Origin of the sequence: Pontiella agarivorans (assembly GCF_034531395.1) — a bacterium.
Lineage (GTDB): Bacteria > Verrucomicrobiota > Kiritimatiellia > Kiritimatiellales > Pontiellaceae > Pontiella > Pontiella agarivorans.
Map to the genome: position 1 here is coordinate 748,168 of NZ_JARVCO010000002.1, position 175,444 is coordinate 923,611.

131 protein-coding genes, 1 tRNA gene and 1 riboswitch (1 of these 133 cut by a window edge) are annotated in these 175,444 nt (G+C 51.5%); of the genes, 66 read left to right on the plus strand and 66 right to left on the minus strand.

The genetic code is table 11. From position 1 onward, the window contains the following. The 6 genes from P9H32_RS02985 to recD2 all read left to right on the plus strand — a co-directional run. Positions 1-1,272: the 3' portion of a hypothetical protein gene (locus P9H32_RS02985; protein WP_322607380.1), read on the plus strand. It extends 639 nt beyond the left edge of the window; 1,272 of the gene's 1,911 nt are visible here — the last part of the coding sequence; its start codon lies beyond the left edge, outside the window; its stop codon occupies positions 1,270-1,272. A gap of 341 nt (positions 1,273-1,613) precedes the next feature. Beyond that, a complete protein-coding gene (locus P9H32_RS02990) occupies positions 1,614-2,456 on the plus strand; it encodes an AraC family transcriptional regulator (RefSeq protein ID WP_322607381.1) in 843 nt (280 codons plus the stop codon). 121 nt (positions 2,457-2,577) lie between these two features. Further along, entirely contained in the window at positions 2,578-3,528 is a 951-nt protein-coding gene (locus tag P9H32_RS02995; protein WP_322607382.1) for a YbgA family protein, read from the plus strand. 32 nt (positions 3,529-3,560) lie between these two features. After that, positions 3,561-4,640, plus strand: a complete 1,080-nt coding sequence (locus P9H32_RS03000) for a transglutaminase domain-containing protein (RefSeq protein WP_322607383.1) — start codon at positions 3,561-3,563, stop codon at positions 4,638-4,640. A 77-nt stretch (positions 4,641-4,717) separates the two neighbouring features. Then, positions 4,718-4,969, plus strand: a complete 252-nt coding sequence (locus P9H32_RS03005; RefSeq protein ID WP_322607384.1) for an FmdB family zinc ribbon protein — start codon at positions 4,718-4,720, stop codon at positions 4,967-4,969. A 23-nt stretch (positions 4,970-4,992) separates the two neighbouring features. After that, complete coding sequence (gene recD2, locus P9H32_RS03010) at positions 4,993-7,149, plus strand: SF1B family DNA helicase RecD2 (protein ID WP_322607385.1); 2,157 nt, start codon at positions 4,993-4,995, stop codon at positions 7,147-7,149. A 51-nt stretch (positions 7,150-7,200) separates the two neighbouring features. Here recD2 and P9H32_RS03015 read toward each other — a convergent pair whose 3' ends face one another. The 18 genes from P9H32_RS03015 to P9H32_RS03100 form a co-directional block, all read right to left on the minus strand. After that, positions 7,201-9,672, minus strand: coding sequence for a glycogen/starch/alpha-glucan phosphorylase (locus tag P9H32_RS03015; RefSeq protein WP_322607386.1), 2,472 nt, complete (start codon positions 9,670-9,672; stop codon positions 7,201-7,203). Between the two features lie 206 nt (positions 9,673-9,878). After that, the gene (locus P9H32_RS03020; RefSeq protein ID WP_322607387.1) at positions 9,879-10,661 is read right to left on the minus strand and encodes a LysM peptidoglycan-binding domain-containing protein; all 783 of its coding nucleotides are present in this window, start codon (positions 10,659-10,661) and stop codon (positions 9,879-9,881) included. Between the two features lie 21 nt (positions 10,662-10,682). After that, complete coding sequence (locus P9H32_RS03025; protein WP_322607388.1) at positions 10,683-11,741, minus strand: FAD:protein FMN transferase; 1,059 nt, start codon at positions 11,739-11,741, stop codon at positions 10,683-10,685. Further along, entirely contained in the window at positions 11,738-12,121 is a 384-nt protein-coding gene (locus tag P9H32_RS03030) for a RidA family protein (RefSeq protein WP_322607389.1), read from the minus strand. Before P9H32_RS03030 ends, P9H32_RS03025 begins: the two co-directional genes overlap by 4 nt. Beyond that, complete coding sequence (locus P9H32_RS03035) at positions 12,096-13,310, minus strand: hypothetical protein (RefSeq protein WP_322607390.1); 1,215 nt, start codon at positions 13,308-13,310, stop codon at positions 12,096-12,098. Before P9H32_RS03035 ends, P9H32_RS03030 begins: the two co-directional genes overlap by 26 nt. Further along, a complete protein-coding gene (gene mutY, locus P9H32_RS03040; RefSeq protein ID WP_322607391.1) occupies positions 13,307-14,389 on the minus strand; it encodes an A/G-specific adenine glycosylase in 1,083 nt (360 codons plus the stop codon). The genes P9H32_RS03035 and mutY overlap by 4 nt, the downstream gene beginning before the upstream one ends. A 74-nt stretch (positions 14,390-14,463) precedes the next feature. After that, a complete protein-coding gene (locus P9H32_RS03045; RefSeq protein WP_322607392.1) occupies positions 14,464-15,384 on the minus strand; it encodes a hypothetical protein in 921 nt (306 codons plus the stop codon). A 33-nt stretch (positions 15,385-15,417) separates the two neighbouring features. After that, entirely contained in the window at positions 15,418-16,680 is a 1,263-nt protein-coding gene (locus P9H32_RS03050) for a hemolysin family protein (protein WP_322607393.1), read from the minus strand. Positions 16,681-17,183: 503 nt separating this feature from the next. Continuing rightward, on the minus strand, positions 17,184-18,911 hold the full coding sequence (gene argS, locus P9H32_RS03055) for an arginine--tRNA ligase (RefSeq protein WP_322607394.1): 1,728 nt from the start codon (positions 18,909-18,911) through the stop codon (positions 17,184-17,186). Between the two features lie 116 nt (positions 18,912-19,027). Further along, a complete protein-coding gene (locus P9H32_RS03060; RefSeq protein ID WP_322607395.1) occupies positions 19,028-21,535 on the minus strand; it encodes an ATP-dependent Clp protease ATP-binding subunit in 2,508 nt (835 codons plus the stop codon). 11 nt (positions 21,536-21,546) lie between these two features. Continuing rightward, a complete protein-coding gene (locus tag P9H32_RS03065; RefSeq protein ID WP_322607396.1) occupies positions 21,547-22,611 on the minus strand; it encodes a protein arginine kinase in 1,065 nt (354 codons plus the stop codon). Further along, positions 22,608-23,135 (minus strand): UvrB/UvrC motif-containing protein, encoded by a 528-nt coding sequence (locus P9H32_RS03070; RefSeq protein ID WP_322607397.1) that lies wholly within the window; start codon positions 23,133-23,135, stop codon positions 22,608-22,610. Before P9H32_RS03070 ends, P9H32_RS03065 begins: the two co-directional genes overlap by 4 nt. Before the next feature lie 147 nt (positions 23,136-23,282). Then, entirely contained in the window at positions 23,283-24,152 is an 870-nt protein-coding gene (gene ilvE / locus P9H32_RS03075; RefSeq protein ID WP_322607398.1) for a branched-chain-amino-acid transaminase, read from the minus strand. A 15-nt stretch (positions 24,153-24,167) separates the two neighbouring features. Then, positions 24,168-24,839, minus strand: a complete 672-nt coding sequence (locus P9H32_RS03080; protein WP_322607399.1) for an ABC transporter ATP-binding protein — start codon at positions 24,837-24,839, stop codon at positions 24,168-24,170. Further along, positions 24,839-26,191 (minus strand): phosphoglucosamine mutase, encoded by a 1,353-nt coding sequence (gene glmM / locus P9H32_RS03085; RefSeq protein WP_322607400.1) that lies wholly within the window; start codon positions 26,189-26,191, stop codon positions 24,839-24,841. Before glmM ends, P9H32_RS03080 begins: the two co-directional genes overlap by 1 nt. A gap of 2 nt (positions 26,192-26,193) precedes the next feature. Next, entirely contained in the window at positions 26,194-27,342 is a 1,149-nt protein-coding gene (locus P9H32_RS03090; protein WP_322607401.1) for a hypothetical protein, read from the minus strand. Positions 27,343-27,482: 140 nt separating this feature from the next. Continuing rightward, positions 27,483-27,875, minus strand: coding sequence for a TPR end-of-group domain-containing protein (locus tag P9H32_RS03095; protein ID WP_322607402.1), 393 nt, complete (start codon positions 27,873-27,875; stop codon positions 27,483-27,485). A gap of 11 nt (positions 27,876-27,886) precedes the next feature. Beyond that, positions 27,887-29,176, minus strand: a complete 1,290-nt coding sequence (locus P9H32_RS03100; RefSeq protein ID WP_322607403.1) for a citrate synthase — start codon at positions 29,174-29,176, stop codon at positions 27,887-27,889. A 225-nt stretch (positions 29,177-29,401) separates the two neighbouring features. Between P9H32_RS03100 and rpsN the strand changes: the two genes are divergently transcribed. Then, complete coding sequence (gene rpsN, locus P9H32_RS03105; protein WP_322607404.1) at positions 29,402-29,707, plus strand: 30S ribosomal protein S14; 306 nt, start codon at positions 29,402-29,404, stop codon at positions 29,705-29,707. Positions 29,708-29,961: 254 nt separating this feature from the next. Here the strand turns inward: rpsN and rpmB are convergent, their stop codons facing one another. Both rpmB and hemW read right to left on the minus strand, forming a co-directional pair. After that, positions 29,962-30,192, minus strand: coding sequence for a 50S ribosomal protein L28 (gene rpmB / locus P9H32_RS03110; RefSeq protein WP_130594722.1), 231 nt, complete (start codon positions 30,190-30,192; stop codon positions 29,962-29,964). 131 nt (positions 30,193-30,323) lie between these two features. Further along, positions 30,324-31,445: a radical SAM family heme chaperone HemW gene (gene hemW / locus P9H32_RS03115; protein ID WP_322607405.1), complete on the minus strand. Its 1,122-nt coding sequence runs from the start codon at positions 31,443-31,445 to the stop codon at positions 30,324-30,326. A 123-nt stretch (positions 31,446-31,568) separates the two neighbouring features. On the opposite strand from hemW, the gene P9H32_RS03120 reads away from it, so the two are divergent. From P9H32_RS03120 to P9H32_RS03135, 4 genes are all read left to right on the plus strand, one after another. Continuing rightward, positions 31,569-32,999, plus strand: a complete 1,431-nt coding sequence (locus P9H32_RS03120; protein ID WP_322607406.1) for an FAD-dependent oxidoreductase — start codon at positions 31,569-31,571, stop codon at positions 32,997-32,999. 307 nt (positions 33,000-33,306) lie between these two features. Further along, positions 33,307-35,316: a glycoside hydrolase family 127 protein gene (locus P9H32_RS03125; protein ID WP_431311690.1), complete on the plus strand. Its 2,010-nt coding sequence runs from the start codon at positions 33,307-33,309 to the stop codon at positions 35,314-35,316. A gap of 19 nt (positions 35,317-35,335) precedes the next feature. Beyond that, the gene (locus tag P9H32_RS03130; protein WP_322607408.1) at positions 35,336-37,258 is read left to right on the plus strand and encodes an FAD-dependent oxidoreductase; all 1,923 of its coding nucleotides are present in this window, start codon (positions 35,336-35,338) and stop codon (positions 37,256-37,258) included. Positions 37,259-37,328: 70 nt separating this feature from the next. Then, positions 37,329-38,273, plus strand: a complete 945-nt coding sequence (locus P9H32_RS03135) for an AraC family transcriptional regulator (RefSeq protein WP_322607409.1) — start codon at positions 37,329-37,331, stop codon at positions 38,271-38,273. On the opposite strand, the gene P9H32_RS03140 is transcribed toward P9H32_RS03135, so the two are convergent. Next, positions 38,270-38,905: a response regulator transcription factor gene (locus P9H32_RS03140; protein WP_322607410.1), complete on the minus strand. Its 636-nt coding sequence runs from the start codon at positions 38,903-38,905 to the stop codon at positions 38,270-38,272. The two genes, P9H32_RS03135 and P9H32_RS03140, sit on opposite strands and share 4 nt — an antisense overlap. Positions 38,906-38,913: 8 nt before the next feature. After that, on the minus strand, positions 38,914-40,899 hold the full coding sequence (locus P9H32_RS03145) for a sensor histidine kinase (protein ID WP_322607411.1): 1,986 nt from the start codon (positions 40,897-40,899) through the stop codon (positions 38,914-38,916). Positions 40,900-41,101: 202 nt separating this feature from the next. Here P9H32_RS03145 and P9H32_RS03150 point away from each other — a divergent pair, with 202 nt between their 5' ends. The 6 genes from P9H32_RS03150 (at position 41,102) to P9H32_RS03175 (ending at position 47,426) form a co-directional block, all read left to right on the plus strand. Continuing rightward, the gene (locus P9H32_RS03150) at positions 41,102-42,247 is read left to right on the plus strand and encodes an ABC transporter ATP-binding protein (protein WP_322607412.1); all 1,146 of its coding nucleotides are present in this window, start codon (positions 41,102-41,104) and stop codon (positions 42,245-42,247) included. Beyond that, on the plus strand, positions 42,244-43,113 hold the full coding sequence (locus tag P9H32_RS03155; RefSeq protein ID WP_322607413.1) for a carbohydrate ABC transporter permease: 870 nt from the start codon (positions 42,244-42,246) through the stop codon (positions 43,111-43,113). The genes P9H32_RS03150 and P9H32_RS03155 overlap by 4 nt, the downstream gene beginning before the upstream one ends. After that, positions 43,106-44,515: an extracellular solute-binding protein gene (locus tag P9H32_RS03160; RefSeq protein ID WP_322607414.1), complete on the plus strand. Its 1,410-nt coding sequence runs from the start codon at positions 43,106-43,108 to the stop codon at positions 44,513-44,515. The genes P9H32_RS03155 and P9H32_RS03160 overlap by 8 nt, the downstream gene beginning before the upstream one ends. After that, complete coding sequence (locus P9H32_RS03165; RefSeq protein ID WP_322607415.1) at positions 44,505-45,377, plus strand: carbohydrate ABC transporter permease; 873 nt, start codon at positions 44,505-44,507, stop codon at positions 45,375-45,377. Before P9H32_RS03160 ends, P9H32_RS03165 begins: the two co-directional genes overlap by 11 nt. A gap of 59 nt (positions 45,378-45,436) precedes the next feature. Further along, complete coding sequence (locus P9H32_RS03170; RefSeq protein ID WP_322607416.1) at positions 45,437-46,585, plus strand: AraC family transcriptional regulator; 1,149 nt, start codon at positions 45,437-45,439, stop codon at positions 46,583-46,585. Between the two features lie 103 nt (positions 46,586-46,688). Then, a complete protein-coding gene (locus P9H32_RS03175; RefSeq protein ID WP_322607417.1) occupies positions 46,689-47,426 on the plus strand; it encodes a hypothetical protein in 738 nt (245 codons plus the stop codon). A gap of 189 nt (positions 47,427-47,615) precedes the next feature. On the opposite strand, the gene P9H32_RS03180 is transcribed toward P9H32_RS03175, so the two are convergent. The 8 genes from P9H32_RS03180 to P9H32_RS03215 form a co-directional block, all read right to left on the minus strand. Beyond that, positions 47,616-49,064 (minus strand): alpha-galactosidase, encoded by a 1,449-nt coding sequence (locus tag P9H32_RS03180; RefSeq protein ID WP_322607418.1) that lies wholly within the window; start codon positions 49,062-49,064, stop codon positions 47,616-47,618. A gap of 17 nt (positions 49,065-49,081) precedes the next feature. After that, complete coding sequence (locus P9H32_RS03185; protein ID WP_322607419.1) at positions 49,082-50,716, minus strand: alpha-L-fucosidase; 1,635 nt, start codon at positions 50,714-50,716, stop codon at positions 49,082-49,084. A gap of 6 nt (positions 50,717-50,722) precedes the next feature. After that, a complete protein-coding gene (locus P9H32_RS03190; RefSeq protein WP_322607420.1) occupies positions 50,723-52,060 on the minus strand; it encodes a glycoside hydrolase family protein in 1,338 nt (445 codons plus the stop codon). A gap of 64 nt (positions 52,061-52,124) precedes the next feature. After that, positions 52,125-54,452: an alpha-amylase family protein gene (locus tag P9H32_RS03195; RefSeq protein WP_322607421.1), complete on the minus strand. Its 2,328-nt coding sequence runs from the start codon at positions 54,450-54,452 to the stop codon at positions 52,125-52,127. Beyond that, positions 54,449-55,309, minus strand: a complete 861-nt coding sequence (locus P9H32_RS03200) for a 3-keto-disaccharide hydrolase (protein ID WP_322607422.1) — start codon at positions 55,307-55,309, stop codon at positions 54,449-54,451. Before P9H32_RS03200 ends, P9H32_RS03195 begins: the two co-directional genes overlap by 4 nt. Positions 55,310-55,366: 57 nt before the next feature. Further along, positions 55,367-58,417: a glycoside hydrolase family 2 TIM barrel-domain containing protein gene (locus P9H32_RS03205; protein ID WP_322607423.1), complete on the minus strand. Its 3,051-nt coding sequence runs from the start codon at positions 58,415-58,417 to the stop codon at positions 55,367-55,369. Positions 58,418-58,512: 95 nt separating this feature from the next. After that, positions 58,513-60,351: a hypothetical protein gene (locus tag P9H32_RS03210; RefSeq protein ID WP_322607424.1), complete on the minus strand. Its 1,839-nt coding sequence runs from the start codon at positions 60,349-60,351 to the stop codon at positions 58,513-58,515. A 73-nt stretch (positions 60,352-60,424) separates the two neighbouring features. Beyond that, a complete protein-coding gene (locus P9H32_RS03215; RefSeq protein WP_322607425.1) occupies positions 60,425-63,040 on the minus strand; it encodes an HzsA-related protein in 2,616 nt (871 codons plus the stop codon). A gap of 182 nt (positions 63,041-63,222) precedes the next feature. Between P9H32_RS03215 and P9H32_RS03220 the strand changes: the two genes are divergently transcribed. The 14 genes from P9H32_RS03220 to P9H32_RS03285 all read left to right on the plus strand — a co-directional run bounded on the left by P9H32_RS03220 (position 63,223) and on the right by P9H32_RS03285 (position 85,804). Then, positions 63,223-63,993, plus strand: coding sequence for an IclR family transcriptional regulator (locus P9H32_RS03220; protein ID WP_322607426.1), 771 nt, complete (start codon positions 63,223-63,225; stop codon positions 63,991-63,993). A 123-nt stretch (positions 63,994-64,116) separates the two neighbouring features. Beyond that, positions 64,117-65,610, plus strand: coding sequence for a sulfatase family protein (locus P9H32_RS03225; protein WP_322607427.1), 1,494 nt, complete (start codon positions 64,117-64,119; stop codon positions 65,608-65,610). A gap of 10 nt (positions 65,611-65,620) precedes the next feature. Continuing rightward, the gene (locus P9H32_RS03230; RefSeq protein WP_322607428.1) at positions 65,621-67,093 is read left to right on the plus strand and encodes a sulfatase-like hydrolase/transferase; all 1,473 of its coding nucleotides are present in this window, start codon (positions 65,621-65,623) and stop codon (positions 67,091-67,093) included. A 2-nt stretch (positions 67,094-67,095) separates the two neighbouring features. Continuing rightward, complete coding sequence (locus P9H32_RS03235) at positions 67,096-68,214, plus strand: glycoside hydrolase family protein (protein WP_322607429.1); 1,119 nt, start codon at positions 67,096-67,098, stop codon at positions 68,212-68,214. Next, a complete protein-coding gene (locus P9H32_RS03240; RefSeq protein WP_322607430.1) occupies positions 68,211-69,704 on the plus strand; it encodes a sulfatase in 1,494 nt (497 codons plus the stop codon). The genes P9H32_RS03235 and P9H32_RS03240 overlap by 4 nt, the downstream gene beginning before the upstream one ends. A gap of 175 nt (positions 69,705-69,879) precedes the next feature. Next, positions 69,880-71,868 carry a glycoside hydrolase family protein gene (locus P9H32_RS03245; RefSeq protein ID WP_322607431.1) on the plus strand — a complete coding sequence of 663 codons (1,989 nt, stop codon included), beginning with the start codon at positions 69,880-69,882 and terminating at the stop codon, positions 71,866-71,868. Between the two features lie 81 nt (positions 71,869-71,949). Continuing rightward, positions 71,950-73,419, plus strand: coding sequence for a sulfatase family protein (locus P9H32_RS03250; RefSeq protein ID WP_322607432.1), 1,470 nt, complete (start codon positions 71,950-71,952; stop codon positions 73,417-73,419). Between the two features lie 111 nt (positions 73,420-73,530). After that, positions 73,531-75,471 (plus strand): FAD-dependent oxidoreductase, encoded by a 1,941-nt coding sequence (locus P9H32_RS03255; RefSeq protein WP_322607433.1) that lies wholly within the window; start codon positions 73,531-73,533, stop codon positions 75,469-75,471. A gap of 85 nt (positions 75,472-75,556) precedes the next feature. Beyond that, on the plus strand, positions 75,557-77,119 hold the full coding sequence (locus tag P9H32_RS03260; protein WP_322607434.1) for a sialate O-acetylesterase: 1,563 nt from the start codon (positions 75,557-75,559) through the stop codon (positions 77,117-77,119). Positions 77,120-77,186: 67 nt separating this feature from the next. Then, positions 77,187-78,683: a sulfatase gene (locus tag P9H32_RS03265; RefSeq protein ID WP_322607435.1), complete on the plus strand. Its 1,497-nt coding sequence runs from the start codon at positions 77,187-77,189 to the stop codon at positions 78,681-78,683. Between the two features lie 318 nt (positions 78,684-79,001). Beyond that, on the plus strand, positions 79,002-81,449 hold the full coding sequence (gene galB, locus P9H32_RS03270; protein WP_322607436.1) for a beta-galactosidase GalB: 2,448 nt from the start codon (positions 79,002-79,004) through the stop codon (positions 81,447-81,449). 35 nt (positions 81,450-81,484) lie between these two features. After that, positions 81,485-82,756, plus strand: a complete 1,272-nt coding sequence (locus P9H32_RS03275; RefSeq protein WP_322607437.1) for a hypothetical protein — start codon at positions 81,485-81,487, stop codon at positions 82,754-82,756. A gap of 63 nt (positions 82,757-82,819) precedes the next feature. Further along, on the plus strand, positions 82,820-84,211 hold the full coding sequence (locus P9H32_RS03280) for a sulfatase family protein (protein WP_322607438.1): 1,392 nt from the start codon (positions 82,820-82,822) through the stop codon (positions 84,209-84,211). An 87-nt stretch (positions 84,212-84,298) separates the two neighbouring features. Then, positions 84,299-85,804: an alpha-L-fucosidase gene (locus tag P9H32_RS03285; RefSeq protein WP_322607439.1), complete on the plus strand. Its 1,506-nt coding sequence runs from the start codon at positions 84,299-84,301 to the stop codon at positions 85,802-85,804. Between the two features lie 18 nt (positions 85,805-85,822). Here P9H32_RS03285 and P9H32_RS03290 read toward each other — a convergent pair whose 3' ends face one another. Both P9H32_RS03290 and P9H32_RS03295 read right to left on the minus strand, forming a co-directional pair. Then, on the minus strand, positions 85,823-87,466 hold the full coding sequence (locus P9H32_RS03290) for a glycoside hydrolase family protein (protein WP_322607440.1): 1,644 nt from the start codon (positions 87,464-87,466) through the stop codon (positions 85,823-85,825). 191 nt (positions 87,467-87,657) lie between these two features. Next, positions 87,658-88,188, minus strand: coding sequence for an NUDIX hydrolase (locus P9H32_RS03295; RefSeq protein WP_322607441.1), 531 nt, complete (start codon positions 88,186-88,188; stop codon positions 87,658-87,660). Positions 88,189-88,237: 49 nt separating this feature from the next. On the opposite strand from P9H32_RS03295, the gene P9H32_RS03300 reads away from it, so the two are divergent. The 3 genes from P9H32_RS03300 to P9H32_RS03310 all read left to right on the plus strand — a co-directional run bounded on the left by P9H32_RS03300 (position 88,238) and on the right by P9H32_RS03310 (position 91,385). Continuing rightward, positions 88,238-89,377: a deoxyguanosinetriphosphate triphosphohydrolase gene (locus tag P9H32_RS03300; RefSeq protein WP_322607442.1), complete on the plus strand. Its 1,140-nt coding sequence runs from the start codon at positions 88,238-88,240 to the stop codon at positions 89,375-89,377. Between the two features lie 39 nt (positions 89,378-89,416). Beyond that, positions 89,417-89,830, plus strand: a complete 414-nt coding sequence (locus P9H32_RS03305) for a hypothetical protein (RefSeq protein WP_322607443.1) — start codon at positions 89,417-89,419, stop codon at positions 89,828-89,830. Positions 89,831-89,945: 115 nt separating this feature from the next. Continuing rightward, the gene (locus P9H32_RS03310) at positions 89,946-91,385 is read left to right on the plus strand and encodes an NRAMP family divalent metal transporter (protein WP_322607444.1); all 1,440 of its coding nucleotides are present in this window, start codon (positions 89,946-89,948) and stop codon (positions 91,383-91,385) included. A 7-nt stretch (positions 91,386-91,392) separates the two neighbouring features. On the opposite strand, the gene mnmA is transcribed toward P9H32_RS03310, so the two are convergent. Beyond that, entirely contained in the window at positions 91,393-92,478 is a 1,086-nt protein-coding gene (mnmA, locus tag P9H32_RS03315) for a tRNA 2-thiouridine(34) synthase MnmA (RefSeq protein ID WP_322607445.1), read from the minus strand. Between the two features lie 219 nt (positions 92,479-92,697). On the opposite strand from mnmA, the gene P9H32_RS03320 reads away from it, so the two are divergent. The 5 genes from P9H32_RS03320 to metX all read left to right on the plus strand — a co-directional run bounded on the left by P9H32_RS03320 (position 92,698) and on the right by metX (position 96,760). Beyond that, entirely contained in the window at positions 92,698-92,880 is a 183-nt protein-coding gene (locus P9H32_RS03320; protein WP_130594824.1) for a hypothetical protein, read from the plus strand. Positions 92,881-93,072: 192 nt separating this feature from the next. Next, the gene (locus P9H32_RS03325) at positions 93,073-93,228 is read left to right on the plus strand and encodes a small basic protein (RefSeq protein WP_322607446.1); all 156 of its coding nucleotides are present in this window, start codon (positions 93,073-93,075) and stop codon (positions 93,226-93,228) included. A 63-nt stretch (positions 93,229-93,291) separates the two neighbouring features. Next, positions 93,292-94,041 carry a pseudouridine synthase gene (locus tag P9H32_RS03330; RefSeq protein ID WP_322607447.1) on the plus strand — a complete coding sequence of 250 codons (750 nt, stop codon included), beginning with the start codon at positions 93,292-93,294 and terminating at the stop codon, positions 94,039-94,041. 56 nt (positions 94,042-94,097) lie between these two features. Continuing rightward, positions 94,098-94,203, plus strand: a riboswitch (SAM riboswitch). 79 nt (positions 94,204-94,282) lie between these two features. Then, on the plus strand, positions 94,283-95,548 hold the full coding sequence (locus P9H32_RS03335; protein ID WP_322607448.1) for an O-acetylhomoserine aminocarboxypropyltransferase/cysteine synthase family protein: 1,266 nt from the start codon (positions 94,283-94,285) through the stop codon (positions 95,546-95,548). 51 nt (positions 95,549-95,599) lie between these two features. Then, complete coding sequence (gene metX, locus P9H32_RS03340; protein WP_322607449.1) at positions 95,600-96,760, plus strand: homoserine O-acetyltransferase MetX; 1,161 nt, start codon at positions 95,600-95,602, stop codon at positions 96,758-96,760. A gap of 2 nt (positions 96,761-96,762) precedes the next feature. Here the strand turns inward: metX and P9H32_RS03345 are convergent, their stop codons facing one another. The 4 genes from P9H32_RS03345 to ectA are packed head-to-tail and all read right to left on the minus strand — an operon-like array spanning position 96,763 to position 100,442. Then, on the minus strand, positions 96,763-98,160 hold the full coding sequence (locus P9H32_RS03345; RefSeq protein ID WP_348534456.1) for a sodium/proline symporter: 1,398 nt from the start codon (positions 98,158-98,160) through the stop codon (positions 96,763-96,765). Positions 98,161-98,187: 27 nt separating this feature from the next. Then, entirely contained in the window at positions 98,188-98,595 is a 408-nt protein-coding gene (locus tag P9H32_RS03350) for an ectoine synthase (protein WP_322607451.1), read from the minus strand. After that, entirely contained in the window at positions 98,592-99,926 is a 1,335-nt protein-coding gene (gene ectB / locus P9H32_RS03355; RefSeq protein ID WP_322607452.1) for a diaminobutyrate--2-oxoglutarate transaminase, read from the minus strand. The genes P9H32_RS03350 and ectB overlap by 4 nt, the downstream gene beginning before the upstream one ends. Continuing rightward, positions 99,927-100,442, minus strand: coding sequence for a diaminobutyrate acetyltransferase (gene ectA / locus P9H32_RS03360; RefSeq protein WP_322607453.1), 516 nt, complete (start codon positions 100,440-100,442; stop codon positions 99,927-99,929). It lies immediately after the preceding gene. A 219-nt stretch (positions 100,443-100,661) separates the two neighbouring features. Between ectA and P9H32_RS03365 the strand changes: the two genes are divergently transcribed. The 9 genes from P9H32_RS03365 (at position 100,662) to yaaA (ending at position 109,984) form a co-directional block, all read left to right on the plus strand. Next, a complete protein-coding gene (locus tag P9H32_RS03365) occupies positions 100,662-101,207 on the plus strand; it encodes a MarR family winged helix-turn-helix transcriptional regulator (protein WP_322607454.1) in 546 nt (181 codons plus the stop codon). 257 nt (positions 101,208-101,464) lie between these two features. After that, complete coding sequence (locus P9H32_RS03370) at positions 101,465-101,968, plus strand: MarR family winged helix-turn-helix transcriptional regulator (RefSeq protein ID WP_322607455.1); 504 nt, start codon at positions 101,465-101,467, stop codon at positions 101,966-101,968. Further along, complete coding sequence (locus P9H32_RS03375; RefSeq protein WP_322607456.1) at positions 101,965-102,834, plus strand: mechanosensitive ion channel family protein; 870 nt, start codon at positions 101,965-101,967, stop codon at positions 102,832-102,834. The genes P9H32_RS03370 and P9H32_RS03375 overlap by 4 nt, the downstream gene beginning before the upstream one ends. Beyond that, positions 102,831-103,679: a putative beta-lysine N-acetyltransferase gene (gene ablB / locus P9H32_RS03380; RefSeq protein WP_322607457.1), complete on the plus strand. Its 849-nt coding sequence runs from the start codon at positions 102,831-102,833 to the stop codon at positions 103,677-103,679. Before P9H32_RS03375 ends, ablB begins: the two co-directional genes overlap by 4 nt. A gap of 20 nt (positions 103,680-103,699) precedes the next feature. Beyond that, positions 103,700-104,632, plus strand: a complete 933-nt coding sequence (locus P9H32_RS03385; RefSeq protein ID WP_322607458.1) for a PfkB family carbohydrate kinase — start codon at positions 103,700-103,702, stop codon at positions 104,630-104,632. Between the two features lie 56 nt (positions 104,633-104,688). Beyond that, the gene (locus P9H32_RS03390) at positions 104,689-106,875 is read left to right on the plus strand and encodes an HAD-IIB family hydrolase (protein WP_322607459.1); all 2,187 of its coding nucleotides are present in this window, start codon (positions 104,689-104,691) and stop codon (positions 106,873-106,875) included. A gap of 2 nt (positions 106,876-106,877) precedes the next feature. Continuing rightward, on the plus strand, positions 106,878-108,323 hold the full coding sequence (gene gtfA, locus P9H32_RS03395; protein ID WP_322607460.1) for a sucrose phosphorylase: 1,446 nt from the start codon (positions 106,878-106,880) through the stop codon (positions 108,321-108,323). A 62-nt stretch (positions 108,324-108,385) separates the two neighbouring features. After that, positions 108,386-109,093: a hypothetical protein gene (locus tag P9H32_RS03400; RefSeq protein WP_322607461.1), complete on the plus strand. Its 708-nt coding sequence runs from the start codon at positions 108,386-108,388 to the stop codon at positions 109,091-109,093. A gap of 126 nt (positions 109,094-109,219) precedes the next feature. Then, a complete protein-coding gene (gene yaaA, locus P9H32_RS03405) occupies positions 109,220-109,984 on the plus strand; it encodes a peroxide stress protein YaaA (protein ID WP_322607462.1) in 765 nt (254 codons plus the stop codon). Positions 109,985-109,991: 7 nt separating this feature from the next. Here the strand turns inward: yaaA and P9H32_RS03410 are convergent, their stop codons facing one another. After that, positions 109,992-110,195, minus strand: coding sequence for a hypothetical protein (locus tag P9H32_RS03410; protein ID WP_322607463.1), 204 nt, complete (start codon positions 110,193-110,195; stop codon positions 109,992-109,994). A 133-nt stretch (positions 110,196-110,328) separates the two neighbouring features. Here P9H32_RS03410 and P9H32_RS03415 point away from each other — a divergent pair, with 133 nt between their 5' ends. Both P9H32_RS03415 and P9H32_RS03420 read left to right on the plus strand, forming a co-directional pair. After that, the gene (locus P9H32_RS03415; protein ID WP_322607464.1) at positions 110,329-110,643 is read left to right on the plus strand and encodes an acylphosphatase; all 315 of its coding nucleotides are present in this window, start codon (positions 110,329-110,331) and stop codon (positions 110,641-110,643) included. Beyond that, a complete protein-coding gene (locus P9H32_RS03420) occupies positions 110,643-111,365 on the plus strand; it encodes a metallophosphoesterase family protein (protein WP_322607465.1) in 723 nt (240 codons plus the stop codon). The genes P9H32_RS03415 and P9H32_RS03420 overlap by 1 nt, the downstream gene beginning before the upstream one ends. 22 nt (positions 111,366-111,387) lie before the next feature. Here P9H32_RS03420 and P9H32_RS03425 read toward each other — a convergent pair whose 3' ends face one another. Then, the gene (locus P9H32_RS03425; protein WP_322607466.1) at positions 111,388-112,104 is read right to left on the minus strand and encodes an IspD/TarI family cytidylyltransferase; all 717 of its coding nucleotides are present in this window, start codon (positions 112,102-112,104) and stop codon (positions 111,388-111,390) included. Between the two features lie 127 nt (positions 112,105-112,231). On the opposite strand from P9H32_RS03425, the gene P9H32_RS03430 reads away from it, so the two are divergent. Next, the gene (locus P9H32_RS03430; RefSeq protein ID WP_322607467.1) at positions 112,232-112,606 is read left to right on the plus strand and encodes a thiol-disulfide oxidoreductase DCC family protein; all 375 of its coding nucleotides are present in this window, start codon (positions 112,232-112,234) and stop codon (positions 112,604-112,606) included. A gap of 195 nt (positions 112,607-112,801) precedes the next feature. Further along, positions 112,802-114,130, plus strand: a complete 1,329-nt coding sequence (locus P9H32_RS03435) for a PhoH family protein (protein WP_322607468.1) — start codon at positions 112,802-112,804, stop codon at positions 114,128-114,130. On the opposite strand, the gene P9H32_RS03440 is transcribed toward P9H32_RS03435, so the two are convergent. From P9H32_RS03440 to P9H32_RS03460, 5 genes are all read right to left on the minus strand, one after another. Further along, positions 114,131-114,436 carry a DciA family protein gene (locus P9H32_RS03440; RefSeq protein WP_322607469.1) on the minus strand — a complete coding sequence of 102 codons (306 nt, stop codon included), beginning with the start codon at positions 114,434-114,436 and terminating at the stop codon, positions 114,131-114,133. It lies immediately after the preceding gene. Between the two features lie 196 nt (positions 114,437-114,632). Continuing rightward, positions 114,633-115,433, minus strand: coding sequence for a phosphoribosylformylglycinamidine synthase subunit PurQ (locus P9H32_RS03445; protein ID WP_322607470.1), 801 nt, complete (start codon positions 115,431-115,433; stop codon positions 114,633-114,635). A gap of 45 nt (positions 115,434-115,478) precedes the next feature. Further along, positions 115,479-116,171, minus strand: a complete 693-nt coding sequence (gene pyrF / locus P9H32_RS03450) for an orotidine-5'-phosphate decarboxylase (RefSeq protein ID WP_322607471.1) — start codon at positions 116,169-116,171, stop codon at positions 115,479-115,481. A 112-nt stretch (positions 116,172-116,283) separates the two neighbouring features. Continuing rightward, positions 116,284-118,017: a sugar phosphorylase gene (locus tag P9H32_RS03455; RefSeq protein WP_322607472.1), complete on the minus strand. Its 1,734-nt coding sequence runs from the start codon at positions 118,015-118,017 to the stop codon at positions 116,284-116,286. Next, positions 118,014-119,276, minus strand: a complete 1,263-nt coding sequence (locus P9H32_RS03460; protein ID WP_322607473.1) for a glycosyltransferase family 4 protein — start codon at positions 119,274-119,276, stop codon at positions 118,014-118,016. The genes P9H32_RS03455 and P9H32_RS03460 overlap by 4 nt, the downstream gene beginning before the upstream one ends. A 159-nt stretch (positions 119,277-119,435) precedes the next feature. Between P9H32_RS03460 and P9H32_RS03465 the strand changes: the two genes are divergently transcribed. From P9H32_RS03465 to P9H32_RS03475, 3 genes are all read left to right on the plus strand, one after another. Then, positions 119,436-120,617, plus strand: coding sequence for a M20/M25/M40 family metallo-hydrolase (locus P9H32_RS03465; protein WP_322607474.1), 1,182 nt, complete (start codon positions 119,436-119,438; stop codon positions 120,615-120,617). After that, positions 120,604-121,578: a glucosyl-3-phosphoglycerate synthase gene (locus P9H32_RS03470; protein WP_322607475.1), complete on the plus strand. Its 975-nt coding sequence runs from the start codon at positions 120,604-120,606 to the stop codon at positions 121,576-121,578. The genes P9H32_RS03465 and P9H32_RS03470 overlap by 14 nt, the downstream gene beginning before the upstream one ends. A gap of 76 nt (positions 121,579-121,654) precedes the next feature. Continuing rightward, the gene (locus P9H32_RS03475; protein ID WP_322607476.1) at positions 121,655-123,073 is read left to right on the plus strand and encodes a glycosyltransferase family protein; all 1,419 of its coding nucleotides are present in this window, start codon (positions 121,655-121,657) and stop codon (positions 123,071-123,073) included. A gap of 190 nt (positions 123,074-123,263) precedes the next feature. Here P9H32_RS03475 and P9H32_RS03480 read toward each other — a convergent pair whose 3' ends face one another. Further along, positions 123,264-125,522 (minus strand): ATP cone domain-containing protein, encoded by a 2,259-nt coding sequence (locus P9H32_RS03480; RefSeq protein ID WP_322607477.1) that lies wholly within the window; start codon positions 125,520-125,522, stop codon positions 123,264-123,266. Between the two features lie 392 nt (positions 125,523-125,914). Here P9H32_RS03480 and P9H32_RS03485 point away from each other — a divergent pair, with 392 nt between their 5' ends. From P9H32_RS03485 to P9H32_RS03515, 7 genes are all read left to right on the plus strand, one after another. Further along, positions 125,915-126,271: a hypothetical protein gene (locus P9H32_RS03485; RefSeq protein ID WP_322607478.1), complete on the plus strand. Its 357-nt coding sequence runs from the start codon at positions 125,915-125,917 to the stop codon at positions 126,269-126,271. A 14-nt stretch (positions 126,272-126,285) separates the two neighbouring features. Next, positions 126,286-127,254: a glycosyltransferase family 2 protein gene (locus P9H32_RS03490; RefSeq protein ID WP_322607511.1), complete on the plus strand. Its 969-nt coding sequence runs from the start codon at positions 126,286-126,288 to the stop codon at positions 127,252-127,254. Between the two features lie 201 nt (positions 127,255-127,455). Beyond that, on the plus strand, positions 127,456-128,913 hold the full coding sequence (locus P9H32_RS03495; RefSeq protein ID WP_322607479.1) for a circularly permuted type 2 ATP-grasp protein: 1,458 nt from the start codon (positions 127,456-127,458) through the stop codon (positions 128,911-128,913). Next, positions 128,913-129,869, plus strand: a complete 957-nt coding sequence (locus tag P9H32_RS03500; RefSeq protein ID WP_322607480.1) for an alpha-E domain-containing protein — start codon at positions 128,913-128,915, stop codon at positions 129,867-129,869. Before P9H32_RS03495 ends, P9H32_RS03500 begins: the two co-directional genes overlap by 1 nt. Before the next feature lie 4 nt (positions 129,870-129,873). Then, positions 129,874-133,215, plus strand: a complete 3,342-nt coding sequence (locus P9H32_RS03505; protein WP_322607481.1) for a transglutaminase family protein — start codon at positions 129,874-129,876, stop codon at positions 133,213-133,215. 12 nt (positions 133,216-133,227) lie between these two features. After that, a complete protein-coding gene (locus tag P9H32_RS03510; RefSeq protein WP_322607482.1) occupies positions 133,228-135,750 on the plus strand; it encodes a circularly permuted type 2 ATP-grasp protein in 2,523 nt (840 codons plus the stop codon). Then, positions 135,747-136,649: a transglutaminase family protein gene (locus P9H32_RS03515; RefSeq protein WP_322607483.1), complete on the plus strand. Its 903-nt coding sequence runs from the start codon at positions 135,747-135,749 to the stop codon at positions 136,647-136,649. The genes P9H32_RS03510 and P9H32_RS03515 overlap by 4 nt, the downstream gene beginning before the upstream one ends. Before the next feature lie 27 nt (positions 136,650-136,676). Here P9H32_RS03515 and P9H32_RS03520 read toward each other — a convergent pair whose 3' ends face one another. Both P9H32_RS03520 and P9H32_RS03525 read right to left on the minus strand, forming a co-directional pair. Beyond that, positions 136,677-137,174: a shikimate kinase gene (locus P9H32_RS03520; protein WP_322607484.1), complete on the minus strand. Its 498-nt coding sequence runs from the start codon at positions 137,172-137,174 to the stop codon at positions 136,677-136,679. Then, the gene (locus P9H32_RS03525) at positions 137,174-137,464 is read right to left on the minus strand and encodes a Dabb family protein (RefSeq protein WP_322607485.1); all 291 of its coding nucleotides are present in this window, start codon (positions 137,462-137,464) and stop codon (positions 137,174-137,176) included. The genes P9H32_RS03520 and P9H32_RS03525 overlap by 1 nt, the downstream gene beginning before the upstream one ends. Positions 137,465-137,627: 163 nt before the next feature. Here P9H32_RS03525 and P9H32_RS03530 point away from each other — a divergent pair, with 163 nt between their 5' ends. After that, entirely contained in the window at positions 137,628-140,363 is a 2,736-nt protein-coding gene (locus P9H32_RS03530; protein WP_322607486.1) for a tetratricopeptide repeat protein, read from the plus strand. Between the two features lie 143 nt (positions 140,364-140,506). Here P9H32_RS03530 and P9H32_RS03535 read toward each other — a convergent pair whose 3' ends face one another. After that, positions 140,507-142,462: a sulfatase family protein gene (locus P9H32_RS03535; RefSeq protein ID WP_322607487.1), complete on the minus strand. Its 1,956-nt coding sequence runs from the start codon at positions 142,460-142,462 to the stop codon at positions 140,507-140,509. A gap of 140 nt (positions 142,463-142,602) precedes the next feature. Here P9H32_RS03535 and hrpA point away from each other — a divergent pair, with 140 nt between their 5' ends. Continuing rightward, positions 142,603-146,484, plus strand: coding sequence for an ATP-dependent RNA helicase HrpA (gene hrpA, locus P9H32_RS03540; RefSeq protein ID WP_322607488.1), 3,882 nt, complete (start codon positions 142,603-142,605; stop codon positions 146,482-146,484). 110 nt (positions 146,485-146,594) lie between these two features. Next, positions 146,595-147,260 carry an HAD family hydrolase gene (locus P9H32_RS03545; RefSeq protein WP_322607489.1) on the plus strand — a complete coding sequence of 222 codons (666 nt, stop codon included), beginning with the start codon at positions 146,595-146,597 and terminating at the stop codon, positions 147,258-147,260. Here the strand turns inward: P9H32_RS03545 and P9H32_RS03550 are convergent. The 4 genes from P9H32_RS03550 to P9H32_RS03565 form a co-directional block, all read right to left on the minus strand. Beyond that, positions 147,257-147,706, minus strand: coding sequence for a CBS domain-containing protein (locus P9H32_RS03550; protein ID WP_322607490.1), 450 nt, complete (start codon positions 147,704-147,706; stop codon positions 147,257-147,259). The two genes, P9H32_RS03545 and P9H32_RS03550, sit on opposite strands and share 4 nt — an antisense overlap. 77 nt (positions 147,707-147,783) lie before the next feature. Then, positions 147,784-148,167 carry a DUF3859 domain-containing protein gene (locus P9H32_RS03555; RefSeq protein ID WP_322607491.1) on the minus strand — a complete coding sequence of 128 codons (384 nt, stop codon included), beginning with the start codon at positions 148,165-148,167 and terminating at the stop codon, positions 147,784-147,786. Between the two features lie 46 nt (positions 148,168-148,213). Then, on the minus strand, positions 148,214-148,819 hold the full coding sequence (gene trmB, locus P9H32_RS03560) for a tRNA (guanine(46)-N(7))-methyltransferase TrmB (RefSeq protein WP_322607492.1): 606 nt from the start codon (positions 148,817-148,819) through the stop codon (positions 148,214-148,216). A gap of 205 nt (positions 148,820-149,024) precedes the next feature. Next, positions 149,025-149,327, minus strand: coding sequence for a hypothetical protein (locus tag P9H32_RS03565; RefSeq protein WP_322607493.1), 303 nt, complete (start codon positions 149,325-149,327; stop codon positions 149,025-149,027). Between the two features lie 198 nt (positions 149,328-149,525). Between P9H32_RS03565 and P9H32_RS03570 the strand changes: the two genes are divergently transcribed. Further along, positions 149,526-149,599 (plus strand) — tRNA-Gly (locus P9H32_RS03570). Positions 149,600-150,170: 571 nt separating this feature from the next. Here the strand turns inward: P9H32_RS03570 and P9H32_RS03575 are convergent. The 14 genes from P9H32_RS03575 to P9H32_RS18140 form a co-directional block, all read right to left on the minus strand. After that, on the minus strand, positions 150,171-151,778 hold the full coding sequence (locus P9H32_RS03575; RefSeq protein WP_322607494.1) for a sodium:solute symporter: 1,608 nt from the start codon (positions 151,776-151,778) through the stop codon (positions 150,171-150,173). A gap of 303 nt (positions 151,779-152,081) precedes the next feature. Continuing rightward, complete coding sequence (locus tag P9H32_RS03580; RefSeq protein WP_322607495.1) at positions 152,082-152,825, minus strand: SHD1 domain-containing protein; 744 nt, start codon at positions 152,823-152,825, stop codon at positions 152,082-152,084. A gap of 7 nt (positions 152,826-152,832) precedes the next feature. Further along, positions 152,833-153,942, minus strand: coding sequence for a hypothetical protein (locus P9H32_RS03585; RefSeq protein ID WP_322607496.1), 1,110 nt, complete (start codon positions 153,940-153,942; stop codon positions 152,833-152,835). A 546-nt stretch (positions 153,943-154,488) separates the two neighbouring features. After that, positions 154,489-156,723 (minus strand): beta-galactosidase, encoded by a 2,235-nt coding sequence (locus P9H32_RS03590; RefSeq protein WP_322607497.1) that lies wholly within the window; start codon positions 156,721-156,723, stop codon positions 154,489-154,491. Between the two features lie 9 nt (positions 156,724-156,732). Then, positions 156,733-158,586: a hypothetical protein gene (locus P9H32_RS03595; protein WP_322607498.1), complete on the minus strand. Its 1,854-nt coding sequence runs from the start codon at positions 158,584-158,586 to the stop codon at positions 156,733-156,735. A 67-nt stretch (positions 158,587-158,653) separates the two neighbouring features. Further along, positions 158,654-160,192 carry a sulfatase family protein gene (locus P9H32_RS03600; protein ID WP_322607499.1) on the minus strand — a complete coding sequence of 513 codons (1,539 nt, stop codon included), beginning with the start codon at positions 160,190-160,192 and terminating at the stop codon, positions 158,654-158,656. A 106-nt stretch (positions 160,193-160,298) separates the two neighbouring features. Further along, positions 160,299-161,783 (minus strand): sulfatase family protein, encoded by a 1,485-nt coding sequence (locus tag P9H32_RS03605; RefSeq protein ID WP_322607500.1) that lies wholly within the window; start codon positions 161,781-161,783, stop codon positions 160,299-160,301. Then, on the minus strand, positions 161,780-163,099 hold the full coding sequence (locus P9H32_RS03610) for a sulfatase-like hydrolase/transferase (protein WP_322607501.1): 1,320 nt from the start codon (positions 163,097-163,099) through the stop codon (positions 161,780-161,782). Before P9H32_RS03610 ends, P9H32_RS03605 begins: the two co-directional genes overlap by 4 nt. 194 nt (positions 163,100-163,293) lie before the next feature. Further along, positions 163,294-166,299 (minus strand): glycosyl hydrolase family 98 C-terminal domain-containing protein, encoded by a 3,006-nt coding sequence (locus P9H32_RS03615; protein WP_322607502.1) that lies wholly within the window; start codon positions 166,297-166,299, stop codon positions 163,294-163,296. Positions 166,300-166,385: 86 nt separating this feature from the next. Further along, positions 166,386-167,909 carry an alpha-L-fucosidase gene (locus P9H32_RS03620; RefSeq protein ID WP_322607503.1) on the minus strand — a complete coding sequence of 508 codons (1,524 nt, stop codon included), beginning with the start codon at positions 167,907-167,909 and terminating at the stop codon, positions 166,386-166,388. A gap of 266 nt (positions 167,910-168,175) precedes the next feature. Next, positions 168,176-172,213 (minus strand): PKD domain-containing protein, encoded by a 4,038-nt coding sequence (locus P9H32_RS03625; RefSeq protein WP_322607504.1) that lies wholly within the window; start codon positions 172,211-172,213, stop codon positions 168,176-168,178. Positions 172,214-172,366: 153 nt separating this feature from the next. Beyond that, on the minus strand, positions 172,367-172,999 hold the full coding sequence (locus P9H32_RS03630) for a response regulator transcription factor (protein WP_322607505.1): 633 nt from the start codon (positions 172,997-172,999) through the stop codon (positions 172,367-172,369). Continuing rightward, entirely contained in the window at positions 172,989-175,058 is a 2,070-nt protein-coding gene (locus P9H32_RS03635; protein ID WP_322607506.1) for a histidine kinase, read from the minus strand. The genes P9H32_RS03630 and P9H32_RS03635 overlap by 11 nt, the downstream gene beginning before the upstream one ends. 234 nt (positions 175,059-175,292) lie before the next feature. Then, on the minus strand, positions 175,293-175,403 hold the full coding sequence (locus tag P9H32_RS18140; protein WP_431311691.1) for an NPCBM/NEW2 domain-containing protein: 111 nt from the start codon (positions 175,401-175,403) through the stop codon (positions 175,293-175,295). Between the last annotated feature and the right edge of the window lie 41 nt (positions 175,404-175,444).

Genomic DNA, 175,444 nt, shown 5'->3' on the forward strand with positions numbered 1-175,444 from the left:
GCCCACTACAAAGGGGAGCTGGTTTATCCGGAGGATATTAAGTTCAGATTCTGGGGGCAGGGCGATAATGCAATGATTGTACGCGTGGATGACGAAATTGTGCTGGTCGTTGCCCATCCTGAAGGCACGCCCTGGCAGATGACCCTGCCGCTGTGGAACCCTTCTGACCATTCCGTATATCGCAAATATGCCCTGGATAAAAACTTATCAGTTGCCGGAGACTGGATTGAGCTGAAGGCCGGTCAGCCGGTAAATATGGAGGTTATTGTCGCGGTTCCTTCCGGCGGACTGAACTGTTTCATTCTCTGTGTAGAAGAAGAAGGCAAGGAATATCCGGAAAATCCGTTTGATGGAGGCCCGTGTCTGCCGGTCTTTAAAACGGAGGAACTTAGCCAGGATCTGAAAGATGAAATCATTGCCCGGTCGTATGAAGGCGATTTTGATTTGGATTCAGGGCCGATCTTTCGTGACTATAAAACGTCTAATGACCCCGAACCCTCTTCCGGCAATTTAGCAGATGTCACAGAAGAGGTGCCGGCACCTGCCCCGGAACCCTCTTCGGAAAGTTATGAAGGATCTCGGGTGTGGACCACCGCGGATGGTAAGACTTTCGAAGGTGACTATGTTGCCGGCATCGCCGGTACTGTAACGATAAAACCGGTGAAAGGGCGCAGAAATGTAAAACTGCCTATCAGCAGCCTCTCCGAAGAGGACCGAACCTTTATTGAGCTGATGCAGCCGCCGAGGTTCAATATCGATTTTATTGCGAAAACCCGCCGTCTTCCTGCACTTGAGGTAACCCCGTACTGGAATGCGACGATATATGAACCCGATGTGAATAATACCTTCGGAGTAAGACTTAAACAGGAGAGCGCTGCGGAATATAACCATCCTCTGACCGTCAAATATTATGCCATCGGAAAGGAAACGGATGGAGATAAGCTGGTGATGCTTGACCAGCACGAAGAGGTGTTTTTTCCTTCCGAGCAACCTGACCAGGTGTTCGAGATTCTTGGGGATACCATTAAAACAAGGGCCTACTCCATTAAACCCGGTGACCGTCCCATCCGGGGAATACGCTACAGTGGAAATTATTTGATCACGGTAACTGATTCCAGAGGGGTGGTTGTGCAGCATTCAGAATCTCATTCATTCCTCTTCGATGTGCGCCATAAGCTGGATAAACTGGGTCGGCGGCATTACTTCAATGAAAAGGGGGACCGAATCACTCCCACCCGACCGAAATTTTCGCAACGGTCGGTTCCTCTTTAGGGCTGAGTCCAGGATTATGCGATTGGAATTACCGTCTGGCGGACTCCCGCCCGGTTTTCTTAAAAAATGGGCGGAGTTCGAGGCGGTCACGGTTTCGGCAGAAAAAATAACCAGGATTTTCAATCGCCGGTTTCCCGAATCATATTCCGGATCTCCTCTTTGGAGCTGAAGTTAATGAGGTTCGGATTCTTTATGCCGGCACTACGACTGCTTGCACTCCAAGTCGTTGCTCTTTTCCGGTGTCTCGATATCAATTGGATAAGACACACAAAATCGAGAATTACCTTATCAAACCTTCGGAGATGTATTATTAATCCAACTTGAACTAATCACGGATTTGCATGAAAACCAGTGACCAGCTGCACATTGAATCGCTCCGCCTTAGCCTTTTTGAAACCGGGCACTCCCGGCTATCCAGAGAGTGGAATTATCCAAGGGTTTCGAGTCCGTTTTCCCGCATTTTTCTCATTGAAGAGGGGGAGGCTGTGATCCGTCATTCCGGCCGGGAGCATCAGCTGCAGGCAGGAGATCTTCATCTTGTTCCCTGTTATGTGACGGCGGACTATTTCTGTCCGGAATCTCATATTCAGTATTTTGTAGGTTTCACGTTGCGCACAGAAACCGGTACCGATCTGTTCAGTCTGCGCAGCTGCAAGCCAACGCTTAAGGCCTCCGCTCACCATGTACATCTGTTCCAGCGCCTGATCAAACTGCTCGAGCCGCATGCCGAAGCGTTTGGCCGGTTGGCACATGCGGAAGTCCCGCTCGCTGTCAATATCGAGGTACGCGGGATCGTATTGCAACTGGCTTCCACATTTTTGCATAATTCCCATAAACCCACACTGCAGGAGCAGGAGCTCGAAGGGCGTTTCGCACCGGTACTGCAGTATATCGATGAAAACCTTCGGCGTGATATTCCCCTTGAGACGCTGGCGGATCTGACCGGTTTAACGCCTACCTATTTTTCAGATCTTTTCAGCCGGATCTTGAATGTCCGCCCGGTGGAATTCATTAACCGAAAACGTATTGAACGCGCTCAGCTGATGTTGGGATCGACCGATCTGACGATTCAGGAAATCGCCGCCGAATGCGGCATCCACAGTTCGGCTTATTTTTCGCGTCTATTCAGTAAAATCGCCGGCGTCTCCCCCCGCAGTTATCGGAAAATGCTTCGCGACCTTTAATCCCGCCCTGCATTTCAGGCCGCGTAAGTCTGTACGGTTTGATGTGCTCCATCGAATTTCATCACGCAGCGTAGACTTCGCGAGGATGTCGGGTGTATTCTGTTTATCTGGGTAGGTGAATATGGAAAAAATACGTATTGGAATCAGTTCGTGTCTATTGGGTGCAAAGGTACGGTTCGACGGCCAGCATAAACAGGATAGCTATATCACAGGAACGCTTTCGCACTGGTTTGAGTTTGTACCGGTTTGTCCGGAGGTAGAGCTTGGTCTTGGCATTCCGCGTGAGACGATCCGGCTGGAAGGTGATCCGGAAAATCCACGGCTGGTAAAAACGAAAAGCGGAGAAGATCTGACTGATTCAATGAAGGCTTACTGCAGGAAGCGGGTTGCTGCCTTGTCGAAAGAGGAATTGGGGGGATATATTCTGAAAAGCCGTTCTCCAAGCTGTGGCATGGAGCGTGTGAAAGTCTATTCAAAAAAGGGAATGCCTTCGAACAAAGGGCGGGGGATTTATGCGGATGAATTAGTGAAACGGTTTCCGCTGATTCCCGTTGAAGAGGAGGGGCGGCTGAATGATCCTGCCCTTCGCGAACGATTTATTGAACAGGTGTTTACGTTGCAGCGATGGCGCAGGATGCTGCAGGAAAGTAATACGCGCGGAGGTCTGGTTAAATTTCATGAGCAGCATAAATATCTGCTGATGGCACATAGTGTGCAATACTATCGGGCTATGGGAAGGCTTGTGGCTGAGATGAAGGGAATGAAATTGGCGACAGTTCAGGAGGAATATCTGGAAATGCTGATGTCGGCGCTTCGGTTACGCGCAACCACGGCAAAACATGTGAATGTGCTGCAGCACTTAACGGGCTATTTCAAAAAGCAGCTGAACAGTGATGAAAAACAGGAACTCCAAGAAACTGTTGCCGCGTATAAATCGGGTCATTTCCCGCTCATCGTACCCGTAACATTACTAAACCATTATATCCGAAAATATGATGAATCCTACTTGAAGCAGCAGGTTTATCTCAAACCGGGGCCGACCGAACTGCGCCTGCGTAATCAAATATATTGACCCTCGATAAAAAGGCTTCGCCCTTCTTCCGCATGACCGATCAGAAACAAAGCAAAAAAAGAAGCCGCATCAGGGAGGTGCGCCCGCTGACCACAGATGAACGCGCCTCCTTTTTTATTCTCGCCCTTTATCTTTTTGCATTCTTTGTGAGTGCATTTATCTATTGGGATTCTCTGATGCTGAAACTTGCCGGAGTTTTCACTCTGTTCGGCGGCGGCTTTCTGTTTTATGCCGCGCTTTTCATTTCAAAAGGGCATGACGATGATAAGGAATCCAAGCATCCCCTGCGTTCGTATCTGCTTAGCTTTTTTCTGATGTTGCTGATGTTGTTTTTGTTCCGTTTCGTGGGCGGCCTGATTGATGACAGCCAGATTGCTCTTTTTACACTGTATGGCGGAACGCTGATCTGTCTGGTCATTTTCCGCAAGGCATTGATACAGGTGGTTTCACTTGCGGCGTTATCTTCGTTTATATTTGTGACGGCATACAACCGCGAAATGATCCTGAGCGGAGAATTAAAATTCAAGGATGCCATTCATCAGTGCGGGCAGGCCTTGTTCCGGATCGGCCCGATTCAGGATGTGGCCAACATGCTTATTGCCGGCAATTATGTAAATTATCTGAACAAGGTGGATTACCGCGACGAACAGATTAATATTCTGGCCACGCGTGAGGTGATTGGCAGCCGCGATGATGAACTTGAAAAAACAAAAGCGCTACTCAGTTTTGTGAGTAATGAAATTTATTATGTTTCAGATCCGAATGACGGTGTGGAATATGCAAAAGATCCGATTCAGACGATTATTGCGGGTGGGGGTGACTGTGAAGATCAGACCCTGGTACTCTGTTCGTTACTCGAATCCGTGGGCCTGAAAACATACATTGCATTCACGGCATACCATGTATTTGCGCTGGTACAGTTTGATATGAAATATCCTGAGTTGAAGGTGGAACCCTATGTGTATATTGATGGGCATCCATGTTATGCACTGGATCCGGCCGACCCCGGCGCGCAAATAGGATACAGTGCCGCGAGCCGGTTAAGGATTGAGCGGGTTTTTGATGTGCGCAAAAAAAACATGGTGTCTTTTGAGTTGCTTCCGCAACGATAAAGAAACGCAGGCGGCGGACTTTCCAATGATTGGAAGCCGTGCTATATCTGTTTCCAATCACTGGAAGGAAACAAACCATGCCGATTAGAGAATATGCTGCCGTTGATCCCGGAAAAAGCTGCCGTCACTGTGGAAATGGTTTCGAGGAGGTGGAAGCGATTGATGCGCCGCCGAAAAAGACATGTCCGCGTTGCGGCAGTAAAATTACCCGCCAGCTTTCGGCACCTCGCGTCGGATCATCGGAAAGCGGCCTGCACGACCGGGCTAAAAGCGCTGGCTTTACCACCTATGAAAAACTCGGTAAAGGCGAGTATGAAAAAAAATATTAAGAGCATGATGATGCAGTTATTCAATGGATAAACTGGACGGTCAGATCGAGCGGGTCGTTTTCCGGAATGAGGAAAACGGCTTTTGTGTTTTAAGAGTTAAGGTGCGCGGTCACAAAGAGCTGGTCACTGTAACCGGTACCGTGCCGGCGGTGAATCCCGGGGAATGGATGGCCGGTGACGGCGAATGGGTTGAGGATCCGCGTCATGGACAGCAGTTCAAGGCGAAACATTTGCGGATGTCAAAACCGGATACCCTTGAGGGTATTGAGAAATATCTGGCCTCCGATATGGTGAAGGGTATCGGCAAAGAGTATGCAAAACGTTTGGTGAACGTTTTCGGGCGTGATGTTTTTGATGTGATTGAAAATGCATCCGGGAAGCTGCTGAAAGTTCCAGGCATTGGAAAACAGCGGAAAGACAACATTAAAAAAGCGTGGGATGAACAGCGTAATGTGCGCCAGATTATGTCATTCCTGTTCAGTCACGGCATCAGCACAACGCGGGCGTTCCGGATTCATAAAATCTATGGAGACAAAGCCATTGAGCTGGTGCAGCGGGATCCCTACTGTTTGGCGCGCGACATCAAGGGGATTGGTTTTCTGATTGCCGATCAGATTGCCATGAAGCTTGGTATTGCCAAAGATTCCGACCTGCGTGCACGGGCCGGGCTCGAATTCTGCCTGGGCGAACTTACGGCAAACGGGCATTGTGCTTATGTGCGAAATGATCTGCTTTCGCGTTCGGCGGAACTGCTCGATATTGATCTCGATATCATTGATAATGCCCTCGAACATCTGCTCGACAGTAAACGGTTGATCCAGAAGCAGGATATCCGGGGCAGGGATCTGATCTATTTGCCGAAGCTGTTTTTTGCCGAAATTGAACTGGCCAAAAAACTCCAGGCCTTGGAAAAGGGCCGTCACCCGTGTCCGGATATTGATTTTGAAAAAGCGCTGTCCTGGGTCCAGCAAAAAAGCGGGATCGAGCTGGCCAACGCACAGCGCAACGCGCTCCGGATGTCGGTGCGGTCGAAAGTAATGGTTATAACCGGCGGCCCCGGCGTGGGAAAAACGACGCTTGTGAATTCAGTTCTGATGATTCTTAAAGCAAAAAAAATGCGGGTGCAGCTGTGTGCTCCGACAGGCCGGGCTGCAAAACGCATGGCCGAAACCACAGGCATGGAGGCCAAAACCATTCACCGGATGCTGCAGTTTAATCCGGGAACCGGCGGGTTTATTCATCATTCTGAGAATCCGCTGGAGTGCGATGTCCTGATTGTGGATGAGTCGAGCATGATTGATGTGGTACTTGCGGCACAGTTGATGGATGCTGTGCCGCTGCACGCCGCCGTGGTGATCGTGGGCGATGCCGATCAGTTGCCGAGTGTGGGACCCGGGCGGGTGCTGCAGGATATTATCCGCTCAAAAACATTGCCGGTGGCGCATCTTGATGAAGTCTTCCGGCAGGCCGCCAGCAGCCGGATTGTAACCAATGCGCATTTGATCAATCAGGGGAAAGCCCCGGAATTTCCGGAAGAGGGGGAGCAAAGTGACTGCTATTTTATTGAGGCCGAAGAGCCGGAAAAGGCCCTGGGTCTTATCGGGAAGCTGGTGAAACAGAATATCCCGAAAAAGTTTCATTTCGAGCCGATGGATGATATTCAGATTCTGACCCCGATGCAGAAGGGCGATCTGGGAGCACGCAACCTGAATGTAACTATGCAGGGACTGCTCAATTCAAGCGGTGACGAAGTCGAACGCTTCGGCATGATCTATCGCGTGGGGGATAAGGTGATGCAGACGGAAAACGACTACGATAAAGATGTCTACAACGGCGATATCGGTAGGATTACAGCTCTCGACAATGAATCTTCTGAACTGGTGGTTGATTTTGAGGGGCGCCGGGTGGTGTACGATTTTCGCGAACTGGATGAACTGGTACTTTCCTATGCCATCACGATTCATAAAAGTCAGGGCAGCGAATATCCGTGTGTTGTGATTCCGGTGCATACCCAGCATTTTGTATTGCTGCAGCGAAGCCTGATTTATACGGCACTCACCCGGGCCAGAAAACTCGTCATTCTGCTCGGCACTAAAAAGGCTCTGGGCTTATCAATTATTCGCGCTGAATCGCGAGACCGTATCACCACATTGGCAGAGCGCCTGAAAGAGTATGCATAAAAAACGCGTCCCGACCGGGACGCGTTTTCAAGGTTTGGAGAGGATATACCGTCAGGAGATGTCATCAGTCATATCGACCGGTGTTTTTTTCAGATGCCAGATGTCATCGACATAATCCTGAATGGAACGGTCGGAAGAGAACCAGCCCATGCGTGCAACGTTCAGAATCGCTTTTTCCGCCCATTTGGTCGGTTTGGCGTAGAGTTTGTCGACCTCTTCGTTGCATTTGATGTAATCCTCATAGTCGGCGAGATAGTAATAGAAATCGCCGTGCTCCGTAACCTCGTTATAGAGATCTTTGAACAGATCGGGCTCTGATGGATCAAAGCTGTTATCGCGCAGTGCTTCAAGAACCCCCTGAAGATCTTCCGACTTATCCATATAAGCCCATGGATTATATCCTTTACGGCCCAGTTCCGCGAGATCTTCTGTCCGATTGCCGAAGATGAAGATATTGTCTTCCCCAACATTCTGTGCAATTTCGATATTCGCTCCGTCCCAGGTGCCGACGGTGAGTGCGCCGTTCAGCGACAGTTTCATATTTCCAGTGCCTGATGCTTCAAGTCCGGCCGTGGAAATCTGTTCTGAGATATCTGCTGCCGGAATGATTTTTTCGGCCAGCGATACATTGTAGTCCGGCAGGAAAACCACCTTCAGGCGGCCGGCCACATCAACATCATTATTGATCACTTCCGCCATGGTGTTGATCAGCTTGATGACCGACTTGGCGATCAGATAGGCTGGCGCAGCCTTGGCGGCAAAAATGAAGGTTTTCGGTTGAATCTTGGTCTTCGGGTCCGCCTTGATTTTGTTGTAAAGATGGATGATATGCATGGCTTTCAGCAGCTGACGCTTGTACATATGCAGACGTTTGATCTGCACATCGAACACAGAATCAGGACTCACAATATAGCCGGTCAATTCCTTAATGGTCTGGCAGAGTTCGACTTTTTTCTGTCGCTTGATTTCCATGAATTTCTTCTGAACAGCGCGTTTCGAGGCATAGGCTTCAAAGGCATTCAATTCAGCAAGATCCAGCTTCCAGTCTTCACCGATATTCTCAGAGATCAGTTCGGAAAGTTCCGGGTTGGCTTTGATCAGCCAGCGACGGTGCGTGATGCCATTAGTCACATTGGTGAATTTGCCCGGATAAACTTTATTGAATTCCGGCATGGTATTGGTTTTCAGCAGATTGGAATGCAGCGCGGAAACTCCGTTGACTTTATTACTGCCGATTACGCAGAGGTTCGCCATGCGTACCTGTTTGTGCTGTCCCTCTTCGATCAGGGAAACCTTACGCATCAGGTCGCCATCACCGGGATGGTTGAGTTCCACTTTCTGCAGGAAGCGGTGATTGATTTCGAAGATGATCTGCATATGGCGCGGAAGGACCCGCTGCAGCAAATCAACCGTCCATTTTTCAAGCGCTTCAGCCAGCAGGGTGTGGTTGGTGTAGCAGAATGTGCTAACTGTGATGTCCCAGGCATCATCCCAGGGGATTTGCTCTTCATCGTGCAGCACACGCATCAGCTCAACGATGGCCAGAGTGGGGTGGGTGTCATTGAGCTGAATGACATTTTTTTCTGCAAATTTACTGTAGTCGCTGTGATTTTTTTTGTAGCGACGGATGATGTCCCGCACGGAACAGGAAGCCAGAAAATATTCCTGAATCAGCCGCAGCTCTTTTCCTGCGTAGGTGTAATCCGAAGGGTACAGAACTTTTGATACATTTTCCGCCCAGTTTTTTTCTTCAACCGCACGCACATAGTCGCCCTGATTAAAGACATCAAGGCGGAAGCCTTCGGCCGGCTGTGATTTCCAGAGACGAAGCATATTTACAGTGTTAACCTGATATCCGATGATGGGAACATCGTAGGGAACGGCTTCAAAAACCTGGAAGTCTTCCCATACATCCGCCGTTCCCTGACCAGGCCGGAAATTTTTCTTCACGCGGCCATAGACACAGACCGGCAGGGTGTATTCCGGTCGGATCAGTTCCCAAGGGTAACCGAGAGCCAGCCATTCGTCGGGCCGTTCTTTCTGCCAGCCGTGATCAAACTCCTGACGGAAAATACCGTGTTCATAGCGTATACCGTAGCCGTATGCCGGCAATTCTTTAGTGGCCAGCGAATCCAGATAGCAGGCGGCCAGACGGCCGAGCCCGCCATTACCAAGGCCGGCCTCGACATCAAGAGCAAGAATCTCTTCAGTCGTAATATTAAGGGCCTTGAGCGCCTCGCAGGCAATTTTCTCAATGCCCAGTGCATAGACATTATTAGAAAGCATTTTGCCGATCAGGTATTCCATCGACAGATAATTGACGCGCCGCACATCCTGGTCGAGATACTGGCGTTGGGTTGCAATGAAGCCGTCCACAGCCATATCGCGCACGGCATGGGAAAAGCACATCATTTTATCGAACGTGGTGGCGGCGCGCAGATCCTTACCCCGGCTGTACTTGAGGTGGAAGAGGGCCCGTTCGGCGAGTTGTTCAGCGGTCATGTTGTCTTTGAAGTGTGACATTTTAATTTTTAACCCTTCATATTTTATTCGCAACTGAGCCTTTGATAGCCCAGCCCCCTATGGGATGCAAGCCCGTTGACCCTAAAAGAAAATCATCCGAAAGCGTGAAGCAGAAGCATATAGGCCTATATTTTTTAGCCGTATCAAAACAAAAAACGGAGTCCGCACAGGACTCCGTTTCAGGCTTTTTGAAGATTCGTGGTAAATTAGTTTTGAATAGAGGGAATGACCAGTGTCTGACCAACTCTCAGATCGCCGGGGCTGCGCATCATGCCTTTATTGGCTTCATAAATGATATCCCACTTACCGGAATCACCGTAAAATTTAGTGGCAATTTTTGTGAGTGTATCGCCGCCGACCACATGATAAATCTGGTGTTTCGGTTTGGTAGGCACCTGAGTGGTTCCAGCCGGAACAATAGAGGTGGTGGGTTTCGGTACGGCTTGAGTCACTGACTCGGTGTTGCGTTTCGGCGTGACGGTTTGGCTGGCCGTAGTCGGGGTGGTGGTAACCGGCGCGACGGATTTCTTTTTAAGGGCATCGGCCAATTGTCTTTTCAGGTCGTTGTTCTGCTGAATGAGGGTGCTCCGCTGTTGGATCACTTTTTTCACTTCCGGTGAATTATTTACCAGCGTGTTGGCGAGCGCCTGCGCCACTTTCAGTTTTTGTTCTTCGATAAAACCTGCTTTTTCCGCATTAGGACGCAGTTCCAGATAGCGGTCATAATGATAAATCGCATGGATGTAATTGATTTTGTGCTGTTGGTAAATAATGGCCAGATCGAGATGCGGCCGTGCCATCAAAGGCTCCTGCTCCAAGGCCGTCTTGAACTCCTGAATGGCCGCGTCATAATTGCCCTGTTCCATATATTGCTGCCCTGACAGAACATTTGGATCGCGCTCTTCTCGCTCCTCAATCGATCCCGAATTTTTCCCGCATCCTGCGAGCGTCATGACACCAACCAATAACATGGGAATGAACCTGTTCATCCGTACTCCTGTTTTTCAAAATTAAAGGGCGGAACTATAGCCTGTGGCCTGCTCGAAGCCCGAACTAAATCGTTCAGCAATTTTTCCGGTTTCATCGCGGATCAAAAACATAGTTTCCACCTCATCAAGGGACTCCACCCACGAAATTCCTTCTTCCGGTCCCATCACAAAAAGCGCTGTAGCCAACGCATCCGCATCCATACAGTTCGGTGCGCTTACGGTTACGCTTGCTGTATGGGATTTTACGGCACGTCCCGTCCGCGGATCCAGAATATGCGAATAAATGACACCGTCTTCTTCCATATAATTCCGGTAATTACCCGACGTTGCAATTGCGCCGCCTTTTACACTGACAATACCCTGCAGTTTGCTGCTCATCGGGTTCGTGGTGGGATACTGAATGCCGATACGCCAAGGCACACCATCCGGGTTTACGCCGGAGGCCAGCACTTCGCCGCCGATTTCAATAAACCAGTTTTCGAGCCCGGCCTGGGCAAGAATTTTACCTACTTCATCCACTCCATAGCCTTTGGCAATGGCCCCGAGCGCCAGCGAAATTTCGGGTTCAGTTTTCAAAAGTCTGGACGATGCATCGATGCTCAGTTTGTCGGCTCCGGTTGTCTCTTTAACAATCCGAATGGCCTCTTCGTCCGGCACATTTCGATCGTGGCCTTCGCTGCCGAAGCCCCAGAGGTTGAGCAGGGGCTGCAAGGTGGGGTCAAACGCGCCGCCCGATTTCTCGCTCAATTCCAGTGCCCGGCGAACCACCTGTGCAAATTCTTCCGAACATTGAAACCCGTCGAGCGATCGGGAATGGTTGAATCGCGAAATTTCACTGTCCGGATCCCACGTCGACATCTGTCGGTTGATTTCCGTCAGCCGTGCCTGAATCTGCTCATAAATCTGCTCCAGTGCTTTCTGCTTCACCTTGCCGGTAATTTTTACGCTGTAACCGGTACCCATCGTCTCCCCGCCGGTGGCGGGGTTTTCGAGGGTTACCGAGCGCAGCATGCCGCCGACGGTCAACACCAGAATAACGACCAGCGCAATAAGTGACTTTCTGACCTGTTTCGGGGTCATGCGAGTTCCGCAATCAGTTCAATTTCAACCCGCGCGCCGATCGGCAATGCGGCCACCTGCACGGTTGAACGCGCGGGCGCAGTTTCTTCATCAAAATACTCGGCATAAACGCCGTTGAATTCAGCAAATTCGTTCATGTCCTGGAGAAAGACTGTTGTTTTAACGGCCCGGTCCAGCGAAGTTCCGGCCTCAGCCAAAACGGCCTTGAGGTTTTCCAGCACCTGAATCGTCTGCTCTTTTATTCCGCCCTCAACTTTGGTTCCCGTTTCGGGGTTCACCGGAATCTGACCGGAGGTGTAGAGCAGGTTTCCGCATTGAACCGCCTGATTGTATGGGCCAATGGGTTCCGGGGCCTTACTGGTGCTTATAATCTTTTTCATTTGTCGCTTCCTTTTCTTTATCAACAGAGGACGGGTTTTCCAATGACTGCAGAAGCATTGCCAATGTCGCCGCCGCCGGTTTAGGCAATTCGTCAGAGAGCAGCAGACCGATGCAATACTGCTTTACCAGCGGAACCTGAATACAGTTGCTTTTCAGCGACCATAGAGCCGCCTGGAAAACGGCTTCCAGCATGCCTTCGCGATATACTTCAAGTTCATTGGGATCTAATTCACCGGACTGGATGCGCTCCAGCGTGCCGGTGTGTTCAATCAACTCGAGTGAGCAGACAATCTGCCGCAGGGGCCTGACGGTTCCCGTGGCGAAAAATTCAGCCCAGAGCATATCGAGCTGTTTGGGCATGGTGATGTCATCATAAGGGTCCGGAATACGACCCGCGGCCATCAGGCGCTCAAAGCGTTTCATATCACCGGAAAGCCGGGGCAGTTTTTCGGTTTGCCCCAGCAATGTCAGCAGAAAGATAATATCCTTCTGCTGTTTCGGGTTCAGAAAAGCATACTCATCCAACAGATGCGGAATCAGAAACTCATTTCGTTCGAACACCGTTTTGAAAAACCAGATCGCTGACCAGATCGGCTCTTTCTCCTCATTGAAAAAAGATTGTTCAATTTGTAGGAATGACGCCAGAGCTTTGGATGGAGCAGGGGAGGTGACATAGGAAAAAAACAGGTTTTCTCGCTCCTCTTTAGACAGTTTTTCCGTTTCAAAAGGTTGTAGCGAAATCACCCGTTGCTGCACATTGGTCTGGTTGCTGACTTTATCAATGGCGGTGACTTCAACCGAATAATCGCCGAAATCATCCGCCGCATCAAAACAGAGGTTAACCACCGCCTGTGCCGGCAGCCGGTCCGGGGTCGAAGCCAGACCGATGTGTCCTTCAAGCTCTTTAAGATCGAGCTGCGTTTTTCCATTCGGTTTTGTGAGTTTAAGATTGAATGAAATGCCGGCCGCACCGCCGGGATCGGTGCTGTAATTTTTAAAAACCGGCAGAATGCAGAAATATTCGCCTTTGTGTACGGCATCAATATTCGTGATTTGCGGTTCAAAGTTGTCCGGTACAGCATACCACCAGTCCATGGACGGATCCTGCCGCGTGATCGCGAGCATGCATTCGAAGGGCTCGGCCAGCGCAGAACCGCACAGGCATAGCATAATCAGCAGCTGCTTCATTGTTTCTCCAGAGCGTCAATAATTTTCAGGTCTGCCTTCGAATACGGAACTTTCCGGAGGCTGGAAATATCCATCCATTGAAAATCCCGGCATTCGATGGCACGGGGACAGCCGGATTTAATTGTCGCAAAATAAGTATGCAGATCCATTGTAAAATGGCTGTATGCGTGTTTTACTTTAATTAGAAATTTTCCGACTTCCACCTCGATGCCGAGCTCTTCTTTCAGTTCTCTCGCCACGCAGGTTTCAAGGGTTTCACCTTCTTCCAGTTTCCCGCCGGGAAATTCCCACAGTCCGCCGAGCATATCCTCGGTACGGCGCTGGGCAATGAGCACTTCACCTTTTGCGTTGGTCACCACAGCGGCCCCGACAATGATATGCGGCATTTTTTTCTTCGGGGCTTTTTTGGGATATTCAAGCGGATTCCCTTCGGCCCTCGCGGCACAGCAGCGGGAGAGGGGACAGGCGGAACAGTTCGGATTTTTCGGCAAACACACCGTGGCCCCGAGCTCCATCATGGCTTCATTAAAATCGCCGGCGCGCCCTCGTACCAGCAGATCATCGGCCCATTGTTGGAGTTCCTTTTTTGCGGCCGTCGAGCGGGTATCCTTTGTATAGGCGAACAGACGCGAAAGTACACGAATCACGTTGCCGTCCAGCACGGCCAGATCGAGATTAAAAGCCAGCGAACCGATAGCCGCGGCCGTATAGCTTCCAACGCCGGGCAGTTTAATAATCTCTTCGGCCGTTGCGGGAAAGCGGCCGTGGTGCTCGGTAACGATGATGCGGGCGGCTTTGTGCAGATTACGTGCACGGGAATAATAACCCAGCCCCTCCCACATTTTCAGCACTTCCTCCTGCGAAGCGGCCGCAAGCGACTTCATCGAGGGAAACCGTTTCATAAACCGGTGAAAGTAGGGGGTGGCCTGATCCACACGCGTCTGCTGCAGCATCAGCTCTGAAATCCATACCCGGTAAGGGGTGCGGTTGCTCCGCCACGGCATGCTTCGTTTGTTTTCAGCAAACCACGGCAGCAGGCGGTTCGGTACCGCTCGTTTTATATTCTGAAACTGATTCATATAATAAGCCCCGTTTCCAATAATTGGAAACCGGGGCGTATTTTCCAGAGACTGGAAGCCGGGTCGAGCACAGATTAGCGGTATTTCTCAATCCACTCATCAGAGAGGTAGGTGCTGCTGCTGGCTTTCCGGTCGAGAATGCGGCCGTCGTAGAGCAGCAGTACCAGCCAGCCGGCACTTTCGTTGCCGGCCACAGACGGTTCGCGGTTTGAGGAGTATCTGCTGCCGGTATCAACTTCGGTTTTAGTAATGATGAAAGGTTTTGATACCAGCTTAATACTTTTTTTTCCGCGGGAATCAATCGTCACCTTCCGGAGCCCTTTGTCTTTCACGCTCAGGGTTCCCGGGGATACTTCATCGTCCTTTTTATCGGTCTGTTCGCCTTTGGCAATTCGCTGGCCGAAAAAGAAATATTCCAGTGAGAAGGTGTCCGGATGAACGGCTTGATTATAAATGTCGATATTAAGGTTTACCTGTTCGGTATAGGTTTTGGTTGTGGTGGTATATACGCGTTTTTCTCCGCTTTGCTTCAGCTCACGCTCTTCTTTCTCTACTTTTTTGTCCGAGCTTTTTTCGGTTTTAGCGCTCACGGAAATTCGGCCGTCGTGTATCTCTGCCGCCTGTTGTGCCAGATGGTTTTTATGCAGCTCGCCTTTATACTGTCTGGTTTTTTCAAGGGCTTTAACGTGAGCATAATCCTCGGCAAAAAACTGTGCGCGGGAGGTTTCGTGCAGTGCGCTTCTTTTGTAATGGATTGTGGTGCCGGTTTCCGACATGAGGGTGATTGAATCGCTGCCGAGCTTCATCAGGATTCCGCTGCGCGACTGGCCGTTGGCTATGCGTAGCGATACTTGTGAGCCGAGTTGCGGAGCTGTGAATGAAGGCCGTATTTCAGCCTTCTGATTTTCGTAGTAGGTTTTTAGATCGTCCGCTGCCATGGCGTTGCCAACCAGCAGAGTCAGAATGAGTGCAAGTTTGAAGGTATACCGTTTCATGATTATTTCCCCGCGGGCTGATTCATTACAAACTCAGACGTTCTTAACCGGCACCATATGGACAACCTGAATCTGCCGCTGCGTGGCGGAATTGATCCGGAGTTCGAATCCGGGAACGTCCAGGCGTTCGCCGGCGCGCGGAATGCGGCCGAGCATGGAAAAAATATATCCGCCGAGCGAATCATATTCATCGCTTTCCGGAAGCCGGGCCGAAAGTTCTTCATTCAGTTCATAGATGGGCATCCGTGCCAGCACCATGATTGAACCGTCCGGTCTGCGATGGAGATTTTTTTCCTTGAGGTCATATTCATCCTCAATTTCTCCAACCAGTTCTTCGATGATGTCTTCCATGGTCACGAGTCCTTCGGTGCCGCCGTATTCATCCACAACCAAAACCATCTGGGACCGACTTTTTTTCATAAGCTGAAGTACGTCATTAATCGGCATCGTTTCCGGAATAAATACCATTTTCTTTGCCAGTTGACTGATGGTCAGTCCATCGCCCGAATTTCGGGAAGAGATCAGTTTCAGCAGATCTTTTACGTGTACCATCCCGATCACGTCGTCAATGTTTTCGTGATATACCGGAAAACGGGAAAAACGGGATTCCCGCACTTCATCAATACATTCCTCAATGCTTAGCGTATCTTTAAAACCGTGGATATCTATTCTGGGGGTCATAATTTCACGCGCTACGGTGTCACCAAATTCAAAAACACTGCGAATGATTTCACGTTCTTCTTCTTCAAGCGCCTCCTCGTCAGTTTCGTCGATTAGACTTTTAATTTCATCCTCGGTCGATGGCCGGTCGTCTTCATCGGAAGTTGACATTGCGTGGCGCAATAGAAAATCCTCGATATATTGAAGGGGTCTTACGAAGATGTAAAGTGCCAGTGTAAGTGTTCCGATGACAGGAAGGACCGCAATTGAAATCCGGTCAGCATAACTTTCGGAAAGAACATGCGGGACGATTCGTGCAACAACCATGTATACAAGCGCAAGGGCAAACAGTCCGGGAAGTGTGATCCACAGTGTGTAATCCCGAAGGGCAAGATAACACAGGGTGAATGTGCCGATGGCCGATAAGGTCAATATCAGTCGAGTGCTTTTGCAAAGAAGGTCCCACCGATTCTTCCAGAATTTAAGCAGGTTGATATGCCGAGCATTCCGCTCAATCAGGCGGGGAAGTCCGGCATCGCCCGTGGCTTTTAATGAAGCATATATGGAGGCCAGAAAGCTGGCGGCGCTCAGGGTGAAAAGACTGTATAAAAAATATTCGCTATCTAACTCATTCATAAATTCGAGCGGCCTTTCCTGACTCTGTTCCGCCCGCGTTGTACAACTGATAAACTAAAGAGAGGTGTATTTACCAGACAAACAGTATTTGAAAAAGATAGGCTCGTAAAATTTCAACGGTTTTCCTTTTTTTAAACGGTGCAACTGTCATGACCTCAGCGTTTTATCATAGTATCTTATATTTCTTATCGTTCTGTGAAAATACCACATGTAGATTGCTTTCAGCACTTGTATTAGACATAATATATATTATGCGACGTACTGATTGTTGATAAAAATGTGGATAACTGTGAATAACTCACCGGGTAACATTTAATAGAGTCAGGTTGTGATCCGGACGGCCCCCGGCCCTTGCCGCCCAATGAAACATCCGTCTTTTTGCTCCTATTATGGGCGAAGGAAAACCGACTATGCATACAACCGATTTTTAATATTCATTCTTTTAATTGGGCACAAAAAAAACCGGCACTGAATTGTGCCGGTTGCAGAAAAAAAGCGGTTAATCAGATGCGTTCTCTGGTCTCGATTCCGAGAAGCTCCAATCCTTGTTTCAGGGTTCGGGCGGTGTTTCTGCACAGCCGAATACGACTTTCCCGAATGCCTTTGTCGGCTTTAAGAAATGGTACATTCTGATAAAAACTGCTGTAGATCTGGGCAAGGTCATAAAGATAATCCGCCATAATGTTCGGTCGGTAATTATCGGCAGCAGCGCGAACGGCGGCAGGAAAACGGGTTAATTTAACCGCCAGACGCCGTTCGATTTCGTGTTCAATCCGGATCGAACAATCGGTGAGCTCTGTGCCCGGAAACTGTGCTTTCCACTTATCATAAACCGACGAAATCCGGGCGTACGCATATTGCAGATATGGCGCTGAATTACCTTCCATATTCAGCGCTTTTTCCCAGGTGAATGTCACCAGACTCTGTGGATTCTGGCTCAGATCTGTATATTTTATGGCTCCGATTCCAATCGCTTTTGCCAAGTCCTTCTGCTGTTCCTCAGGCATATCCGGGCTGCTTGATTTTACCATCTTAAGGGCACGCGCCTCTGCTTCATCCAGCATGGCAGAAAGTTTGATTACATTGCCTTCGCGAGTGGAAAATGTGGCCTCTGGAAGACGCATCAGGCCAAACCATACATGCACCAGATTCGCTTTCATCTCCAGCTTGTCGGCGATGGTGAAAAACTGCTTAAAATGTAACTGCTGACGCTCATCGGTTACATAGATGATCCGATCTGGATCAAACTCTTCAATGCGTGATTCCACCGTGGCCAGATCGGTGGTGGCATAATTATATCCCCCATCACTTTTACGCACGATGCAGATCGGCATTCCGTCTTCTTCCAGATCAACGATCAGTGCGCCGTCGCTTTTTTTCGCGAGCCCCTTTTCCTCCAGAGCCCGAATAATTTCAGGCAGGCGGTCGTTATAGAAACTTTCCCCGCGATACAGATCAAATTTTACGCCGAGACGATCATAAATCGTGTCAAACTCACCAATGGACAGTTCAATAAATTTTTCCCAAAGCTTGCGGTTTTCCTCATCGCCCTGCTGGAGTTTGACCAGTTCGGCTTTAGCGAGATCACGCCAGGAGTCATCTTCTTTTGATTTATTATAACTCGCCACATAAATCCGTTCGAGTTCTTCGACCGGGGATTCGGCCAGTGCTTTTTCCTTCACAAACTCGCGATATCCCACCAGCATCAGGCCGAACTGAGTGCCCCAGTCTCCCAAATGATTGTCTGCAATCACATCATAGCCAAGAAAACGAAACAGCCGGTCAATGGCATTGCCGATTACGGTTGAGCGAATATGGCCGATATGCATCGATTTCGCCACATTGGGGCTGGAATAGTCGATAATGACCTTCTTCCCCTCGCCCACCTGCTCTGCTCCCAAATTCGGATCTTTTTCCAGCGTCTGGATATAATCAGCCAGCGCCGTGTTCGATAGAAAAAAGTTTATAAAGCCCGGACCTGCAATTTCTATTTTTTTGACAAAATCAGGCAGTTCAGCCGATTCCGCAAACTGCTGGGCAATTTCGCGCGGCGCCTTTTTAAGCTGTTTAGCCAATACCATGGCGGCATTGCACTGGTAATCGCCGAACTTTTCATTATTGGTTGGCGACACCCCCAAATTAACCTCAATATCGCCCAGATCAAAAATCGACTTCATCGCCTCGGTCGTCCAGGCCGAAAGGCGTTCCTCAAAAGTGGCAAACTCACGCATAATTTTAACTCCGTAAAAAGAGGCGGACCTTATTTTCCGACTCTGTAAAAATCAATCCCCGTTTTCCTGAGTCTGGAAAAACGGGGATCAGTTTCTTCCAAGGGCTGGAAGTTTTTTTATTCCTCGGCTGCAGTTTCTTCAACCACAGGAACCCCTTTAAAAGTCAACGATTCCTTATTGGCTTTCACAGTGACCACCGAGTTATTTTCGATATGCCCGCGCAGGATTTCTTCGGCCAGCGGATCTTCAAGGAAACGTTCAACGGTGCGACGCAGCTGACGCGCTCCGTAGGCTTTGTCGTATCCTTTTTCCAGCAGGAAATTCCGGGCGGGCTTGGTGATTTTAAGTTCGATATTTCGGCCGAGCACGCGGTTCTGAATGTTGGCCAGTTCGAGATTAATGATTGTTTCCAAGTCTTCTTTGGTCAGTTCGCGGAATACGATCATGTCATCGAGGCGGTTCAGCAGCTCCGGCTTGAAGGTCTTCTTGGCTACACCGATCATCATTTCCTTCAGCTTGGCAAAGTCGGCTTCTTCATTCGAGGGAGAAAAACCAAGGGAACCGGATTTCTTCACTTCCTGAGCGCCTAGATTTGAAGTCATGATGACTACCGTATTGCGGAAATCCACGCTGCGGCCAAGGCTGTCAGTCAGTCGACCCTCCTCGAGAATCTGCAGCAGCATGTGCATAACATCCGGGTGGGCTTTTTCGACTTCATCGAACAGCACAACGGAATACGGCCGACGGCGAACCCGTTCAGTCAGCTGTCCCCCCTCTTCGTGCCCTACATAGCCCGGAGGTGAACCTACCAGACGGGATGCATTGAATTTTTCCATATATTCTGACATGTCGATCTGGATGAATGATTCCGGATCATCAAACATAAAATCAGCCAGAGTTTTGGCCAGCATGGTTTTTCCCACGCCGGTCGGTCCCAGAAAGATAAAGGAGCCGATGGGACGTTTCGGGTCTTTCAGATCCGCCCTCGAACGCCGCAATGCACGGGAGACTGCGCTTACGGCTTCGCCCTGGCCAACCACCTGCTGGCCGACAACATCCTCGATACGAAGCAGGCGTTCCATCTCTTTTTCGCCCATCTTCATTACCGGAATTCCGGTCCACTTTGAAACGACAACCATGATGTCTTCATCGTCCACTACCGACTTATTTTCATCACGCGTTTTACGCCACTCTTCGAGCAGCTGATCCAGCTTTTCTTTGCTCTGGCGCTCCTGATCGCGGAAATTAGCCGCATCCTCGAATTTCTGTTCGTGGATAGCGTCGTTCTTTTTGGTTTCGAAATCGTGAATTTCCTCTTCCAGCTGTTTCAGCTCCGGCGGGCGGCTCATGCTGTTGATGCGCGCGCGTGCGCCGGCTTCATCGATTAGGTCAATCGCCTTGTCAGGCAGGAAACGGTCAGGCAGATAACGGGCAGAGCATTCAACTGCGGTCTTCATTGCATCGTCGGTGAAGGTGGCATGATGATGTTCTTCGTATTTTCCGCGCAATCCTTTAAGAATTTCAACGGCGTCTTCGACAGAAGGCTCTTTCACATTTACGGTCTGGAACCGGCGTTCGAGTGCGGCATCCTTTTCGATATATTTACGGTATTCCTTCAGTGTGGTGGCTCCAATACACTGCAGTTCACCGCGCGACAGCGCCGGTTTAATGATGTTTGCGGCATCCATGGTGCCTTCCGCCGATCCTGCGCCGACGATGGTGTGGAGTTCATCGAGAAACAGAATGATATTCTTCTCTTTGCGGATTTCATCCATGACGGCTTTGATGCGTTCTTCGAACTGACCGCGGTATTTGGTTCCTGCAACCATCAGCGCCAGATCCAGCGTAATCACTTTTTTATCGATCAGCAGATCCGGCACATTGCCTTCCTGAATGACCTGGGCAAGCCCTTCAGCAATTGCTGTTTTTCCGACGCCTGCTTCACCGAGCAACACCGGATTATTTTTGGTGCGGCGGCAGAGAATCTGAATGACCCGTTCGATCTCATCTTTTCTGCCGATCACCGGGTCCAGTTCACCATCCTTGGCCAGTTTAGTCAGATCACGCCCGAAGGTATTAAGCGCCGGCGTTTTGGTTTTTCCTTTACCGCGCGTCTGTCCGCCGCCGATCGGCGGGGGCTCAGGGTCGCCGCCCTCGTCTTCATATTCTCCTTCTGCTGCCGGGTCATAATCGGGGTCGAGGGTTTTCATGATTTCATAGCGGGTTTCATCGAGATCCACGCCGAGGTTTTCGAGTACCCGTGCGGCAATACCTTCCCCTTCGCGAAGCAGTCCGAGCAGAATATGCTCTGTGCCCACATAGCTGTGGCCCAGTCCGCGGGCTTCACTTGCTGAAAGTGCCAGCACTTTTTTGGCACGCGGTGTAAAAGGAATATTTCCAATGGTTTTGGTCTCCGGCCCGGTGCCGACGGCTTTTTCAACTTCCAGCCGGACCGAGGCGAGATCGATTCCCAATGCCTGCAGTGCATTCACTGCAACGCCGTGTCCCAGCGCAATCAAGCCCAGAAGAATATGCTCTGTGCCGACGTAGCCGTGATTGAAGCGGTCAGCTTCTTTCCGTGCCAGCTGCAGCACCTGCTGCGCCCGTGGTGTAAAATTATCCATTTCTTCTACCTTTAGTTTTTACCGTTCGAATCCGTAGCATTTTCCATAAAATCCCGCAACTTCCGCGCCCGCACAACATCGCGCTCCTCCGGCTCCAGCCCTTTGGTTTCCAGTTTCTGCAGATGGGCCGGCTGAATGGAAATAAACATCATGTCCAGCTCCCGTCGGGAAAACTGCGTCAGCATGCCGAGGTCCAGCCCGAGCCGAAGCGTGGAGAGCAGGTTCAGGGCCTCGCCGCTGGTCATAAGTTTGGCGTTTGAAAGAAGGCCGAATGCTCGCGATACATGATCTTCCACGACAATGGACCGCTCGTTCATCAGACGGATGCGTGCATTATTCTCATGTTCAATCAATTCAAGGACGATCTGTTCAAGGTGGGAGATAATCTCATCTTCACGCCGGCCCAATGTAATCTGGTTGGAAACCTGGAACATGTTTCCGGCCGCTTCCGTACCTTCGCCCCACATTCCGCGCACTGCCAGGCCGATTTTTGAGATCCCGTTGATCACCGGATCCATTTCCTCCATCAGTACGAGCGCCGGAAGGTGCAGCATTACCGATGCCCGCATGCCTGTGCCGACATTTGACGGGCAAGATGTTAAATAGCCGAGTTTCGGTGAGAAAGCATAGGTGAGCTTCGATTCCAGTTCATCGTCAATTTTGTCCGCTGCCGCCCAGGCCCCCTGTAGATTGAGACCAGGCTGCAACGATTGGATCCGAATGTGATCCTCCTCGTTTACCATAATGGAAAGGCACTCATCGCGCGTGACGAAAACGCCGCAGCTGTCATCCTGCTGCGCCAGCTCCTGACTGATCAGATGTCGCTCAAAAAGTATTTCTTTATCCAGCGTATCCGTATCGTGCATGTTCCATGATAAAAACGGTTGTTCCAAAGAATGGAAAATCTCTGAGGTCTCCGTCCAGACCGCCTGATTTTCCTCTTCACTCGCCCAGCCCGGAAAACAATATTCTTCGACATTGCGGGCCAGACGAATACGACTGCTGATCACAGGCCCCTCGTCAATACCGGCCTCCAGCCAGCTGCCGTGGCGTTTTACCATATCGTCCAGCGTCATGTTTCGTCTCCTTCAGCGGGGATGGCCCCACTCTCTTTCAGCAGGCGGATCTTATCACGCAAAGTCGCGGCAATCTCATATTCTTCTTTAGCGATTGCGGTTTCGATATCCTTCTGGAGGGCGGCGATCTGTGCGGTCATACGCGCTTCGTTGCCCTGGCGGGCGGGGATTTTTCCGACATGCTGTCGGCTGTGGTGCATGGCCTGGGTAATCGCGTTAAGTTCCCCCATAAAGGCATTGTAGCACTCGGGGCATCCCAGCCGGGCCCGTTTTTTAAATTCGGCACGGGGCATCTGACAGCGGCTGCAGCTCAGATCGAAAACCGAATCATCGGCCTCCGGGGTGCTGCCGCTTGGCTGATTGCCGAGTCCCAGCAAAACATCCGTGATCGAAATCGGCGAATTGAGGTCGATTCCGTTTTTCTGGGCGCACGCCTGACAGAGGTTCAGTTTTTTCACTTCACCGTCAATTACCTGCGTCAGGTGGATGGTGGCCTCTTTCTCTTTGCAACATTCACATTTCATGAAAAAAATCCTGTTTTCCTCTAAGACACTCTGAAGGGTAATTCGTTGGATTGTCGGTGTGCAAACCTTTTGATGAACGTAAAAACCACGCCGCGCAGATGCAAAGGCCGCACGCCGTGGTTTTGCAACATTCTTCAAAACCGTCATTTACTCGATCGGCGTACCCTCGGAGCGGGCAGCCTGATGGTAAAGCTCGGCCAGCTTCCGGGTAATTTCTCCGGGTTTTCCGCCGCCGATTTCGCGTTTGTCTACATCGACCACCGAAATAATTTCAGCGGCTGTTCCGGTCAGGAATACTTCGTCCGCCACGTAGAGGTCATAGCGCGCCATTGGCGCTTCACGCATTTCGTAGCCGGCTTCACGGGCAAGTTCCATGACTTTATTGCGGGTCAGTCCTTCCAAAGCACCGCACGTACTCGGCGGTGTGGTGATAACCCCGTTTTTAACCGCAAAAATATTGTCACCGGAAGCTTCCGCCACTTCCCCTTTATGATTCAGCATCAGACATTCCATGCAACCCGCGTTGATCGCCTCGATTTTTGCGATAACGTTATTAAGATAATTCAGGCTCTTAATGCGCGGATTGATGGCCTCCGGATGATTGCGGATTGTTCCAACGGTTACGATTTTCAGTCCGTTATCGTAGAGTTCCTGCGGATAGAGCTGGATTTTTGCTGCAATAATGATGACTTCGGCCTTATCGCAGAGATACGGATTCAGGCCCAATGTGCCCTTTCCTCGGGTAACCACCAGGCGAATGTATCCGTCCGAAATTTCATTTGCTTTGCAGGTGTCCACGACGGCTTGTTTCATCTGCTTTCGCGTCATCGGAATCTTCAGCGCAATCGCCTGAGCGGAGTCGTACAGACGCTCGATATGTTCGTCCAACAGAAATACCCTGCCGTTATAGGCCCGAATACCTTCAAAAACGCCGTCGCCATACAACAGCCCATGGTCAAATACGGAAACCACAGCATCTTTTTCATCAACCAGCTTATCACCTAAAAAAATTTTCATTTCAAAAAACAATCCTTACTGTACTAAAACACCATCCTTCAGAAACAGTTCACGGGAACAGCGGGATGCCACTTCCTGAGAATGGGTAACAAGCACGAGAGTATGCCTTCTGGTCCCGAGCAGTTGAAACAAATAATTCAACACTTTTTCACCGGTCGTTGAATCCAGGTTTCCGGTCGGTTCGTCGGCAAAAATAATATCCGGTTCGTTGATCAGTGCCCGCGCAATGGCCACACGCTGCTGTTCGCCGCCGGAAAGCTCCTGCGGCCGATGGCCGATCCGTTCGCCCAGCCCAACTTCCTCCAACAGTTCCCTGGCCCGGATTTTGGCTTCTCTGGCCGGCTGAATACTCATCGCCGGAAGCGCCACATTTTCCACAATATCCAGCTCGGGAAGCAGATGAAACGACTGAAAGACATAGCCTACATTTTCGGCACGGAATTGGGCCAGCTTTCTGGCCGGCATGCTGTACACATTCTGTCCCCGGAAAGATACCGTTCCGGACTTTGGGCGGTCCAGCCCGCCGAGCACATGGAGCAGCGTGCTTTTTCCCGAACCGCTCTGCCCCATAATTGCCAGCATTTCGCCGGCCGCGACATTCAGCGACACCTTATTCAGCACATTCAGCGACGTTTTTCCAATCCGATAGGTCCGGTCTATCTGCTCTGCAACCAGTACGTTATCCATTAGCCCAGCTCACTTTTCACCACGTCGGCCAGTTTTTCTGCAATCGTCCGGGTCTGCTCCTCCGTCGGACCCTCCACCATCACACGACACATCGGTTGCGTTCCGGAATAACGGATCAGTACGCGCCCCTCATCGCCCAGTTCGGCTTCAGCCGCAGTTATGGCTTTTTCAAGGGCTGGAACATCGCGGATATCCGGTTTTTGCTGCACATCCACATTAATCAGCTGCTGTGGGAACGGCGTCATGATGCCTGCCAGCTCGGATAGCTTTTTTCCGGACTGTTTCAGAGTCTGCACCAGCTTGATGCCTGAGACAATGCCGTCTCCGGTTGTATGGCAATCCAGAAAAATCATATGCCCGGAATCCTCGCCTCCCAGCACTGCCCCTTTTTTTTTCATCAGCTCCAGCACCTTGCGGTCGCCGACGCCTGCGGATTCCGTCTTAATTCCATTGGCCTTCATCGCCGCATGGAAGCCCATATTGCTCATCACCGTGGCCACCACGATATTGTTTTTGAGATCATTGGTTTTTTTGTATGACCGGGCGCAGATGGCCATAATCTGATCGCCGGTTAATTCGGTGCCTTTTTCGTCCACGGCAATAAGGCGGTCGCCGTCGCCGTCAAACGCCAGCCCGGCATGCGCCTGGAGTTTGCGGACTTTGCGCTGCAGCATTTCCGTATGCTGTGAACCGCAGTTTTCATTAATGTTAAGGCCGTCAGGCTGATCATGAATTACCGTCACATCGGCTCCGAGCTCGGAAAAAATCTTTTCGGCGCAATCGCTGGTTGCCCCGTTGGAGCAGTCCAGCACCAGTTTCAAACCGCTGAATGGTTGCTCGGCTTCAATCGTATCGAGGCAGAATTCAGAATAAATCTGCGTCGAATTACCCAGCTGGAACACGGCGCCGACACCGTCATCGACCGGCAACTCTTTCTGCTCGCTGAAAAATAACGCTTCAATTTCCGCCTCCTCGGCATCGGAAAGTTTAAATCCATCGCCTTTGAATACCTTGATTCCGTTGTCGAAATAGGGATTGTGCGACGCCGAAACCATCAGTCCCGCCACCGCGCCGGTCTGCACCGCAATCGCTGCTACTGCCGGCGTGGGCACAATGCCGAGCAGATGTGCATCTACCCCCGCAGAACAGACGCCGGCGGCCAGCGCTGATTCCAGCATGGCACCGCTCAGACGCGGATCGCGACCAATCACAATGGCCGGCCATTGTTCCGGATCATGTTCATTTTTGAATTTTATTGCCACAGCGCGCCCAAGCTTTATGGCCGTTTCAACGGTCATATTTCCCTGATTCGCGCGGTCGCGCACTCCGTCTGTTCCGAATAGTTTTCCCATGATTATGCCCAAAGTCCTGCTGTTTCATTTACAATCGACTGCAGCCACGCGTTTCCGGATTTCCGAATTGCAGGTGGCAGTGATTGTATTGTTTCAATATACGAATTTTTAATTTCCAATCCCTGGAAAAAAACGTCTGGCGGCTGGGAGCTCAGTCCCTGCAACCGCAACTTCATTTCCGGCCATTCCCGCGAAAAACGTTTTTGAATCGCAATTTCCCCGGGGGTTCCGCGGTTGTTTTCCAGCCATTGGAAAGACGCTTTAAAATTTTCAGATAAATCATCAAGACGTTTGATCCGCTCCGTCAAAACCAGATCCAGATTCTTTTTTCCGCCTTCGAGTGCCGCCTCATCAAAAACATCGCGGATAAATTTTTTCCGCACATTTTCGTACCATGCCCGCAGTGCAAGCAGATTGCCTATATACAGGAGATTATTCCGCACAATCCGGTCAGCCCTTCGGTAAACGCCGGTGCGATAATCTCGTGTTCCGGATTTCGGTGCCTCCGGAATGTGCAGTTTGTCCGGTTGCAGCAGGTCTTCGCGACATACGCCGCCGGCGGCAATAATCGAGCCGTACGTGATGCGCGCCGGACCGACCAGTCCCCCCTGCCCTCCGAGAAAAATCGGCTTATTATCAAGAAAAACCCCATTGGGAACATCGCCGATCAGTGAGGCGGTTGCTTTGTCGTGATGCGGCGTAAAATTAAAGTGCACATAGGACGAACCGATTTCAGAATGATCTTTACGGCTGGTTCCGCCGGCCATCAGAGCATCGCAAAAATTAATCAGACTTCCTCCCGTTACAAACGGAAAAAGAATGCTCTGTTTCAGGCCGACAGCATGGGCGCAACCGGCCTGCTCTTCAAGAATCGTTCCCGGTCGAACATGGGAATCGCTACCGATGCTGGATTCATCCAGGAAAACCGCACCGTTGATGTATCCGCCCTTGAGTTCTACCTTTCGGCCCAGCTGGCAGTTGTGGATCGTTACGGGCGATTCCGCCCCCAAAACAGAACCGGGGCCGATGGAGGTCTCAGCTCCCTGGACGCGGCAGCCCGGATGTATGACCGCGTCAGCAGCAATCCTGCCGCAGTCGACTTCATTGCCGATAAAAACCCCGAGCTTCAGCCAATCCGATGTTGAACGCATTCATTAACTCCTGAAAACAGTTTCCAGACTTTGGAAAAAGAGCGCTGAATGTAGCTCAGAAATGTGGAAATTTAAAACCACTAATCAACACTAATACACCCGGGTTTTGCCACGATCCGACTCGTGTTTATTCGAGTTTTTTACTCCTCTTCATTGCAGGCGGTGTAGAGCCAGCTGAGCAGCGATTCAAAGCGCGGATCGGCGTGAAGGTTGTTCAGATCCGGATCGGTTTTCATCCAATCATAATCCGAATAGCCCAACTCAACCGCCCGCGTCAATGCCTCAAAAGCCTGATCGGCCTGACTGGTCAGCGAATAAGAACACCCCAGATTGTACCAAACCAGATCATCGTTCGGCAGCTGGTGACTCAGCTTTTCATCAATGGCCAGCCCGTCCTGAAATTTTCCGGTTTTGGTGTACAAATCCGCCAAAGCCTGGAGGATTTCAACATCCTCCGGCAGGCGTTTTGCAACCTTTTCGAGAAAACTCAGCTCGACCGCCTGATGGCGACCGGTATTTCTGTTTTTGCTCATTTAAAATCCTGCTATTCAACCGGACGCTGTGTATGGCCGGTGTAGATCTGGCGCGGGCGTCCAATGCGTCCGTGCGGATCTTCACGCATTTCCAACCACTGGGCAATCCAGCCCGGGATGCGGCCGATCGCGAACATAACGGTAAACATATCCGTCGGGATACCCATGGCGCGATAGGTCAGTCCGGTATAGAAATCAATATTCGGGTAGAGGTTGCGTTCCACAAAATAATCGTCGGCCAACACGGCGTCTTCGAGTTCCTGAGCAAGATCCACCAGCGGATCGCTCACTCCAAGGGCTTCCAGCACATCTTTACACATGGTTTTGGCCACTTTGGCGCGCGGATCATAGGATTTGTAAACACGATGACCGACCCCCATCAGGCGGAACGGATCATTTTTGTCTTTTGCGCGGGCCACCACACGTTTCACGTCCCCTTTATCCTCGGTAATGATGCGCTCAAGCATTTCGATAACATGCTGGTTTGCTCCGCCGTGCAGCGGCCCCCAGAGCGCGCAAATTCCCGCGGAAATTGATGCGTAAAGATTGGCGCCGGCAGAACCTACCATCTTTACAACAGACGCCGAGCAGTTCTGTTCGTGGTCGGCATGCAGAATCAGCAGTTTATTCAGAGCCTTGGCCACCACCGGATCAACTTCGTAGCTGTTCACCGGAGTGCGGAACATCATATTGATGAAGTTTTCACAGTATTTGAGGTCCGGGCGCGGATACACAATCGGATGGCCGATTGATTTTTTATAAGCAAAGGCCGCCGCCGTACGCATTTTTGAAAGCAGACGCGTTACCTTGTAATCGATGTTTTCCTGAAGGGTTGCGTCTTCGAGTTCCGGGTAGAATGTAGAGAGCGACACCGCCATGGCCGACAGCGTGGCCATCGGATGCGCATGATCCGGATAGGCATCAAAAAAATGACGCATATCTTCATGTAGAAGCGAATGATAGTTCATGTTGGTTGAGAACTCGTCGTGCTGCTCTCTTGACGGCAGCTTTCCGTGGACCAGCAGATAGGCCACGTCAACAAATTCGCATTTTTCCGCAAGATCATTGATGTCATATCCGCGATAACGCAGAATTCCTTTTTCGCCATCAATGTAAGTTACGTCAGACTGACAACATCCGGTGTTCACAAAGCCGGGGTCATACGTGATCATTCCGGTCTTCGCCCGCAGGGTGCGGATATCAACAGCCTTCTCTTTTTCTGAACCTTCAAAAACCGGGAGCTCAATCGATTCATTATCAAATGTCAGCGTTGCTGTGCCTAGATCATTAATTTTGGACATTGTTTTTTCCTTTAATGGCGTTCTTCATTCATTTTGGTTGGGCGTAAAAATACGGTTTGCGGGTATGCATTCAAGACTAAAAAACGTGAGGGCTTTCATATTCCTTAATACGGGCGGACCTAGAGGCGGCATCGGACAGTTTATTTTTTCGACTATTTATATTGCACGACCTTCTCCGAATATGTTTTATCCACGGGTCTTTCAACGAAAAGGAACTGAATATATATGGCTAAGAAAAGCAAAGTTGCTAAAAACAACAAGCGCATCGCGTTGGCTTCCAAATACTACGCGAAGCGTCAGGAACTCAAGAAACTCATCGCTGATCCGTCGACAGAACCGGCAGATCGCATGGCAGCCGTACGCAAGCTTCGCTCGCTTCCGGTTGACACTAACCCGAACCGCATCATGAACCGCTGCTCCGTCACTGGACGTCCGCACGCGGTCTACCGCAAGTTCGGCCTGTCCCGTATCACACTTCGCGAAATGGCTTCCGAAGGAAAGATCCCGGGCATGACCAAGGCCAGCTGGTAACCTTTTATCCATTTTGTTGATAAGACGAAGCGCTCTCCGATTGGAGGGCGCTTTTTTCTGTTCAGCAACTCCCGCGAATCCATGGTGCAAAAAGTTCAGGGGGATAAAATCGGGCGGATTGAAAATGCTTTTGCGTCAGTGCTGGCGTTTTTCGTCTGAATTCCTATTCGGCTTCTTTATCTTTTTTGCATCAGAGCAAAAAAAAACCGCCCTGAGTGCAGGACGGTCTTTAAGACGTTCCAATGATTGGAAGCTTAGGCTTTTTTCACTGCTCCGGAGCGCAGCGCCTTTGTGGAAACCCATACGCGTTTAACGGTACCGTTTTCGGTGCGGATTTTAACGCGCTGCAGGTTCGGTTTGAATTTGCGTTTGGTGGCACTGGTCACGTGCAGACCGATACCGCCCTTTTTCTTCGACAAACCTTTTCGAACAATGCGACGACCCACTGTGGTCTTCTTTCCTGTAACTGCACATTCTCTACCCATCTCAAATACCTCAATATCTCGGTTTCAAAAATTGTTCCTGATCAATAAGAGCGCAGTAATCTAAGGATTCCCGCCTGCTTTGCAAGACTAAATGCGCTCTTTTTCTCCACAAACCACAATATACTGCCGCCTTAGAGCAGTTCAGCGAAAACCGCATTGCTGATAAACAGGGCGTCGGGGGTTAAGCGAAGCCGGTTTCCCGAACGCTGGAGCAGATTTTCCTCAATCATTGATTCTATGCCGTCTCCGCAGAGGTCGTATGCAGAAAAGCCGGACGTTTTTTCAAATTCATCGAGGTCAAAACCATCGGTCATACGCAGCCACATCACGAGGGTTTCCCTTGCTTTCTCCTCTTTGGAAAGATATTCCACGTCATCAAACGGTTTCCGATCTTTCAGCATCCGCTCGTTGTAGCCCTTGAGGTCTGCAATATTGCCGAAGCGCTTTCCGCGCCAGTGGGAATGGCTTGAGGGGCCGCAACCGAAATATTCCCCGCCCTGCCAATAGAGCACATTGTGCCGGCACGCTTTTTGGTCTTTGGAAAAATTGGAAATTTCGTAGTGAAGATAGCCGGCCTCTTCGAGAAACATTTTCACCCGATAATAGTTGTCCGCTTCCTCGTCGTCGCCCGGCGGAACCACCAATCCCTGGTCTCGGGCTTTTGTCAGCGGTGTGCCGGGTTCATAAATCAGGTTGTAATACGAAATATGGTCTGGCTGCAGTCCGGCTGCTGTTTCGGCATCGGAAAGTACATCGTCGGGTTTCATTCCGGGGATGCTTTGAATCAGATCGACATTCACATTGTCGAAGCCCGCCTCGCGCAGCATATGATAGCCCGTAATTGCAGTTTCGGCATCATGAATGCGTCCCAGCAGTTGCAGGGCGCGATCGTTGAAGGACTGCACGCCGATCGATATCCGGTTGACCCCGCCGTCGCGCATCACCTGCAGTTTTTCCGGCGTCAGCGTTCCCGGATTAGCTTCGCTGGTAAATTCAATAACTTGCGAAAGGTTGATACGCCGTTCGATGGATTCGAGCATTTTCCGGTATTCGTCCGGCGTGAGCGCTGTAGGTGTTCCGCCGCCGATGAATACTGTGTCGGGCGCAAAATCAGACGGCAGCCGACGCAGTTCGATTTCCAGGCATTGGAGGTACAGATCCATGCTGTCGATTTCATCGGGAGTCAGTTTATAGAAATCGCAGTAGCGGCACCGCTTTTCGCACAGAGGAACATGAATATAGAGACCAGTCATAAGTGCGGAAAGATGCGCTATCCTTTAAACGCATCCAACAACAAAAAGTGAACAACTATTCGACACTCCAGTTTCTCTCGGGTATGCATACCGGACTTTTTCGGTACGGAATTGAGGATTAAGATGGCGGATAATAAAAAGCAGGTTGTGGTAATCGGTAACGGAATGGCGGGCTATCGCTTCTGTGAAAAGCTGCTCGAATATGATGCTCACCATCAATATGCCATGACTGTGCTGGGTGATGAACCCGTGCCGGCCTATGACCGTGTTTCACTTTCCACCCTCTTTTCCGGACGACGGCAGGCTGAGCTGTATTTTGCAGAGCAGCGTTGGTATGACTATTACAAGATTGATCTGAATCTCGGAAGCCGGGCGGTTTCGGTCGACCGCAAAGCGAAAAGTGTTACAGCGGAAGACGGCACCGAATATTCCTACGATAAGCTGGTGATCGCCACGGGCTCGCGGCCCATCATTCCGGCCATTGGAAATACGGCGCTTGGCGGTGTACACGTTTACCGGACCGCAGCAGATGTAAAAGCCATCCGAGAGGAAGCTCGGAACGCCAAAAACGCGGTAGTCATCGGTGGCGGCCTGCTGGGGCTGGAAATTGCTGAGGCCTGTCGTGAAATGGGCTTGGAAACCACGATTCTGGAACGCGAAAAATTCCTGATGCCGGAACAGCTCGACGAAATGGCGGGAAAGCTGCTCGATATGAAAATCGAGGAATTAGGCATTCATCTCAAACTCGGTGCACACGTCCAGAGCCTGAAAGGCGAATCGGATATTGAGCGTGTTGTGCTCGACAATGGCGATGTATTCGATGCGGACCTCGTGGTGGTCACGGCCGGGATTACGCCCAACGATGAGATTGGTACCGAGGCCGGACTCGAGCGTGGAGCTCGCGGCGGCATTGCCATCGGTAAAACCACCCAGACCTCTGATCCCGATATTTATGCCATTGGAGAATGTGCGGCGTTCAAGGATACGCTTTTCGGGCTCGTTGCCCCCTGCTATGCCATGGCTGAAACCTGTGCTGCCCATCTCGGCGGAATCAATAAAACCTTTGCACTTCAGAAGCCGGCTTCAAAACTGAAACTGCTCGACCTGCAGGTCGCCAGTATCGGAAACATCCACCTCCCGGAAGACGGAGATGTCGATTATTTCTACGATCAGGACATTCAAAACGGCGTGTATAAAAAGCTGCTGATATCCAAGGATTGGAAAACGCTCTACGGGGCCATTCTGGTGGGTGAATTTTCAGAATTTGAACGTCTGCGAAAATATATTGAAAAAGGGCTCGAAATGCCCGACCACCCCCGCGAGCTACTGGCCCCGATCGGGCGGCCGATTGAGCTGGATATTGAGCTCGAGGACGATGATCTGGTCTGCTTCTGCAACCACGTCACCAAAGGTGACATCTGCAAGGCAATCGATGCGCATAACCTGAAGGATGCTTCAGGCGTTATGGCTACAACCTATGCGGCCGGGCTGTGCGGCGGTTGCTACGACACCGTGGTGGCCGTGACCAAACAGTATATTGAACACGGCGTTTGATGGCTGTTGCAGGGCATCAGATCTCCCTGTTTTTTTAGATAAAGTCGGGCTATCTCCGGTCTGGTGCAAAATACGCATCGTTTATTAGAAAAATGTGGTTGCGGCACCTGCAACTGCAGTACAGCACCTGTGCAGTGACCGCGCTTTTTGCATATATGTATAATATCCGCACACATTTCTGTAAGAACATCGGTTACTCTCGGTCCTGTATTATGCTTTTGTTATGCGATTTTAAACAGAGAGTTGTCGGCAGTAACCCGTCGGCACAATTCTACAGGATAAGCTACAGGAGATAATGATGAAAAAAATGATAATGATGAGTACTCTGGCTGTTTGCGGCTCTGTTCTTGCGCAACAGCAGGGGCTGCTGAACACTGCCGATTCACCGTATATTGCATTCCATAATCCAGATATTGGCGACTGCCAGTGGACCGACGGCTTCTGGGCGGATAAGTTTAAATTGTGCGAAGAAGTCATGGTTCCGCACATGGGTGAAATTCTCAAGGGAGATGTCGGTTTTGCATATGATAATTTCAAGATTGCTGCCGGACTGAAAGAGGGTAAACACCAGGGTATGAACTGGCACGATGGTGATTTCTATAAGTGGATGGAGGCCGCCACCTACGTTTATTCCATCAATAAGGATCCGGAAATTCTGAAAGAACTGGATGAAATTATCGGAGTCATTGCCAAGGCTCAGTGCGATGACGGTTATCTTTCGACGCAAACGCAGATTCCTGACATCAAGCGCGGCAAACAGGAACGCTGGGCCAACCGTCAGTTGCACGAAATGTATAATTCGGGCCATCTGCTGACTGCGGCCTGTATCCATAAGCGGGTGACCGGACAGGATAACTTTTTCAAAATCGCAAAAAAGCATGCCGATTTTCTGGTGAAAACCTTCATGCCCTGCCCCGAGCATCTGAAACGCTTCGGTTTCAACCAGACCCAGATCATGGGACTGGTTGAAATGTACCGCGAAACCGGAAATAAAAAATATCTTCAGCTGGCTGAAGACTTTGTGAACCGTCGTGGAAAAAGCGGGGCTGAACCTGCCCCGGAAGCTACATATAAATTTATCGGCGATATGGTTCAGGAGCGGACGCCGTTGCGCAAAGCTAAAGAAGCGGCCGGCCATTCTGTGCTGGCCCTCTACTACTATGCCGGTGCGGCGGACATCTATGCGGAAACCGGTGAACAGGCACTGATCGATGCACTTGACCGGATGTGGGACAGCGTCGTGAATCATAAGATGTACATCACGGGGGCCTGCGGCCAGACCCACCATGGCGTTTCTTCAAAAGTGGATATGATCCACGAGGGCTTCATCGGCGACTATATGATGCCTAACGCCACGGCCTATAACGAAACCTGCGCCAATATCTGCAATGCCATGTTCTCTTACCGTCTTCTCGGGATTCACGGGGAATCAAAATATGCCGATATCATGGAGCTGGTGCTCTATAATTCCGCGCTTTCCGGCATCGACCAAGAGGGTACGCACTATTTTTATACCAATCCGCTGCGTCGGACCTGCGATAAAAAAATGGGGATTACCGATTATGAAAACCGCGCAGACTATATCCCCTGTTTCTGCTGTCCGCCAAATTTGGTACGCACCATTGCCAAAGTGTCCAACTGGGCCTACAGCCTGACTCCTAACGGTGTAGCCGTGAACCTATACGGCGGCAATCGGCTGGATACGGAAATGATCGACGGCTCCGCGCTTAAACTGAAACAGGAAAGCGGCTATCCCTGGGACGGCGCAGTCCGAATTACAGTTGAACAGTGCAAAGCGGATGAATTTGATCTGATGCTTCGCATTCCCCAATGGGCAGAAGGAGCTTCTTTGAAGGTCAATGGAAAGAAGATGGATATTGCAGTGGTTCCGGGAACATATGCCGTGGTTTCCAGACACTGGAAATCCGGTGATACTGTGGCGCTGGATCTTCCGCTTGAGGTCAAGCTGATGACCGGCCACCCTCTGATTGAAGAAACCCGCAATCAGGCCGCCATCAAACGCGGTCCCGTGGTCTACTGCATGGAAACGCCTGACCTGCCCGAAAACACGTCCATTCTGGATGTTTATCTCCCTTCCGATATCAAGCTGAAACCGGCAACGGATAAACAGTTGATCGATGGTGCGACCACACTTAAAGGAAAAGTGCTGATTCATAAGTCACAGACTCAGCAGATGTACAGCTCGCTCGATCAGCCGGCATGGGATAAAGTTGATTCCCAGTTTGTTCCTTATTATGCGTGGAGTAACCGCGGTACTGCCGAAATGACGGTCTGGCTCCCGATCGTCTGGAAATAAAGGGATATGTCAGGAGCAGATGATGAAAAGACGCGATTATTTTAAAAGCGGAGCGGTTGCGGCGGTAGGTATTCCAATGCTTGGAAAAGCCTCCGAAGATCAGGGGTTTCAGGGCGAACGCGCCGCTGATAACTGGTATCAGGTCGCTGACGGTGAATGCGCTCTGCCGATTCGGAAAAAAAGAATTCAGTGCGATGTCGCGGTGCTCGGCGGTGGACTGGCCGGCATCTGCGCGGCCGTTGCGGCGGCGCGCAACGGGGCCCGAACAGTACTGGTTCAGGACCGACCGGTGCTTGGCGGAAATTCGTCGAGCGAAATGCGGGTTCATGTTAATGGCGTTAATCATCTGCGACCCGATAACTACGCTGAACGCGAAACCGGAATTATTGAAGAACTCCTGCTGCATAACCGCTTCCACAATAAGCAGGAATCCTGGCCGGTATGGGATCACCTGCTTTACGATTTTGTGATCAGCGAACCGAATCTGGAACTTTTGCTCAATACGCAGGCCACCAAAGCGATTATGGATGGAAGTACGATTCAGGCCGCCAAATGCTGGCAGCTGACCACGGAAACCGAAATCATAATTGAGGCCGAGCAGTTTATCGACTGCTCCGGCGATGGCCTGCTGGCCGCAACTTCCGGAGCGCTTTATCGGACCGGGCGCGAAGGTAAAAAAGAATTCGGTGAAAAATTTGCACCGGATGAGCCTGATGGCTGGCAGATGGGGGCCACGCTGCTGATGCATTCCGAAGATATGGGCAAACCGATGCCTTTCGAGGCGCCCTCCTGGGCCATTCCGTATGATGTGGAGAATCAGAATCCGAAACGCAATTTCAATGGGTTCCATAATGGTCTGTGGTGGATGGAGGTCGGAAGTGATGCTGATATTATCGGAGAGCAGGAGGAAATCCGCCATAAGCTGATGGGCTATGCCTATGGTGTCTGGGACTACCTCAAAAACCACAGCGATATTCCGGGCATTGAAAATCACGCGCTCACCTGGGTACAGTCCCTGCCCGGCAAACGCGAATCCCGCCGCTTTATCGGGGATTACATTTTGCGGGAAGGCGATTTGACCGGTCATACCCATTTTAAAGATACCGTCGGTTACGGCGGATGGTCGCTGGATGAACATTGCTGGGCCGGTATTGAAAACCTCGAAGATCCGCCGAGCTATTTTCACTATCATTTCCATAAAGTGTATGAAATCCCCTATCGGTCGCTCTATTCCAAAAATATTACCAACCTCTCCTTTGCCGGACGTAATATCAGCCAGACGCATATTGCACTTTCATCAACCCGGCTGATGGCCACCTGCTCCACCATGGGTATGGCGGTCGGAACTGCGGCGGCGATGTGTATCCATAAACATTGCAACCCCCGTGATATTGCTCAGAAACATATCAATGCGCTGCAGGAAAATCTGTTGCGTGAAGATTCGTTTCTTCCGCATCGCCCGGCAAGGGACGAAAAAGATCTTGCTCGAAAAGCTGCACTTATTGCCGCCTCATCCACGGTCAGTGGCGATGCCGCACTTCTGAACGACGGCGTTGCCCGCGATTTTGAAGGCGTCGAGCATGGTTGGGAATCACATGGGCTGCCCGCCGAAGTGATCATGGAATGGGAGGAGCCGATTAATCTTTCGAAAGTGGAGATTAAGTGCGACACGAACCTGAAACGCAATATCTGCATGCGTAAAGACTCCAAAGTCAGTTTTAACTATTGGAACGATGTTCCGGTTGAGCTGCTTAAATCGCTCGATGTTGAAGCACGTGTAAACGGCAAATGGGTCAAGGTCGGCTCCAACCATGACAACCGGCGGCGGTTGATCAAATTCGACTTCGACCCGGTTCGTACTTCCGGAATCCGGATCAACCTGAAGGAGACCTACGGCGCGCCGAATGCGAAGCTGTTTGAAGTCCGATGCTATGAAGCCTGACCGCCAAACGGTCCGTAATTACTTTTACTTCGGTATAGAAACAAATGCTTTTTCCTGAGAAAATGAACGCATGTCATTGGTAAAATCGAGAGAACTGTTTGGCGAATCTTCATTTCCGGTTACCGTGGAAAAGGTGATTGACCGGACCCTGATCCAGAAGGAACTGCATCGGCATGAATATTTTGAAATGCTGTATGTCGAAAAAGGGGCGCTGGTTAACAAATTCAAAGGCACGGAAATTGTCATGAAGCCGGGCGACATGCTGATCATGAAACCCTATGTGCTGCACCTGTTGGATGATGCATCTCGAAAAAAGGGCCGCAAGGCCTTTTGCTGCAGCTTTCTTCCCCAGGCTGTTGATTCCGATATCCAGTCTCTGGAAGCGCTGAAAGGATCCTGTTCACCGAACCGTTATTTTTTCAAACCGTTTATTTCGCTCGCGGATGAAGGCATTTCCGCGGTGCAGCTTAAATTTGATGCGGAGAAACGAAAAAAAGTGGCCGAACTTTTATCCGCATTAAAAGAACAGACCCAGGATACATCGGAACGCGGAACCGCCCTCACCCGCTATCATTTTCTGGCGTTGCTCTCTTTTCTTACGGAAGAATATGAACGTCATGAGGGCGTAGATCAGACTGTACAGGCAGACCTTTCCGTTCCGGTTTCCCGCTATCTTGAAGGACTGAGGAAAACGCTGAATTATATTCATGACCATTATGCTGAACCGCTGGCGCTCGAGGATATGGCGGCAATGAGCGGTGCGTCGGAAACCTATTTCTGCCGGCTCTTTAAACACGAAACCGGAATGACGTTTTTAAACTATCTGAACGGGCTTCGTATCGAACGGGCCTGTGTGCTGCTGCGCGACACTACGGACAATGCTCTCGATATCTGTTACGAAGTCGGATTCAACGATTATACCCACTTCGGCCGGCAGTTTAAGAAACATGTCGGGATGTCTCCGGCGGATTACCGCAAACAGAATCCACATGTCCGGCGTTATCGCGAAACCTAGATGATGCCGGCCCGCAGAGCTTTGGCCACGGCTCCGGTTTGCGACTGTACATTGAGTTTCTGATAGATATTGCCCAGATGAAATGCGGCTGTGGCGCGGCTGATGTTCAGTTTGCCGGCAATTTCTTTAACGGTCAGCCCTTCGGCCAGCTGCTCCAGCACCTCAACCTCCCGCGTAGAGAGGTTGAAGGCTTCCTCGGGACTTGGTTTGCGGACTTCCTCCAGCACAATTTTGGCAATTTCCGGGCTCAGGGCGGCTCCGCCGACGAATACCTGCTGCAGGCCGCTGATAATTTCCCGAACACTGGAACTTTTCAGCAGATACCCCGCTGCACCGGCGTCCAGCGACTGCAGTACCTTTTTCTTGTCTTCCATAACCGTCAGAACAATCACCGTAATATCCGGCGCCATCTTTCTGAGTTTTTTAATGCCCTCAACACCGCTCATTTCCGGGAGCCCCAGATCCATAAGCACCAGATCCGGGGCGGCCCCCTCCTGAACGGCCGCGAGAAATTCAATACACGAGGGAAAAACACGGCTGACTTTAATATGCTTCTCCCGCTCAAGCGATGTCCGCAGATTTCTGCGGTACCCGGCGTCGTCTTCAACAATCCATAGATCAATTGGAATCATAATTTTTTTCAGTTTGATGTTTTATACCGGTGATCAACGTTCGTGAAAATCGACTTCAACGGAATTGTTAACCGGACACTGGTTCCAAGGTCAGGAACAGCCCGGAGCATCATCGTTCCGCCCAGTTCTTCGGCCCTTTTTTTCAGACTTTCGAGTCCCCAGCCATCCACCACTTTGTCGGGTTCAAATCCTTTTCCGTTATCCTCTGCCTCAACGATGAGCGTATCGTGATCGACTGCAATTTCAATGCGCACCTGTGTCGCACAGGAATGTCGCGCACAGTTGTGAATGACCTCTTTAAAAAACAGGATGAGATGACGCTTGAAACTGAGCGGAACCGCCTGATCCGGAATAGACGCTGCAATGGAAATCTTTAATTCCTTTCCGGTCAAAACCCGTTCGGCACGTTGCGCCAGTTTTTTTACAAGGTCGGGCAGTCGGATTTCGCTCTGGTCAATCACCCACACCACTTCACGCAACGAAGCCGAGGCCTCGCGCGCCAGAAGTGCGAGGTCTGCGAGATCTTCTTTAACGCGATCATCGTTAACATCTTCCTCCAGCCGTCCGGCCGTCAGTGAAATACTGCCCAGGCTGCTGCCGACATCGTCATGCAGATCGCGTGTTATCCGCCATTTCAGCTCCTTCACTGCTTTTTTACGCTGAAAAACCGAGGTCAGGGCCAATCCGGATGCCCCCAGTGCCAGCAGGCAGATTACGGTGTAGGTCGTGATCATCCAAAACGATTTCCAGCGTTTTTCCAGCGTCTGAATCTGAAGGAGATTCCCGCTGTATTTCTGTTGAAGAATACGGCGTTGCTCAATCAGCTGCAGCCAGTCCGTCAGAAACAGGACCGGCTTTCCGGCAGCGTGACCGTCATAGAGGCGTTCGGCGATTGCCGATGCATTCTCCGGAAATCCCTCCAGCGAGACCGATTGCACGGGATAAATTTCTTTCAACCGATACAGTCGGATTTCTCCAAGAGCCAGTGTCGGTCTTCCATTGTGTTCCGGCAGGTTTTTAAACGTGATCCGAAGCCACCGTCCACGCGCCTGCGAAGCCGGGAGACGCACCACATTATTGCCCGGCCGTTTCATGCCCCATTTCCGGGGAACTATCTGCGGGGTTGACCTTTGGCCATTAGATTCCCGGATAATTTCCATTTCAATATCGGCCGGAAAGCCAAAACCGGGCACTTTTACACCATCACTGTTTTGTGCCGGAAACAGGGTCACCCAGCCAAGCAGACAGTTTCGGCCCAGATCCAGTTCGATGGTACAGCCCCCGGGCGGCTCCTCATTGAAAAAGGTCGCAAAATCTTCTTTCCTATCTGCAGTATCGGCTGCAACTCCCAATGGCAGCCCCAGGCTGCTTTTGTGGTCAAAGAGATAGCGCCGCGCCCAATAAGGCGGGGCCTCATATTCCAAGCTGGCCGTCATCCGGTCGCATTCATGATCTGCGGCAGCCATGATACCGAACAGCTCATCAATCGCGATAAATTCCTGATCGCCCTCAACCGCACCGCGGAACACTTCAATCCGAATATGGTTGCCCTTCGGTTCCGGCACAGCAAGCACATGCGGATACCTGCCGAGGTCTGGACAGTCCTCCGTCATCCACTCTTTGATCACCGTTTCTGATCCCTCGTCGTCAATCAGAAGAACACGGAACCGTTTGGGAAAACCGTAACTGCCCACCCGTCCAAAACGGTGGTCGACGGCAGGAACAAGAATAACCTGATCCGCCCGGAAATAATCTTTGAAAAAGAAATCGAGGGTCCAGCGGGGTTTGCTCGGCAGTTTGTTTAATGCCGGCAGATAACCGCCATGATACCCGTAGGCCTCCAGCTGCAGAGCATCATTCAGCTTCGGCAGGGAATCGAGCCGGAGTTGCAGTTGCGCGGTGTCCTGACGGAGCTGACGGAGTGTTCCCGGAATGTTTCGGATGGCGACATCTGCAGAAGCCCGGCCGGCCCAAAAAAGGATGAACCACGCCACCGAAACCTTCCAATGTCCGGAAAATATCCGGAGAATGCGTAGCCGAGTCTGTATCTTCAAAAACATACCGTCATAATGTAAAAGGTTTTACTGGCGAAATAAACAGAATATGACGCAACGATTCCGGCGCTTTTGCTGTACCGGCTTCCGTGCATTCTGCTAAACTCTGCGGAGTTTTTATCGGCGATCAAACGGAGGTGTCATGGCTCAGGTCAGACTTGAAAAAGTCAGTAAAAAATTTGAGGACGGACAGGCAGTGGTGTCCCGTTTCAACCTTGAAATTTCAAATGGTGAGTTTCTGGTTCTTGTGGGGCCGTCGGGATGCGGAAAATCGACAACGCTGCGGATGATTGCCGGGCTGGAAGATGTCAGCGAGGGACGGATTTATATTGGTGATCGCTGTGTAAATGAAATACCGCCTAAGGATCGCGATATCGCCATGGTATTTCAGAACTATGCGCTCTATCCACACATGACTGTGTATGACAATATGGCTTTTGGCCTGAAACTGCGGAAGATTTCAAAACAGGAAATTCATGAACGGGTCAATCGCGCCGCCCGTATTCTCGACCTTGAAAATCTTCTGAAACGCAAGCCTAAAGCCCTTTCCGGCGGGCAGCGGCAGCGCGTAGCGATGGGACGTGCAATAGTCCGGAAACCGGCAGTTTTTCTTTTTGATGAACCGCTCTCAAATCTGGATGCAAAAATGCGGGTGGAAATGCGGAAAGAGATTATTCAGTTACACTCTCGCGTGGCCAGTACCATGATCTATGTAACCCACGATCAGATTGAGGCGATGACACTCGGCGACCGAATTTGTGTGATGAATCAGGGCGTGATTGAGCAGGTCGGCCGGCCGCGTACGATTTTTGATTATCCGGCAACCCTTTTTGTGGCCGGTTTTATCGGAACACCGGCCATGAATATCTTCAGAGGATCCATAGTTTCCGAAAAAGGTCTTTTTTTTGATGGCGGAACATTCCGCATTCCTGTTCCGCAGGAGCAGGTCCAATTGCTGAAGGCCTATATCGGTCAGGCCGTCTGTTTCGGGATCCGGCCGCGCGCCCTGAATAAATTGAATGCAGATGAAACTGCAGATTTCATGCTGAGCGGGAAATATGAAATTTCTGAAATGATCGGCGAGGAAATTCTGCTTCACATGGTGAGCGGTGAACATCATTTTGTGGCTAGCATACATCCTCATCAGTTCAGCGAAACCGAACCCGCCGAAATCAGCTTTGGTCTGGACCACCGTTTTGCCCATTTTTTCGATGCAGAAACAGGCCGCAATATCACGTTGCCGGAAAACATTGCCCGCGAAACTCTGATCTCTTCGACTGAAGCATGAAACATGAAAGTATAAAAGGATATCTGTTTATCAGCCCGTGGCTCATCGGGTTCCTAATTTTTGTGTTGATTCCCTTTGCGGCCAGTATTTATCTGGCCTGTACTGAATATGACATTGTTTCTCCGCCGGTTTGGGTCGGTTCAGAAAACTACCGCCGACTGTTTTTTGACGACCCTCTTTTCTGGAAATCGCTGGGGGTTACCTTGAAATATGCGCTGATTGCCGTGCCGCTCGGAACCTTTGTCGGAGTTGGACTCGCGCTTCTGCTGAACCTCAATGTACGGGGCATCCGATTTTACCGCACGGCATTTTATTTGCCTTCCATTGTGCCCATGGTGGCGACATGTGCTGTTTTTTCGTGGGTGCTGAATCCGCAGATCGGACTGATGAACAGTATGCTTCGTCTGATTGGGATTGAGGGACCGGCCTGGCTCTCCAGTGAGCCGTGGGCGTTTTATTCGCTGGTGCTCATGTCGCTCTGGTCCGTTGGTGGAAGTATGGTTATTTATCTCGCCGGTCTGAAAAATATTCCGATATCGCTCTATGAGGCCGCTGTGGTCGATGGGGCCAATGCATGGCAGCGCACCGTGCACATCACCCTGCCCATGCTCACACCGGTGATATTTTTTAATGTCATTATGGGAACCATCAATGCATTTCAGTATTTTGCCCAGGCTTTCATTATGACGCAGGGCGGTCCCGAAGACAGCACGAGCTTCTATGCGCTGTATCTTTTCAAACGCTCCTGGCGCTATCTTGATATGGGCTATGCCAGTGCCATGGCCTGGATTCTTTTTGTCATTGTGATGACGATTACTGTTCTTCTGTTTCTGACGCATAAAAAGTGGGTGCATTACGGTGGCTGAGCGCAGGAAATATCTTAAAATTATCACAGCTTCCTTCAGCCTGATTCTGCTGTTTGCATTCCTTATGGGCTGGTTTCTGAAAACGCCGGATGGCCGGAAATATCCAGACCGTGAACCGGTTTATTTCTGGCACATGTGGACTTCAGGATGGAAAAAGGTTGTGGAGGGCATTTGCGACGATTTTAATCGCAGTCAGGATGAATATGAAGTTATTCCCCTTTCCATTCCGGCCAACGTTGCGGACTCCAAATTTCTGTTGGCAACCGCTGGCGGTGATCCTCCTGACTGTATGGCCCAGTGGAACCAGGTGATTCCGCAGTTTGCAGAAAGCCGGCTCATTCTTCCGCTGGATGAATTTATGAGCCCCCGGGAATATCAGTTTTTTCTGGATCACGCCTTCCCGATTGCCCAGAAGATTGCTTATTTTGAAGGGCGGCATTATTGCATGCCGCTGGCCCTGGATGTGCGTGCGTGCTATTACCGGCTCGATCATCTTCGCGAAGAAGGCCTCCTGCCCGACTCTGCTCCGGCGCAGATAAGCAATAGAGCCGAATATCAGGAAATGCTGAAATATATGCCGCGCAGCATGGAACAACTGGTCACATGGGGCTGGCAGCTCCATCGATTCGATGAAAAAGGGCGGCTCGCGCGCCTCGGTTTTATCCCGCAATGGTTCCGGATGATTGCGCCGCTTTTCGGCGGCGGTTTTTATAACTGGGAAAACGGTGAACTGACGCTGAATACGCCTGAAAATCTTCGGGCACTCGAATATATAACGGAAAAAAATAAAGTCATCGGGTTTGACCGCCTGTTGCGTTTTCGATCATCGCTGACGGGAAAACACGGGGCGGACTGGCCCTTTGCTGTTGGCAAACGTTCAATTACGATTGACGGTCAATGGCGGGTTTCCCAGCTGGAAAAATATGCCCCCGATCTCCCCTACATGACCGCGCCGCTGCCTCCTCCGCGTGAAGGAGGAAAAGAAGAAGCCGGCTGGGTTCACGGTAATTTCATGATTGTTCCTGTCGGCTCCAAAAATCCGCAGGGAGCCTGGGCTTTTATTAAATTCTGGACGGGTTTCGATGACCCCGAACACGCGGCGGTTCATTATACAAAAGCGGGCTGGCTTCCGCCGTTGCCCCAGATTGCACAGTCCGGTGTTTTCACGCGTTACGTTGAAAATCACCCGCAGTTTGAAACGTTTATCAATCTGCTCGACAGTCCGAACATGGAGCCGACCCCGCCGGTCCCTTTTCAACTGCTGCTTTATGATATGATTAAAAGAGCTGACGAATCCGCTACGCGTGGGAACATGACCCCCCGGCAGGCTCTTGAGAACCTCGAAGAGGGCGTGAATAACGAACTTAGACGACGTAAAAAGGCGGTGCAGGATGAAAAATAAATCGCCGCTCGATCTTTCCCGCAGGCAGAAAGTGATTACACATTTTATCCTGATTGCGCTCTGTATTCCCTTCATTATGCCGCTGATCTGGATGATTTCCACTTCGCTTAAATCAAACGAAGATATTTTTCCGCAGGCCGATGAAGCTGCCGTTACGTTCAGCCTTTCATCTGTAATTCCGGAAAAACCGCAATGGTCAAACTATCAGGCCGCCTGGCAGACCGGGCCGTTTGCACGTTATCTGCGCAACACCCTCTTGCTTTGCACTCTGAATGTAATTGGGGCCGTTTTTTCGAGCGCAATGGTCGCCTATGGATTTGCCCGCCTGCGTTTTCCTGGAAAAGAATTTCTCTTCATTCTGCTCATCTCATCCATGGCTCTGCCACGCCATGTCACCATGATTCCGCTGTTTACCATTTTCAAAAACCTCGGCTGGTACGGAACCATGCTGCCGCTCATTGTGCCGGCTTTCTTTGCCAACCCCTTCTATGTCTTTCTGCTGCGCCAGTTTTTTCAGACCATTCCGGCCAATCTTGCCGAAGCCGGCACCATTGACGGAGCTGGAGAATTCAGGATTTTTTCTCAGATTATGCTGCCGCTCGCCCGCCCGGCACTGGTAACCTGTGCCCTCTTCCAGTTTCTCTCCACTTGGAACGATTTTTTCGGGCCGCTGCTCTATCTGAACGACCCAAAGCACTATACGGTCGCTTACGGACTTCAGCAGTTTATGGGAACTCACGGCAGTGAATGGACGCAGCTGATGGCGGCGGCTACCCTCTTTACCCTGCCTATTGTTTTGCTGTTTTTCCGTGCCCAGAAAGTATTTATCCGCGGAATCTCAACAACGGGTTCAAGCGGATAAACCATTTCCTGTTCGTGGAAAACTTGATTGATCGCATGTCCTGTGCAATATTTCGCCACATGCCTAAAAGGAATGAGATTTTGCAGGTGGCCATTATGGTCAGTACCTCCAGCGCATGGGGTCGCAGGATTGTTAAAGGAATTCTGACCTATGCCAATGAGGTCGGTCCTTGGCACATCTGGGTAAGCTCCTCTACAGAAAGCAATCTGAGAGAACTGCCGAAAGGTTGGCGCGGTGATGGAATTATAGGCCGTGTGGTATCAAATGATCTTGCTGAAGAACTAGAAGAACTGAACCTGCCCATCGTAAACGTCGGCGATGTTCCGCTGAATGGATATGCCTTCCCCTGTGTACGGACCGACGATGCCGCGGCCACCAAAATGGCGGCCGATCATCTGGTAAACCGTGGTTTCAAATCCATCGCCTATGTGGGATCCAGTCACAATCCCAATCCGCTCTGGTATGGCAAAGCGTTTAAACGGGCACTTGAAAAATACGATCTCGACAGTCAGGATTTCTACTTGGAGGGTCCCTTTGAGGAGGAATACGAACGTCTGTCGGCCTGGCTGAAGGAGCTTCCAAAACCCACCGGCCTGCTGGTCTGGGGCCATGGCAACGGTCGGTTTGTGGTTGATCTGTGCATGAGCGTCGGGATCGCTGTTCCGCACGACATCGCCATTCTCTGCGGGAGCTACGACGAACTGCTCAGCCACGCTTGTTTTCCCGCTCTTTCCGGGATCAACAGTCCCACGGAGCAGATCGGTTACAAAGCGGCTGAGCTGATGCATCGTATGCTGCAAGGTAAAAAAGTTCCGGCCGAAACAATCTATCTTCCGCCGCTCGGGGTTGTTGACCGTCTCTCAACCGATACTCTGGCTGTGGACGATCCCAAGCTGGTAAAAGTAGTCAATTTCATAAAAGATCACGCTTTTGAATCCATCACGATGGCCGATATTCTGAAAGAAGTTCCGATGGCCCGCCGCTCCCTTGAACGGCGGTTTATGCAGATGTTCGGCCGATCGCCTATTGATGAAATTCGCCGGTTGCGTATCAATAAAGCCCGTCAGCTTTTAGCTGAAACCGATTTGCCGATGCAGGATATTGCCGAGGCCTGCGGGTTTGCCACCTATAATTATCTGACCCACGTATTCAAACAGGTCACGGGGTCAACCCCGCGAGACTATCGCAAGAAAATGCGTGTGTTCTAAGTTTTTGCATTGTCAAAATTTAATATATTAATTCCGCGATCGCCTATATGGTTCCTTTATCTTTTGGTCTATAATTTCAAGCCTAAATTAAAGGGATCAAGAGATGAATAAATACCACTTAGTTTCAGCCGTCCTTTTTTCTGTCAGTATGGTTTGGGGAGAAACCAGTTTGTTTTCTGAAAAAGGCGGTTTTCAGTCGGGAAATCTCAACGGACAGCAGGGTTGGATTTCTGAAGCGGGTTATATAGACACGGACGCCGAAGCTTTCATTCTGAGTCCGGATATCTGGAAATCTTCATTCTGTGGCGACACGGTCAATATGCTCAAAAATACCTCCTGCACGGTCTCCGCAGATTTCAGCTTCACTGTAAGCGGCAAGGGAGGATCCGATATTTTCAGTTTACTGGTTAACAATCAACCGAAGGGAGCAGGCTGTCTGCGAGGCCTGTTTGCGCGGACTCCGAGGAGTGATAAGTATAAATTCGGATTCAAGACCACAGAAAATAAACTCTATCTATCTGATCCGGTGCCGGCAGCAAAAATGGGACTTGCAAACAGTGATGTATCGGACCGCCTGATCATGAATATGACCATGAAAAAAGGAGAAACAAGTGCTGGATGGAAGATACAGGTGGAGCTGTTGAACGCTCGAACCGGCGCATTGCTGTCTAAGCTGACTGAGAGTGATATCAAGTTAAGTGATTCCTTCTTTTCAGCCGATCTGTATGGCGGATTTTCTTCTTCCCGTGGCGATTCAGAAACCGGAACCTGTAATCGCAGTGTTCACCTTTTCTCCTTTGATGGAGACCAGGACACCGCCACGCTGTCCTTCATTCTCTGAATGGTTAAATTGCGCATATCAAAGACGTAAAGGCATATAGGCAAATAACCGTCATCCCCGCTATATTCTCCTTAACGAATGCACAAATGTGCGGACGTTAAATATCAATCTCCTCAAAAAACGAGAAGCTTTTGTTGGGTTCTTGTTTGTCGGCGTAAGGTTTCCTCCTCTTTTCCTTACGCCGTTTTTTTATGCCTCGAAGAAATCTGAAACGATTCTTCGTTCGCCCTGATCATAGTTCCAAAGATACTCTCCTGTGGCGTCGACACATTTTTGACTGATGTGGTGCGGCAAAACAGAGACCAGAGGATAACCGGTTTTACCCTTATACATCGCCAGATGTTTGAGATAGTTCGCCTCCGTCAGCGCCTGAGCTCCCGTATCATTCCCGCCGATATGATCCAAATTGATCGCACGGCCGGGCGCGGATTTATACGTCACGGTATAATGCGATTTTACCCGGCCGGGCCAGTCATACTTCGGATTCATCCAGATGTCGTTGGTCCGGTTGACATCAGCAAAGGGAGCAAAGAAAATATCCGGAACATGGAATTCCATTTCCAGTTCGGGGTCAATCAGCTTGGCCGCGCGATACAGTGCTTTATGAATATGCAGCATGTCCGATTTGGTATTGTAGGACATATCAATTTTGAACTTTTTAACGCCCATTTTCTGATACCGTCCGATCACTTCCAAAGCATAGCTGAAAATATCGGCTTTCGGATTCAGCCAACGCTCTGCATTCGGCTTCACCGCTCTTCCGGCACTCCAGTTTCCGAGTATTTCCGGATACCGTTTCCCGATGATACTGTTATGATGCACCTTCGGGAAACCGATCCACAATCCAGGTGTAAAGCCGGCCTCGCTAATCATACGCATGGTTTTTTCAAAGTCAGGAAACGTTTTTGGATCCGGCTCCCATGAGCCAAACCCCGACTCCAGCGTGCCATCCGGAAAAACGCTCCAGCCGTGATCCAGCGTCAGCTTGCCTTTCGGATAATCAAACTCAATGAGTTTATCAATATAGGCTTTCACAAAATCGTGACTCAGCAGCTTGAAATGTCCCCGCCGAACCTTGCTTTGCACTTTCTGTTCCACCCAGGTGCAATACTCCACATCCGACCAGAACGCCGGATAATCTTCCAAGGGTTGGAAATTCAGTCGCTGCATCATCAAGGAATTATATTTTTTCCACGCCGCGTCGCCGCCCTTCTCCACAAAAATTTCCTGCCCCTCAGGCACCGACACCGTCAGGGTCTGTTTCCCGTCGAACGCAAACGTAGATTGTTCAAACCCGAAGGTCGTCATAAATCCGACAAACTGTCCGACAGAATCCATAATCACCGGCGATCCAGACATTCCCGAAGCATTGATTGTGAACGGATTATGTTCGAAAGGCGTGCTTATATAATAATGCCCGCCACCGCCTTTTTCCGCTGCACTGGAAAGACTGTGATACGGACAGAACAGCGGCGGCTTCATCTTGATTTGCACGCGCTCCAGTTTGCGGTCACCTTTAATGGTCGTTGCCGAGGCATAGCTGTCTTCAGATTTTTCCACCTTGGCGGCGGCCCGTACCGAGCCAGCCGTCGCCAGGCCCGCACCGGCAATCTTCATCATTGCACGTCTGTTTTCCATATGTTCACTCCTTAAATTTAATGTTCAATTGTGAGGGGGCCGGGGGAGGCAATCTGATTGCGGAAAGCAATGCGGATCGGATAGGCAAAACCGTAATCCGGCTGTTTCTTCAGGGTAATGATCATCCCGTTATCAGACGCAGTCCAGTCGAGCTCGCCTTTTGTTCCGAGCAGCGTTACCGACTTCACTCCCGAAAGATCAACACCTGCCAGAGTTTTGATGCGTGCTTTATTGCCCGGCCATTTCAGCAATGTGGCATAAAGTACGGTATTATTTTTATTTCGCGTAAACCGGATATCGTCTTCCGTCGCAATCATTTTTTTACGGCCGTGTTCATCCTTCTCAAACCACTGATTACCCACTTCACCATAAACCTCGTAAGGCCGTGTGGCATAAACCGCTTCGCCGTTAATTTTGAGCCAGCCGCCCAGCTCCCGCATCATCTTCTTCTGATCCTCAGGAAAGGTGCCGTCTGCTTTCGGTGCAAACGACAGCATCAGTACGCCGCGTTTGCTGATAATATCCATCAGCTGATCCACAATAGTATTGGTCGGTTTGATGGCCACACCGGGAACATAACTCCAGTTATGATCGTCATATACACAGTCATCTGTCTGCCAGACCATATCGCCGATTTTATCCATACCGCCGCGTTCGTAATCGCGTACCGCCGAACCCGGTTTGTACCAGCGCGATTTGTAATTCAGTACCACGCCCGGTGCTCCGTACTCACCTTTTCCCCAAGCAACAGCCTGATTGTAGTAATGCGCGCCAAATTCGCGCCGTCCCGGCTCGTATTCATCGAGCCGATGTCCCCAGTCAAAATAATAAAGATCCGGATGATACAGATCCGCCAGTTCCTTCGTGCGGTCAATCCACCGCTGCACATCCCGCGGGCTCGGCCGAATTTTATCGCGGGTACGCGCAAACCAGGCCCATCGCCCTTTGTTTTCGGTCTGCTCCTCCGGTTTCACCCGTGCGTTTTCAAGCCCCTCTTCAAGCATAATCGGGTCACCGTACAGATCCCGATTTGCCGGATCCTTTGCATCGTAACCGTTAATATGGTTCCACTGGAAAAACTGCACATTAAATGCTGTATGATTGGAGACGCCGAACTTCAGTCCCTTTTTACGCACCGCCTTTTCCACTTCGCCCACCAGGTCACGTTTCGGGCCCATATTGACCGAGTTCCATTTGGACAGTTTGGTGTCCCACAGGCAGAAACAGTCATGGTGCGCTCCCATCATCGTGAAAAATTTGGCACCGCCCATCACACAGAGATCCGCCCATTCATCCGCATCAAAGTGTTCCGCTTTGAACATCGGAATAAAATCCTTATAACCGAATGTGCCGGGATCACCATACGTTTCCCGATGGTGCCGTGCCGTCGCCAGCCCCTGATCATGCCGAGTACTTTGGCCTTCGCGCACATACATCCAGCGGCCGTACCATTCGCCCGCATGATCCCCCATAAACGCCGGTACCGAATAAACGCCCCAGTGCACCCAGAACCCCAGCTTGGCATCTTCATACCACTCCGGCGCTTCATAATTCACCAGGGATTCCCAGGTCGGTTCATATTCTTTCGCAGCACATATTCCGGATATGGAAAGTGCGGCCAGTCCTGCCGTACACCATTTGATTCGCATCATAATCTCCTAAGGTAAACGCGCATATCCGAACAGCAGTTCTCCGTGTGTATCTCTGCCGATCAGTTTTGCAGTAAAGTTGTCCGCCGTAATTTCATGGCCGCGGCCCTCGAACGTCACAATAAGTCCATCCCCCGCAGCACTGGATTTGATCCCGTTGCAACCGCGTCCGAAATTGACCGCTTCCGGCGCTCCGAAACGCAGCGATTCAAAATCCACATCTTCCAGCGGCCGGAAGCCGGGCTCCGATTTAATCAGCAGGCGTATTTTTTCCGTTTCAGCGGTAATCGGTTCACGGTTCAGAATTTCCAGACGTCGCGGCACCCGCAGCGGAACCACCACATTTTTCGAGCTGTGGTTGTCATTTGCAACATCATCATCCTTTTTGCTGTCGATCGCCGCAAAATTCATATAGGCCGCCCGGCCGAATTCATCCTGCAGAACTTTCGGCCGTTCGAGTTTATACCAGGCTTCCCGTGTTCCATCTTCATGAACCACAACATGGTTATCGTAGGCATGTCCCGGTGCCCATTTCCAGTTGACGCCGTCCGGTGAACGAAAATAGAACGCCACCCGGCCATAACAATCATTGACCACCAGATGGTACTGCACCTCATCTTTCCACACCACCGGGTCCTCCAGGTGGGCCCCGGGAATATGCGGATAAAACGACTCCGCCGTCACTTGACGGAACTGTTCATCGCCCTGGTCACTGACAAATACAAACCCCTGTTTATTAATCATCAGTACCGACCCGTCTTCGCGGGGAACATAGGTGCGGTTGGTCTCATTTCCCTCTTTTTCCAGCCATTGGAAACTGAATGGAATTTTTTCCCAGGGACCATCCAGCGTAGGAGCTTTGTAGGCCTGCTTCCAGACACAGCCGATAATATAGGAACCATCTTTGCGTCGGTAGATTTCCGGATTGTGCCCTTCCCCGATCTCTTCGACCACGTGGTAAGGACCCAGCGGCTGAGGGCTGACCGCATGCACAATAACCGAACTCCACCAGGTGTGGTGACCGGATTTTTTTCCGCCGCCTTTTACATTATTTTCCGGCCAGCGGCAGACGAACATATGGTATTTACCGTCATCGCCTTTAACAATATTTCCGCCCCAGTAGGACCATGCTTCATCCTCGATCCCGTTATCCACATCCCGCGGCCGCACATGGTCACCGCCCCAGACATCGTTCCGCAGTTTTCCAACCGTTGGAACCGGCATAAAACGATCAATGAACGCGCCGCCTTCAACCAGTCCATCCGGAATCACGTATTGCGATTTATTAACCTTTGCCGGGGAACAGGAACACAGCGCCACCCCAATCAGTATAAAAAATCTATTCATACAATTCATAGTGAAGGAGGTGCCACTATGCGAATACCTGAAATTGCGAATAAAATATCAGCTATTACGCAATCATGAGCAGTCGAACATCGCACGGTGCCATGCTGATCCGGTTTGCACAGCGTTGCTGCGTGATGAGATCCGCCGCCATTGCTTCATCCGGCAGCAAGACCACACGCGGGTCTTTGCTGATATTGTTCAGGGCAACAATCACCCGGCCGCTTTCTGTATCTTTGTTCACAAACATATTCACCCCGATGGCGTTATGGCCTTCAGCATCTTCGATACGCACCGGCAGCAGCGGCGGAGTGGCAACGGAACGCAGCGCAGTTTCCAGCGGCTTCAGTAAATCCGGCCAGTCGCCTTTTGGAATTGCTGCAAATCCATCCGGCTTCCAAACATTGGAACGCGGAGCCCCATGCTCATTTTTCACAAAACTTTCCTCGCCCCCCACCAGCACCAACCGTCCGCTGAACGATTTAAGCGCATTGAGGCTTTCATCGAGAATGTAAGCCGTGGGAGGCACAATCACCGTCTGTGTTTCAGGATCAAGGCCGTCGATTTTTGAAGGTGTTGTGAAACCGACGGTAAAGTTCAACAGTTTGAGGGCTTCATAAACCTGCTGCATACCGTGGGTATAGGTTTCATCTTGAATGGCGGCTTCTTCGCAATAATAAATCCAGAAATCACGCTGTTCCGGCTGAATGTCCACAATCTGCTGCGCATGGGCATTCAGCTCTTTCATGGTGCGACTGAACGCATCCACCGCAATCGGCTGATTCGAAAGCTCGCCGATATGATCGCCCTGCGGATTCAGCGATCCATCAGTGCGGCGACCCCACAGCCAGGCGTTAATCATTCCCATGCCATGGGTAAATGCCAACCAGAGAGCAGAGCGAACATAGTCGCGGCTCATGTTGAAATGCCGCCAGCTGACCGAGCTGAAACCATGCCATTCCGAATCATAGAACACTTTTTCGGGATACATGGATTTCGACCAGTCGAGGAACATCGACTGTTCCGACCACTCATACGCAAAATGTGCCTTCCATCCTGTTTTCGGATCCATCCCCTCTTCATGTTTCCCGAAAAACTGTGCCCCCTGCGGGGCGCAACGCAGGTCTGCTCCCATCACCTCCTGCAGGTCGGTCAGATATTCCATATCCATTCCGCCGTCGCGCTCACTTTTAGAGAGGCTGTAACCGAGCACTTTAATCGACACCGGGGCCTTCCGCCCGTTGTCATTTTTCTGTGCTTCAGTTTTCAGGAACGTAAACCATTCATTCACCCGGTCATGGTTGAAACGCACCCAGTCATACCAGAGCGGCGTTCCGCGCAGCCGTTGATCCATGAGACGCTGCTTCGGTTCCAGTCCTTGGAAAAGCACTTGATCCCAATCGCTGTATTCCGTGCCGTAAACGGTATTCAATGCCGAAATTTCTGCATATTTATCGGCCAGCCACTGTTGCCATTTCTGCATGGTGCAATCCGACAACCCGTTCTCCGCCTTCCATCCGCCTTTGCGGGTGGCAAAATGCGGTTCATTCGCCAGCAAATGCACCATGGGAAATGCTTCGCAGGCCTTCGCATATTCCGGAAGCATGCCGGAATAAAGTTTTTGGATCCACTCGCGGATCAGCGGACTGTCGATATCGTAGGTGGTAAAGTTTCGGCCTCCATATAGAACTTCGGGATGTTTTTCCTTCATCCAACCGGGCGTGTTATGCCCCGTGAGAAAAACACGCGGTGCCATATTGAAAGCATCCTGTTCAGCAAATGACTTTATTCTGGACTGTAGCTGACGTCCGGGCGTTCCATCCTCCTGCAGCTGCGGGATCTGCAGATACGCCCCGCCAATCCGGCCGAAACAGTTTAATTCCTCTTTTCGCGCCGGAGTCCACACCAGCGAACTCGGAAACACCCTCCGGCCCTCCAGCTCATAGGCCTTCGGAGCAAGCTTCATCGTGCCTTTGGTGAGATCCGGGGGAGCAACCGGCCGGATCTTTCCCGCCATCTGCTGCTGCAGTTGCGTAATTGCATAATCTGCCACATCTATGCAGCTGTTCAGTTCTTTGATCGGAAAATCGACTGCATACTCCGGAGCCATTTTACGGTAGTGCCAGCGGCCCGCAAAAATTTCAGCTGCGCGGTCACGGTTGGCGTAATCATGATTCGCCGCAACAATAAACAGTCCGATCACCTGATACGACGCCACCGCATAATCCACCACGCAACCTCTCCGCCGCGCGTCTTTTATCAGACGCCCCAGCTGCTGTTGCTTGGCCTCAACCTGTCGATTCAGTTGCTGCCATTCATTCCGGGCAGCATTTCCAATACCCGGAAAAATGCAGGTTCCGGCGGCGGTTAATGCGGTAAATCGGCGTCTGTTCATTCGGTTCCTTTCAGGCGGATTTTATTTTCAATCTGTTTCGGCAACGCATTGATGGAACGAATGCGCATCCCTTTGTAAAAACATTCAGCGGCCTCGGACTGCAATTGGATCTGCCCTTGGGTCAGCGGTTTTCCATCAGCACGCTGCGCATTTTCAACCACCATCACCACCTCGCCGTTAACCACATGAACAGAGGTGTCGCCGAGGCTGTAAATTTCCATAAGGTTCCATTCGCCATGCGGTTTATCGGTTTCCGGCCAGGCGCTGATGTAACCACCGGTATACTCCGCGCTCGCAGCGTCATAGCGCCGGCGTTTGGTTCCCTCGACGGCCACGGTACGGACTGCTGCCCGCGGGCCGGCCAGCGGAATAAAATCGCCCAGATCACCTTCCTGAACCTGGCATTCAAGAGACGATTTCCAAACCTTCCAAAACGCCCCGTGTTCGCCGTGGCAGTGGTAGAGAATGCCGCTGTCGCGCAGCGTATGCAGGCGGGGTTCCCACTGTTTATCGCCCCACTTTATCCAGACCTGCAAATGATAATTTTCAAAAGAGTCGAGCGTCGTCAAGCCGCCGTAGATTTCGCCACTCACATGCAGCACCGGTTCGCCGTCTTCCTCAATCATGCTGAAAACATTTTTAACATCATTGTTCAGTCCCATCGGTGTGCCCTTATGACAATCCGGAGACGTCGGTGTTCCAGCCGGCAGCCCCTTTACCGAATCGTGTGGAATTCCCATCCAGATTTCAAAGTTCGACAGCTCATTGTCGAACAGATTATTCCAGTTTCCGGAAAAGGCTGAACCAGCCAGCGATAAGCCGAATACGAGTGCTGCCATGTAATGTCTTTTCATCATAATACTCCTGTTTACAGTAAAGAATGATTTTCACGCTCTAAACAGGACAGACAACACTCATCGAATTAAAATTTCGTCGATTAACAGTCCGGCGTTGCGGGGTTCAATCCGGATGGTATTTGCCCCGCGGCCGATTTCAACGGGCACTTTAATGGTGGCCCATTCTTTGCCGATCCGGCGTGTATTCGGTAACAACAGCTGGTCATTCACGAGCACACCGTTGATGATCAGCTTTACCGTATGACCTTTTGCATTTTTAATCCGCCCCCCGTAGCGAATAGCCAAATCGGCAGGCCCCGCGCCGCCATCATTTTCCTGATACCATTCCACATAGGCTTCATCATTTTTGCCGAACTTAAGATAGCCTTTTCCGCGGTAATATTCGCCCCAGGTTTCCACCGATGCACCGTTGAAATCTGCCGTTTCCGCCTGTACCCCAGGCGTTGAAGTTTGCTGGCCTCCCCCTTCCCAGATAAACCCTTCATCGTCTGCAAAGCGTTCTTCCAGTGTCAAAAGCGGATTTCCGTCGATTACAACCAGAGCTTTCACCGTGGTTCCCGGTTTAACCTCAAACGCGCCGGTGTAAGGCATTGACTCCGGTGTAGGCTGCCGGCCGTCGGTGGTGTAGAAAATCTCTTTTTTAATCTCGGGAAGCGGCCCTCGCAGCGAAAGCAGATCCGTATCGATGGACACCTTATTGGAAAACTTCAGTTTTTTCTCTCCCAGAATACAGGCGGCCAGCAGGCTCATATTTCCGTCATCAACCGCTTCAATATAAGCCCGGGTCAGGCCGTAAAATGCCCTGCGATTGTCCGTTCCGAAATGCGGTTCCACATCAACCGGACTTCCGTTATCCAGTGCTTTGATCCGCCCGTTACCGATTACGCTGAACCAGGTGCGGTTTTCTCCATACGGATAAAATTCGCCTTTTTCATCTGTGGTGGTCACACGGACCTGAACCAGATCTCGACCTGTTGCTTTCAATGGATCGCCGTCAATCGACAAGCTGATCCGAGCCGGTGTGTCAGCAGTCCGGATGATCTTCTGAGCAACCTTGTTCCCTTTTCGAAATCCTTCAGCCCGCAATGTCCCCGGCTTCCAGGGCACCATCCACTGACACTGCATTTCATCCCATTTTCGGCCCGGCTTCTGCATGCCCAGCGATTCGCCGTTGAAAAACAGTTCAACTTCATCGCAATTGGAATACACCTGAACCGGAATACGTGTGCCTTCCTTCATATTCGGATGCGTCCAGTGCGGCAGAATGTGTATCATGGGCTTTTCTGTCCATTGGCTTTGGTAAAGGTAAAAAAGATCCTTTTCAAAATTGGCCAGATCAATGGCGCCGCCCATAAAGGCTTTAAACGGCCACCCGCCATGCACATAGCCCGCCTCGCCGATATAATCGTGCCCGGTCCAGCGGAAAGAGCCGGCATAGTACGGAATGTCCCGCAGCTGCTCGATGTTCTTCCGCGCTGTCAGGCGAACCATGGCATTGTCATAACTCGAATTGAAAATTTGTTTTCCGCTGGAACGGTCGCCGTCGGGAATCCAGTCATACGTGAAAATTTCCTCATCGGTGAGATCTGGACACGGATAGGGCCTCTGTTTTTCGTTTGGAAATCCATCCCGAAACCAGGTTTTTGTACGGTAGAAGCCGCGCACCTGCCAGGTATGTGTGTTTTCTGTTCCGATGAAAACCCGTGGATTTTCTTTGTTCATGGCTTCGAATTCATCCCACCACCCCATCTTTTCGCTGTGGCCGTTGAATCCCGCAATATCCATATCCTCATGGTTGGAGTGACCCGAGGTCACCGGTCGCGTCGGATCCAGTTCATGGCATTTGGCAACCAGTTCCGGGGCCACATCGCCGTGGGTTTCGTTGCCGACGGAGTACAGGACAATGGAAGGGTGATTGCGATCCCGACGAATCCAGTCGGTCAGATCCCGCTCCCACCAATCGTCAAAAAAACGGGCCCCGTAATCTTCATAGGCTTTGCGCTCCCAGCCGTCGAAAATTTCATCCATTACAAGCATGCCCATTTCATCGCACAGCTCATAAAACTTCGGTGTTTGCGGATTGTGTGCCGTTCGGAAACAATTCACCCCCATATCCTTGAGCTGTTGAATGCGGTATTTAAGAATTTTGTCCGGAACCGCGGCACCCAATGCGCCGGCGTCCTGATGATTACAGATGCCCCGCAACTTAATGTTTTTGCCGTTGAGCCACATGCCGCTTTCCGGTTTCCACTCAATATCACGAATACCGAAACGGGTTTGAAGCGTGTCAACCGTTGTTCCCGCAACCTTAACTTTCGTGATCGCTTGATAGAGACGGGGCGAATCTATATTCCACCGAAGCGGCTTCGGAACTTGAAATGTGAAACTCGAAACCTGAACTGCAGCCGGATCAGCCGTCAGGGAAGTTGAACCTTGCGCGACTTCATTGCCGACAGGATCAACAATAGAAACGTCCAGCTCTATCGGCTGAATGCGATCCAATGTGTTCTCGACTTCGACATCCAGCTTAACCGTTTCGCCCTGTGTTCGAACAAATACCCCGTCGCGCACGACATGTACCTTGTCCATCACATCCAGCCAGGTGTGCGCATAAATCCCGCTTCCGGTGTACCAGCGCGCCGACGGCTGTTTTTCATTATCCACCCGTACGGCAAAAGTAATCGAATCTTCGTTCTGGACGGCATCGGAAATATCGTAAGCAAAGGAAATCCAGCCGTAGGGCCGTGTTCCGAGCTTTCGGCCATTCGCCCAGACTGTGGAATTCATAAACACGCCGTCAAAGACAATTTCCACGTGCTGCCCTTTCCAGGCCGGATCCACATCAATGGTTTTCCGGTACCAGGCAATGCCCGCCGGAAGATACCCGCACTGATCACCCATGGGATGACTCTCGCTGTATTCGCCTTCAATGCTCCAGTCATGCGGAAGATGTAACGCTCGCCAGTCTGAATCATCAAAAGCGGAAACCTTCCATTCGGGGTCGTCGCCCTTTCTGAATTTCCAGTCCCCGTCAAAATTCTGCCGAATATGGCCGGCCTGTGCAGAAATCACCGCACACAACGCCAGCATTGCTGAGATCCATCGCATGTATACTACCTCTAGTTTAATGAGTGGCAGTTATACGGTGGGAAGGCCCTTCGGAAAACATGCGTTTGCGTAAATCATATATGTGAAATTGCCACCTATTCTTCGAGCAGATTGACCTGCAGAACCGCGCAGGCCAGCCGTCCGCCGGAATCGGGATAAATGATTTTCGCCACGTTGCTTTCCTCCAGAAGTTTAGCGGGAACCGGGATGGCAAGAGTTCCGAAAAAGGTGGAACGCCCGGCCTGATCATCACCCGCCCAGCGGGTTGGAATTTCAAGCGGCGCTCCATTGAAAAGGACCCGTTCCGGAAGAATGGCCAATCCCTTTTTCCGGCCCGGTGTTAAACGAAGAAATGCCGTTCCTTTTCCCGTCGGTGTATCCGGAAATTCAAAAGCGACCGCTTCGTCCGCCACAATATTTTTCATATAATCCGCGGCATAGACGCGGTGCTCCCGAATTGTTCGCAGCGCCGTGACCGGAGTTTCCGTTTCAAATTTAAGCAGCATACTGTGTCCCGGATACAGCTTTACGGTTGAAGGCGGGCGCTTCAACTGTCCTTCATGAAAACGCGGTTTCAAGCCATGCGTTTCCAGGCTTCGGAAAAACACCGCTCCGTTTCCAGAGTCCGGAAACCCGGACAAATGCACTGTTTTGTCGCGCTGATCCAGATTAACCAGAATCAGGTTCAGTTTATTTCCGTCTGCCAGCAGATGAACCCGCACATCCGGATGCGACGATGTGCTCCAGCGCCACTGTCCGGAAATCCCTTTCCAGAAATGGTAAAACAGCGAGAGTTGCGTCTCCACAAATGAGCCGTCGGACTTCATGCGCCAGAGCAGAAACGGGTTGGCGGCATCTTTCTCGCGGTCGGGCTGATACGTCCAGAGTCCTTTGCCGAGAATAAAGGGAACCGTTTTAATGATTCGGTCGGGATGATCCATAAACATCACCAATTGTCCGTTGAGCGAGCTGAGCTGTTTCGCCGTACGCTCAGGGCTGTAGATATGATTGGCCATTCCGCCCCCCGGAATTTTTCCGTATTCGGAAATCACCTGCGGTTTCGCCTCCCCCAGACGAATGAAGCTATAGCTGTCAAACAGATCCATGATACCTTCGGTGTTGGCCCCGGTGCGATTGCGCGGTTCGCCGGTAACGTTTACACCGTCGTAGGTGTGATAAGAGAAAAAGTCCATTGCTTCACCGGCCGTATCAATAAACATTTTTTCCCAGTTGAACCAGTGGCGAAAATCGTTCTGCTCCACCTCAATCCAGGCTGCCGTATAGCCCCCGACCTTCACATCCGGATTCAGCGCCTTCACCCGCTTTGCCACATGCACATGCTGCTCTGCCATTTTTTCCGCAGTGGTACCGATTTCATCGGCATGCACAAACGGCTCGTTCAGCACCTCCAGATAAAGCGGTCGCGTTTCATCGGTAAAATAATATTTCAGGAAATACGCATAAAATTCTGCCGCGCCCTCCATGGTTCTCGGGCCCCATGCGGCATAATTGTTTTCCGGCGTCGGATGCATCCGTTCAGGATGAGTGCAGATCACGGTTTCGCGCACCTGCTGCGGATCCGCATCGGGACGCCAGCCTGCACGTTCACGATGCTTTTTTCCTCGTTTTTTCATCTGCCCGATATCGGGAAAATCAGGCCGGTCAGGATCTGCCGGAATATTCCGAGCCGCGCCGGAAAGCGATCCGCCGTCGCGTCCGTAGCGCACGTCGAGTTCATCTTCGAGGTAGCTGTAATACTCCTTCAGCCGGGAATTCAGGGGGCCTTCATGAATCGTAATAAACTGATTACGGTCAAATTCCGTAACACCGCCGATGCTGCGGATCACCGTCGGATACAGCTTCACCTCGACCTGCTCCTTGGCCGACAGTACCAGCGGCAACGCCAACAGTCCCCAAATCAAACGGTATTTCATCGTGTCCCTGCCTTTTTTCATTGTGCAGGTAACGAACACAGTCCCCGGTTCGGGACAGCTGCAGGGCGGTCTTTTAGTCAGTATGGGGACACTGCTCTTTAAACGGATAAACCTTTCTACCCTCGCGGATCGCTTTAACCGCCAGCTGGTTGGCCGTCCGGTTGGCGATATATCGTGCCTTGTTATGTCTATCGATTTCCGACTGTGCCACGTTGGAATTGGTCTGATCCTCTCTCGGGTTTTCGGCCAGCACCGCAGACGCCTCCTGAAGGATGGCAAGCACCTCGCTGCGCTCTGCGTCGTCCGAAATCATCTCCAGAACCGGGCTAAGCGCTGGCCGGGTAAAGTTAATGAGGTGTCCGTGTTCCACATAGAAATCAGCAATTTTTTTGCGATTTTCCATACCGAGCATCACTTTTTTCTGTTTGTTCCATCCGTTTTCCAACGCGAGAATCGGATTTCTTCCGTTGTAGGAAGAGGCATAGGCGCCGTAATAGACGGCGTTCACGTCGATCCAACTGATGATACGATGCATTTCATCTTCGGACAGTTTCACGTTATAATGCCCTTTCTGCAGTATACGCACCAGCCGGCTTCGGTGCGATCCCCAGGCGTAGGCCGGCAGCACCCCGGGCGGTCCGTCCTGCACAGAGTTGACGAGTTTTTCCGCCGGTCCATCATACCGCAAGCCCGATTTTGCCATCAGTTCAGTATAGGAAACATTAAAAGGCAGACTCAGATCACCTGCCAGGTTGAGCACCCGCCCGCCCTCCGTGCCATAGTCATGACAGCTGACACAATGCTGATCAAAAACCGGTTGCACATCGGTCAGATAATTGAAGGGTTTTGCTTCTTCCACACTCGGTGTATCCAACCAGGGCTCCAGCTGGCTGGGCGGCCGTTGCATGGCCTTTGGAAAAGGATTCGAAGCCGAAGGCGCATCCCGCCGGTTTTCATGACAGCCGATGCAGCCCTGCGTCTCCCCCGGGCGCACCACGGTGCCGGAACGCATGGCCTGCACCATCTGTTTGTTTTCATCCAGAGCCAGAATCTGAACAAAGGTATCTGCCGGAAGGTTAAAATAGGCCGAACCGTCTGCCTCAACCGGAACATCTCCGAGAATCCGTTTATTATTGGTCAGATTCCAGTTCATGGCCGTCACCTGCGCGGCATCAATTCCCCAGATCTGACCTTCTGACCACATTCTGCGCGGCGGCGCTTCCACAATCCGCAGGTATTTAATATCGCCGCGCTTCACCCCGGCCATTTCATCATCGGTTCCCAGATACACATCGTTCACATACAGGCTGCCATGATCTCGGGACAGATCAACGGAACTCGGGATAACCGGCGGTTTCGGGCGCGCCGCAAGCGGAACGGGACCGTAAGGACTCTGGTGCGGAGTTTTCACCTCATAAAGCACGACTTCGTTGCCAAAAACATCAACAAGCATAATGGCCATATTCACCGGATCCTTTTTCCGGGCATTTTTATAGGCCACCAGCGGTCCGTCCAACGCCTTTGCAACAAGGAAAAAATATCCGCCGCCGTTCCCTTGCTCTACATTGTGAACGGGATAAGGATCTTCATATCGTGCCGGAAGATTGCGGAACTTGTCGATATGCCAGCGGTTCTTCATATCCATATTACTCTCGTCATCCGGCGAAATCAGTTTTCGGCCGGCCTCCGGCCACATATGAATGACGGGTTCCGGACCTTCCAGACCTTTTGAACGATCCACTACAGCCAGTGCTCCCCACGGCAGATCATGACACGCTCCGTAAATGCAGACCACCTGATCTGTTCCCGGTATCACCCGGGCATCTCCCATAAATCCCGGACTCCATGCGTTGTTCCCCATAAACAGCGCATGTCGGGTGCCGTCAGGATTGGTGGTCCACAACCCCAGCGATGGACCGAAATGCCGATCCACATATTCCCAGCGGCTGTAAAGCACCCGTCCGTCCGGCATCAGACTGGAATGAAAATCAGCCAGTCCGTTAAAGCTGATCTGCTGGATGTTGGCTCCGTCGCCCTCCATCGCAAACAGGTTGTTCGAAATATGCCGATTGCACTGGCAGAACTTTGGATCGCGCGTTGAGCTGAATATAATTTTTCCGTCCGGCATATAAATGGGATCCACATCGGAAATCATAGAGCCGAATGTCAATTGGCGCACCTTTCCGGTTTCCAGCTCCATTTCATACAGATGATAATCATCCGCTTTATTGCGGCGCATCGAATAGAGGATCTTCTTGCCGTCGAAACTGACATCCGCATCGCGCAGGGTACCTTGCGGCTCTTCCGCCAATACCGCTTTGCGCACCACTGAACCGTCATCCTGAACGGAAATCACTTCCAGACGGCCCCCATGACTGTGCCAGTGCTTAATTCCGGCAAGATCCCCTTTATGCGTATCACCGTTTTGAAACATGGTGTTAATCGGACCGTGACTGCCCCAATACTGATTGCGCACCTCCACCAACCATTCATACTTTTTCACATACGGATGATTCAGCAAGGCCTCGCGTTGGAGGTTTGTAAAAGCCGGTGAAGCGGCATCGGTTAGGTTTTCCAGACGCTGAAGATATTCATCCGCCTTTGGATACGCATTGCCATAGGTTTCCGACAAATGTTCCACCGCAGCCCGCAACGAAGCCTTCGAATTTTCCTGAGCGTTTCCTCGCATTGGAAAAACGCCGCAGCCCACGATGCCCATTATAAGAACCATACGGAAAAATTTGCGCATAAAAACAGCTGTCCATAAGGTATTTGGTTTCATATATATCCCTATTGTCTAAATATAGCTCGCAATATAAACGCTGTGTCGCGTAATTTGAAGACTCAAATATCGGTAAAAAAGGCTCAATCATGGCAGATAACAAATATCATGTTCCCAATCTCGAACGTGCACTCCACATTTTTCAGCTGCTGGCCGATCACCCGCAAGGCCTGACCCAGAAAGAAATGATTGATGCGCTCGAAATTTCGAAAAACAGTGTCTACCGGATTACAGAAACTCTGATTGATCACGGCTACATTGCCCGCGATGAACCGACACGCCGGTATGCGCTGACCCGAAAAATGATGTCACTCGGAGCCACCGCAATGGGCGACCGTAAAATTGTTGAAGCTTCATTCAGTGAAATGCTCGATCTGCGCGATGCTGTGAATGCCTCAGTCTATCTCGCGGTTCTCGAAGGCACCCAAGGCGTTATTCTCGAACAGGCCACCGGCGGCAGCCCTTTTAAGTTTTCTGTTGATCTCGGTTCCCGATTCAACCTGCACTCCGGCGCACCCGGAAAAGCGTTGCTCGCATTTCTGCCCGACGATGAACGCGATATTATTCTTTCAAAAATCACCCTCACCAAATTCAACGACCGTACCATTACAACGAAAAAAGGGCTGCTGGCTGAAATTTCCGATATTCGGAAAAAAGGCTACGCAACGGATCTGGCCGAAGAATTCGAAGGCTGCCACTGCGTCGGTACGGTCATCCGCGATCATGCCGGTTATCCGATCGCCATGATCTGGGCCACAGGCACCTCCTTCAATCTCACTGAAGCTTCTTTTCCAATGGTTGGAAAAAAGGTTGTCGCAACCGCACGGCGGATTTCGCGCAAATTCGGATACCAGGATTAACCAGCAGTAAAGCGATTCGATATGACAAATTAACGCATGTCTTTTCCGCAATATTGCACCCGTTTCACGTCCAGCATGTGTATCCTGTAACGTTACATACGCATGATCGAACGAGGGCACGGGATGATGAAAATATGGATAAGCACGTTTGCATTTTTGTGCGCGACATGGGTCTCCGCCGAAATGCCGAATGTTGTGCTGGTGATGGCCGACGATATCGGTTTGGGTGATCTCAGCTTTTATCAACGTGCGGCCGGCCATAAAAAGCCGACAGTGGAAACCCCGAATATCGATCGGCTCATTTCCGAAGGTATGCGCTTCACCGATGCACACTCCCCGGCATCGCTCTGCGCCCCCACCCGCTTTTCGATGCTGACCGGAAATTATTCCTATCGGAACCACAAACCGTTCGGAGTCTGGAAGCCGGAAGAAAAATCAGGCATCGACGAAGGCGGTTTCACCACCATAGCCCGACTGGCGAAAGCCGGTGGCTACCGGACGGCCTTTTTTGGAAAATGGGGGCTCGGGAGTTCGTGGCTGGGTTATCCGATAGACTGGAAAAAAGAATCCGGCGGAGCGCTGCATTTCGGGTTTGAGTATGCCCTCGAACTCCCGGAGGGGGTGCAGAATATTCCATTTGCTTTTTATGAAAACCAGACCTGGATGAAGCTGGCCGACGATTCTGTAATCATGGAAATCGATGCTGACCAGACCCATTATTCCACATCGAAAAAACATCTCGATCGCGGCGGCATCGCCGATTCCAACTGGGACCCGACGCAGGCGGGACCGATCCTTGCCGCCAAAGCGGTGGAATATATTGCCTCCCAGGCCAAAGACCCCTTCTTCATCTACTATTGCTCTCAGGCCGTGCATATTCCTCATGCGCCTCCCGAAGAAATTGACGGCATCAAAATCAAAGGCACAACTCCGGGCAAACACGGCGATATGATTAAAGAGCTGGATGTACAGGTCGGCATGCTGGTACGGGCTCTGAAAGCTTCCGGCGTTTACAGCAACACGCTGTTTATCTTCACCTCCGACAACGGCGGGCTATCCTGGGATAAAGAGATGAAGGCGGCCGGGCACGATACCTCGAACGGCCTGACCGGGAGTAAGGGCTCTATTATGGAAGGCGGGCACCGCATTCCTTTCATTGCAGTCTGGCCGGGAAAAATCAAAGCGGGATCAGTTTCCGATGAACCGATGGTTTCTCATGACATGGTGGCCACTGTCGCAACACTTGCCGGCCAGCGGGTTGACCGTAATCGGATCAAAGATTCTCTCAATCTCATTCCTCTCTTTCTGGGGGGTGAAAATCGCGAGCGTCACCTGAATCTGATGCATCAGTCCTCCGGCGGGCCTACTTGGGCCATTCGCGATGGAGACTGGAAACTGATTCTTAAAGCATCCCGTAAAATTCCTGATTTTAAGTTTAAGCCCGAAAAGCTGTTGGAAGACGGCGTGATGAAACCCATCGGGCTTTACAACCTGCGCACTGATTTGAAAGAACAGAACAACCTGATCAAAAATCCGGAATACCGGCAACGTATAGAGACGATGCACCGGCGCTGTATTGAACTGCGCCGAAGCGGAGTTCCAACCATTGGAAAATAAGGAGCACACTATGAACAGAAGACAATTTTCATCCCTTATGACTGCGGCAGGATTCAACAGCATGACGCGTACAACGCTGGCCGGAAAAACAAAAAAACCGAACCTCCTTATCATTCATACCGATGAGCACAACTTCCGCACACTCGGCTGCTACCGTGAGCAGCTTTCGCCGGACCAGGCCTTTGTCTGGGGCGGAGAGTACGGCGTAGACACGCCGAACATTGATTCCATCGCCCACGAAGGCGCCATCTGTAATAATTATTACTGCTCCTCCCCGGTATGTACCCCGTCGCGTGCATCGCTGATTACCGGCCTTTATCCGCAAGCTACCGGCGCTCCGAAAAACGGCGATCATATCCGGCAGGATATTCCCACTTTTGCAACCATCCTCAGCGATGCCGGCTATGCCACATCGTATGTCGGAAAATGGCATCTGGATGGGCACAGCAAATACACTTTCGGGATTGAATATAAAGCAGGATTTGCAGACAACACCCATATGATGCGCGGCGGCCATTCCCCTTTCTTCCAGGTGAAAAACAAACAGGTTTTCAAAGGCGGCCTGGGAGAACGGTCCGTGACGAAGCTGCCGAAAGATGAAGTCGTTCATATGACCGACTGGTTCACCGACAAAACCCTTGAAATTCTTGAACGGGATAAAGATAAACCGTTTGCAGTGATGCTCTCAATTCCAGATCCGCACACCCCGGACTATGCGCGGCCGCCCTACCATACGATGTATGACCACATGGATCTGCAGCCGCCGAAAACACAGGATCCGGAATATACGGCCGCCAAACCGGGATGGGCCAAACCGCTGAATAAGATGGATCATAACGAGGCAGAAAGATTCGATCCGAAACCGTTGCGGCAGTATTTCGGTATGGTGAAACATATTGATGACTCGGTCGGACGTATTCTGACCTTCCTCGATAAAAACGGCCTGAAGGATAATACGATTATTGTGTTTACTGCCGACCACGGCGATATGTTCTACGAACACAACCGGCGCAACAAAGGGGTCCCCTACGAAGCTTCGGCAAAGATCCCCTTTGTGATCCGTTATCCGAAAACGATTCCGGCCGGAAAAGTGATTAATAAGGCATATACCAACTGCGATTTCACGCCGACCACACTGTCGATCATGGGCATTAAAACCGATGCATCGTTCCATGGGCAGGATACTTCGACCGATTTCCTGAATCCGGAAAAGGTGGTGAAGAGCGACCGTGTTACCTACTTCGCCAAAACCGGCGGATGGTGGGTGGCGGCTGTGAACAATCGTTACAAACTGGTGCTCGATAAAAATGAAAAACCCTGGCTGTTCGATCTCGAAAAAGATCCGGATGAACTGGAGAACCAGTACACCAATCCGGAATATAAAGAGATCGCCAAAAAAATGCAGGACGAACTTTTCCGCCAGATGAAGCAGTACGATGAACCCGGCCTGAAAAGTAAGCGGCCGTATGTACTGGAAGGGTAATCATGAAAAATATGTTTTGCATACTTGCTCTGGGGGTCTCCGGCTTAACCGCTCAGGGAAAATCTCTGGTGGATTATTTTCTGCCGATGGAACCCCGGGGGCCTATGATTGCAGAAGGAATATGGGGCGATCCCAATGTGCTTCCGCGTGACATCAAAAATGGACTCGAAGATTCATCGTTGAAAAACTGGTGCTATTGGGACGGTCGGATTGTTAAGGATGATGCGGGGCGGTTTCACCTGTATGCCAGCCGCTGGCATCATTCATTTCCGCACAGCACAGGGTGGAAAGAAAATTCCAAAGGCATACATGCGGTCAGTGACCACATTATGGGACCGTATACCGATAAGGGGCTGGTTTATCCCCAATGGCAGAACGGCAAAGGGCACAATGTGATCGGTCTGCGCATGCAGGACGGACGTTATGCGGTCGTGACCAGTGAAATTACACAGGGTGAAGTTTTTGTTTCGGACTCGCCTGACGGTCCGTTTGAACTGCTCGGGAAAATTAAATGGGAGGCTAACGGATTTAATCCGGGGCTCGCTGCATATCAGGGCGGTAAAGGGCATATGTCAAATGTCAAAGTGCTGCTTCGTCCGGACGGGCGCTATATGATTGTTCCGCGCTCCACCTGTGTAATGATCAGCGATGACGGCATTCTCGGTCCTTATAAAATTATGAGCGACCGCGTATATAAAAACTACCCGGAACTTCCGCAGGAAAAAAATGAGGATCCCACGGTCTGGTACAGCGGCGGGATGTATCACATCGTCTACAACCACTGGCCCAGCAAAACCTCGCACCACTTCAGTTCAGTGGATGGCATAAGCAATTGGAAGTACCGTGGTATTGCCTTTAAAAAAGAAGAATCAAAGATCTTCAAATACACCGATGGCACCGTGAACGACTGGCAGTTTGTCGAACGGCCGACGGCATATGTTGATGAGCAGAGCGGGCATGTGACCCACTTTATTTTCTCCGTAATCGATGTGAAAAAAGGACAGGACCGAGCCAACGACAACCATGCCAGCAAAATTGTCGTGGTGCCTTTCGATGGAGAAACCTTTGACCGGGATATGCTGCAAATTGTGGAAAACGAAAAGAAAGAAGCCAGCCCATGAAGCGAAACATAATCCTTGGCAGTCTCCTCCTTCCCGCCAGTATTTTTGCTGCGGAACCCCCGAACATTCTGCTGATCATGGTTGATGATCTGAACACCTCGATCGGCTGTTTTGACGGTCCCGCTTTTACCCCGAACATGGATCGGCTTGCCGAAACCGGAATAAAGTTTACCAACGCTTATTCCGCCTGCCCGTCATGCAATCCATCACGGGTTTCGATGCTCGTCGGACAGCGTCCGGAAAACAACGGGGTGTTTAACAACAGCCAGCATTTCCGGGCAACGGCACCGGCCAGAAATCTGACCACGCTTCCGCAGCTGCTGAAGTCCAACGGTTATAACACCATTGCCGCTGGCAAAGTCTTTCACCATCGCCGCGGTTCCCGTGATCTTCCGGACCCGCAGTCGGATCCCGACTCCTGGACGTATCAGCCGGGGATTTCAAGCGGGAAATTTTTCGGACACGATTTCAAAAACCGGTTTCATCAGCCGGACGGATTGCCGAAATGGGTGCTGAACACCCGCGTAAAAGTAGATCCAAAAGACCGCAAACTATTGAAATCAACCTGGGTCTGGGGACCGCTGGAAGAGGATATCGAACCGACTGATACGCTCGATTGGAATACGGCGGAATGGGGTGCGGCCTGGCTGAATAAAAAAACGGATGAGCCGAATGTACAGGGGGCGCCGTCGCCGGATGAAAAACCCTGGTTGCTCGCCTGCGGAATTTTCCGCCCCCATATTCCGTTGATCTGTCCGCAGGAATTTTTTGATCTCTACGAAACCGATGAGCACCGGCACCGGTTGGTGATGCCCGATATTCCGCCGGATGACATTGCCGATCTGCCGAAAGCTGCCGGAGCCGGAAAGGACTGGTTTGCAAAATATGTGAAAGACTGGCCGCAGGAATGGGCCTATCTGCGCCAGTCCTACTATGCGTGTACAACCTATGCCGATGCCGCGGTGGGGATTCTGCTCGACGGGCTTCAAAAGAGCGGGTACGCCGACAATACCCTTGTGATTCTTATGGGCGATCATGGGTATCACCTCGGCGAAAAGGACCGTCTGGGCAAAGCAAAAGTCTGGCGGGGCGCTTCCAGCATGCCCATGATTATCCGCATGCCGGGCGGAGTGACCGGAACCGCAGATGCCGCTGTTTCCATGCTTGATATCTACCCCACCCTCGTTGAACTGCTCGGGTTAAAAGCTCCGCACAAACTGGATGGAACCAGCCTGCTCCCGCTTCTTGAAAATCCGGCGGAAAAACGTTCTGAACCGGCCGTGATCACCAGCACCAGCGGAACGCAAATCGGTGTCGTGCACGATCACTGGCATTACATCAGCTACAGCGACGGATCGGAAGAGCTGTATGATCACCGCGCGGATCCCGGAGAGATTACCAATCTGATGCATCCATCCAATTACAAAGAAAAATACCGGGCTGTTGCAGACCGGTTGAAAAAATATGTACCGGCAAACCGTAAAGGCTAGAGACTGGACTATGCGGTCATGCGACCGGCCGAATGGATTCTTCCATACGTTGGAAATGAAAAGGATTCCGCGCTGCGGAATCCTTTTCGGTGTATCGCCATAATAAAGTTTACGCAATTATATATATCCCCGCTTAACGCAACGATTCATCATAGCGTTTTAATGGAGAATTTTTATGAAACTTGCCATCCTGACTGCACTGCTGCTGGCTGCCCCTTTGGTGAAGGCCGGGCAAAAGACCCTGATCGATTTTTTCCTGCCCATGGAACCGCGCAACATGGTTTCAGAAGGCATTTGGGGTGCGGACCCAGTGCTGCCCCGGGATATTGATAATGGACTTGAAGACCCGACAATGAAAAACTGGTGTTACTGGGACGGCAGTATTGTTAAGGACGATACCGGCCGATACCACATGTATGCCAGCCGCTGGAGTCAGGCCTATTCGCATAGCGTGGGCTGGAATAAACAGTCCAGAGGCCTTCATTCCGTCAGCGATTCGCTCTTTGGTCCGTACAAAGATCTGGGCGAAACCTGGCCGCACTGGAATAACGGGGCCGGGCATAATGTGGTGGGGTTGCGCATGCATGACGGCCGCTATGCATTAATCAGCTCAGAGGTTACTCCGGGCAATGTGTTTGTGTCGTCTTCTCCCGATGGTCCGTTTGAGCATCTTGGCGAATTTATCATTGATCCCAATGGTTTTTACGAAGGCTGGGCCAGGTATGATGAACTGGATGATGGTGCCGTACGAGCCGGCGTGCTCGGCCACCTTTCCAATGTAATGATTATCCTGCGTCCGGACGGGCGCTATATGATGCTCGCCCGCCACTGCGTTCCGATGATCAGTGATGACGGCATTCTCGGTCCGTATAAAATGCTGAATGACCGTGTCTGGGAGGGGCTGAAAAATATGCCGCAGTTTAAAAATGAAGACCCGACCATTTGGTACAGCGACGGTCTGTACCATATTGTGGTCAATCATCACGGCGGAGGGGATATTACTTATCACCTTACTTCGGAAGACGGGATTCATAACTGGACAAACCGGGGCCTGGCCTTTCACAAAGCATACGGTGTTTTCCGTTATACAGATGGAACGCGGAACGATTGGAACATTGTTCAGCGCCCTACGGTCTACACAGAGAACGGAATGGTGAAAGCTTTCAATTTTTCCGTAATTGATGTGCACAAGGGAAAAGACCGGGGGAACGATAACCACGGGAGTAAAATTATTGTGGTTCCGTTCGACGGAACAGGGTTCAGCAAACATATCCGCTCCATTGTGAATGCCGAGAATGCGCAGGTTGATGCCACGCCGCCTCCGTCTCCCTGGAAATCGGTCGACCTCGGCTCCGTTAAAAAGGCAGGAAATACCGGATTTAATACAGCATTCAACACCTTTCGCATTCAATCAAACGGCGGCCTTTCGGAGGGACGTTTGGTTTATCAGAAAATGGAGGGAGATATATCCGCTCGGGTGCTGGTTCTCTCACAGGATATATCTGCGGAGTCGGTTCTTTCCGGGCTGATGTTTCGTGAAAGTCTGAATTCTGATGCCCGTACCGTGTCCGCTGTGATCTCGAAATCTGATGGACTGCTTTTTGAGCATTCGGGAACACCGGTTTCGAAGCAGAAGCTGAAAGCCCCCTACTGGCTTCGTATGGAAAAACGGGGTCAGCGTATTACCGCCTATATCTCGTCCAGTAATAAAATGAACTGGGAAAAAATCGGTGAAACCACGGTGGATCTGGGCAATGAGTTTTATGCGGGACTTTATGCTCATGCTGACGGCGCTGCAAAAAAAGCCGTTTCCCGCTTCAAAGATGCAGATTTTCATGTCTGGGGCGAACCGCTCAGTGAAGGGATTATCAACCATACCTTCCCCGACCGGATTCCGGCTTCAGGAAAAATCCGCTTTGAAGTGGAATATGAAAACCGCCAAGCGCTGGATGTTTTTGCTGAGCTGCAGAACGTGCATACCACGAAAAAACTTAAAGCGCTGCGCCGGCAAATGCCCTCCAAAAAAAATACGTTGGAACTGACCTATGATGCGGGGCCGCTGCAACCGGGCGATATCTATTGGTTCGTACTGAAAAGCATTCCTATACACGGGCACGAAAACAGGGCCATTCAGCACACCTACAAAAAAGTGACGGTGGAATAAACATAACCCTTTGGGCAGTATCAAAGTCGTCCATTTTAAATAAAGTAAGCCGTTTCATAGATAAATGAATGGAGAACCACGGTGAACAGAAGACACTTTTCCAAGCTGCTTACGGGTACGGCACTGACGGCGGCGGCATCAACGACGCTGGCGGCTAAATCGAAAAAACCAAATCTGCTGATTATTCATACGGACGAACATAATTTCCGTACACTGGGTTGCTACCGCGAGCTGCTCAGCGAAGATCAGGCCTATGTCTGGGGCGAAGGGGTCAAAGTGGATACGCCGCATATCGACCGGATTGCCCATGAGGGGGCCATCTGTACCCGCTACTATGCCACGTCCCCGGTCTGTACGCCGTCGCGTGCTTCATTTGTGACCGGTCTTTATCCGGCTGCCACCGGATCGCCGCGCAATGATATGCCGCTGCACGACGGCCTTGAAACATTTGCCAGTGTTCTGCAGAAACAGGGGTATGCCACGTCCTATGTCGGAAAATGGCATCTCGACGGAAAGGCAAAACCCGGCTTTGAACCGCCCCGGAAGTTCGGATTTTCTGACAATCGCTACATGATGAACCGCGGGCACTGGAAAGGACTCGGACACGATGAAAACGGAAAGCCGATAGTGATCGGATTGGTTCCCGAAAAAGAAACATCTCGGTTCAATGTTTCCAAAGCAACACCGGAAGATTTCACCACGGATTTTCTGACCAGTCGGGCGCTGGAAATTATGGAGCGGGATAAAGGCCGGCCCTTTGTGCTTATGCTCTCGATTCCGGATCCGCATACCCCCAACCTGGTGCGCCCGCCATACAACACGATGTTTGATGATCTGCATTTTGAAGAGCCGCGCACCATGCAGGTACCGGACGAAGAAATGCCGAAATGGGCCCTCTCCAATAAAAACGTTGATTATCTCGAACAGAATAAAATGCAGGACTATTTCGGGATGGTGAAGTGTATCGATGACAATATCGGCCGCCTGTTTAAATTTCTCGAAGACAACCGGCTGGATGAGAACACCATTGTGATCTTTACCTCCGACCATGGCGATTTGATGGGTGAACACAAACGGCACAACAAAGGCATGCCGTTTGAAACCTCGGCTAAAATTCCGTTTGTAATTCGCTGGCCGAAAGGTATTCCTGCCGGAAAACAGATCAATACGGCCTACACGACGGCGGATTTCACGCCGACCATTCTAGGGATGATCGGGGCGCCGCAAATCAGCGAACAGCATGGTCTGAATGATGCGAAATCTTTTCTTTCGAAAAAGAAAGTGATCCGTTCCGACCGCATCACTTATATGTCGATGGGTAACTGGGTTGCTGCCGTTTCCGACCGATATAAATATGTACTCTCGCCGCAGGATGTTCCGTGGCTGTATGATATTGAACGTGATCCCGATGAACTGATCAATTTTGCCGGCCATCCGGAATATACCGCAATTGAGAAACGGCTGAGCACGGAACTGGACCGTATGCTGGAACAGTATCAGGATCCGATTCTTAAGGGAAAACCGCTGATACGCACTTCCGCAGCGCTTTAAACGAAGCGGGGATGACGCAAATCAATATGTTTTTTGCGGCAATCACTCTATTGATGCTTCGCGGTCTTGTTTATTTTCCAGTGTTAAATTCAGACTAGGAGTTAACGAGTGATGAAACGTAGATGCTTTTTTAAGACCTCAGCCGGTACCCTCGGGGCGGCTGGACTGATTTCCATGAACGGCGAAGCGGCCATTGCCTACAATGAATCCGGCAAACGGGTCACCGATAAATGGCACCAGATGGGCTCCGGTAAAAAAGGCCTGCCCAAACGCCGGGAAACGTTGGAATTTGATGTGGCGGTGCTGGGTGCAGGTATGTCGGGGATTGCGGCGGCGGTGGCGGCGGCACGTTCCGGAGTTAAAACCGTGCTGGTGCAGGACCGTCCGGTTCTGGGCGGAAATGCCTCCAGCGAAATGCGCGTGACAGTAAACGGTGTGCATGGTCTGCGCGGTGTCCCGAAAGAACTGCGGGTGGAGCGTGAGACCGGGATCATTGAAGAAATCATGATCGAAAACTGGCACTACAATCCTCAGGAGTCCTATCCCGTCTGGGACCATGTACTGTACAACTTTGTCTATCGTCAGCCGAATCTGACCCTGATGCTCAATACCCAGGCCACTGAAGCTGTTATGGAAGGCGACCGGATCAAAGCGGCGATCTGCCGGGGCTACACAAACGAAACGGAATACACCATTCATGCCGAACAGTTTATCGACTGTTCCGGCGACGGCCTGCTGGCCGCCACTGCCGGCGCAGAATACCGCACCGGCCGTGAAGGCCGTGCGGAATTCAATGAATCGTACGCTCCGGAAAAACCGGACGGCTGGGTGATGGGTGACTGCATCATGATGATCACCAAGGATATGGGACGCCCGGTTCCTTTCTACCCGCCGGAATATGCCCTTCCGTTTGACCACGAAACGGCGTTTAAAGACAAGCACCGTAAAATCAAGCAGGTTAAAGAAGGATTCTGGTGGATTGAAGTCGGCGATGATTTTGACATCATCGGCAACCGTGAAGAGGTCCGCCATAAACTGATGGCCTACTTTTACGGCGTCTGGGATTATGTGAAGAATTCCGGCGATTTCCCGGAAGCGGAAAATATGGCACTGGATTGGATCGGCTCCATTCCCGGCCGCCGGGAATCGCGCCGCTTTATGGGCGATCATATTCTCACGCAGAACGATCTGCTGGAATACCGTCATTTTGAAGATGCTGTTGCCTATGGCGGCTGGTCGCTCGATGAGCATAATCCGGGCGGTATTGAAAATCTGAAAGAGCCGGCGAGTTATTTCCACAAAGGGTTCACCAAGCTCTACGAAATCCCCTACCGCAGTCTCTATTCAAAAAATATTTCGAACCTGCAGTTTGCCGGACGGAATGCCAGCCTAACACACATTGCGCTGTCCTCCACGCGTATCATCAGCACCTGCGCACTGATGGGTCAGGCCGTTGGAACGGCTTCAGCTCTGTGCATAAAGTACGGCAAAAACCCGCGTCAGATCGGCCGGGAACACATCAGTGAACTGCAGGAGCAGCTCATTCGCGATGATGTATTCATTCCCAACCGTATGGCTCGTGACCCGAAGGATCTTGTACGCAATGGCGGCCAGGTGTTCGGCTCTCCAGCAAAAAGCGGAGATACCGCCCTGCTGACAGACGGCGTCGGACGCGATATTTACGGTGAGCTCCATCACTGGGAATCGGTATCCCTTCCGGCCGAGCTTCAGGTAGTCTGGGAAAAACCGGTTGAGATTTCCACGGTTGAGCTTAAAGCCGATACGCAATTGCATAAAAAAATCGCCATGCATAAAAATCCGGCCAAAAATGCCGGGCAGCATACGACGGTTCCTCCAGAGCTGATCAAAGCGCTGACGGTTGAAGCGCAGGTGAACGGGCAGTGGAAAGAAGTGGCTTCGGTTGAAAACAACCTCGTCCGCCGGATTAAAGTCGAATTTCCGAAAATCAAAGCGACTGCGATTCGCCTGAATATCAAAGTAACGCACGGCAAACCGACGGCCAAAGTGTTCGAAGTTCGTGCCTATGCATAACCTCTAGTATTTTCCGGGGGGCGGTTGTACGGTAATGGCGTTTGATTTCGTCTATTCGAACGTACACTTAACCCCGGGGGATCTAATGAAACGGTTCAGAGCACTTTTAATCCTGCTCACAGCGGCTGCGCTTACGGTGCAGGCCGCAGTGAAACCTGCTGATATTTTTTCGGATGGCCTCGTTTTGCAACGCGGCGAACCGGTAAATATTTGGGGCACGGCCGATTCCTCTGAAGAAATTACCGTGGAGTTTGCCGGACAGAAAAAGACGACTGAGGCCGGCGCGGATGGAAAATGGTTGATTACACTCGACCCGCTTCAGGGATCTGAACATCCGCGTGAACTGATCTTCTATTCATTCGGCAACCGGCAGTCGGCAATTAAAAATGTTCTGGTCGGCGAAGTCTGGCTTGCCGGCGGTCAGTCCAATATGGCCACGACCATGCAGACGTATAAGCGGAAAACCCAGCCGGATATTGATCGAGCACAGGATGACCTGCTGCGATTTTGCACGATTCCGCAAAACCATTTTCCCGGTCATAACAAAGGTCAGCGGCCGGAGTGGCTGAAAACCAATCCCGAAACGGTGAAAGGATTTTCCGGCACCGCGTATTATTTTGCAAAGGAACTGCGTAAACATCTTGATGTTCCTGTAGGCATCATTGTGTGTGCCACCGGAGGGACGCCCGCAGAAGCCTGGATGAGCCGCAAAACGCTCGACAGTAAGCCGGAACTGAAACGGACCATCGATGCCTACGACCGCCATGTGACGAGGGAATTTCCGACGGATGCGGATTATGAAGAAGCGCTGAAAGAATACAATCGGGCAAAAAAAGAATATACCCGACTTCGGGAAGCTGGAAAAAAAGTCAAAAAACCGCGTGAAGTCATGGGGCCGCGCAATTTCAAACGCCCTTGCGGGCTTCATGAAAATATGCTGACGCAGACCATTCCCTTCACCGTTAAAGGTGTGATCTGGTATCAGGGGGAAAACAATGCATCACAGAAAGCCGGCCTGCATTATCGCACCGTCTTTTCCACGCTGATCGAAGAGTGGCGCAGTGAATTCGGCAAACCGGAGCTGCCGTTTTTTTTCTGCCAGCTGGCTACCCTCGGATGGGGCGATGATTCACACTGGCCGGAATTGCGCGATGCTCAGCAATGGGTTGCCGATCATGTTCCAAACACCGGAATCGCCATTCTTCTCGACGGCGGTGAAAAGACGGATATCCACCCCCACTCCAAAGATATTGCCGGATATCGGCTCGGGTTGCTGGCGCGCAATAAGATCTATGGAGAAAAGGGGCTCTGCGCCGAAGGGCCGCGCTTTAAAAAAGTTGATTTCCAGGGCCGCAAAGCGGTGATCTCATTTGCAGATACCAACCTTGTGCTAAGGCCTGGCGGCGAAAACACCTTTGAACTGGCCGGGAAAGACGGCGTCTTTAAACCGGCTTCCGCAGAATTGAAAAACGGAAAAATCATTTTGACGGCTGAAGACCTTCCTGTACCCGCTTACGTCCGTTACGGTTGGCGAAAATGGGTCACTCCCACGCTGTATAATCGCGAAGGGCTTCCTGCCGGGCCGTTCCGGAGTGATGATCTTCCGATGGCCTCGGCCGGAGGGTATTTCCTGGATTGGGTTGAATAAAGGGCATGTACTGAATCGGCCGACGCAGGACTGCCGTGAGCGATTGAAAAAATGACATAGGGGAAAAATGAAAGCACTGTTTGCAACGTTGATATTATCCGCACTAGTTTGCACCTTGTGGGCCGACAAACGGCCCAACATCGTTTTTATTCTTGTTGACGATCTGGGCCATGGCGATGTCGGTTTTAATGGGTCAACCTATTATGAAACACCGAATATCGACAGACTCGCCAACCGCGGATTGATTATTGAAAATGCCTATATGTATCCCACCTGTTCGCCTTCCCGCACAGCAATTGCCACGGGCAAGCAGTCTTTTCGCACGGGCGTCTATACCGTACCGGTGTTGGAAAGAGGCGACGATCAGGTCAGTATTTTTTCCCGCTGGACGGTAGGCGAAGAGCACATCATGTACAGCCAACCGCTTGCTGAAGCCGGGTATAAAAGCATTCATCTGGGTAAGTGGCATCTGGTGGGTCCCTATCCCGAAGAGGAACTCAACGGGGACTGGCCGCGTAAAGAAAAGCTGAGCCAGCCCGATCCGTGGGACTACAGCTGGGCGGAAAAGCATAAAAAAGAATATGTAAAATACTATCCTGAAGGTCGCGGCTACCTGAAAAACATCGGCGGAACCTATCGCGGAGACCCCGCCCTGGAAGTCGGCGGTTATAAAGGGGAAACCGGAGGCTATTGGGCCCCGTTTAACAACCCGTTCATTCCCGAAAAAAATCCCGAAGATAAGTGGCTGACCGATTACCTGACTACGGAAGCCATCAAATTTATGGACGAATATAAAGAGGGTCCTTTTTTCATTAATCTTCATTATTACACGGTTCACGCCCCGGTCCGCGGGCGCAGCGAAGAGCTCGTCGAAAAATACCTCAATAAACCCGGCGATCCGGAAAGCGGTCAGGGCATGCAGGAAGGCAATCGCCGCCGGCATACCGCTGAATATGCAACCATGATCGAATCGCTCGACGACAACGTCGGTCGAATCGTGAATTTTCTGGAAGAAAACGGACTGCGTGAAAACACACTGATCGTCTTCACTTCCGATAACGGTTGGAACGCCGGCATCAACAACCGGATGCGCGGGAAAAAAGGGTATATCTGGGAAGGCGGGATCAGGGTTCCGGCATTTGTAAACTGGCCGGGAAAAATCAAGGCCCGCCGCACCCAGACTCCGGTCTCCGGTCTCGATCTGTTCCCCACATTTATGGATGTAGCCGGAATTGACTACACCGATCCGAATCTGGATGGTGATTCAATCACCGGTCTCTTTAACGACGAACCGAAAAATCTGCGAAACCGGCCTCTTTTCTGGCATCTTGCCAGCGAATTCCGCAATCCCACCTGCTCCATCATCCGCAAAAACGACATGAAACTGATCCAGTTCCTGGCCACCGGTGATCTGGAACTCTACGACCTCAAAGCGGATCCCAAAGAAGAACATAATCTAGCCTCCGAAAAGCCGGAAATCGCGGCTCGGCTTCTGAAAGAGCTCAAAGCCTGGCGTAAAGCCAACCATGTCCCCCTGCCCCCCAATGCTGTGGTCGGCAACTGATTCGTGGGCAGGTAAGCCAGACAAGATATACCGTCATTCAGTTGAAGAAATATATTTTAATATCCATACAGAAATGGATGTAGAGGTGCCGTTTGTTTAAAGGAGGAGTCCGCATTATCGGACCCGGTAATACGCTATGTTCGGCTTAAACGAATTTGGCAAAAAATAAGAATAAATTTTCGAACCGCTGGTTTACGGTTATCGGGAAAACGTCCATTTGCGGTCAGGTGTCAACATTGTGCATGTTTTTGGCTGATCCCCTTATTTCATGAGTTTTCCCGTTTGGTAAACTCAGACGTTTAATTTGGAGATCTGTTTATGAAATATCTGTTTACTCTTCTTGCGCTGTTTTCGGTTCTGCTTCCGGCAACGGCCCGAGAACGACTGGCCTTTAATGACGATTGGAAATTTGCACGGTTCGGCCTGATGCCGGATGGAACCGAGCAGGCGGAACCGAAAGGACTGGAAAAAGCGGGATTCGATGATTCCGACTGGCGGACGCTGGATGTCCCGCACGATTGGGGCATCGAGGGACCGTTCCGTCCGGAGTTACCGAATCGGACAGGCAAACTGCCCTGGGCCGGTATCGGCTGGTACCGGAAAAGTTTCCAATCCCTGGAAAGCGATGCGGGGCGTAATATTTATCTGGATATCGACGGTGCCATGTCGGGCGCGCAGGTCTGGCTTAATGGTGAATACATCGGTGAATGGCCGTACGGCTATTCTTCGTTCCGCATGGATCTGACCGGTAAAATCCGGATCGGAAAGAAAAATACCGTAGCCGTCCGGCTGGATAATAAACCGGAATCTTCGCGCTGGTATCCCGGTGGCGGCATCTATCGCAACGTCTGGCTGGTTAAGACGGAACCGACTCATGTGGCGCACTGGGGCGTTTATGTGACGACGCCGATCGTGAATGACGACCATGCCATGGTCAAAGTGGTCACCGCGCTCGAAGGCGAACAGCCGGATACCGCGGTTTCCTATGAAATTATGGAAGCCGGTTCCTCCAAAATTCTCGCCACGGGAAAAGGAAAAACGGCTTTCATTCGTCTGGATCAGCCGAAACGCTGGGATCTTGACAGCCCTAATCTGTATCAGGTCAGAACTACAGTTTCCAATGCCGGGAAAACGGTCGATACGTATCTCAGTACATTTGGCGTACGGACCATCGAGTACACCGCCGACGAAGGTTTTTTCCTGAACGGAAAGCTCACAAAAATGAATGGGGTCTGCCAGCATCACGATCTCGGTCCTCTGGGAACCGCCGTCAATGTGCGTGCCATGGAACGGCAGATTGAAATTCTGAAAAGTTTCGGGGTGAATGCCATCCGTACATCGCACAATCCCCCGGCCCCGGAGTTTCTCGATCTGTGCGACCGTATGGGCATACTGGTTCAGGTGGAGTCGTTCGATTGCTGGGGACGCAAAAAGGCAGACAACGATTATGCCCGTCATTTCTGGGACTGGTGGGAGCGAGACACGGTCAACATGGTTCGCCGCGACCGGAACCATCCTTCCGTGGTGATGTGGAGCACCGGCAACGAAATCCTGGAAATGAATTATGCCGAAGAAGCCTGGATTTCGCAGATGCAGACCGATGTGATTCATCGCGAAGATCCCACGCGTCCGGTTTCATTCGGCGGTAGTCGGCCCGTCGCCGCGTTTAATGGGTTCCAGCATACTGTGGATGTTTACGGCTTCAACTATAAGCCGCATCTCTATGCTGAATTTCGTGAAAAAAATCCGGATATCCCGCTTTACGGCAGCGAAACGGCCTCCACGATTTCCTCTCGCGGTGAATATTTCTTTCCGGTGCTGAACGACAAATTCAAGGGACAGGGCGGTTATTTTCAAGTCAGCAGCTATGATCTTTACGCACCGAATTGGGCCTACCCTGCCGACGTGGAGTTTGAAGCGCAGGCAAAATACCCCTGGGTTTTCGGTGAATTTGTCTGGACCGGATTCGACTATATCGGAGAGCCGACGCCGTATAACAAAGATAAGACCAATCTGCTCAATTTCACCGATCCCGAAGAACGCGCACGCATGGAAAAAGAGCTGGATAAACTGGGGGGCGATATTCCGGCCCGCAGTTCCTATTTCGGCATCGTCGATCTCTGCGGTTTTCCGAAAGACCGGTATTATATGTACCAGTCCCAATGGCGCCCCGATCTGCCGATGGTTCACATTCTGCCGCACTGGAACTGGCCGGAACGCATTGGTAAAATTACGCCGGTGCATGTCTACACTTCAGGCGATGAAGTGGAACTGTTTTTGAACGGAACATCGCTGGGCCGAAAAATCCGCGGTGAATTTGAATCGCGCCTGCGCTGGGACGACGTGATTTATGAACCGGGTGAACTGGTGGCTGTTGCATACCGCAACGGAAAACCATGGGCGGAAACATCGATGCAGACCACCGGTGCAGCCGCAGGGCTCGGTCTTTCTGTGGATCGTAATGTGATTAAAAACGATGGCAAGGATCTGGCCTTTATCACCGTCGATGTGATCGATTCACAGGGACGCGTGGTTCCGCGTTCCCATAATCTGGTGAAATATTCCGTAAAAGGTCCGGGCCGCATCATTGCCACAGGCAATGGCGACCCGACGGATCTGACGGATTTCCAATCGCTGGAACGTAAGGTGTTCAATGGTAAAGCGCTGGTGATTGTGCAATCGCTGGATGGTAAAAAGGGTCGGGTAACCGTTACTGCGGAATCAGAAGGGCTCAAGCCCTCCGAGATCACCTTTATCTCCAAATAATTCCGCCAAAGGACGGCCGCAGCAAAAAAGATACGATGAAAAAACTCCTTTTTATAGCAGCCGTTTTTCTGGCCGGTATATCGGCGGCATCGCCCCGACTGCAGGTTGGAGCATTCGAGGAAGAACGCGCCCGGGCCACCCGGCTCGATGGCGTAAAACTCTTGCGAATGGAACTCGCACCGAAGCGTGATTCCTTTGCTTCGGTGCTGATTCATCCCCCGGAAGACCCTTGGGATTTTTCCGGATACCGCCGGATCGTATCCGAATTCACCAATATTGGAGATGTTCCGGTGACGGTTGCTTTCTGGGCCGTCGGCAGGCCGGGCTGGGACGCGGCGGTTGGAACGGTTAAACTCGCCCCTGGAGAGAGAGCCCCCTGCTCCATTGACCTTGCTCAGCGCTGGCCCGGCGGACGGGTTCCAAAAGTGGATTCCGGACATATTGAATATCTGCGCGTTTCCTTCGTGCGCCCCGCAGCGGGTACCGTGGTTGAAATGGAGGACATTCGGCTGGAAGGTAATTCGCAACCGCTTATTTATCCGGAAGGCTACAAACGGCTCGAAGTGCCGGCCATGGTGAATGCGCCGCCCGCCCCGGGGCTGCGGGTGAAACATCAGCTGAAAGTTTTTCGGGAAAAGGAAGCATATCATGCACTTTACCTTCCGCCCGGCTGGACACCGGGAAAGCGCTATCCGGTGATTGTGGAGTATTCCGGGAATCGCTGGCTCAATCCCCCGTGCCATTCCCCGGGCCGGCCTGAGAGCGGCCGCATGGGATTCGGCATGTCGGAGGGTAAAGGTTTTATCTGGGTGAATGCGCCTTTTGTGAATCGGGACGGATCACTGGCGCTCAACGGCTGGGGCGATGCCGACGTTACGGCAGATTATGCCGTCGATCTGGTGAAGATGCTCTGCGCCGATTTCGGCGGTGATCCGGATAACGTCATACTCACCGGATTTTCGCGCGGGGCCGTGGCGTGCGGATATATCGGGTTGCGGAACGATAAGATTTCCAGCCTGTGGAAAGCCTTCCATCCCTGCCAGCACTATGACGGTGACGGCGTACACGGAGCAACATTTGAAAGCGCACTGAACGAACGGATGCCCAGGCTCAACGGGCGCCCCACGTTTCACACCGATAACGGCCGGCATGCCGAACTGCACGACCTGTTTGAACAGACCGGCCAGCCGGTCACCTTTGCCGAATCGGGCATTGGTGCACATACGGATTCCATGCTGCTGGAAAACCGCCCGTCCACCTTGGAGCTGAGAGCGTGGTTGAAACGGATTACAGCTGCGGAAAAATAGAATTTTCTTCCTGTCCTTTTCCCTGCAATGAAGGCGTTTCTTCATTGAACAGGGGGAACGCACATGAATTGTTTTGCACTTACTGCACTGGCCGCCAGTGCACTTTTTTCTGCACAGGCCGCACAGCCTAACATTATCATTATTTTCAACGACGATCAGGGCTATCAGGATCTCGGCTGCTATGGTTCGCCTGATATCCGGACACCGCGCGTGGATGAGCTGGCATCCGAAGGGATGCGATTCACCGATTTTTATGTCGGTTCGCCGGTCTGCTCCGCATCGCGCGCCGCGCTGTTGACGGGATGCTACCCCTACCGTGTCGGCGTTTCCGGCGTATTCTGGCCCAACCGGGATCACGGTCTTCCGCCCGAAGAAACCACTCTGGCCGAAATGCTGAAAAAAGCGGGCTATGCCACGGCTGCGGTCGGGAAGTGGCATTTGGGTGACGAACTGCGTTTTCTGCCGACCCGCCAGGGATTCGACACCTATTTCGGTATTCCCTATTCCAACGATATGTATCCGGCCGAACATATGCGTTATGCTCCGGATTGCCTATGGCGCGAGGGGCAGAATTTCCAAACACTGGAAACCGCCTTTGCTCACAAAAAACGGGGCCAGCCGCGCACCTTGAAAAACAAGGTTCCGCTGATGCGAAATGAAGAATGCATCGAATTTCCGTGCGACCAAACCACGATTACCCGCCGATATGCAGATGAAAGTCTGCGTTTCATTTCCGAATCGGTGGAATCCGGAAAACCGTTCTTTCTCTACCTCGCCAATTCCATGCCGCATATTCCGCTGTTCGCCTCCCCCGATTTCAAAGGAAAAAGCGCCGGCGGATTGTATGGCGATGTGATCGAAGAGATCGACTTCAACACCGGGCGCATTCTGGATCGACTGAAAATGCTCGGTATAGAAGATGACACCATCGTGATTTTCAGTTCGGATAATGGCCCGTGGTTGACTGTCGGTGATGCGGGCGGTCATGCCGACCCGCTTTTCGAGGGGAAATTCACCTCGTTCGAGGGCGGCCAGCGTGTGCCGTTTATCATTCGCTGGCCCGGCACTGTACCGGCCGGAACAACCTGTTCCGGCATGGCGGCCACAATCGATCTTTTTCCAACTCTGGCCGCCCTCACCGGCGCGGAGCTGCCGGAAAAGAAGCTCGATGGTGTGGATCTTTCCAGCCTATGGAAAAATCCCCATGCAATCTCGCCGCGCAGTACTTTTTTCTATGAGCACAACGCCGTACGTTCCGGAAACTGGAAATATCATCGAAAAGAGATCTTTAAGGTTAAGAAAACGAAACGTGCAAATACCGGCCCGACGCTCTACAACCTGAAAGATGATGTCGGTGAAGCGCAGAATGTGATTGCCGACCACCCCGAAGTGGCGGAGCGTCTTTCCAAAATGCTTGATGCACATATTCAATACGCGCCGCGTCCGCGAAAATAAGATTAAAAGTACGTCCAGAACCTGTCCTCGCATACGTCAAAAAGGTAATGTTATCTGTAACAACCTATTTAATGAGAGGATACATCCATGAAAATCGCCCTGATCGGTCTGACTCTGCTATGTGCCGGTTCCGCCTTTTCCGAAGATTGGAAACCGGAATGGGAAAATCTGAAACAGCATAAGGCGGTGCCGCAATGGTTTGCCGATGCCAAGCTGGGCGTTTATTTCCACTGGGGCGTTTATTCGGTCCCGGCCTGGGGCACGGAATGGTATCCGCGCTGGATGTATGTGCCGGACCGTCCGGATAACCTCTGGGGCGGCGATGTGTATGAATATCACCGGAAAACCTACGGCCCCGACGTTCATTATCACGATTACATCGACAAATGGACCGGCGAAAATTTTGATGCGGCGGAATGGGTGGATATGTTTGAAAACATGGGCGCAAAATTTATCGGTTCCATTGCCGAACACCACGACGGCATCTCGCTTTGGGACAGCCAAACGAATGAATGGAATTCGGTTAAAATGGGTCCGGGTATCGATGTGGTGAAAGCCATTGCGGATGAGACGCATAAACGGAACCTTAAATTTATGGCTACCTTTCATCACGGATTTCACATGATGTTCTATCCGAAAATCAAAGGCAAATGGCCGCGCCCGGGCTATGAGGAATATTATTACGATGAAGTCGATGTGCCGCAGGATCCGAAATATGCCAAGCTTTACGGCAATCTGTCGTACGACGATGCCAACGACCTGTGGCTGGCCAAACTCGATGAAGTGATCGATGCCCATTGCCCGGATTATATCTGGATGGATTTCGGTCAGCGCTATGTCAAGGAATCGCACCGGAAGCAGTTTCTGGCAAACTATTTCAACAAGGCGGCTGAAGTTGGAAAAGAAGTGGTTGTGAACACGAAGGGCGATTTTTTCCCCACCGAGCTGGCTGTGGTGAATGTTGAGCGCGCTACAATGCAGGATATTACGTCCGAGGTCTGGATTACCGATTTTATTCTCGGCTCTTCGTGGTGCTTCAACCGGGAAAAACGCACGGCCATTGAACCGTCGGAAGCCATCCGCGTGCTGGCCGATGTGGTAAGCAAAAACGGTGTGATGCTGCTTTCGGCCGGTCCCATGGCCGACGGCACAATTCCGGAAGAACAGGTGAAGGCCATGGAAGGGATCGGTGCCTGGATGAAGCTCTACGGCGAAGCCATTTACGGCACCCGCCCTTTCCATATGTTCGGCCATGGTCCAACGGAACTGAAACGCGATGAGGCCGATGCCTGGAATGAATACGGAAAGATCAAAAAGGGCATCTGGGATTTAATGGAGGACGATGTCCGCTACACCACCAAAGGAAAAACGGTGTATGCCATCCAGCTCGGCTGGCCCGGAAAAAACAAGGAAATCCTGTTGGAAGGTTTCAGCGATCCGGTGTTACGCATGCGGGTGAAATCCATTTCTGTGCTCGGCAGTTCTCAGCGCATTAAATGGAAAAAATCCAGTAAAGGGCTGAAAGTCCGGTCACCGAAAGAAAAGCCGGCCGAGGCCGACTCTGCTCTGGTTTATAAAATAGAGATGAGATAGACGACGGTCCCGGCGCTCTCAGTTCATCGGAAGCTGCACTTTTTGTGAATGCTTTTCGGTGGGCAGACCTTTGTGTTCGAGCAGTACAGTAAATTCACCTTTACTGCCTTTGGGGAGCGCTTTTTTCACCGAAAGACGTACCATCGCTTTTTCAAAGGGGTTCAGTCTCCGGACGGTGCCTTCTGAAAGCAGCTCACTGCCTTTCAGCAGTTTAACGGTGGACGGTTCGGAATTCACCGTGCCGAAGTTTGTGACTTCCACATACGCTTCAAGCCCCGCTCCGGTAAATTCAAATTTCGGCGCAAGTGCGGAGAGAACCGGAACCTCATAGACCACTCCCGGAAGACGACTCCAGCCATATAGAATTTCCCCGCTCTTTGTTTTTCCCAGAAGTTTTCCTGCAAAATTCTCTTCGGTGAGCCCGGACTCTTTTCCGGAGAAAACCAGAATGAGGTCGTCTCCGTCTTTTTCCAACGATTGGAATTTTGCCCCGCGTCCATAATTCACCGCTGTGGAATCACCGAAACGAATGGAATCGAAGTCGATATCCTTTATCGGATCAAAATCGCTTTCGGCGGAAATTTTCACCCGGATATCTGCAGAAGAAGCAAAAACGGGCTCTGTATTCAGCACCTCGATCAGGCGGGGTTTCTGAACCGGGATCACGATACTTTTCGAGTTGTGAATATCGTTTGGCAGATCGGAATGTTTGTCCGTATCGATGACCGCAAAGAAGCTCAGATACGGCCGTCCATATTCATCTTGCAGAAAACGGATCCGCTCATACTTATACCAGTCCAGGGAGGAACCGTCGGTATATCGGGCAATGCCCGGCACATAGGCTTCTCCCTCTTCCGTTTTCCAATGAAATCCGTCTTTGGAACGCAGATAATAGGCAATGCGGCCTTTCCAGTCGTTCACGATAATATGATACTGAATATCATCCCGCCACATCACCGGATCCTCAAAAATGCCGGGCACCTTGGGATAGACCGATTCAGAACTTACTTCATACCAGCGGTCACGCCCTTTCGGACTGGCCCAGATATATCCCCGACGAGAGACCGCAATCACCGAACGGTTGTCCCGTTCTGCGAATGAAAAATTGACAAAATTCTTGAAGGCATAACGTCCACGCTGATCAAAAATATAGGTTCCCGCCTTCCAGGGGCCATTCAGACTTTTAGAGGAGTAGAAACGGCCATGTGTGGAATAAATCATCCACTCGTCCAGCGCATTGCGGTAGAGCTCCGGATTGTGCCCCGGTCCGATCCAGTCCTTGAAAATATAGGGTCCCGCAGGGTCATCGGCTACAGCATGAACAATTTCAGAATCAAAATAGCCGAAATGTCCGCGCGGTTCGTTTTCAGGCCAGCGGGACGTGTAGAGATGATATTTCCCATTTTCGGCATGGGCTGATGCGCACCAGTAGGACCACTCGGGATCTTCAATGCCGTTTGTGATGTCACGCGGTTTGACGTTTTCACCGCCCCACGTTTCGGAAGTCATACCGTCCCGCACCGGCATCGGTAGAAATAAATCTTTAAACTGCCCGCCACGAATCAGATTCTTCCATTCCTGCGGCCGTTCCCGAACCACACTGTCCGCAACAGAAAATAAACAAAGTCCGGTGCATAACAATCCCAGCACAATTCGTTTCATCATCATCTCCTTAATTTTGAGCCTGATAATATCGTCCGTATAATTCAGCACCCGATAGGTGTATTTACGCGAAAAAAATGTGAAATTCCGTCAATGCGTCATCCTGTTTCTGCGGACCATCTTATTTCGCGGTGTTCAATCATTTGTAAATGCGGCGGCACCGGCTTTTGACAGCAAGCTGAACCGAGCCGTTATACATTTTTGGCTTTATACAGCATCCAGGCGGCCAGGGTTTTGGCATCGGCAATTTCATTATTGCGGATTTTGGCATCCATTTGTGCTTCGGTCAGAATGACGGTTTCGATGCGCTCGTCGTCATCGAAAGATACCTGCCCGCGTTCGGCGGAAACCTTGGCGAAAAAAATGTCGATGCGCTCGGTGCAGTATCCAACACTCGGGAAGACGGGCCCTAGCAGTTCGAGCGTTTCGGCCCGGTAGCCGGTCTCCTCCTGCAGCTCGCGTTCGGCGGAAACAATCTCCTTTTCTCCGGGATCGCAGTTGCCGGCCACCACTTCGAAGCAGATCCGCTCCATCGGCTTGCGGAACTGACGGATAAATACAAACCGGCCGTCGGGCAGTTGCGGAATGATGGCGACGGCGACGCCGTGCTGCACAATTTCCCGTTTGGATTTCCGCCCGTTCTCCAGTTCGACATCGAGGACATCCACATTGAGAATAAGGCCTTCGTAAACGGTTTTTCGGGAAAGGGTTTTTTCGTACATCTGTTATCTCCGTTGAACTGCTGAATCTCCTTCTTTATAATCCCTCCCTATGAACCACGCGAGAAAAGACTGGGAAGAGGCCGAAGCGGCCTACCTTGCCCCCTATGCATCAAAGAGTTTCGAGAGTCTGGGCCGCCATTATCCGGAGCCGCCGCACCCCCGGCGCAGCTGTTTTGCGCGCGACCGTGACCGGATTTTTCACAGTCGCTGCTTCCGGCGGCTGGAATATAAAACACAGGTTTTTGTGAACGGCACCGCAGATCACTACCGCACGCGTCTTACGCATACTATGGAAATGTCGGCCACCGGCCGGACACTTGCACGTATTCTGAAGGCCAATGAGGATCTTACGGAATGCATCTGTCTGGCTCATGATCTTGGCCACAGCCCGTTCGGTCACGAGGGTGAACACGTGCTCGATCAACTGATGAAAGGCCACGGCGGTTTTGACCATAATCTGCAGAGCCTGCGGAATGTGGAGCGGGTGGAATCGCCCTACCCCGATTTCAAGGGGTTGAACCTGACCTGGGAAGTGCGTGCCGGACTGCTTAAGCACGAGGCGCACCGGGCGGGCGCGGAGCTCGACGGTCATGCCATCGGTCCGTTCCAGTCATTGGAAGCGCAGATTGCCGATATTGCCGATGATATGACCTATCATGCCCATGATGTTGATGACGGGCTCGAAGCGGGTATTGTTACACTGGAACAGCTCGAAACGACTGAATTTTGGAACAAAGCGGCTGCGCTGACCCAGGAGCGCTATCCCAATTTGTCGGAGTACCAGTTCCTGCGGGCTACGATTCGGGCCATGCTGGAACTGCAGATAGATGATGTGGCCGACCACGCGCTCCGGATGCTGGAAAAACTCAATCCTCAAAGTCCGCGCGATGTGATGACCGCACCGGAGCGGATTATTGATTTCAGCCCCGAAATGCAGGAGATGCTCAGCCGGTTTTCCGCATTCATGTTTAAAAATCTGTATTATCACCGCAGTGTGGCCGATGCCACTCAACAGGCGGTTTCCATGATGCGCAAACTGTTTCTGCATTATATTGAGCACCCCGAATCAATGGGCGAAAAGGCCCGCGAACGAATCGATGAAGAAGGTCTGTGGCGCACGGTCTGCGATTATGTTGCGGGCTGTACCGACCGGTATGCCATTGAAGAATTCCGGAAATACAGTCTGTAGAATAGAATCGGCAGATTTAAGTGAACACAGGAGATTGAAATGGATGTGTATATCCCGCTTTTCCGGTTTGCATCGGATATCGCCATGGTCGTCCTGATCTGGCTGGTTCAACGAATCATTTATCCGTCGTTCTATCACATCGACGCCGACCAGTTTACCGCCTGGCACGCGCGTTATACCCGGCGAATTTCTGTGGTGGTGATTCCTCTGATGATGACCCAGGCCGTTACCACGGCTTTTCTGCTCGCACAGAATCCTGACCCGAGGCTGTGGATGGAAACCGTCGGCCTGATTGCGGCCTGGACGGTGACGTTCTCCCTTTCAGTCCCCTGTCATAAAAAGCTTCAGGAATCGGGAAAAAACGAAGAGGTCATTCATCGCCTGATCGCTACCAACTGGTTTCGAACAGCCGCGTGGACGCTGGTTCTGCTACTGGGTTTGCCGCCGAATTAACCGACCGGTTGCACGAAGCCTGACGCAAAGCTTCTTGACGTTGCCATGGGCAAATGGCATATATGTCATCTTTATTAACAAATAGTGTAATGAATCAACCGGTCGGGGAGAAAAAATGAGTGATGAGCAGAAATCCAGCGGGCTTCCGATGGCCAGCAAATGGGATCCGGAAAAGATCCGCGAAGAAGAACAATTCCTTCAGGATCTGAACGCCAAACCGTTCGGCCAGAAAATTAAAGGTTATTTTAAACTGACGGGTCCGGCGTGGATGCAGAGTGCCATGACGCTGGGAGCCGGTTCAGCTGCAGCTTCGGTGGTGGCCGGCGCATTTTTCGGTTATCAGCTGCTATGGGTTCAGCCGATCGCGATGTTCCTGGGCATTTTCATGATGGCGGCCCTCTCCAATATCACGCTGACAAAAGGTGAGCGCGGCTATGAAGTGGTCAAGCGTGAGCTGCATCCTTCCATTGCTTTTTTCTGGGCCCTGGCCACTGTGGTTTCGACGGTCATCTGGCACTTCGGTCAATATGCCCTGCTTGGCGGCGCATTTTGGGATATTGCCAATGTGGCCGGCATTGAAAACGCAGGAGATTCAAAAACGATTGAAACGGTGGTGCGTTTTGCCGGCGGATTTCTGATTCTGGGCATCAATATTGCACTGACGTGGAACTACGGCGGGAAATCCAAAGGCATCAAAATTTATGAAGGTTTTCTCAGCTGGACCATCCGTGCGGTAATGGCGGCCTTCCTGATTGTGGTCGTTGTGCAGGCTGTGAAAATGGAAGTTGATTGGGGCGGCGTCTTTAAAGGCTTTTTTGCTTTCTCGGTTCCCGGCGAAGGTTCCATTACCACGATTCTCGGTGCGATCGGCGCAGCGGTGGGCATTAATATGACTTTTCTCTATCCGTACTCCATTCTCGCAAAGGGCTGGGGAAAACATCATAAGGGGCTTGCCCGTTTCGACCTGGTGATGTCGCTGTTTGTGCCCTACATCATTCTGACCTCGCTGATCATTATCGGTATGGCATCGACCGTGCACGGTAATCTGGGAGAAGGAGTGACCCAGGCAAACTTTAAACCGATTGATGCCGCACAGGCCCTCGCCAGTGTGCTCGGCAGCGGAGTCGGCCGTATTGTGTTTGACCTCGGCTTCGCCGGAATGGCCTGCGGCGCCATCAGTGCACATATGGTCTGCTGCGGATTCACGGTCTGTGAAATGTTCGGGCTTGAATACACCACGAAACGCTACCGCATGTTTACGCTGGTTCCGGCCATCGGAATTCTGGGGGTAATGATCCAGAGTCCGATCTGGCTGCCCGTGATTGCTTCCGCACTCGCATTCACCATGCTCCCGATTGCCTACGTCAGCTTCTTTATTCTCAACAATAAACGTTCCTACCTCGGCGACGCGGTCGGAAAAGGCTGGAAGCGCATTGCTGTGAATACGGTGCTTCTGATTGCCGTGATTCTTTCACTGATTGGTGCCGGCATTAAAATCAAGGGCGGCGTCATCGATAAAATCGCAGCCATGACCAATAGGGAAGCCGCGAAATAGCCGTTTTCTACGGCACTGCGTCAATCCAGCCCCCGCCAAGCACCTCGCCGTTTTTATAGAAAACGGCTGCCTGCCCGGGGGTCAGCGCAAATTGAGGGCCGTCGAATACGACGCGCCCTTTTTTTCCGTCGTCGAAAACTTCGACCGCAGCCACAGCCCCGTTGCTTCGATAGCGCGGGCGCACTTCACAGACGAGATCCCCTTCCGGAGGCTCGCCGACGACCCAGTGAATATCGTCGAGCAGACATTCAGACTTCATCACTCCGGGCCGAGGTGCGACTTCCACCACATTATTCTCTTTGTCGAGGCGTTTTACGTACATTCGCTCCCCCAGCGCAATGCCCAGTTTTCCGCGCTGGCCCACCGTGAAATTATGCAGTCCGTCGTGCTGGCCGACCACGTTGCCGTTGTGGTCGATAATATCGCCCTTTTGAATTACCGACGGATCGCGCTTTTCAACAAATTCCGCAAGCTTCCCCTCCTCGATGAAACAAAGATCCTGACTGTCGCCCCGGGAAACGACGGGAAGCCCGCGCTTTGCGGAATAGGCCTTAACCTCCGGTTTTTCAATGCCTGCCAGAGGGAAGAGCAGCATGCCGAGCTGTTTCTGGCCGAGGCGGTGCAGAAAATAGGACTGATCCTTATTCGGGTCGGCCGCGGCTAAAAGATGATAGGTTCCGTTTTCATCCTGCTCAACACGCGCATAATGGCCTGTCGCCACAAAATCGCAGTTGAGCTGTACGGCACGATCGACCAGAAATCCGAATTTTACGAACGAATTGCAGTAAATACAGGGCGACGGCGTGCGTCCGGCTGCATAGGCTTCTACGAAAGGATCGACGATTTTATCGGTGAAGATGTCCTGCGCATTGACGACATAGTGTCGGATATCCAGATACGTACAGACGCGACGCGCACGTTCGACATCTTCAAGCGAACAGCAGCGCGAGCCGTCCTTCCACATATGGGCCGTTAAGCCGATGACTTCATAGCCCTGATCCACGAGCATCGCTGCGGCCGCCGAGCTGTCGGTTCCGCCACTCATACCCACCGCCACGCGGCCTTTTGTACTGTTCCGGTCTGAATTTGACATGCGCGGAAGATAGACACGGTGATGCGCCTTGGCAAGTTAAGCACACATTTATTTGAACGACGCTTTAAAAGGCCGGTCTTTAGTACGTAAATACTTAATAAATAACAACAAAGCTAATATTCCGGGATGCGAATTCACTTTTCTAGTACATTTTACTAGACCGCATTGGCAGGTTTTACTACAAAAGAAAGAACTTTAATAAACAACGAGGTATAACACATGGCTACGAACCCTATCGGAAAAAACACAAAAACCATCGGAATCAACATGTCGAAGAAGATGGCTGATGAACTTGAGAAACGCGCAGATTCCATGCACCTGTCCACCAGCAAATACTGCAAGGTGATTCTGACCGAGTGGCTGGAATCCGGTCGCAAACTGACCCTGCAGGAAAAGAAATAAGTTTTTCCGGCAATGATGAGAACGGATTGCAAAAGGGGACCCTTCGGGGGCCCCGCTTTTTTTAAGGTTTTCTATGGATTGAAGTGCCTGCCTTTTAATCGGTAAAAACAGCAGGTTAGTCTTTGACATCCTTCGTCTTAAGGGGTATCTTCCGCGATCATTTTTTGAGAAAACAACGACGGAGAGTTTATCATGTCCATGCACAGCAGCTTGAAAGGCGCGGCTAAAATCCGCACGAAACGTAATGTACTGAAGCGCTTTGAGCGCGTTGAAAAACTGAAATCTGAAGGCCGCTGGGCCGAAGGCGATCGCGCACACGGTCTGCCGAAGACCAAGCCGGAAGCTTAATTCAGCAGTTACGAGTTTGCAAAGCACTCCAGGCCCTGTGCCGGGAGTGCTTTTTTATTAAAAATGTCTGAAAAAGAATCCATCCGACTCCAGAAATATCTGGCCGACTGCGGTCTGGGCTCCCGCCGCTTCTGTGAAAAATTGATCAGCGCCGGCCGGGTTAAGGTAGACGGTGAAATTGTCACCGCGCTGGGCACCAAGGTGGTTCCCGGACGGCAGAGCGTCGTGTGCAACGGAAAACCTGTTGCGCAGGAGGCCTCGGTCACCCTGTTGCTCAATAAACCGCCGAAAGTGATCTGTACCTCGGACGATCCGCAGGGTCGGACCACTGTACTCGATCTGCTTGAGGATCTGCCGGAACGGGTTTATACCGTCGGCCGACTCGATTTCATGAGCGAAGGACTTATTGTGGTCACGAATGACGGTGATCTTGCTCATGCGCTGATGCATCCGCGCTACCATGTTCCGAAAGTCTATAGAGTCTGGATTGATACGCCGCTGGGCTACCACCAACGCCCGAAAATGATGCGCGGCATTCCCAATCAGGGCGAGACCCTGCGTGTGCTTGATATTGATGAAGGCAAGCACACCAAGCAGGGGGTTGAATACACCATAACGCTGGGTGAAGGCCGCAACCGCCATATCCGCCGCCTGATGGAGCATTTCAACAAAAAGGTTTTCCGGCTGCAGCGCGTTGCCATCGGACCGATTCGGCTCGATGACCTTAAAACCGGAGAATGGCGCCGTGCAAAACCGGCTGAGCTGAAGCTGCTTCGTATCGCCATCAAGGAAGCCAAAGGGCTGACAAAATAGCGCAAAGCCGCTTGACGGCGACAGATGATAAATAATACCGTATTTGTCATATATAAATTGCATTAAGAGCGACGTGAGGGAACTGGCCCGATGATCGTCCGGCAACCTGAAACGCATAAAGGTGCCAAGGCCAGGCTTTGCTGCGCAAAGCAACGATGTGTTCCAGTCTTTGGAAAAAAATCGGTGTCTTTCCGCAAAGTATTTCCCGCACGGCGTGAATATCAAACCGAAGGAGAGACCCATGAGTAAACTGGAAACCAAATGTCTTCACGCCGGATACGAATCCGTTGAAGGAAGCACCAAATCCCAGGCCGTTCCGCTGTACCGTACGGCATCCTACCGTTTCGACAGCACGGAACATGCAGCCAATCTGTTCACCCTTAAAGAACTGGGCAACATCTACACCCGCCTGATGAATCCCACGTCCGACATTCTCGAACAGCGCGTTGCCGCGCTGGAAGGCGGAGCAGCTGCCCTTGCACTGGCATCAGGTACCAGCGCGGTATTCTACAGCATCATCAACCTGGCTAAATCCGGGGATGAAATCGTATCGGCCAGCAATCTTTACGGCGGTACGTACACGCAGTTCAACGACATTCTTCCGGGCATGGGCATCAAGGTGAATTTTGTTGATCCGTCCGATCCGAAAAACTTTGAAGCCGCCATTAATGAAAAGACCAAAGCGGTCTTCTGCGAAACGATCGGTAACCCAGCGCTGGGTCTGACCGATATTCAGGGTATTGCCGATGTGGCCCACGCGCACGGGCTTCCGCTGATTGTTGATTCGACGTTTACCACGCCGGCTCTGCTGCGTCCGCTGGAACACGGGGCCGACATCGTAGTTCACTCGCTGACCAAATGGATGGGCGGCCATGGCACCGGTATCGGCGGCATTGTTGTCGACTCCGGAAAATTTGACTGGACCACCGGGAAACACCCGCTGCTGTCTGATCCGGAACCCAGTTACTGGAACGTCAGTTTCGCCAACGATCTCGGTGATCTGGCTCCCCTCGCCTACATTTTGCGCATGCGTCTGATTCCATTGCGCAACCTCGGTGCCTGCATTGCGCCGGATAACGCCTGGCTGGCGCTGCAGGGCATTGAAACGCTGGCGCTGCGCATGGAACGTCATTCCGAAAACGGCCGTGCTGTTGCAGAACACCTGAAGAACAGCGACAAGGTTGAATGGGTGAAATATGCCGGTGACGATAAGCTGGCCTCCAAATATCTTCCGGACGGTGCCGGCGGCATGGTGGTCTTTGAAATTAAGGGCGGCGAAGAGGCCGGCCGTAAATTCATCGAAGCGCTCGGTATGTTCTCGCACGTGGCCAATGTCGGTGACGCGCGCAGTCTGGCCATTCATCCGGCCAGCACGACGCACTCGCAGCTGAATGCCGAACAGCAGGCGGCCGGCGGCATTACGCCCGGACTGATCCGCCTGTCGGTGGGCATCGAAAATATCGACGATATTCTGGCCGACATCGACCAGGCTCTGGCACAGGCATAAGCCTGATGCAACATCGGCCGGCCCGGAGACGGGGCGGCCGAAAGGAATACCATGAACATCCGCACCCGGTTCTTTACCTACGGTGAAGATCCCGAATCCAGACTACGGCTGCACAACGGTACCGATTTCGGGCCCGTTACCCTCGCCTATGAAACCTTCGGCACGCTCAACGATGCTAAAGACAATGCCGTGCTGGTTTTTCATGCCCTTTCCGGATCGCAGCATCTTGCGGGTCATAATCCCGAAGTTCCGGGCGTGGGCGACCGCTGGGATCTTTCCTGCCAGACCGGTTGGTGGGCGGATTTTGTCGGTTCGGGCAAAGCGGTCGATACCGATGTTTTTTATGTAATCTGTGTGAATTATCTGGGCGGCTGTTACGGAACAACCGGACCTTCATCCGTAAATCCCGCAACAGGAAAACCGTATGGCGGCGATTTTCCGCATATTTCATTCGGCGATATTGTGGATTCGCAGCTGCCTCTGTTTGATGAATTGGGCATTACAAAATTCCATGCCGCAATCGGCTCATCGCTGGGCGGCATGATGGTATTGAACTTTGCCGCGCGCTATCCGGAAAAAGTGGATCGTGTAATTCCTGTTGCGACGGGCCTGGAATCAACCACCCTCACCCGCGTACACAATCTTGAACAGATTCTGGCTATTGAAAATGATCCGAATTTCTGCAACGGCCACTTTTATGACGGACCGCCGCCGCTGCGCGGTATGGCGCTCGCCCGTATGATTTCGCACAAAACCTTTGTTTCGTTGAAGCACATGGAAGCTCGGATGACGGACAGATGCGAACAGGAGCAGGATGAATTCTCCTGGTATAAAATTCGCACACCGCTGGAGTCCTATATTCTGCATCAGGGCCGAAAGTTTTTACGGCGTTTTGATGCCAATACCTACCTGCAGCTGATCTCGGCCTGGACCAACTTCAACCTGGCGCGCGATATGGGGTGTGCGGATTACCGAGATGTTTTTTCCAACTGCGGGCATCAGAACTATCTGGTATTCAGCATCGATTCCGACTGCTGCTTCTATCCCGAGGAACAGATTCACCTGCGCGACGCCCTGGTATCCGCCGGACTGAATGTTGATTTTGTTTCGGTATCATCGGACAAAGGTCACGATTCATTTCTGCTCGAGCCGGAACTGTATACTGAACCGATAAAAAATATGCTGAAAAAAGAAATACTGCAACCGGCCTGAGTTCACGTTTTCTGCGGCAGCAGCCGGGATGAAACCAGCAGAATCAGCAGCCCGGACAAAATACCCGGCATGCCTTCATAGATCATGTTATGCCATCCGGCCCAGCGCCAAAGAAGCGCAACGGCGAGCCCCGAAAGCATGGAAAATACGGCCGTTTTATGGCCGGGCTTTCCGCCGAAACAGAGATAAATCAGCAACGGGGCAAAAGCACTGGCGAGCCCGGACCACGCCATAATGACAAGGCTGAACACACTCTGTTTATTCAGCAGCGCCCAGCCCAGTGCAAACACCGTAATCAGAACCGTCGTCACTTTCAGAATCCACGTTTTCTCAATATTCTGCGGAAGCAGGTCATGGGTAACCGCCGAGGAACAGCTCAGCACCACGGAATCGGCCGTGGACATCGTTGCCGCAAAAACACCCGCGAGAATCAGACCGACCAGAAACGGCGGCAACAGCTCCTGCGCCATCATCGGCAGAGCCAGCTCGGCAAATGTTCCGGTGTCGGACAGATAAATCCGCGACAGCATGCCTACAGCTGTGGCGGCAGCATAAAATACGATAAACCAAAGATAATACCAGAATTTGGCACGCATCATTTTGGTTTTACAATCGAGCGTCATGAACCGCACCATGACATGCGGCTGACCGGCCACGGACAGTCCGGCAAAGCCCCAGCTTACGGCGAAAAGCAGACCGCCCAGCAATCCGGGCAGTATCAGCCCCTTGGGAAACCAGTCGAGAAAACCCTCCACCTGCCCCATCTGCTGAATGGCACCGGATACACCGCCGACCGATGTTGTTGCCACAAAAAGAAGCAGGCCCATGGCCAGAATCATTACAACGGACTGGGCCGCATCGGTCCAGATGGATGCCCGGATGCCGCCGGAAAAACAGTAGACGGCCACCAGCACAGCTCCGATGACCGCACCGGCCCACTCGGGCCAGCCGAACAGAACATGCAGGGCCTTGCTGCCGGCCACCAGCTGAGCACCGGCGTAGGCCAGCAAAAAGATCAAGGTCACGACACCGGCGATCCGTTGCAGCGCAACATTCCGACTTCCGTTCCAGGCGCTGAGCACCCCGGCATAACTGACTTCGCCGGTACGTTCGGTTGCCGCCCGCAAGCGGCGGTGAACCATCGTGGCAGCCGTCATATCGCCCAGAATCCAGCCGATCATCAGCCAGATCGAGGCCAATCCGGTTACATAGGTATAGCCGATGACCCCGATAAACATATAGCCGCTGTTGTTGGTTGCAACGGCGGAAAGCCCGACAAGCGATGGCGGGATTGAGCTGCTGGCCAGATAATAATCTTTTTTGGTTCCCCGGCTATGTAACACCGAACTGATACCGATGAGTGCAAATAAACTGAGAAACAAAAGAAATCCGAAAACCATCATACGCCAAATCCCCGCCCGCCGGTTCTATTCATCCACAACGGCTTCCGCTTCGAGCGAATAGGATCCGTCTTCGTGATGCACTTCTTTCCCATTCAGCGGCGGATTGAATACACAGGCCATTTGCATTTCCTCAAAAGCACGAAGCATATGATCATCGTTTTTATCGAGGATATAAATGGTCCCCGGCTCAATGGGATATTTTACGCCATCGCTGAGCGTTTCCACTTCCCCTCGTCCCGAGATGCAATACACCGATTCCAGATGCTTTTTATAGTGGAGATGAAAATCCGCATCCTTATAAATCGTTGTGATGTGGAAAGAAAACCCCATGCCGTCATCCTTGAGCAGCAGACGGGTGCTTTCCCAGTTTCCATCCGGCGAAACAATCCGGCGCGCGGAAGCATTGGCGTCCTTCAGGTTACGGACAATCATGCCTGAACCTCCGTTTTTTCTTCGTTTTTCTCGACGACAACATCGTCGAAATAATCATTTTCTTCCGGAATTTCATCCACACGCCGACACACCAGCCGAACGGCGTCCTCAAGAATATCAATTCCCCGCTTTAGATTTTCATCGGTAATAATCAAGGGGCAGAGCAGTTTAATCACCTGATCATCGGCGCCGCTCGTTTCAATGATCAGCCCCTGACGAAAGGCGGCATTGGTAATCTGCCCGGCAATATCACCGTTTACACAGTTAATCCCCTGGAACATACCGCGGCCACGGGTGGTAAAGTTGCCTTCCCCGTGTTCATCCACAATTTTATTCAGCCGTTCCTCAATATATTTACCTTTGCGCCGCACCTCTTTCTCGAAGCTATCGTCGCTCCAGAATTCGTCGATGGCGGCTTTGGCCGTAACAAACGCCATGTTGTTTCCGCGGAACGTACCGTTGTGCTCGCCCGGTTTCCAGTTATCGTATTTCGGTTTAATCAGCACTACAGCAAACGGAAGACCGTACCCGCTGAGCGATTTGGACAGCGTAACGATATCGGGTTTGATCCCCGCTTCTTCGAAACTGAAGAAGTTTCCGGACCGGCCGTTTCCGGCCTGAATGTCGTCCACAATCAACAGCATATCATGTTTTCTGCACACGGCTTCCAGGTTGCGCAGCCACTCCGCCGTACAGGCATTAATGCCGCCTTCCCCCTGAATGCATTCCACAATAGCCGCCGCCGGTTTATCGATGCCGCTGCTCGAATCGGAAAGTACTTTGTCCATGTATTCAATCGTATCGAGGTCATCCCCCATATAGCCGTCGTACGGCATCCGGCTGCTGCCCGCAAGCGTCAGCCCGGCCGCTCCGCGATGATGCGAGTTTCCGGTGCAGGCCAGTGATCCCATGCTGACGCCGTGAAATCCGTTGGTGAACGAAATAATGTTGCTGCGGCCGGTATAGCTCCGCGCCGCTTTCAACGCGGCCTCCACAGCATTCGTTCCGGTCGGCCCGGTAAACATCACCATGTAATCGAGCTCCCGCGGCTGCAGAATTTTTTCCTGGAAGGTTTCCAGAAACTCGCGTTTGGCTTCGGTATGCAGGTCCAGGCTGTGCGAGATACCGTCGTTGGCAATATATTCCAACAGCTTTTCTTTGAATACCGGATGGTTGTGGCCGTAGTTCAGAGAACCGGCACCCGCCAGAAAATCGAGATATTCATTACCATCGGTGTCATAAACATACTCCCCTTTTGCACGTTCGAAAATGCGGGGGAAATTTCGAGCATAGCTCTGAACTTCTGATTCTATTTCGTCGAAGATCTTCATCTATTTTTCCTCGCTTTGTTTTTGGGTTATCGGCCCGATACGCCACAGCTCTTCTGATTCGTGGGCCCCTTCAAAATGGGTATTGCGGTCAAACCCGGCCGAAACGTTTACCGGAACCTCAAGTACAGCGGCCAATTTAGTGAATACCGCTTGCGAGGCTCCGTTCGACGGGGTAATGGTGGTTTCCAGAAACCGGACATTCCGGCAGGCCGGGCGTTCCAGCAGCGCAATCAGCATCCGGCCGGCCAATCCCTGCCCTCGTGCCGATTCCGCCACCGCAACCTGCCAGACAAACAGGGTGTCGGGACGGTCCGGAATCAGATAGCCGCTGATAAAGCCGACCAGATTCCCCTGCTCTTTGGCGCAGATCGCTGTTTCATTAAAGTGGGAACACTGCAGCAGGTTGCAGTATGCCGAGTTCGGGTCCAGCGGCGGACATGCCGCAACCAGCCGGTGCAATGCATACCCGTCGGTTGAAACCGGTGGGTAAAAGTCAATTTTTGTTGTTTTCTGCAAGATACCTCTCTTTGCAATGGGTCGCGGTTGCTTTAGAATGAAATGCGTTTCAACTGAAATGTATTGATATGGATATTGGTTTTTATGTTTGGGCTTTTGAGAGCCTCTCTGATCCGGGGAAGTGCAAGCACCGTAGAAAAGGATGTACTTGCATGCAAACTATTTCGTGGTAGAAATATTCGTCCACATATCTTATCAGGTATAAAGAAAGAGCTCATCATGACGAAACAAAATAATATTACGCCGGAACAACGGACCGCTTTTTTTGAAACCTACGGCATTCGTGTGCTGAAATCGCTGCGCCGTATTATCCGGGCGGTTGACATTCACTCCAAAAAACTGAGCCATGAACACAAAATCACGGCACCGCAGATGATCTGTCTGTACAGTCTTCAGAAAAACGGCCCGATGACCCAATCCGCACTGGCACAGGATGTCGATCTTGGAATGAGCACGGTGAACGGCATTATTGACCGCCTGCATGCCAAAGGCTGGATCCAGCGCGAGCGCGACAAAGTGGATCGCCGTAAAGTTTTCCTCGAATTAACCGAAAGCGGAACCGCACAGGCTAATGAAGCCCCTGCTCTGCTGCAGGACAAACTCTCTGAAGCCCTGCAGGCTTTGCCCGAACTGGAGCAGGCCGCCATTGCATTATCGCTCGAACGCATCGTTGAGCTGATGGGCGTAGGCCATCTGGAAGCCTCGAGCAACCTGATCCCCACAGAACAGATTCCGGAAAACCCTTCCTCCTCGTCTCCGGCTTAAGTCCTGAAAAATGAAATATTGCATATTATCCGGATAAAAAATTAAAAACATTACCCTTAAGAACGTAAAAATAAGCCTTCCATCCCGCATTGCTCGTTCAGTTTTCGGATAAATTCCGGTATTTTATATCGAACGCTAATTCTTCCAGAGCAAAATAGAGTTAAAATACGGAAAAATCATAATAATCCCTTGCGCTCCTAATATTTCGTGTTAGAAACAATTCATCACGAATTATTCTTACTGAAGCGAAGGATTGCATGATTTTTTCAGAATCCAGAGGTCAGACCGAGGGGCAATACCTTTACCTTGAACGTGTGCGAAAGGCCCTGCGGAAGATCAGCCACGCGGAAGATGTCTATTCAAAAAAACTGGATCGGGAATTCGGGGTCACCCTTTCGCAGCTCATTTGTCTGTATACACTGCATCAGCATGGGCGGCTGACGCTTGCCGAACTGGCGAACGATGTTCACCTCGGGCCCAGTACGGTTCACGGAATTGTGAAACGGCTGCAGCGCAAAGGATGGGTGCAGCAGTATCCGGACGCACTCGATCAGCGGAAACGCTATCTGCAACTGACCGAAACCGGACGCCATTTTGCAGAAAAATCCATTCACCTGCTTGCCCGGAACTTTTCGGAGGCGCTTCATGCGCTTTCGCCGTTGGAACAAACCACGCTTATGGCATCACTTAATCTGATGGCCCGACAGGTCGGTTCCGAAATCCCGCTCCTGATCACACCGGAAAAAGGTCCCGCATCATGAACCTTAAACTCTATTATCTCATCACCATACTGCTGATCACGCCCGGCCTGGTCTGGTTGAGCATCAGAAAACTTAAAGTCCTGCAGGCGGAGCGCGAAGAACGGCTGAAAAATCAGGATCATGCCGGACCGGTTCCCTCGCCCAAATCCCAGAAGTCGATTCGAAGACAGCAGATTAAACGGATGGAAAACCGTTTCAGCATTACGCGCTGGACCATGGTTTTGACGATTTTCATGGCCGGAGCAATTTTTGCAGCGGCGCCGTTTATCCGGAAGGTTTCGCCTACGTTCCTTCCGGTGATTATGGGGGTCGTTTCCGTCATTATCGGTATTGCGGCCAAACCTTTCATTGAAAATATGATCTGCGGGCTGGTGCTGTGCCACAGCAAACTGGCCCGAATCGGTGATGTTACCCTGGTGGATGATGCCTACGGGGTGATCGAAGACGTCACGCTGACGCACAGCATTATCAAACGCTGGGATTCCCTGCGATACGTGGTGCCCAACAGCTCCATGATGACCAAGGAATTTGTCAATTATTCGCTGCACGACAATGACCGCTGGGTGATTGTTGAATTCTGGATCGATTATCAATCCGATATTTCAGAGGTGGAGCAAATCGCCATCGAAACACCGAAAAAAAGCCGCTATTTCGCCGATAAAGAAGAACCCGGCTTCTGGGTCATCGATACGGAAAAGGCGGGCGTGAAATGCATGATCACTGCTTGGGCCACCTCACCTTCCGAAGGTTGGATGCTGGGGCACGATATCCGCAAATCTCTTTTGGTTAAACTGAAAGAACACGGCATTACAACCCATGCGCATCGGCTCAGAACGGAACCTCAACCACAGGAGAAAACGGCATGACCGACCACATTGAAACCATTCAGGGCGCAACGGTTCAGCATGGCCCGAAAAGCGGCCGTGTATTCATGAAGGAACTGGGTCAGGCCGATCCGGCCCGGCTGATTCCCAAACTGGCGGAACTGGCTGTACGCAACAACTACCCTAAAGTTTTTGTAAAAGTTCCTGCATCGGAATCCCGCACATTCTATCGAAGCGATTACCGAAAAGAAGCGGCCATCCCGGATTTCTATGACGGAGAGGAAGATGCCGTATTCCTATCAAACCTTTCAGGATCCCTCCCCCGCGAAGAGCCCGGCCAGAACCAGCTCGATGAAATTATGATAACGGCGCGCGAATACCAGAACAGCGGGCTGGCCCATCCTCTGCCCCAAGGCGCAGTGATCCGCAAATGCTGCGGCGAAGATGTCCCTGCCATGGCCCGCATGTATCGCATGCTGTTGCCGGCCTATCCATTTGCCGTGCACGATATCGACTATCTGCTGCAATCCATGGCTGATGAAAGTCACTACTACCGTGTTGAAATCCGGAATGAACCTGTTGCCTTGGCTGCCGCAGTGGTTGATACGGAAACCGGCAGCGCTGAAATGACTCATTTTGTCACCCATCCCGACTGGCGCAAAAACGGCCTGTCCGCCCGGCTGATCCAGACGATGGAAAATGCGATGAGGCATTTTGATATTCAGACGGTTTACGCCATGGCGAGGGCCTCATCGGCGGGCATCAACATCGCCTTTGCCCGGCTGGGCTATTCATACGGCGGACGACTGATTAATAAAACACGGATTTCCGGCCATACGGAAAGCATGAATGTCTGGCACAGAAATCTGCAGTTCACCCCTTCATAACCAGCCGACGGAGGCGTCCCATGATTGGAAAAAGAAAATGGAAAATACCCGGAACCGGGAAACAGATATTCGGTATGGGGCCGGGCACCGAAGCATCGACTGAACGCGCGCTCGTGATCGGCGAAGCCATGATACAGAATCTGCTGACTGGTCGCACACCGCAGAGTTCGCCTCTGCAGGTTGCCCGGCAGCTGCAGGAACTGAATATTTCAACACAGTTTGTTACCCGGGTCGGCGACGATGATGACGGGCACATCATTTTAAGTCATATCGATCAAAACGGTCTGGATACCTTCCATATACAGCGTGACCGCACTCATCCGACCGCCAGCATTGAAACCGACAACGCCCGTGATGGCGAAGGATATAATCAGCCGGTTGTTCCCCGGGCCGCTTTTGATTTTATTGAATTCGACTCCTTCATTCCTTTTGCACAGTCCGAATCGCTGCTGATTTATTTTGATTCGCTGATCCAGCGGAACCATGCATCCCGCAAACGGTTTCATCAGTTCCTCGAACAGATTCCGGAAACCGCCATCTGCACATACGACATGAATCTGTATCCGGAATGCTGCAAACGTGAACTCATCATTCCGTCGCTCCAACGGGCGGACCTGCTGATTCTTTCCGAAGATGAACTGACTGTAATCGGCGAACTGATGGGGGCGCCGCCGGGGATTGATTATCTCGCTCAGTCAATTATGGATATTTTTGAAATTACGCAGATCGCGATCACACGCGGGACAGCAGGCAGCATTCTGTATACCCCGCAGGGTTGCTACAGTCAGCGGCCGACGCGTTTCGGCCGCAGTACCAATATTGATTCCGGTCAGGCCGCAGCCACATTCGCCGCCATGATTTCGGACTGTTTTCTTAAACAGGTCCCGCCGAAAAAATCGGTTAAACGCGCCACAAAGCGCGCTGAAAATTACCGCGCGCCGTTATCCCCCTGAACACCGCTCATTAAGCCGTATTCATAGAACGATCATATCATAGAGAAAGCAGTCAGATGACGAACGAAAAACTATACATACAGATGTTCAGCCTGCACGGACTGATCCGCAGCTCCAATCTGGAAATGGGCCGCGACGCCGACACCGGCGGACAGATTAAATATGTCCTCGAAGAAGGCCTTGAACTTTCCCGGCAGCCCGAAGTGGAACGGGTCGATCTGTTCACCCGGCAGATTCGGGATAAAACGGTGTCGGAGGATTACAGCATTTCCATTGAACAGGTCACGGATACGTTCCGCATTGTGCGCATCCCCTGCGGCGGCGGAAAATACCACCGGAAAGAACTGCTCTGGCGCTACCTCGATGAGTATATCGACAAAACCGTTCAGTTTATCAAACGCGAAGGCCGCATGCCCGACGTCGTACACGGTCATTATGCGGATGCCGGTTATGTTGCCATGTGGCTCAGCCGTCTCTTCGGCGTACCGTTCATTTTCACCGGGCATTCGCTGGGCCGTTCCAAAAAACAGAAACTGCTCAGCGACGGAATGACCGAAGAAAAAATCAACCGAAAATATATGATTTCCCAGCGGATCGATGCGGAGGAAGAGGTGTTGAAATCCGCTGAACTGATCATCACCAGTACCCGTCAGGAAGTGGACGAGCAATACGGACAGTACACCTATCAGCACGGCCCCGAATACCGCGTCATACCGCCGGGGATCGATCTGGAAAAATTTTATCCGTATTACCACGATCAATTCGAAGAAAATGAACCGGATATCGAAGCCCGGTATGCACGCGCCTCGCTTCTCCGGGAACTCGAACGCTTTTTCAAAGCAAAGGATAAACCGCTTGTTCTGGCGCTCTGCCGTCCCGACAAACGCAAAAATATATCCGGTCTGATTGAAGCCTTCGGTGCGGACAGGGAGCTGCAGGCCATGGCCAACCTCGCCATCTATGCCGGCATTCGTAAAGACATCACCATTATGGAGGACAACGAACAGGGTGTGCTGACCGATATGCTGCTATTGATGGACAAGTATGATTTGTATGGAAAAATGGCGATTCCGAAGAAGCATGATTTTGACCTGGAAGTTCCGGAACTCTACCGGATCGCAGCCGCCAGCAACGGTGTATTTGTGAACGCCGCCCTCACGGAACCCTTCGGTCTCACGTTGCTTGAAGGCGCCGCCACTGGTCTCCCGCTGGTGGCTACCGACGACGGCGGACCGCGCGATATTCTGGCAAACTGTAAAAACGGGCTGCTCGTCGATCCGACCGATTCCGACGCCATTGCAAAATCGATTAAATCCATCATTTCCGATCCCGACGTGTGGGAGAATTATTCCAAAAACGGTATTCTGAATATCCGCAACCACTACACCTGGGAAAGTCACGCCCGGCAGTACATCAAAGAAATCTCGGGCGTCATCGAAAAAAACAAACCTGCGGAAACCGCCGCACCGGCCACGCCTTCAGCCATCGGGCGGCGGTTTGCCGAATTGAATCATTTTCTGATTACCGATATCGATAATACCCTGATCGGCGATGACAACAGCCGGCTGCCGGAGCTGATTGATTTTCTTCGGAACTGTCACGGCCGTATCGGCTTCGGCATCGCCACCGGGCGTACCATTGAATCGGCCACTGAAATTCTGGCGGAACACGGCATTCCGCAGCCGGATATCATGATCACATCGGTGGGAGCGGAAATTTATTACGGAGCCGAACAGCATGCCGACCAGGGCTGGAAAGCACATATTTCCAACCATTGGAACCGGGAAAAAATACGGCAGTTGCTCCGTCCGCTGGATTTTCTGGAATATCAGGAAGAGGATACCCAGCGGCCGCACAAGGTCAGTTATAATATGGATCCCGGCAAGGACCGCCTGACCCGGATTCATGATCTGCTTCAGAAAAACCGCTGCCGCTATACCCTGATCTATTCACACGAACAGTTTCTCGACATCCTCCCGCATCGGGCATCGAAAGGAAAATCCATCCGCTACCTCAGCTATAAATGGCACATCCCGCTTGCGAATATTCTGGTGGCCGGCGATTCCGGTAATGATGCCGAAATGCTGCGCGGCGATACCGCCGGTGTGGTGGTCGGAAACTACAGCGCCGAACTCGAAGCCTTTAAGGGAAAACGTAAAATTTATTTTGCAGATGCCGACTGCGCCGGCGGAATTCTCGAGGGCATTGCGCACTACAACCTCCAAAACAGTATTGAGGCATAAACATGAATCTGCAGAATAAAGTACAACTCATCACCTATCCCGACAGCCTGGGCGGAAATCTGCTGACCCTGCATTACTGTCTGCGTAAATATTTCGCCGACGCCATCGGCGGCGTGCACATTCTGCCGTTCTATCCCTCGTCCGCTGATCGCGGTTTTGCCCCGATCAACTATGCGGAGGTGGATGAACAGTTTGGAACCTGGGAGGATATTGAAAAAATCGGAGCCGATTTTGACCTGATGATCGATTTTATGGTCAACCACATTTCCCGCCAGTCCGCTGCGTTCCAGGATTATCTTGAACTGGGTCCGGAATCAGAATTTGCGGATCTGTTTTTAAGCTTCCAGAAATTCGGACCCGAAGGGATCAGCGATGAAGATCTGGCCAAAGTATATACCCGGAAACCACGGCCGCCCTACCTGGAAATTCAGCGGCCGGACGGCAGCAATGAGCGAATCTGGTGCACCTTTGATTATGAACAGATCGATCTGGACTGGAGTACACAGTTAACCCGGACCCTGATGCGTAATGAACTGATCCGGCTGTCACGAACCAACGCAAAAATGATTCGGCTTGATGCTTTTGCCTACACGACCGTGGAGATCGGCACCGACTGTTTTTTCCGGGAGCCGGCGGTGTGGGAACTGCTGAACTGGCTCAAAGACTGCGTTGAGCCGTTCGGCACCGATGTGCTTCCCGAAGTCCATGAGCATTACAATTATCAGCTTAAACTTCAGGAAAAGGGCTATTGGTGTTACGATTTTGCGCTTCCCATGCTGATGCTTCATGCACTTTACCATCACACCGGAAAGCGCCTGATCAAGTGGCTGCAGACCTGCCCGACCAAACAGTTTACTACGCTCGATACCCACGACGGTATCGGAATTGTGGATGTGCAGGATCTGCTCAGTCCGGAGGAAATCGATTCTACGGTTGAGGGTCTTTATGAAAAAGGGTCCAACGCCAAAAAAGTCTACTCGGGCCCTGAATACCAGAATCTCGATCTTTATCAGATCAACTGCACCTATTATTCCGCGCTTAACCACGACGACGATGCCTACATCGCCGCCCGGGCCATCCAGTTTTTCGCCCCCGGAATTCCGCAGGTTTATTATGTCGGCCTGCTGGCCGGCGAAAATGATACCGATCTGGTCGAACAGACCCGCAACGGCCGCGACATCAACCGGCATAATTACAGCATTGAAGAAATCAGTCAGCAGGTCAGTCGTCCGGTTGTTCAGCGCCTGCTCAAACTGATGGAATTCCGCAACACGCACCCCGCGTTTGACGGCCCGCTGTTTATTCCCGAAACACCGGACGATCGTCTGGAGATGGTCCGAAAAAACGGTATTCACAGCGCAACGCTTTCGGTCGACCTCAGAACGCATGCGGCAGAACTTACTCACAGCGGAGCCGGGCCGGCCGGCGAAGAAAGGATGACGATCTGACACCGCCGAAGCTCCCGTGAGCGATATCGTTTTTATGAAGAACACAAACATGGAGGTACAACATGAAAATGCAACGCATCATAACAACCGTAATTCCGTTGCTGTTCATCATCGTCCGTTCGGCGGAAGCCGTTCGCAAAAACCCGCCCGATGAAAAAGAGGTGGAGGAGATCCTCATTGAACTCGGGGATGACCATTGGGTAAAAGATATGGATGTCGACGAATTCGCCTCCAGTCGGATTGAAGATCCCGTCACGGAGGAGGATACCTATCTGCATATCTACACCAGTTATGTCGATGCATCCGAAAAATATCGAATTATTCTGTTTGATAACGAACAGCGCTATCTCGGGTATTATCGTTCCAGATTTGAACCGGTTGATTATGAAGAAAATGCGGTTTTGGTTGATGCGGAAGATGGGTCGACATACTTTCGTCTGCCATTATCGACCGAAGGTTTTCCGAGCCGCGTTCGTACCGGACTGTCCATTACAACCTTTATTGAAAATGAACATATTGAACCTGATCCGGGCCCCGAAACCCATGACGAACAGCAGCCCGTTCAGGAATCCGATCCGGATGAACCGCAATATCGTGACTGGACGGTGAATATCAGAGATCGGGAAATTACATTCAATGCGGTATTCGTGCGCCGCGACGGCGATAAAATCGTTCTGAAAGAGTCGAAACAGGGAAAAGTTAACGGAATTCCCGGGCAACTGTTCAGTGAAAAAGATCAGGAATATCTCAAAGACATTCTTGAGCTTTGATGCGCTCACAGAGTGACATTTAAGCATCGCCGTTCGCATTTCGATATGGTTGTGTATTTCCGGCAGCACGAAGTCAGACCCTGCGATGCAGGAAATTGCCGGAAATACAAATCGGATGGAAAGAAAATGATCTGTTTATTGTCCCCCTCGAAAAGCATGAATATGGAACCGGCGAAATTGAAAGATTTCACGGAACCGGCCTTTCTCGAAAAATCGCGGAAACTGGTTTCCAAAGCCCGGAAGTTTTCCACCCCGCAGCTGATGGAATTTATGGAGATCAGCGAAAAACTGGCGGAATTGAATCGTCAGCGTTTTAAGGACTGGAACCCGCCGTTTAATCTGGAGAATGCCAAGCAGGCCGCACTCGCATTTACCGGCGATGTGTATGACGGGTTGGATGCCCCTTCACTGAAAAAGGCTGATCTGGATTTTGCGCAGCAGCATCTGCGGATACTCTCCGGTCTTTACGGGCTGTTGAAACCGCTTGATCTGATCCAGCCCTATCGCCTGGAAATGGGCCGTCCGCTGGAAACTCGCGGCGCAAAAAATCTGTATGAATTCTGGAGAGCGTCGATTACCGAAGAGCTTAATCAAACCGAAGCTGATGTTGTGATCAATCTGGCATCAAACGAATACTTTAAAGCAGTCGACAAAAAGGGGCTGAACAAGAACATCATATCCCCTGTATTCAAGGATGAAAAAAACGGAAACTTTAAAATTATCAGCTTTTTCGCCAAAAAGGCGCGTGGCAGCATGGCGCGCTTTCTCATCGAAAATCGGATAAAAACACCTGACGGCCTGTTGGAGTTCAGCGAAAACGGTTATGCCTTCAATACCGAACTTTCCACACCGGCCAAGCCGGTTTTTACGCGTCCGGAAAACTTGGCGTAAAAACAGGTCAGGCTTTGCAGCAGCAGGAACATCCGTTAGCGCGTCGGTAGATTTTCCGCGCTTCGGACATGGCATTCAATGCTGTCGCAAATGCACCGAGTGCTTTCAGCTGTTTCTTTTCGGGCATCAGCGCACATCCCGCCGCGTGCATCTGTCGCACGCCGCTCCAGGACTGCGGTTCGGTTTCAAGGTAGTATCTCACTTTGGCCATCATGCTCTCCATGTTTTTATGGACCCAATGGTAACTTCCAATATTTGGAAAAGATAAACTGCGGGTTAAAGGATCGTTTTCACGAACAAGCAGTCTGTTACATTTTTCAAGGTTTGGAACTTTTCCGCCGCTGATGAGATGCGGTATAAACAAAGCCATGAGTTCGGAGGATAGAGACAGGCAGTTGCATGCTTTTTTTTCAGGACGCGTTCAGGGTGTCGGTTTCCGTTACACGGTCTGCGAACTGGCTTCCTCATTCGCAATCACCGGATTTGTAAAGAATATGTGGGACGGTGATGTTGAACTTGTGGCAGAAGGTACGCATCAGGAATTGGTTGATTTCCTGAACTGCATCAAGACATCACAGCTGGGCCGGAAAATTACAAATGCCCGGGTAGGCTGGCATGATGCTACAAACCGGTTTAAACAGTTTGGAATTGAATTTTAATGAAGTATGCAATTTTAGGAGACATTCATGCCAACCTTGAAGCACTATCTGCTGTGCTGGAGGATGCCGAACAACAGAGCGTTACCCATTATGCCTGTACAGGAGATGTGGTAGGTTATAATGCCGATCCCAAAAGCTGCCTCCAGATGATCCGCAGCCTGAACTGCAGCGTGGTGCAGGGAAACCATGATTACTATGCGGCCTGCAATGAAAATATGGAACTGTTCACGCCCATGGCCCAGAAAAGCATCCGCTGGACCCGTAAACACCTGTCCCCCTTCGAACGAAAATATCTGCGGCATCTGCCGCTGATCATCGATATCGAGAATTTCACGATTGTGCACAGCTCCCTGAGCAATCCGCACCGATGGAACTATATTTTCAAGCGCCGGGCCGCTGATGCCAATTTCCGGAACCAGTTCAACAATGTCTGTTTTTTCGGGCACACCCACGTGCCGCTGGCTTTTGTGAAAGGCGATGCCATTGAAAAAGGATTTTACGAGACGCTGCATGTTAAACCGGGGTTTCAGTATCTGATCAATGTAGGCAGTGTGGGACAACCGCGTGACCGTAACCCCAAAGCGGCCTATGTAATCTACGATCTTGATGCGCAGACAATTACGATACGCCGGGTGGACTATGACCTCGCGACAACGCAGAAAAAAATAAGGGCAGCCGGGCTGCCCTTCAGAAATGCACTGCGTCTCGCCAGCGGACGTTAAGTGGTCCGGCGAAAACGTACGTTTATCTTTTCCCCTCACCGGGTGCGTCATCTCCCACCAGCTTGGCATGCAGCAAAGCGGCTGCAACTTCGAGATCGTGCCGGGTTCGGATTTTCATATTTTCAAAACCGGCCTCGAACAGATGGGTTTCAGTTGAAGGCATAACCAGTGAAGACTCATCATCAATAAGCTTCATGCCCTTGTTTTTTGAGTCGATGACTTCTTTAATAACCGGCGTTTTGAACGCCTGCGGTGTTTGTGCTGCCCAAACGGTATTGCGATCCAGTGTTTCAACCACACGGCTTCCTTTCGGCGCATACTTTGTTGCATCTTCAATTTTATGCGCAGCAATACAGCTCCCATACCGTTTTGCGCGTTTCACCGTTTCTGATAAAACATTCTGCGTCAGAAACGGACGTGAAGCTTCATGAATCACAACCACTCCCGGATCGGTCTGGATTTTGCTGAATACAGTCCGCAATGAGCTCAACCGGTTTACCCCCCCGATCACAACACCGTGCACCTTGGTGCACCCAAACCGTTTAATGGCATGAATAGTGGATTCAACCCGTTCTTTCCTCACAACCACCACAATATGGTCGATACAGTCCGCATCTTCAAACGTCTTCAAGGAGTGCAATAAAATAGGTCCGCTGCCCAGCGGCAGAAATGCGGCTTCTGTCCCAGACGCAATTTCTTCTTCTTTCCCGCAGGCGATAACGATGGCCATAACACTCATATTTCCTCCTAGAACACCCATGCAAAGCACTTGAGTACAAAAATTTACATCCTTGAAAAGAGTGCGTCAAGGTTTCAGGTCGACGGTTTTCCTTTCCTTCAGAAAGGCAACCCTCCATGATCACCAGATGGATTTAGATAGCCCGATGCTTATTCTTTATGATGGTGACTGTCCGATCTGTTGCGCTAAACGTGATTTTCTGATGAGAAGAGATCCTAGGGGCGCTCTTGAATTTTCAGATATTCGCGATCCGGACTTTCGCCCTCCTGCAGACCATCTTACCATCGATATGCTGGCGGCTGAAATTCATGCCGTTACTCCGGAGCATGAGGTGTTGCGCGGTATGGAAGTGATCCGTGCTGCCTATCGTGCCATAGGTATAGGCTGGCTGGCAGCTCCTACGGGCTGGCGGCTCCTACGACCGCTATTTGACCGGCTGTATATTTTTGTTGCCAAAAACCGCCTTAAAATAAGCCGGTTGTTTTCTAAATCTATACGTTAATCTTTTATCTACAATATCTTGTACAACCCGGTCTCTGAGACCACAACTTGTTCGTTGACATATTTTATCGGCTTCGACAGAATTTATGTATGAAAGGCGAATATACGACAGCTTTCCAAGGGTTGGAAAGGAGATGAAACTGATGCCCTTGACCCCTAATCCTTCCAATTCCAACCCCGAAAGGCCTCAGGAAATATGATCACCCCTAAGGAGAAAATCTTCGTTCTTGATACTAATGTAATCCTTCATGACAGCAGCTGCATCCACCAGTTTGGCGAGCATGATATTGTCATCCCCATAACGGTGCTCGAAGAGCTCGACCACTTTAAAAAAGGGAATGATTCACTGAACTTTCACGCCCGCGAGTTTACCCGTACCCTCGACTCATTGGCGGAAGATAAACTGTTCAACGGCGGCGTATCCATCGGCACGGGCCGTGGGAAAATCAGCATTAAACTCGATCGCGAGTTCGATCAGGATATTGCGGCCAACTTTTCCGATACCAAAAAACCGGATCACCGGATTCTGAACAGCGGCTATGCGGTGGCTAAAGACCATCCGGATAAACTCGTTACACTGGTAACCAAAGACGTTAATTTGCGAATGAAGGCTAAAGCGGTCGGTCTTCTTGCCGCCGACTATAAAAACGACCATGTTTCTGACATTCAGCGACTTTACACAGGGACCCGTATTGAAGAGCAGGTGGAACCGGAGCTGATCAACCTGATGTATACCCCTCCGTATGAATTTCCTTCCGATCGGCTGAACGTGGATCATCCGCTGACTCCAAATGAATACCTGATTTTACGCGGCGAACGGAAATCGGCCCTGGCGGTATATGACGACGAACTTCGCCTCATCAAACATGTGGATAAAGTTCCGGCCTTTGGAATTACACCGCGGAATTCCGAGCAGACCTATGCCCTCGACGCCATCCTGAACGATAACGTCCGCCTCGTTACGCTCACCGGAAAAGCCGGAACGGGAAAAACGCTGATTGCACTCGCAGGGGCACTGAAACGGAAAAAAAGTTACCGTCAGATTCTGATGGCCCGCCCTATTGTTGCACTCAGTAATAAAGACATTGGCTTTCTCCCGGGGGATATCCAATCCAAACTCGACCCCTACATGAAACCGCTGTTTGATAATCTTGCCGTCATTGAACATGCACAGGGCGATACTAAAAAAAGTCAGGTGAGTAAGCTGATGGATGATAAAAAACTGATCATTGAGCCGCTCTCCTATATTCGCGGTCGAAGTCTCGTCAATACGTTTTTTATTATCGATGAAGCCCAGAATTTAACACCGCATGAAATTAAAACCATTATCACCCGCGCGGGCGAGGGAACGAAAATTGTATTTACCGGTGATATTTTTCAGATTGATCACCCCTACCTCGACAGTCATTCAAACGGCCTGAGTTATTTGATCGAAAAAATGACCGGTCAGCGATTGTATGCACACGTTAACCTGACCAAAGGAGAGCGCTCAGAGCTGGCGGATCTTGCCGGCTCGCTGCTTTGATCAGTTGTGCTTCAATTCAAAGCGAAGCTGACGGATCTGCATACTGGTGTAACTGGACTGGATTTTCAACAGAAGCGGTCGTTTCATCCGCTCCAGTTCAGGAATCCAGCCGGGATGATCCACAATAACAACCAAAGCACGGTCCTTGATATATCCGGGTTCACTGTGTTTGGCGATCTGTGGTCCCGCCAACCGCTCCCATGCGTTCCGAAGCACAACAACATATTCCTGCACCGGCTGTTCGAAATCTGAAACAACATCTTTCAGAATTTCGCCCACACTTTTCATATCTCGCTGTGGCGCCATCGGTTTGCTCAGATGATACCGAACACGGTCGATGGCCCATCGGCTCTGATTTTTGCGGCTGTACCGAGGCTGCTCCATAGATTCATTGAGCCAGATCAGTGATCCGGATGACAAGGCTGTTGACGGGGAAATATACTTTTCACCCCGGTGTTTGCGAAATCAAAAGACAAACCAGCGCGCTGAAACAGAAATTATTTCAGTTTCCGTTGATAAAATTTACCGCATTCTGGAACAGCTTCAGGCCAAGCCCCTGCTCCGGCAGGTCACCGTTCAGCTTCTGCTTGTCCCAGTTCGGGTGGTTTTCCGGGAAAAGATAGGCTTCCGGGTGCGGCATCATTCCGAAGATACGCCCGCTCGGATCGGTCAGCCCGGCAATCGCATGCAGCGATCCGTTCGGATTGGCGGGAAACGCCTGCGTCGGCTTATTGTCGGCATCCACATAGCGTGCGGCCGCGCAGCCATTCGCTTCCAGTTTTTCGAGCAGCGCATCATCGAGCGTGAAAATCTTGCCTTCACCGTGCCGGATTGGCAGCGGCATGGTGCCCAGCCCCTTAGTGAACACACAGGGAGAATCCTCTTCAAATTTAATGTCGCACCAAAAGTTCTGAAAGGTGCCGCAGTCATTCTGCATCAACGAAACCGTCGGCTCAAAACAGTTTCCGTCCAGCCCCGGCAGCAGCCCCATTTTCGTCATCACCTGAAATCCGTTACAGATGCCCATGACCAGTTTGCCGTCATCGATAAACTGCTGAAGCTGCGCCTGCATATGGTGTTTGACGCGCAGAGCGAAAACATGGCCGCTGGTCATGTGATCGCCGTAGGAAAATCCGCCGATAAACATCATGGCCTGAAAATCGTTCAGTTGATCCGGATGATCCAGCAGGTCATTTAAGTGCACCAGTTCCGGTTCGGCACCGGCCAGTCTCCATGCATGGGCGCTCTCCGCTTCGCAGTTCACCCCGTACCCGGTAATAATCAAAACTTTTGGTTTGTTCATTTTTTTTATTCCCCATGGGCACACGCCGTGTGCCCCTCCATAAACTTATTTATTCATATCTTCAAGCATGGCCGTGGCGGCGGCAACCGGATCTTCCGCATGCATAATCGGTCGGCCGATCACCAGATGCGTCGCTCCCTGATCGACCGCGAACGACGGTGAGGCCACACGTTTCTGATCGCCCACATCGCCATCCGGCATGCGGATCCCCGGCGTAACGAGCAGTGCATCCGGAAACGCATCGCGCAGCGCCTGGGCTTCGTGCGCACTCGTCACCATGCCGTCAATGCCGGAACTGATCGCCAGCTCACCCAGTTTTACGGCCTGCTCAGAAACCGTGCGGTTGATTCCAAGGTCTGTAAAATCGTCGGCGCTCAGGCTGGTCAGCGTGGTTACCGCAACAATTTTCGGCGGATGTTCACATTCTGCCGCAGCTTTTGCCGCATGCTCAAGCATGGCCCGGCCGCCGATGGCGTGAACAGTCATCAGATTTACGCCATGGCTCGCCGCGGTTTTTACGGCATTGGCTACAGTCTGGGGAATATCGTGCAGTTTCAGATCGAGAAAGATTTTTTTACCGCGTTTTTTCAGCGGTTCCAACACGGCCGGCCCTTCCGCGCAAAACAATTCCAGGCCCACTTTATACCATTCTATAAAATCGGGTAGTTCCTGAAGTTTAGCCTCCATGGCTTCGGCATTCGGCACGTCGAGTGCCACGATCAAATCAGCTTTATTCATCCGAAAATCCTTTCTGCGTTCCAAAGTGCGGAAATCTAGCAGAAAAGTTCCGGCGGCTGGAATCCTTTACCGCGCGTTTTTTCCTCCCGGCCGGCGGCGAACCCTGCAGTTCTTAAATTTTAAGCCAGACGGTCTGATAGGGTTCGAAGGGAATCACTTTTCCGTCGCCCATATAGCGCCGGCCGGTAAGCAGGTCGGTGCAGGTGTCGGTGCGGTTCAGGCGGTACAGGCGATCGTCGACCGTCAGCTCCTGGTACCCGGCTGTAAAATTACTGATGCACACCACGCGCTCTTCGTTCCACTCGCGCTCAATCGCAAACCACTCCGGACCCAGATTGACGACCTGCTGGGCGGCATCGGGATGAAACATTTTATGCTGCGACCGGCAATTCAGGCGGCGCGTATATTCTTTGAGCACTTTTGCCGTCGGTGACTCCGGGTCGGCGATGCGTTTTTCCAGCTCCTCTTCATCCCATTTCAACCGGTTAATGGTCCGCGCCCGACCGGTTTCCTCGACCCCCGCATAGTTATTCCGTGTGGCAGTCAGACTGTGGAAATAGACGGCCGGCACACCGCGAAGCGACATCGCAACGGTCTGCGAGCAAAGGAAACGCGCCAGATGCTGATCAGTGACCCGTTCCGGATCGTCCCCCATGGCATCAAAATAGGTAATATTCAATTCATAGGGACTTTCAGTTCCGTCGGAGTTCGCTTTCATGGAAACGTGACCGCCCAGCGATTTCACACGATCCGCCAGTTTCAGCAGTTCATCATTCGGTATAATCCCCTGCAGCGGCCGTACCCCGATACCGTCGTGCGAAGCGGTAAAATTAAAATAGGTGCACTTTTGCGGAAGGTCATTCAACGATGCCGCCCAGTTGGTGAGATAGGTGGAATTCCCTTTTGTCAGCCCATGAAGCAACAACGGCGGCAGACTGAACTGATAAACCATATGGGCTTCATCGCCCTTGCCGAAATAGGAAATATTTTCCGCGTGCGGCACATTGGTTTCTGTCAGCAGTACGACCTCCGGCGCCACCATATCCAGCAGATCGCGCATCAGTTTCACCACTTCGTGCGTCTGTTTAAGGTGAATGCAACTTGTTCCCACTTGCTTCCAAAGGTAGGCGATGGCATCCAGTCGGATAATCGTTGCTCCGTTGGCAACATAGAAAAGCAGAATATCCAGAAACTCAAAAAGCACATCCGGATTGGAAAAATTGAGATCCATCTGGTCATCACTGAACGTGGTCCAGACGTGGGTATCACCATGCTGCGTGTGCACCGGTGTCAACAGCGGAAGCGCGCGCGGCCGCGTTACTGCACTCAGATCCGTTTCCGGATCTTCTTCGATAAAATAATTCCGGTACGGCGCAATGTTATTTACATAGTCGATAAACCATTTGCTGCTTCGTGAACAGTGATTCAGCACCAGATCAAACATCAGGCGGAATCCACGGCCGAGCTCTGCGACGTCGTTCCATTTCCCCAGATTGCGGTCAACCGCACGATAGTCGACCACGGAAAATCCGTCGTCCGAGGTATAAGGATAAAACGGCAGAATATGCACAGTATTAACGGCACCGCTCAGATGCCGGTCCGCAAATCGTTTTAGCACTTTCAGCGGGGCCTCATCTCCATTCTGCACCATGTCGCCATAGGTAATGAGCACCGAAGACGTTTCGTCCCACAGGTCTGACTCGCTGAATCCCTCCAGGCCAATGCCGTACCGTCCGATGAGTTGCACCATGCGTTCCAGCAGACGCTCTACCTCCTGCGGTCCATACAGCCGGTTAAACCGCATGCGCATCCGTTCCAAAGCATGAATATCGAGGTTTTTAATCATGGTTCTAAACCTTTGATGTTGGTGATGAGTGTACGCAGGCTTCTGCGCAGTACGGAATAACTGAAGAAACGGTTTGCGACAGCATAGTTGTGCTCAACCGTGGTCCGCCGGTATCCCTCATCCGCGAGCAGACGGCGGACATCATCCACCACTTCTTTCGTCAGATAGCCATCCATCAGAGGCACACGGAAACCTTTCGGTTCAATATCGCGCGCAAAAATGGAGTAGCGGTTGATCAGGATCGGCAGCTTGAAATAGACCGCTTCAAGAAAAGCGTTTCCGAAACCTTCATACAGACTCGGATAAGTCACAAAATCAACAAACGGATAGATATCCCATAATGTATAGATCTTCTGTCCCTTTGAATTTTTCTGCCGGAACTCTCCGACGCGGTCATCGATAATCCGCAGATCCACCCCCGAATCATGGGCCAGTTCTTCGAGCATGTGCTGATACTCATAGCCCTCGTCCCCGCCCGCATGAGAGATTACCAGTTTCATTTTCGGATCACCCAGTGTTTCCAGCAGTTTGATCGAATGTTCGATCCCTTTTCGCGGTACGATACGCGTCGGCTGGAGAATCAGGATATCATCTTCTGAAAAACCGAGATCAGCGCGCAATCCCTCGGTATAGGCATCCGGCGGCGGCGGCGGCGTTTCAAAATCGAACACATTCGGAATCAGCTCGGAAGAGAGGCCTTTCCGCCATGACAGTTCCTCGCGGGCTGCCTGATTAATCACCACATGCTGCAACTCGTCGTCACGCGGCGGAAACGCCATATCGAGAAAATCCGGAACCCCGTTCACGGAAAAGCGTACCCGTTCCCAATAAAAATCATGATGATGCGCAATGGAGGGAATCCGTGTTTCGGCCAGAAATTCTGAGATCGCCACACCAAGCGGAACATGCATCGGAATCGTCAGTGCATTCTGGAAAATAAGGATACGCAGATCATAGTGATTGACGAATTCATACAGCGTCGTTTTCAGATATTCCGCCATATCGCGAATCCGGCGGCTCACAATCGGATCCCGAAAACTCTTTCCCCAGATGCGCTCATTGATCCAGACATTTTCCGGATGTTCAAAGTGCGCCTCCGGAACGCAGTAGCTTACTTCGGGGGCTCGATCGAGCCGGCCCGCATACCAGAAGCTCCTGAACTCATGATCCCATAAAACTTTCGCCCATTTTGCACTCTCCAGGGAAACCCCGTCAGTGCCGGCAAAGCGCGTTGAAACAAATCCGATATTTTCGCTCATATTCGCCTCTGAATTGTTTCGGAAAGCATAGACGCACCGATGAGCATGAAAAGCATTTTTGTCGTTTTATTAATTCCTGTCACAAAAAAGTGCATACTGGGTTGCCAAGGCTCTATGTCTTTCATTACAATTAATGGACATCATTAAACAAGGATCTCTATGGAAACTAAAATTGGAAGCATTGACGAAATACTCGAACTGCTCCCCACTCTTCCTGACAAACTTACGGGCATACAGGAAACCCTCCTGGCCAACCTGATCATGCTCAGCGAAATTCCATCACCGACATTCGAGGAAGAAGCCCGTGTAAAACTGTTGCTCCAGCGCATGCTTGAAAGCGAACTGGATAAAATTTCAACTGACGAAGCCGGCAACGGAGTCGGCATTATTCCCGGGAAAGATCCATCCCGTAATATCCTGCTGGTTGCCCACGCGGATTCGGTTTACTCCGAAAAAGTCGACCATGCCATCAGTGTACTGGCCGAAGAAATTGTCGGTCCCGGCGTTGCAGACAACAGCCTCGGCATGGCTGTGCTGGCCACCCTGCCCAATATTCTGAAGATGCTCGGCATCCAGCTGAATGCCAATCTGGTGCTGCTATCGAGTACCAAAGGACTCGGCCGCGGCAACCTCGACGGGCTTCGCTTTTTCATGGATAATAATAAAATTCCTTTTGAAGCGGGCATCTGCATCGAAGGCGAAAAACTCGGGCGCCTCAGCTACACCGCCGAAGGCATGTTCCGCGGATACATCACCTGCCGCATTCCCGAAGAACTCGACTGGCAGCGTGCCGGGCAGAACAGCGCCATCATTGCACTGAACGAAGTCATCAACCGTATTCTTGAAATTCCGATTCCGAAACGCCCCCGGACCTCCATTGTGCTTGGCGCCATTCGCGGCGGAAAAAGCTACAATGTCATGGCCACTCACTCCAGCCTGCGTTTTGAAGTCCGCAGCCAAGATGCCGGAATGGTCCAGACCATACGGGAACGGATTGAAGACATTATCGCCGATGCCTCCTCCCCGAACAACGCGGAATTTGACTTTCAGATTGTCTCCTCCCGTGAACCGGGCGGAATCGACATCAGCCACCCGCTGGTTAAAAACTGCAGACTCGTCATGGAAAAACTCGGCGTACAGCCAACCATCCGCCCGAGCATGTCCGAAGTTTCCGAACTGATTGCCCGCGGCCTCCCGGCTGTAACACTGGGTATTACGGAAGCCAGCAACCTGCACGATCTCAATGAAACCATTCGCATCAAACCCATTTACACCGGTCTGGCACAGCTGCTGGCCATGCTGCTCGCCATCGACGGAGGATTCTGCAATGAGCCTGAATGATTGGATTAAAAACAACACCATGCACCACTCCCAATTCTGGGACCTCAAAAAACTGGTGGAGGAAAAAGAGAAACAGAATCTGAAAATCTCCCTTTGTCTGCCGACGCTCAACGAGGAAAAAACCATCGGAAAAGAGATTGTCATGTTCAAATCCGAACTGATGGATCGCTATCCTTTGCTCGACGAAATTGCCGTGATCGACTCCGGCTCCACTGATGCCACCCGCGAAATTTCCGCGAATTTCGGAGCCGATGTTCATCTCTCCTCCGACATTCTTCCGCAATACGGGGAAAAAAAGGGAAAAGGCGAAAACCTTTGGAAAGCGGTATACGAACTGAACGGCGACGTCATTGTGTATGTCGACGCCGACATCAAAAACATCCACCCGCGTTTCGTCTACGGCCTGGTTGCTCCGTTGATTTACCGCCCGGAAGTACACTATGTGAAAGCGTTCTACGACCGTCCACTCGCCTTTTCACAAGGCGTACGGCCATCGGGCGGCGGACGCGTTACCGAGATTCTCACACGTCCGCTCTTCTCACTTTTCTTCCCCGAGCTGACCGGTCTGGTGCAGCCGCTTTCCGGTGAATACGCTGTACGACGCGAAGTACTGGAATCCATCCCGTTCCCCATCGGCTACGGGGTGGAAACTTCACACCTGATCGACGTCTATGAAAAATGGGGCATGGAAGCCATCGCCCAGGTCGACCTCGATCAGCGCGTGCACCGCAATCAGGAAACACGCGATCTTGGAAAAATGGCGTTCGGCATTCTGCGAGCTTTCCTTTTCCGCGCCGAAGAGCTCGGGGTCATCGGAGAACTTCCGGAGCTCAGCACCGTGCTCAAGCAGTTCCAGGCCCACGACGAAGAATTCGAGCAGGTTTCCCATACCATCGTCGAAGAAGAAAGACCGCCGATGATTGAACTGCCCGAATACCGCGAAAAATTCGGCATAAAATAAAAAACACGAAAACACGGAATACGCAGACATTCCAGCGCTGCCGTTTCCGTGTATTCAGTGTAGTCCGTGGTTGGATATGAATAAATTAGCTGTAGCTGTCATTCATTATCACCTGCGTCCCGGCGGCGTGACGCGGGTGATTGAACGTGCCGTTGAATCACTGAACGACCGAATCGACTTTTTTTGTATCAGCGGAGAGGCCACGTCCGAAGATGCGCAACTGTTTCCCATCTCCGGAACCTTCCAGCCATTGGAATATTCCAACGCCGCCGATTTTCCAACGCCGGAAAAATCAGTTAAGGAACTCCGGCAGCTGGCCCGGAATCATTTCGGGCGTGATCCGGACATCTGGCATATCCACAATCACGCACTGGGAAAAAACGGTTTTATGCCGCAACTCGTCTGGACGCTGGCCGGCGCCGGATGCCGCCTGCTGCTGCAGCCGCACGACTTTGCCGAAGACGGCCGGGCCGCAAACTATAAACTGCTCACCGAAGCTCTCGGCGAAAACCTGAACCAGATACTCTATCCCGATGCCGAGCATATTGTCTATGCTCCGATTAATTTCCGGGATAAATCCTTCCTTGAAAACATCGGACTTTCCAACGTCCGGGAACTGCCGAATTCAGTCACCGCACACGAAGCGTCCCCCCTCGGAAAAACCACCCGCACCATTGTCTATCCCGCCCGGGCCATCCGCCGGAAAAATCTCGGCGAATTCCTGCTGTGGAGCCTGCTCGCACCCGAAGGTTATCTGTTCCAGAGCACCCTCGCCCCGCAGAATCCCAAGTGGCAGGTTTACTATGATGAATGGGTCAAGTTTGCCGAAGAGCTTAATCTTCCGGTTGAATTCGATGCGGGTCGCAAACACGATTTTTCAGAACTCGTCCATAATGCCGACGCATTAATGACGACCAGTATTCAGGAAGGCTTCGGCCTCGCCTTCCTCGAACCCTGGCTGGAAGGTAAAAATCTGATCGGCCGCAGGCTTCCGGAAATCACCACTGACTTTGAAACTGAAGGCCTCAATCTTTCCGGACTGTACGAGTCCCTGCCCGTACCGCTGGCATGGGCCGGCGAAACAACATTTTTCCAGACCCTGGAAAAAGCGATGCGCGAAATGTACACCGCCTATTCCAAACCCTGGAACCCGGCGATACTCGCCGAAGCCGAATCCGCGCTCGTCAAAAACGGAACCGTTGATTTTGGTATTCTCGATGAAGCGCTGCAGCGGAATGTTATCCGTCATCTGGCGGCGCATCCCGAAGACCGAAAACAACTCCCCCCGCTTCCCCTGACCCCTGCTGCCGGAGTGATTGAGATCAACCGCAGCATTGCCGAATCCCATTACAGCCAGGCCGCCTATGCCAACCGGTTGCTCGAACTATATCAGGATCTCGCGGCGGCTGAACCCGGCGATATAACTTCCGGCCATGCCCCCGCCCTGCTCGACCAGTTCCTGAAACCCGAACGCTTCAACCTGCTCAGAACGTAGACCTGTCATCCGGCTTCATTATCCGCCCGACATTCATCACGAAGGAGCCAATCGGTAAACGCAGAACAAACGTTCCGCTTTTTTTCTTCAGCACTATTGGGCGGAAAGCCGGCGAGACGCCTTGAGGACACAAAAAAGCGCGCAACCGTTACCGGAAGCGCGCGTTTGGCAGAAGAACCTGCGGGGACTCTTAAACGATTTCGCAGGCGCCGCCGGCACAGGCAATTTCGCCTTGCAGGTTGGTTTCGTCGGACTCCTCTTTCATCTGCGTGTAGTCGACGGAGCGGAACTTGGAGATCAGCTCGTTCCACAGGGTTTCATCCTGTGCGGTAACAACCTCTTCGTGCGGAGCCTGCTGGTAAATCTTATCCCCGGTGGCGGCCAGCATGCTGATGCCGGTGAAGTCGGCGCGATTTTCCCAGATATAGTCGGCCACATCGTCCCATTCGTCGTCGCGAACAGTCAGAGTATTGGACACATTGTGATAGAGACCGGGGTTGAGTTCCGGACGGGCTGTTCCGGGCACGACCCAGTTCTGCTGGGTGGAGTGCACATGCTTCAGCAGATCCATCGCCGACATTTCCGAGCGCAGGATTGCTTCATCCGGAGCTTCGACACAGAATGTAATAACATCGTCGGTTTTGTTGGCACTCCAAACGGATTCTTCGCACATGTGCGGATTCACTTCGTTGAAGAATTTGTACACCGGGTCGGTCTTATTGGCCTGGGCGCGACGGAAGTAACGGCGGGCGTGACGCGGATGAATGCCCGATGCAGTTCCGAGCAGCAGCGACGTAGATCCGGCCGGTTTTACGCAGGTCAGACGCGCAGCCGGTTCTGTACCGATTTTCAGGGTGATTTCACGATTCACTTCAATGGCATATTTCGCCATTTTCTGCTGGAGATTCGGATCCAGCGTAATCGCCGGCGAGTCCATCATGCCGGTAATCGATACACCGAGCAGCGCCTCGCGACGGCAGAGCTTTTCGGTGGTTTCACCGAGATACGGGAAACTGGTATATGCAGCCTGCAGCGAACCGATAATGGTTGCGGCACGAACTGCAATGCGGAAATCCTCTTCGGACTGCAGCTTGGCGCCGTTGATTTCGGTCAGATTGCAGAACTGCCAGCCGGATTCGATGGTCACATTGCCGTCGTCGTCTTTCACTTCCAGGTGCGGGTTCAATCCGATTTCACAGCAGGGATTGCAGCCATGGGACTGATCGTTTGCAAAATAGAAGCCGGGTTCGCCCCACTCTTTCTGTTTCTGGAAAATACGCAGGAACTGGGCTTTGGAGGTTTCGCCGCGAATCAATTTGACCGAGTTGTTGGAGCGGCCGCGCTGCGGATTGGTTTCGAACCAGTTTCCGCGCTTGGCATTCATCATTTCACCGTCATCCGGCGAAAAGAGACAGATCGTTGCCGATCGACGTACACCGCCGGCAATTACCGCATCGGCCGCATGCATCATAATATCATAGGCTTCGATCGGTTTAAGTTTACGCCCGAGAGCACCGTCGAGCACGCTGCGGGCACGTTCCAGTGCACGACGCAGCGGAACATGGCCGGGAGCCCGTCCGCCGGAGGTACCCAGCTTGGCACCGCGCGGACGAATCAGGGAATAGTTGAACTCGACCAGATAGCCTTCCGTATAGCTGTCCATCAGCGCCTGCATGGCATCCGCCCAGCCTTCGATGGTATCTGGAATTGTAAAGTGAACCACGGAACCTTCATCAATACTTGCCGCCAGCGGAGGCAGTTTTTCAACATGTTCAAACTCAACGCTGAAGCCTACACCGGTGCCGCAAAGCAACAGGAACAGACCCTCTGCAAAAAATTCTATCCGGTCGCAGATACCGAAGGTGCAATTGTACATGCGGGCATGATTCGATTCGATGGCTTTGCCTCCGAACTGCATGGAGCGCATGGAGGGCAGGCAGCGTTTTTCGAGCACCTGTTCGAAAGCCCAGTTGATATCTTCTTCTGCGGCCGGGAATTGACGCAGGTGCATGTCCCGTACGCGGCTGACTGCTTCAGCAAATGTTTCGCGCCGGCCGAGCTCCGGCAGAAAACGGGCATAGCGGCTGGCCAGCATGTAGTCCTGAATTGCGGAGGCATCGGGACGCAGGCGCTGATTACGGGCCTGCTTGTGCTCCTCGCGGTAAAGAATGTACGCTTTGGCCACATCGTACAGGCCGGCCCCCATCAGCTGCTGCTCCACCAGATCCTGAATGTGCTCGACATCGACTTCCTCATTGCCTCGGCTCTTATATCCGGTGATGATATTGTCGATTTTAGTGGTGATGTCCTTGACGATAGTCACAAGATGTTGTGGTACATCATCGGAATCTTTGATGGTCCCCCGGACCGCCTTTTCGATGGCGGCGTAGATTTTTTCCTGGTCGTAATCGACCGTCGCGTAATCGCGTTTTTTAACTTTTATAGCCATTTATGCCCCTTTTGCAAAACAAGCGCTGATGGTGATCCTGAACGTCTGAGGGATACTTCGTGAATGCATATCATCATACTAGATATAGTATCCTCCCGAAAACAGACGCACAATATATATGCAGTTATTGATATTGAAGCAAAAAAAAACAAAAAACAAAACAGGGCGTTTTACACTCAGGATTTAACCTGTTTCGTTCAGCTGATTTACACCAAATCTAAAAAAACGGTTAAAAAAGTATAAGCGTTCTGGAGCCTGAAAAATAAACTCAGCGCCTTTTTTAATGCCCAACTGAAAAACCACAATATATATGCGCTCGTTTTCGCTATGGCCAATAGGCACACTCTATTGACAACCCTCTGCAAAGATGCACTATACCGGGCTGAATGAAAATGAAAGTCACATATAATGAGGAGCAGCGCTTCATCGTAGCCGAAATCGTCGGACTGCTGGATATGGAGGCTGTCGAACGAGGGCTGGTTGAAATGAACACCGTGATGGATCGATATAAATGCCATCATGTGCTCTACGACCTGTGCCAGGTTGAACTGGCTCTCGAAGTGCATGAAATATACTTCGTTCCGAAGCTTCTCAAAGAAGCCGGTAATATGAATGTGAAACGGGCTGTGCTTTTTTCTACGGAAAACGAACAGGATTTCGCCTTTTTTGAGACTGTTGCTGGAAATCAGGGTCTGAACGTTCAAATATTCGCCGAACGCAAACCCGCGCTCGACTGGCTCCTTGCATGATCGTTTCGGTCATCATGCCTGTCTGGAATGCAGTGAACACTATTTCCAAAACGCTGGAATCCCTTCGTGCCCAGACCTTCGAATCCATGGAAATTGTGGTTGTGGATGACGGCTCAACCGACGGAACCACCGAGCTCCTGCGCGATCAAAACGGTATTATACTGCTCGAAAGGCCTCATCGCGGCATCGTGCCTGCACTCAACGACGGCCTGGCCGCGGCGACCGGAAGCTACATTGCCCGAATGGATGCCGATGATTTGTGCCGCCCGGAACGCATCGAAAAGCAGGTGAACTATCTTGAAAAACATCCGGAGATCGGATTGGCGGGCTGCCGCGTCGAGTTCGGCGGAGACCGGAAACTGCAGGCCGGCTATGCCGCCTACGTGGACTGGATTAATTCGCTGACTGAACCGGAGGATATTGCGCTCAACCGGTTTGTGGAATCTCCGTTCGCCCATCCTTCCGTTATGTTCCGCCGCGAACTGCTTTCGGCATTCGGAGCTTATCGCGACGGTCCGTTTCCGGAGGATTATGAACTCTGGCTCCGCTGGATGGACGCCGGGGTGAACATGGGCAAAGTGAATGAGGAGCTCATCACCTGGAACGATCCGCCATCGCGCCTGTCACGCACGGATCAACGTTACTCCGTGGACGCATTTTATAAAACCAAGGCCGAATACCTTTTCCAATGGCTGGAAAAAAATAATCCCCACCATCCCGATGTCATGATCTGGGGCGCCGGCCGGGTTACCCGCAAACGGGCTGCAATCCTTAAAGCATGCGGCCTTCGCATTACACATTACATTGATATTAAATCCAGACGCCTCAACTGCGACACCCCCGTCATACGTCCGGAAGAAATTCCTGATCCTGATTCCTGTATGCTTCTTTCCATGGTTGGTAACCGCGGTGCCCGAAAGCAGATTTATGATTATCTGACAGAATGCGGATTTGTAGTCGGAGAAAGCATGCTCTTTTGTTGACCACAATATTGATGCTTTAGTGCTATAAACATACATATATGTATGCTTTATATAAAGGCATCTGCACCTCGCGCCATGCCTTTATAAATTTTATAACCAAGGTTTTTATAGAGTATTACATCATATTCTTTCCTTAGGCTCACGTTCTGTTGCCCGACGGTGGCACACCTGATGCATCTACGTTTTCAAGGATGCATAACCATGAATTTTGAAACGTACGAAACGGATGATTTCTTCGATGAGCTGTTTGACAACCAGGGACATTCGCGCGATTCAGCGAAGTTGCTTGTAAACGCCATCGAATCGTTGGCAGACGGAGATCTGCTGAAACGTCAGGAAGCCAGCGAACGGGCAATGCACAGCATGGGGATAACGTTCAACGTTTATGGTTCCGACGAGGGTACCGAGCGGACGATTCCGTTCGATATCGTGCCGAGGATAATAGACGGCGCCGAATGGGATGTCGTCGAGGCCGGATTGAAACAGCGGATCAAGGCCGTTAACCGGTTTATCGACGACATTTATCACGACCGGAACATCATTGCCGACGGCGTGATTCCTGAATGGATTTTCACTTCTTCGAAGGGGTACCTTCCTCAGTGTCAGGGACTGAATCCGCCCAAAGGCGTTTGGGCCCATGTTACCGGAACAGATCTCGTGCGTGATGATAAAGGCACCTTTTTTGTTCTCGAGGATAATCTCAGGGTACCCTCCGGGGTTTCCTATGTGCTGCTGAACCGGACCCTGATGAAACGTAACTTTCCGGAAGTTTTCCACAAAAGCCATGTGCGGCGCGTGGTTGACTATCCGGATCAGTTTATGAAAATGCTCCATCATGTTGCTCCGGAAGGAATCGACCGCCCCACTGTTGCGGTCCTGACACCGGGGGTGTACAACTCGGCCTATTTTGAGCACGCCTTCCTGGCCCAGCAGATGGGCGCTCTGCTGGTGGAAGGCCATGATCTGGTTTATGACGGGAAATATGTATGCGCACGAACCGTCGAAGGGCTGGTTCGCATCGATGTCATCTATCGGCGGATCGACGATGAATTTCTGGATCCCGAAGTGTTCCGCGAAGATTCCTATCTCGGCTGTACCGGCATGATGAAGGCTTTCCGTGAAGGAACCCTGACGCTGGCCAACGCCCCGGGAACCGGCGTGGCCGATGATAAGGTGGTTTATGCCTTTGTCCCGGACATGATAAAATACTATCTGGGCGAGGACCCGCTGCTGCCCAGTGTTCCGACCCATCTGTGCTGCGATGATGAAGCACTGGAATACACGCTGGATAATCTCGACAAACTGGTCGTCAAACCCGCCAGCGAGTCGGGCGGATACGGGATGCTGATCGGCCCGAAAGCTTCGCAGAAAGAACGCGACGCCTTTGCCCGTGCACTGCGTAAAGATCCGCGCAATTATATTTCCCAGCCGACGCTTTCTCTCTCCAGAGCCCCCGTTGTGGTCGATGACCACTTTGAAGGACGGCATGTGGATTTACGCCCGTTCATCCTGCACCGGGGCGATGACTCCTATGTCCTGCCCGGCGGACTGACACGGGTGGCCCTGAAAAAAGGTTCACTGGTTGTGAATTCATCGCAGGGAGGCGGAACAAAAGATACCTGGGTCGTGGACCGGAAAACCGGATTGGAGGTGGCCTGATGCTTCTCAGCCGCGTAGCCGATAATATTTACTGGATGAGCCGCTACATTGAACGCGCCTCGAATATCGCCCGCTTTCTTGAGGTAAGCTATCAGCTCAACCTTGATCATTCATCACTCGATGAAGAACAGTGGGGACCGCTTATTGAAATCACGGGCGACAGGACACTGTTTGAAGCCCGCTACGGTGCCCCCACCCGCGACAACGTCATGCACTTTTTAATGTTTAACCCGGAATATCCAAACTCCATTTCACGCTGCCTCAGCACAGCACGTTCCATTGCCAAAGGTATGCGGGAGACGGTTTCGGATGACATGTTCAGAGAAATCAATGCGCTGGGGAAACGGGTGCCGGAAGCCACCCGGGAAAAAGCCCATTTTCACACCCGGGTCTTTCAGCTCTGCCGTGAGATTAAACGCGATGCCATGCTGATTGAGGCCATGGCATCGGAGACCATTGAACGCGGTCAGGGCTATCACTTCTGGCGGGTCGGACGCTACCTCGAGCGTGCCGACAAAACCTCGCGGCTGCTGCACGTGAAATATTTTCATCTCCTGCCGCATCTCGATGCGGTCGGAACACCGATGGATGATCTGCAGTGGAGTGCTGTACTGGAATCGATGGATGCCAAAGAAACCTATATCCGGACCCGGGGCCTGATTACGCCGGATAAGGTGGTTGATCTGATGGTACTCGACCGGGGCCATCCCCGGGCCATCCTGTTCTGTCTTAACGCGGTTCTGGAAAGTCTATACAGAATCACGCGTGATAAATCGGAAAAACCGCATGAGATCCTTGAAGCACTGTGCAAAAAACTATCGGCCATGTCGGCAAAAGACATCGTTGAGGTCGGCATGAATGAGTTTATTGATGATCTGCAGTTGAGTTTCAACGAAGTAAACAATGCCATTCATACACATTTCATTTCGCCCAAAGCCGTAACGGCTGGAGCATAACCTTATGGCCATACGCGTAGCACTGAACCACAAGACCCAATACTTTTACGATCGTCCGGCCACGTTGGGAGCCCAGATTATCCGGCTCCGACCGACTCCGCACTGCCGTACCCCGATCGTCAGCTACTCTTTGAACATTCAGCCGGAAGACCATTTCATCAACTGGCAGCAGGATCCGCAGAATAACTATCTCGCCCGTCTGCTGATCAATGAAGCGACCGAACGTTTCGAAATCGAGGTCGATCTCGTCGCCGAGCTTAAGCCGATCAATCCGTTCGATTTTTTTCTGGAAAAAGATGCCGAGGAATATCCGTTTGAATATCCGGCCGCCCTGAAGCGCGAACTGCGCCCCTTTTTCCAGAAGCAGCGGATGCGCCCCCTTTTTCAGGAATTCGTCGAAGCGATCGACACCTCGGAAATCCGGACCATCGATTTTCTGGCCATGGTCAACCGGAAAGTCAACGAACGGCTCGAATACACCCTTCGTATGGATCCCGGCATTTACACGCCGGAGCGGACCCTGAAAGAAGGTAAAGGCAGCTGTCGCGATTTTGCCTGGCTGCTGGTTCACATTTTCCGACGGCTCGGACTCGCCTCCCGGTTTGTATCCGGGTATTCGATTCAATTGGCAGCCGATGAAAAACCGGTTGATCCCAATGCGCCGGCAGGCGTCAATCAGGACATCTGCGATCTGCATGCCTGGTGCGAGGTCTATCTGCCCGGCGCCGGCTGGGTCGGGCTCGACCCCACCAGCGGTCTGTTCTGCGGCGAAGGACATATCCCGCTTACCGCCTCGGCCGATGCGCGCCACGCTTCCCCGGTTGAGGGAGCCATCAGCATGTGCGAAACCACCTTCAACGTAGAAATGTCGGTTACGCGTATTCACGAAGACCCGCGCGTCACCAAGCCCTACACCGAAGGGCAATGGCAATCGATTCTGGATCTCGGCAACAAGGTGGATGAAAAGCTGAACGCCGGCGACGTCCGGTTGAGTATGGGCGGCGAACCCACCTTTATTTCCGCGACCGATCTAGAAGGTGAAGAATGGAATACCGAAGCGGTGGGCCCCACGAAAAAGCCGCTGTCGGAAGAACTGATCCGGCGGTTGCGCAAACGCTTCGGCCCCGGCGGCATGCTGCACTTCGGCCAGGGTAAATGGTATCCGGGAGAACCGCTGCCCCGCTGGGCCCTTGGTCTCTACTGGCGCAAAGACGGTGTTCCCATGTGGGAACACGAAGAACTGCTGGGAACCGAAGAAACCGATTACGGCTTCACCCATAAAGATGCGCAGGAACTCGCCGAGGAACTGACCCGGCAGCTCGGCGTGGACCGGAAATATATCCACCCGGCTTATGAAGATCCGGTGAAATATGCACTGCGCGAACGGGAACTGCCCGTCAATGTCGATCCGCTGGACAGCAAACTGGATGATCCGCAGGAACGCGAACAGCTGCTGCGCGTGTTTAACCGCGGCCTGAATAATCCGGTCGGATTTGTCCTGCCGCTGGAAAAACAACCCTGGGGCTGGCAGAGCGGTCTCTGGATGCTGCGCGGCAAACAGCTTTATCTCATTCCCGGCGATTCCCCGCTCGGACTGCGCCTTCCGCTCGAAAGCCTGCCGTGGGCCAAACAAGAGGATCTCGACCCGACGCTGCCGCCCGATCCCTCCTGGCGGCAGCCGCCGCTGCCCGGCCGCCGTTCCCTTGTGGTGCCTCAACATCCGGAGGATGAACGGGAACTTCCGGACCTTGGAAAAAATTCTGTGGAGGAAATGGCGGATGAACCGCCCCCGCGCCATGATGTGCTGCCCGAACCCGGCCAGTCGGCCGACTGGGTACTGCGCACCGCCATGTGTGTCGAGGCGCGTGACGGACGGCTCTATATCTTCATGCCGCCGACCTATACCATCGAGGATTATCTTGATCTGCTGAACGCCGTCGAACACGCGGCGGCCATCGTGGACAAACCGGTTCTGATCGAGGGCTACACCCCGCCGCACGATCCGCGCATCGACTATATGAAGGTTACGCCCGACCCCGGCGTCATTGAAGTCAATATCCAGCCGGCCTACTCCTGGCGCGAAATGGTGCAGAACACCACCGTGCTCTATGAAGAGGCCCGCCAGACCCTGGTGCGGACGGATAAATTCCAGCTCGACGGAAAACATACCGGCACCGGCGGCGGTAACCACGTCGTTGTAGGCGGCGCAACGCCGGCCGATTCCCCCTTTCTGCGCCGGCCGGATGTGCTGAAGTCGCTGATCGGCTTCTGGATGAACCATCCGTCGCTCAGTTATCTGTTCAGCGGACTTTTCATCGGCCCCACCTCGCAGGCACCGCGTGTCGACGAAGGCCGCCCCGATGCCGCCTATGAAATGGAGCTGGCATTTAAACAGATTCCGAAAATGGGCGATCCCAACATTCCGCCATGGTTGATTGACCGCGTGCTGCGGCATCTGCTCACGGACTTGACCGGCAACACGCACCGTGCCGAATTCTGCATCGATAAACTTTACTCCCCCGACAGTCCGACCGGGCGGCTTGGGCTGGTGGAATTTCGCGGCTTCGAAATGCCGCCGCACGCCCGCATGAGTCTGACACAGCAGTTACTGATCCGTGCGTTGATTGCCCATTTCTGGGAATCGCCCTACGAGGCGCCGCTGACCCGATGGCTCACCCATCTGCACGACCGTTTCCTGCTGCCGCACTTTGTCCGCGAGGATTTCGGAAAAGTCATCGACACCCTGAATCAGGCCGGTTTCCCCTTCCAGCAGGACTGGTTTACCACTCATTTTGAATTCCGTTTTCCAGTCATTGGAACGGTTGATTATGACGGCGTGCATATCGAATTGCGGCAGGCTATCGAACCGTGGCTGGTGCTTGGAGAAGAAGCCGGCGGCGGCGGAACCGCCCGCTATGTCGACTCTTCGCTGGAACGAATGCAGATTAAGGTTTCCGGACTGATCGAACAGCGCCACGCGATTTCAGTGAACGGACTGGAACTTCCGCTGAGCCCGGCCGGAACGCCGGGGGAATATGTAGCCGGCCTGCGCTACCGTGCCTGGCAGCCGCCCAGCTGCCTGCATCCGACGATTCCGGTGCATACGCCGCTTGTCTTCGATCTGGTGGACAGGCACAATGATCATGCCGTCGGAGGATGCACCTATTATGTCAGCCATCCCGGCGGAAGAAGCCATGAAAATTTCCCCATCAATGCCCTGGAAGCGGAAACGCGGCGCGGCGAACGGTTTAAACCGTTTGGTCACACGCCGGGGCCCCTGCATGTCCGCCGCATTGAACGGAGTCCTGAATCGCCTGTTACACTCGACCTGCGTCGGCAGTATTGAGGCTAAGCGTTAATGGACAATTTAATAAGTAATTACCATCCCCTCACCGAAACCTATTCGGAGATGGCCGATCCCGAAGGCGGTTTGCGCCCACACTGGTCCCCCATGATCAATCGCCTGAATGCGTACGGCGCGGAAAATATTTCCAAACGCTGGAACCGGGCGCGACGGGTGATCCAGCAGAACGGGGTCACCTATAACGTAGCCGAAAGTGAAAACGGCATCAGCCGCCCCTGGGAACTCGACCCGGTTCCGCTGATGATTTCCCCGGATGAATGGGAAGTCATTTCCGCCGGCCTGGTACAGCGCATGCAACTGCTGAACCGGGTACTTGCCGATCTTTATGGAGAACAGAAACTGCTGAAAAACGGAACCCTGCCCAGCGAACTGATTCTGGCAAACAGGGCCTTTCTCCGCTCCTGCTGCCCCATTAAGCCGCCGCAGAATCAGTTCCTAACCATGCTGGCCGTTGATCTCGCCCGGGCACCAAACGGCGAATGGCGCGTGGTAAAGGACCTGACTCAGGCTCCGTCAGGTGCCGGTTATGCACTGGAAAACCGCATCATCATTTCACGCACCTTTCCAACCATGTACCGTGAATGCCGAATTGAGCGGCTGGCCGGATTTTTTTCCACGCTTCGGAACCGGCTGGCGGAACTCTCTCCGCGAAAAGTCGAAAACCCGCGCATCGTCATTCTTACACCGGGTATGATGAGCGAGTCCTATTTCGAACACGCCTACCTTTCCCGCTATCTCGGTTTTCCGCTGGTGCAGGGCAATGATCTGACCGTACGCGAAAACCAGGTCTTTTTAAAAACACTGGGCGGATTGCGTCAGGTTGATGTGATTCTGCGGCGACAGAATGACTCCGACTGCGATCCCCTGGAACTGAACCAGGCATCCGGGCTCGGCATTCCGGGCCTCGTTCAGGCCGCCGTTTCGGGCGAAGTGGTCATTACCAATGCCCTGGGCAGCGGACTGGCCGAAACTCCGGCTCTGCTCCCCTTCTATCCCATGCTCTGCCGTCATCTGCTCAACGAAGAACCCCGGCTCTGGACCGTACCGACATGGTGGTGCGGACAGAACCTGGAAATGAATCAGGTCATCGATAATCTGGATGATTTTGTCATCAAACGCTCGTTCAGCGGCTCCCATGAACATCCGATTTTTCCGCGCCACCTGCTCCCCGAAGCGCGTGAAAAACTGATCGGCCGAATCAAGGATGATCCCAAACGGTTTATCGCTCAGGAAAACACCTCGCTTTCCGCCGCCCCCTGCTGGCGCGATGGACACCTGACTCCCCGCCACTCGATGCTTCGCGCCTTTATCGTTGCCACACGCACCGGCTGGAAAGTCATGCCCGGCGGACTTACACGCATTTCCTCAAAAAGCGATTCCACCGTTGTCAGTATGGAACGGGGCGGCGGATCGAAAGACACCTGGATACCGGCGCGCGGTCAGGTTGAAAAAATAACCCTGCTTCCGAAGTCCGGAAACGAGATGGAACTTTCACGCGGCGAGGACAACCTTTCAAGCCGGGTGGCTGACAACCTGTTCTGGCTGGGCCGTTATATCCAGCGCGCAGAACTGCAGACCCGTACGCTGCGTACCGTACTGCGCCGCATGACGGAGGAAACGCTGCCGGACGGAACCCCCGAACTCCCGGAGCTGATCCGGACGCTTGGCGTACTCACTGATCTTTCACGGAAAAACACCCCGATCAAAAATCCGATTGTTGAAATGGACCGGACCCGCGCGTTTCTCGACTCGGTCATTTTCGCCCGCAATCAACCGAATAATCTATATGCCGCACTCAACAACGCCGGAAAAATCGGGGCCATGGTACGCGACCGGATGAGTATGGATGCCTGGCGAATTCTCGACCGGCTTGCCCGGGAACTGCAGGCCGCAACCGGCGAAGACGAATTAACCGACATTGCCGATATGCTGGACAATCTCCTCGTCCCGCTTTCCGCATTCTCCGGAATGGGATTTGAAAGCATGACCCATGGATATGCCTGGCGTTTCATGGACATGGGCTTCCGGCTCGAACGGGCTGTAATGAGCGCCATGCTGCTTAAAGAGCTGCTTACTTCGCCCGACCCCTATGAAGCACCGATGCTCGATGCCATTCTTGAAATCGGCAGCAGCTCTATCACTTATCGCACGCGTTATCAAAGTAATGCAGCGGTTCTTCCGCTTCTTGATCTGCTCGTTTCCGATCCATCCAATCCGCGCAGTATTGCGTTCCAGCTGGAATTGTTAAACGAACACATCCGCGAACTCTCCAATCTTCCGAGGCTTGGACAACTGACGGAACAGATTCAGAGTGAAGAGCTGGTTCGCTTTGTGGAGGATTTCGATCTTTCCATGATCACGGCGTTTGATGCTGAAGGCAACCGCCCGAGATTGGCGGAATATCTGGAGCGTATCATCGATAAAGTACAGGAACTCAGCATTCTGATTAATGAGCGTTATCTATCCCATGTGCAGTCCACCAGCAAACTCTCCACGCTGGTAGGAGGTGGATCATGATGTATCACCTGCGGCACCGCACTACATTTGAATATTCCAACCCCGTTACCTTTGTCTACAATGTACTGCGGCTCAAGCCGCGCACACTTCCCTGGCAACAGATTCGCTCTTCCAAACTGACTATTTTTCCCGAACCGGCGGTATTGGCAGAACGAACCGATTACTTCGGAAATACGGTGACGTTCTGTAATATTGAGATGAAACACGACAGTATGCAGATCCTCATGGAAAGCACGGTCGAAGTTCAGCCCCGCCCGACCAGCACCCTCAAGGGCGTTGCCTGGGACACGGTGCGTGAACGGCTCCGCGGAGCAACTTCTCCCGAAGGACTGGATGCCTTCCAGTTCTGCTTTGACTCGGAAGCCGTTTCACGGTTAGCGGAGAGCGAGGACTACTGCAGACCCTCCTGTAAACCGGGCGCATCAGCCCATGCTGTTGCGATAGACCTGATGGCGCGCATCCATACGGATTTTATTTTCGACCCCACGGCCACAACGGTGTCAACCCCCGTTGAGGACGTCCTCAAAAACCGCAGGGGCGTCTGCCAGGATTTTGCGCATTTAATGATCAGCTGCCTGCGCAGCGTCGGCATACCCACGCGCTATAACAGCGGCTACATCCAGACCGCCCCGCCGCCCGGACAGCCCCGGCTCGAAGGAGCCGATGCCTCGCACGCCTGGGTGGGGGTCTACTGCCCCGTAAACGGCTGGCTGGATCTCGACCCCACGAATAATCAAATAGCCGACGATCAATTCATCACCATCGGCTGGGGAAGAGACTACCAGGATATCAGCCCCGTATCCGGTGTTATGCTCGGCGGAGGCCGGCATCAGGTCCGGGCGGAGGTCGATATGATTCCCGAATCAGAACTTCAGCAGTTCCAGCAGCAGCAACAGTAAATATCAAAACGAAACCCAACCAGAGCTCTACAAAACTCCCCTGATTTCCCGCAGCAACTCATCCTGCGCCTTACCGGAACAGGCAATCACATGATCAGCATGCCTGAGATAGAGCGGCCGACGCTCTTCATAAAGATCCGCCAGCGTCATACCGGGCCGGATCACCACGCCGCGCTCCGAAAAATCGCCGATCCGCCGCAGAATTTCATCCAGCGGAACATCGAGAAAAACCACGCTTGCGATCGATTTCAGGTGGGCCATCGCCCCGTCGCAATAAACTGCGCTGCCGCCGGTGGCAATAACGCAGTTTTCGCAGACGACCGACTGCACCGTGGCGCATTCCAGTTTCTGATATTCAGTCAGACCGTCGCGGTCCTGAAACGCCTGCATGCTTTCACCCGCCCGCGCCTGCACCAGCAAATCGGTATCGATAAAACCTTTCGACAGCCATTTCGCCAGTTGCACGCCCAGCGTACTCTTGCCGCTCGCCGGCATGCCGATCAGTACAATGTTGGTCTCAGCCATCAGACTTCGTAATCAACCGCATGGCGTTCACAAACCCGCGGCTTGATAAATTCGCCCACCTTCACATGCTCCGGATGTTCGGCATACGCCTTGAGGTCTTCAAGCGATGCAAATTCGGAATACAGCACAATATCCTTAGACTGATCCGTTCCAAGCACATCCAGCCCGACCTCAATATCCAGCAGGGTCGGCGCAACTCCCTTCAGTGCTTCCAGTCTGTTTTTCATTTCAACACGCTCTTCTGCCGGAACGTCATCTTTAAATTTCCACATCACAATATGTTTGATCATATTCTTGCCTCAACTTGGGTTTAAAGGAGGTGTAATCATCAAAGGGGAATCAATCAAATCTATTCAGTCCAAAACTGTAGAACGTGATAGAACAGGATTTCAACCAAACGCTGAACATGATATATGCAGTCCCTATTAACCAAAAAAGCTTCAGGACGTATTTATGCGCTTAACCCAAACCCTTTTATTTTTTCTGCTGTTATATGCGCCGCTGGTCGGCTCTGCGGGGCAACCTTCTGTTTTGGCTGATGAACTGACCGGGATTTTAAACACAATTCCATCGGACTCGATCCGGGTGGACTATCCGGGAAACCATTCTGTTTTTCCGCCGGATATCGTAGCCCCGACATTTATATGGCATGATCAAACACCGACAACAAACTGGATGATATTTGTCAAAGGGACAGACGGTAATGTTTACCGTTTTCGATCTGACGGAGCGCAGCAACCGCCGAAAATTGATCCCGATGCGATAAGCGAAGCCAATGCGCATTACCGTCCCTCCGCTTATGCTCAATCAGCCCGACATTGGACACCGGATGAAGCCGCATGGGAAAATATAAAGAAAACCTCCCTCGGAAAAGAAGTGGACATCTATATTTCAGGGATACCGGATGCACCGAATGCTGATCCCACATCGTTGGGTCATGTCAGGATTTCCATTTCAACCGTTCCGGTCGGTGCACCGATTTTCTACCGGGATGTTCCCTTAATGCCTTCAAAGAACAATTCGGGAAAAATAAGCCCCTTATCCAAAGACCTGATGCATGTTATGAAATGGCGGCTTCGGGATATATCAAAACCGGAAGCACCGGTTGTTCTTCAGGATATGCCCACCTGCGCAAACTGCCACTCATTTTCAACCGACGGTAAAACACTGGGTATGGATATGGATGGACCCAATGGAGACAAAGGAGCTTACGGTATTGTTCCGGTTGAAAAAAATGTCGTCATTGAAAACCAGGACATTATTTCATGGAATACCTATGAAGATACGCCGGATGGTCATATGAATTTCGGTCTCTTCTCACAGATCTCTCCAGACGGACGGTATGTGGTCAGCACACTCAACGAAGATACGTTTGTCGTTAATTATCCAAATTTTGGATTCCTGCAGTCCTTTTATCCCACACGCGGAATCCTCGTGGTCTATGATCGCGAAACCGGACGTATGTTTCCTTTGCCCGGAGCCGATGATCCCCGTTTTGTTCAAACCAATGCCGTATGGAGTCTCGATGGAACAGAACTGGTTTTTTCCAGAGCACCCGCACAGGACGCTTTTGCCAGCCTGAAAATTCCCGCGTTTGCCGGTGATGACGGCGAACCCGATATTCAGTATGACCTGTACCGCATTCCCTTCAACAAGGGAAAAGGAGGAAAAGCCCTTCCCGTTGAAGGCGCTTCGAACAACGGAAAAAGCAACTCGTTCGCAAAATTTTCCCCTAATGGAAAATGGATTGTCTACGTGCAGGCTGCCCGAGGCCAATTGATGCGTCCGGACAGTAAACTCTACATCATTCCGGCCAACGGTGGAATTGCGCGCGAAATGAATTGCAACCTTACCCCGATGAACTCATGGCACAGTTGGTCCCCCAACAGTCGCTGGTTGGTCTTTTCCTCCAAAGGGATGGGACCTTTCACCAAAATGTTTCTTACTCATATCGATGAAAACGGTGTAGACACCCCTGCCATCCTGATCCCGGATTCCACAGCGGCAAACCGCGCGGTGAACATTCCTGAATTTGTAAATGGAGAAGTTGACGCCATCGAAAAAATAAGTGCACCATCGCAAGAATCATACAAACTGTATAAACAAAGCAAACTCTTTGCAGATCAAGACCAACTCGATAGAGCACTTGAAACAATTAATCAATCACTCGCTCTGAACCCGTATTATGCAAAGGGTCATTATCGAAAAGGCACCATTCTTTTACAGATGAATCAAACCGACGAAGCATTGTCCTGTTTCATCGCCGCGAATAAATATGATCCGGAAATGGCTGAAGCGTATGATTTTGTCATTTATTATTACATGCAGAATGAAGGCATTGACAAAGCCATTGACTATATGACCGACCTCCTGAACAGAATCCCTGTAAATCCGTTAGCCGAAAAAACGCTTGCCGATCTTTACCTCCGGAGAGGTGATCATTCTCTTGCAATACAACATTATATAAACGCCGCTCAAAGCAAACGGTATCCCGCTGACTTCTACGGCCATATTGGCAGTTCTTTACTTAAATTGGGGGCTTATGAAGAAGCGCGAATTCGCTTTGAAAGAGCTCTTGAAATTGACCCCGACAACGCAGATGTAATTTACAATCTGGGGATCTACTATCAAAAAACCGGATACTTTGAAAAAGCCACAGCGCTCTTCAGGCAGGCTGTGGAGTTGGACAGCAATTCAGGTGCTCATTATGACCTCGGTGTTCTGGCCATGAATGAAAATCACCTGGACGCAGCCGCCTTTCATTTCAAAAAGTTCCTGCAGAAAAGACCAAAAGTTACAGTCGCAAGAACTAAGCTGGCATCCATCTACTATATGCAGGGAAAGCAACATGAAAGTGCCGTCCAATATGAAATGATTCTGGATGAGGATCCCGAAAACATCAGCGCCCTGCTATTGCTGTCTAAAATATATGCAACCAGCGCGAATCCTCAGATTGCTCACCCGGAGCGGGCGATTACCCTATCCAAACGCGGCTGTGAATTGACCGTCTACAAACAGCCTGTTTATCTCGACAGTCTGGCGGTGGCTTATGCTTCAGCCGGCCGTTATTCCGACGCGGTCACCATGTCGGAAAAAGCCCTTCAGCATATTTCGGGAACCAATAATCCGTCCTTGTTACATCACGTCCAAAACAATATTTCGTTATTTAAAAGCAGACTGGAGCAATGATCAACGCGACCGGTTATCTTCATACCGTTTGTTAATCGTATCCCACGGCTCGACCTGATCAAGCTGTAAGCGGGAAAGAAGGACATAATAACGCAACAGCTCGGCGATTGGGATTTCATTTCGTCGGAATCAACCGCATCGCCTCAATGCTGCGGCGGATACAGACGGTCCCGTTCCTCCTGCGGCAGGACGGTATAATAGTAGAGCTGGCGCATCTGATACAACTGCAGCTGCTCCTTCAGCCGGGAAAAAATATCCGCGTGTCCGGCGGAAAAATCGGTCCCCTCCGTCGGATCCTTCTCCAGATTCAGCAACCACTCCCCATCGCGCGCGCTATAAATATATTTCCACGGATAATCAACGATGCCGTGCGCTTTAATCACACCGTGCGAAAGCAGATAGATCGGGGCGCCGCGTTCCCGCTCCAGCACCGGCCGGCCCTGAAAATTCGGATGATTCGGCATACCCAGCGTCTCCAGCACCGTCGGGTTGATGTCGATCAGTGATACCGGATCCTCGCGAACGCCGTTTTTTCCAGCGCCGGGAAGTTTAAACAGCACCGCCGTGCGCATCTGGTCCTCAAACAGTGCCGTCCCATGAGTGGGATAGCCGCGCTCATAAAAGGCTTCACCGTGATCAGATGCCACGACAATCAGGCTGTTTTCGTACAGCCCCTGTTCTTTCAGATATTCCACGAACGCACCGACCTGTGCATCAACATAGTGCAGCGCATTGTCAAACCGGTTGATCACCGTATCGGTGTGATCCCGGTCATAATGGAAGAAGGTAAATTCAAAATCATCCGTTTTCCACGGCGTATAGGGCCGTGCGGCGCCTTCAGGAATGTCGTAGGGAAAATGCGTGGCCTGAAAATTCAGATACATGAAAAGCGGCTGCGTATGATCCGCCGCATCAAGGAACTCGGTCGCTCGCCGGCGGACCGTCTCATCCTTTACCTTTGCTTCAATCCCGATATTTTCTCCAAGCTCATCCTTCGAATGATAAAAATGCTGCAAATGGGTATGAGCCTGGATAAAGGTTTTCATGCCCTGCCAGTCTTCATTCTGCGCCGAGAAAAAGGCCGTCCGGTACCCCGCATACGAAAGAATATCCATCAGCAGCGTTTTCGGATAGTTCACCTCTTCAAACTGATCCAGTTTTTTGCGGCGCAACGGATATTGCGAGGCATGGGTGCTCGTCTGTGAATAATTCGAATGGCATGCCGCCGCATAGGCACGGTTGAACACCAGCGAATCTGCGGCCAGCCGGTCCAGGTTTGGCGTAATATCCTGACGTGAATAACCGGTGAATCCGTAATGATCCCACGAAACCGATTCGAGCATGATGAAAAAGACGTGCGGCTTTTCCTCAGGCGGTTTTTCCAGGGATTGGAAATAATCCGCCATCGAAACCTGCTCCTCCAGCACCAGCCCGCTCAGAAAATCGACCGAAGGCGAGGCGCTCGGCATCAGATTATCGAGAATCGAAAAGGTCAGATAGGTTGTCGGCAGCAGCCCCTGACGAATGCGCTCGGCCCGGGCATCATCCATGGTATACACCGCCACAAAGCCTCCCGCCCCGGACGTGATAAAAAGCAGACACAGCAACGCAAACATCCGCGGGGAATGGCTGAACGCATGATGGTGATAACGCCGCGTGTAAAACAGACTGATGATCACCGACAACGCCGCCGCGCCGAGCAGCTCGCCCCCCATCCCGCTGATAATTTCCGGTAGAATCTGCGGGGTGTTTGAGAGCGCCGTCCAGTAGGCATCCCACGAAATAAACGACTCCAGCTGCAGATACATCAGCTGTGATGCCGTGTACATGCCCATCACATAAAACGTGGCGAGCGCACACAGCATAAAGCGCACCGGTTGTTTCCAGCGATCAGGCAGAAATGAGAACAGGTGGTTCATGCCCTGATGCACCAGAGCGAGCAATGCCACCAGCGGAAGCTGAAGCGCCCACGCCAGCGGCACCTGAAACGCCCCGCCTTCCGGCCACAGCCCCTTCGCCTGCAGTGCAAAAAGTGAAACCGCATTGCAGAACGTGAACAGCCCCAGCCAGAGATAAAATGTTTTAATGAATTTGTGCATGGTGATGTTGGAAATTCGTTAGCCGCAGAACCTAGGCAAACCGTCCCCGACGTTCAACGGCAAAGTACATCGGTGTGGAAGCGACTCTTCTTCCTTGATCTCCCCTGCCTGCTATGCCCTTATTTCCGGCTCGTATGAATATGCCCGAAACAAAGGAAATGCTGCAAACGGTGAAGCGGTCGCTCGATGATGTGCTGCTGCGCGACCGCTCGAACCTCAACGCACTGATGCGGCGCATCCGCCAGCGGATTCATGACCATAAACCGGCCGATAACCTGATCGGGAAATTAAAAGACGCGCACGTCCAGGCCTTGGAACGCGCGCAGAAGCGTGCACGCGTACAGCTGAAGCTGGACTATCCCGAAATTCTTCCGGTCTCTGGAAAAAAGGAGGCGATCCGCCAGCTGATCGAAGAAAATCAGATCGTCATTGTCTGCGGAACGACGGGCTCCGGTAAAACCACCCAGCTGCCGAAAATCGTTTATGAAGCCGGTTGCGGCAGAACCGGGCGCATCGGCGTCACCCAGCCCCGCCGCCTCGCGGCCACCGGCATGGCGCGGCGCGTGGCGGAGGAAATGGGCGCGGACTACGGCAGGGGCGTCGGCTGTCAGGTCCGGTTTGATGATCAGACCTGCGATGAAACAATTATTAAATTTATGACCGATGGCATCCTGCTGGCCGAAACCCAGCACGACCGCCATTTGCTGCAGTATGACTGCCTGATCATTGACGAAGCTCACGAGCGCAGCCTGAATATCGATTTCATTCTCGGCTATCTGAAAAACCTGCTGAAGGTGCGCCCCGATCTTAAAATTGTCATCAGTTCGGCGACGTTGGATGCCGATAGCTTTTCTTCCTTTTTTGATCAGGCCCCTGTAATTGAAGTCGAAGGCCGCACCTATCCGGTGGAGGATTTTTTTCTTCCGCCGGGCAAGGACGAGGAACTCTCGAATCATATCCTGCGCGCCATGCGCTGGATTTCGGACGTCGATGACCGGGGCGATGTACTGATCTTTCTGCCGGGCGAACGCGAGATCCGCGATGCCACGAAAAAACTGGAAGGACAGCATTTTAAAAACACGGAAGTACTTCCGCTCTTCGGCCGGCTCAGCATGGGCGAGCAGCAGCGCGTTTTTAAAGTAGGTGGGCGACGCCGTATTATTCTGGCAACCAATGTGGCCGAAACCTCGATCACCATTCCAGGCATCCATTATGTCATCGACTCCGGACTGGTGCGGCTGAGCCGCTACAACCCGCGCACGCAGGTGCAGGGCCTGCAGATTGAACAGGTTTCGCAGGCCAGTGCCCGCCAGCGGCGCGGACGCTGCGGCCGTGTAACCGACGGCATCTGCGTCTATCTCTACGATGAAGAGGTGCTCGAAAATTCGGCGGCCTATACCGACCCCGAAATTCGGCGCACCTCGCTGGCAGGTGTCATTCTGCAGATGGATATGCTGAATCTGCCGCCGATTGATCAGTTTCCGCTGATCGATCCCCCGCAGACTGCCCTCGTGAACGAGGGCTATAAAACACTCTACGATATCGGGGCGATTGATCAGGATCGCAAACTGACTCCCGTTGGAAAACAGATTGCCCGCTTCCCGCTGGACCCGCATCTGGCGCGCATGATCCTGCAGGCCAAAGAAGAAGGGGCGCTTCCGGAAGTCCTGATTCTGGTCGCTTTTCTCTCCATCCAGGATGTCCGGGAACGCCCCACCGAAAAAGCGGATGCGGCGGACCAGGCCCACGCCAAATGGAAAGATCCGAAATCGGATTTCATTACCATCCTCAATCTCTGGAACGACGTCGAATACGCACGCCGGGAATCGCATGGAAAACTCCGGAAATTCTGTAAAACCAACTTTGTGAATTACCGTCGCGTCATGGAGTGGCGCAACCTTTGGCACGACCTGCGCGACAGTGCTAAAGATCTTTTTCCGCCACAGCGACACAGAAGCAAAGAGAGCAATAAAAAGCCTAAAGCGCCGAACCGCCGAAGCGCCGAGATAAACAATCCGGATTATGACCTGATTCACCGCAGCCTGCTGGCGGGACTCCCCGCAAATATCGGACTGAAGGGCGAAGACCGCGAATTCACCGCGGCACGAAACCGTAAATTTTTTATTTTCCCGGGCTCCGGCCTGTTTAAAAAACCGCCGGATTGGGTGATGACGTTTTCGCTGGTGGAAACGACCAAACTCTATGCCCGCATGGTGTCGGAAATTGAACCGAAATGGGTCGCCGAGATTGCACCGCACCTTTGTAAAGAAATCTATAAACAACCCGAATGGAATCCCGACAAAGGCTTTGTCTATGCGAAGGAGTCGATTCTTTCCGGCGGGCTGACGCTGACCCACGGCAAACCGGTCCACTTCGGGCCCATTCATCCGGAAAAAGCGCGCGAAATTTTCATTAAGGAAGGTATGGTCCCGGGCAACCTGAAAACCCGGGGCGGCTGGCTGAAACTCCATCAGCGTATGCTGGACGATATCCAGGCCTTGGAAGAAAAAATCCGTCGTCCCGGCGCTCTGCTGGATACCGACGCCATTTTCAACCATTTTGACCGGCTGCTGCCGGCGGACGTCTATTCCGTCCAGACCCTGGAACAATGGATTCGTAAAACCAAAGCCCGGATTGCAATGAACGCGGAGGACGCCATGTTTCCGCAGACCGCGCCCATCCGAATGGAGGATTTCCCCGAATTCCTCACCTTCCACCACGAAGATTTTCACCTCATCTACACGTTCGAGCCCGGTGACGAGCTCGACGGTATTTCTCTCGTCTGCCCCACCGATAAACTGGCCTTTCTGCCCGATTGGGGCCCCGATTGGCTCGTCCCCGGCTGGCTCGAGGAAAAGGTTAACCGTCTCCTGCGCAACCTCCCGAAAAACCTGCGCACCACCCTCGCTCCGATCGACCGGACCGCCCATACCTTTGTGCACACTTGCGCAAGTGTGAGAAACCAGCCCCTTCTGAGCGCCCTGTCTCAGTGGCTGCAGCACGAATTTAAACTGCCGGTGGATGCGTCTGATTTTGATGAGGAGTCCCTACCGGGATTTCTGCGGATGAAGGTCATTGAAACAAACGGGGACAACATTGTTAAAGTTCATACCTCGATTTCGGAAGAGCATCGCAGCAACGTCTATTTAAGCGGCGCGGAAACGGCTTTTGCCAAATGGAGCCTCCCGCCGGGGAAAAAATGGCCCGGTGCCGAACTGCCGGAATTTATCACCACGGATGACAGCGGAAAAACACGGGGTTATCCCGCCCTGACAGCCGAAGCCGGGGGCGTCGGCCGCGCCGTATTCATGAATCCCGCCCTGGCAAGACATGCCCATTTGGCCGGACTTGCGCAGTTGTTTCGGATCAACCATAAAGATCAGGTCAAATATGTTGAGAAACGGCCGCCGCTCACCACCAATCTGCAGCTGACTCTCTCCGCGATCGACAGCGACTTTCTCACCGATTTGATGAATGCCTCAATTGTCGATGCGCTGACCGATGATCTGCGCCACGAAATACGGGATCCGGCCGCCTTTGAAAAACGGGCGGCGATTGCCCGCAGCGACGTATTTGAAAAATTTGAAGAAAACGCCCGAATTCTGGAAAACCTGCTCAATCAGCGGGAAACGGTACTGAAAGCCATTGCTGAGCTTCGGGCTGATTTTGATATTCTGCACGATCTCGAGATGCAGCTTGAATTCCTGTTTCGTCCCGGATTTATCCAAACCCTGGAACTGTTCAGCCGCTACCCGCGCTATCTCAAAGCAATGCAGATACGGATTCAGCGGGCACGGAATAATTCCGATGCGGATGCCCGGAAGCTGCTTGAAATTGAGCCTTTCCAGAATCGGCTGAATGACAAACTGCTCGCCTGCGAAAATATTGGGGGGGCGATCGACCTGATCGAGTTTGCCATGCTGCTCGAAGAATTCCGGGTGAACCGGTTTGCCCCGGAAATTAAAACCCCTGTAAAGGTTTCTGCACAACGGCTTGAGGAGGCGTGGGCGAACCTGCTATAAAATGGCACCGTGTTTAGGTGTGAATTAACGTTGGTCGAGGTTAGTGGCTGTGACGCTGTCAGGTCATGAACATCCACTAACGGGTTAAATAAAACATAAGAGGATGAAACATGCTTTCCGCAGTAATTTTTGATTTTGACGGTATCATTGTTGACAGTGAACCGATGCATTTCCGGGCGTTTAACGAAGTGCTGAATCCCATCGATATGAAAATTTCGTGGGAGGATTACTGCGAAACCTATATTGGATTCGATGACCGCGACGCCTTCCGCGAAGCGTTTGCTCAAAATAAACGTAAATTTACCGAAAAAGAGATGAAGCGCCTGATTGCGGCCAAAGCCGAAGTGTTCCAAAGTTATATCCGCAACGGGGATGTGACTCCGCTCCCCGGCGCGGTTCAGCTGATCAAGAGTATTCCGGTCCGCCTCCCGGTGGCACTTTGCAGCGGAGCCCTGCGCGAAGATATCGATCCGATTATTGAAAGTCTGAAAATCGACGGTTGCTTTGACCAGATCGTCACAGCGGAAGATACGCCGAAAAGTAAACCCGATCCGGCCCCGTATATTCTGACCTGCGAAAAACTGGGGATTGATGATCCGGCCACAGCTGTCGCGATTGAAGATACCCCCGCCGGAATCATGTCAGCTAAAGGGGCGGGGCTTAAAGTGCTGGCCGTTACGAACAGCTATGATCGAGGTTACCTGATGGAAGCCGATGCGGTGACCGACTCGCTGGAGCATGTTTCGCGGCCCCAGCTTGAAAACCTGATCGTCTAATTCGATGCGGATTCCTTTGAGCCGGAAATATAGGTTTCCAGATTTCGGATTTTGAAATCTTTTTCCAGCAACAGGTATTTGACCACATCGCCGATCGATACAATACCGCGCAACTGTTTGTCACGAAGTACCGGAAGATGTCGAACCCGTTTATCGGTCATGATTTGCATGCATTCATCCAGCGGAGTATCCGGCGACACTGTCGTGAGTGTTTTTGACATAATATCGCCCACCGTTACCTCATCCACACCAATGCGCGGCAATACCACTTTCCGAATAACATCCCGCTCCGACAGAATTCCTTTCACTTCTCCCCCGTCCATCACCAGCGCCGTACCCGCCAAACGGGTACACATCAGGTCAATCACATCATGCAACGGCTGATCCGGCTTAACCGTCAAAACATCGTGCCCTTTGGAATCCAGCAGATTGGAAACATTACTCATAACGACCTCCTTTATTCTTCGCTATTAATCATAGCCCAGTATAGTCCGCGAAAAAAAAACGACAAGCGATAGTTCAGTCAGATCAAATGCAGTGTTTTGTCCGCCACCTTTTCGCCGTCCAGCCAGGTGATCAGCCGCCAAGCCCCTGTTTTATCCTCTATCGGTGCCCAGACCGTATCACCGAGAAAAAACCGGAAGTCGTTCGTTTTCACATACAGCTCGCCTTCAAACGGTGCGGCCTCTCTCCCTGATGAGTCTTTAAACGGAGGGTGTTCAATGCGGAAGGTAATCTTACCGTTGCGGGCATTCTGAATCCGAAGAATATAGCCGAACTCAATATCCAGCTCGGTTTTAATTTCACGGCTGATTTTAACCAGGTTCGGCAGGTCCTTGCTGTCTCGCTCCCAGCCGTCATACAGCCCGTAGCTGTGCATCGTCACTTCTGGTTTTTTCTTCGCCATAGCTCAATCGCCACCTGTTCCGCTGGAATTCGCAGAGCCTACGGGGTTAAACCCTGTTTTTCTTACGGAAGGAACACCGTCCGATTTTTTTATAAGAAAAAATCAGCTCAAAATCGGTCGTCTCATCCGCATCCGGCACAAACGCTTCAATTTCTTCAAAACGCTCATCGGCTTTCAGCAACGCATAAATCTCATCAAAATACGGCAAATGATCCGAGGAAACATGCAGCCCCCCTCCGCTTTCCAATGTCCGGAATAATGCATTCATAAAGGCCGGATTAAACAGCCGGTTATCATGATGACGATCCTTCGGCCACGGGTCCGGAAAGAAAAAATAATAATTTGCAACATAGTCGGAAGGCATCAGGTAGTTGATCGCATAATAGCCCTCCATGCGGAACACGCGGCAGTTCTCCCGCCCCGCCCGTTCGCAACGCCGGCCACTGCTGTTGATCCGCCCAAGCTGGCGCTCAATACCCAGGAAATTGATATCCGGGTATTTGCCCGACCGCGCCGCCAGAAAACGGCCCTTTCCGGAGCCGATATCCACTTCCAACGGATTTCCAGGGGTTGGAAATTCCGCTTTAAAATCGATCGGGTCCAGCCAGTTATCGCACATCACCCGCAATACAGTCTTCTTTTTCTTGCTCATGGGGCGCGTACTGTTTACGAATTGGGACTGAAAGGGCAAGGAAATCTAAATGGGAATCTCCGACAGAGACTATATGCGCCAGCCGCAGAAGGAGCCGAAGTTCAGAAAACCGAAGGCCTGCATAAAAAAAGCCGATAACAAACCGCCCCTCTTCAGCCGAATCAAATTTTGGATATGGAGCCTGACCCACAGGAAATAGCCGGACCTATTTCTTAAAGCCCAGCCAAACCCATCGGCAACCCCATCCGAATGCAACCGGAAGAATGCCCGCCACCGCGAACACGGACAGGCCGTCAGTAAAGGGATTCCACAAAAGAAAGGCGACCGTAACCCAAAGCGCCGAAATCAAAACGGCCAAGCGCGTCAATCCGTCGTTTTTCCTCGAAGCGCCCTCTTTTTCAGCACTCCCCGTATCGGTATTTTTCTTCGGCCGAATCATTCGCGGCACTAAAAACAGTGCAAGCAACACGATGACGATAACCGCAATTTCCTTGATCCCTGACAACATAAAACGGCCTTTCTATTTCCGTTAAAGGTTGGAGAATATAGAGATGGAAAAGGCATCGAGGCAACACTATTGAGACAAACGTCATCTCCCGAATCGCACATGCGATCACCGCACAAAAAAAGTTAAACATCTCCACTTGACGGAGCCCGTTTTCGCGTATACCTTATGCGCTCGTTTGTACGGGAAACCAAACAAACAGCGGGCGTAGTTCAATGGTAGAACCCCAGCCTTCCAAGCTGGTTACGACAGTTCGAATCTGTTCGCCCGCTCCATTTTAAAGGGCCTTATCTTAACCGATAAGGCCCTTTTTATTGCCCATAAAATATATTCCGTGATTTCCGCCTAATTTGATAGAGATTGATAATCCCTTGATCACAACGGACAGGAAGTGGAAACAACACGGAAGAGTTTCCTCAGCACTCCCTTTTCGGCAGACAATCAGGCTGGGCACTCTTTGAAAATTCATTAAAACCGCATCTGATTGCCACATATTCTAACCATAACTGAATCTTGAGGTAGGAAGGGGCCTGAATCTGGTTTCCAATGAGGGCAGTCATGGAGGTATTGATGATGCACACCCATTCAGAAAAAAATATAAAAGGAAGCTGAAACAGAACATTCAGTTGGATTGCATTTTATGCGGGCTGATAAAAATTTCTAATGCCTTCGTGGATTTTGTCTGCCCATTGACGGGATTAAAACATCCAGTAAAGTTCAGTCTCTTGCCAATTGGCCTTAAGCTGGAGAACGTTTGTTTTCCAGACTGCAGATCTATCTCTTAAGAATACAACGGCCCGCATTCTGAGTATACAGCACACGCTGCGTGTCCTTTTAAAAAGCCGGTTAGTGAAAAATGGTGTAGAGAATAATCATCACCACAAACAACACGGCGGAAAGCATCTTGTAGTTTCCAAACCCTGGAAGACCGGGCGCACGGAGCGCATCGAGTGGATGATTCCAAACGAGCGCAGCTTTTTCCTCAGTCAGTTCTTCCGGTTTCATAAGGGATGCCGTAACCATGATGACCGCACAGATACAGAACAGATAGAATCCCGACATCATGAACGGAATATTCCATCCGGTCTGTTCTTTGTAAAAATCGAGGCCGAATACCACAAACCCAAGAGCGGACCCGATGACGAGTGTGGTGAAGGATCCGAATGAGGAGGCTTTTTTCCAGAATACTCCAAATACAAATACGGCCGTAATCGGTGGAGAAATATAGCAGATTGCCGCATTAATGCCTTGGAATATGGTGGGATAGCGGCCGAGGAACGGGGCCACGCAGATGGCCAGCACCATACCGACAATCGTCACTATACGACCGATTGAAATCAGTTTTTTCTCCGTTGTTTCCGGTTTCCATTGTTTATACAAATCATACGAAAACAGCGTGGCGGCCGAGTTGAGCGCGCCGGAAACCGTACTCATCAGCGCAGCCATCAGCGCGGCGGCAATTAATCCTTTCAACCCTACGGGAAGCAGGTGCGTAATCATGACGGAATAGACGTCGGCCGATTTTTCAATGGCCGGGAGCTTCCCCTGCATGATCAGTGCCTGAGCAATGAGCCCGGGTAAGACAAAAATGAAAACCGGCAGAATTTTGAGAAAGCCGGCAAACAGCGGGCCGAGACGCGCCTGCTGTTCATCTTTTGCACCAAGCACGCGCTGCACAATTGTTTGATCCGTGCACCAATACCAGATTCCCGTAATGGGATATCCGAGCAGAATGGAATACCACGGCAGACCGGAGGGATCGCCCTTTGGCCGAAGCACACTGAACATATGCGGATCAACGGTTTCGGTTAACCCCGACCAGCCGCCGACTTTAACCAGTGCAATTCCGGTCAGTACGATGGCTCCGATCAACAGGACGACCGTTTGGACGGATTCGGTTAAGACCACCGCCATCAGGCCGCCGATCATTGTGTAAACCCCGGTCAGTACGGCAATCCCTATAATACTGTACATCAGCGGAATGCCAAAGAGTCCCTCGAGAACAATGGCTCCGGCATAAAGACTGAATCCGATATGAATAAAAATGGCTGAGATAATGGAGAGACCGGATAACCAGTTGCGACTGCCCTTACTATAACGCCGCTCCAGAAAATCCGGAAGTGTCGCCACTTTTGAACGGATGTAAAACGGAGCAAAAAAGAGTGCAAGGATGATCAAGGTAAACGGGGCCATCCATTCAAAATTTCCGTAGGCCAACCCATTCTTGTAGCCCTCTTCCGCAAGACTGACCAGGTGCACGGTAGATATATTTGTGGAAAAAAGCGCCAGACCGATCATCGGCCACTTTAGCGAGCCCCCCGCGAGGAAATAACTTTCACCGTCGCCCGAACTGTTCTTTTTTCGCCAGACTCCGGCTAAACAACCCAGGGCAACAATACCGATTAGGTATACGGCTAAAATGACTAAATCCAATCCCGCAATCTGTATTCGCATACTGCTGTATCCCCTTCAACATCAGGCTCACCTATTAAACAGATTGTAAAAAATACCAGAGTTGAGGGTTGCTTACTTTCAGATTTATACAGTGGTAAATATCCGACATCAGCATTGTATTTAAAAAGACCCGATTTGCTGCTCAAGCCAAACGCCCGGTTGCTCAACCACGTCTATCCTGATCCATTAGAAACAAAGATCGTCTAATTGAATGGCAGGCATACGGCCGGCATATGGAAACATTCTTCAACCGAATACGATTATCCCCAGTGGGATGTGCTTCCCGGCGGGTATATGAGGAAATTAATAGTCAGACTCTTTCGGGCGCGAAGGCCAGCAGCGTTTTCCTTCTTCGTCAAATGTTTTTCCCACCGGTACCCTTCGGAGGTTTTCGAGCTTCTCAAACCACCAGTCGCGAGTTGTGGCGTGGGCTATAATTTCTCCCCGCGGATCGGTAATCACGACCATATACCCTTCATATTTTTCTCCCCGCCACCTGCCGCTGGGGGCCAGATAGGTGGTCATCATACGATCCTGCGCCCCGGCAATACTGACGGCCCGCCCATTTTCTCCGCTCAGATGAAAGGGTTCTTTCCGATAGTCGATCAGGATATTCTTGTCTCCGCCCACTTCCACCGCGATAACAAAAATTTCAGCGATTAATTCATGGTGATATGGATTAGGAGAGAGCTGTTTGATCTGCGTCGAAAAGTTAAAATACAAAGATCGTGGCGGAACATTATTAGCCTCAAACCATTGCGTAAGCGGCGGATAAACATGCTGACGGGTCATTTTAGAAAATGAAATATCAAGCCGGGGGGGATTCAGCAGTTCAACATAGCTGAGATCTTCGGGGGCAATCCCGTTCTGCGGAATTTTAAGCAGTTTTCCTCTTAGGGTTTTCAGGGCGACTTTCCCGCCGATTAACGAAACGAATTCCGCTTCAATAGTTTGGCCATTATTCAGAGTCCATTGACGGATTTCTCCTGCGGATACCGTCACCATGAAAAAAGCCAGAGCCAACATCATAAAAACATGTTTCATCATGATCTCCTCAATAATCGCGGAATACAGGGCCGTTTGTAAGACAGAGCTCGCCGGGCGGAAGAAATTTATAAATTTCCTCCAGCTGATCCCGGGTGAATTCTTCGGTTTTGAACGCCGGCAGCAGCGGGCCGCCCCATTTGGTCTGCGGATACTCTACCCCCTCCACTTCCACCAGCAATGCTGCAGACATGATGCCGCCGCCCCACTCTCCGAAAAAGATTTCCATATCTTTCGGCTCACCGGCTTTCAGCTCAATCCAGTCACCGACGGCCAGGCCCATTCCGACACAGCCGTATTTTCCCGACTGCGAATCGGAAGATTGCCAGTAATCCAGCACGGCAAGGCGATTCTCCCAGCCGTTCAGCAGCACATGCTCGCCGTCAACCAGTACATCTATATAAGCATCACCAGACCCCCAGAAACGGAACTTGATATCTTCATGATAAACCAGCTTACCCTTGTAATTTACAAAGAAGCAGTCCCCTTCCTTATCCGGTTCGCCGAAAAGGCCGGGGGCCATACGCGACGGAACCTGAGGAACCACGAAATGGGTGGTATACAGCTTTTTCGCTGAACGGTAATAGGGGGCCAAAACCGATTTTTTAAATCCTTTCCGTGCATATTCCCGGACAATATCCAGAAACGGATCCGGATCCATCGAGGAAACTTTTCCCCCACGGCGATCGTATCTTAGATGAAAAATCTCACCCTCAAAGTCATTCCCAATAGCCTGCCCCGCTCCGAAGACACTGATCTCTTCCAGATTGGGGATAATTTCAAAACCACCGATCCCTTCGCCGATTCCGGCTCCGATCCCTGACATTTCCGGAAGCTGAATATCCGGCATGCTCGCTTTCTGGACCTTGGTTACGATTCGGGTAGTCGACCGCGGCTTAGACGATTTTTTCACCTTAACCTTTGGCTTTTTCAGCTTCATTTTCGGTCGATCAACCGGTTTCGGAGGAACAAATTTTTTCTCCTCCTTTTTCACGACATTAAAGACAACCAGCATGCCGGCCAAAGCAAAAGCCGCTGCATGAATAGCCATACTGATGACAAACCCGCTGGGGGCGCCTTTGACGACCTTCGGCCCTTTTGTTTTTTTTGATTTCCCCATCTTATTCCCCTCCTCTTACTCAGCCCGCTCCGAACACAGTCGGATGTAACTTTCCGAAGCGGTTAAATGATCGCCCCATGTTACAGCTCTCATAAAACACGAATACTGTACAAAAGCACGATTAAAAAATCACATTCGGCATTTTTTCAAAAGGGGCGGGCTTTCTTTTCTTTGTAAGACATAAAGGGCACTCATCGGGATTCTATTCATATTGAGCCTGAGCTCCCAACACACTGACTTTTACTCTGGATAGATGCATCTCTTTATTTTTCAGTGACAATTTCACTGAAAACCGGTTCCTTGCCCTGCTATATCCCCGCGGTTTCCATTAACCGCTCCCTCTTTCACTCCACTCCGTACGGCAGGATTTGTTGCGGTCATTTCCATAGGTTGGAAATTCAGAACGAACCGATGAGCATCGTGTTCTTCATCATTTTATCCTTAAGCTGTTCCAAACTGCCTGAATTCAGGCCGGCTCACCGGAGGTATCAGAAGGTTTTAGGTCAATGAATTGATGCCGCGTGTGCAGGTGCGTCAATTTATACGTTATTTGCTGAAACGCAGCGTGTAGATATTCCGGTTCAGTTCCCGTACTGAATCAATCAGATCGATATAGGGAGAGTCCGTCACGCTCACAAAACCACTGTTGTAGTTTTCGCCGTCAATGGCCCGTCCGGTGGTCGGAGAATCCACATACTGGAACCAGTGCGCCCCAACCAGACAGGGATCATGAATGACCGACATCATATAGTTTCGGTATTTCAATCCGCGGTCCTTTTGATTGGCTGCCGTACGGATACCGCCATGAAACATGCCCCGATCCGTCGCTCCGAAATGATATTCCCCGATCACACTCGGCCGGTCCATTTTTGCCAGCACCTTACGGAGCGAATCCGTCAGGCCTTCTTTATAAAGATTATAGCTGACCACATCGGTGTGCTTCACGGCGGCCTGCACGGCCTCCGGCGTCATCCCCCAATCCGCAAAGCGCGATCCGCAAAACAGATGATGCGGCATCAGCTGTTTCAGTTCGCGGTTTACAATACGGAAATATTCCTCGGCCAACGCTTCGGACAGCATGGAAAAATCGGAACGGCGTCCGCCTTCAAGTGTTCCGGCGTGTTCAAAGCCGGCCGCGAAGGAATCCCAGGATTCGGATTTCGCATCCCAGGCATGATTCAGCTCATCGATGGAGGTATATTTTGTTTTCAGCAGATCAACAAACGCGGCTTTCGCCGGACAGGATGCCGCATCACGGCCCAGCGTATGAATCACAATGCCGAAGCGGCTGGCGTCATTGTTTTCATTGCCCCAGCTCAGTTCATTTTCCACAAAAATTCCAATACACCACGGATCATCCTGAATCTGTCCGTCCAGCCTGGTCAGGCTGTTGCGCACACTTTGGGTAAATTCCGGATCAAATGGATCGTGCATCGGCGCCCAGTAATCATTTCCGGTCGAAACCCGTTTGTGGCCTCCTCCGATCCACGCATGCGCAAAATAAGGAACCCGTCGGTTGCCGAAAAACAGCGGATCGGTCCAGTTCCCGAAACAGGTAAATCCCCAATTCAGCATGCGGTCCAAAGTGACCGTTTTCCATTGCTCACGGTAATCGGAACCATATTTGCGCTGCAGGTTGGCGCCGTAGAACGAGAAGGTCTGACCGTGCTTCATCGGCCCGGTGTGCATCTGGCCGGCATAACCGTAATGATCAGAAAGCGGATCGTTCCGTTCCGGCAGCCAGGCAAACATATTCCGACGCAACGCCGAAGCCACAAACGCTCCTGCGCGGTCGGATGTATTCTCATAATCAACGCCTGTTACGGTATAGGTGTTGGACATCCGGCAATTAGCGATGCCGGCGGCAAAAAACAGATACCCATCCGGGTCAACCAGAGCCCATTTCCCACTCACTTTTTCGGTGCGGAAAAATCCGGTGGCCTCCAGCTTCGGCCCCTCCGCCCAGCCGCCAAACCGCGACCGACCCGTCATCCCTTTTTCGTTGGCCAGTGTGTTTATCTCTTTTTTGGAATTCTCCAGCAGTTCTTTTTCGGTGTGAATTTTGCCCGGCCAGTCCTCTCCGGTATACTGACCGAATTCATCCACCAGCGGATGAAGCACCGCTGCATTTCCATGCGGATTGGAAACGATACGCAGGTTATCGAAAACCAGAGTGCGCGGGTTCAAAATCCCCGTCTGGTAAAAGCCAACCTGCTTCAACGCCGCCGGATCCAGTATGCGCGCTCCCCAGGCATAGCGAAAGGGTTCGGGGTTTTCTGAACGGAGTTCTCCGGCCGCACGTGCAGGCCACCCGGTCATCCCCAGATCAAGCTCCGTATTCGGGCCCGCAATATCATAATAAAACGTACCCGATTCCCCAGCCGCAATATTGGCATGCGCCGTGACACTTTGATTCGTATCCGCGAGTGTCATAAAAAGCTGAACCGATTCACCGGAACGATTTTCGATATCTACCGCTAAAGCACAATCGCCCAAATCGCTTACATCCCAGGGTTCTTGCGGCTCAAAGACCACTTTTTTATACGTTGATTCAACCGGATAAACCACCTCCAGCGCCTGACGGCCCGTACCGGCACCTCTGCCCGACGTCAGTTCAAACGTGACCGCTTCGCCCTTTACCGATTCCGGCAACGTTTCATTTTCGAAATCCAGCAATACCCGCGTTTCTGTCATTTCCGCTGGAACGGCCTCGTGGTTTGCGCAACCGGTAACCAGAATGAACCCGGCGGCCACGGCTCCCTGAAAAAATAGTGCATTCATATTGGACCTTTATTTTTCGCTGAACCGATTCACCTGCAGAACCGCACAGGCCGCTCGTCCCCCGTCATCGGGATATACCAGATCGATCTCATTCACGGATTTAACAAAATCCATCGGAATCTGGAATTCCGTAACCCCGAAGAAATTACCGCGCTTCCCCTGATCCCCGGCCCAGTTATCCGGAATTTCAAGAGAATGCCCGTTAAATCTGACAGACTCCGGCATTACGCTTTTTTCACGCTTGCGGCCGACCGAAACCCGGAGAACAGCCGAACCCCTACCGGTCGGCACCCCTTCGATGACATAGCGGACCGGCTGGCCCGCATGAATCGGTTTCAGGTATTCTGTTGCATAGTGCCGAGTCTCTTTCACTTCTTCCGACGGAGCAATCGGCTCTTTCAGAAAAATACGCAACATCACGGTTTCCCCAAGCGCGAGCGAAAGTTCATCGGGAATTCTATCCACAAATTTATTAGCCAATACCGGCCCTTCCCCATCGGTGCGCAACGTACGCATCACCACGGTCCTCGGTTCCATTTCAGCCAGCCCGTCCAGCTTTACTATCTGCGCTTTCGTGTCGATATTCATCAGCACCACATTCAGTACGTTGCCATCGGCCAGCAACTGCACCCGGATATCCGGATTCGAACTGACGGCCCGGCGCCATTCGCCATTAAGGCCTTTCCAGAATTCATAATATTTCACCAGGTCGGTTTTCACAAAAAAACCGTCAGCCTGCCGGCGCCAGAGCAGAAACGGATTGGCATTGCCGGGTTCATAGTCGTCAACGAGATCATACGTCCACGTGGCTTTTCCCAGAAAATACGGCACCACTTTCAAGAGACGGTCCGGATGATCCATAAAGGTGATCAACTGCCCCATGGTCGAACGGATCATATGTGCGGAACGTGCTGAATCATAGGGCACCACATTCATGTTCCCGCGGGGAATTCCGCCGAACTCAGAAATCAGGATCGGCTTGGCCTTGCCGAATTTAATGAAGCTGTAGGAATCCACAATATCCATCACCGCTTCCGAATTACTGCCAACACGGCTCGACGGCGTGCCCTTCACATTCACCCCGTCATAAATGTGATACGACCAGAAATCCATATTATGCCCGGCAATATCCATAAACCGTTTCTGCTGAGAGTTCCAATGGTTGAAATCCCCGCCTTCCACATCGACCCAGGCGGCGCAGTACCCTCCGACCATCAGATCCGGAACGGTTTGATGCAGATGCTCCGCCACCACATTGTGCTGCTCTGAAAGGTCATCGATATGGTGGCCATTTCGTTTGCGATGAATAAACGGCTCATTCAGCACTTCCAGATATTTCGGCATGCCTTCGCCGTCAGGCCACATCGCCTTCAGCGTTGTTTCAATAAATTCAGCGGTTGTCTGATACGAGCGCGGTCCCCACGGCCGGAAATCATTCGTCGGCGTTCCGTGCATCCATTCCGGATGCATACAGAGCACGGTTTCCGCGGTATTCTCCGGCACCAACCGGAAATCCGACGTATTCGCCCGAAGCTCCGCCGCAAACGCCACCACATCAGCTTCATTGAATGTATCCGGATTATCCGGATCCGCCTCTGCATTTTGGGCAAACCAGGGAATCAGACCGCCGTCGCGCCCGTATTCCACCTCCAGGTCCTCTTCCAGATAGCGGACATCCTCGTCCGCAAAATCAATCGACCCGAACGTTTCATGAATCGTGATAAACTGTTTGCGGCTGAACTGCGTCACGCCACCGATATTGCGGATACAATCCGGATCAAGCGTGACCGTTACCGCAGCATCTTTTGCGAACGCCGAACCGGCGACCATCAAACCAATTAATACTGAATACAGGTTTTGCATATCTGTTCCCTTTCCAAAGAAGGAACAGAATGCATCGCCTTAAAAAATATTGATACTGTACTTATGTTCAATACGCCCGGCGTTCCGCCGGCACACTGCGGGATTCCGCTTTATACAGTTCCAACAGCGCCTTCATCTGCTGTACCCGCTCCGGATGTTCGGCATAAACATTTTTCCGCTGCCAAGGATCAACAGAGAGGTCATACAGCTCGCCCGGCTGGTTATGCGGAAGGTATCCGCGCTCTTTCTTATACCAATCCGGCTCATTGTCCCGGTCATTGCCATCCGGCGCATCAATGAAAACCCAATTTCCCACACGGATCGCAAATTCACCTTTCAGGCTGTGATGCACGGTTCCTGCACGCAGCGGTTTCCTGCGTTCCAATCCCTGGAAAATCGGCAGCAGACTGACGCCGTCTTCCGCCGCATTCTCCGGCAGCCTGAAATCAGCGATCTCCGCAAACGTCGGCATAAAGTCGGTCAGACAGACGGTTTCATTTGAAACCCGCCCCGGCGCAATGACGGCCGGCCACTGCACCAGTGTGGGCACATGATGTCCGCCTTCCCAGAGGTCACGTTTGACTCCCCGGAACGCCGCACTTGAATTATGTCCCGTTTTTCTGAACTGCTCATACGCATGATTCTCGACCCCGTTATCAGAAGAAAAAACAACGATCGTATTTTCATAGAAACCTTTATCCTTCAGCGCCTGCATGATTTGTCCGACATGATGATCAATCTGCATGCAGAAATCGCCGTAAGCACCGATTCCGCTCTTCCCCTGCCACGCTTTTGCCGGAACCACCGGATTGTGCGGTCCGGTTATCGGGAAATAGACAAAAAAGGGCGTAGTCCCATCCTGCTGCCGAATATAATTAAGCAGCCTGTCTGTCAGTTCCGGAATAACCTGTTCGGCTTCAAAATCCACGGTCGCCGGGCCCGGACGATGGAAGGCTTTGATGGCGGTGGGGGTTCCCGTAAAACGATCATTTTCTATGTAGACATAGGGCGGCATATCCAGCGATCCATTGATTCCGAAGAAATAATCAAACCCATTACTCGTCGGTGACCGCTCGATTTTTCCGGACCAATCCACATTGGTTTTCATTTCGCCGTCATCAGTAAATCGCTTCCCGTTACGATACGTCATCGTGCCGCCGCCTTTTTGCCCCGCCTTCTTGCCATCCGTTGTCGGGAAGTTCATACCCAGATGCCATTTCCCGATGCATGCGGTATTGTATCCCCGCGCCTTCAGAACCGACGCCATCGTTTCCCGCCCATCTTCAATCAGAGCCGGGCTGTAGCCGCCGAGCACCCCCCGTTTCATTTTAGAACGCCAGCAATACCGACCGGTCAGCACCGAATACCGACTGGGCGTACAGACTCCGGATGACGTATGTGCATCCGTTAACATCAGCCCGTGATCCGCCATGGCATCCAGATTCGGCGTTTTAAACTTGGCCTCCGGATTCATGCACGACACATCGCCGTATCCCATATCATCCGCCAGAATAAAAATAATATTCGGCCGCGCTCCGGCTGCCGCCACATGACACAAGCCTGCGATCACAATACCGAGGCCATACTTTTTCAGATAGTTACTCATCACCCATTTCCCTGTGTTATCGTTGGATAAAAATTGTTTATGGTCTGAACTCACGGAATGCCCCAAAACGCTTCAAGAAGTCCTCTCCAGGGATTCCGCGATTCTCTCACATCTTTTTCGGCATCGTGTTCGGCTTCGGTTTTTTGCGGTAATGACGCTGTTCGGTCAGTTGTTCATCCGCATAGCGTTCCATCTCACGAAGCAACACCTTTCGCAGCTCTTCCACCTTGCCGGCATATTCCGGATGATTCGCAAGGTCATTCATTTCATACGGATCGTTTTTCAGATTAAACAGCCGGTACAAAGGAATATCGGCGTAATAGATCAACTTAAAATCCCCCGCAATAACCGACCGCTGCACATCCTTATACGCAGTATAAATCGCTTCCCGCTCATGATATTCCTCTCCCTTCAGCAAAGGCAGAAAACTTTGGAATTCCACCTGTTCAGGTATTGGAATATCTGCAATATCCAGCGTGGTCGGCACAATATCCTGAATATAGATCCGCTCATCAAAACGTTTTCCTTTCGGAATCCCCGGACCCGACACAATCAATGGAGCACACAAACTGTGCTCATACATATTCTGTTTGGCCATCATTCCGTGATGTCCGCAGGCCAGCCCGTGATCCGCCGTAAAAATGATATAGGTATTATCCCGCATGCCGGTTTTATCCAGCTCTTCGAGAATCACACCTATCTGATCATCCATATGCGTAATCAAGGCATAATATTCCTGACGGTTTACTTTGATCGAATATTCCGTTCTCGGAAAAGGAGCCAATCGTTCACCTCGAATATCCCGGCTTTGAATCTCACGTGCATAGGGATATTCCGGAAGAAAGTTTTCCGGAACCCGGATCGATTCCAGCGGATAGCGGTCGATATATTCCTTCGGGGCCTGCTTGGGATCATGCGGGGCATTAAACGCGATATACGCAAAGAACGGTTTAGAGCGCTGCGGAGCTTTACGCAAATATGCCGTTGCCTCATCCCGCAGCACCTCGCTCCAGTGCTGACCGCCCTGCCAGAATCCGCCCTTGGATTTATCCCACGGATTCCAGTCCGAACAGCCCGGCTCCCAGTTGCGTTCATACCGTTCTTTGGTCTGATTCGGCATGCCGGGGCGCAGCGTTCCCGTTTCATCGAATACGTCTTCCGCTTCATGCAGAATCGTGTGCCATTTTCCGGCAAAGTACGTATGATATCCCGCAGCGGACAACCACTGACTCCACGTGCTTCCCGTATCCACTTCCGGCGGGGGATTCAGCCACGCTTTACTGCGTACTGCACGATCCAGTTTAAAGTTATGCCACATTGACCGGCCTGTATTAAACATAGCCCGGCTGGCCGCACACAGCGCACCGTCCCATCCGCCCATGTTATAGGCATGGTTAAACATAGCCCCTCCTTCAGCCAATCGGTCCAGATTGGGCGTCTGTACTTCCCCGTTCACACAGCCGAGCGCTTCATAACACTGGTCATCTGCGAGAATAAACAAAATATTCGGCTTGGTTGATCCCGTTGCCCAACCGGATAAACCGGCCACACTGAACACAACTCCCAGATAAATTTTTTCTTTCCAGCTCATAGAATCTTTTTCACTCCGTCAGTGACCTCATAATGCCAGCTTTTCAACTGCTTAAGCAGCTCCTCGACCTTTTCCGGATGCTCCGATGCAATGTTTAATTTTTCTGCGGGGTCGCTTTCCAAATCATACAATTCAGGATCTTCAAAACGTTTAGGTTTGGTGACCAGTTTATATCGGCCCTGACGCACCGCCATTCCCCGCCAGTTTGCCCAGAACATGGGACGCGATTCGAGCGAGGTTCCTTCCGTAATATGCGGCAGCAGATTGACTCCATCCCGTGTAACGCCCTCCGGCAATGGTGCATTTGCAAGATCAGCAATCGTTGGGAACAGATCAGCACCCATCACGATTTCATCCGAAATACGGCCCGCTTCAATCGTGCCCGGCCAGTAGGCAATGCCCGGAACACGATGTCCCCCTTCCCACACATGACTTTTCTTACCACGCAGTCCGCCGGCCGACCCCAGTCCCGCCGGTCCGTTGTCCGAACAGAAAAAGATAAGTGTTTTTTCGCTGAGCCCGCAATCTTCCAGAGTCTGGACAATGCGCCCGATGTCATCATCCATCACTTCAATCATTTCTTTATACGTTTCCGGCGTTCCCTTTGGCGAACCCACGAGCCCTTTACCCGGCACATATTGAACAGGATCATTTCGCCCCTGATACGGGTAGTGCGGGGCCTCATGCGTTAAAAAAAGTAAAAAGGGCTGGTTTTGGTTCCGCTCAATAAATTCAATGCCGTGCTTCGTTATGAGATCGGTTGTGTACCCCTCTTCCGGACAGAGCTGATCCTGTTTCCACCAGTCCTCCTCACCCACCTGATCCAGGTGGGCATGAAAATCCACATTGCCAGCAACAAACCCGATATATTCATCAAATCCCTGATGCACCGGATTATACTTCGGCTGATAGCCCAGATGCCACTTTCCAAACAGGGCGGTTCTGTAACCTGCAGACTTCACCACTTCTGCAATCGTTGTTTCCTCCAGTGCCAAACCTGCATGGCGGTGTTTATGTGCCGTAATCACACTGGTCACGCCTGTACGATGTGGATAACGTCCCGTCATTAACGATGCGCGCGTGGGACTGCAGACCGCCCCGTTGGAATGAAAATCCGTAAACCGCAACCCGTTTGCCGCAAGCGCATCGATATGCGGTGTTTTGATCGTCTCACTGCCATAACAGCCAATATCCCCATAACCCAGATCATCCGCCACGATCACAACAATATTCGGTTGCTCGACGGCATGGCTTTGCATGCAAAGTGCACCCCACACCACAAGTCCGTAATACACGATCGATTTATTTATGGTCATATCTATCCTCTAACTCATTGTCATGCATATGATCACCGCAACACCCCAGCAGGAACGACGGCATCAATGGTGAACAAACTATCAACAATAATCCACAGGACAACCTATCATATGATAGCCGAAAGCAACGTGCGATGTGACATCGGTTTCAGAAGAGAAAAACAGCTTTCGGCGAATAACCGACCGGCATATGGTTATTCAACCACTGACTCTTTCTCTCTTAACCTAATCCGATAGAACCGGGTTTCATAGGCGGGAACATTGGTATCCACAAACGTGAAAAAATCCGTATTCATCACGGTTTCCACGGTGTTCCAACCATTGGAAGCCAGATCCTCCGACGCCTGAATATCATTTTCAAAATCGGCAGAAGTTAAGACATCAAAGGCATAAAATCCTTCGGCAGTCAGGCCCATGTTGGTAATCGCAACCGGCAGCGGCAGATCCACCCGAATGTTCACGGCATAATTTATGTGCGATAGCGTAAAGGTCAGCTCGGTCCCGTTCCACACCTTGGAAAGCAGGGCCGAAGCGGGCTCAACAGTCAGCATTGGCTCAGATGCTGAATCACAGAGCAAAGTAAGTGTTGTGGGTTCATTCGTAACAGACGTGTTTGCATGAAGAATCAGGGAGTGCCCTAAATTGGCCCGGCGTCCCAGAATATGCTTAAAGGGCCGAATGGTTCCTGAAAGGCGGGTTATCGTCCCGCCCTCCATGTTAATAGAAAAATCCTGCGTAACATCCTGATTCTCCTTGCTGTTCATGATGGAAAATTTATCGCCCACCAAATTTACCCACGCATCGCCCGTGTAACGCAGCGGGTAATACGCATTGAACAATGCCGTCACCTCCACTGCATTCGTAAGTGAGGCCACATCAACCACCACAAGGTCAGTCGTGTTTGAAAGAGTCTGCACCGGATCCGGCAGAATCGGAATAAACGGATACCGTCCGGTCTGCGGAATGATGTCCCACATCTCTCCGCCCATATGATCATCGGGAGCAGAATCTTCAACCCCGAACGTTCCTTTATACAGCGCATCATACTTCCGATACGTAACAGGGCTGGGTACCCCGTTCATGGGTTCATCATTCGGTCCGGGACGTACTGCAATTTTCAACTCGCCAAGAACCTCTTCCTTCGTCGGAATAAGCGCGCCCGAACTTAGCGCCCGAATGAACGGGATAATGATGTTATCCAAAACCGGCGTCTTTTGTCCTTTCCGATCCCACAGGGCCGTGAAGGGCTCCGAAGAATCCGGATCGTATTCATTCATCGTCGTATTTCCCTGCCCGCTGATAAAGTAAACAGAAGCCCCCTGCGCCGTCCCTAACATCAGCATATTATTCCAGAAACTCGGCGGCATGTATTTGAAATCGCCTTCATCATATCCAAGCGGCGGATCAAACGGCTGATTGAATCCCACATCGCGCCAGAACCACGATTCCGCCCAATAGCCCAGATGATCAAACAAACCGGCCAACCAGGCCCCCTGTGTGGCGCCGGACATCTGATAAGCATCCCACGTAATATTACTTTTAGGTGCAAAGACCAGCCACGCCTTATGTTCCCGCAGAAAATCAGGATCCATCCAGGTTTGGTCATGAGTCCCCCGTCCAAACCGTTCATCCTTCGCAAAATAACGATCCCAACGCCAGGATGCCATCCAGTTGCCATCGGCCATCATGTAATATTTTCCATATTTGGCGCAGAGCTGAATAACCCGGTTCATATACCGGATGATTTCTGCAGCATTCTCCTTCCATTGAACCTTGCTGTAGACCCAGAAACTTTCTCCGATAATTATCCCCTGAACATTCGGCACATGCTGAAACACCCATTCCAGTTCTGTCAGCGGTTCCCAGCTTTGGAACGGATTCGGACCGGCTGCCATGATCATGAAATTCATCCCCGATTCTTTTACGCGGCCATAGGCCTCCAGCCAGGTTTCATGATCGAACGCTTTCCCCCGATTAAATGAAATACAGGTATACGGTTTGATGTCCGCCGGTATATGTCCCCAGTAATCAGCCCAGTAATTTTCAGTCAGCTCCGCATCCGTTGCCCAAACCTCCAGAGAAAAAAGTGGATTCTCCGGCGAAATCGCCCGCTCGGGCAGGCGTTTACTGTGATCTTCATTCAGCACGACACTCCGCACTGCGGACCATGGACCGTGCGCAACGTTATTGGTGTCAAAAGGGCGGACCCGCCAATAATATTCATCCGCCGGCAGCACTGTTTCCGGCAGATATCCCACCTGCTGATAGTCATTCCAGAAAGCCTTCCCATCTGCCTGCGGATCATCACCGGGAAGGGCAAAAACAAGCTCATCAATCAGTAGCGTTGAAAAGCCGGCATCGGAACTGACCTGCAGATGATAAGCATCCTCTCCTGACAACCGCCACCAACGGAATGATAAAGCAATATCGGTCACCTCCATGGCATCAAGCGGTGAAATTAATTCGATCTGATCACTCTCCCAGGTTATTTCATTTAAAATAAAATTTTCCACCTCTGCTGAATTTTCGTCCCCTGATTCAACATAAAATCCGCCGCCGGTAACGGCCGATAAATCAGGTGAAATGCTTACAAGCGATGCCGGATCGGCAATGGCGGTTTTTACGCGGGAGACTCCGTTCGAAGACGTATTCATATAGGCTTCAGCCGAAGCATCCACCCGCAACCAGCTTAGGTCTGCAACGTTAATCGAATGTATTCCCGAAGAAACCGACGTTGTGGTCGCTGAAAGAAACCACTGGCCGGCATCATCCCGAACCAGCCAGCGTAAGGATTGCCCGGACGCGGCGCGCTGCACATTCACACGAATACGCGATAAGCTGATCGCTGCATCCGGAACCGTTCCCCCTGACGCATCAAAAAGCGTATACGCATAAGTTCCCCGATAATTGGCTGAACTCGTTGCGTCGTCCCCGCCACTGCCGACGGCATAAAGTTCCATTCGGTGATTATTACCCGAAATTAAAATACTGCCCTGCCACGCACTGACCGATGCATGCGTATAGCCCCCCCAAATAAACCCCGATCCCTCGGATGGCGCGGCCATGCGTGAAGCCGTTTCAATTTGATCATCGCAAACCGTAACCTTGGTCGATTCCGGTGTAACGAAGGCTTCATTCAATGAGACCGCATCAGCGACAAAAACCCATGCACTCGCAAAAACTATAATCCATTTTCCCATTGCATCCTCTTTTTAACGGCTGGATTTACGGTATCAACGGTTCCGCCTTACGAGCAGTGTGCTCCATAGGCGGAACACGGATTCTTCTAGTTCCAGTGTGTGAAAAGATACGGTTTCAGATCAAAGTCCTTTCCAAACTCAACAATGATCACATCCGTGACCTTCCCCGCTTTTAATTTTTCAGGAACCGTTAATTTTAAAACACCGTTTTTATATTCAAACGGCAGTTTGTCGCCGGTTCGCATCAGCGTAACAGCAACCGGTTTGCCCGCCCCGTTGAAAACGATGGGGTTGCTTTTCGTGGCTTCATGTTTAAAGGCATGAAAAAACCATACATTGTCGCGGCAGGTGATCGGCACGTTGCACTGTTCCGGCCAGGGGCCGCCCCCGTTGATGCCGAAAACAGAATTGCTGTTCGTTTCCATCCATTCCGCCATGTCATCAAATAAACGATAGGCCTGCTCCTGAAATTGACCATCCGGACGCGGGCCGATATTGGCCAGAAAGTTTCCGCCCATGCAACGCGCCTTCGCGAGCTCCATCAGCACTTTATCGGACGGGTACACCTCTTCACTTTTATATTTATCGTAATGCCACGAGCCTTTCGTGATGATGCTGTTAACTTCCCACCACCAACCATTGGCCAGCACCGGCTTGATGTATTCCGGCTTGGCCATACCAAACCCTTCCGCCGTGGCATGGTCGCCACCGCCCGAATCGCGATTATTACAGACAATTCCGGGACGCAGTTTGCGAATTTCCTCCATAGGCAATCCATGTCCGCCGTCGCCCCACCAAATATCCGGATCAAATTTGGCAATCAGTTCTTTCACCTGTGCCGCATTATATTCCTGGTATGCAGGCCACATGCTTTTCGGCTGTTTCGGAAGCGTAGAAACAAATTCGCCCTTGTAGTTCATTTTTTTATTCGGATCAAAACTGAAATTCATGTAGTCGCGAATGAAATACCAGTCCATACCGGAATAGTAGAACCCGACCTTTAAATTATTATTTCGGCAGGCTTCCACAAACGGAGCCACCAGATCGCGCCCGTTCAGATACTGCCGCACGCCCATCAAAGCCCAATCAGAATCCCACAGCGCATAACCGTCATGATGCTTTGTGGTCAAAACGGCATATTTAAATCCGGCCTTTGCCGCTGCGGACATCCATTTTTCAGGATCATACTTTGTGGGATTAAAGGTTTTGGCGGCATCCCAGATTTTCTGTTCAGGATAAAACTGGCCCTTCCTCGCTCGCTCCGGCGTCCACCGTCCAGCCCAGGCTTCACCGCTCGGCTCAAATTCACTGACAATGCCCCAGTGCATAAAAATACCGAGTCCGGCTTGCGGCCACCACTGCGCATCCGGATGAGTCGTATGCGGCTTCTTTACCTGTAATTTCCCATTCTTACTCTTGTTCCACATCGGCCAGTAATAAAACTTTTTACCGTCCCGCTCTTCGATCCGAGGAACGATTTTTTCCGTGCTGTCCGAGTCGCTGTATGCAGCGGCACTGCCATCCACATCCTGTTGCCCTGAAGGGTTCCCGAAGGAAGTCAGGCTCATCAACGTACAGACTGAAATAGATATAATCTGTTTGGTTTTCATAATTCCCTTATTGATCATCGTTTCATTCTAAAACCGGCACGATCTCATACCTCTGCCAAATGCCAGCTAAAGAATAGAAATATAGCGAAAGAGCACGCTCGACAACCTATCAAATGATAGACGGCACACTGTCGGGTTTAACGGAAGCCATATAGTGCAAGACGTCGACTTTTCCTGCGGGGAGGCTATAAAAAAGCTCCTCCGGAATACCGGAGAAGCTTACCAACAACACATGGGTTTCGCGCCAGATTATCTGGCTCAATACCTCATTCCGCCTCCAGCTGCTCAACCAACAGTCGGATGAATTTATTGCTTCCAACCATTGGAAACGTATTCGTGACCGATTCAAACCCGTTTATTTCTTCTCCAACGGAAACCGAATAACCGGTGTTGACCCAATTCGTAGACAGCATGCTGTCGCTCACCTCAAGATGGTAAAGGATTCCGCTGTCCGGATCAGCGAGGCGAACATATACATACTTAAACGCATTGCTGCCCCCCTGATTGTCCACCAGGTGCACCGGAGCAGTTCCTGCATCCCCGGCGTCCGCCGGATTTCCTCCGAAGGCATATTCATGAAGATTTACAATGCCGTCCGAATCATCATCATCCAGCACCCCGCCGGAAAGGCCATGCTCTTCCGCGAATTTTTCAAATCCGGTTTTTTCAACAATGCTTCCGCCAACCGGGCCGATTTCAAATTTCAGATTATCAAAGTAAACATATTCCGATACCGCCGTACCGTTCTGATCGAACCCAATGAACGGCCTGCAGCTGGTTGGAATTCCAACTGAAACAGGAAATGTTCCACTGTATTCAATATGGTGAACTCCGGCAGACAACACCGCAAATGCCGCATCCGCGGTATCATTGATATTGTTCCAGCGGAACTGAACATCCCCGACAGCTTTTGCTAAATCCGCAGGAATATAAATATCGAAGGACAGTGTATACTCATCGCCGGCCTGAATATTGTAGGATGACAGATCAACCGGATTAGCGGATGGCCGTATGGCGGAATAAGCATTATCCGCAGTGCTTATCACGAATACATTCCCGGAGGCCGTGCTGAATCCGGCAGGAGCAGCCACCACCTCACCACTTAAGGTATTCGCGGTCTGCACCGCTGTGCCGGCCAGCGTCTGATTATTGCCGGAAGTGGTTCCTGCCGCAATGGTATCGAAATCCTCTTCCCACAACACAGTCTGTTCCAGCGGCGGAGGGCCATCCAGCACGACAACCGTTAATTCAGCAGCATCCGTTTCTCCTGCGGGATCTTCAACATGAACACTGAAAGTATTGGTCCCGATATCGGATTCTCCCGGAGTTCCGGAAAGCGTTCCATCGGCTGCAACTCCCAACCATGCTGGCCCGCTGGTTTTTGAAAAAACCAGAGCATCACCATTCGGATCGGATGCATGATCCGCAAGTGTTCCAACGTAGGAATATCCCTGCTGCACCGAACCGCCATTGATCGGATCGGATGCAAATTCAGGTGCCACATTCGGTGCCCAGATTTTAAAATCAAGATTATCCATATAGACATAGTCAGCAAGCTCGGCTCCATCCTGATGAAACCAGATGAAAGGTTGAACACTGGTGGGATTGAAGTCGCTTCCGCCGGTATTTACCGGAAAGGTTCCGGTGTATTCGATATGATGAACCCCGGCACTTAACGTGGCAAAATCAGAAACCGTCGGCCCGTTGCCTGTATTCGAATCATCTTTCCAGCGAAAGTTTACCCCGCCGACAGATACTGCCAGATTGGTTGGGATATAAATATCAAACGAAATTGAATAGTGATCGCCATCCCGGAAATAATACGAACTCAGATCAATTGCAATGGGTGCTCGAATAGCGGAATATTTATTAGCACCCGTTGAAAGAAGAACCACATTCCCCGATGCACTGGTAAAGGCGGCCGGCGCTTCCACCACTTTGGCAGAAAGAGTGTTCGCGGCTTCAACCACCGTTCCCGCCAGACTTGAACTGCCAGTGGTGGCGCCCTCGAAATCTTCTTTCAAAAGCGAGGTCGTCGGAATAATCGGCGGCTCGTTCTCTACAATAACCGAAACCTCATCAATTACGATATTCGCTTCATCGTCCATGGCGGTAAGACGGAAAACATAGGTTCCTTCAATAAGATTTGAAGCGCTCAGCGTTACCGTGTTTGTGCCCGATAATATGGCCGTATTTGGTCCCGAAACCTGCACCCATTCTGTGGATACCACAGCGCTGTCATCCGAAGCAGCACCTTGAATCACAGCAGATACCGGAGGAAAATATAGTGCCAGATCTGGACCTGCAGAAACGGAAAGGCCTGTACCCGTTCCATTGGCAGCCAAACTGAGCGTGCGCCAGCGCCCCCGTGCCCAGGCAAACCCATCGCCCTCAGCAACAAGACCATTGGAATCCGTTTTGGACTGCACCGCAATCGTATCTCCCTCCGAAACAAGAATGTTCCGGAAACTGTGATTCTGTTCCTCATAATCGACCGTAGCGGGGCTGTTGGTGGCCGTCCCTTTTACCACACCATTCACGAGAAACTGATAGACACATTCGCCATCAAGTTCCTGCAACGCGGTAATGGTGACATCATAAACACCTGTAGAACCACTGAAGGTGGTCTCTGCGCGGGCAAACTTATCGCGGTTGCTTACCGTTGCGGCATTAATGGCCAGCGCATTATTTCCATTATCTTTATAGTAATTCACTTCTCCGGCAGTAATTACCGGAAAATCGTTTACTGCCTCATAAACGTAAGATTCCGTCGAAATACGCTCCGATTCCGGTGCATTCTGAGCCGTCGTACCGTTTGCGGAGCTGTGATACAGAATAAACCGGTCGATGGCATGCCCCTTGGATCGGCCCGCAATTTTGATCTCATGGATTCCGGGTTCATAGTGAACTTTCGGATTCGTTACAAATACGCCATGAACCGGTTCAAAATTAGTCCCCCACGACCACGCGGTCTGACTTTGCACCCAGACCTTGGTGAATTTGGTCATCGTCTGAGTACTGCCATCGTTCGCCGTCATCTGCAACGGAGTCCCCGTCTCAAACTTTACGTACGTATCATTCCCCTGATCGCCTGCACTGACTGCGTCGTATTGTTTGGAGCGCCAGCGGAAGGTGTAGTCCCCGGCCGTCTTAATTTCGAATTGGAAGGTTGAAATACCGTTCGCCAGCGCATCGTCTAATGTCGTACTGAATTTTTGAGCGCCGTTCCATTCGATCCATCCATCGCCCATACTCCCGGCCATCGTAGGATCATCGAGGTAGGTGCTAGGCTGAACAACCCAGTCTTCATGCAGTTCGCCGTGTTCCGGTTCAATGACCACCATACCGCCATTTTCAATCCAGACTCCATCGGTCGCTGTTTCCTCTCCCCCCGCACCATAATCGCGCGCCGGGTAATCGGGTTCGGGATTCGGGTTCGGAAGGTTGGTCACAAATTTCGCCCAAAATTCAGCAATGGTATCGCAATCTGTCGGAGACCCGAAAATCCAATGTACTTCGACCGCATCAGAAAAATCGACGCCACCGGTGGAGATGGAAGAGTGCGAAGGATAATAGTTTTCATCTGCAATCACCCAATCCGCCTCAAGCCAATACGCCTTTGCTTTTTTATTCTGAGAAGTCATTGCATCCTGCTGGAAACTGGTATTCGTGGATCGATAGCTCGGCGTGGCCGGAGCACTGGGATCGCGGGCCGTAGAAGTTCCGTTTCCATCGTTAATCGTCTTATAATCACACTTCGACTTCACATAAGCCAAATCAGCCGGCGTGGTCTGCTCTTCATTCCAATCGCTATGCTGAACTACAATCACATTGGATTTGATCGTCGCTTCTGGAATTCCATCCGCGATTAATGCAGCAACCCAGTCTGCGGTAATATCAGACTGTCCGGCCTCGGCCACCCAGGCTTTCCCCCCGGCTTCAAGAACCGGCTTCACTTTCGCCGCAATTTTAGCAACAGCCCCGTTCCAGTCCGGATCCTGCGGAGAGGCATTCACCCACTTCTGATCCTCCAGTCCAAAGACCAATTTGAAAAACTGAGGTGAATCGATAAAGTTATTATCATTTTGAATACCGTAAGCACCATGGACCGCAAAATAGTTCACATTGCTATAATCCTCATGGGCCAGCATACACCCCAGCGCCGCAATCGAATGAATGTCATCGGGATCGTGATTGCTGTCGTACTGCGGAATTAAAATATCTGTCGCCGCATTAAAAAAGCCCAGACTGTTGAGTGCAGACATGATGATGGCACACATGATTGGCACAACGATCTTCCTCATAGGGGTTCCCTCCTGTTATTACTTACTTATCAGCAAAAGCGCTCAGTTTTATGAGCGTTAACAGTTAGAAAGATATCAGAAAGAAAAATCACATCTACCAATCAAAAGATAGTGACTAATCGGTTTAAAAAAGGTGAAGCAGAAAAATGCACCTTATTCTTCCAGCCGGATTAAACCGCGCTGACAGGCAATAATAACGGCTTGCGTTCGATCTGCCGCACCCAGTTTTTCACGAAGATTTACGATATGAAATTTGACCATCGCCGCAGAAATTCCGAGCTCATCCACAATCTCTTTATTGCACAATCCCCGGCCCAACAACCGAAGCACCGCCATTTCCGCGCCGGACAATTCCGGCTGATTCCGTCGCGTTTCTATCTTGCGTGCAATTGCGGCCGGGAAAAAAGTCCCCCCCGCCGCCACCTCATGAATGGCCTCAAGCACATCTTCAATTTCGCCGGCTTTTTTAGTGAGATATCCTTTCACGCCAGCCTGTACAGCGCTCCATACATCTTCCTCCGACTCAAAAACGGAGAGCAGAATAATGCGCGCATCCGGGAATTCCCTGATAATTTTCGCCGTGGTTTCCACTCCGCTCCAACCCGGCATATCATAATCCATGGTTACGACATCCGGCTGCAGGGTGCGATACCGCTCCAATGCTTCTTCCCCGTTTTCCGCCGATCCCACCGGCTCCAGTTCCGGATCCACAGAAATCACCTGCTGAAGTCCCATTAACATCACGGCATTGTCATCGGTCATCAAGACCCGGACTTTATGATCCATCCCTGTCTGCTCCATCTGAAATCAATAATCTCACACAAACTTCTGTTCCGCGGCCGGGCTCACTGATCAATTCAAATGACCCCCCGATTTTTTTGCAACGCTCCTTCATTCCGCGAACACCGAAATGCCCCGCCGGCGGCAATACGTTTGCATCAAATCCACAACCATCATCCCGCAAAAAAAACGTCACCGCATCCTCTTCATAGGACAGTTTCGCATGAATGAATTCCGGTGAAGCATGACGGACCGCATTTGTCGCCGCCTCTTTTGCAATCAACAGAAGGTTTCGTTCAACCCGTTGCTCTAACGGCCTGACTTTCCCCGTAACAGTAAGATTCAACAAAGCTCCGCACTCTTCGGCCAAAGGCTGCAGAACTTCCCTGAATGCCTCAGGCAAATTCATTCGTTCCAGCAGACCGCCACGCAGATCCATAATGGAATTTCGCGCCTCCGCACTACAATAGCTAAGCGTCTGCTGCATCACCGAAAGAGATTGATCAAACCGCTTTTCATCACTCGCCGCCGCAACGCGTTCCGTTTCAAGTTCTCCCGAAAACGGCAAGGACTCTTCCCTCACTGAAGCCATCATTTTATCCAGCCATTTCATTCTCCGATTTGCGGAAAATTCAACCAGTTTCCGGCATCCTTTAATCTGCAAAGCAATGCCGGCCAGTCCCTGTGCCAGATTATCATGCAACTCGCGAGCAATGCGCTGTCGCTCATCATGAACTACTTCCTGAGCTATTTTTTGCTGAATGATGCCCGTCTGCTTTGCAACAGTCTTTCTCAAGAGAAGTCCCCAAAGCACCGCCAACAACAAACCGCCCATCAACATACTTAACACCCAGCGCAAACGCGTTGTTGTCCACCAGGGGGCCGGCTGAAGCAATTCCACATCATTCCCGCTGCGCAATAACATCCAGAAGCTTTGGAAATCAATCACTTCTCGACGCTCCGGATTCAGCTTCAGCTGACAAATTCCCGTCAAACGCAATCGGGAGCCTGGTTCCATATCCACTAAATCAGTTCCGGCCGGGAGGCGCGCTTCAAACAGATAATCTTCATTCCGGCAAAGCAGGTTTATCCGATCTACAGCAGAGGCATCCTCCGAGGCCAGGCCGAATGACTTTCCGAGGTCGACCAGGGTAACATCCAGCGTCACTAATTCATTGTTTAACGGCGCGCTTAACGGCCCCTGCGGATTGATCGCTATGGCCCCCGGGGCTCCCTTGTGCTCAATTACCTTAACAGCTGTTCCTCTAAGTCCCGGACTGATCCGCTGCGGCCAGACAAATCCTTCAATCTCAACGTAATCCCCCACATGAATGCTCCGGCTGTCCAACACCTGCACCTTTAGCGCCGTTTTTTCGCCACGCAGATAAAGCTCGCCGTTTTCCGCATAGGTCACCCAGCCAACAGTTTTAACTTTTTTAGAATAATCTGAGCCTGCCCGTTGAAGTTCATGAATGGCCAGAGGAATAGCCGGTTGCTCAAATGCATCCGGATCTGTTGGAACAATCGAAGAAAAATCGCTGGTGAAAAACTTACGTTTGACCATCTGTCGTTCTGAATTAAACAACATGCCGGCGACCGCATTCAACTGTACCTTGTTGTACATCAATCCGGAAAGATACTCGACCGCTCCGGCATGATTAACGACCTCCACTTCCGCTTCATACCCCGCAATCTCCATACCCAGAAAAATGGCATTATACTGAGCATCAACCTCCATAGAGACCAGCCGCCCCTGAATCATTACCCAGTCACAGTCAACCGTTGCCAACTCCATCTCATTCAGCTGAAATGCACTGGCCGCAGGAAGAGGACGGTTTCCGATGCGCTCAAGGGATTTTATGACAACATGATGACTGAATCCCCCCGTTTCGGCCGTGCCCCGAACACGTACCCAGTCACCGATACGGATATCCTGGAGAAACGACTCCATATTCCGTGTTTCCAGATAGATCCCCTGCGTTCCATCGAAGATATATGCACCATACATTTTCGGATGCAACGACAGAACCTGCCCGTCAAAATCAACAGGACATTCGTCTTCCATTTCCTCCAAAGGAAGCTTTCGAATCGATGATATTGAGTTTAAAACCGGAGGGATTGCTGCCGGGTTAACGCTTCCCCAAACCGACAACGCCATGACCAAAACAGAACACGCCGTAATATTTTTCAGCAATAACATGATTAGGAGCATACAACAAAACCGCGCCCTGCAGTCAAAAAAAGAACTCCTGGAACACAACCAATTCCGTCAACCGGTTTCCTGAGAAACCGATACGCCTTATTTCTTTATGAATCCGGCGTTTACCCAATTTGCAAAATCACCTGTATTGCCATCTCCGGCGGTGGTGACGACCAGGCGGACCTCACGTTGGCGTTCGGACAGTTCCACATCAAAACACCAGGTGCGGAGGGTATCCCTGCAGAGTTTGG

What these genes read in the sequence shown, in the direction of transcription:
- P9H32_RS02990 (WP_322607381.1), top strand. Translation starts at nt 1,614, where the DNA reads ATGAAAACCAGTGACCAGCTGCACATTGAATCGCTCCGCCTTAGCCTT.
- P9H32_RS02995 (WP_322607382.1), top strand. Translation starts at nt 2,578, where the DNA reads ATGGAAAAAATACGTATTGGAATCAGTTCGTGTCTATTGGGTGCAAAG.
- P9H32_RS03000 (WP_322607383.1), top strand. Translation starts at nt 3,561, where the DNA reads ATGACCGATCAGAAACAAAGCAAAAAAAGAAGCCGCATCAGGGAGGTG.
- P9H32_RS03005 (WP_322607384.1), top strand. Translation starts at nt 4,718, where the DNA reads ATGCCGATTAGAGAATATGCTGCCGTTGATCCCGGAAAAAGCTGCCGT.
- recD2 (WP_322607385.1), top strand. Translation starts at nt 4,993, where the DNA reads ATGGATAAACTGGACGGTCAGATCGAGCGGGTCGTTTTCCGGAATGAG.
- P9H32_RS03015 (WP_322607386.1), bottom strand. Translation starts at nt 9,672, where the DNA reads ATGTCACACTTCAAAGACAACATGACCGCTGAACAACTCGCCGAACGG.
- P9H32_RS03020 (WP_322607387.1), bottom strand. Translation starts at nt 10,661, where the DNA reads ATGAACAGGTTCATTCCCATGTTATTGGTTGGTGTCATGACGCTCGCA.
- P9H32_RS03025 (WP_322607388.1), bottom strand. Translation starts at nt 11,741, where the DNA reads ATGACCCCGAAACAGGTCAGAAAGTCACTTATTGCGCTGGTCGTTATT.
- P9H32_RS03030 (WP_322607389.1), bottom strand. Translation starts at nt 12,121, where the DNA reads ATGAAAAAGATTATAAGCACCAGTAAGGCCCCGGAACCCATTGGCCCA.
- P9H32_RS03035 (WP_322607390.1), bottom strand. Translation starts at nt 13,310, where the DNA reads ATGAAGCAGCTGCTGATTATGCTATGCCTGTGCGGTTCTGCGCTGGCC.
- mutY (WP_322607391.1), bottom strand. Translation starts at nt 14,389, where the DNA reads ATGAATCAGTTTCAGAATATAAAACGAGCGGTACCGAACCGCCTGCTG.
- P9H32_RS03045 (WP_322607392.1), bottom strand. Translation starts at nt 15,384, where the DNA reads ATGAAACGGTATACCTTCAAACTTGCACTCATTCTGACTCTGCTGGTT.
- P9H32_RS03050 (WP_322607393.1), bottom strand. Translation starts at nt 16,680, where the DNA reads ATGAATGAGTTAGATAGCGAATATTTTTTATACAGTCTTTTCACCCTG.
- argS (WP_322607394.1), bottom strand. Translation starts at nt 18,911, where the DNA reads ATGCGTGAGTTTGCCACTTTTGAGGAACGCCTTTCGGCCTGGACGACC.
- P9H32_RS03060 (WP_322607395.1), bottom strand. Translation starts at nt 21,535, where the DNA reads ATGGATAATTTTACACCACGGGCGCAGCAGGTGCTGCAGCTGGCACGG.
- P9H32_RS03065 (WP_322607396.1), bottom strand. Translation starts at nt 22,611, where the DNA reads ATGACGCTGGACGATATGGTAAAACGCCACGGCAGCTGGCTGGAGGCC.
- P9H32_RS03070 (WP_322607397.1), bottom strand. Translation starts at nt 23,135, where the DNA reads ATGAAATGTGAATGTTGCAAAGAGAAAGAGGCCACCATCCACCTGACG.
- ilvE (WP_322607398.1), bottom strand. Translation starts at nt 24,152, where the DNA reads ATGAAAATTTTTTTAGGTGATAAGCTGGTTGATGAAAAAGATGCTGTG.
- P9H32_RS03080 (WP_322607399.1), bottom strand. Translation starts at nt 24,839, where the DNA reads ATGGATAACGTACTGGTTGCAGAGCAGATAGACCGGACCTATCGGATT.
- glmM (WP_322607400.1), bottom strand. Translation starts at nt 26,191, where the DNA reads ATGGGAAAACTATTCGGAACAGACGGAGTGCGCGACCGCGCGAATCAG.
- P9H32_RS03090 (WP_322607401.1), bottom strand. Translation starts at nt 27,342, where the DNA reads ATGCGTTCAACATCGGATTGGCTGAAGCTCGGGGTTTTTATCGGCAAT.
- P9H32_RS03095 (WP_322607402.1), bottom strand. Translation starts at nt 27,875, where the DNA reads ATGAGCAAAAACAGAAATACCGGTCGCCATCAGGCGGTCGAGCTGAGT.
- P9H32_RS03100 (WP_322607403.1), bottom strand. Translation starts at nt 29,176, where the DNA reads ATGTCCAAAATTAATGATCTAGGCACAGCAACGCTGACATTTGATAAT.
- rpsN (WP_322607404.1), top strand. Translation starts at nt 29,402, where the DNA reads ATGGCTAAGAAAAGCAAAGTTGCTAAAAACAACAAGCGCATCGCGTTG.
- rpmB (WP_130594722.1), bottom strand. Translation starts at nt 30,192, where the DNA reads ATGGGTAGAGAATGTGCAGTTACAGGAAAGAAGACCACAGTGGGTCGT.
- hemW (WP_322607405.1), bottom strand. Translation starts at nt 31,445, where the DNA reads ATGACTGGTCTCTATATTCATGTTCCTCTGTGCGAAAAGCGGTGCCGC.
- P9H32_RS03120 (WP_322607406.1), top strand. Translation starts at nt 31,569, where the DNA reads ATGGCGGATAATAAAAAGCAGGTTGTGGTAATCGGTAACGGAATGGCG.
- P9H32_RS03125 (WP_431311690.1), top strand. Translation starts at nt 33,307, where the DNA reads ATGATAATGATGAGTACTCTGGCTGTTTGCGGCTCTGTTCTTGCGCAA.
- P9H32_RS03130 (WP_322607408.1), top strand. Translation starts at nt 35,336, where the DNA reads ATGATGAAAAGACGCGATTATTTTAAAAGCGGAGCGGTTGCGGCGGTA.
- P9H32_RS03135 (WP_322607409.1), top strand. Translation starts at nt 37,329, where the DNA reads ATGTCATTGGTAAAATCGAGAGAACTGTTTGGCGAATCTTCATTTCCG.
- P9H32_RS03140 (WP_322607410.1), bottom strand. Translation starts at nt 38,905, where the DNA reads ATGATTCCAATTGATCTATGGATTGTTGAAGACGACGCCGGGTACCGC.
- P9H32_RS03150 (WP_322607412.1), top strand. Translation starts at nt 41,102, where the DNA reads ATGGCTCAGGTCAGACTTGAAAAAGTCAGTAAAAAATTTGAGGACGGA.
- P9H32_RS03155 (WP_322607413.1), top strand. Translation starts at nt 42,244, where the DNA reads ATGAAACATGAAAGTATAAAAGGATATCTGTTTATCAGCCCGTGGCTC.
- P9H32_RS03165 (WP_322607415.1), top strand. Translation starts at nt 44,505, where the DNA reads ATGAAAAATAAATCGCCGCTCGATCTTTCCCGCAGGCAGAAAGTGATT.
- P9H32_RS03170 (WP_322607416.1), top strand. Translation starts at nt 45,437, where the DNA reads ATGCCTAAAAGGAATGAGATTTTGCAGGTGGCCATTATGGTCAGTACC.
- P9H32_RS03175 (WP_322607417.1), top strand. Translation starts at nt 46,689, where the DNA reads ATGAATAAATACCACTTAGTTTCAGCCGTCCTTTTTTCTGTCAGTATG.
- P9H32_RS03180 (WP_322607418.1), bottom strand. Translation starts at nt 49,064, where the DNA reads ATGGAAAACAGACGTGCAATGATGAAGATTGCCGGTGCGGGCCTGGCG.
- P9H32_RS03185 (WP_322607419.1), bottom strand. Translation starts at nt 50,716, where the DNA reads ATGATGCGAATCAAATGGTGTACGGCAGGACTGGCCGCACTTTCCATA.
- P9H32_RS03190 (WP_322607420.1), bottom strand. Translation starts at nt 52,060, where the DNA reads ATGAATAGATTTTTTATACTGATTGGGGTGGCGCTGTGTTCCTGTTCC.
- P9H32_RS03195 (WP_322607421.1), bottom strand. Translation starts at nt 54,452, where the DNA reads ATGAACAGACGCCGATTTACCGCATTAACCGCCGCCGGAACCTGCATT.
- P9H32_RS03200 (WP_322607422.1), bottom strand. Translation starts at nt 55,309, where the DNA reads ATGATGAAAAGACATTACATGGCAGCACTCGTATTCGGCTTATCGCTG.
- P9H32_RS03205 (WP_322607423.1), bottom strand. Translation starts at nt 58,417, where the DNA reads ATGCGATGGATCTCAGCAATGCTGGCGTTGTGTGCGGTGATTTCTGCA.
- P9H32_RS03210 (WP_322607424.1), bottom strand. Translation starts at nt 60,351, where the DNA reads ATGAAATACCGTTTGATTTGGGGACTGTTGGCGTTGCCGCTGGTACTG.
- P9H32_RS03215 (WP_322607425.1), bottom strand. Translation starts at nt 63,040, where the DNA reads ATGCGAGGAAACGCTCAGGAAAATTCGAAGGCTTCGTTGCGGGCTGCG.
- P9H32_RS03220 (WP_322607426.1), top strand. Translation starts at nt 63,223, where the DNA reads ATGGCAGATAACAAATATCATGTTCCCAATCTCGAACGTGCACTCCAC.
- P9H32_RS03225 (WP_322607427.1), top strand. Translation starts at nt 64,117, where the DNA reads ATGATGAAAATATGGATAAGCACGTTTGCATTTTTGTGCGCGACATGG.
- P9H32_RS03230 (WP_322607428.1), top strand. Translation starts at nt 65,621, where the DNA reads ATGAACAGAAGACAATTTTCATCCCTTATGACTGCGGCAGGATTCAAC.
- P9H32_RS03235 (WP_322607429.1), top strand. Translation starts at nt 67,096, where the DNA reads ATGAAAAATATGTTTTGCATACTTGCTCTGGGGGTCTCCGGCTTAACC.
- P9H32_RS03240 (WP_322607430.1), top strand. Translation starts at nt 68,211, where the DNA reads ATGAAGCGAAACATAATCCTTGGCAGTCTCCTCCTTCCCGCCAGTATT.
- P9H32_RS03245 (WP_322607431.1), top strand. Translation starts at nt 69,880, where the DNA reads ATGAAACTTGCCATCCTGACTGCACTGCTGCTGGCTGCCCCTTTGGTG.
- P9H32_RS03255 (WP_322607433.1), top strand. Translation starts at nt 73,531, where the DNA reads ATGAAACGTAGATGCTTTTTTAAGACCTCAGCCGGTACCCTCGGGGCG.
- P9H32_RS03260 (WP_322607434.1), top strand. Translation starts at nt 75,557, where the DNA reads ATGAAACGGTTCAGAGCACTTTTAATCCTGCTCACAGCGGCTGCGCTT.
- P9H32_RS03265 (WP_322607435.1), top strand. Translation starts at nt 77,187, where the DNA reads ATGAAAGCACTGTTTGCAACGTTGATATTATCCGCACTAGTTTGCACC.
- galB (WP_322607436.1), top strand. Translation starts at nt 79,002, where the DNA reads ATGAAATATCTGTTTACTCTTCTTGCGCTGTTTTCGGTTCTGCTTCCG.
- P9H32_RS03275 (WP_322607437.1), top strand. Translation starts at nt 81,485, where the DNA reads ATGAAAAAACTCCTTTTTATAGCAGCCGTTTTTCTGGCCGGTATATCG.
- P9H32_RS03280 (WP_322607438.1), top strand. Translation starts at nt 82,820, where the DNA reads ATGAATTGTTTTGCACTTACTGCACTGGCCGCCAGTGCACTTTTTTCT.
- P9H32_RS03285 (WP_322607439.1), top strand. Translation starts at nt 84,299, where the DNA reads ATGAAAATCGCCCTGATCGGTCTGACTCTGCTATGTGCCGGTTCCGCC.
- P9H32_RS03290 (WP_322607440.1), bottom strand. Translation starts at nt 87,466, where the DNA reads ATGAAACGAATTGTGCTGGGATTGTTATGCACCGGACTTTGTTTATTT.
- P9H32_RS03295 (WP_322607441.1), bottom strand. Translation starts at nt 88,188, where the DNA reads ATGTACGAAAAAACCCTTTCCCGAAAAACCGTTTACGAAGGCCTTATT.
- P9H32_RS03300 (WP_322607442.1), top strand. Translation starts at nt 88,238, where the DNA reads ATGAACCACGCGAGAAAAGACTGGGAAGAGGCCGAAGCGGCCTACCTT.
- P9H32_RS03305 (WP_322607443.1), top strand. Translation starts at nt 89,417, where the DNA reads ATGGATGTGTATATCCCGCTTTTCCGGTTTGCATCGGATATCGCCATG.
- P9H32_RS03310 (WP_322607444.1), top strand. Translation starts at nt 89,946, where the DNA reads ATGAGTGATGAGCAGAAATCCAGCGGGCTTCCGATGGCCAGCAAATGG.
- mnmA (WP_322607445.1), bottom strand. Translation starts at nt 92,478, where the DNA reads ATGTCAAATTCAGACCGGAACAGTACAAAAGGCCGCGTGGCGGTGGGT.
- P9H32_RS03320 (WP_130594824.1), top strand. Translation starts at nt 92,698, where the DNA reads ATGGCTACGAACCCTATCGGAAAAAACACAAAAACCATCGGAATCAAC.
- P9H32_RS03325 (WP_322607446.1), top strand. Translation starts at nt 93,073, where the DNA reads ATGTCCATGCACAGCAGCTTGAAAGGCGCGGCTAAAATCCGCACGAAA.
- P9H32_RS03330 (WP_322607447.1), top strand. Translation starts at nt 93,292, where the DNA reads ATGTCTGAAAAAGAATCCATCCGACTCCAGAAATATCTGGCCGACTGC.
- P9H32_RS03335 (WP_322607448.1), top strand. Translation starts at nt 94,283, where the DNA reads ATGAGTAAACTGGAAACCAAATGTCTTCACGCCGGATACGAATCCGTT.
- metX (WP_322607449.1), top strand. Translation starts at nt 95,600, where the DNA reads ATGAACATCCGCACCCGGTTCTTTACCTACGGTGAAGATCCCGAATCC.
- P9H32_RS03345 (WP_348534456.1), bottom strand. Translation starts at nt 98,160, where the DNA reads ATGGTTTTCGGATTTCTTTTGTTTCTCAGTTTATTTGCACTCATCGGT.
- P9H32_RS03350 (WP_322607451.1), bottom strand. Translation starts at nt 98,595, where the DNA reads ATGATTGTCCGTAACCTGAAGGACGCCAATGCTTCCGCGCGCCGGATT.
- ectB (WP_322607452.1), bottom strand. Translation starts at nt 99,926, where the DNA reads ATGAAGATCTTCGACGAAATAGAATCAGAAGTTCAGAGCTATGCTCGA.
- P9H32_RS03365 (WP_322607454.1), top strand. Translation starts at nt 100,662, where the DNA reads ATGACGAAACAAAATAATATTACGCCGGAACAACGGACCGCTTTTTTT.
- P9H32_RS03370 (WP_322607455.1), top strand. Translation starts at nt 101,465, where the DNA reads ATGATTTTTTCAGAATCCAGAGGTCAGACCGAGGGGCAATACCTTTAC.
- P9H32_RS03375 (WP_322607456.1), top strand. Translation starts at nt 101,965, where the DNA reads ATGAACCTTAAACTCTATTATCTCATCACCATACTGCTGATCACGCCC.
- ablB (WP_322607457.1), top strand. Translation starts at nt 102,831, where the DNA reads ATGACCGACCACATTGAAACCATTCAGGGCGCAACGGTTCAGCATGGC.
- P9H32_RS03385 (WP_322607458.1), top strand. Translation starts at nt 103,700, where the DNA reads ATGATTGGAAAAAGAAAATGGAAAATACCCGGAACCGGGAAACAGATA.
- P9H32_RS03390 (WP_322607459.1), top strand. Translation starts at nt 104,689, where the DNA reads ATGACGAACGAAAAACTATACATACAGATGTTCAGCCTGCACGGACTG.
- gtfA (WP_322607460.1), top strand. Translation starts at nt 106,878, where the DNA reads ATGAATCTGCAGAATAAAGTACAACTCATCACCTATCCCGACAGCCTG.
- P9H32_RS03400 (WP_322607461.1), top strand. Translation starts at nt 108,386, where the DNA reads ATGAAAATGCAACGCATCATAACAACCGTAATTCCGTTGCTGTTCATC.
- yaaA (WP_322607462.1), top strand. Translation starts at nt 109,220, where the DNA reads ATGATCTGTTTATTGTCCCCCTCGAAAAGCATGAATATGGAACCGGCG.
- P9H32_RS03410 (WP_322607463.1), bottom strand. Translation starts at nt 110,195, where the DNA reads ATGGCCAAAGTGAGATACTACCTTGAAACCGAACCGCAGTCCTGGAGC.
- P9H32_RS03415 (WP_322607464.1), top strand. Translation starts at nt 110,329, where the DNA reads ATGAGATGCGGTATAAACAAAGCCATGAGTTCGGAGGATAGAGACAGG.
- P9H32_RS03420 (WP_322607465.1), top strand. Translation starts at nt 110,643, where the DNA reads ATGAAGTATGCAATTTTAGGAGACATTCATGCCAACCTTGAAGCACTA.
- P9H32_RS03425 (WP_322607466.1), bottom strand. Translation starts at nt 112,104, where the DNA reads ATGAGTGTTATGGCCATCGTTATCGCCTGCGGGAAAGAAGAAGAAATT.
- P9H32_RS03430 (WP_322607467.1), top strand. Translation starts at nt 112,232, where the DNA reads ATGGATTTAGATAGCCCGATGCTTATTCTTTATGATGGTGACTGTCCG.
- P9H32_RS03435 (WP_322607468.1), top strand. Translation starts at nt 112,802, where the DNA reads ATGATCACCCCTAAGGAGAAAATCTTCGTTCTTGATACTAATGTAATC.
- P9H32_RS03440 (WP_322607469.1), bottom strand. Translation starts at nt 114,436, where the DNA reads ATGGCGCCACAGCGAGATATGAAAAGTGTGGGCGAAATTCTGAAAGAT.
- P9H32_RS03445 (WP_322607470.1), bottom strand. Translation starts at nt 115,433, where the DNA reads ATGAACAAACCAAAAGTTTTGATTATTACCGGGTACGGGGTGAACTGC.
- pyrF (WP_322607471.1), bottom strand. Translation starts at nt 116,171, where the DNA reads ATGAATAAAGCTGATTTGATCGTGGCACTCGACGTGCCGAATGCCGAA.
- P9H32_RS03455 (WP_322607472.1), bottom strand. Translation starts at nt 118,017, where the DNA reads ATGATTAAAAACCTCGATATTCATGCTTTGGAACGGATGCGCATGCGG.
- P9H32_RS03460 (WP_322607473.1), bottom strand. Translation starts at nt 119,276, where the DNA reads ATGAGCGAAAATATCGGATTTGTTTCAACGCGCTTTGCCGGCACTGAC.
- P9H32_RS03465 (WP_322607474.1), top strand. Translation starts at nt 119,436, where the DNA reads ATGGAAACTAAAATTGGAAGCATTGACGAAATACTCGAACTGCTCCCC.
- P9H32_RS03470 (WP_322607475.1), top strand. Translation starts at nt 120,604, where the DNA reads ATGAGCCTGAATGATTGGATTAAAAACAACACCATGCACCACTCCCAA.
- P9H32_RS03475 (WP_322607476.1), top strand. Translation starts at nt 121,655, where the DNA reads ATGAATAAATTAGCTGTAGCTGTCATTCATTATCACCTGCGTCCCGGC.
- P9H32_RS03480 (WP_322607477.1), bottom strand. Translation starts at nt 125,522, where the DNA reads ATGGCTATAAAAGTTAAAAAACGCGATTACGCGACGGTCGATTACGAC.
- P9H32_RS03485 (WP_322607478.1), top strand. Translation starts at nt 125,915, where the DNA reads ATGAAAGTCACATATAATGAGGAGCAGCGCTTCATCGTAGCCGAAATC.
- P9H32_RS03490 (WP_322607511.1), top strand. Translation starts at nt 126,286, where the DNA reads ATGCCTGTCTGGAATGCAGTGAACACTATTTCCAAAACGCTGGAATCC.
- P9H32_RS03495 (WP_322607479.1), top strand. Translation starts at nt 127,456, where the DNA reads ATGAATTTTGAAACGTACGAAACGGATGATTTCTTCGATGAGCTGTTT.
- P9H32_RS03500 (WP_322607480.1), top strand. Translation starts at nt 128,913, where the DNA reads ATGCTTCTCAGCCGCGTAGCCGATAATATTTACTGGATGAGCCGCTAC.
- P9H32_RS03505 (WP_322607481.1), top strand. Translation starts at nt 129,874, where the DNA reads ATGGCCATACGCGTAGCACTGAACCACAAGACCCAATACTTTTACGAT.
- P9H32_RS03510 (WP_322607482.1), top strand. Translation starts at nt 133,228, where the DNA reads ATGGACAATTTAATAAGTAATTACCATCCCCTCACCGAAACCTATTCG.
- P9H32_RS03515 (WP_322607483.1), top strand. Translation starts at nt 135,747, where the DNA reads ATGATGTATCACCTGCGGCACCGCACTACATTTGAATATTCCAACCCC.
- P9H32_RS03520 (WP_322607484.1), bottom strand. Translation starts at nt 137,174, where the DNA reads ATGGCTGAGACCAACATTGTACTGATCGGCATGCCGGCGAGCGGCAAG.
- P9H32_RS03525 (WP_322607485.1), bottom strand. Translation starts at nt 137,464, where the DNA reads ATGATCAAACATATTGTGATGTGGAAATTTAAAGATGACGTTCCGGCA.
- P9H32_RS03530 (WP_322607486.1), top strand. Translation starts at nt 137,628, where the DNA reads ATGCGCTTAACCCAAACCCTTTTATTTTTTCTGCTGTTATATGCGCCG.
- P9H32_RS03535 (WP_322607487.1), bottom strand. Translation starts at nt 142,462, where the DNA reads ATGCACAAATTCATTAAAACATTTTATCTCTGGCTGGGGCTGTTCACG.
- hrpA (WP_322607488.1), top strand. Translation starts at nt 142,603, where the DNA reads ATGCCCGAAACAAAGGAAATGCTGCAAACGGTGAAGCGGTCGCTCGAT.
- P9H32_RS03545 (WP_322607489.1), top strand. Translation starts at nt 146,595, where the DNA reads ATGCTTTCCGCAGTAATTTTTGATTTTGACGGTATCATTGTTGACAGT.
- P9H32_RS03550 (WP_322607490.1), bottom strand. Translation starts at nt 147,706, where the DNA reads ATGAGTAATGTTTCCAATCTGCTGGATTCCAAAGGGCACGATGTTTTG.
- P9H32_RS03555 (WP_322607491.1), bottom strand. Translation starts at nt 148,167, where the DNA reads ATGGCGAAGAAAAAACCAGAAGTGACGATGCACAGCTACGGGCTGTAT.
- trmB (WP_322607492.1), bottom strand. Translation starts at nt 148,819, where the DNA reads ATGAGCAAGAAAAAGAAGACTGTATTGCGGGTGATGTGCGATAACTGG.
- P9H32_RS03565 (WP_322607493.1), bottom strand. Translation starts at nt 149,327, where the DNA reads ATGTTGTCAGGGATCAAGGAAATTGCGGTTATCGTCATCGTGTTGCTT.
- P9H32_RS03575 (WP_322607494.1), bottom strand. Translation starts at nt 151,778, where the DNA reads ATGCGAATACAGATTGCGGGATTGGATTTAGTCATTTTAGCCGTATAC.
- P9H32_RS03580 (WP_322607495.1), bottom strand. Translation starts at nt 152,825, where the DNA reads ATGATGAAACATGTTTTTATGATGTTGGCTCTGGCTTTTTTCATGGTG.
- P9H32_RS03585 (WP_322607496.1), bottom strand. Translation starts at nt 153,942, where the DNA reads ATGGGGAAATCAAAAAAAACAAAAGGGCCGAAGGTCGTCAAAGGCGCC.
- P9H32_RS03590 (WP_322607497.1), bottom strand. Translation starts at nt 156,723, where the DNA reads ATGAATGCACTATTTTTTCAGGGAGCCGTGGCCGCCGGGTTCATTCTG.
- P9H32_RS03595 (WP_322607498.1), bottom strand. Translation starts at nt 158,586, where the DNA reads ATGCAAAACCTGTATTCAGTATTAATTGGTTTGATGGTCGCCGGTTCG.
- P9H32_RS03600 (WP_322607499.1), bottom strand. Translation starts at nt 160,192, where the DNA reads ATGAGTAACTATCTGAAAAAGTATGGCCTCGGTATTGTGATCGCAGGC.
- P9H32_RS03605 (WP_322607500.1), bottom strand. Translation starts at nt 161,783, where the DNA reads ATGAGCTGGAAAGAAAAAATTTATCTGGGAGTTGTGTTCAGTGTGGCC.
- P9H32_RS03610 (WP_322607501.1), bottom strand. Translation starts at nt 163,099, where the DNA reads ATGACCATAAATAAATCGATCGTGTATTACGGACTTGTGGTGTGGGGT.
- P9H32_RS03615 (WP_322607502.1), bottom strand. Translation starts at nt 166,299, where the DNA reads ATGGGAAAATGGATTATAGTTTTTGCGAGTGCATGGGTTTTTGTCGCT.
- P9H32_RS03620 (WP_322607503.1), bottom strand. Translation starts at nt 167,909, where the DNA reads ATGAAAACCAAACAGATTATATCTATTTCAGTCTGTACGTTGATGAGC.
- P9H32_RS03625 (WP_322607504.1), bottom strand. Translation starts at nt 172,213, where the DNA reads ATGAGGAAGATCGTTGTGCCAATCATGTGTGCCATCATCATGTCTGCA.
- P9H32_RS03630 (WP_322607505.1), bottom strand. Translation starts at nt 172,999, where the DNA reads ATGGATCATAAAGTCCGGGTCTTGATGACCGATGACAATGCCGTGATG.
- P9H32_RS03635 (WP_322607506.1), bottom strand. Translation starts at nt 175,058, where the DNA reads ATGGAAGACGAATGTCCTGTTGATTTTGACGGGCAGGTTCTGTCGTTG.